Origin of the sequence: Pseudoxanthomonas sp. PXM02, from assembly GCF_014851805.1 — a bacterium.
GTDB lineage: Bacteria > Pseudomonadota > Gammaproteobacteria > Xanthomonadales > Xanthomonadaceae > Pseudoxanthomonas_A.
This window is the reverse complement of sequence record NZ_JACVAK010000001.1, coordinates 680066-903830: the sequence shown is the minus strand read 5'-3', so window position 1 is coordinate 903830 and position 223765 is coordinate 680066. Positions and strand designations below refer to the sequence as shown.

Annotated in this window: 225 protein-coding genes, 4 pseudogenes and 1 riboswitch (1 of these 230 only partly in view); of the genes and pseudogenes, 131 read left to right on the top strand and 98 right to left on the bottom strand. The window is 67.2% G+C overall.

Annotated features, from left to right (window positions below):
* Positions 1-1113: the 3' portion of a DUF1501 domain-containing protein gene (locus IB225_RS04320; protein WP_192310006.1), read on the top strand. 21 nt of this gene lie to the left of the window's left edge; 1113 of the gene's 1134 nt are visible here — the last part of the coding sequence; its start codon lies off the left edge, out of view; it ends in the stop codon at positions 1111-1113.
* 3 nt (positions 1114-1116) lie between these two features.
* Here the strand turns inward: IB225_RS04320 and IB225_RS04315 are convergent, their stop codons facing one another.
* Positions 1117-4320 carry a bifunctional diguanylate cyclase/phosphodiesterase gene (locus tag IB225_RS04315; protein WP_192310005.1) on the bottom strand — a complete coding sequence of 1068 codons (3204 nt, stop codon included), beginning with the start codon at positions 4318-4320 and terminating at the stop codon, positions 1117-1119.
* Between the two features lie 429 nt (positions 4321-4749).
* On the opposite strand from IB225_RS04315, the gene IB225_RS04310 reads away from it, so the two are divergent.
* Together IB225_RS04310 and IB225_RS04305 are read left to right on the top strand one after the other, a co-directional pair.
* Complete coding sequence (locus IB225_RS04310) at positions 4750-5139, top strand: MAPEG family protein (protein ID WP_192310004.1); 390 nt, start codon at positions 4750-4752, stop codon at positions 5137-5139.
* Between the two features lie 140 nt (positions 5140-5279).
* A complete protein-coding gene (locus tag IB225_RS04305) occupies positions 5280-6386 on the top strand; it encodes a hypothetical protein (protein WP_192310003.1) in 1107 nt (368 codons plus the stop codon).
* Positions 6387-6539: 153 nt separating this feature from the next.
* Here IB225_RS04305 and IB225_RS04300 read toward each other — a convergent pair whose 3' ends face one another.
* From IB225_RS04300 to IB225_RS04290, 3 genes are read right to left on the bottom strand one after another with little or no spacing between them, the layout of a single operon-like run.
* Positions 6540-6764: an RNA-binding S4 domain-containing protein gene (locus IB225_RS04300; protein ID WP_192310002.1), complete on the bottom strand. Its 225-nt coding sequence runs from the start codon at positions 6762-6764 to the stop codon at positions 6540-6542.
* 24 nt (positions 6765-6788) lie between these two features.
* The gene (locus IB225_RS04295; RefSeq protein WP_192310001.1) at positions 6789-7460 is read right to left on the bottom strand and encodes a serine/threonine protein kinase; all 672 of its coding nucleotides are present in this window, start codon (positions 7458-7460) and stop codon (positions 6789-6791) included.
* A gap of 31 nt (positions 7461-7491) precedes the next feature.
* Positions 7492-7995 carry a sigma-70 family RNA polymerase sigma factor gene (locus IB225_RS04290; protein WP_192310000.1) on the bottom strand — a complete coding sequence of 168 codons (504 nt, stop codon included), beginning with the start codon at positions 7993-7995 and terminating at the stop codon, positions 7492-7494.
* A 180-nt stretch (positions 7996-8175) separates the two neighbouring features.
* On the opposite strand from IB225_RS04290, the gene IB225_RS04285 reads away from it, so the two are divergent.
* From IB225_RS04285 to IB225_RS04260, 6 genes are all read left to right on the top strand, one after another.
* Positions 8176-10089 carry a DEAD/DEAH box helicase gene (locus IB225_RS04285; protein WP_192309999.1) on the top strand — a complete coding sequence of 638 codons (1914 nt, stop codon included), beginning with the start codon at positions 8176-8178 and terminating at the stop codon, positions 10087-10089.
* 133 nt (positions 10090-10222) lie between these two features.
* A complete protein-coding gene (locus IB225_RS04280; RefSeq protein ID WP_345776568.1) occupies positions 10223-11875 on the top strand; it encodes a diguanylate cyclase in 1653 nt (550 codons plus the stop codon).
* Positions 11876-12009: 134 nt separating this feature from the next.
* On the top strand, positions 12010-14442 hold the full coding sequence (locus IB225_RS04275; protein WP_192309998.1) for an EAL domain-containing protein: 2433 nt from the start codon (positions 12010-12012) through the stop codon (positions 14440-14442).
* Positions 14443-14479: 37 nt separating this feature from the next.
* Positions 14480-15199, top strand: coding sequence for a pseudouridine synthase (locus IB225_RS04270; RefSeq protein WP_192309997.1), 720 nt, complete (start codon positions 14480-14482; stop codon positions 15197-15199).
* 91 nt (positions 15200-15290) lie between these two features.
* The gene (locus IB225_RS04265; RefSeq protein ID WP_192309996.1) at positions 15291-16361 is read left to right on the top strand and encodes a sensor domain-containing diguanylate cyclase; all 1071 of its coding nucleotides are present in this window, start codon (positions 15291-15293) and stop codon (positions 16359-16361) included.
* A gap of 92 nt (positions 16362-16453) precedes the next feature.
* On the top strand, positions 16454-16876 hold the full coding sequence (locus tag IB225_RS04260) for a universal stress protein (protein ID WP_192309995.1): 423 nt from the start codon (positions 16454-16456) through the stop codon (positions 16874-16876).
* 22 nt (positions 16877-16898) lie between these two features.
* Here IB225_RS04260 and IB225_RS04255 read toward each other — a convergent pair whose 3' ends face one another.
* Positions 16899-17846 (bottom strand): DMT family transporter, encoded by a 948-nt coding sequence (locus IB225_RS04255; RefSeq protein WP_192309994.1) that lies wholly within the window; start codon positions 17844-17846, stop codon positions 16899-16901.
* A 266-nt stretch (positions 17847-18112) separates the two neighbouring features.
* Here IB225_RS04255 and IB225_RS04250 point away from each other — a divergent pair, with 266 nt between their 5' ends.
* A complete protein-coding gene (locus IB225_RS04250) occupies positions 18113-19414 on the top strand; it encodes an MFS transporter (protein WP_192309993.1) in 1302 nt (433 codons plus the stop codon).
* Between the two features lie 6 nt (positions 19415-19420).
* On the opposite strand, the gene IB225_RS04245 is transcribed toward IB225_RS04250, so the two are convergent.
* Entirely contained in the window at positions 19421-20245 is an 825-nt protein-coding gene (locus IB225_RS04245) for a DUF72 domain-containing protein (RefSeq protein WP_192309992.1), read from the bottom strand.
* Positions 20246-20314: 69 nt separating this feature from the next.
* On the opposite strand from IB225_RS04245, the gene rraA reads away from it, so the two are divergent.
* The gene (gene rraA, locus IB225_RS04240) at positions 20315-20797 is read left to right on the top strand and encodes a ribonuclease E activity regulator RraA (protein ID WP_192309991.1); all 483 of its coding nucleotides are present in this window, start codon (positions 20315-20317) and stop codon (positions 20795-20797) included.
* 118 nt (positions 20798-20915) lie between these two features.
* Here the strand turns inward: rraA and IB225_RS04235 are convergent, their stop codons facing one another.
* Entirely contained in the window at positions 20916-22727 is a 1812-nt protein-coding gene (locus tag IB225_RS04235) for a DUF885 domain-containing protein (RefSeq protein WP_192309990.1), read from the bottom strand.
* Positions 22728-22840: 113 nt separating this feature from the next.
* Here IB225_RS04235 and IB225_RS04230 point away from each other — a divergent pair, with 113 nt between their 5' ends.
* Entirely contained in the window at positions 22841-23191 is a 351-nt protein-coding gene (locus tag IB225_RS04230; protein ID WP_192309989.1) for a GFA family protein, read from the top strand.
* Here IB225_RS04230 and IB225_RS04225 read toward each other — a convergent pair.
* Positions 23188-24144: a LysR substrate-binding domain-containing protein gene (locus IB225_RS04225; RefSeq protein ID WP_192309988.1), complete on the bottom strand. Its 957-nt coding sequence runs from the start codon at positions 24142-24144 to the stop codon at positions 23188-23190. The genes IB225_RS04230 and IB225_RS04225 overlap by 4 nt on opposite strands.
* A gap of 124 nt (positions 24145-24268) precedes the next feature.
* Between IB225_RS04225 and IB225_RS04220 the strand changes: the two genes are divergently transcribed.
* Positions 24269-25147 (top strand): DMT family transporter, encoded by an 879-nt coding sequence (locus IB225_RS04220; RefSeq protein WP_192309987.1) that lies wholly within the window; start codon positions 24269-24271, stop codon positions 25145-25147.
* 89 nt (positions 25148-25236) lie between these two features.
* Here IB225_RS04220 and IB225_RS04215 read toward each other — a convergent pair whose 3' ends face one another.
* Together IB225_RS04215 and IB225_RS04210 are read right to left on the bottom strand one after the other, a co-directional pair.
* Complete coding sequence (locus IB225_RS04215) at positions 25237-26142, bottom strand: peptidylprolyl isomerase (RefSeq protein ID WP_192309986.1); 906 nt, start codon at positions 26140-26142, stop codon at positions 25237-25239.
* 85 nt (positions 26143-26227) lie between these two features.
* Positions 26228-27538, bottom strand: coding sequence for an MFS transporter (locus IB225_RS04210; protein WP_192309985.1), 1311 nt, complete (start codon positions 27536-27538; stop codon positions 26228-26230).
* A gap of 158 nt (positions 27539-27696) precedes the next feature.
* Here IB225_RS04210 and cyoA point away from each other — a divergent pair, with 158 nt between their 5' ends.
* The 9 genes from cyoA to IB225_RS04165 all read left to right on the top strand — a co-directional run bounded on the left by cyoA (position 27697) and on the right by IB225_RS04165 (position 35925).
* Entirely contained in the window at positions 27697-28758 is a 1062-nt protein-coding gene (cyoA, locus tag IB225_RS04205) for a ubiquinol oxidase subunit II (protein ID WP_192309984.1), read from the top strand.
* Between the two features lie 78 nt (positions 28759-28836).
* Complete coding sequence (cyoB, locus tag IB225_RS04200) at positions 28837-30810, top strand: cytochrome o ubiquinol oxidase subunit I (protein WP_345776593.1); 1974 nt, start codon at positions 28837-28839, stop codon at positions 30808-30810.
* Complete coding sequence (gene cyoC / locus IB225_RS04195) at positions 30803-31435, top strand: cytochrome o ubiquinol oxidase subunit III (protein ID WP_192309982.1); 633 nt, start codon at positions 30803-30805, stop codon at positions 31433-31435. The genes cyoB and cyoC overlap by 8 nt, the downstream gene beginning before the upstream one ends.
* Entirely contained in the window at positions 31435-31839 is a 405-nt protein-coding gene (gene cyoD, locus IB225_RS04190; protein ID WP_192309981.1) for a cytochrome o ubiquinol oxidase subunit IV, read from the top strand. The genes cyoC and cyoD overlap by 1 nt, the downstream gene beginning before the upstream one ends.
* Complete coding sequence (locus IB225_RS04185) at positions 31836-32633, top strand: SURF1 family protein (protein WP_345776567.1); 798 nt, start codon at positions 31836-31838, stop codon at positions 32631-32633. The genes cyoD and IB225_RS04185 overlap by 4 nt, the downstream gene beginning before the upstream one ends.
* Positions 32634-32664: 31 nt before the next feature.
* Positions 32665-33957, top strand: a complete 1293-nt coding sequence (locus IB225_RS20615) for an ATP-binding protein (RefSeq protein ID WP_345776566.1) — start codon at positions 32665-32667, stop codon at positions 33955-33957.
* Positions 33941-34483: a response regulator transcription factor gene (locus IB225_RS04175; RefSeq protein ID WP_192309979.1), complete on the top strand. Its 543-nt coding sequence runs from the start codon at positions 33941-33943 to the stop codon at positions 34481-34483. The genes IB225_RS20615 and IB225_RS04175 overlap by 17 nt, the downstream gene beginning before the upstream one ends.
* 159 nt (positions 34484-34642) lie before the next feature.
* Complete coding sequence (locus IB225_RS04170; protein WP_192309978.1) at positions 34643-35008, top strand: PadR family transcriptional regulator; 366 nt, start codon at positions 34643-34645, stop codon at positions 35006-35008.
* Positions 35005-35925 carry a sensor domain-containing protein gene (locus tag IB225_RS04165; RefSeq protein WP_192309977.1) on the top strand — a complete coding sequence of 307 codons (921 nt, stop codon included), beginning with the start codon at positions 35005-35007 and terminating at the stop codon, positions 35923-35925. Before IB225_RS04170 ends, IB225_RS04165 begins: the two co-directional genes overlap by 4 nt.
* 135 nt (positions 35926-36060) lie before the next feature.
* On the opposite strand, the gene phaZ is transcribed toward IB225_RS04165, so the two are convergent.
* Both phaZ and IB225_RS04155 read right to left on the bottom strand, forming a co-directional pair.
* Positions 36061-37308, bottom strand: coding sequence for a polyhydroxyalkanoate depolymerase (gene phaZ, locus IB225_RS04160; protein ID WP_192309976.1), 1248 nt, complete (start codon positions 37306-37308; stop codon positions 36061-36063).
* A gap of 79 nt (positions 37309-37387) precedes the next feature.
* Positions 37388-37996 (bottom strand): class I SAM-dependent methyltransferase, encoded by a 609-nt coding sequence (locus IB225_RS04155; RefSeq protein ID WP_192309975.1) that lies wholly within the window; start codon positions 37994-37996, stop codon positions 37388-37390.
* A 99-nt stretch (positions 37997-38095) separates the two neighbouring features.
* On the opposite strand from IB225_RS04155, the gene IB225_RS04150 reads away from it, so the two are divergent.
* Positions 38096-38512, top strand: a complete 417-nt coding sequence (locus IB225_RS04150) for a CopD family protein (protein WP_192309974.1) — start codon at positions 38096-38098, stop codon at positions 38510-38512.
* Positions 38513-38650: 138 nt separating this feature from the next.
* Here the strand turns inward: IB225_RS04150 and IB225_RS04145 are convergent, their stop codons facing one another.
* Positions 38651-40321 carry an alkaline phosphatase gene (locus IB225_RS04145; RefSeq protein ID WP_345776592.1) on the bottom strand — a complete coding sequence of 557 codons (1671 nt, stop codon included), beginning with the start codon at positions 40319-40321 and terminating at the stop codon, positions 38651-38653.
* Positions 40322-40496: 175 nt separating this feature from the next.
* Between IB225_RS04145 and IB225_RS04140 the strand changes: the two genes are divergently transcribed.
* Both IB225_RS04140 and IB225_RS04135 read left to right on the top strand, forming a co-directional pair.
* The gene (locus IB225_RS04140) at positions 40497-41774 is read left to right on the top strand and encodes a dicarboxylate/amino acid:cation symporter (RefSeq protein ID WP_192309972.1); all 1278 of its coding nucleotides are present in this window, start codon (positions 40497-40499) and stop codon (positions 41772-41774) included.
* A complete protein-coding gene (locus IB225_RS04135) occupies positions 41771-42202 on the top strand; it encodes a GNAT family N-acetyltransferase (RefSeq protein WP_192309971.1) in 432 nt (143 codons plus the stop codon). Before IB225_RS04140 ends, IB225_RS04135 begins: the two co-directional genes overlap by 4 nt.
* Here IB225_RS04135 and IB225_RS04130 read toward each other — a convergent pair.
* From IB225_RS04130 to IB225_RS04120, 3 genes are all read right to left on the bottom strand, one after another.
* Positions 42199-43068: a bile acid:sodium symporter family protein gene (locus tag IB225_RS04130; protein ID WP_192309970.1), complete on the bottom strand. Its 870-nt coding sequence runs from the start codon at positions 43066-43068 to the stop codon at positions 42199-42201. The two genes, IB225_RS04135 and IB225_RS04130, sit on opposite strands and share 4 nt — an antisense overlap.
* A gap of 168 nt (positions 43069-43236) precedes the next feature.
* The gene (locus IB225_RS04125; protein ID WP_192309969.1) at positions 43237-44016 is read right to left on the bottom strand and encodes a C40 family peptidase; all 780 of its coding nucleotides are present in this window, start codon (positions 44014-44016) and stop codon (positions 43237-43239) included.
* A gap of 119 nt (positions 44017-44135) precedes the next feature.
* On the bottom strand, positions 44136-44693 hold the full coding sequence (locus IB225_RS04120; RefSeq protein ID WP_192309968.1) for a C40 family peptidase: 558 nt from the start codon (positions 44691-44693) through the stop codon (positions 44136-44138).
* 83 nt (positions 44694-44776) lie between these two features.
* Here IB225_RS04120 and IB225_RS04115 point away from each other — a divergent pair, with 83 nt between their 5' ends.
* The 6 genes from IB225_RS04115 to IB225_RS04090 all read left to right on the top strand — a co-directional run bounded on the left by IB225_RS04115 (position 44777) and on the right by IB225_RS04090 (position 51045).
* The gene (locus tag IB225_RS04115; protein ID WP_192309967.1) at positions 44777-45256 is read left to right on the top strand and encodes a peptidylprolyl isomerase; all 480 of its coding nucleotides are present in this window, start codon (positions 44777-44779) and stop codon (positions 45254-45256) included.
* Between the two features lie 113 nt (positions 45257-45369).
* Positions 45370-46617 (top strand): DUF418 domain-containing protein, encoded by a 1248-nt coding sequence (locus tag IB225_RS04110; protein WP_192309966.1) that lies wholly within the window; start codon positions 45370-45372, stop codon positions 46615-46617.
* 19 nt (positions 46618-46636) lie between these two features.
* Positions 46637-47887: an FAD-dependent oxidoreductase gene (locus tag IB225_RS04105; RefSeq protein WP_192309965.1), complete on the top strand. Its 1251-nt coding sequence runs from the start codon at positions 46637-46639 to the stop codon at positions 47885-47887.
* Positions 47884-49239: a glutathione-disulfide reductase gene (gene gorA, locus IB225_RS04100; RefSeq protein ID WP_192309964.1), complete on the top strand. Its 1356-nt coding sequence runs from the start codon at positions 47884-47886 to the stop codon at positions 49237-49239. Before IB225_RS04105 ends, gorA begins: the two co-directional genes overlap by 4 nt.
* A gap of 35 nt (positions 49240-49274) precedes the next feature.
* On the top strand, positions 49275-50051 hold the full coding sequence (gene hutG / locus IB225_RS04095; RefSeq protein WP_192309963.1) for an N-formylglutamate deformylase: 777 nt from the start codon (positions 49275-49277) through the stop codon (positions 50049-50051).
* 73 nt (positions 50052-50124) lie between these two features.
* On the top strand, positions 50125-51045 hold the full coding sequence (locus IB225_RS04090; RefSeq protein WP_345776591.1) for a DMT family transporter: 921 nt from the start codon (positions 50125-50127) through the stop codon (positions 51043-51045).
* A 9-nt stretch (positions 51046-51054) separates the two neighbouring features.
* Here IB225_RS04090 and IB225_RS04085 read toward each other — a convergent pair whose 3' ends face one another.
* The 3 genes from IB225_RS04085 to IB225_RS04075 all read right to left on the bottom strand — a co-directional run bounded on the left by IB225_RS04085 (position 51055) and on the right by IB225_RS04075 (position 54920).
* The gene (locus IB225_RS04085; protein ID WP_192309961.1) at positions 51055-52191 is read right to left on the bottom strand and encodes a carboxylate-amine ligase; all 1137 of its coding nucleotides are present in this window, start codon (positions 52189-52191) and stop codon (positions 51055-51057) included.
* 110 nt (positions 52192-52301) lie between these two features.
* Positions 52302-54191 (bottom strand): DNA topoisomerase IV subunit B, encoded by a 1890-nt coding sequence (gene parE / locus IB225_RS04080; RefSeq protein WP_192309960.1) that lies wholly within the window; start codon positions 54189-54191, stop codon positions 52302-52304.
* A 15-nt stretch (positions 54192-54206) separates the two neighbouring features.
* On the bottom strand, positions 54207-54920 hold the full coding sequence (locus tag IB225_RS04075; protein ID WP_192309959.1) for a hypothetical protein: 714 nt from the start codon (positions 54918-54920) through the stop codon (positions 54207-54209).
* A gap of 164 nt (positions 54921-55084) precedes the next feature.
* Between IB225_RS04075 and IB225_RS04070 the strand changes: the two genes are divergently transcribed.
* The 9 genes from IB225_RS04070 (at position 55085) to IB225_RS04030 (ending at position 62272) form a co-directional block, all read left to right on the top strand.
* Positions 55085-55336, top strand: a complete 252-nt coding sequence (locus tag IB225_RS04070) for a hypothetical protein (protein ID WP_192309958.1) — start codon at positions 55085-55087, stop codon at positions 55334-55336.
* 140 nt (positions 55337-55476) lie between these two features.
* Positions 55477-57138 (top strand): CTP synthase, encoded by a 1662-nt coding sequence (locus IB225_RS04065; protein WP_192309957.1) that lies wholly within the window; start codon positions 55477-55479, stop codon positions 57136-57138.
* Between the two features lie 49 nt (positions 57139-57187).
* Complete coding sequence (gene kdsA, locus IB225_RS04060) at positions 57188-58021, top strand: 3-deoxy-8-phosphooctulonate synthase (RefSeq protein WP_192309956.1); 834 nt, start codon at positions 57188-57190, stop codon at positions 58019-58021.
* 17 nt (positions 58022-58038) lie between these two features.
* Positions 58039-59325, top strand: coding sequence for a phosphopyruvate hydratase (eno, locus tag IB225_RS04055; protein WP_192309955.1), 1287 nt, complete (start codon positions 58039-58041; stop codon positions 59323-59325).
* Between the two features lie 3 nt (positions 59326-59328).
* A complete protein-coding gene (ftsB, locus tag IB225_RS04050; protein WP_192309954.1) occupies positions 59329-59673 on the top strand; it encodes a cell division protein FtsB in 345 nt (114 codons plus the stop codon).
* On the top strand, positions 59670-60368 hold the full coding sequence (ispD, locus tag IB225_RS04045; RefSeq protein WP_225583518.1) for a 2-C-methyl-D-erythritol 4-phosphate cytidylyltransferase: 699 nt from the start codon (positions 59670-59672) through the stop codon (positions 60366-60368). The genes ftsB and ispD overlap by 4 nt, the downstream gene beginning before the upstream one ends.
* Before the next feature lie 18 nt (positions 60369-60386).
* Positions 60387-60878: a 2-C-methyl-D-erythritol 2,4-cyclodiphosphate synthase gene (gene ispF, locus IB225_RS04040; RefSeq protein ID WP_192309952.1), complete on the top strand. Its 492-nt coding sequence runs from the start codon at positions 60387-60389 to the stop codon at positions 60876-60878.
* Positions 60875-61933 (top strand): tRNA pseudouridine(13) synthase TruD, encoded by a 1059-nt coding sequence (gene truD / locus IB225_RS04035; RefSeq protein WP_192309951.1) that lies wholly within the window; start codon positions 60875-60877, stop codon positions 61931-61933. The genes ispF and truD overlap by 4 nt, the downstream gene beginning before the upstream one ends.
* A gap of 114 nt (positions 61934-62047) precedes the next feature.
* Positions 62048-62272 carry a hypothetical protein gene (locus tag IB225_RS04030; RefSeq protein ID WP_192309950.1) on the top strand — a complete coding sequence of 75 codons (225 nt, stop codon included), beginning with the start codon at positions 62048-62050 and terminating at the stop codon, positions 62270-62272.
* Positions 62273-62316: 44 nt separating this feature from the next.
* Here the strand turns inward: IB225_RS04030 and IB225_RS04025 are convergent, their stop codons facing one another.
* Positions 62317-62859: a Smr/MutS family protein gene (locus tag IB225_RS04025; RefSeq protein ID WP_192309949.1), complete on the bottom strand. Its 543-nt coding sequence runs from the start codon at positions 62857-62859 to the stop codon at positions 62317-62319.
* Between the two features lie 89 nt (positions 62860-62948).
* On the opposite strand from IB225_RS04025, the gene surE reads away from it, so the two are divergent.
* The 4 genes from surE to IB225_RS04005 are packed head-to-tail and all read left to right on the top strand — an operon-like array spanning position 62949 to position 65895.
* Complete coding sequence (surE, locus tag IB225_RS04020; RefSeq protein ID WP_192309948.1) at positions 62949-63728, top strand: 5'/3'-nucleotidase SurE; 780 nt, start codon at positions 62949-62951, stop codon at positions 63726-63728.
* A complete protein-coding gene (locus IB225_RS04015) occupies positions 63725-64402 on the top strand; it encodes a protein-L-isoaspartate(D-aspartate) O-methyltransferase (protein WP_192309947.1) in 678 nt (225 codons plus the stop codon). Before surE ends, IB225_RS04015 begins: the two co-directional genes overlap by 4 nt.
* Positions 64403-64407: 5 nt before the next feature.
* Positions 64408-65064 (top strand): exopolysaccharide biosynthesis protein, encoded by a 657-nt coding sequence (locus IB225_RS04010; RefSeq protein ID WP_192309945.1) that lies wholly within the window; start codon positions 64408-64410, stop codon positions 65062-65064.
* A 39-nt stretch (positions 65065-65103) separates the two neighbouring features.
* Positions 65104-65895: a peptidoglycan DD-metalloendopeptidase family protein gene (locus IB225_RS04005; protein ID WP_192309943.1), complete on the top strand. Its 792-nt coding sequence runs from the start codon at positions 65104-65106 to the stop codon at positions 65893-65895.
* Positions 65896-65942: 47 nt separating this feature from the next.
* On the opposite strand, the gene IB225_RS04000 is transcribed toward IB225_RS04005, so the two are convergent.
* The 3 genes from IB225_RS04000 to yhbY are packed head-to-tail and all read right to left on the bottom strand — an operon-like array spanning position 65943 to position 67288.
* Complete coding sequence (locus IB225_RS04000; RefSeq protein WP_192309941.1) at positions 65943-66569, bottom strand: D-Ala-D-Ala carboxypeptidase family metallohydrolase; 627 nt, start codon at positions 66567-66569, stop codon at positions 65943-65945.
* A gap of 13 nt (positions 66570-66582) precedes the next feature.
* Positions 66583-66960, bottom strand: a complete 378-nt coding sequence (locus IB225_RS03995; RefSeq protein ID WP_192309939.1) for an Mth938-like domain-containing protein — start codon at positions 66958-66960, stop codon at positions 66583-66585.
* 22 nt (positions 66961-66982) lie between these two features.
* The gene (gene yhbY / locus IB225_RS03990) at positions 66983-67288 is read right to left on the bottom strand and encodes a ribosome assembly RNA-binding protein YhbY (protein ID WP_192309937.1); all 306 of its coding nucleotides are present in this window, start codon (positions 67286-67288) and stop codon (positions 66983-66985) included.
* A 101-nt stretch (positions 67289-67389) separates the two neighbouring features.
* On the opposite strand from yhbY, the gene rlmE reads away from it, so the two are divergent.
* The 5 genes from rlmE (at position 67390) to IB225_RS03965 (ending at position 72029) form a co-directional block, all read left to right on the top strand.
* Positions 67390-68022, top strand: coding sequence for a 23S rRNA (uridine(2552)-2'-O)-methyltransferase RlmE (gene rlmE, locus IB225_RS03985; protein ID WP_192309930.1), 633 nt, complete (start codon positions 67390-67392; stop codon positions 68020-68022).
* A gap of 49 nt (positions 68023-68071) precedes the next feature.
* Positions 68072-70003, top strand: coding sequence for an ATP-dependent zinc metalloprotease FtsH (gene ftsH / locus IB225_RS03980; RefSeq protein WP_192309928.1), 1932 nt, complete (start codon positions 68072-68074; stop codon positions 70001-70003).
* Between the two features lie 67 nt (positions 70004-70070).
* Positions 70071-70268: a hypothetical protein gene (locus IB225_RS03975; protein ID WP_192309921.1), complete on the top strand. Its 198-nt coding sequence runs from the start codon at positions 70071-70073 to the stop codon at positions 70266-70268.
* A complete protein-coding gene (folP, locus tag IB225_RS03970; RefSeq protein ID WP_192309919.1) occupies positions 70268-71167 on the top strand; it encodes a dihydropteroate synthase in 900 nt (299 codons plus the stop codon). Before IB225_RS03975 ends, folP begins: the two co-directional genes overlap by 1 nt.
* Before the next feature lie 61 nt (positions 71168-71228).
* A complete protein-coding gene (locus tag IB225_RS03965) occupies positions 71229-72029 on the top strand; it encodes a cytochrome c (protein ID WP_192309917.1) in 801 nt (266 codons plus the stop codon).
* 19 nt (positions 72030-72048) lie between these two features.
* On the opposite strand, the gene IB225_RS03960 is transcribed toward IB225_RS03965, so the two are convergent.
* Positions 72049-74457 (bottom strand): hypothetical protein, encoded by a 2409-nt coding sequence (locus IB225_RS03960; protein WP_192309916.1) that lies wholly within the window; start codon positions 74455-74457, stop codon positions 72049-72051.
* Between the two features lie 239 nt (positions 74458-74696).
* Here IB225_RS03960 and miaA point away from each other — a divergent pair, with 239 nt between their 5' ends.
* The 33 genes and pseudogenes from miaA (at position 74697) to IB225_RS03800 (ending at position 106370) form a co-directional block, all read left to right on the top strand.
* Entirely contained in the window at positions 74697-75653 is a 957-nt protein-coding gene (miaA, locus tag IB225_RS03955; protein WP_192309914.1) for a tRNA (adenosine(37)-N6)-dimethylallyltransferase MiaA, read from the top strand.
* A 166-nt stretch (positions 75654-75819) separates the two neighbouring features.
* Complete coding sequence (hfq, locus tag IB225_RS03950) at positions 75820-76098, top strand: RNA chaperone Hfq (RefSeq protein WP_062355623.1); 279 nt, start codon at positions 75820-75822, stop codon at positions 76096-76098.
* 34 nt (positions 76099-76132) lie between these two features.
* On the top strand, positions 76133-77473 hold the full coding sequence (gene hflX, locus IB225_RS03945; RefSeq protein ID WP_192309913.1) for a ribosome rescue GTPase HflX: 1341 nt from the start codon (positions 76133-76135) through the stop codon (positions 77471-77473).
* 229 nt (positions 77474-77702) lie between these two features.
* Positions 77703-78827, top strand: coding sequence for an FtsH protease activity modulator HflK (gene hflK / locus IB225_RS03940; RefSeq protein WP_192309907.1), 1125 nt, complete (start codon positions 77703-77705; stop codon positions 78825-78827).
* Entirely contained in the window at positions 78824-79687 is an 864-nt protein-coding gene (gene hflC / locus IB225_RS03935) for a protease modulator HflC (protein ID WP_192309905.1), read from the top strand. The genes hflK and hflC overlap by 4 nt, the downstream gene beginning before the upstream one ends.
* A 106-nt stretch (positions 79688-79793) precedes the next feature.
* The gene (locus tag IB225_RS03930) at positions 79794-79979 is read left to right on the top strand and encodes a DUF2065 family protein (RefSeq protein ID WP_192309903.1); all 186 of its coding nucleotides are present in this window, start codon (positions 79794-79796) and stop codon (positions 79977-79979) included.
* Between the two features lie 151 nt (positions 79980-80130).
* The gene (locus IB225_RS03925; protein WP_192309901.1) at positions 80131-80580 is read left to right on the top strand and encodes a DUF559 domain-containing protein; all 450 of its coding nucleotides are present in this window, start codon (positions 80131-80133) and stop codon (positions 80578-80580) included.
* A 253-nt stretch (positions 80581-80833) separates the two neighbouring features.
* A complete protein-coding gene (locus IB225_RS03920; protein WP_192309900.1) occupies positions 80834-82126 on the top strand; it encodes an adenylosuccinate synthase in 1293 nt (430 codons plus the stop codon).
* 243 nt (positions 82127-82369) lie between these two features.
* A complete protein-coding gene (locus IB225_RS03915; RefSeq protein WP_192310907.1) occupies positions 82370-82669 on the top strand; it encodes a hypothetical protein in 300 nt (99 codons plus the stop codon).
* Positions 82670-82815: 146 nt separating this feature from the next.
* Positions 82816-83130 carry a hypothetical protein gene (locus tag IB225_RS03910; RefSeq protein WP_225583253.1) on the top strand — a complete coding sequence of 105 codons (315 nt, stop codon included), beginning with the start codon at positions 82816-82818 and terminating at the stop codon, positions 83128-83130.
* A gap of 148 nt (positions 83131-83278) precedes the next feature.
* The gene (locus IB225_RS03905) at positions 83279-83584 is read left to right on the top strand and encodes a hypothetical protein (protein WP_225583252.1); all 306 of its coding nucleotides are present in this window, start codon (positions 83279-83281) and stop codon (positions 83582-83584) included.
* 125 nt (positions 83585-83709) lie between these two features.
* Positions 83710-84873, top strand: a complete 1164-nt coding sequence (locus IB225_RS03900) for an efflux RND transporter periplasmic adaptor subunit (protein WP_192309898.1) — start codon at positions 83710-83712, stop codon at positions 84871-84873.
* Positions 84870-87962 carry an efflux RND transporter permease subunit gene (locus tag IB225_RS03895; protein WP_192309897.1) on the top strand — a complete coding sequence of 1031 codons (3093 nt, stop codon included), beginning with the start codon at positions 84870-84872 and terminating at the stop codon, positions 87960-87962. The genes IB225_RS03900 and IB225_RS03895 overlap by 4 nt, the downstream gene beginning before the upstream one ends.
* A 97-nt stretch (positions 87963-88059) precedes the next feature.
* Positions 88060-89046, top strand: a complete 987-nt coding sequence (locus tag IB225_RS03890; RefSeq protein ID WP_192309895.1) for an aspartyl/asparaginyl beta-hydroxylase domain-containing protein — start codon at positions 88060-88062, stop codon at positions 89044-89046.
* 71 nt (positions 89047-89117) lie between these two features.
* The gene (locus IB225_RS03885; protein ID WP_225583511.1) at positions 89118-89798 is read left to right on the top strand and encodes a response regulator transcription factor; all 681 of its coding nucleotides are present in this window, start codon (positions 89118-89120) and stop codon (positions 89796-89798) included.
* Between the two features lie 10 nt (positions 89799-89808).
* The gene (locus IB225_RS03880; RefSeq protein WP_192309891.1) at positions 89809-91122 is read left to right on the top strand and encodes a HAMP domain-containing sensor histidine kinase; all 1314 of its coding nucleotides are present in this window, start codon (positions 89809-89811) and stop codon (positions 91120-91122) included.
* A 290-nt stretch (positions 91123-91412) separates the two neighbouring features.
* Entirely contained in the window at positions 91413-92210 is a 798-nt protein-coding gene (locus IB225_RS03875; RefSeq protein WP_192309890.1) for a MipA/OmpV family protein, read from the top strand.
* Positions 92211-92470: 260 nt separating this feature from the next.
* On the top strand, positions 92471-93988 hold the full coding sequence (locus IB225_RS03870) for a site-specific DNA-methyltransferase (protein WP_192309889.1): 1518 nt from the start codon (positions 92471-92473) through the stop codon (positions 93986-93988).
* 10 nt (positions 93989-93998) lie between these two features.
* Positions 93999-96647, top strand: coding sequence for a DEAD/DEAH box helicase family protein (locus IB225_RS03865; protein WP_192309887.1), 2649 nt, complete (start codon positions 93999-94001; stop codon positions 96645-96647).
* 58 nt (positions 96648-96705) lie between these two features.
* Positions 96706-97626: a DUF5655 domain-containing protein gene (locus IB225_RS03860; RefSeq protein WP_192309886.1), complete on the top strand. Its 921-nt coding sequence runs from the start codon at positions 96706-96708 to the stop codon at positions 97624-97626.
* Positions 97627-97704: 78 nt separating this feature from the next.
* Positions 97705-98583: a GIY-YIG nuclease family protein gene (locus IB225_RS03855; protein ID WP_192309884.1), complete on the top strand. Its 879-nt coding sequence runs from the start codon at positions 97705-97707 to the stop codon at positions 98581-98583.
* Positions 98584-98982: 399 nt separating this feature from the next.
* The gene (locus IB225_RS03850; RefSeq protein WP_225583250.1) at positions 98983-99453 is read left to right on the top strand and encodes a hypothetical protein; all 471 of its coding nucleotides are present in this window, start codon (positions 98983-98985) and stop codon (positions 99451-99453) included.
* Between the two features lie 267 nt (positions 99454-99720).
* Positions 99721-100155 carry a hypothetical protein gene (locus IB225_RS03845; RefSeq protein ID WP_192309882.1) on the top strand — a complete coding sequence of 145 codons (435 nt, stop codon included), beginning with the start codon at positions 99721-99723 and terminating at the stop codon, positions 100153-100155.
* Positions 100156-100185: 30 nt separating this feature from the next.
* A complete protein-coding gene (locus IB225_RS03840) occupies positions 100186-100569 on the top strand; it encodes a hypothetical protein (RefSeq protein WP_192309881.1) in 384 nt (127 codons plus the stop codon).
* Positions 100570-100650: 81 nt separating this feature from the next.
* Complete coding sequence (locus IB225_RS03835) at positions 100651-100884, top strand: hypothetical protein (RefSeq protein WP_192309879.1); 234 nt, start codon at positions 100651-100653, stop codon at positions 100882-100884.
* 82 nt (positions 100885-100966) lie between these two features.
* On the top strand, positions 100967-101167 hold the full coding sequence (locus tag IB225_RS03830; RefSeq protein ID WP_192309877.1) for a hypothetical protein: 201 nt from the start codon (positions 100967-100969) through the stop codon (positions 101165-101167).
* Between the two features lie 78 nt (positions 101168-101245).
* Positions 101246-101536, top strand: a complete 291-nt coding sequence (locus tag IB225_RS03825; RefSeq protein ID WP_192309875.1) for a hypothetical protein — start codon at positions 101246-101248, stop codon at positions 101534-101536.
* A 71-nt stretch (positions 101537-101607) separates the two neighbouring features.
* Positions 101608-101985, top strand: a complete 378-nt coding sequence (locus IB225_RS03820; protein ID WP_192309873.1) for a hypothetical protein — start codon at positions 101608-101610, stop codon at positions 101983-101985.
* A 303-nt stretch (positions 101986-102288) separates the two neighbouring features.
* On the top strand, positions 102289-104061 hold the full coding sequence (locus tag IB225_RS03815; RefSeq protein ID WP_192309871.1) for a methyl-accepting chemotaxis protein: 1773 nt from the start codon (positions 102289-102291) through the stop codon (positions 104059-104061).
* 93 nt (positions 104062-104154) lie between these two features.
* On the top strand, positions 104155-104502 hold the full coding sequence (locus IB225_RS03810; protein ID WP_192309869.1) for a hypothetical protein: 348 nt from the start codon (positions 104155-104157) through the stop codon (positions 104500-104502).
* Between the two features lie 129 nt (positions 104503-104631).
* A pseudogene (locus IB225_RS20315) lies at positions 104632-105027 on the top strand (PAS domain-containing protein); the annotation flags it as partial.
* Between the two features lie 36 nt (positions 105028-105063).
* Positions 105064-106008 carry an HWE histidine kinase domain-containing protein gene (locus IB225_RS03805; RefSeq protein WP_225583509.1) on the top strand — a complete coding sequence of 315 codons (945 nt, stop codon included), beginning with the start codon at positions 105064-105066 and terminating at the stop codon, positions 106006-106008.
* Entirely contained in the window at positions 106005-106370 is a 366-nt protein-coding gene (locus IB225_RS03800; protein WP_192309866.1) for a response regulator, read from the top strand. Before IB225_RS03805 ends, IB225_RS03800 begins: the two co-directional genes overlap by 4 nt.
* Positions 106371-106382: 12 nt before the next feature.
* Here the strand turns inward: IB225_RS03800 and IB225_RS03795 are convergent, their stop codons facing one another.
* Positions 106383-106610, bottom strand: coding sequence for a hypothetical protein (locus tag IB225_RS03795; protein WP_192309864.1), 228 nt, complete (start codon positions 106608-106610; stop codon positions 106383-106385).
* A 176-nt stretch (positions 106611-106786) separates the two neighbouring features.
* Between IB225_RS03795 and IB225_RS03790 the strand changes: the two genes are divergently transcribed.
* The 6 genes and pseudogenes from IB225_RS03790 (at position 106787) to IB225_RS03765 (ending at position 111936) form a co-directional block, all read left to right on the top strand.
* Positions 106787-106975, top strand: coding sequence for a hypothetical protein (locus IB225_RS03790; protein ID WP_192309862.1), 189 nt, complete (start codon positions 106787-106789; stop codon positions 106973-106975).
* 8 nt (positions 106976-106983) lie between these two features.
* Positions 106984-107178 carry a hypothetical protein gene (locus tag IB225_RS03785; RefSeq protein ID WP_192309860.1) on the top strand — a complete coding sequence of 65 codons (195 nt, stop codon included), beginning with the start codon at positions 106984-106986 and terminating at the stop codon, positions 107176-107178.
* A gap of 30 nt (positions 107179-107208) precedes the next feature.
* On the top strand, positions 107209-107481 hold the full coding sequence (locus tag IB225_RS03780) for a hypothetical protein (protein ID WP_192309859.1): 273 nt from the start codon (positions 107209-107211) through the stop codon (positions 107479-107481).
* A 75-nt stretch (positions 107482-107556) separates the two neighbouring features.
* Positions 107557-108651, top strand: a pseudogene (locus IB225_RS03775) (HAMP domain-containing sensor histidine kinase); the annotation flags it as partial.
* A gap of 267 nt (positions 108652-108918) precedes the next feature.
* Entirely contained in the window at positions 108919-109671 is a 753-nt protein-coding gene (locus IB225_RS03770) for a hypothetical protein (RefSeq protein WP_192310844.1), read from the top strand.
* A 159-nt stretch (positions 109672-109830) separates the two neighbouring features.
* Positions 109831-111936: a bifunctional diguanylate cyclase/phosphodiesterase gene (locus IB225_RS03765; RefSeq protein WP_192309857.1), complete on the top strand. Its 2106-nt coding sequence runs from the start codon at positions 109831-109833 to the stop codon at positions 111934-111936.
* A 4-nt stretch (positions 111937-111940) separates the two neighbouring features.
* Here IB225_RS03765 and IB225_RS03760 read toward each other — a convergent pair whose 3' ends face one another.
* The 3 genes from IB225_RS03760 to IB225_RS03750 all read right to left on the bottom strand — a co-directional run bounded on the left by IB225_RS03760 (position 111941) and on the right by IB225_RS03750 (position 113154).
* On the bottom strand, positions 111941-112369 hold the full coding sequence (locus IB225_RS03760) for a type II toxin-antitoxin system death-on-curing family toxin (RefSeq protein ID WP_192309855.1): 429 nt from the start codon (positions 112367-112369) through the stop codon (positions 111941-111943).
* Between the two features lie 8 nt (positions 112370-112377).
* Positions 112378-112599, bottom strand: a complete 222-nt coding sequence (locus IB225_RS03755) for an AbrB/MazE/SpoVT family DNA-binding domain-containing protein (protein WP_192309854.1) — start codon at positions 112597-112599, stop codon at positions 112378-112380.
* A gap of 195 nt (positions 112600-112794) precedes the next feature.
* Complete coding sequence (locus IB225_RS03750; RefSeq protein ID WP_192309852.1) at positions 112795-113154, bottom strand: glycine zipper 2TM domain-containing protein; 360 nt, start codon at positions 113152-113154, stop codon at positions 112795-112797.
* Between the two features lie 210 nt (positions 113155-113364).
* On the opposite strand from IB225_RS03750, the gene IB225_RS03745 reads away from it, so the two are divergent.
* The 3 genes from IB225_RS03745 to IB225_RS03735 all read left to right on the top strand — a co-directional run bounded on the left by IB225_RS03745 (position 113365) and on the right by IB225_RS03735 (position 114533).
* Positions 113365-113856: a pyridoxamine 5'-phosphate oxidase family protein gene (locus IB225_RS03745; RefSeq protein ID WP_192309850.1), complete on the top strand. Its 492-nt coding sequence runs from the start codon at positions 113365-113367 to the stop codon at positions 113854-113856.
* Positions 113857-114000: 144 nt separating this feature from the next.
* Positions 114001-114306, top strand: coding sequence for a hypothetical protein (locus tag IB225_RS03740; protein WP_192309848.1), 306 nt, complete (start codon positions 114001-114003; stop codon positions 114304-114306).
* On the top strand, positions 114303-114533 hold the full coding sequence (locus IB225_RS03735; protein WP_192309846.1) for a hypothetical protein: 231 nt from the start codon (positions 114303-114305) through the stop codon (positions 114531-114533). The genes IB225_RS03740 and IB225_RS03735 overlap by 4 nt, the downstream gene beginning before the upstream one ends.
* Positions 114534-114816: 283 nt before the next feature.
* On the opposite strand, the gene IB225_RS03730 is transcribed toward IB225_RS03735, so the two are convergent.
* The 12 genes from IB225_RS03730 to IB225_RS03675 all read right to left on the bottom strand — a co-directional run bounded on the left by IB225_RS03730 (position 114817) and on the right by IB225_RS03675 (position 126302).
* Positions 114817-116217, bottom strand: a complete 1401-nt coding sequence (locus tag IB225_RS03730; RefSeq protein WP_225583249.1) for a hypothetical protein — start codon at positions 116215-116217, stop codon at positions 114817-114819.
* Positions 116218-116313: 96 nt separating this feature from the next.
* Positions 116314-119358 (bottom strand): TonB-dependent receptor, encoded by a 3045-nt coding sequence (locus IB225_RS03725; protein WP_192309845.1) that lies wholly within the window; start codon positions 119356-119358, stop codon positions 116314-116316.
* Between the two features lie 121 nt (positions 119359-119479).
* Entirely contained in the window at positions 119480-120508 is a 1029-nt protein-coding gene (locus IB225_RS03720) for a FecR domain-containing protein (protein ID WP_192309843.1), read from the bottom strand.
* 20 nt (positions 120509-120528) lie between these two features.
* Entirely contained in the window at positions 120529-121044 is a 516-nt protein-coding gene (locus tag IB225_RS03715) for a sigma-70 family RNA polymerase sigma factor (RefSeq protein WP_192309842.1), read from the bottom strand.
* A gap of 71 nt (positions 121045-121115) precedes the next feature.
* Positions 121116-121328: a hypothetical protein gene (locus tag IB225_RS03710; protein WP_225583247.1), complete on the bottom strand. Its 213-nt coding sequence runs from the start codon at positions 121326-121328 to the stop codon at positions 121116-121118.
* Positions 121315-121761, bottom strand: coding sequence for a 3-dehydroquinate dehydratase (locus tag IB225_RS03705; RefSeq protein WP_192309838.1), 447 nt, complete (start codon positions 121759-121761; stop codon positions 121315-121317). Before IB225_RS03705 ends, IB225_RS03710 begins: the two co-directional genes overlap by 14 nt.
* A 13-nt stretch (positions 121762-121774) precedes the next feature.
* The gene (locus tag IB225_RS03700) at positions 121775-122227 is read right to left on the bottom strand and encodes a hypothetical protein (protein ID WP_225583246.1); all 453 of its coding nucleotides are present in this window, start codon (positions 122225-122227) and stop codon (positions 121775-121777) included.
* 105 nt (positions 122228-122332) lie between these two features.
* On the bottom strand, positions 122333-122977 hold the full coding sequence (locus IB225_RS03695; RefSeq protein WP_192309836.1) for a hypothetical protein: 645 nt from the start codon (positions 122975-122977) through the stop codon (positions 122333-122335).
* A gap of 18 nt (positions 122978-122995) precedes the next feature.
* Positions 122996-123760 (bottom strand): thioredoxin family protein, encoded by a 765-nt coding sequence (locus IB225_RS03690; protein ID WP_192309835.1) that lies wholly within the window; start codon positions 123758-123760, stop codon positions 122996-122998.
* Between the two features lie 114 nt (positions 123761-123874).
* Entirely contained in the window at positions 123875-124540 is a 666-nt protein-coding gene (locus tag IB225_RS03685) for a PQQ-binding-like beta-propeller repeat protein (RefSeq protein WP_192309833.1), read from the bottom strand.
* Positions 124541-124573: 33 nt separating this feature from the next.
* Positions 124574-125794: a helix-turn-helix domain-containing protein gene (locus IB225_RS03680; protein ID WP_192309831.1), complete on the bottom strand. Its 1221-nt coding sequence runs from the start codon at positions 125792-125794 to the stop codon at positions 124574-124576.
* A 49-nt stretch (positions 125795-125843) separates the two neighbouring features.
* A complete protein-coding gene (locus IB225_RS03675; RefSeq protein WP_192309830.1) occupies positions 125844-126302 on the bottom strand; it encodes a hemerythrin domain-containing protein in 459 nt (152 codons plus the stop codon).
* Between the two features lie 134 nt (positions 126303-126436).
* Between IB225_RS03675 and IB225_RS03670 the strand changes: the two genes are divergently transcribed.
* Complete coding sequence (locus IB225_RS03670) at positions 126437-126865, top strand: VOC family protein (protein WP_192309823.1); 429 nt, start codon at positions 126437-126439, stop codon at positions 126863-126865.
* Positions 126866-127034: 169 nt separating this feature from the next.
* Here IB225_RS03670 and IB225_RS03665 read toward each other — a convergent pair whose 3' ends face one another.
* Entirely contained in the window at positions 127035-127799 is a 765-nt protein-coding gene (locus IB225_RS03665) for an SDR family oxidoreductase (RefSeq protein WP_192309822.1), read from the bottom strand.
* Between the two features lie 127 nt (positions 127800-127926).
* Here IB225_RS03665 and IB225_RS03660 point away from each other — a divergent pair, with 127 nt between their 5' ends.
* Positions 127927-128829: a LysR family transcriptional regulator gene (locus IB225_RS03660; protein WP_345776565.1), complete on the top strand. Its 903-nt coding sequence runs from the start codon at positions 127927-127929 to the stop codon at positions 128827-128829.
* 137 nt (positions 128830-128966) lie between these two features.
* Positions 128967-129734 (top strand): hypothetical protein, encoded by a 768-nt coding sequence (locus IB225_RS03655; RefSeq protein WP_192309820.1) that lies wholly within the window; start codon positions 128967-128969, stop codon positions 129732-129734.
* Positions 129735-129770: 36 nt separating this feature from the next.
* On the opposite strand, the gene IB225_RS03650 is transcribed toward IB225_RS03655, so the two are convergent.
* From IB225_RS03650 to gcvP, 3 genes are all read right to left on the bottom strand, one after another.
* Positions 129771-131015, bottom strand: a complete 1245-nt coding sequence (locus IB225_RS03650) for a cation:proton antiporter (protein WP_192309818.1) — start codon at positions 131013-131015, stop codon at positions 129771-129773.
* Positions 131016-131083: 68 nt separating this feature from the next.
* Positions 131084-132934, bottom strand: coding sequence for a DUF11 domain-containing protein (locus tag IB225_RS03645; RefSeq protein WP_192309816.1), 1851 nt, complete (start codon positions 132932-132934; stop codon positions 131084-131086).
* 165 nt (positions 132935-133099) lie between these two features.
* Positions 133100-136003: an aminomethyl-transferring glycine dehydrogenase gene (gcvP, locus tag IB225_RS03640; protein ID WP_192309815.1), complete on the bottom strand. Its 2904-nt coding sequence runs from the start codon at positions 136001-136003 to the stop codon at positions 133100-133102.
* 42 nt (positions 136004-136045) lie between these two features.
* Positions 136046-136167: riboswitch (glycine riboswitch) on the bottom strand.
* Positions 136168-136368: 201 nt separating this feature from the next.
* Between gcvP and IB225_RS03635 the strand changes: the two genes are divergently transcribed.
* Positions 136369-137622, top strand: coding sequence for a multidrug effflux MFS transporter (locus IB225_RS03635; protein WP_192309813.1), 1254 nt, complete (start codon positions 136369-136371; stop codon positions 137620-137622).
* Positions 137623-137640: 18 nt separating this feature from the next.
* Positions 137641-138051, top strand: a complete 411-nt coding sequence (locus IB225_RS03630) for a hypothetical protein (RefSeq protein ID WP_192309811.1) — start codon at positions 137641-137643, stop codon at positions 138049-138051.
* An 88-nt stretch (positions 138052-138139) separates the two neighbouring features.
* Here IB225_RS03630 and IB225_RS03625 read toward each other — a convergent pair.
* The 8 genes and pseudogenes from IB225_RS03625 to IB225_RS03590 all read right to left on the bottom strand — a co-directional run bounded on the left by IB225_RS03625 (position 138140) and on the right by IB225_RS03590 (position 145618).
* Positions 138140-138679, bottom strand: a pseudogene (locus IB225_RS03625) (metal-dependent hydrolase).
* Positions 138680-138804: 125 nt separating this feature from the next.
* A complete protein-coding gene (locus IB225_RS03620) occupies positions 138805-140355 on the bottom strand; it encodes a hypothetical protein (protein ID WP_192309810.1) in 1551 nt (516 codons plus the stop codon).
* A gap of 72 nt (positions 140356-140427) precedes the next feature.
* Complete coding sequence (locus tag IB225_RS03615) at positions 140428-142401, bottom strand: M2 family metallopeptidase (protein ID WP_192309808.1); 1974 nt, start codon at positions 142399-142401, stop codon at positions 140428-140430.
* A 215-nt stretch (positions 142402-142616) separates the two neighbouring features.
* The gene (locus tag IB225_RS03610; protein ID WP_192309806.1) at positions 142617-143102 is read right to left on the bottom strand and encodes a hypothetical protein; all 486 of its coding nucleotides are present in this window, start codon (positions 143100-143102) and stop codon (positions 142617-142619) included.
* 44 nt (positions 143103-143146) lie between these two features.
* Entirely contained in the window at positions 143147-143401 is a 255-nt protein-coding gene (gene minE / locus IB225_RS03605; protein WP_093486953.1) for a cell division topological specificity factor MinE, read from the bottom strand.
* A 2-nt stretch (positions 143402-143403) separates the two neighbouring features.
* Positions 143404-144213 carry a septum site-determining protein MinD gene (minD, locus tag IB225_RS03600; RefSeq protein ID WP_192309804.1) on the bottom strand — a complete coding sequence of 270 codons (810 nt, stop codon included), beginning with the start codon at positions 144211-144213 and terminating at the stop codon, positions 143404-143406.
* A gap of 44 nt (positions 144214-144257) precedes the next feature.
* Entirely contained in the window at positions 144258-145019 is a 762-nt protein-coding gene (minC, locus tag IB225_RS03595; protein WP_192310840.1) for a septum site-determining protein MinC, read from the bottom strand.
* 2 nt (positions 145020-145021) lie between these two features.
* The gene (locus tag IB225_RS03590; RefSeq protein WP_192309803.1) at positions 145022-145618 is read right to left on the bottom strand and encodes a GNAT family N-acetyltransferase; all 597 of its coding nucleotides are present in this window, start codon (positions 145616-145618) and stop codon (positions 145022-145024) included.
* Positions 145619-145797: 179 nt separating this feature from the next.
* Here IB225_RS03590 and IB225_RS03585 point away from each other — a divergent pair, with 179 nt between their 5' ends.
* From IB225_RS03585 to IB225_RS03565, 5 genes are all read left to right on the top strand, one after another.
* Positions 145798-147039, top strand: a complete 1242-nt coding sequence (locus tag IB225_RS03585; RefSeq protein ID WP_192309801.1) for a sensor histidine kinase — start codon at positions 145798-145800, stop codon at positions 147037-147039.
* Positions 147036-147677, top strand: a complete 642-nt coding sequence (locus IB225_RS03580; RefSeq protein WP_192309800.1) for a response regulator transcription factor — start codon at positions 147036-147038, stop codon at positions 147675-147677. Before IB225_RS03585 ends, IB225_RS03580 begins: the two co-directional genes overlap by 4 nt.
* Positions 147678-147918: 241 nt before the next feature.
* On the top strand, positions 147919-149079 hold the full coding sequence (locus tag IB225_RS03575) for a polyketide cyclase (RefSeq protein ID WP_192309798.1): 1161 nt from the start codon (positions 147919-147921) through the stop codon (positions 149077-149079).
* A gap of 144 nt (positions 149080-149223) precedes the next feature.
* Entirely contained in the window at positions 149224-149592 is a 369-nt protein-coding gene (locus tag IB225_RS03570; RefSeq protein ID WP_192309797.1) for a DUF423 domain-containing protein, read from the top strand.
* 4 nt (positions 149593-149596) lie between these two features.
* Positions 149597-150271: a DNA-3-methyladenine glycosylase gene (locus IB225_RS03565; protein WP_192309795.1), complete on the top strand. Its 675-nt coding sequence runs from the start codon at positions 149597-149599 to the stop codon at positions 150269-150271.
* A 7-nt stretch (positions 150272-150278) separates the two neighbouring features.
* Here IB225_RS03565 and IB225_RS03560 read toward each other — a convergent pair whose 3' ends face one another.
* From IB225_RS03560 to IB225_RS20490, 9 genes are read right to left on the bottom strand one after another with little or no spacing between them, the layout of a single operon-like run.
* Positions 150279-151730, bottom strand: a complete 1452-nt coding sequence (locus IB225_RS03560) for an FAD-binding oxidoreductase (protein ID WP_345776564.1) — start codon at positions 151728-151730, stop codon at positions 150279-150281.
* On the bottom strand, positions 151700-152521 hold the full coding sequence (locus IB225_RS03555; RefSeq protein ID WP_192309793.1) for a M15 family metallopeptidase: 822 nt from the start codon (positions 152519-152521) through the stop codon (positions 151700-151702). Before IB225_RS03555 ends, IB225_RS03560 begins: the two co-directional genes overlap by 31 nt.
* Before the next feature lie 9 nt (positions 152522-152530).
* Entirely contained in the window at positions 152531-153076 is a 546-nt protein-coding gene (locus IB225_RS03550; RefSeq protein WP_192309792.1) for a PH domain-containing protein, read from the bottom strand.
* Between the two features lie 8 nt (positions 153077-153084).
* Positions 153085-153885 carry an alpha/beta hydrolase gene (locus tag IB225_RS03545; protein ID WP_192309790.1) on the bottom strand — a complete coding sequence of 267 codons (801 nt, stop codon included), beginning with the start codon at positions 153883-153885 and terminating at the stop codon, positions 153085-153087.
* Positions 153886-153896: 11 nt separating this feature from the next.
* The gene (locus tag IB225_RS03540; RefSeq protein ID WP_192309788.1) at positions 153897-154076 is read right to left on the bottom strand and encodes a DUF4177 domain-containing protein; all 180 of its coding nucleotides are present in this window, start codon (positions 154074-154076) and stop codon (positions 153897-153899) included.
* Positions 154073-154270 carry an Arc family DNA binding domain-containing protein gene (locus tag IB225_RS03535; protein ID WP_192309786.1) on the bottom strand — a complete coding sequence of 66 codons (198 nt, stop codon included), beginning with the start codon at positions 154268-154270 and terminating at the stop codon, positions 154073-154075. The genes IB225_RS03540 and IB225_RS03535 overlap by 4 nt, the downstream gene beginning before the upstream one ends.
* Entirely contained in the window at positions 154267-154542 is a 276-nt protein-coding gene (locus IB225_RS03530) for a hypothetical protein (RefSeq protein ID WP_192309785.1), read from the bottom strand. The genes IB225_RS03535 and IB225_RS03530 overlap by 4 nt, the downstream gene beginning before the upstream one ends.
* A 15-nt stretch (positions 154543-154557) precedes the next feature.
* Complete coding sequence (locus IB225_RS03525; protein WP_192309783.1) at positions 154558-155421, bottom strand: SPFH domain-containing protein; 864 nt, start codon at positions 155419-155421, stop codon at positions 154558-154560.
* A 21-nt stretch (positions 155422-155442) separates the two neighbouring features.
* Positions 155443-155565 (bottom strand): hypothetical protein, encoded by a 123-nt coding sequence (locus IB225_RS20490; protein WP_255527957.1) that lies wholly within the window; start codon positions 155563-155565, stop codon positions 155443-155445.
* Between the two features lie 128 nt (positions 155566-155693).
* On the opposite strand from IB225_RS20490, the gene purT reads away from it, so the two are divergent.
* Together purT and IB225_RS03515 are read left to right on the top strand one after the other, a co-directional pair.
* On the top strand, positions 155694-156878 hold the full coding sequence (gene purT / locus IB225_RS03520) for a formate-dependent phosphoribosylglycinamide formyltransferase (protein ID WP_192309781.1): 1185 nt from the start codon (positions 155694-155696) through the stop codon (positions 156876-156878).
* Between the two features lie 10 nt (positions 156879-156888).
* Positions 156889-157188, top strand: a complete 300-nt coding sequence (locus tag IB225_RS03515) for a hypothetical protein (RefSeq protein WP_192309779.1) — start codon at positions 156889-156891, stop codon at positions 157186-157188.
* On the opposite strand, the gene IB225_RS03510 is transcribed toward IB225_RS03515, so the two are convergent.
* The 4 genes from IB225_RS03510 to IB225_RS03495 form a co-directional block, all read right to left on the bottom strand.
* On the bottom strand, positions 157178-158350 hold the full coding sequence (locus IB225_RS03510; protein ID WP_345776590.1) for an endonuclease/exonuclease/phosphatase family protein: 1173 nt from the start codon (positions 158348-158350) through the stop codon (positions 157178-157180). The two genes, IB225_RS03515 and IB225_RS03510, sit on opposite strands and share 11 nt — an antisense overlap.
* A gap of 123 nt (positions 158351-158473) precedes the next feature.
* Positions 158474-158875 (bottom strand): hypothetical protein, encoded by a 402-nt coding sequence (locus IB225_RS03505; RefSeq protein ID WP_192309776.1) that lies wholly within the window; start codon positions 158873-158875, stop codon positions 158474-158476.
* A gap of 136 nt (positions 158876-159011) precedes the next feature.
* Positions 159012-159734: an arginyltransferase gene (locus IB225_RS03500; RefSeq protein ID WP_192309774.1), complete on the bottom strand. Its 723-nt coding sequence runs from the start codon at positions 159732-159734 to the stop codon at positions 159012-159014.
* A 1-nt stretch (position 159735) separates the two neighbouring features.
* Positions 159736-160320 carry a phosphoesterase gene (locus IB225_RS03495; protein ID WP_192309772.1) on the bottom strand — a complete coding sequence of 195 codons (585 nt, stop codon included), beginning with the start codon at positions 160318-160320 and terminating at the stop codon, positions 159736-159738.
* A 144-nt stretch (positions 160321-160464) separates the two neighbouring features.
* Here IB225_RS03495 and IB225_RS03490 point away from each other — a divergent pair.
* A pseudogene (locus tag IB225_RS03490) lies at positions 160465-160974 on the top strand (calcium-binding protein); the annotation flags it as partial.
* A gap of 262 nt (positions 160975-161236) precedes the next feature.
* Here IB225_RS03490 and IB225_RS03485 read toward each other — a convergent pair.
* The 5 genes from IB225_RS03485 to IB225_RS03465 form a co-directional block, all read right to left on the bottom strand.
* Positions 161237-162382, bottom strand: coding sequence for a sigma-70 family RNA polymerase sigma factor (locus tag IB225_RS03485; protein WP_192309769.1), 1146 nt, complete (start codon positions 162380-162382; stop codon positions 161237-161239).
* A gap of 77 nt (positions 162383-162459) precedes the next feature.
* On the bottom strand, positions 162460-163671 hold the full coding sequence (locus IB225_RS03480) for a sigma-70 family RNA polymerase sigma factor (protein WP_192309767.1): 1212 nt from the start codon (positions 163669-163671) through the stop codon (positions 162460-162462).
* Positions 163672-163779: 108 nt separating this feature from the next.
* Positions 163780-164280, bottom strand: a complete 501-nt coding sequence (locus IB225_RS03475) for a DUF2007 domain-containing protein (protein WP_192309766.1) — start codon at positions 164278-164280, stop codon at positions 163780-163782.
* Between the two features lie 9 nt (positions 164281-164289).
* A complete protein-coding gene (tesB, locus tag IB225_RS03470; protein WP_345776563.1) occupies positions 164290-165204 on the bottom strand; it encodes an acyl-CoA thioesterase II in 915 nt (304 codons plus the stop codon).
* 59 nt (positions 165205-165263) lie between these two features.
* The gene (locus tag IB225_RS03465) at positions 165264-165836 is read right to left on the bottom strand and encodes an N-acetylmuramoyl-L-alanine amidase (protein ID WP_192309764.1); all 573 of its coding nucleotides are present in this window, start codon (positions 165834-165836) and stop codon (positions 165264-165266) included.
* Between the two features lie 79 nt (positions 165837-165915).
* Here IB225_RS03465 and IB225_RS03460 point away from each other — a divergent pair, with 79 nt between their 5' ends.
* From IB225_RS03460 to rlmKL, 4 genes are all read left to right on the top strand, one after another.
* Positions 165916-166407, top strand: coding sequence for an MOSC domain-containing protein (locus tag IB225_RS03460; protein WP_192309762.1), 492 nt, complete (start codon positions 165916-165918; stop codon positions 166405-166407).
* Positions 166404-166931, top strand: a complete 528-nt coding sequence (locus tag IB225_RS03455; protein ID WP_192309760.1) for an alpha/beta fold hydrolase — start codon at positions 166404-166406, stop codon at positions 166929-166931. The genes IB225_RS03460 and IB225_RS03455 overlap by 4 nt, the downstream gene beginning before the upstream one ends.
* Positions 166932-167115: 184 nt before the next feature.
* Complete coding sequence (locus IB225_RS03450) at positions 167116-168726, top strand: ABC-F family ATP-binding cassette domain-containing protein (RefSeq protein ID WP_192309759.1); 1611 nt, start codon at positions 167116-167118, stop codon at positions 168724-168726.
* A gap of 95 nt (positions 168727-168821) precedes the next feature.
* Entirely contained in the window at positions 168822-170957 is a 2136-nt protein-coding gene (gene rlmKL / locus IB225_RS03445) for a bifunctional 23S rRNA (guanine(2069)-N(7))-methyltransferase RlmK/23S rRNA (guanine(2445)-N(2))-methyltransferase RlmL (protein ID WP_192309757.1), read from the top strand.
* 9 nt (positions 170958-170966) lie between these two features.
* Here rlmKL and IB225_RS03440 read toward each other — a convergent pair whose 3' ends face one another.
* The 6 genes from IB225_RS03440 to IB225_RS03415 all read right to left on the bottom strand — a co-directional run bounded on the left by IB225_RS03440 (position 170967) and on the right by IB225_RS03415 (position 177869).
* On the bottom strand, positions 170967-171812 hold the full coding sequence (locus IB225_RS03440) for a chemotaxis protein CheX (RefSeq protein WP_192309755.1): 846 nt from the start codon (positions 171810-171812) through the stop codon (positions 170967-170969).
* Between the two features lie 42 nt (positions 171813-171854).
* Positions 171855-172223: a response regulator gene (locus tag IB225_RS03435; protein ID WP_192309754.1), complete on the bottom strand. Its 369-nt coding sequence runs from the start codon at positions 172221-172223 to the stop codon at positions 171855-171857.
* 121 nt (positions 172224-172344) lie between these two features.
* Complete coding sequence (locus tag IB225_RS03430) at positions 172345-173565, bottom strand: serine hydrolase domain-containing protein (RefSeq protein ID WP_192309752.1); 1221 nt, start codon at positions 173563-173565, stop codon at positions 172345-172347.
* A gap of 32 nt (positions 173566-173597) precedes the next feature.
* A complete protein-coding gene (locus tag IB225_RS03425) occupies positions 173598-175088 on the bottom strand; it encodes a CoA-acylating methylmalonate-semialdehyde dehydrogenase (RefSeq protein WP_192309750.1) in 1491 nt (496 codons plus the stop codon).
* Positions 175089-175316: 228 nt separating this feature from the next.
* A complete protein-coding gene (gene ald, locus IB225_RS03420; protein WP_192309748.1) occupies positions 175317-176432 on the bottom strand; it encodes an alanine dehydrogenase in 1116 nt (371 codons plus the stop codon).
* A 66-nt stretch (positions 176433-176498) separates the two neighbouring features.
* Complete coding sequence (locus tag IB225_RS03415; protein ID WP_192309747.1) at positions 176499-177869, bottom strand: aspartate aminotransferase family protein; 1371 nt, start codon at positions 177867-177869, stop codon at positions 176499-176501.
* A gap of 207 nt (positions 177870-178076) precedes the next feature.
* Here IB225_RS03415 and IB225_RS03410 point away from each other — a divergent pair, with 207 nt between their 5' ends.
* The 3 genes from IB225_RS03410 to IB225_RS03400 all read left to right on the top strand — a co-directional run bounded on the left by IB225_RS03410 (position 178077) and on the right by IB225_RS03400 (position 181757).
* On the top strand, positions 178077-178625 hold the full coding sequence (locus IB225_RS03410) for a cupin domain-containing protein (protein ID WP_192309745.1): 549 nt from the start codon (positions 178077-178079) through the stop codon (positions 178623-178625).
* A 206-nt stretch (positions 178626-178831) separates the two neighbouring features.
* Positions 178832-180334, top strand: a complete 1503-nt coding sequence (locus IB225_RS03405; RefSeq protein ID WP_192309743.1) for an aldehyde dehydrogenase — start codon at positions 178832-178834, stop codon at positions 180332-180334.
* Between the two features lie 136 nt (positions 180335-180470).
* On the top strand, positions 180471-181757 hold the full coding sequence (locus IB225_RS03400; protein WP_192309742.1) for an MFS transporter: 1287 nt from the start codon (positions 180471-180473) through the stop codon (positions 181755-181757).
* Here IB225_RS03400 and IB225_RS03395 read toward each other — a convergent pair.
* The 4 genes from IB225_RS03395 to IB225_RS03380 form a co-directional block, all read right to left on the bottom strand.
* Positions 181754-182215, bottom strand: a complete 462-nt coding sequence (locus IB225_RS03395) for a bacteriohemerythrin (RefSeq protein WP_192309740.1) — start codon at positions 182213-182215, stop codon at positions 181754-181756. The genes IB225_RS03400 and IB225_RS03395 overlap by 4 nt on opposite strands.
* A 203-nt stretch (positions 182216-182418) precedes the next feature.
* The gene (locus IB225_RS03390; protein ID WP_192309738.1) at positions 182419-183723 is read right to left on the bottom strand and encodes a diguanylate cyclase; all 1305 of its coding nucleotides are present in this window, start codon (positions 183721-183723) and stop codon (positions 182419-182421) included.
* A 97-nt stretch (positions 183724-183820) separates the two neighbouring features.
* Positions 183821-185110, bottom strand: a complete 1290-nt coding sequence (locus tag IB225_RS03385) for an FAD-binding oxidoreductase (protein ID WP_192309732.1) — start codon at positions 185108-185110, stop codon at positions 183821-183823.
* Positions 185111-185240: 130 nt separating this feature from the next.
* Entirely contained in the window at positions 185241-186620 is a 1380-nt protein-coding gene (locus tag IB225_RS03380; RefSeq protein WP_192309731.1) for a glutamine synthetase family protein, read from the bottom strand.
* A gap of 209 nt (positions 186621-186829) precedes the next feature.
* Here IB225_RS03380 and IB225_RS03375 point away from each other — a divergent pair, with 209 nt between their 5' ends.
* From IB225_RS03375 to IB225_RS03325, 11 genes are all read left to right on the top strand, one after another.
* The gene (locus tag IB225_RS03375; protein WP_192309729.1) at positions 186830-187591 is read left to right on the top strand and encodes a gamma-glutamyl-gamma-aminobutyrate hydrolase family protein; all 762 of its coding nucleotides are present in this window, start codon (positions 186830-186832) and stop codon (positions 187589-187591) included.
* Positions 187592-187693: 102 nt separating this feature from the next.
* Positions 187694-189088, top strand: coding sequence for a glutamine synthetase family protein (locus IB225_RS03370; protein ID WP_192309727.1), 1395 nt, complete (start codon positions 187694-187696; stop codon positions 189086-189088).
* Positions 189089-189204: 116 nt separating this feature from the next.
* On the top strand, positions 189205-190569 hold the full coding sequence (locus IB225_RS03365) for an aspartate aminotransferase family protein (protein ID WP_192309725.1): 1365 nt from the start codon (positions 189205-189207) through the stop codon (positions 190567-190569).
* Between the two features lie 90 nt (positions 190570-190659).
* A complete protein-coding gene (locus IB225_RS03360; protein WP_192309723.1) occupies positions 190660-191775 on the top strand; it encodes a polyamine ABC transporter substrate-binding protein in 1116 nt (371 codons plus the stop codon).
* A gap of 202 nt (positions 191776-191977) precedes the next feature.
* Positions 191978-193099, top strand: a complete 1122-nt coding sequence (locus tag IB225_RS03355) for a polyamine ABC transporter substrate-binding protein (RefSeq protein WP_192309721.1) — start codon at positions 191978-191980, stop codon at positions 193097-193099.
* Between the two features lie 99 nt (positions 193100-193198).
* Positions 193199-194335 carry a polyamine ABC transporter ATP-binding protein gene (gene potA, locus IB225_RS03350; RefSeq protein ID WP_192309720.1) on the top strand — a complete coding sequence of 379 codons (1137 nt, stop codon included), beginning with the start codon at positions 193199-193201 and terminating at the stop codon, positions 194333-194335.
* On the top strand, positions 194332-195246 hold the full coding sequence (locus IB225_RS03345; protein WP_192309718.1) for an ABC transporter permease subunit: 915 nt from the start codon (positions 194332-194334) through the stop codon (positions 195244-195246). Before potA ends, IB225_RS03345 begins: the two co-directional genes overlap by 4 nt.
* Positions 195243-196085, top strand: a complete 843-nt coding sequence (locus IB225_RS03340; RefSeq protein ID WP_192309716.1) for an ABC transporter permease subunit — start codon at positions 195243-195245, stop codon at positions 196083-196085. The genes IB225_RS03345 and IB225_RS03340 overlap by 4 nt, the downstream gene beginning before the upstream one ends.
* A gap of 712 nt (positions 196086-196797) precedes the next feature.
* Positions 196798-198159, top strand: coding sequence for an NAD-dependent succinate-semialdehyde dehydrogenase (locus IB225_RS03335; protein ID WP_192309715.1), 1362 nt, complete (start codon positions 196798-196800; stop codon positions 198157-198159).
* A gap of 97 nt (positions 198160-198256) precedes the next feature.
* Positions 198257-198874: a DUF2306 domain-containing protein gene (locus tag IB225_RS03330; protein WP_192309713.1), complete on the top strand. Its 618-nt coding sequence runs from the start codon at positions 198257-198259 to the stop codon at positions 198872-198874.
* 160 nt (positions 198875-199034) lie between these two features.
* The gene (locus IB225_RS03325) at positions 199035-199895 is read left to right on the top strand and encodes a pirin family protein (RefSeq protein WP_192309711.1); all 861 of its coding nucleotides are present in this window, start codon (positions 199035-199037) and stop codon (positions 199893-199895) included.
* Positions 199896-199937: 42 nt separating this feature from the next.
* Here the strand turns inward: IB225_RS03325 and IB225_RS03320 are convergent, their stop codons facing one another.
* The 4 genes from IB225_RS03320 to IB225_RS03305 form a co-directional block, all read right to left on the bottom strand.
* Positions 199938-200399, bottom strand: a complete 462-nt coding sequence (locus IB225_RS03320) for a hypothetical protein (protein WP_192309709.1) — start codon at positions 200397-200399, stop codon at positions 199938-199940.
* A gap of 248 nt (positions 200400-200647) precedes the next feature.
* Positions 200648-201370, bottom strand: coding sequence for an aquaporin Z (gene aqpZ, locus IB225_RS03315; RefSeq protein WP_192309707.1), 723 nt, complete (start codon positions 201368-201370; stop codon positions 200648-200650).
* A gap of 151 nt (positions 201371-201521) precedes the next feature.
* Positions 201522-202385, bottom strand: coding sequence for a pirin family protein (locus IB225_RS03310; RefSeq protein WP_192309705.1), 864 nt, complete (start codon positions 202383-202385; stop codon positions 201522-201524).
* A gap of 115 nt (positions 202386-202500) precedes the next feature.
* Positions 202501-203043 carry a phosphoglycerate mutase family protein gene (locus tag IB225_RS03305; protein WP_192309703.1) on the bottom strand — a complete coding sequence of 181 codons (543 nt, stop codon included), beginning with the start codon at positions 203041-203043 and terminating at the stop codon, positions 202501-202503.
* A gap of 117 nt (positions 203044-203160) precedes the next feature.
* On the opposite strand from IB225_RS03305, the gene IB225_RS03300 reads away from it, so the two are divergent.
* Positions 203161-204711 carry a phospholipase D family protein gene (locus IB225_RS03300; protein ID WP_192309702.1) on the top strand — a complete coding sequence of 517 codons (1551 nt, stop codon included), beginning with the start codon at positions 203161-203163 and terminating at the stop codon, positions 204709-204711.
* A gap of 3 nt (positions 204712-204714) precedes the next feature.
* Here the strand turns inward: IB225_RS03300 and IB225_RS03295 are convergent, their stop codons facing one another.
* The 6 genes from IB225_RS03295 to rlmJ all read right to left on the bottom strand — a co-directional run bounded on the left by IB225_RS03295 (position 204715) and on the right by rlmJ (position 211803).
* Positions 204715-205320, bottom strand: a complete 606-nt coding sequence (locus IB225_RS03295) for an HD domain-containing phosphohydrolase (protein ID WP_192309701.1) — start codon at positions 205318-205320, stop codon at positions 204715-204717.
* 48 nt (positions 205321-205368) lie between these two features.
* On the bottom strand, positions 205369-208842 hold the full coding sequence (mfd, locus tag IB225_RS03290; RefSeq protein ID WP_192309700.1) for a transcription-repair coupling factor: 3474 nt from the start codon (positions 208840-208842) through the stop codon (positions 205369-205371).
* Between the two features lie 105 nt (positions 208843-208947).
* Positions 208948-209220, bottom strand: coding sequence for a DUF4242 domain-containing protein (locus tag IB225_RS03285; RefSeq protein WP_192309699.1), 273 nt, complete (start codon positions 209218-209220; stop codon positions 208948-208950).
* A gap of 91 nt (positions 209221-209311) precedes the next feature.
* Positions 209312-209860, bottom strand: a complete 549-nt coding sequence (locus IB225_RS03280; protein ID WP_192309698.1) for a GNAT family N-acetyltransferase — start codon at positions 209858-209860, stop codon at positions 209312-209314.
* Positions 209861-209915: 55 nt separating this feature from the next.
* A complete protein-coding gene (locus IB225_RS03275) occupies positions 209916-210866 on the bottom strand; it encodes a DUF808 domain-containing protein (protein WP_192309697.1) in 951 nt (316 codons plus the stop codon).
* 79 nt (positions 210867-210945) lie between these two features.
* Positions 210946-211803 (bottom strand): 23S rRNA (adenine(2030)-N(6))-methyltransferase RlmJ, encoded by an 858-nt coding sequence (gene rlmJ / locus IB225_RS03270; protein WP_192309696.1) that lies wholly within the window; start codon positions 211801-211803, stop codon positions 210946-210948.
* On the opposite strand from rlmJ, the gene creB reads away from it, so the two are divergent.
* The 7 genes from creB to IB225_RS03235 all read left to right on the top strand — a co-directional run bounded on the left by creB (position 211802) and on the right by IB225_RS03235 (position 218592).
* Positions 211802-212512: a two-component system response regulator CreB gene (gene creB, locus IB225_RS03265; protein ID WP_192309695.1), complete on the top strand. Its 711-nt coding sequence runs from the start codon at positions 211802-211804 to the stop codon at positions 212510-212512. The two genes, rlmJ and creB, sit on opposite strands and share 2 nt — an antisense overlap.
* Position 212513: 1 nt before the next feature.
* Positions 212514-213953 (top strand): two-component system sensor histidine kinase CreC, encoded by a 1440-nt coding sequence (gene creC / locus IB225_RS03260; RefSeq protein ID WP_192309694.1) that lies wholly within the window; start codon positions 212514-212516, stop codon positions 213951-213953.
* Between the two features lie 143 nt (positions 213954-214096).
* On the top strand, positions 214097-215467 hold the full coding sequence (creD, locus tag IB225_RS03255) for a cell envelope integrity protein CreD (RefSeq protein WP_192310837.1): 1371 nt from the start codon (positions 214097-214099) through the stop codon (positions 215465-215467).
* Positions 215468-215477: 10 nt separating this feature from the next.
* Entirely contained in the window at positions 215478-215888 is a 411-nt protein-coding gene (locus tag IB225_RS03250; RefSeq protein WP_192309693.1) for a hypothetical protein, read from the top strand.
* Positions 215889-216066: 178 nt separating this feature from the next.
* On the top strand, positions 216067-217071 hold the full coding sequence (locus IB225_RS03245; RefSeq protein ID WP_192309692.1) for an MBL fold metallo-hydrolase: 1005 nt from the start codon (positions 216067-216069) through the stop codon (positions 217069-217071).
* 34 nt (positions 217072-217105) lie between these two features.
* Entirely contained in the window at positions 217106-217711 is a 606-nt protein-coding gene (locus tag IB225_RS03240; RefSeq protein ID WP_192309691.1) for a GNAT family N-acetyltransferase, read from the top strand.
* The gene (locus IB225_RS03235; RefSeq protein WP_192309690.1) at positions 217708-218592 is read left to right on the top strand and encodes a carbon-nitrogen hydrolase family protein; all 885 of its coding nucleotides are present in this window, start codon (positions 217708-217710) and stop codon (positions 218590-218592) included. The genes IB225_RS03240 and IB225_RS03235 overlap by 4 nt, the downstream gene beginning before the upstream one ends.
* Positions 218593-218605: 13 nt before the next feature.
* Here the strand turns inward: IB225_RS03235 and IB225_RS03230 are convergent, their stop codons facing one another.
* From IB225_RS03230 to IB225_RS03215, 4 genes are all read right to left on the bottom strand, one after another.
* Entirely contained in the window at positions 218606-218791 is a 186-nt protein-coding gene (locus tag IB225_RS03230; RefSeq protein WP_345776589.1) for a helix-turn-helix transcriptional regulator, read from the bottom strand.
* 19 nt (positions 218792-218810) lie between these two features.
* The gene (locus IB225_RS03225) at positions 218811-219242 is read right to left on the bottom strand and encodes a DUF2178 domain-containing protein (RefSeq protein WP_192309688.1); all 432 of its coding nucleotides are present in this window, start codon (positions 219240-219242) and stop codon (positions 218811-218813) included.
* 127 nt (positions 219243-219369) lie between these two features.
* Complete coding sequence (locus IB225_RS03220; protein ID WP_192310836.1) at positions 219370-219891, bottom strand: phosphatase PAP2 family protein; 522 nt, start codon at positions 219889-219891, stop codon at positions 219370-219372.
* Positions 219892-219898: 7 nt separating this feature from the next.
* The gene (locus tag IB225_RS03215) at positions 219899-221044 is read right to left on the bottom strand and encodes a glycosyltransferase family 1 protein (RefSeq protein ID WP_192309687.1); all 1146 of its coding nucleotides are present in this window, start codon (positions 221042-221044) and stop codon (positions 219899-219901) included.
* A 137-nt stretch (positions 221045-221181) separates the two neighbouring features.
* Here IB225_RS03215 and IB225_RS03210 point away from each other — a divergent pair, with 137 nt between their 5' ends.
* Entirely contained in the window at positions 221182-221763 is a 582-nt protein-coding gene (locus IB225_RS03210) for a DUF922 domain-containing protein (RefSeq protein WP_192309686.1), read from the top strand.
* Between the two features lie 37 nt (positions 221764-221800).
* On the opposite strand, the gene IB225_RS03205 is transcribed toward IB225_RS03210, so the two are convergent.
* From IB225_RS03205 to IB225_RS03190, 4 genes are read right to left on the bottom strand one after another with little or no spacing between them, the layout of a single operon-like run.
* Entirely contained in the window at positions 221801-222013 is a 213-nt protein-coding gene (locus tag IB225_RS03205) for a DUF4287 domain-containing protein (protein WP_192309685.1), read from the bottom strand.
* 47 nt (positions 222014-222060) lie between these two features.
* Entirely contained in the window at positions 222061-222477 is a 417-nt protein-coding gene (locus IB225_RS03200) for a hypothetical protein (RefSeq protein WP_192309683.1), read from the bottom strand.
* A gap of 28 nt (positions 222478-222505) precedes the next feature.
* Positions 222506-222847 (bottom strand): MmcQ/YjbR family DNA-binding protein, encoded by a 342-nt coding sequence (locus IB225_RS03195; RefSeq protein WP_192309681.1) that lies wholly within the window; start codon positions 222845-222847, stop codon positions 222506-222508.
* Between the two features lie 33 nt (positions 222848-222880).
* On the bottom strand, positions 222881-223543 hold the full coding sequence (locus tag IB225_RS03190) for a hypothetical protein (protein WP_192309680.1): 663 nt from the start codon (positions 223541-223543) through the stop codon (positions 222881-222883).
* Positions 223544-223765: the final 222 nt, after the last annotated feature.

The following is a 223765-nucleotide window of genomic DNA, read 5'->3' as shown; positions in this document are numbered from 1 at the left end:
TTCCTTGCCGCCGGCGCGGCCGCCACCACGCTCAGCCTGTGGTCGCGTTTCGCGCAAGCGAACGAAGGCCGCGATACGCGCCTGCTGGTCGTGCTGCTGCGTGGCGGGCTGGATGGCCTGCATGCCGTCATTCCGACCGGCGACCCGCAACATGCCGCGTTGCGCGGTCGCCTGACGGTCGCCGAGGCGCAACGACTGGATGCGGACTTCGCGTTGCATCCGGCGCTCGCCTTCAGTCATGAGCTGTATGCACGGCGCGAATGGCTGCCGGTGCTGGCGGTGGCGCCGCCCTACCGGCAGCGCTCGCACTTCGAGGCGCAGGACAATCTGGAGAGCGGTGCGGCGGCTACCGGCGGCGCGTCGGATGGCTGGCTCAACCGGTGCGTGGCCGCGCTGCCGGCATCCCGCGCATTGTCGGTGAGCACGGTAATGCCGCTGATCCTGCGCGGTCCCGCCGAGGCGACGACGTGGTCGCCGCCGTTGCCGGATGACGTCAACCCGATCCTGCTGCAACGCCTGCAGACGCTGTACGCCGCCGATGCCCGGCTGGCGCATCCGTTCCAGCAGGCGATGGCCGCGCAAGGCATGCAGGCCAACGGCAATGTCGCGCGGCTGCCGCAGGCGATGGCTGCGGCGGCAAGCTTCATGAAGGCAGACGATGGGCCGCGGGTGGGCTTCGTCGAGAACACCGGCTGGGACACGCATGCGCAGCAGGGGCCGGTGCTGGCGCGCAAGCTGGCCGAACTCGACCAGGGCCTCAGGCAGTTCCATGACGGGATCGGCGAAGCCTGGTCACGCACCGTGGTCGTCGTCGTCACCGAGTTCGGTCGCACGGCGGCGGTGAATGGTACCGGTGGCACCGATCACGGCACCGGTACGCTGGCGATGCTGGCAGGTGGCGCGGTCGCCGGCGGCCGCATCGCTGGCGACTGGCCGGGTCTGTCGCCGTCACAGCTCAACGACGGTCGCGACCTGCGTGCGACGACCGACCTGCGCAGCGTGTTCAAGGGCGTGGTCGGCGATCACCTGGGAATCCCGCGCACCACGCTCGAATCGCGCGTGTTTCCCGACAGCGGTGGTGCAGCAGGAATGAGGGATCTGCTACGAGGCTGAGCGTCAGCCCGTAGCGTTGCGCAATTCGCCGCGCGCAAGCGTGGTGGCTTCGTCGACTTCCATCGGGCGACCGAAGAAGTAGCCCTGCATCTCGTCGCAGCCCATCTGCTGCAGCGCGTGCATCTGTTCGGACGTTTCCACACCCTCGGCGATCGTGCGCATGCCCATTTCATGCGCCAGCACGAGGATGGTGCGCGCGATGGCGCGGTCGGTACTCTCGGCGGCGATGCCGTCGACGAAGCTGCGGTCGATCTTGATGATGTCCAGCGGCAACCGCTGCAGGTACGACATGCTGGAATAGCCGGTGCCGAAGTCGTCCAGCGCCAGTCGCACGCCGAGTGCGTGCAGGGTCTGCAGCATTTGCTGCGCGGCGCCCATGTCTTCCACCAGTACGCTTTCGGTGAGTTCCAGCGTCAGCGCGTCGGCCGGCAGCTCGTGCCGTTGCAGGCATTCGGCGATCCAGGGCGCGAGCGTGGGTTGTCCCAACTGGCTGGGCGACAGGTTCACCGCCATACCCAGCGTGCGCAGCCCCATGCCGCGCCAGCGCGCCAGTTGCTGGCAGGCCTGTTCCAGCACGAAGTGGCCGATGTCTTCCATCAGTCCCGCGCTCTCGGCCAGCGGGATGAAGACCGACGGCGGCACCTCGCCCCAGACCGGGTGCCGCCAGCGCGCCAGCGCCTCGAAGCCGGTGAGCTGCGACGTGTCGCCGGCCACCACCGGCTGGTAGGCGAGCCGCAGCTGGCCGCGCACGACCGCCTCGCGCAGCGCGGTGACGCGGCTCAGGCGATCGTTGGCTTCCTGCTGTGTACTCGCCGACGGCAGGCGGACCTGGTTGCGGCCGGCACGCTTGGCCAGGTGGCGCGCGTCGTCGGCGCTGCGCAGCAACGTCTGCAGATCTGCGCCATGTTCGGGCGAATGCGCCAGGCCGATGCTAGCGGTCACGGTGAACGACGGATGCGTGGAATACAGCGCGATCGGCTGGCCCGCCGCGCGGCGGATGTCTTCGGCCAGCCGCGTGAGCTGGTCGATGTCGATGTCGGTGAAGTGGGCGAGGAAGCCCTCGCCGCCGTACCGGTACACGCTGCCCTTGCCGTCGCAGGCGGCGAGGATGCGCTGGCCCATGCGCCGCAGCACTTCGTCACCGCCGTCGTGTCCGAACGAATCGTTGACCATGCCGAAGCCGTCCAGGTCGACGATCGCCAGGCCATGACCGGCGGTCGACGGAGCCGCGATCTTCTCGGTGATCAGGTTGGACTGCGCCGAGAAGCGTGGCAGTCCGGTCGCACTGTCCATCGCGGCGGCATCATTGAGCCGGCGTTGCGCATCCAGGCGGCGCTCGGTTTCCAGCAGCAGCGAGCGCGCGGTTTCCGCGGCTTCCGACGAACGCCGCCGCGAGATGTCGAGCAGGAACAGCACGAAGGCGATCAACAGGCCGCTGCTGAGGCCGCCGACCACCAGTGCCCGTGGCAGCGTGAACGAGGTCAGCGCGGGCGGCGCCCACAGTTCCAGTTGCACGTCATGACCGGGCAGCGCGACGCGTTCGATCGACAGCGGAGCGCCCTGCGGTTCGCCCTGTTCCACCGGCGGCATGCCCTCGGCGGTGGCGCGCACCGGGCGGTCCGACAAGACCGCCTTGCTCAGCGTGCGCACGAAGTCGTCCAGTGCGATGAAGCCTTGCGTGCGCCGTCCGGCCGTGTCGACCGTGAGCCACCAGCCACCCGGCACCGGTTGCAGCAGGCCCGCATCCGCCACCGGTAAGGGCGGCGAAGGCGCGACCGGTGCGTCGAAGCCGGGTGACACCCAGCGGAACTCGTGGCCTTCACCGACGCTGCGTACCACGCGGAATCCCGCGAAGGCGCCGACCATGTCCTCGACGTAGTTGTCGAACAGGTTCTCGGCGGCTTCGGGCGTGGCGGCGGTCAGCGACGCGGACAGCTGGCGCAACGCGGCGCGGCGCAGTTCGATGCCGCGCACGAAGGTCGGCGCCGTGCTGGCGGTCTGCGTCTTCATCACGTTGCGCGCCATCGCATCGCGATCGCCGGACGCGGCTCCCCAGTACAATCCGCCCAGCATCAGCGCCGCCGCCATCGGCAGCACGCCGAACATGCGCTCGCGCAGCGAGTTCTCGCCGGCGACCGCCAGCGACAGGCCCAGTGCCACCAGTTGTGCCGACGCGGTCAGCGAGATTTGGTAGATCGACAGGCCTTCGCGGTGATAGGGCAGCTGGATCAGCAGCCCGAGCGTCGCCATGCCGGCGACCGAGGCCATGGCGATTCCGAGGCCGCGAGTGATGCCCCACCGCACGCTCTCCCACCGCTGCAGCGCCTGCGGCAGCATGGCCACCGCCACCCATGCGGTCAGCACGCCGTAGTCGGTGTAGCCGCCGATCAGCGGCGTCGTGGGGCGTGGCAGCCACCCCCACCGGTGCAGCAGGGCGTTGACCGGGGTGGTCACGCCGCCCAGCGTCTGCAACAGCGTGAACAGCAACGGCACGGTGACCAGGGCCAGGACGATCCAGGCCGCACGCTCCTGCTCGCGCTGGCGCAGCAGCAAGGCCAGCGCGACCAGCGCGACGCTCAGCGTCGAGATCGGCCGCATGGGCGGAAAGTCGACGCCCATCCTGCCGACCAGGCTGCCGGGGACATGCCATCCGACCAGCGCGATCAGCGCGAACGCGAGCACGAAGGCGACCAGTTCGGTGCTCGTATCCAGCATGCGACCATCGCGAAGCGACGGCGTGTATACCAGCAGGAACATCGCCAGCGCCGACAGCGACAGCGACCAGCCGATCTCGGCGCCGGCGCCGCCGGCCTGCAAGGCACCCAGTACCGGTTGCACGGCGAGCAGCAGCGCTGCTGCGGCGAAGACGCGCATGACGAATTCCGGCCAGAACCCGCGCCAGACGCGCGCCCAGGCGATGGCTGTCGCCGCCGCGAGGACCAGGCAGGTGCCCAGCGTATGGAACTGCCACAGATGCAGCAGGAGCAGCGCGCTCAGCAGCCCCGCCACGGCCAGGCGGACCGGGCGCTCGGTACTGCGCCAGGTCGCGATGGCCACCAGCACGCCGACCACCGGCACGCCGTCATCGAGGAAGTGGCCGCTGCCGGCATCCACCAGGGTGAACACGGCGGCCAACAGCCACGCGAACGCCGCTGCAAAGCGCTGCGCCCACTGGACGGGCCGCCAAAGGTCCTGGTGTATTGCCAATGCATTCCCCTGCGGAGCCGACGCTCCGTGGCACTGTGATACCCAAATCACCGACAGGCCGCAAGCGCGGCGAATTCCGTTCAGGGAGCGCGACGATGTGCGCTGGCGATAAACGCGCCGGACAGGACGAAATGCGTGTAGTGCAGGAACTCGTCCCCACCTTCAATGGGCGAAGCATGCGCTACGCGTGCGCGTGATGCGCGTCAATTTTCCGTCGATGCGGCGGGTGTAATGCAGGTAGCCGGGCGCGTGCAACTGAACACGCATGCCATGCAGGATCACGGTAGGTAATGTCCGTGACGTCCACGGGCCGCGTGAAGCGCGCGCGATATCCGCGTGGCAGCGTGGACCCATGGCGCCGGGCGCCAACGCACCGGGCAGGCGCAAGGCTGCGCTAGAGTGGCGGCATCGTTCTGACGAGGGTGCGTCATGCCGATCGAACTGAAGATGCTGGCCTGGTCCGTCGCCCTGGGCCTGGCGCATGTGCTGCTGGGCGCGGCGCTCACCACCCACCAGCGTGGACTGAAGTGGAACGTCGGTGCGCGCGATGCCGTGCTGCCTCCGTTGACAGGTGCCGCGGCGCGCGTCGATCGCGCGCTGCGCAACTTCCTCGAGACCTTCCCATTCTTCGCCGCCGCGGTGCTGGCGGTCGTCGTGCTGGAACGCGGCAACGCCGACACCGCGCTGGGTGCGCAGTGCTATTTCTGGGCGCGACTGGTCTACGTACCGCTGTACGCCGTCGGCGTGCCCTACCTGCGCACGGTGGTGTGGGCGGTTTCGTTGTGGGGGCTGCTGCAGGTCCTGTGGGCGCTGCTGTGAGCCTGCGGGCCGCGGGTTCATCGCAGGGCAGGGCTGGAACGGCCGATTGACACTAGACTAGGGACACCCCCATTCAGGCCCGCGTGCATGCACGCGGGCGTAGTGCGACCGACCGGATGCTGTTGCGTATCTCCCCGCTGATGCCCCTCCTGCTGCTGGCCACGCTGCTGCTGGCGGCGTGCCGCATGGATTCGCAGGACGTGGCCCCCGACGCACTGGCGCAGGCGCCGGCCGAGCCGCCGAAGGACACCCCCGCCCAGCAGGCCGAACGCGGTGACGGTGCGGTCTCCACTGGTCCCGTGGCGACCGAGGCGCGCAAGCCCGCCGAGGCGATGCCCACCGAATGGCCGACGGCGAAAGTGACGTCGGGCGTCGCCCACGTCAGTTGCCAGGCCGAGTACAACACCGACGAGGGCGATGGCGCCCCGCTGGAGTCGCTTGCGTTCTTCAGCGTGGTCGATGCGCTGTCGCCGTGCCAGAAGGGGGGCGTGCTGCGCCTGCGCTACCAGGGCAAGATCGCCGCCGACTTCACCGACCTCGTCTCGCGCGTGGCGGACATCGCCGGCCGCATGGGCATCCACAAGCGCATCCTCGACCTCGACTCCGCCGGCGGCCAGGTCGAGGACGCGATCAAGGCCGGCGACGTCATCGGCGCCGGCGGCTGGACCATCTGGGTGCGTGAGGGTTCGGTGTGCCACAGCGCCTGCGTGTTCGTGCTGGGCGCCGGCGACAACCGCATGATCTCCGGCAAGGTCGGCGTGCACCGCATCATCCGCATGAGTTCCACCGCCACCACGCGCGCCGAGCTCAACGAGGAACTGCGTGGCGTCTACGACCGGGTCAAGGATTACCTGTCGCGCAACGGCGTGGCCGTCGCGGTGGCCGACCTGATGATGACCGTGCCCAACCGCCGCCTGCGCCTGCTCAGCAAGGAAGAACTGCAGGAATACGGCCTGGATGGCACCAACGCCGCGCAGGACGACCTGGACCGCCTGCAGCTGATGCGCCGCTGCGGCGACGACTTCGTGATGCGCCGTGATGCCTTCATGCGCAGCTTCGACAGCACCTGCAAGAAGGCGGGCGCAGGACTGGACGACATGCAGGCCTGTGGCCTGGAGCTGCGCACGCAGTTCGGGTTCCCGGACGACAAGTGCCCGGCCGACAGCCCGCTGTCGGAGTTCGACCGCATGGCCGACAGCGACGATGCGCCGGTCGTGTTGCCCGAAACGGCGGGCACGGCCGATTGAGTCCGCGCGCCGGGAGCGGCGTTGTCCGCCTCCGCAGAGCCGGGGCGTGCCTTCAACGAGACTCGATGTGTGAGGAGAGAGGCTTTCGCTCGCTCTCGTGCGCGCTGGTGTGAATCGAGGGGCGCGGCGGGCGGCGAGAAGAAGCGACGTCTTCTACGCGTCGCTGATCAGGATTTCGACGTCCTCGATCCGCACCGTCTGGCCGGCGCGGATCTTCGCGGTCTTGCGCAGCTCCTGCACCCCGTCCACCGTCACCGCGCCGCTGGCGACGATGGCCTTGCCCTGGCCGCCGCTGTCAGCGATGCCGACCAGTTTCAAGAGCTGGTTGAGTTCCACGTACTCGTGGCCGGGGTCCAGGTCGAAGTCGATGCGTTGCATGCGCGCAGTCTACGCGAGGGTCGTTCAGTCGGCCTCGAACCGCGCGACCTCGTCGATCTGCGCCTGCGCGCGCCGCAGGCTGCCGCCACTCACGCTGTCTTCCATCGCCTTGGCCAGGCGGGGGCGGGCAGGGTCGCGCGACCAGCGATGGAACCACGCCGTCGCCGCCAGCCCGACGGCGCCAACCCCCAGCCCGATCCAGACCACGCTCGGCGCACGGGCGTACAGGTCACCGCCGCCCAGCCCGGCCAGCACCATCAGCAGCGGCACCCACAGGAACCACCACGGCAACCCGGCCAGCATGCCGTTGACGATGTAGGTGCGGCGCAGGGTCGACAGCCGTTTCTGGATCTCGACGATGGGCTGCGCGTAGTCGATCTCGCGGATGCGCAGCAGCGTCTGGCCGGCCATCGCGAGGGTCGCGATGCCGTACAGCTGCACCACGATGCCGGCCACGATGGTCGTCCACGGCAGGCCGTCGGCGGACTGGCCGCCCTGGATCCACAGCAGCGCCGCCAGCAGGATGAAGGGGATGCCGAACAGCGTCTGCACCACCTGGCCCCAGAACAACGGGCGCAGGCTGGACAGCGCCTTCTGCTTGCGCTGCTCCAGCAGCACGTGGGTCTGCAGCGCTTCCTGCCGTTCCAAGCGACGCGACAGCGTCTGCCAGGCGAGTTTCAGGTCATCGGGTTCCATGGCTGTCGTTCCGTAAGGAGAAGTCATCGGGTCAGAGTTCCTGGCGCAGCCGCTGCTTCAGCCGGCTGATCTTGGTGGCGACGTTGGTTTCGCTCAGGCCGAGCACGTCGGCCATCTCGCGGTAGCTGCGGTCTTCCAGGTAGAGCAGCAGCAGCGCGCGGTCCAGCGGCGGCTGCGTCTGGATGAAGCGGTACAGCTGGTCCACCTGCTGGTGGCTTTCGTGGTCGTGCGGATTCGGATCGGCGAGGTCGTGATGGTCCTCGTGCCACGACTCCGGCTGAACGCCGCGGGTGCGGCCGCGCACATAAGAAATCGCTACGTTCAGGGCGATGCGGTACATCCAGGTGGAGAACGGGCGGCCCGTGTCGTAGCCGGGCCACGCGCGCCACAGCTGGGCGGCGATCTCCTGCATCAGGTCGTCGCGGTCGTCCGGGTGCCAGGCATAGGTACCGGCCACCTTGGCCAGGATGCCGCGGTGCTGCTGCAGCAGGGCCGGGAAGTCCTGCAAGGCGTCCGTGTCCGTCAGGGGGTTCATGATCGTGATCGTTTCCATCCCGGCATCCGGTGGATTGTGCGGTCTGGAAGGTGATTCGCCGGGGCGCGGGAAAAATCACGCCTGCCGGCCCCGAATCGTGCTGCAACGCGACAGGAGCGCCCCGAAGGCGCACAATATGCGGCTCGGCGTGCGGCTCCGCGACGCCACCGGAGTGCCCGCATGTCTACCGAATCCCCCTCGCCAGCCCCCCTCCTGTTCGCCGATCTCGGCCTGCCCGCGCCCGTCATGGCGGCGGTCACCGAGGTGGGTTACGAGAGCCCGTCGCCGATCCAGGCCGCCACCATCCCCGCCATGCTGGCCAAGCGCGACGTGCTGGGCACCGCGCAGACCGGCACCGGCAAGACCGCCGCGTTCGCGCTGCCGGTGCTGGCCAACATCAATCTGAATGCCGGCAGCCCGCAGGCGCTGGTGCTGGCGCCCACGCGCGAGCTGGCCATCCAGGTCGCCGAGGCGTTCCAGAAGTACGCCGCCAAGATTCCGGGCTTCCACGTGCTGCCGATCTACGGTGGCCAGAGCTACTACCCGCAGCTGCAGGCGCTGAAGCGCGGCGTGCATGTCGTGGTCGGTACGCCGGGCCGCGTCATCGACCATCTTGAACGCGGTTCGCTGGACCTGTCCGGCCTGACCACGCTGGTGCTGGACGAAGCCGACGAAATGCTGCGCATGGGCTTCATCGACGACGTCGAGACGGTGCTAAAGAAGACCCCGGAAACGCGCCAGGTCGCGCTGTTCTCCGCCACGATGCCGCCGGCCATCCGCCGCATCGCGCAGACGTACCTGAAGGACCCGGTCGAGGTGAACATCGCCTCGAAGACCACCACCTCGGCGAACATCCGCCAGCGCTACTGGTGGGTCAGCGGCATGCACAAGCTGGATGCGCTGACCCGCATCCTGGAAGTCGAACCGTTCGACGGCATGATCATCTTCGCCCGCACCAAGGCGGCGACCGAAGAACTGGCCGACAAGCTGCAGGCGCGTGGCCTGGCCGCGGCGGCGATCAACGGCGACATGCAGCAGGCGGCGCGCGAGAAGACCATCCAGCAGCTCAAGGACGGCAAGCTCGACATCCTGGTCGCCACCGACGTGGCCGCGCGCGGCCTCGACGTGGAGCGCATCAGCCACGTGCTGAACTACGACATCCCGTACGACACCGAGAGCTACGTGCACCGCATCGGCCGTACCGGCCGTGCCGGTCGTGCGGGCGACGCGATCCTGTTCGTCACCCCGCGCGAGAAGGGCATGCTGCGCGCGATCGAGCGCGCCACGCGCCAGCCCATCGAAGAAATGCAGCTGCCCAGCGTGGAAGCGGTGAACGACCGCCGCGTGGAGAGATTCCTCGCCCGCATCACCGACACGCTGGCGTCGGGCAAGGCCGGCGAGTTCCGCGCGCTGATAGAGCGCTACGAGCGCGAGCAGAACGTGCCGGCGGTGGACATCGCCGCCGCGCTGGCGCAACTGGTGCAGGGCGACACGCCGCTGCTGCTCTCGCAGGAACGCACGCCGCGCGAACAGCGTCCGGTGCGCAGCGAGACCTACGGCAACGCGCCGCGCCGTGAGCGCGACGACCGTCCGCGCCGCGACGATGCGCAGGGCGAGCGCCCGGCACGCAGCTTCGACAAGCCCGAGCGTTCGCGCATCGAGCGCCCCGACACCGACCGCCCGCGCGCGGACAAGCCGCCGCGCGGCGACAAGCCGGAGGTCGGCATGGAGACGTTCCGCATCGAAGTGGGTCATGCGCATGGCGTGAAGCCGGCCAACATCGTCGGCGCGATCGCCAACGAGGCGGGGCTGGAGAGCCGTTACATCGGCCGCATCGACATCCAGCACGACCACACCACGCTCGACCTGCCGGAGGGCATGCCGCGCGAGGTGCTGATGCACCTGAAGAAGGTCTGGGTATCCGGCCAGCAACTCCGCATCCACAAGCTGGGCGAGGAGGGCGGGGCAGGCGCCGCGCCGCCGCGCCGCTTCGGCGGGCCGGGGGCGGGCAAGGGCAAGCCGCGTGGCGACCGGCCGTTCGGTGTGGGCAAGCCGGGGGCGAAGCCGCATCGCAAGGGGCCGCCGCGCGAGTGACGACATCCGGCGCGAAAGCGCCGGGAGGCAGGGTGGAACCGGTGCGGAAGCACCGGGGTGGCACGGAAGTTGCATTTCGTAGACGCAAGCCAGCGCACCGGAAGTCGGGAAGCGGCGACGTACCGGAGTGTTTGTGAAGGGGAACAGGGGGCGAATCGGCGGGATCGCGGGGTGGCTGCTGCTGCTCGTCGCCCTGTCGTGCCCGACGCTCGCCGCCCCACAGCCGGGTCGCGACTATCTGGTCACGGGCGCCCCCACGTCCGAACAGGCCCCCCAGCGTCACTGCACGCCCGCGATGCTGGCCGCACTGACCGAACGGGTCGAGATTCCCGCGCCGCCGGGTGGCTGGTCGGGTGCGCCGCAGGCGATCAACGTCTTCAACATCTTCGCTGGCGAGGTGCGCGTGCATCACGGCGACCGCGAGATCTGCGGGCGCATGCACGACGCGCGCACCCGCGATTCGCGCTTCCGTGCCGGTGTGGGCATGGTGGTGGTGCCGCCGGCGGGCAACCACGAGCCGATCCAGGTGGCCTGGGAAAAGCCGCTCAAGCCCGGCTGGATCCCGACGGTGCGCATCGGCGCACCCAGCCCGGTGCAGCAGTTCGACACCGCGCGCCTGCTGGTGCGCACGGCATGCGTGGCGATCGCCATCGCCTTGGCCTTCATGGCGCTGATGGGCTTCCTGAGCACGCGCGACCGCGTGTTCCTCGGTTACACCCTGCTGTGCGCGCTGAGCGTGCTCGGGCAGTCGGTGCTCAGCGGATTGAGCGGCTATCCCGAACCGTGGCTGCCGGTGGACGGCCAGGAAACCCGCTGGCTGGTGGCGTTCTCGTGCCTGGGCTTGCCGATCCTGCTGTACGTGATGTGGCTGCTGGTGGGCGGTGCGCGCTTCTGGCCGACCACCCAGCGCTGGCTGCCTTGGTTCACCGCCTGCCTGTGTGCGCTTGGCGTGGCGACGGTCTGGCTTCCCACCGCCGGCCTGTCCCGCCTGGCGACCGCGATGGATACCGGCTTCGTGATGGGCTGTGTGGTGGTGTTCGCGGTCGGACTGGCCTCGCTGCCTCGCCACCGCGCCGATGCGACCGCCGCGATCGCGGCCGTGCTGCCGTTCCTGGCGATGGCGGGGATGGACCTGGCCGACAACGGCATGCTGATCCAGTACCGGGTGGAAGCCATCCAGCTGTCGATCACCTGGTTCCTCACCGTCAGCGCGTACGTGCTGAACCTGCGCCTGGGCCAGTTGCGCCGCCAACGCGACGAGATGCGCGCGCTGGCCGATACCGACGAGCTGACCGGTCTGCCGAACCGCCGTGCCGGCCTGAAGCGGCTGGAACAGCACATGCGCGATGCGCGCGCCGGCGAAGACACGCTGGCGGTGGGCTTCCTGGACATCGACCTGTTCAAGCGCATCAACGACGTGCACGGGCACGAAGCCGGCGACCGCGTGCTGGTGACGGTCGCTTCGACGCTGACGGCAGCCGTGCGCGACCCGGCCGACGTGATCCGCATGGGCGGCGAGGAATTCCTGGTGCTGCTGCCGGGGATCGGTGGCGCGAGCGCACGTGCTCGCCTGGAGGCCATGCGCAACCAGGTGAGTGCCGCCGGTGCCGGCCTGGGCTTCGACGGCCTGGTGGTCACCGCCAGCATCGGCCTGGCCACGCTGGCGCCGGAAGACACCGACGCCGCCTCGCTGCTGCGCCGGGCGGACGGCGCGATGTACCGTGCCAAGCACGCCGGGCGCGACCGCGTGGTCGATGCCGAAGCCGCCTTCGACGGCAACAACTGACGCGGCACGACCATTGGTCGGCGGATCGCGTCTGCGACCTGAATGAACCCTCAAGCCGGACCGCGCCGGGCCGATGAACGACGGCGGGACGGGCGTGGACGCCTGCCTTCCGTATGGAACGACAGGAGTGGCATGTGGACAACGGGGTGACCAGCGCGTGGGGCGGACCCGGCCGTCAGGACGACGACCGCGGACTGCAACGGCTGCCCGTGCGGGTGGCCGCGCTGATCCTGCTGTCCGCGCTGGGTGCCCTGCTGACGGCTGCCGTCCTGGAAACCCAGGCGGGCGCCACCGCCTACATCATCGGCGAGAGCCACTGGTCGAAGGCGCACCAGCGCGCCGTGCTGTCCCTGTACCGCTACGCCGGCCATGCCCGCCAGGCCGACCTGGACGACGCGCGCCAGGCGTTGCGTGTGCCGCTCGGCGACCGCGCGGGACGCGAGGCGCTGGAGCGCGACCCGGTGGATCTCGAGGCCGCACGCGCGGGCTTCCTGCAAGGCAACAACGCCCCGGGCGATATCCATCGGCTGATCTGGATGTACCGCGCGCTGGGCAAGGCGCCTTACTTCCGCGACTCGGTGCGTCTGTGGCGGGAAGCCGAAGTGGAGATCGAACAACTGGTCGCGGTGGCCGATGCGCTCGAAGCGCATGTTGCGAAGGCGCCACTCGCCGACGCGGACGTGCTGGCGTACCAGCGCAGGCTGCTGGAGATCGATGCGCGCCTGCGGCCGAAGGAACTGGCGTTCTCGCGGTCGCTGGCCGATGGCGCGAATTTCATGCGGCGCGTGCTGCTCGCGCTGAGCGCGCTGGTGTTCGTGGCCCTGTGCGCCTACGCCCTGTATGTCATGCGCGGCACGTTGCGGCGCGTGCGCGAAACGGAGAGTGAGTTCCGCATGGCCTTCCACCAGTCGGTGGTGGGCATGCTGAAACTGGACCGCGAAGGCCGCTTCACCCAGGCCAACGAAGCGCTCGCGCAGATCCTCGACAGACCGCTGCAGGACCTGCGCGCGCTGCGCTTGGCGGACGTGCTGCACCCGGACGACCTGGCGCGCGACGCGGCCGGTGGCATCGACTGGAACCGCCTGCGCGAGCCCGGCGAGCGTCGCTTCGTGCGGCCGGGCGGCGAAGTGCGCTGGGTGCGCTGGACGGCATCCGTGGTGGATGCGCGCGCGGGTCGCGGCGAACGCGTGTTCGTGCTGGCCGAGGACGTTTCCGAAGCACACGAACTGGCCTGCGAGATCGCGCACCAGGCCAGCCATGACGAACTGACCGGGCTGATCAACCGGCGCGAGATCGCGCGCCGCCTGGGCTGCGCGCTGGGCCAGGCGCAGGGCCGGCACACGCTCTGCTACATCGACCTGGACCAGTTCAAGCTGGTCAACGACACCTGCGGGCACGAGGCCGGCGACCGCTTCCTCTGCCAGTTCGCCACCATCGTGTCGTCGCAACTTCGCCGCGGCGACTGGCTGGGCCGGCTGGGCGGCGACGAGTTCGCCATCCTGCTGCACGACACCACGCTGGAAGAAGCCGAGGCCGCGATGGCGCGCATCCACGCCGTGCTTGCCGATACGGGCTTCAGCTGGGCGGGCCGTACGTTCGGGATGAACTGCAGCATCGGCGTGGCCGAGATCAACGACGACGCGGTGGATGTCGACTGGCTGCTGCGTGCGGCGGACGCGGCCTGCTACGTGGCCAAGGAAGAGGGGCGCAACCGCATCCGCTGCTACCGCGATTCCGATCCCAGCCTGTCGAAGCGGCGGCACGAACTGGAGTGGGTGGCGCACACGCAGCTGGCCATCGCCGAGCAGCGCCTGCCGTTGTATGCGCAGCGCATCGTGGCGCTGGATGGCAGCGGCCGCCTGCAGTACGAGGTGCTGGTGCGCTTGCGCGACCGCGAGGGCCGGCTGCACGCACCGGGGGTGTTCCTGCCGGCGATGGAACGCTATGGACAGGGCATGGCGGTGGATACCTACGTGGTGGATGCGCTGTTCCGCCACTTCGTCCAGTACCCGGGCCACCTGGCGGGCCTGGAGCTGTGCCACGTGAACGTGTCCGCGCAGTCGATCGCAGAACCGGCCTTCCTCGACCACGTCACCGCGCTGCTGGATCGTCATCCGGCGGTCGCGCGCAGCCTGTGCTTCGAGATCACCGAAACCGCGGTGATCGCCAACCTGGACGACGCCTGCCGCTTCATCGAAGCCGTGCGCGCACGCGGCTGCCGGATCGCGCTGGACGATTTCGGCAGCGGCCTGTCGTCGTTCGGCTATCTCAAGCGGCTGGCGGTGGACATCCTGAAGATCGACGGCGCCTTCATCCGCGACCTGTCGCAGGGTGACGCCGACCTGGCGCTGGTGCGGTCGATGAGCCAGATGGGCCAGGCACTGGGCAAGGTCACCATCGCCGAATGGGTGGAGTGCGCGTCGGTCATGGCGCAACTGCGTGAGGTAGGCATCGGCTACGTACAGGGCTATGCGGTGCACGTCCCCTGTCCATTGTCCGACCTGACCGAAGCCTGGGCCGGCGGCGAGCCCGTGTACGCCGAACTGGCCCCGGTCGAGCCGGCGTGACGCGCACGCCGGGCGGCCGATCCCGGATAATGGCGGCATGACTATCCGCCTCAACAAACACATCGCCGAGACCGGCTTCTGTTCCCGCCGCGAGGCCGACCGCCTGATCGCCGAGCGCCGCGTGACCGTCAACGGCATCGCCGCCGGCATGGGCGCGGTGGTGGGCGAGGGCGACGAGGTGCGCGTCGACGGCCAGTCGATCAAGCAGCGCGCCGCCAAGGCCGGCAAGCGCAAGCACGTCTATATCGTGCTGAACAAACCGGTCGGCGTGACCTGCACCACCGAGTCGTCGGTGAAGGACAACATCGTCGACTTCATCGGCCACGAGCAGCGCATCTTCCCGATCGGCCGGCTGGACAAGGATTCGGAAGGGCTGATCCTGCTGACCAGCAATGGCGACATCGTCAACCAGATCCTGCGAGCGGAGAACCGCCACGAGAAGGAATACCTGGTCGCGGTGAACAAGCCGGTGACCGACGAGTTCCTGCGCGGCATGGGGCGCGGCGTGCGCGTGCACGGGCAGATGACGCTGCCGTGCAGGACCAGCCGGATCGCCAAGTTTGGCTTCCGCATCACCCTGACGCAGGGCCTCAACCGGCAGATCCGCCTGATGGCGGCGGCATTCGATTACCGCGTCACCCAGCTGCGGCGCGTGCGCATCGACAACGTCAAGCTGGGCGACCTGAAGGTCGGCCGCTGGCGCAACCTCACCGACCAGGAACTGCGCGGACTGCTGCCGCAGCAGGAGAGCTGGTGACGCGATAGCGTGAACTCCATCCCTGTGGCAGGGCTTCCCGTGCGCGCGGGTGCAGGCATACTTTTGCGGTCTCTTCACTCCCCTTGCCGGCATGAGTCGACCGCCCAAGCCCGACAACGAAGAAGCCCGTCTCGCCGCCCTGCGCAGCTTCGATATCCTCGACAGCGAACCCGAGCGCGCCTTCGACGACCTGGTCCGCATCGCCGCCGGCATCTGTGGCGTGCCGATGGCCGCGGTGACGCTGATTGACCGCGACCGCCAGTGGTTCAAGGCGCAGGTCGGCATGGAAAGTCCGGACCCCTCGCTCGAGACGTCGTTCTGCGCGCACACGGTGCTGGACCCCGCCGCTGCGACGGTGGTGTCCGACGCGACCCGTGACCACCGCTTCGCCGACAACCCGCTGGTGGCCACCGCCAACGGCATCCGCTTCTATGCCGGAGCGCCACTGGTGACGCAGGACGGCTTTGCGCTCGGCGCGTTGTGCGTGGTGGACGACCAACCGCATGAACTGGCGCCGTTCCAGTTGCAGGCGCTGGATGCGCTGTCGCGCCAGATCGTGCAGCTGCTCGAACTGCGCCGCGTGAGCAAGCAGTTGCGCCATCAGTTGCACGAACGCGCGTGGTACGAGCAGCAGATGCAGCTCTACCAGGACGAACTGGAGCAGCAGAACGCCGACCTGTCCGAGCAGACGAAGACCGATCCATTGACCGGGCTGCCCAACCGCCGCGCGTTCACTGCCGCGCTCGACGCCGCCATGCAGAAGGCCGCGCAGAGCGGCGATCCGCTCGCCATCGCGGTGCTGGACGTGGACCACTTCAAGACCGTCAACGACATCCACGGGCACGACGAAGGCGACCGCGTGCTGGTGGCGCTGGCCGACATGCTCAAGTCGCAGGCGGCCGGTCGCGGGCTGGCGGCGCGCCACGGCGGCGAGGAATTCGTCATCCTGATGCCGGGCGCCACGCTGGAGGAGGCCCGCCTGCAGTGCGAGTTCATGCGCCAGAGCGTGGGCCTGCTGCCGATGGGCCTGCCGGTGACCGTCAGCATCGGCGTGGCCGCGCGCCAGCGCGAGGACAGCGCGGAGGCGATGTTCAAACGTGCCGACCAGGCGCTGTACGACGCCAAGCGCAGCGGCCGCGACCGGGTGATCGCCGCGCGCTGAGTTGATCGCGATCAATGCGGGCCGCGACCGGCTGACGCATCGTCGTCGTGTCGGCGGCGCACCGTGCGCTGCCACGCAGGCGGAGCACGACGATGAAGATCCTGTTGGCCGTGGATGGAAGTGAAGTGGGTATGGCCGCGGTGCGGCACCTGGTCGAGTTCGGCAAGGCGCTGGCGGAAACGCCTTCCGTGACGCTGGTGTACGTCGATCCGCCGCTGCTGCGGTCGGTGGCGCTGGAACTGGGCAACGACGGCGTGGAGCGCTACCACGCCGAGAACGGCGCCTATGCCATGAAGAAGGCGCGCACGGCGCTCAAGCGCGCACAGCTGCCGTTCGTGGAGAAGGTGGTGGTGGGCGAGCCCGCGGAGAGCATCGTCAAGCAGGCGAAGGCGTCGAAGGCGGAGCTGATCGTCGTCGGCACGCACGGCCGCGGTGCGCTGAAGCAGCTGTTCGTCGGCTCCGTCGCGCTGAAGGTGATCGCACTGAGCCCGGTGCCGGTGCTGGTCGCGCGCTGAGCGGCTCCGGTCGACGACGTTCTCAGTCGACGATGTTCTTCGCCTCGGAGGTGCCCAGCACTTCCGGGTGCTGGATGCGCTTGGGGCGCTGTACCAGCGGATGCATGAACACCGCCGCCAGGATGATGCCCACGCCCAGGTAGAACTGCGGCGTCAGCTCGCGCTGTTCGCCGAGCAGCACGATCGCCAGCACGATGGCGTAGACCGGCTCCAGGTTGGTCACCAGTTGCACGCCGTAGGCACTCAGATGCTTCAGCGCGACCAGTGATAGCGCGAACGGCAGCAGCGTGCAGGCCAGCGACAGGACCACCAGCAGCGCACCATCCTTCCAGCCGGGCAGGACGAACAGGTCACCCGCGAAAGCGGGGAACAGTATCGGCATCAACGGCGCGAGCACGGTCAGCAGCAGGGTGCCCGCGCCCAGTTCCAGGCCGGTGATGGTCAGCGGTTCGCCATGGTCGATCAGGCGCTTGTTGAGCGGGCCGAACACCGCCACCAGCAGCGCGGAGAGGGCGCCGACCAGCACGCCCAGGCGCATGCCGTCCGGAATGCCGCCGACCACCAGCGCCACGCCGGGCAGCACCGCGACGCCGAACAGCAGCTCGCGCCACGAGAACGGCCGTCGCGTCAGCCACGGCTCGATCACCGAGGTGAAGGCCGGTGCCAGCGCGATGCAGGTCACCGCCACCGAGGCGTTGGACAGTTTGATGGCGCCGTAGAACGTCAGCCAGTGCAGCGCGACGATCACGCCGATGCCGCAATAGGCGAGGATCAGCCTGGGCGACATCGCGCGCAGGCCGCGCCAGACCCGCGGCAGGAAGGCGAGGGCGACCACCACGATCAGCATGCGCCACCACACCAGCGGCAGCGCGGACAGGCTGATCAGCTTGCCCAGGATCGGAGTGAAGCCCCACAGCAGCACGCACAGGTGGATCTGCAGCTGGGCCTTGGCGGTCGGTGTCATCGGCATGGCGCGCATTGTCGCCGAAGCGTTGCGGGGCTGGCGATGGGCGCGTGGGACTCGCCTGTAGGAGCGACGTAAGTCGCGACCGCGAACCGACCGTTACCAGGCAGGTATGGCAGTGCATGTGCTGCCGGCGATGGGGCTCCACGGTTCGGCAGGCGAACGGTCGCGACTTACGTCGCTCCTACAGGGAGCGGGGCAGAGGCTGGACGCGTGTGGTCCGCCATGCGATGGTCGCGCGCCATGGCTGTACCGACCTGCAGGATCACCGCATGAGCACCGGCGACGCACCGCTTCCGCCACAACGCCCCTTCGACCGGCGGGATGCGAAGACCCTGGGCCTGTCCGCGCTGGGCGGGGCGCTGGAGTTCTACGACTTCGTCGTGTTCGTGTTCTTCGCCAAGGCGCTGGGCGCGCTGTTCTTCCCGCCCGGCACCGAGCCCTGGCTGGCGCAGTTGCAGGTGTACGGCATCTTCGCCGCTGGCTACGTGGCGCGGCCGCTGGGTGGCATCGTGATGGCGCACTTCGGCGACCGGCTGGGGCGCAAGCGGATGTTTACGCTCAGCGTCTTCATGATGTCGGTGCCGACGCTGCTGATCGGCCTGCTACCCACCTATGCGCAGGTCGGTGTGCTGGCGCCGGTGCTGCTGCTGGTGATGCGGCTGGTGCAGGGCATCGCGGTGGGCGGCGAGGTGCCGGGGGCGTGGGTGTTCGTCGCCGAACACGTGCCGCGCAGCCGCGTCGGCATCGCCTGCGCCACGCTGACCGCGGGGCTGACGGCCGGCATCCTGATCGGTTCGCTGCTGGCGGCCTGGATCAACGCGAATTACACGCCGGCCGAGGTGCAGGAAGGTATCTGGCGGCTGCCGTTCGTGCTGGGCGGCGTGTTCGGGTTCATCGCGGTGTGGCTGCGGCGCTGGCTGGAGGAAACGCCGGTGTTCGTCGAGATGCGCGAACGCAAGCAGCTGGCGCGCCAGCTGCCGGTGAAGCAGGTGCTGGCCGTGCACCGGCCGGCGGTGGTGCTGTCGATGCTGGCCTCGTGGCAACTGACGGCGGCGATCGTGGTGATCGTGCTGCTGACGCCCACGCTGGTGCAGACGGGCTTCGGCATCGATGCCGCGACCGCGTTCCGCGGCAACAGCCTGGCGACGCTGGCGCTGGTGTTCGGCTGTCTCGCCGCGGGCTGGGCCGTGGACCGGATCGGCGTAGGTCGCGCGTTGCTGATCGGCTCGCTCGGCCTGGGCGTGTCGGCGTATGCGTTGTACGGCGCGCTCGTGGCCGGCCACCACGACCAGTTCGTCGCGTGGTACGCGCTGGCCGGCTTCTGCTGCGGCGTGACCGGCGTGACGCCGGCGCTGATGGTGGCGGCGTTTCCGCCGGAGGTGCGCTTCACCGGCCTGTCGTTCTCGTACAACGTGGCGTACGCCGTGTTCGGTGGATTGACCCCGCCGCTGATCGGCTGGCTGTCGCAGCGCGCGGGGGTGCTTGCGCCTGCGCACTACGTCGCGCTCACCTGCGCGGTCGGCGTGGCCGTGGCGGTGTACGTGCTGGTGAAGCGGCCACTGCGTTACTGAGCTGCGCTACGCACCCAGTTGGCGGATCAGGTCCATCGCGGCGGCGGGATTGCGTTCCTTCGCACTGCTGATGAAGTAGACGAACACGTCGCGCCGCGGCAGCGCCGGTGCGGGTCCGCCCACGTGCGGCAGGCCGGCGATGTCCTCGCCCCGCGACCAGGCGCCTGCACGCTCTGCCCATAGCGCCAGTTCGCTCGGCGGATAGCCGGTGTCGATCGGCTGCGAACGCATCAGGCGCGCGTAGACGAAGTCGGCGGTGAGGTCGGCAAAAGACGGATACTCGGTGGAATCGGTGAACACCGTGGCGACCTGGTGCCGGCGTGCGAGATCGATCAGCTCCGCATTCACGGCGGCGGGATCGCGTACTTCCAGCGCATGCCGCAACAGCCGTCCGTCCATCTCGCGCGGCAGCAGCGACAGGAAGGCATCGAGTTCGTCCGCATCGACGCGGCGGCCTGCCTCGAACTGCCAGACCAGCGGGCCGAGCTTCGCACCGAGCTCGGCGATGCCGCCAACGAAGTCGTCCACCTGCGCCTGCGTCGACGCCAGCGAGCGCGACTGCATGATGCGCTTGGGCGCCTTGGCCGAAAACATGAAGCCGTCCGGCGCCTGGTCGCGCCAGCTGGCGTAGGTCGCCGGCTTCTGCGCGCCGTAGTAGGTGCCGTTGATCTCGATGGCGGTCAGCTGGCGGCTGGCGTATTCGAGCTCGCGCCGCTGCACCAGGCCGGCCGGGTAGAAATTGCTGCGCCAGGGCGCGAAGGTCCAGCCGCCGATGCCGACGCGGATGCCGGCGGTCGCGCTGGGGGGAGCCGAAGCGAAGAGATCGTCCATGCCGGCAGCATAGCCCGGCGCTCGTCGCGACCGCGTTACCATCCGAGCACCCCACGCCGGAGATCTCGCATGACCTGGACGACGCCCGACCTCTGCGACCAGTTCCCCGACGTGCAGGTGGCCGAACCGGTCTTCCGCAGCTTCGGCGGACAGCCGCGATTCGCCGGACCGGCGGTGACGGTGAAGTGCCTCAACGACAACTCGCGCGTCCGCGAGTTGGCGATGACGCCGGGCGAAGGGCGCGTGATCGTCGTCGACGGCGGCGGTTCGCTGCGGCGCGCATTGCTGGGCGACCTGATCGCGGGGAACGCGGTGAAGAACGGTTGGTCCGGCTTCGTGATCTTCGGCTGCGTGCGCGACGTCGAGGTGCTCGCGACGCTGCCGCTGGGCGTGCAGGCATTGGCCTCGCATCCGATGAAGACCGACCGGCGCGACCTGGGCGAGGTCGACGTGCCGGTGTCGTTCGCCGGCGTGTCGGTCACGCCGGGCGACTGGATCTATGCCGATGCCAATGGCGTGCTGGTCGCCAACGCCGAGTTGCACGAGGCATGAAAAAGAAGGGCAGGCGATGCGCCTGCCCTCTTCATTGTTGGATAACGGAAAGTCGCTGGACCCCCGCCTGCGCGGGGGTGACGTTCCGGCAAAGGCGCGCTGCGCGCGCGCCGGGACGTCACTTGATCGGTTCGTCCAGCATCAGCTGACGCACGAAGCGCACCGGCGGGGCGCCGTAGGACAGCACCTGGTCGTGGTAGGCCTTCAGGTTGAACTGCGCGCCCTGCTTGGCTTCGGCGGCCTTGCGCAGGTCGAAGTGCTCCTGCACGCCGACGAAGTAGGTGGGTAGTTGCGCCGAGGTCAGTTGCGCGCGCGTCCATTTTTTCGCCGCTTCGCTCTCTTGCTGGAAGGTCTGGCGCATCATCAGGTCCATCGCCTGCTCGCGCGTCCAGCCGTCCACCTGCACGCCCTGGTCGAGGATCGCGTTGGCGATCGAGCGCAGGTAGAACTTCATCTGCACCAGGTGGAACAGAGGATCGTTGTCCAAGTAGCCGGCGTCGGACATCATCTTCTCGGTGTAGACCGCCCAGCCTTCGGCGAACATGCCCGAGCGCAGCACGGCGCGCAGCGTCGACGGGAACTTGGCCGAGTGCCAGCCTTCCAGGTAGTGGCCCGGCGTGCCCTCGTGGATGCTGAGCAGGTGGATCATCCGGCTGTTGTATTCGCGCAGGAACGAGTCGACCTGCTTCTGGTCCCAGTCTTCCGGAATCGGCGAGACGGCGTAGAAGGTCTTCAGGTGCTTGTCGAGCGGGCCCGGCGAGTCGCAGTAGGCCACCGCGACGCCGCGCTGGAATTCCGGCATCTCGATGATTTCCACCGGCGCATCCGGGAGCGTGACCAGATCGTGCTTGCGGACGAACTCGGTGGCCTGCGCCAGCGCGGCTTCCGCGTCCGGCACCACCTTGTCGCGCGTGGGACGCTCGGCGTAGGCCAGCTCGAGCGCGGCTTCGATGGCTTTCTGCTGTTCATCCGACGTCGGCGTTTCCGGCAGCGCAGGCGCACCTGGCTTGTCCTTCAGCACGGTCCGCGCGATGCCGTACATCTCTTCGCGCACGCGCTTGAGTTCGCCTTCCGCGCGCTGCTTGATGTCGGCGCGCGACAGCGACGACAGCAGGGCGAACTGCAGTTTCTGGTCATACAGCGCCTGTCCGATGCGGAAGTCGCCCTTCGCGTTCGGCACCAGCGTCTTGTCCAACCACGCCTGGTGTTCGGCCACCGCGGTCTTCAGGCCGTCGATGGCGGCCTGCGCCTGTGCGCGGTCGGCTTCCGGCAGGTCCTTGAGGTTCGGCGTGATGAAGGTCTCGACGATGCTGAGGATGCCGGCGTTCTGCTTGGCGACGGTCTCGGCATGCACCTTCGGCACGCGCGCCGGGTCCAGGTTCGCGCGCGCCTGTGCGAGCAGCGCGGGGATCTTCTGCATGCGCGCGGTCGCGGACTTCAGGCGCTCGGGCAGCGGGGCGAATTCGCGCGCCATCAGGCCGTAGATCGCGCCACCGGCGACGCTGTTGTAGACCTGCGGATCCCAAGCCCAGCTCTGCAGCGTTTCCGCTGTCCAGATGTCGTACTGCAACTGGTTGCGCAGGATGGCGGCGTCGACCTGGTTCTCGCGCGACAGTGCGGCGACGTCCATCGCGTCCAGTTCGCCGAGGGTCTTCTTGCTGAAGGCGAGGTTCTTCTGGCGACCTTCGGCGCTGAGGTCGTCCAGTTCGCCGTCGTACTTGTGTTCACCGATCTGCGTGGCGCTGACGGGCGACAGCTGCAGCCAGCCTTCGAGTGCGCGCTTGGAAAGGTCGGCAAAGGCGGCATCGGCCTGCGTCGTATCGGCGGCGGTGGCCGCGGCATCGGTGCCGGCGGCGGGTGCGGGGGCTTCGCTCTTCTGGCAGGCCGAAAGCGAGGCCAGCAGGGCGGCGGCGAGCAGGGTCTTGCGCATGGGAATCCTGTTGCGGTGCACGATGGGGCGGAGCCGACAGCATAGGCCGAAGGTCATGCCCGGACCCGTGCCATTCGATATACGCTGGCGCCCCCGGTCCAGGAGTCGCGGTCATGAAGCACGAAGGAAGCTGCCACTGCGGCCGCATCGCGTTCGAAGTCGAAGGCGACGTCAGCGATGTCGTCGACTGCAACTGCTCGTTGTGCCGCCGTCGCGGTGGCTTGCTGTGGTTCGCGCCGCGCGAGGCGCTGGTGCTGAAAACGCCGGAAGGCGACCTGTCCACCTACACGTTCAACAAGCACCACATTCAGCATCACTTCTGCGCCGTCTGCGGCATCGCGCCGTTCGGTGAAGCCGCCCATCCCGCGACCGGTGCGCAGATGGCCGCCGTCAACGTGCGCTGCCTGCCGGACGTCGATCTGGCCACGCTGAAGGTCACGGCCTTCGACGGCGCCAAGCTCTAACCGGCAGCGCTGCGCGCCGGTGGTGTCGCGCGGCCCAGGAAATCATCCGGCATCGGTGGCAGGGGCGTGCGTTCGTCGCGCGCCTCTTCCTTCAGCCAGTCGATGAACACCTGCGCGGCAGCACTCGGAGCCTTGTGCGCGGGGTGCACCGCGTAATAGGCGAAGCGGGCCTTCAGCGCGGGACCGGGCAGGCGGACGAGTTCGTAGCGTTGCAGGTAAGGCTGCGCCACATGACGGCGCGCCAACGCCGCCCCCACGCCGTACACGGCGGCGCGCATCGCATCGGTGCTGTCGTTGAAGCTGTGCATCGGCGGCAGGCGCAAGCCGCGTACACCGGCGGCCCGGAACCAGTCGCGCCAGCCCTGCAGCGCGAGATCGGTGACCAGCGGCAACTGCGCGATCTGGCGTGGCTCCTGCACGGCATCCAGGCCTGGCAGCGCAGGCGAGGCAACCGGGAACAGTTCGTCGTCCATCAGATGATGCGCGGTCAGCCCCGACCAGTGGCCGGGACCATGACGGATGCCAAGCTCCGGGCCGTCGTCGTCGAAGCGCGTCAGCGCGATGCCGGTGTCTACGTGCAGGCGGATGTCCGGATGCCGCGCGCAGAAGCGCGGCAGCCGCGGCAGCAGCCAGCAATAGGCCAGCGAATGCAGCGTGGTGATGCGCAGCGTAGTGGTCTTGCCGGCGAGTTGAAGGTGCGAGGCGACCGCATCGATGTCGCCGAGAGCCGCATTGGCCGCATCCGCCAGTTGCCGGCCTTCGGTGGTGAGCTGCACGCCGCGCGCGTGGCGCTGGAAGAGCACCACGCCCAGCAGGCCCTCCAGCTTGCGCACGTGATGGCTCACGGCGCTGGCGGTCAGGTGCAGTTCGTCGGCCGCGTGGGCGAAGTTCTGGTGGCGCGCGGCGGCGGCGAAAACACCGAGGGCGGGCAGCAGGGCAGGGCGCAGGCTCATGGTCGCTCCAGGCACAAGCCAGATTTGTGGCTTGGCCGCATGGTACGCGCTTGTGGGCGCCACGGGTTCGGCCAGAATGGCGACAGGCACGAACGAGGACGCCGCGATGGCACTGGGAGACAGCATGGCCGTGACCCCTCCGCAGGCGGTGGAACGCGACTGGCGCACGCCGCTCGAGCTGCTGGTGCTGGGTGCGATCTGGGGCAGCTCGTTCCTCTTCATGCGCATCGCCGCCAATCCGTTCGGGCCGTTCGCGCTGGTCGAAGTGCGGCTCGCGCTGGGCGCGCTGATCCTGCTGCCGTTCCTGTGGCGTGAACGTGCGCATTTCCGCGCCGGTATGTGGCCGAAACTGGCGATCATCGGCGCGATCAATTCGGCGATTCCGTTCCTGCTGTTCGCCTGGGCCGCGCAGCGCTCACCGGCCGCGATCGGCGCGATCTGCAACGCGATGACGGTGCTGTTCGCCGCGATGGTGGGCTTCCTGTTCTTCGGCCAGAAGATCGGCCTGCGCCGCTCGCTGGCTTTGCTGGTTGGTTTCATCGGTGTCGTCGTGCTCGCGACCAGCAAGGCGGGCGGACTGAGCGTCGGCGGCGCAGTCATCGCCGGCTCCACTGCGGCGCTGCTTTACGGTGTGGGCGTGAACCTGGTGCGCAAGCACCTCGCGGGCATTCCGCCTGCCGCCGCGGCCGCCGCCACGCTCAGCTGCGCCGCGTTGCTGGTGCTTCCGTTCGCAGCGACGCATTGGCCGACGGCATCCATTGGTGCGGGGCCGTGGGGCGCCGCCATCGCCATTGGCGTGGTCTGCACCGGCTACGCCTTCCTGCTGTACTACCGCCTGATCCACCGCATCGGCCCGGCACGCGCGGCGACGGTGACCTATCTGGTGCCGCTGTTCGGCGCCGGCTTCGCCTGGCTGTTCCTCAACGAACCGGTCACGCCGGCGATGCTGGCCGCAGGCGCGTTGATCCTGGGCAGCGTGGCGGTGAGCCAGCGGGCGTCTTGATGACTGTTGTGGGAGCGACGTCAGTCGCGATCACGTCGTCAGGTCAGCGTCGTCGCAACTGACGTCGCTCCCGCAGCAAGGTCATCGACTCAACGCTTCGCTTCGCGCACCGGCAACGGCACGTTGCACAGGTCGATGTGGCCGGCGGTACGCACGTACCAGTCGTCGCGGCGGTTGCGGCGCGCTTCGGTGGCGGCGGCGAAGGTCTTCGAGTCGGTGCGCAGCACCTGCAGTGGCACGCGCTCGTTCTCCGGTACGTCGCGGGCGAGGCGGATGGCGGTGATCGGCGTGCGTTCTTCGGCCTTCTCGTAGAAGCCCATCGGCTCCGGTCCGCGCGGGATTGCGCTGAGCAGTTCCATGCCCTTCACCACGCGACCGACCAGGGTGATGTTGCGATCGAGCTGGCGCGGTGACTGCCCAGTGACCACATACAGCTCGCTGCCGTTGCTGCTGTCCGGCGGACCGCCGCGGCCGGCGCCCAGCGCGCCATAGCAGTGCGTCAGCCACGCTTCGCCGGCCTTCGGGTCGCGGGCGGCGGGAAAGCCGTCGACGAAGCCCACCTGCGGCGCCCAACCGTCAACGTCCGGCAGGCGGGTGAAGTTCACGCCGGCGCTCTTGCGTGCGAACTCGGCCGGCAGTTTGGTCTTCGCCGTGCCGAGCGACTTGGCCTTGGCCGTGTCTTCCGCATCGGCATCGCCGAACTGCACGACGAAGTTGTCGTGCGAGCGGTAGATGCCCAGTCCGTTCCAGAAACCTTCGTGCGCCAGTGTGCGGATGTTGGCGACGTGTTCGGGTGCGAAGGCCGGTGCCAGTTCGATCACCACGCGGCCGCCGGGCACGTCCATGTACAGCGTGTTGGCCGGATCCAGTGTGCGCCAGTCCGCATCGGGCGAGGCGTCGAGGATCTCCTTGGACGTCAGCGGCTTCGGCGGTTCGGCCGCGTGGGCGACGGGCAGGGCGAGCAGGCAGGCGAGCAGCAGCGGAAGACGGCGCATGGACACTCCGGGGCACGGGATGCCCCGATTGTAGTGCGCCCGGCGTGCGGGAATCAGGCTCCGCGAAACACGGAGGCGCGGCCGATCAGGTCTTGTAGTTCTTGGCGCGGTTGATGCCCAGCGCGATCAGCGTGCCCAGTGCACCGGACAGCAGGTAGGCGCCCAGCCACGACAGGCCGAAGTTGGCGCACAGACCCAGCGCCACCAGCGGCGCGAAGCCGGCGCCGATCAGCCACGCCAGGTCGGACGTCAGCGCGGCGCCGGTATAGCGGTAGCGGCGACCGAAGTTGGCGGTGACCGCGCCCGCGGCCTGGCCGTACGACAGGCCGAGCAGGGCGAAGCCGATCAGGATGAAGGCGCCCTGGCCGACCGGGCCGCCTTCCATCAGCGTCGGTGCGAAGCCGCTGAACATCGCGATGCCGACGGCCAAACCGCCAAGCGTGCGCGCACGGCCGACGCGGTCGGCGATCAGGCCCGAGACCACGATCGCGCCCGCGGCGATGAACGCGCCGAGGATCTGCACCAGCAGGAAGCTGACGACCGACTGCTGCGAATACAGCAGGATCCACGACAACGGGAAGATGGTGACGATGTGGAACAGCGCATAGCTCGCCAGCGCAGCGAACGCGCCGATCACCACGTGGCGACCCTTGGCCTGGAACAGCTCGCGGATCGGCGTGGGTTCCAGTTCCAGTTCGCCCATCTTGTCCTGATACTCGTCCGCCACCACGATGCGCAGGCGCGCGAACAGCGCCACCACGTTGATAGCGAAGGCGACGAAGAACGGATAGCGCCAGCCCCAGGTCAGCAGGTCGGCTTCTTCCAGACTGGCGTAGAGGAAGGCGAACACGCCTGCGGCGACGATGAAGCCGACCGGCGCGCCCAGCTGGCCGAGCATGGCGTACCAGCCGCGGCGCTCCTTCGGCGCGTTCAGCGCGAGCAGCGACGGCAGGCCGTCCCATGAACCGCCCAGCGCCAGGCCCTGCAGGACGCGGAGGATGGCCAACAGCACGATCACTGTGGCACCCAGGGTGTTGTAGCTCGGTAGGAACGCGATGCCCGCGGTGGCGGTGCCCAGCAGGAACAGCGACACGGTCAGCTTGAGGCCACGGCCCCAGCGCGACTGGATCTTCATGAACAGCATGGTGCCGAACGGGCGCGCGACGAACGCCAGCGCGAACAGCGCGAACGACCACAGCGTGCCTTCCAGGCGGTCCACGAACGGGAAGAACACCGACGGGAAGATCAGCGCCGAGGCGATGCCGAAGACGAAGAAGTCGAAGTATTCGGACGCGCGTCCGATCACCACGCCGACGGCGATTTCGCCCGGGGCGACATCGGCATGGGCCTTGGTGCCATGGTCGTGGGTGGAAGTCGTGGGGCTGATGGACGCCATGGGAACGGGGCTGCCGGGTCGGACCAGGGGAAAGGTACGCCCATAGGGTCGCAGACCGCACCCGTCGTCGCGATAGGACAAAACGTCCAATACTCCGCGCGGGGCCGGCCGACTACATTGATCCGGATCAATCCGTAAGCCCCACGCCCATGTCCCTCATGCGTCGAGCCCTGCAGGCCGCCGTGGCGATCCCCGCCGCCGCCGTGCTGTCCGGGTGCAACCTGCAGGTCCTCAATCCCGCCGGCGACATCGCCGCCCGCCAGGGCAACCTGATCCTGGTGGCGACCGCGCTGATGCTGATCGTGATCATCCCGGTGATCGCGCTTACGTTCTGGTTCGCCTGGCGCTACCGCGCATCGAACACGCAGGCCACCTACAAACCCGACTGGGACCACTCCACGCAGCTGGAACTGGTCATCTGGGGCGTGCCGCTGCTGATCATCATCGCGCTGGGCGCGGTGACCTGGATCGGCACGCACCTGCTGGATCCGTACCGCCCACTGGGCCGCATCGCCGAAGGGCGCCCGGTACCGGCCGAGGTCAAGCCGCTGGAGGTGCAGGTGGTGGCGCTGGACTGGAAGTGGCTGTTCGTCTATCCGGAATACGGCGTCGCGTCGGTCAACCAGATGGCCGCGCCGGTGGATCGTCCGATCAGCTTCCGCCTGACCTCGTCGTCGACGATGAACGCGTTCTACGTGCCGGCGCTGGCGGGCATGATCTACACCATGCCGGCGATGGAGACCAAGCTCCACGCGGTGATGAACAAGGAAGGCGACTACGAGGGCTTCTCGTCGCATTACAGCGGCGAAGGTTTCTCGCACATGCGCTTCCGTTTCCACGCCCTGACCGACGAAGGCTTCGATCGCTGGATCGAGGAAGCCCGCGCCGACGGCAAGGCGCTGACCCGCGCCGAGTACCTGCAGCTCGAAGTGCCGAGTTCCCGCGAGCCGTCGCGCCTGTATGCGTCCGTCGATCCGGGCCTGTTCGACGCGGTGGTCAATCGCTGCGTCGATACCGACCGCCTGTGCATGGACCAGATGATGGCGTACGACGCGATGGGCGGGCGCGGGCTCGACAGCACCGATCCGCTGCAGCGGCCGCGTCGCGGCAACCTCGCCAGTGGTCCCTTCGTCCGTTCCGACCTGTGCACGGTCGAGACGGCGCAGGCGGCTGCCGGCATGTCCCCCGTTCCGACCGCTGGCGGTTTGAAGGCGCCCTGACGCGCTCCGCCGCCACACCCCTGGATTCACCGGATTCGCCCGATGGCTTTTTACACCAGCAGCGTCACCCACTCTCCGATCACCGGTCGCCTGGCCTGGGATGCCATTCCCATGCTGCACGACCCGATCATCGCCGCGACCTTCATCGGTACCTGCCTCGGTGGTCTCGCGCTGGTCGCGGTGATCACCAAGTACAAGCTGTGGGGCTGGCTGTGGCGCGAGTGGTTCACCAGCATCGACCACAAGAAGATCGGCATCATGTACATGGTGCTGGGCTTGGTGATGCTGCTGCGCGGTTTCGCCGACGCGATCATGATGCGCCTGCACCAGGCGATGGCCTTCGGCGACAACATGGGCTACCTGCCGCCGCACCACTACGACCAGATATTCACCGCCCACGGCGTGATCATGATCTTCTTCGTGGCCATGCCGCTGGTCACCGGCCTGATGAACTACCTGGTGCCGCTGCAGATCGGCGCGCGCGACGTGGCGTTCCCGTTCCTCAACAACTTCAGCTTCTGGATGACCACCGCCGGTGCGGTGCTGGTCATGCTGTCGCTGTTCCTGGGCGAGTTCTCGACCTCGGGCTGGCTGGCACTGTCCAACCTGGGCAACCAGGATCCCGGGGTAGGACTGGACTACTACATCTGGGCGCTGCAGATAGCCGGCGTCGGCACGTTGTTATCAGGCGTCAACCTGCTGGTGACCATCCTGAAGATGCGTGCGCCCGGCATGGGCATGATGAAGATGCCGGTGTTCACCTGGACCGCGCTGTGCACCAACGTGCTGATCGTGGTGTCGTTCCCGGTGCTGACCGCGGTGCTGGTGCTGATGACGCTGGACCGCTACATCGGGACGAACTTCTTCACGACGGACCTTGGCGGCAACGCCATGCTGTACGTCAACCTGATCTGGATCTGGGGTCACCCGGAGGTCTACATCCTGATCCTGCCGCTGTTCGGCGTGTTCTCCGAGATCGTGTCCACGTATTCGGGCAAGCGCCTGTTCGGCTACTCGTCGATGGTGTACGCCACGGTCTGCATCACCGTGCTGTCGTACCTGGTGTGGCTGCACCACTTCTTCACGATGGGTTCGGGCGCCAGCGTCAACTCGTTCTTCGGCATCACCACGATGATCATCTCGATCCCGACGGGCGCGAAGATCTTCAACTGGCTGTTCACCATGTACCGCGGCCGCATCCGCTTCGAAGTGCCGATGCTGTGGACGATGGGCTTCATGGTCACGTTCGTGGTGGGCGGCATGACCGGCGTGCTGCTGGCGGTGCCGCCGGCGGACTTCGTGCTGCACAACAGCCTGTTCCTGGTCGCGCATTTCCACAACGTCATCATCGGCGGCGTGGTGTTCGGACTGTTCGCGGCGATGACGCACTGGTTCCCGAAGGCCTTCGGCTTCAAGCTCGACGACTTCTGGGGCAAGGTCTCGTTCTGGTTCTGGCTGGCCGGCTACTGGTTCGCGTTCACGCCGCTGTACGTGCTGGGCCTGATGGGCGTGACCCGCCGCATGAGCCACTTCGACGATCCTTCGCTGCAGATCTGGTTCCAGATCGCCGCCTTCGGCGCGGTGCTGGTGGCCATCGGCATCGCCGCGTTCCTGTTCTGCATCTACATCAGCTTCCGTCGCCGCGAACAGCTGCGCGACCACACCGGCGATCCGTGGGGTGGCCGTACGCTGGAATGGTCGACGTCCTCGCCGCCGCCGGACTACAACTTCGCGTTCACCCCGGTCGTGCACGATACCGACGCGTGGACGGACATGAAGCAGCGCGGATTCGAGCGTCCGAAGAGCGGCTTCAAGTCCATCCACATGCCGAGCAACACCGGTGCCGGCGTGATCCTGTCGGTGCTGAGCACGCTGTGCGGCTTCGCGATGATCTGGCATGTCTGGTGGCTGGCGGGTGTCTCGCTGCTGGCGACGATCGTCTATGCGATCTGGCACAGCTTCGACCGCAACCGCGATTACTACATCCCCGCCGACGAGGTCGCCCGGACCGAGCAGGCACGCACCGCGCAGCTGGAGCAGGTCCATGTCTGAGTCCATCGCTCTGAATCGCCCCGACGGCTCGCCGGTGTTCCTGGACATCGAGGGCAAGCATCATCCGGAGAACGGCACGCTGCTGGGTTTCTGGATCTACCTGCTCAGCGACCTGATGATCTTCGGCAGCCTGTTCGCCACGTTCGGCGTGTTCTCGGGCAGCTACGCCGCCGGTCCGTCCGGCCGCGACCTCTTCTTCCCGAACCTGCACCTGATCGCGATCAACACCGCGATCCTGCTGGTGTCGTCGATCACCTACGGCTTCGCCATGCTGGCGATGATGAAGCGCAACAGCCGCGCCACGATCGGCTGGCTGCTGGTCACCGGCCTGCTGGGCCTGGGCTTCCTGTCGATCGAAATCTACGAGTTCCATCACCTGATCCACATCGGCGCCGGCCCGCAGCGCAGTGCGTTCCTGTCGGCATTCTTCACGCTGGTCGGCACGCACGGCCTGCACGTGCTGTTCGGCGTCGTCTGGCTGGTCGTGCTGTGCTTCCAGGTGCATAAGTGGGGCCTCAACCGCACCACCACGCGCCGCATCGCCTGCCTGTCGATGTTCTGGCACTTCCTCGACGTCGTCTGGATCGGCGTCTTCACCTTCGTCTACCTGATGGGCGTGCAGTGATGAGCCATCCTTCCTCCGATTCGCACCACGACGACGACTTTCTCGAGGACGGCATTCCGCACGTCAGCGTGAAGGAGTACGTCACCGGTTTCGTGCTGTCGGTGATCCTCACCGCGATCCCGTTCTGGCTGGTGATGGGCAAGGTGCTGCCCACGCCGACCATCACGACGCTGGTGATCCTGGCCTTCGCCATGGTCCAGGTGGTCGTGCACATGGTCTACTTCCTGCACATGAATCCGAAGTCGGAAGGCGGCTGGAACCTGTTCGCGCTGATCTTCACCGCGGTCCTGCTCGTCATCGTGCTGATCGGTACCCTGTGGGTCATGCACAACATGAACACCAACATGATGCCGGGCTCGCACGACATGCATCAGATGCAGGAAGCGGCGCAGAGCCTGCCGTGACCGGTCCGGCCGCCGCGACCTCGCCAGATGCGCCGCGCAGGCGGTGGCGGGTCGCGTTCGGCGCGTTGTTGGCGGTGTCCTTCTGCGGATTCATCGCCCTGGGGGTCTGGCAACTGCAGCGGATGGCGTGGAAGCACGACCTGATCGCGCGCGTCGATGCCCGCATCCATGCGGCGGCCATTCCCGCACCGAGCCCTGCGCAATGGCCTGCAATCACCGAAGCGACCGACAGCTACCGGCGCGTGTCGATCAGCGGTCGCTTCGTTCCCGACAGCGAGACGCGCACGCAGGCCGTCACCGAACTCGGCGGCGGCTACTGGGTGCTGCAGCCGCTGCAGACCGATGAAGGCGACTATGTGCTGGTGAATCGCGGCTTCGTGCCGATCGGTGGCGCCACCACGCCCGCGCCTGCAGATCCCGTGGTGGTGGAAGGCCTGCTGCGCATCAGCGAGCCGGAAGGTGGCTTCCTGCGGCACAACGTGCCCGACCAAGATCGCTGGTACTCCCGTGACGTTGCCGCCATCGCGCGCAAGCACGACCTGCCGGCAGAACGGGTCGCGCCGTTCTTCATCGATGCCGACCGCGATCAGGTCCCGCAGGATTGGCCGCGTGGCGGCATGACGGTGGTGAAGTTCCGCGATTCGCACCTGTCCTATGCGCTGACGTGGTTCGGCATGGCGTTGCTGACACTGCTGGCCGGCGGCTATCTGGTCGCGTCGGAGCGCCGATTGCGCCATGATCGGCGCCGGAAAGGCACGCACCCCGATCATGCACGCACCCACGAGCCAGGATGAGGTTGCCGAGAGCGCACGCAGGACGTTCGCCGTGAGCAGCTCCCGCGATCGTGCGGGGGTCCGCAACATGCAGCAGCTGATCCAGCTGCGCTGGATCGCCGTGGTGGGGCAGGTGGCGACCATTCTCGTCGTGCACTACGGCCTGCGCATCGCCTTGCCGCTGGGCCTGATGTGCAGCGTGCTGGCCGCGCTGGCGGTGTTCAACCTGATGAGTCACCTGTGGTGGCGGCGAAGCGAACATGTCTCGAGCATCGCGCTGCTGGTCGGCCTGCTGGTCGACGTGGCATCGCTGACGATCCAGTTGTACCTGTCCGGTGGCATCACCAATCCGTTCGTCTTCCTCTACCTGCTGCAGGTCGTGCTGGGTACCGTGCTGCTGCGCGCGCCGCTCAGCTGGGTGATCGCCGCGGCGGCTGCGCTATGCGTGACCGGGCTGACGCTGGTACGCACGCCGCTCGAGCTGACAGTGGAGCCCACGCGCGGACTGGCTGACCACTACGTGCAAGGGCTGTTGATCTGCTTCCTGCTGATCGCCGGCCTGCTGGTCGTCTTCATCACCCGCATCGGCCGCATCCTGCGCGAGCGCGATGCGCGGTTGGCGGAACTGCGCCAGCGTGCGGCAGAGGAAGACCACATCGTCCGCATGGGCCTGCTGGCCTCGGGCGCGGCGCACGAACTGGGCACGCCGCTGTCGACACTGTCGGTGATCCTCGGCGACTGGCAGCACCTGCCGACGATGGCCTCCGACGGCGAGCTGCACAACGACGTGCTGGAAATGCAGGCGCAGGTCGCGCGCTGCAAGTCGATCGTCACCAACATCCTGCTCGCTGCGGGCGGACCGCGTGCGGAGGCGCCGACCGAGACCACGCTGCACGCCATGCTCGACGACTTGGCCGCCGAGTGGCGTGAGGCGCGCAACCCACCGTCGTTCCGCTACAGCAACCGGTGCGACCTGGATCCGGACATCGTCTCCGACGTCGGCCTGCGCCAGATGGTGTTCAACGTGCTGGACAACGCGCTGGAGTCGTCGCCGCAGTGGGTGGCGATGGACGCGCGCTGCGACGGCGACACGCTGGTGATCGAGATCAGCGATGCGGGAACAGGTTTCGTGGCGGACGTCCTGCAGCGCGTGGGCACGCCCTACAACACCAGCAAGGGCCGGCCGGGCGGCGGCCTGGGCCTGTTCCTCTCGGTGAATGTCGCGCGTACGCTGGGTGGCAGCCTGACGGCGAAGAACCGGCCGCAGGGCGGGGCGGTGGTCACGATGACGCTGCCGCTGGCGGCCATTGCCATCGAGGAGGACGACGATGACGAGCAAGAGTGATCGCCGTCTGCTGATCGTCGAGGACGACGCGGCATTCGCGCGTACGCTGGTCCGTTCGTTCGAACGACGCGGTTACCAGGTGCGCCACCTCGCGGGTGAGGAGGGCATGCCGGCGCTGCTGGAGGAGTTCGCGCCAACCCACGCGGTCGTCGACCTCAAGCTCGCCGCGGGCGCGTCCGGCCTGTCCAGCGTGAAGCACCTGCATGCGTTCGATCCGGAGATGGTCATCATCGTGCTGACCGGCTACGCCAGCATCGCGACCGCCGTCGAGGCCATCAAGCTGGGCGCGCGCCATTACCTGGCCAAGCCGTCCAATACCGACGACATCGAAGCCGCCTTCCAGCGCGCCACCGGCGACACCGACGTCGAACTCACCGAGCGCACCACGTCGATCAAGACGCTGGAGTGGGAGCACATCCACGAAGCGCTGGCTGCCAGCGACTTCAACATCTCCGAAGCTGCCCGCCGGCTGGGCCTGCATCGGCGCACGCTGGCGCGCAAGCTCGAGAAGCGTCGGGTCAAGTAGAAACCCTGTTCGTCCGGTCCTCTCCACGGGCCCTTGCGGCCTGCGGGGGCGGGCGTCGTGGCGGGCCCGAACGTCCGCGTGACTACTGGCACATTCGCTATATCAAACTTCGCAATAGCATCGTCTCCAACCTAGCGGGGGTACCGCAAAGGGGGAGCGATGAACGAACCCGACATCCACCTGAAGAAGTTCCAGAAGGAGCTCAGCGCCGGCACCGTGTCGCTGGCGCTGCTGGCGGTCCTGGCCCGTGCCGGTGAGCCGTTGTACGGCTATCTGATCGCCAAGCAGCTGGAGCGCGTCGGCGACGGCGTGCTCAGCGGCAAGCAGAGTGCGCTTTACCCGGTCCTGCGCAACCTGGAGGGCGGCGGGCTGCTGGACAGCTTCGTCGAGCCCTCGGTGGCCGGACCGCCACGCCGCTACTACCGCATCACCGAGGCAGGGCGACAGACCCTGCAGTCCTGGACCGCCGCCTGGCGCGCCACCCGCGATTCCGTCGATTCCGTGCTTGAGGGGATTCCTGCATGAACACCACCACCGTCCCGGGCAGCCGACTGCCCACGTCCATTCCCGAGTACCTGGACCAGCTGCGGGCCGCCCTCGCGGGCGCCGACAAGGCGATGATCCAGGACGCCGTCTACGACGCAGAGGAATACCTGCGCTCCGAGCTGGCGGAGAACCCCGGCAAGTCCGAAGCGGAGGTGATCGCTTCGGTCGCCGGCAGCTATGGCGCGCCGGAAGAAGTCGCCGACATCTACCGCGAAACCGAGGTCACGGTCGCCAAGGCATTGCGCCCGCCGCTGCCGCGGAAGCGCAAGTCGCTGCTGGGCCGGTTCTTCGGCGTGGCGGCGGATCCCAGGACCTATGGCGCGCTGTTCTACATGCTGCTGTCGCTGGCGACGGGTACGTTCTATTTCACCTGGGTCGTGACCGGTGCCAGCCTCTCGGTGGGCCTGTTGATCCTGATCATCGGCATTCCGCTGCTGCTGCTGTTCTTGATGTCGGTGCGGCTGCTGTCGCTGGTCGAGGGTCGCATCGTCGAAGTCCTGCTGGGCGAACGCATGCCGCGTCGGCCGCTGTACACGCAGCGCGACAAGCCGTGGATGACGCGATTGAAGGAGTTGTTCACCGACGGCCGTACGTGGACGGCGATGCTGTACCTGCTGCTGATGCAGGCGCTGGGCACCCTGTACTTCTCGGTCGCCATCACGTTGTTGGCGCTGTCGTTGGGCCTGATCGCGGCACCGGTGGCGCTCCTCGTGCCCCAGGGGTATGTCTTCACCTTCGGGGACTGGAACCTGGTGGCGGAAGCGCCCTGGTTGCTGCCACTGTTCTCCGTCATCGGCTTCGTCCTGCTGTTCGCCACCCTGCATCTGGCACGCGCGGTCGGCCTGTTCCACGGCTGGCTGGCCAAGCACCTGCTGGTGCGCACGCCCGTGGTGTGAAGCTCGCTGCGATAACGAAGCGAGTCGCGAACGAAAAGGCCGCCTGCGAGGGCGGCCTTTTTCATTGCGCCGGTGAGCATGCGGCGCTTCAGGGAAAGCATCGCGACTGACGTCGCTCCCACACGAGGGAACAGGTCAGCCCGCGTACTTCGCGATGAAGTCGCGCACCTGCGGATAGACCTTATCGCGCCAGCGACGGCCACTGAAGATGCCGTAGTGGCCGGCGCCCTCGACGGTCAGGTGGCGATGGTTGGCCTTCGCGATGCCGGTGCACAGGTCGTGCGCCGCGGCCGTCTGGCCCTGGCCGGAGATGTCATCGAGTTCGCCCTCGATGCTCATCAGTGCGGTCTTCCTGATCGCGCCGGGCGTGACCAGCTCACCGTTGACCTTCCACTTGCCGCGCGGCAGCAGGAATTCCTGGAACACGGTGCGGATGGTGTCCAGATAGTACTCGGCCGGCATGTCGAGCACGGCGTTGTACTCGTCGTAGAACTTACGGTGCGATTCGGCGTCCTGCTCGTCGCCCTTTACCAGGTCGGCGTAAAAATCCCAGTGCGACATGAAGTGGCGGCTGGGATTCATCGCAATGAAGCCCGCATGCTGCAGGAAGCCGGGATACACGCGGCGGCCTTCGCCCGGGTAGGGCATCGGCACCGTGTGGATGACGTTGTTCTCGAACCACGACAACGGATTGCGCGTGGCCAGGCTATTCACTTCGGTGGGGCTGCGGCGCGCATCGATCGGGCCACCCATCATCACCAGCGAGCGCGGCGTGGCTTCGCCGCGCGCCGCCATCAGCGACACCGCGGCCAGCACCGGTACGGTCGGCTGGCAGACGCTGATCACGTGCAGCTTCTCGGCACCGATGTGGCGGATGAATTCCTCCACATAGGCCACGTAGTCGTCGAGGCTGAAGCTGCCGTCCGACTCGGGCACCATGCGCGCGTCCACCCAGTCGGTCACGTAGACCTTGTGGTCGCGCAACAGCGTGCGCACGGTATCGCGCAGCAGGGTGGCGTGATGACCGGACAGCGGCGCCACCACCAGCACGGTGGGGTCGTCCTTCAGTGCCGTGATGGTGTCGGCATCGTCGGTGTAGCGCTTGAAGCGGAGCAGGCGGCAGAAGGGCTTCTTCAGGATCTCCTGCTCGACGACGGGCACGGTGTGGCCTTCGACCTCCACCTCATGGATTTCCCACGCCGGTTTTTCGTAATCCTTGCCGATGCGGTAGATCAGTTCGTTGCCGGCAGCGATGCGCTCGGCGCCCGGCACGTTGGACAACCAACTGGTCGGGGCGGAAAAGATGCGTGCGTTCGCTTCGGCCATGTAGGCCAGCGGCGCCATCCATGCGCGTCCGAGTTCGTGCAGTTGGTACAGGGTCATGGCGGTCCGAATCCCACTTTTGGTGCGTGGTGCTGCGCCGCAGCATACCGGAAAGCCGGGGTCGCCGCGCGTGGCCTGTTCAGGTTATCGGCCGATAATCCGCCGCCTCCAGTACCGCGACATCCCCCGCCAAGCGGGGACCCAGCCAGCAGTGGTTGCCGATCGACTGAAAGCCCTCGCCATTGAGGGCCTGCCGGTACCAGGCCGCCTTGCGTGGCTGGAAGCCATCATGGTCGCCCTCGAACTCGTCTTCTTTCGCGAACGTCTCCAGGAACGCCACGCCGCCGCACAGTTCGGCCAGGCCGGGCAGGCCGCGCTTCAGTTCCCGCGTCGGCACGTAATGCAGCACGTCAGAACACACCAGCAGGTCGGCGGGCTCGCAGGGACGCAGGTACTGGAAGTCCTCGAAGCGTGCGTAGTGCAGGTTGCGGGTGCGGCCGAAACGGCGGACGGCGTATTCGCTGGCGTCGAAGCCGAGGTACTGCAGCTTCGGTCGCAGCTTCAGCAGCGGCCCGCGCCATGCGCCTTCGCCGCAGCCGATGTCCAGCACCGTGCGGATGGGGCGCTCCAGGTGGTACTCGGCCACCGCGACCGCCAACGCCACCTTGCGCGCGAGGCGAGGGGCGCCACCGATGTCGCCGTCGCGATACCAGCGTTGGAAGTAGTCGGCGTCGTACTGCTTGGTCATGCGCGTGCCCGGGGTGCGGAAAGGCGGGAAGCTTACGCGATGCGGCGCGCTATCCTATGCACCGCACGCCATCCCGCGCAGCCAGACGGAGCCAGCCGCATGTACCTGTGGGTCAAGACCTTCCATCTCGTCTTCGTCATCGCCTGGATGGCGACGGTCTTCTACCTGCCGCGCATCCTGGTCAACCTGGCCGAGACGACCGGACAGCCCGACGTGCAGGCGCGCCTGCTGTTGATGGGCCGCCGCCTCTACGGCTTCGGCCACAGCATGTTCGGCATCGCGGTGATCCTGGGCGGCGTGCTGTGGTTCTACTTCGGCATCAGCGGCGGCTGGCTGCACGCCAAGCTGACGCTCGTCGCGCTGATCCTGGCGCACTTCATCGTCACCGGCCGGTGGCTGAAAGGCGTGGCGAAAGGCAAGTCGCTGCCTTCGCCGACGGCGTTGAAGTGGTTCAACGAATTGCCACTGTTCGCATTGATCGCCGTGATCTGGTTGGTGCTGGCGAAACCGTTCTGATTCCCTCCCGTTCGTTCGAGGGTATGACGGCGCGTTGCGACGCGCTTTCAATCGCGGCGCTTCTTTCTGGTCGTGGCGCGGTGCTGGCGAAGCCGTTCTGATCCACGTGCTCCGGTGTTGGCCGGAGCGGTGCTCACCTTACTTCTTCTCGAAGTCCACCGGCTTGGGCAACTCGACCGGCACACCATTCGTGTCGCACGTCCCCGCGGCGCACAGGCGTGCACGCAGCGCCGGTGTCGCCTGAACGACGAAGTGGTAGATCGTGTTCTGCTCGACGGTGCCGCGCACCGCGTCGCTGCCGGGGCCGATGGCCCAGATGCCGACGTCTTCGCCGCCGTGCGATTCCGACTTCAGCGGCACCAGCGCTTCCTGCAGGTAGTCGGGATGCTCGGTGTCGACATGGGTCAGATCCGGTCGGCCTTCCGACGGCTCGACGCTGCTCGGCGCGTGCAGGAAATGCTTCGGACCTGCTGGTTGGCGGTTGCTGGCGCCGGTGTAGCCCGGGCCGTTGGCGTAGGTCAGCGTGGTGAAGGTCTGGCCGTTCTGGTCGCGGGCGAGGTCGCCCGGCGTGTCGTCTTCGCCGCCCTGGCCGCGGACCTTGCCAAGGATCGGATTGCCGCGGACCGGGTAGCCGACGAAGTTGAGCGTGTGCGAGTGATCGGCGGTCACGAGGATCAGCGTGTCGTCGCGCGAGGTCGCATCGACCGCGGCTTGTACGGCGTCCGACATCGCGACCGTCTCGTCGAGTGCGCGGTAAGCGTTGCCGTAATGGTTGGCGTGGTCGATGCGCGCGCCTTCCACCAGCAGCACGAAGCCTTCCTTGTTGCGCGACAGGTTGCGGATGGCGACGCGCGTCAGTTCTGCCAGCGACGGCTCGCCCTGGTCGTCCTTGCGACGGTCATGTTCGAACTGCATGTGGTCGTACTCGAACAGGCCCAGCAGTTGCGGTGCGTTGGCGGCCGCTTCGAGTTGCTGCGTGTTCCACACGTAGGCACCTTGCGGATGCGCTTGCTGCCATTCGGCGACCAGGTTGCGGCCGTCGAGGCGCTGACCGACCTTGTCGTCTTCTTCGGGATCGCGCACGTCGATCGGCAGGAATTCGCCGCGACCGCCACCCAGTGCCACGGTGGGGCCGTGTCCGAAGCGTGCGGCTGCCAGCAGTTGCTGCGCGATGTCCTTGCAGCCGGCCTCGATGGCCTCGGGCGGCAGGTCGGTGTCGTTTTCCCAGTCGCGATGCGAGACGTGCGCATACGTCGCGGCGGGCGTCGCATGGGTGATGCGCGCGGTGGTGACGATGCCGGTGGCCAGCCCGGCGCTGTCGGCCAGCGTCAGCCAGCTGAGCAGGTCCTTGCTGCCATCGGGCGTGCACTCGCCCTTGCGGCCGGCCGAGACGCCGATGGCGCCCATATGCGACTTCACGCCGGTCGCGACCGCCGTCATCGTGCCGGCGGAGTCGGGCGTCTGCGAATCGGTGTTGTAGGTCTTGCTGAAGGCGGTATGCGGGAAGCGCTCCCAGCTCAGCAGGTTCTCTTCACCCGGCGTGCCCTTGCGCTGGCCTTCGAAGATGCGCGCGGCGGCCACGGTGGTCAGGCTCATGCCGTCACCGAGGAAGACGATGACGTTCTTCGCGCGGCCCTGCATGGCGCCATTCGCCGCGGCCTTGGCCGCACCATTGCGATACCACCACTGCGGTGTCTCGCCCTGCGGGTGCGTGACCGCGGGGACGTCGATGTGCAGCGCGGACGTGCGTGAAGGCGATGTGGACGTTGACGTGCTGGCGCAGCCGGCCAGTGCAGTGAGCAGAGTCATGCCGGCAAGCGGCGATACGAAGGAGCGCAGGCGCATGGGGAACCGGGGGAGTGCGGACGCGTCATTATGCCGGCCGTGCAGTGTCCTGTTCATGACACCCGGTATTCCGCGTGCAGGGTCGCCGCCCGCCGGGGCTTGGGCTAAGGTGTCGCGTCCACTTTTGTGAGTCGTCTGGATGAAGCTGGTCTCGGCCTGGTTGAAGATCCCGTTCTGGCAGCGCGTCGTCGCCGGCTTCGTGCTGGGCGCACTGGCGGGCTGGCTGATGGGGCCAGCCGCAGGCATCTGGCTCAAGCCGTTGGGCGATCTCTACGTCACCCTGATCAAGATGATCGCGGTGCCGCTGGTGTTCTTCGCGGTGATCAATGCCGTGTCCAGCCTGCACGGACAGAAGTCGGTCGCGGCATTGGGCGGGCGCACTTTCCTCTGGTTCGCCATCACCGCGGCGCTGGCCGTGTGCGTGGGCTTGTCGGTGGGCTGGATCGTGCAGCCGGGCAAGGGTCTCACCGGCTTGATGATGGCGCCGGACTACCAGGTGCGCGAGGTCCCCACACCCGTGCAGGTGCTGCTCGACATCGTGCCGGCGAATCCGTTCAAGGCGCTGACCGAAGGCAAGATCCTACAGGTCATCTTCTTCGCCGGGCTGGTGGGCTTCGCGCTGGTCAAGCTGGGCGAACGCAGTGCGGGCCTGCGCAAGCTGGCGGGCGAGGCCAGCGACACCATGGTGCAGGTCACGCGCTTCGTGCTGGAAGTGACCCCGATCGGCACGTTCGGCCTGATCGGCAGCCTGGTCGGCACGTACGGATTCGAGAAACTGCTGCCGCTGGGCAGTTATATCGGCGCGCTGTACCTAGCGTGCGCACTGCACATCATCGTGGTCTACGGCAGCCTGCTGCTGGCGCATGGCCTGAATCCGTGGAAGTTCTTCCGTGGCGCGGCGCCCGGCATGCAAGTGGCGTTCGTCAGTTCGTCGTCGTTCGCGTCGATGCCGGTGGCGTTGCGCAGCGTCACCCACAACCTGGGCGTGGACAAGGATTACGCCGCGTTCGCGGTGCCGCTGGGCGCCAGCATCAAGATGGACGGCTGCGGCGCGATCTATCCGGCACTGACATCGATCTTCGTTGCCCAGTACTTCGGGCTGGACCTGTCGATGAACCAGTACTTCGTCATCCTGCTGGCCTCGGTGCTGGGCAGCTTTGGCACCGCCGGCGTGCCGGGCACGGCGACAGTGATGGTCACCCTGGTGTTGAGCGCGGCCAACCTGCCGCTGGAAGGCATCGGCCTGCTGGTGGCGATCGACCGCATCCTCGACATGATGCGCACGATGACCAATGTCACCGGCCAGATGCTGGTACCGGTACTGGTGGCGAAGGAAACCGGCCTGCTGGATCGCGAGGTCTACGAACGCGCGTCCAGCAACGTGGGCCTTGGGGATGATGCTGCGTCGACGTCATGAGCGACGGGATCACGCTGGTCGAATCCTTCCCTGACGCGACAACCTATCGTCGCCTCCGCGTCCAGACCGGCCTGTCGCCCAAGTCGCACGAGGCCGCGGTGCGCGGTCTGGCAAACACCCTGTACGGCGTCAGCCTGCTGAAGGCGGGCGAGGTGATCGGCATGGGGCGCGTGGTCGGCGACAACGGTACCGTGTTCGCCGTCGTGGATATCGCCGTGCAACGCGAGTACCAAGGGCAGGGCCTGGGCAAGCGCATCATGGCAGCGCTGGACGCATGGCTGCGCGCGAATGCGCCGGAGTCCGCCTACGTCATGCTGATCGCCGACGGCGAGGCCAGGCATCTCTACGCGCAGTTCGGGTTCGCCGACACGGCGCCCGCATCCATCAGCATGGCCTACGTGGCGCGCGGTCCGGATTCGAACCGCTAGGCGGTGGCGTCGCGCGCACCGCGCGATACCCACCACGCGAACACGGCCGCGGTGACGAACATCAACAGGCTGTAGACCGCGGCAGGCACCGAGACGGTGGGGTTCTGCAGCACGTTGAGCGCGATGAAGATCGCCAGCGTGCCGTTGTGGATGCCGATCTCCATCGCAATGGCGATGGCCTGCTTCTTGGGCAGCCGCAAGGCCAACGGCGCGACGTAGCCGGCGCCCATGCTGATGACGTTGAACAGCAGGCAGGCCAGGCCGACGATGGCGAAGTAGGTGGCCAGCGTTTCCCATTCCTGCACGACCGCGGCCACGACCAGCAGCGCCAGCACCAGGACCGACAGCAGGCGGATGGGTTTCTCGGCGCGCGCGGCGAAGCCCGCCGCCTTGGCGCGGATGAGCATGCCGATCGCGACCGGGAGCAGGATGATCACGGCCACCTCGATCACCTTCTTCGTCGGCGGCGGCACGTACTGGCCGGCACCGAGGAAGTACTCCAGCGACAGGTTGAGGATCACCGGCAGCGTCAGCAGGCACAGCAGGCTGTTGATCGCGGTCAGGGTGATGTTGAGGGCGACGTCGCCGCGTGCGAGGTGGCTGTAGATGTTGGCCGTGGCGCCACCGGGCGAGGCGGCCAGCAGCATCAGGCCCACGGCGAGTTCGGCGGGCAGGCCGAATCCGATCGCCAGGCCGAACGCGACCCACGGCAACACCAGGGTCTGCAGGGCGAGGCCGATCAGCACGGCGCGTGGATAGCGCGCGACGCGACGGAAGTCGTCGAGCGTCAGTCCCAGTCCCAGCCCGAGCATGATGATGCCCAGGGCCAGCGGCAACAGCAGATTGGTCAACAGTGAAGCCTGCATCGCGTACGACTCCCCTTCGGCGCAACGGACAGGTGGTGCGCGATGATCGACGCGCATCCGGAGGATGGCCGCAATCCCTCGCGCCGCGCAAGCTGCGGTGCATCGCAGTCGGAAAACACGAAGGCCGCACGTGGCGGCCTTCTGCATGCGTGCAACGTGCGTGGCGCGTTACATCGCGACGCGGCGGGCGCTCAGGTAGCGATTGGCCCAGTAGCCGGTGATCAGGCTGTCCACGCGCACGTCCTTGCCGCTGCTCGGCGAGTGCAGGAATCGGCCTTCGCCGACATAGATGCCGACGTGGTTGACGCGGCCCTTCAAGCCGAAGAACACCAGGTCGCCCTGGCGCAGTTCTTCGCGCGTGCCGATGCGTTCGGCGTCAGCGTTGGCGGCCATGTCACGGGAAACGCGCGGCAGTTCGATGCCGAGCGCAGTGCGGAAGACGTAGCCGACCAGGCCGCTGCAGTCGAAGCCGCTGTCGGGCGAGGTGCCACCCCAGCGGTAGGGCGTCCCCATCAGGGCGAGCGCACGCTGCAGGACCACCTGGACTTTGCCGCCTTGCTGTTCCTGCGCGACGACGCCTTCCTTGCTCAGGTCATAGGCGGCCAACAGCTTGCTGATGTCGCCGGCGACCATGGCCGAACGGTCAACCAGCGGCAGCGTGTCGCTGGCGGCCAGGCGCGGGAGCAGGGCGGACAGCGTGGCGGTGGCGGCCTCGGCGGCCTTTTCCTTGACGCTGGCGGTGACGGACTTGCTGGCCGGGGCGGCCGGCACAGTCACGACATCGGCGGAGGCCGGGGTTGACGCGGCGTCGACGTCGGCAGGCGCAGTCTGGGCCTGGACAACGGACGCCATGGCGCACAGGCCAAGGCTGATGAGGAGTCGGGAAACCCTCCGCGGCAGGCGGTGGGTGGCGGCTGGCTGGCCTGGCGGCAGGTCGTCGGTCGTCACGCGCGGGAGGGATTTAACAAGTCAGGGGCGATAATGCCGGCTGATCGGCCTGATTTGGTTCATAAATCGTTATTTATTCGTTAAGTGTGAATGTTCGCTGTCACAGAGTTGACCGAATCCTAACGAAGGACGCGTTTCGCGCCGCTGTAGTGGTCCCGCCAGTAGGGGCCGTCGAGGTGGTCCAGCCGGACCGTTCCCCCCGTGCTCGGGGCATGCACGAACCGGCCCTCGCCGACATAGATGCCCACATGGGTCACGGTGCCTTTGCTGCCGAAGAACACGAGGTCGGCCGGCGCCAGGCGGCGCGGCTCGATCTTCGGCCCCTGGACTTGCGCGAGCTCCCGCGAGGTTCGCGGCAGGCGCAGGTCCAGCATGTCGCGATACACGTAGGTCACCAGGCCGCTGCAGTCGAAGCCCGATTCCGGGGTGTTGCCGCCATACCGGTACGGCGTGCCGACCAGACCGATCGCGCGCATCAGCACGGACGTCGCCGCAGCGGGATCCTCGGCCTGCACCACCGGCCAGTCGCGCTGGGCAGGGGGCGGGGACGGCTTGCGGGCCTGCGGCTTGGAGCCGCCGCAGCCGGCCAGCGCCAGCAGGCTCGCGCAGAGCAGGGCGGTGGTCCACGGCCGAAGTGGCGCGGGCGCGGGCAAGCCGGGATAATGTCGGGCCTTCATCGCGGCGCATCTTCGCCGCATTCCCTTGCGGCCGACAAGCCGCTCCTGTCCTGCCGGTCGGCAGGCCCCGTCCAGAGTCCCGCATGAAAATCGCAAAAGACAGCGTCGTCCGTTTCCATTACACCGTGTCCGAAGCCGGCCAGGAGCCGATCGAAAGCTCGAAGGACCGTGAGCCGCTGGCGATCCTGATCGGCCACGGCAACATCATCCCGGGCCTGGAGAGCGCCATGCAGGACCGCGAAGCCGGCGAGAGCTTCGGTGTGGACGTGGCGGCGGCCGATGCTTACGGCGAGCGTCGCGACGGCCTGACCCAGCGCGTACCCAAGAAGCACTTCGGCAACCAGCGCCTGATCCCGGGCCAGCAGGTCGTGCTGCAGACCAACTTCGGTCCGCGCGCCGTGACCATCCAGAAGGTCGGCATGAGCGTGGTGGACGTGGACCTCAACCACCCGATGGCCGGCAAGGACCTGCACTTCGACGTCGAGATCGTGGAAGTGCGCGAAGCCAGCGCTGAAGAGATCGAGCACGGCCACGTGCACGGCGACGGCGGCCATCACCACTGAGTGCCGCGATATCGTGTGATCCGGACGGCCCGCGCAAGCGGGCCGTTTCTTTTGGCACGCAGGTGGCGCCATCGCACATGGTCTAATCGGGTGGACACACACAGGGGAAAGGAATGACGGCGACGCTCACGGAGAATCTGGCACCGATCGCGGTGACCGACCGCATCGAAGCGATGGATGTGCTGCGCGGGTTCGCGCTGCTGGGCATCCTGCTGATGAACCTGGAAGGATTCGTGGGGCCTGTGATGGCCTCGGGCAGCGGCCTGGACCCTGCGCTTACCGGTATGGATCGCACCGTCGACCTGCTGGTCTACGTGCTGGTGCAGGGCAAGTTCTACACCCTGTTCTCGCTGCTGTTCGGCATGGGCTTTGCCGTGATGTCGGAGCGTGCCGAGCAGGCGCGCCGCCCGTTCGCCGGCGTGTACTGGCGCCGTGGCCTGGTACTGCTCGCCATTGGCGTGATCCACGCGCTTTTCATATGGGCAGGCGACATCCTGATGATGTACGCGCTGTGCTCGTTCCTGCTGCTGGCGTTCCGCACGCTGCCCTACCGCTGGTACGTGTGGCTGGGATTGGCCGCGTACGTGATGCCGATCGGTTTCATGTACCTGATGGGCGCGATGGGGTCTCTGCTCGGCGGTACCGAGGGATGGGACAAGATGATCGGTGAGATCGGCGGGCAGATGCAGGCCATGGTCGAGGCCGAGCGGACGGCCTACGGCAGCGGCACCTACGCCGAAGCCACGTGGCAGCGCCTCAAGAGCACCGGCATGGCGCTCAGCAACATCACCATGTTCGGCTTCATCGTGTTCTGCATGTTCCTGTTGGGTGCGTGGTTCGTGCGCAGTGGCGCGATCACGCGTCCGCGCGAGTTCCCGCGCCTCTACGCGGGGCTGCGTTGGGTGGCCTTGCCGGTGGGGTTGCTGGCCATGCTGGGCTCGGTGACGCTGGCGCCGACGATGGACGGCGTCACGTTCAACCTGCGCACCTCCACCGCGTTCGCGCTGCAATTGATGGCGAACCTGTTGATGTGCCTGGGCTACGTGGCCTGGATCGTGCGCGCGCTGGATACCTCGGTGTGGCAACGGCCGCTGTCCCTGCTGGCGCCGGCGGGCAGGATGGCGTTGACAAACTACCTGATGCAGTCGCTGGTGTGCACCTGGATCTTCTACGGGTATGGGCTGGGCTACTTCGAACAGCTGCCGCGTGCCTGGCAGCCGGTGTTCGCGCTGGCGCTGTTCGGCCTGCAGGTGCTGGTGAGCCATCTGTGGCTGTCGCGGTTCCGGTTCGGTCCGATGGAGTGGCTGTGGCGGTCGGCGACTTACCTGAAACCGCAGCCGTTGCGGCTTCGCGCCGGGTGATTGGGACTAAACTGTCGGGGTGACTTCTCCCCACGACGACGTCCTCATCATCGGCGGTGGCGCCATCGGCCTGGCGACCGCGCTGGCGTTGCTGGAGGCAGGTCGTGGCGTGCGTGTGATCGATGCCGGCGCGGTCGGCGGCGGCGCCTCCCACGGCAATTGCGGCACCATCACGCCCAGCCACGCGCCGCCACTGGCGGCACCCGGCGTGGTGGCGCAGGCGCTGCGCTGGATGTTCACGCCGGACGCGCCGCTCTATCTGAAGCCACGCATCGATCCGGCCCTGTGGCACTGGCTGCTGCGCTTCGCGGCACGCTGCAACGCACGCGACTGGCGACAGAGCACGCAGTCCCGGGCAGCGCTGCTCAACGATGCACGCGCGCGGCTGGCCGACTGGGTGACGCGCTACCAACTGGCGTGCGAGTTCGAGGAAGAAGGGCTCGACTACGTTTTCCGTGATCCGCGCAAGTTCCAGCAGTATGTGGACGAAGCGAAGGTACTGGCGGAATTCGGCATCGCGACGCAGGTGTTCGACGGTGCCGCCTACCAGCATGAGGAGCCTGCGATGCTGCCCGGCGTCACGGGTGCGATCCGTTTCCCCGGCGACGCGCGCCTGCGACCCGACCGCTACGTGGCCGAACTGGCGCGCGTGGTGCGCGAACGCGGCGGCCTCATCGAAGTGCAGTGCCGCGTGGACAGGCTGGAGACGACGCCGGTCGGCGTGCGACTGGCGACGACGCACGGCTCTCGCGAAGGTCGCGACGCGGTGATCGCGCTGGGGGCATGGACACCGGATTTCGCGCGCAAGCTCGGCGTGCGCGCGCCGATCCAGCCAGGCAAGGGCTACTCGATCACCTATTCGCGTCCTGGAATCGTGCCCCGGCATCCGATGGTGCTGAAGGACCGCTCGGTCTGCGTGACGGTGTGGGAGAGCGGCTTCCGGCTGGGCAGCACGATGGAGTTCTCCGGTCACGACGACACGCTCAACGAGACACGACTGGCAGCATTGGAGCGGGGTGCGCGCGAGTTCCTGCGCGAACCCGTCGGTGCCGAGGTGCACGAACGCTGGTGCGGTTGGCGCCCGATGACATGGGACGACCTTCCCTTGCTCGGACGCGCGCCGGGCTATGACCACGTCTGGATGGCGGCCGGCCACGGCATGCTGGGCATCAGCATGAGCAGCGCGACCGGTCAGTTGATGGCCGACCTGATGACCGGACACACGCCCGCGTTCGATCCCAACCCCTATCGACCGGAGCGATTCGCATGAAGCCGCAGGCGTTCGACCTCATCGTGATCGGCGGCGGGTCCGGTGGCCTGGCCGGTGCGTTCCGCGCCGCGTCGTATGGCGCGAAGGTGGCGTTGCTGGAGCCGAAGGAACTCGGCGGCACCTGCGTCAACGTCGGTTGCGTACCGAAGAAGGCGATGTGGCTGGCGGCGGAGCTGTCGCAGAAGATCGGGCTGGCGTCGTCGCTGGGTTTCGATGTCACACCGCCGACGCTGGACTGGAAAGAGTTCATCGTCCATCGCCAGCGCTACATTGCCGGCATCCATGCCAGCTACATGAGGCGCCTGGACGAAAGCGGGGTGGTGTTGATGCCCTGTCACGGGCGACTGCTGGATGCCCACACCGTCGTCAATGCCGATGGCGTGCCGCTCAGCGCGAAGCACCTGTTGATCGCGACCGGTGGCCATCCGGTGCGTCCCGATATCCCGGGTGCCGAGCTGGGCAAGGTGTCCGACGACTTCTTCAACCTTTGCGCGGCGCCCGGACGGGTGGCCGTCATCGGTGGTGGTTACGTGGCCGTCGAACTGGCGGGTGTGCTGCAGGCGCTGGGCAGCCAGGTGGAGATATTCGTGCGCGGGCCGCGCGTGCTGGACGGCTTCGACACGCAGATTACCGACGAACTGGTCGCCGACATGCGCCAGCACGGCGTGCGGCTGCACTTCGGCCATTCGGTTGCCGCGCTGGAGCGCGCCCCGGACGACGGCGTGGTGTTGCTGGCGGAGGACGGTACGCGGACGGGGCGTTTCGACACGGTGATCTTCGCGACAGGCCGCCGCGCGTCGACCCAGGGTATGGGGCTGGAAGCTGCCGGCGTGGCGTTGGACCCGAAGGGTTTCGTGCAGGTGGATGCGCTCCAGGACACCGGCGTGGCCGGCATCCATGCCGTAGGCGATGTCACCGGGCAGGCCGCGTTGACGCCGGTCGCCATCGCGGCGGCACGCCGCTTGATGGATCGGCTGTTCGGCGGGCAGGCTGAGGCGCAGCTCGATTACACGCGTATTCCAACCGTCGTGTTCTCGCATCCGCCGGTGGGGCAGGTGGGCTTGACCGAGGCCGAGGCGCGGGCGCAGTACGGCGACGGCGTGACGGTGCTGACAACGCGTTTCCGGCCGATGCTGCATGCACTGGCCGATTCGCCGCAGCGCAGCCTGTTCAAGCTCGTCTGCGTGGGCGAAGACAAGCGTGTCGTGGGCCTGCACCTGCTGGGCGAGGGCGCCGACGAGATGCTGCAGGGCTTCGCGGTGGCGTTGAAGAAGGGCATTACCCTGGCCGACCTGCACGACACCGTCGCCATCCATCCGACCAGCGCCGAGGAAGTCGTGCTGATGCGATGAGCCGGCCCCCGTGGGCACGGCGATACAATGGCGGCATGGACACCTTCACCCTGCATCGCGGCACCGCACCGCTGTTCATCAGCCTGCCGCACAACGGCACGTCGGTGCCTGACGACATCGCCGCGCGGCTGACGCCGGAGGCGCGGCGCGTTCCGGATACCGACTGGCATGTCGCCGAGCTCTACGCCTTCGCGCGCGAACTGGGCGCGTCGATCATCGTCCCGGCGTACTCGCGTTACGTGGTCGACCTGAACCGGCCGGAAGACGACGTCTCGCTGTATCCGGGCCAGAACACCACCGGCCTGTGCCCGATCGTGCGCTTCAGCGGCGATCCGGTGTACCTGTCGGGGCAGGAGCCGACACCCGACGACATCGCGTCGCGCGTGGAGACCTACTGGCGGCCCTATCACCGCGCGCTGCAGGAAGAACTCGCCCGCATCCACCAAACGCATGGTCGTGCCGTGCTGTGGGAAGGGCATTCGATCCGCAGCGTGGTGCCGTTCCTGTTCGACGGCCGCCTGCCGGATTTCAACCTGGGCACCGCGGGCGGCGCCAGCTGCTCGCCGGCGCTCCAGCAGGCACTGGAAACCGAGCTGGCGTCGCAGTCCGATTTCAGTTTCGTGGTGAACGGGCGATTCCGGGGCGGCTACATCACCCGCCACTACGCCGATGTCGCACGCGGTATTCAGACGGTGCAGCTGGAGCTCGCGCAGGTGAACTACATGGACGAGGACACCTTCGCGTACGCCCCCGAGCGTGCCGCCCGTACGCAGGCCCTGATCCGGCGCCTGCTGGAACGCACGCTGGCCTGATGCCGCCGCAATGACGCGTCCCCAGGCGGAAGACGAACTGGCGCAGCCGCTGGATGTGGCACCGGCCGAGGCGGTGGAAGCGCCGGCGTCACGGCCCGCCCTGCAACTGGTCAGCCGCTCCGGCCTGGTGCTTGCCGCCTTGGGCGCCGTCGCGTTTTCGGGCAAGGCGATCATCGTCAAGCTCGGATACCGCTACGGCACCGACGCCGTCACGCTGCTGGCGCTGCGCATGCTGGTGGCGTTCCCGTTCTTCCTGCTGATGGGCGCGTGGGCGGCACGGCGCAGCGCGCCGCTGTCCGTCGCGGATCGCTGGCGTGTCGTACTGCTGGGCTTCCTTGGCTACTACCTGGCGAGCTTTCTGGACTTCGCCGGTCTCGCCTACATCACCGCCACGCTGGAGCGATTGATCCTCTATCTGACTCCGACGTTGGTGGCACTGATTGGCTGGCTGGCGTTCGGCAAACGCATCTCGCGTCGCCAGGCGATCGCGCTGCTCGTGAGTTACGCGGGCGTCGCGCTCGCCTTTGGCCACGACCTGCAGGTGGGCGGGTCGAACATCCTGCTGGGCGGCGCATTGGTGTTCGGTAGCGCTTTGGCCTACGCGCTGTATCTCGTCGGCAGCGGCGAACTGGTCGCACGCGTGGGTGCGGTGCGGTTGACGGCTTACGCCAGCAGTGTGGCCAGTGTGCTGTGCCTGCTGCAGTTCGTGGTACTGCGGCCGATGAAGGCGCTGGTGCTGCCCTGGGAGGTGTATGCGCTGTCGCTGGTCAACGGCACGCTGTGCACGGTGCTGCCCGTGCTGGCGGTGATGATGGCGGTGGCACGCATCGGCTCGGCGCTGGCGGCACAGATCGGCATGGTCGGTCCGGTGTCGACCATCCTGCTGAGCCTGCTGCTGCTCGGCGAACCGATGGGCCCGTGGCAGGTGGCGGGCACGGTGCTGGTGATGGCCGGCGTGTTCGTGGTGTCGCAACAGAAGGCTGTCGCGCGCTGACCCGATGGTCTAGGCGGCCACGCTCGCATCGGCGAGCCATTGCACCACTTGTGATAGCGCGTCGGCATGGCTGTCGCCGGCCTGCCTGCGTTCGCGGTAGCGCTGGAGTTGTCCGTGCGCGCTGGTGCCGTTCTCCAGTATCTGCCACACCCGTTCGACCTGCACCGTGCAGTCGAGCGCACGTATATCGTCGTGCAGCGCATCCAGCGTGTTCTCCAGCATTTCCCGCGCGGACACCAGGTCACGGCTACCCAGATCGATCAACCCGGCATCGAACCCGTAGCGCTGGGCCCGCCACAGGTTCTCCGCGATGATCGCCTGGTCGCCCGCATGCAGGTCGGCATACAGCGTCGGGCGGCGTTCCAGATGCCTCACCAGGCAGCGATAGAGCTGCGCGATGGCCAAGGCATCGCAGAGATCGGTGCAGGCATCGGTAATGCGCAGCTCCAGCGTCGGGAACGCGAGCGACGGCCGCAGCGCCCACCAGAGGAAGCTCGCGTCCTGGATCGCACGACCGTCGACCATGCGTTGCACGTAGTGGTCGTACTCGACCTGATCGCGGAACAACGGTGGCAGTCCCGTGCGCGGGATTTCCTGGTAAGCGGTCTGGCGATAGCCCATCAGACCCGTCGCATGCCCCATCCAGAACGGAGAGGAGGTGCTCAGGGCGAGCAGCAGCGGCAGGAAGGGCTGCATGCGCGCCATCAGCGCGACACGGTGCGCCGGATCAGCGGGCTGCACATGCACATGCAGGCCGCATAGCAGGTTGCGCTGGCCCAGCATCTGCAGTTCGCCCATCACCTGGTCGTAATGGGGCTTGTCGGTGCTGCGTTGCCCGCGCCATTGCGCCGAGGGATGCGTGCCGGCCGACAGGATGCCGAGCCCATGCCGGTGCGCGATGCTGCCGACCGTGCGGCGCAGCGTGCGCAGGTCGGCCTCGGCGGCGCGTGTGTCGTCGTGCACACCGGTCTGCACTTCCACCTGGGTCTGCAGCATCTCGCTGCCGAAACGCTCGCCCAGCGCTTCACGGCATTCGGTGAAGAAGGGCCGGGGCATATGCCGCAGACGACGGCCATTGCGGCGGATGAGGAAGTACTCCTCCTCCAGACCGAAGGTGTAGGGGTGCGTGCCGGGATCCGTTGCCATGCCCCGGTTATCGCACCGGGGCGGTGAACGACGCGTTCGCGCCGTGCGTTGATGCCGATCCTGCGGCAAAAAAAGGCCGCCGCAACGGCCCATCGAAATGAATGGCTGAATCAGACTTCCAGAGAAGCGAGGTCGCCCTTCGTCTCCAGCCACGCTTTGCGGTCGCCGGCCCGCTTCTTCGCCAGCAGCATGTCCATCAGCCCACGCGTCTGCGGTTCGTCATCCACCGTCAGCTGCACCAGACGACGGGTGTCGGGATGGATGGTCGATTCGCGCAGCTGCGACGGATTCATCTCGCCGAGGCCCTTGAAGCGGGTGACATTGACCTGTCCACGGATCTTCTCGCGCTCGATCTTCTCCAGCAGCAAACGCTTTTCTTCCTCGTCCAGCGCGTAGAACACCTGTTTGCCCACGTCGACGCGGAACAGCGGCGGCATCGCCACGAACACATGGCCGGAGGCGACCAGCGCAGGGAAATGGCGCAGGAACAGCGCCGTCAGCAGCGTGGCGATGTGCAGGCCGTCGGAGTCGGCGTCGGCCAGGATCACCACCTTGCCGTAGCGCAGGCCGCTGATGTCGTCCTTGCCGGGATCGCAGCCGATGGCGATGGCCAGGTTGTGCACTTCGTCGGAGGCGAGCACCGAGGTGCTGGCGACTTCCCACGTGTTGAGGATCTTGCCGCGCAGCGGCAGGATCGCCTGGAAATCCTTGTCGCGTGCCTGCTTGGCAGAGCCGCCGGCCGAGTCGCCCTCCACCAGGAACAGCTCGGTGCGCGAGAGATCCTGGCTGATGCAGTCGGCCAGCTTGCCGGGCAGGGCGGGGCCTTGCGTGACCTTCTTGCGGACGACCTGCTTCTCGGTTTTGAGGCGTGCGCTGGCGCGTTCGATGGCGATCTGCGCGATCTTCTCGCCCAGGTCCACGTGCTGGTTCAGCCACAGGCTGAAGGCATCGTGCGCGGCGCCTTCGATGAAGCCGGCGGCCTGGCGAGAGGACAGGCGTTCCTTGGTCTGGCCGCTGAACTGCGGATCGGTCATCTTCAGCGACAGCACGAAGGCGACACGATCCCACACATCTTCCGGTGCCAGCTTCACGCCGCGCGGCAGCAGGTTGCGGAAGTCGCAGAACTCGCGCAATGCGTCGGTCAGGCCGCTGCGCAGGCCGTTCACGTGCGTGCCGTGCTGCGCGGTGGGGATCAGGTTGACGTAGCTTTCCTGCACCAGTTCGCCTTCCGGCACCCAGGCCACGGCCCAGTCGACGACTTCACTGTCCTTCTTCAGCTGGCCGACGAACAGCTCCGGCGGCAGCAGCTCGCGGCCGGCCATCTCGCCGCGCAGGTAGTCGCGCAGGCCGTCCTCGTAGTGCCAGGTGTCGCGCTCGCCCGTGGCTTCGTCGAACAGCGTGACATTGAGGCCCGGGCACAGCACGGCCTTGGCGCGCAGCAGATGCTTGAGCGCGCGCACGTTGAACTTCGGCGTATCGAAGTACTTGGGATCGGCCCAGAAGCGCACGCGGGTACCGGTGTTCTTCTTGCCGACGCTGCCGACCACTTCCAGCGGAGTGGCGCGGTCGCCGTTGCGGAAGGTGATGCGGTGTTCGCTGCCTTCGCGCTTGATATGCACTTCCACCAGCGTGGACAGCGCGTTCACCACGCTGACACCCACGCCGTGCAGGCCGCCGGAGAAGGTGTAGTTCTTGTTGCTGAACTTGCCGCCCGCATGCAGCCGCGTGAGGATCAGCTCCACGCCGGGGATCTTTTCCTCGGGGTGGATATCGACCGGCATGCCGCGGCCGTCGTCGCTGACTTCGCAGCTGCCGTCCTTGTACAGGGTGACCTCGATGCTGCCGGCATGGCCGGCCAGCGCCTCGTCCACCGCGTTGTCGATGACTTCCTGCGCCAGGTGGTTGGGGCGGGCGGTGTCGGTATACATGCCCGGCCGACGCTTGACGGGGTCAAGGCCGGAAAGGACTTCGATGTCGGCGGCGTTGTAACGACTGCTCATGATGCGTGCGTAGTCTCAGCGGGGCTGGGCGGAGTCCTGCAGGGCTCCGCCGGTGTAGGGATTGTAGTGATAGTCGCCTGGGAAGCTCTCGCCGGTCTTCGCGTCGTGGCGCGTCGGCAGCAGGCTGCCCAGCGGCGTGCGGAACGCATAGGTGTTGAGCGACGTCCGGATCTGCACACGCCCGTCCGCCCGCGGATCGATCAAGGGTTTGCCCTTGCCGTCGCGGGCATTGAAGACGGCGAAATGCATGTTGTCGCCCATCGGGCCCAGCATGTTGGCCATCACCGGGCGCAGGATGGACAGCAGGTTCTTCAATCGGGGCGGAATGCGCCCGGGAGGGATCGGTTCGTGGGTGGTGCCTGCCGTATCGACGAGACGCAGTCCTCCGAACATCGTCTCTCCGTCGTAGAACTCGTCAATTCCAGCCATCCCGACCTTGCCGCGCACCATGGCGACCAGCAGGTAGTCATCCAGCTGGGCGATGAACTGCTTGCGATCGGCATCGGACAGGTTCTGCTGTTGCTCGGCGGACACTTCCCAGTACACCGGTGGGATGACCCACACCAGTTCCATGGTGTCCTTGCCCAGGTAGGAGCGCTGCGTATCCCGCGCCAACTCGTTGAGGGGGACGTCCTTCAACGGCAGCGGTGTGCGCTGCGCCCAGGCGGCCGTGGGCAGCAGCGCCAGGATGGCGAGGGGGGCAGCGAGCCAGCGGAGGGGGAAATGCATGCGACGTCCTCTGTCGGGAGCTTGATGGGAGCGGCAGTGTGCCGCCTGCCCCGGATTTTTGCCATGTTCAGTCGCACAGGCTGAAACTGCGCGCGTGGACAGGGATGCCCTTGGAAAACGCCATCCGGCGCCCCATGTTTCCGCCATCCACGAGGAGCATCGCCATGAAGTCCCGCAACCTGTTGCTGCTGTCCGCCGCCGCCCTTGGCGCGCTGTTCGCGGTCCAGGCCTTTGCCCAGTCCCGCACCAGCGACACGGACAAGCCCAAGCAGGACCAGTCCCAGACCAGTGACCCCTCCGACCCGGAGGCCAAGGCGCGCCGCCGTGCGGCCAACGAAGCCGCCGCCAAGCAGCGCAAGGCCGCGGAGGGCCAGCAGAAGAAGGCGGGTGACGAAGAGGAAGAGCGCAAGCCCTGATTCTCGTTGATCCGCTGGAAGCCTTGCGGCATAAGGCTTCCCAGCGTGAAATCCGCTGATGGACGCCCCGCTTCGGCGGGGCGTCGCGCTTTCGGGCGACACGTGTTGCCTGTAGACTATGGCTTTCCGGAGCCCCGCCCATGACTCCCCTGATTTTCGTTACCGGCGGCGTTGTGTCCTCGCTAGGCAAGGGCATCGCCGCCGCTTCGCTTGCGTCCATTCTTGAAGCACGTGGCCTGAAGGTCACGATGATGAAACTGGACCCCTATATCAACGTCGACCCGGGCACTATGAGCCCGTTCCAGCACGGTGAGGTGTACGTCACCGACGACGGCGCCGAGACCGACCTAGACCTGGGCCACTACGAGCGCTTCGTGCGCACGCGCCTGAGCCGCAAGAACTCGGTCACCACCGGCCGGATCTACGAGAACGTGATCCGCAAGGAACGCCGCGGCGACTACCTCGGCGCGACTGTGCAGGTGATCCCGCACATCACTGACGAGATTCGCCGTTGCATCGACGAGGCCACCGAAGGTTTCGACGTGGCACTGGTCGAGATTGGCGGCACGGTGGGCGACATCGAATCGCTGCCGTTCCTGGAAGCCATCCGCCAGATCCGCACCGAGCGTGGTCCGGAGAAGGCGCTGTTCATGCACCTGACGCTGGTGCCGTACGTCGCTGCTGCGGGTGAGCTGAAGACCAAGCCCACCCAGCACTCGGTGAAGGAACTGCGCTCGATCGGTATCCAGCCCGACGTGCTGCTGTGCCGCTCCGAGCAGCCGATCCCGGACTCCGAGCGCCGCAAGATCTCGCTGTTCACCAACGTGCCGGAGCGCGCCGTCATCAGCGTGCCGGACGTGGACGTGCTGTACCGCATCCCGATGGGGCTGCATGGACAGGGCCTGGACGAGATCGTCCTGCGCCAGTTCCGCATCGAGAACGCCAAGTCCGCCGACCTGTCCGAGTGGGAAGCCGCGGTTGACGCCACGCTCAATCCGCTGGACGAAGTGACCATCGCGGTTGTCGGCAAGTACGTCGACCACCAGGACGCCTACAAGTCCGTCGGCGAGGCGCTCAAGCACGGCGGCCTGCGCCAGCGCACGCGCGTCAACCTGAAGTGGATCGAAGCGCAGGATCTGGAAGGCACCGATATGGCCCTGCTGCAGGGCGTCGACGGCATCCTGGTGCCGGGCGGCTTCGGTGACCGTGGTTTCGAAGGCAAGGTGCTGACGTCGCGTTTCGCACGTGAGCAGAAGCTGCCGTACTTCGGCATTTGCTACGGCATGCAGGCGGCGGTCGTCGACTATGCACGGCATGTGGCCGGCCTGGATGACGCCAACAGCACCGAGAACGACAAGCAGTCGCCGCACCCGGTGATCGGTCTGATCACCGAATGGCGCACGGCCAGCGGCGATGTCGAGAAGCGCGACGAACGCTCCGACCTGGGCGGCACCATGCGCCTGGGTCTGCAGGAGCAGCGCCTGAAGCCCGGTACGCTGGCCCGCGATCTGTACGGAAAGGATGTCGTGGCCGAGCGCCACCGCCACCGCTACGAATTCAACAACCGCTACCGCACGCAGTTGGAAGACGCTGGCATGGTGGTCGCTGCCAAGTCGATGGATGACCTGCTGGTGGAAATGGTGGAACTGCCGCGCGCCGTGCATCCGTGGTTCCTGGCCTGCCAGGCCCATCCGGAATTCCTGTCCACGCCGCGCGATGGCCATCCGTTGTTCGTCGGCTTCATCCGCGCCGCGCGCGAGAAGAAGGCCGGCGGCAAGCTGCTGAAGGAAGCGCGCGCTTAACTGTCCTGCATCGGCGCCGTTCGCGGTGCCTGCAACGAAGGAGTGGTGAATGAAACTCTGTGGATTCGACGTCGGGCTGGACCAGCCCCTGTTCCTGATCGCCGGCCCCTGCGTCATCGAGTCGATGCAATTGCAGATTGACGTGGCCGGCCGTCTCAAGGAAATCACCGACAAGCTGGGGATGAACTTCATCTTCAAGTCGAGCTTCGACAAGGCCAACCGCACCTCCGGCACGAGCTTCCGTGGCCCGGGCATGGAAGAAGGCCTGAAGGTGCTGGACGCGGTGAAGAAGCAGGTCGGCGTGCCGGTGTTGACCGACGTGCACGAGTACACCCCGATGGACGAGGTCGCGGCCGTCGTCGACGTGCTGCAGACCCCGGCGTTCCTGGTGCGCCAGACCGACTTCATCAAGAAGGTCTGCTCGGCCGGCAAGCCGGTCAATATCAAGAAGGGCCAGTTCCTGTCGCCGTGGGACATGAAGCCGGTCGTCGAGAAGGCCAAGGCCACCGGCAACCAGGACATCATGGTCTGTGAGCGCGGCGCGTCGTTCGGCTACAACAATCTGGTCAGCGACATGCGCTCGCTGAGCGTGATGCGCGATACCGGTTGCCCGGTCGTGTTTGACGCGACGCATTCGGTGCAGTTGCCGGGCGGGCAGGGCACCAGCTCGGGCGGGCAGCGCGAGTTCGTGCCGGTGCTGGCGCGTGCGGCGGTCGCCGTTGGCGTTGCCGGCCTGTTTGCGGAAACCCATCCGGATCCGGCCAAGGCCCTGTCCGATGGCCCCAATGCGTGGCCGCTGGACAAGATGGAAGCGCTGCTGGAAACGCTGCTGGCGCTGGACGGCATTACCAAGAAGAACGGTTTCCTCGAATCCACTCTCTGAGCTGAGCACACGACACGATGACCCAGATCGCCAAGATCCACGCCCGCGAAATCCTCGATTCCCGCGGCAACCCGACCCTCGAAGCCGAGGTCACGCTGGAAGACGGTTCCTTCGGTCGTGCCATGGTGCCGTCCGGCGCCTCGACCGGCACCAAGGAAGCGGTGGAGCTGCGTGACGGCGACAAGACCCGTTACCTGGGCAAGGGCGTGCGCAAGGCCGTGGAAAACGTCAACACGACGATTGCCTCGGCGCTGAAGGGCTTCGATGCTGCCGACCAGGAAGGCCTGGACCGTCGCCTGATCGATCTCGATGGCACCGAGAACAAGGGCCGCCTGGGCGCCAACGCGCTGCTCGGCGTGTCGATGGCCAACGCGCATGCGGTGGCGGCGTCGAAGAAGGTCCCGCTATGGCAGCATCTGGCCAACGGCAACGACGTCACCCTGCCGGTGCCGATGATGAACATCATCAACGGCGGTGCGCATGCCGACAACAACGTGGACTTCCAGGAGTTCATGGTGCTGCCCGTCGGCTTCGATTCGTTCGCCGAGTCGCTGCGCGCCGGCACCGAGATCTTCCACTCGCTGAAGTCGGTGCTGAAGGGCCACGGCCTGAGCACGGCGGTCGGCGACGAGGGCGGTTTCGCGCCCGATTTCCGCAGCAATGTCGAAGCGCTGGACACCATCCTGGAAGCGATCGGCAAGGCAGGTTACACCGCCGGCGAAGATGTACTGCTGGGCCTGGACGTGGCGTCCAGCGAGTTCTTCGACAACGGCAAGTACCACCTGGTCGGCGAGAACAAGCGCCTGACCAGCGAGCAGTTCGTCGACTTCCTGGCCGACTGGGCCGCGCAGTATCCGATCATCACCATCGAAGACGGCCTGGCCGAAGACGACTGGGCCGGCTGGAAGCTGTTGACCGACCGCATCGGCAGCAAGGTGCAGCTGGTGGGCGACGACCTGTTCGTCACCAACCCGAAGATCTTCAAGGAGGGCATCGAGTCCGGCACCGCCAACGCCATCCTGATCAAGGTCAACCAGATCGGCACGCTCACCGAGACGCTGGAGGCCATCGCGATGGCGCACAGCGCGAACTACGCCGCCGTGGTGTCGCACCGCTCGGGCGAGACCGAGGACACGACGATCGCCGATATCGCCGTGGCCACCACCGCGACCCAGATCAAGACTGGTTCGTTGTGCCGCAGCGACCGCGTGGCCAAGTACAACCAGCTGCTGCGCATCGAAGAAGCGCTCGGCGGCAAGGCGCGCTATGCCGGTCGCAACGCGTTCGTGTCGCTGAAGAAGTAATCCATGCGCAAGGCGCCCTGGCTCCTGCTGGTGCTGGTACTGCTGCTGGGATGGCTGCAGTACAAGTTCTGGTTCGGCGTCGGCAGTTCGGGCCAGGTCGTCGCGCTGGAACAGCAGGTCCTGGTGCAGAAGCGCGAGAACGCGGGCCTGCAGGAGCGCAACGATGCCCTGGCCGCCGAAGTCGAGGACCTCAAGTCCGGCGAATCGGCGGTCGAGGAGCGTGCGCGCAGCGAACTGGGCATGATCAAGCCGGGTGAGAAGTTCTACCGCGTGGTCGAACCTGTCCCGCCGCCACCTGCTACTGGCGGGGACGGCAGCGACGGTGACGCCGCGGAGCCTGCTCCCTGATGGCGCGCATCTGGGCTGTCGTACCCGCCGCCGGGCGTGGCACCCGCTTTGGCAGTGAGCTCCCCAAGCAGTACCTGGTAGTGGACGGCGCGCCGCTGATCGCCCACACACTGACGGCATTGTTCGCCCACGACGCCGTCGAAGGCGCCGTGGTGCCGGTGTCGGAGAACGATCCCGACTGGCCGGGTTGGACGGTGTTCGCGGACAAGCCCGTGCAGGCCTGTATCGGTGGAGCAAGCCGGGCGGCGTCGGTGCTGGCGGGCCTGCGTGCACTCCCCGATCACGTGCGTGCGGATGACTTCGTGCTGGTGCATGACGCCGCGCGCCCGAACCTGTCGCTGGCCGATCTGTCGCAGTTGCTGGAGCGCGGCCGTAACGATCCTGTCGGCGCGATCCTCGCCGCACCGGTGCGCGATACGTTGAAGCGCGCCGGCGACGATGGCGGTATCGACGGCACCGAACCACGCGAGCGTCTGTGGCGTGCCTTCACCCCGCAGCTGTTCCGTCGCCTGCAGCTGACCCGCGCGCTGGAAGCGGCCACCACCGACGGCGTCGAGGTCACCGACGAGGCGATGGCAATGGAACGCCTGGGCCTGCGCCCGCTGCTGGTGGAAGGCTCCGAAAGCAATTTCAAGATCACCACGCCGGCGGACCTCGCGCGGTTCGCCTACGAACGGGCGCAGCGCGACCGCTGACGCCTTACCGGACACGACATGCCTGACTCATTGAACATCCGCATCGGCCAGGGCTTCGATGTGCACGCCTTCGGCGACGGCGACCACGTCATGCTGGGGGGCGTGCGCGTGCCACACGACCGCGGCGTGCTGGCGCACAGCGACGGCGATGTCGTGCTGCATGCGCTGTGCGACGCGATGCTGGGCGCGCTGGCGCTGGGCGACATCGGCAGGCATTTCCCGCCATCTGATGATCGCTGGAAAGGCGCCGACAGTCGGGCCTTTGTTCGTCATTGCAACACGCTGGTCGGCGAGCGCGGCTGGCGGGTCGGCAACGTCGACGTCACCGTGATCTGCGAGCGGCCGAAAGTCGGGCCGCATGCCGACGCGATGCGCGCCTGCGTGGCGGAAGACCTGGGTATCGATATCGACGCCGTCAGCATCAAGGCGACGACGACGGAGAAGCTCGGCTTCACCGGGCGCGGCGAAGGCATCGCGGCGCAGGCCGTGGCGCTGCTGGTGCGCGCGTGAGTGAGGCGTTGCCCCGCGCGTTCGGCGCGCCGGTGCTGTCGGCGCGCATCCGCAGCATGCCGGAGGACTTCGTCGTCGAAGAATTGCCCGGCTTCGATCCCTCGGGCGAAGGCGAGCATTTGCTGCTGACCGTCGAGAAGCGGGGAATGAACACCGCCTTTGCCGCCAAGCGTATCGCTGCATGGGCGGGCATCGCCGAGATGGGCGTCGGCTATGCCGGGCTCAAGGATCGTCATGCGGTCACCCGGCAGCGCTTCAGTGTGCACCTGCCGCGCAAGGTGGCGCCGGATCTGGCGACACTGGGATCCGACGACCTGAAGGTGGTCGAGTCGACCTGGCATTCGCGCAAGCTGCCGCGTGGCGCACTCGCCGGCAATCGGTTCGAACTCGTACTGCGCGACGTGGCAGGCGATCCCGATGCCATCGACGCACGCCTGAACGAAATCGCGGCACAGGGTCTACCGAACTGGTTTGGCGAGCAGCGTTTCGGCCGTGATGGCGGCAACGTGGCGGCAGCGCTGGCGATGTTCGCCGGGCGGCGAGTCCGGCGTGAGCAGCGTTCGCTGTTGATCTCGGCCGCGCGCTCGGAGCTGTTCAACCGCGTGTTGGCTGCTAGGCTGGCCGATGGCAGCTGGAATCGTGGCCTGGAAGGCGAAGTCTGGATGCTCGCCGGCAGCCGCAGCGTCTTTGGACCCGAGCCTTGGGACGACGTGTTGGCGCAACGTCTCCGGGACTTCGATATCCATCCCACCGGCCCCTCGTGGGGTGCCGGCGAGCCGCGCACACAGGCCGCTGCGCGTGAGTGCGAGATGCTCGCGTTGCAGGATGAGGACGCGCAGGCTATGCGGGATGGCCTCGAGCGCGAAGGGCTGCGCCAGGAGCGCCGTGCACTGAGGCTTCGCCCGGACGGGCTGACGTGGTCGTGGTTGGCGGCCGGCACGCTGCGCCTGGTGTTCGCGTTGCCACCGGGCAGCTATGCCACCGCGGTGCTGCACGAACTGGGATCGGTGGTCGACGTGTCGCAAGTTGACGACCGTCCGTCGGAACGCGGCTGAGGGCACTGGAAGCGTTCCGCCGCAGGCGTATAAGCGGAATCAGGCGCGCCGTGCAGCGGTAATGAAGGGCATCGGCGGGGCCGGACCGTCTTCCACTGCATTGGAGGAGTCGCCATGAGCGCCATGATTCGTCTTGCCGTCGTCGTGTCCATCTGTGGTCTGCTGGTGTCCTGTGCCAGCACCGGCGGCACCGCGTCCGCGCCGCCACCGGAACAGCGTCAGCTGACCGCCGAGCAGCAGTACATCGCTTACGTGGAACGCATCGCCAAGCGGCGCGGCATCCATCTGACTTGGATCAATCCGCCCCGCTTCGAAGAAAAGGCCGCCAGTCAGCAGTAAGACGCACGGCAGGAGTCGGGCGCTCGCACGGATGACGCGCCCGGTCAGCGGTGCGCCAGCAGCACCAGCACTGCACCGGTGCCGCCCTGCGTGGGCGGCGCCGAATGGAAGGCCATTACATCGGAGCGCTGACGGAGCAGTCGGTCGACCAAGTTCTTCAGTACGGGCGCGTCGCCATCCGATCGCTGCCCTTTTCCGTGGATGACGCGCACGCAACCATGGTCGTGTGCGTGCGCATCGGCGAGGAAACGCCGCAGCAGTCCTTCCGCCTGCAGGGCGGTCGCACCGTGAAGGTCCAGTTCGTCCTGCACCGAAAACTGGCCGCGCTTCAGCCGCTGGAAGGCACGTGGAGACAGCGCTTCCCGGCGATAGCTCAGGACATCGCCCGCCGCATGCAGGTCCAGTGCGTCCAGGCCACGCTGGAATTCGTTCCGCGCATCGGATTCATCGCGCTCGGCCATGCGTGCCGCGGGCCTGGGCGGCGCCTTGCGCGGTGGGGCCGGCGCCGCCTGCAGCCTGCGCACTTCGCCGATCGCATCGCGGAACAGCGCGGCGTCATCGTCGTCGGGTGGCGTTGCGTTGGACATATGACCAGCGTAGCGGCATCGCGACGTGACGCAAGCGCGGGAAGCCTCGGCGCGGTTCCGGTATCATGGGGCCGTTCTCGAGGAAACCCATGCGCGTACTGGTCAGCAACGACGACGGCGTCGACGCCCCCGGCATCCGAATCCTGGCAGAGGGCCTGCGCAGCGCGGGTCACGAGGTGTACGTGGTCGCTCCCGACCGCGACCGTTCCGGTGCCAGCAACTCGCTGACGCTCGACCTGCCGATCCGGCTGAAGCGCATTGACCACTACACCTGCAGCATCGCGGGCACACCGACGGACTGCGTGCACCTGGCGCTGACCGGCATGCTCGAGTTCGAACCGGACATCGTGGTGTCCGGCATCAACAACACGGCGAACCTGGGCGACGACGTCATCTACTCGGGCACCGTGTCGGCGGCGATGGAGGGTCGTTTCCTGGGTCTGCCGGCCGTGGCGATGTCGCTGGCCAGCAAGAACCACGACGCGAAACATTACGAGACCGCCGCGCGCGCCGCAGTGGAAATCGTCGCCCGCCTGAAGGCCGATCCGCTGCCTGCCGACACCATTCTCAACGTCAACGTGCCGGACCTGGCGTGGGCCGACGTGCGCGGGTTCGAGGTCACGCGGCTCGGCAATCGCCACCGGTCCGAGCCCTGCGTGCCGCAGCCGGATCCGCGCGGCCACACCGTGTACTGGATCGGTCCCGCCGGACGCGAGCAGGATGCAGGCCCAGGCACGGACTTCCATGCGGTGCGCACCGGCCATATCTCGATCACGCCGATCCATGTCGACCTGACCCGTTACCAGGCGCTGGAGAAGGTGGCGGGCTGGGTTGGCGGCCTGTCCGCGGCGCTTGAGGAATCGGCATGACGCCGCGCTTGCGGCTGCAGCCCGAAGCGGTGGGCATGGGCATGACCTCGCAGCGCGTCCGTGACCGTCTGGTCGAACGCCTCCGCGAATCGGGCATCGCCGACGAGCGCGTGCTCAACGCGATCCGCACGCTGCCGCGCCACCTGTTCGTCGATGAAGCACTCGCCACGCGCGCGTATGAAGACACCGCGCTGCCGATCGGCCACAGCCAGACCATCTCACAACCGTGGGTGGTGGCAAGGATGACCGAGGTGCTGCTGGAGACGGAGCCGAAGAAGGTGCTGGAGATCGGCACGGGCTCGGGTTACCAGGCGGCAGTACTGGCCATCCTGGGTCTGGAGGTCTACACGGTCGAACGCATTGGCGACCTGCTGCGGCAGGCGCGCAAGCGGTTGCGCCAGCTCGGCATGAACGTGCGCAGCAAGCACGACGATGGCCGCATCGGCTGGGTCGAGCATGGACCCTATGACGCCATCATCGTGACCGCCGCGGCGCCGGCGCTGGTGCCGGTGCTGGTGGAACAACTCGCCGTGGGCGGGCAACTCGTCGCGCCCGTCGGCGGCAGCGGTTCGCAGTCGCTGGTAAAGCTGGTGAAGCGTGCCGATGGCAGCGTCGAGGAAACCACGCTGGCGCCGGTCGTCTTCGTGCCGCTGCTGTCCGGCACCCTGGATTGAACGACGTGACGGATTCCCCGCAAGCCAACGGACTTCCCAACAGCGCCGCGTCATTGGGCGAACAGGTGGCCGGCATCATCGAGCGGCTGCCGCCCGACAAGCTCAGCCTGGGCGAACTGCTCGACGTCTTCAGCGATGAGGGCCTGCTGCTGCTGACCATCCTGCTGACGCTGGTGTTCCTGATCCCGGTATCGATCCCGGGCGTGAGCACGGTGTTCGGTGCCGCCATTCTGCTGGTGGGCGTCAGTCGCCTCATCAACCGGCCGTTGTGGCTGCCGAAGCGCATCAAAGACAAGGCCCTGCCTGCCGATCGCCTGCGTCCTGGCCTGAAAGCCGGACTGGTGTGGGTGCGCCGCATGGAGAAGATCAGCAGGCCGCACCGGTTGCGCTTCTTCGTCGACGGGCCGGGGCAGGGCGTCATCAACAACCTGGCTTTCATCCTTGCGGCGCTGCTGCTGATGGCGCCGTTCGGATTCGTACCATTCAGCAACACCCTGCCAGCCTTGGCTCTGCTGCTGTACGCCATCGGATTCATCCAGCGCGACGGTGGCGCGATCCTGTTGGGGCACCTGGCCAACATCGGCACGATCATCTATTTCAGCGTGCTGATCGGTGGTGGTGGTGTGGCTGCGCGCGAACTGTTCCAGCGATTGACCGGTTGAGCCGGCCAGCTCCGCCCTGTTGAGGAAACGACCGAACGCATGACCACGACGTCCCGCCCCGGCCATCGCATCACGCGTGCGCTCCTGATCGGCATCGCCATCGCCGTGCTCGGCGCCTGTTCCACCACGGTGGTCCGCGAGCCTTCCGCGTCCTCACCCGCGCGGCAGACATCGTCGCAGGGCAAGCCGGGTGCGACGGTGCGCGTGCAGCGGGGCGACACGCTGTACGGCATCGCGTTCCGCAACGGCGTCGACGTCAACGACCTGGCCCGCTGGAACAGCCTGGCGGCGCCCTACACGATCTATCCCGGCCAGTCGCTCAAGCTGTTCCCCGGCAGCAGCGGCAGCCGTCCGACTACCGCCACGGTGACCAAGCCGGCCACCGGCGCGACCACGCGTCCTGCACCGCCGCCGGCGCCCGTCACTCGCCCGGCGGCGACGCCCGCCCCGGCGAGCAGCGGTTTTTCCTGGCGCTGGCCGGCCGATGGCCATTTGATCGGGCGCTTCGTCGCAGGCGACGCCACCAAGCAGGGCGTGGATATCGCCGGCACCGGCGGACAGGCGGTGCGGGCGGCGGCCGATGGCGTGGTGGTCTATTCCGGCGCCGGCCTGGTCGGCTATGGCGAGCTGATCATCGTCAAGCACAGCGAAGCCTGGCTGTCCGCTTACGGCCACAACCGCAAGCGTCTGGTCAACGAAGGCCAGAGCATCAAGGCCGGCCAGCAGATCGCGGAAATGGGCAGCAGCGGCGCCTCGCGCGAGATGCTGCACTTCGAGATCCGCCACAACGGCAAGCCGGTCGATCCGCTGCAGTATCTGCCGCCGCGCTGAGCCGGCAGGGTCGCGGCCGTGTGCCGAGGTGACGCGCCACAGTCGCGCTATGGCGTCCTGCGATTGGGCGCGGCATCGCTGGATCGGCCAACAGGACTGACGCACAGCGACGTCCCGCGATGGTGGTCTGTTCCCCACGTCCGGTGACCGGCGGTGTCGATGTGGATCATCGTCGGCGTGTAGAAGCCCAGTCCCATTCCCAGCGACGACCCCTGCGTGCGCCAGAAGTCGCACAGCGCCTGCACGCGGGTGTCGTCGACCAGGTCGAAATCCAGCGCGTTGTTGAGGAGGTGGCGGCTGCGACTGCTGCCGCCCGAGCAGTGATTCAGCTCGACGGACCGGTAGCCGGAGCGCGCGTTGCCGCCTTCGACGATGCCCAGGCGCTCCAACTGCGCGATTACGCGCAGCACGGGCACGATGGCAGCGGCCTTCTCACGCGGTGGCAGCAGGAACTCCGGCGCATCGCACGTGCGCCAGCGCCGGCTCGATCGCAGCAGCGCGGACATGGGGACGACCTCGCGGACGCCGGCCTGTGCCAGCAAGCGTTCGTAGTCAGCCAACTCTCCGGCATCGGCGTGCTGTCGCCATGCGTCGTAGCGCTGACCGGCGTCGGGCGGCGAGGGTGAGCAGGCGACTGCGAGAAGGGCGATGAGCAGCAGGAACAGGCGCCGCATCATCGCGGTGCGGTCAGCGTGGGGCCAGCAGGAATCCCGCCACGACCTTGCGCGATTCGCTCGCCAGCACGTTGAAGGTGCGGGCCGCGGCGGCGTTGGTCATGACTTCGAGGCCCACGCCCTGGCGCAGGCAGGCGGCCATGACGGCGGCAGGCGGAAAGACCTGGCGTTCGCCGGTACCGAGCAGGATCACTTCCGGCTGCAGTGCGAGCAGGGGCGCCAGGTCATCCGGCGCCAGCGCGGCGCTGTCCCGGACCGGCCAGTCCTCGACGAGCTGCTGCGGCGACAGGATGAAACTGGCCGACAGGGTGCGGTCGTTCACCCGCGCGGTCTGGCCATCGGCGGACCGCAGAGTGAAGGCGTAGTCGGGCAGTTCGTGGTTCAGCTGCATGGCGGCGGTCCGGCCGTCGGCCTCAGCCGCGCGGCAGCACGATGTGCCGGCGTTCCTTGCTGGGGCGGTACAGCACGGCGGTGTGGCCGATGCGCTGCACCAGGGCGGCGTCGGCCTTGTCGGCCAGCTCGCCGATCATCGTGTCGCGGGCCTCACGGTCCTCGCCGATGACCTTCACCTTGACCAGTTCGTGCTGCTCCAGCACGGCGTCCAGCTCGGCGATGAAGGCTGGGGTGACGCCCTTGTTGCCGATCTGCAGCAGCGCCTTCAGGTCGTGGGCCTGGCCGCGCAGGAAACGGGTCTGGGCAGCGGTCAGGACTACAGGCATGCGGCACGGTACGGGTCGAAAAGGGGGATCAGGGTATCATGGCGGCCCCCACGAACGGCTCCGGCGCCCCCCGTCGCAGCGTGCCCGGAGACCTTGCCGACATGGCTACCCGCAGCAAGAGCAGCCAGCGCTGGCTCAAGGAACACTTCTCCGATCCCTACGTGAAGAAGGCCCAGGCCGAAGGCCTGCGGTCGCGTGCCGCCTACAAGCTGGAAGAGCTGCTGGAGCGCGATCGCCTGCTCAAGCCGGGCATGGTCGTGGTCGATCTGGGTGCCGCCCCGGGCGGCTGGTCGCAGTTCGTCCGCCAGGCGCTGGGCGACAGTGGCCGGGTGGTGGCGATGGATATCCTGGACATGCCGCCGCTGGCCGGGGTGGAGTTCCTTCATGGGGATTTCAGGGAGGACAGCGTCCTATCGCAACTGGAAGCCATGCTGGACGGCGCACCGGTGGACCTTGTGCTGTCCGATATGGCCCCCAATAAGAGTGGTGTGGATGCGGTGGACCAGCCGCGGATGATGCACCTGGCGGAGTTGGCGATGGAATTCGCCGACGGCCATCTGAAGCCGGGCGGGGCGTTCCTGATCAAGCTGTTCCAGGGGGCCGGTTCCGACGACTACATCCGCGAGCTTCGCCGCCGCTATGACAAGGTGGCGATCCGCAAACCGGACGCGTCCCGCAAGCGCTCCCCCGAGGTGTACGCCCTGGGACAGGGCAAGCGGACCCAGATCAAGTAAGGTGGCGTAACGTGCGAATGAGCAAAGAGGAACAGCGGAGCCGATGCGGATGAACGACCTGACCAAGAATCTGCTGCTGTGGGTAGTCGTCGCCGTCGTGCTGATGGTCGTCTTCCAGAGCTTCTCGCCCAAGGGCGGCAGCACCGCGGCGATGGCCGGCGGCACTACGTATTCGACGTTCCTCGACCAGGTCGACAGTGGCAACGTCCAGCGTGTCGAGTTCGGCGGCGATGCCCGCGCTGGCGTGAGCGAGATCACCTACACCGTGCGCGGTGGTGACACCAAGACGATCAACGCGCCGTTCGACCGCGACCTGATCAACGTCCTGCGCAACAAGCAGGTCGAGATCATCCAGAAGGATCCGCCGAGCGGCCTCAGCCTGACGACCATCCTGCTGAACTTCCTGCCGGTCCTGCTGATCATCGGCTTCTGGATCTTCATCATGCGCCAGATGCAGGGCGGCGGTGGCGGCGCGAAGGGCGCGATGTCCTTCGGCAAGTCGCGCGCCAAGCTGCAGGGCGAGGACCAGGTGAAGGTCACCTTCGCCGACGTCGCAGGCTGCGACGAGGCCAAGGAGGAAGTCGGCGAACTGGTCGAGTTCCTGCGCGATCCCGGCAAGTTCCAGAAGCTGGGTGGCAAGATCCCGCGCGGCGTGCTGATGGTCGGCCAGCCTGGTACCGGCAAGACGCTGCTGGCCAAGGCCATCGCCGGCGAAGCCAAGGTGCCGTTCTTCAGCATTTCCGGTTCCGACTTCGTCGAGATGTTCGTCGGCGTCGGCGCCAGCCGCGTGCGCGACATGTTCGAGCAGGCCAAGAAGCATGCACCCTGCATCATCTTCATCGACGAGATCGACGCCGTCGGCCGCCATCGTGGTGCCGGCCTGGGCGGCGGTCACGACGAGCGCGAACAGACCCTCAACCAGTTGCTGGTCGAGATGGACGGTTTCGAAGGTGGCGAAGGCGTCATCGTGATCGCCGCGACCAACCGTCCCGACGTGCTGGATCCCGCACTGCTGCGTCCGGGCCGCTTCGACCGCCAGGTGACCGTGGGCCTGCCCGACGTGAAGGGCCGCGAGCAGATCCTGCGCGTGCATATGCGCAAGCTGCCGCTGGCCGACGACGTCGAACCGATGGTGATCGCCCGGGGTACGCCCGGCTTCAGCGGCGCGGACCTGGCCAACCTCTGCAACGAGGCCGCCCTGTTCGCGGCGCGCGAGAACGCCAAGGAAGTCCGCATGGACCACCTGGACCGTGCCCGCGACAAGATCATCATGGGCACCGAGCGTCGCTCGATGGCGATGAGCGAGGAAGAGAAGCGCAACACGGCGTACCACGAGTCCGGCCACGCCATCGTCGGCCGCCTGGTGCCCGAGCACGACCCCGTCTACAAGGTCACCATCATTCCGCGTGATCGCGCGCTGGGCGTGACGGTGTACCTGCCGGAAGGCGACAAGTACAGCATCAACCGCACCGGCATCGAGAGCCGCCTGTGCACGCTGTATGGCGGTCGCGTCGCCGAGGAACTGATCTTCGGTGCCGACAAGGTCACCACCGGTGCGTCCAACGACATCGAGCGCGCCACCAAGATGGCACGCAACATGGTCACCAAGTGGGGACTGTCCGAAGAACTCGGCCCGATCACCTATGCCGAGGAAGAAGAGGAAGTCTTCCTGGGTCGCTCGGTGTCGCAGCACAAGAACGTGTCCGACGACACTGCGCGCAAGATCGACGAAGTGGTGCGCGGCATCCTGGACAAGGCCTACTCGCGCACGACGCAGATCCTCACGGACAACATCGACAAGCTGCACATCATGGCGGACGCCCTGATGCAGTACGAAACCATCGATGCGCCGCAGATCGACGCGATCATGGAAGGCCGCGAAGTGCCGCCGCCGCTGGGCTGGGGCAAGTCGGACAAGGATGACAACAAGCCGGAGTCGCGGCCGTTGCCGCCGATCGCAGGCCCTGCCGCGCAGACTTGAGGCGCGTTGCCAGCGTGACACCGAAAGGCCAGACTGATGTCTGGCCTTTTTCTTTGAACGGGACCCCATGGCTGGCGACGACAAGCGTCCGAAACACCCCATGTTGCCGATCGGCATCGGCGCGGGCATCGCGATCGGCGTTGCGATCGGCACGGCGATGGACAACATCGGTGCAGGCATCGCCATCGGCCTAGCGCTGGGCGTCGCGTTCGGCGTCGGCTCGGGCGCGGTCTCCCGTGGCAACGATCAGGACGGGAGCAAGTGATGTTCGATACCACTCCGTTGCTGGATTGCGGTGGCCGTGTGCTGAAACTGGATCGCCCGCAGGTGATGGGCATCGTCAACGTCACGCCGGATTCGTTCTCCGACGGCGGCGACCATGACACCGTCGATGCCGCCGTCGCCCACGCCTTGAAACTGGTGGAGGAGGGCGCCGATCTGCTCGACATCGGCGGCGAATCGACGCGACCGGGTGCCGACGAAGTGTCGCTGGAAGAGGAATTGCGCCGCGTGATCCCGGTGATCGAGCGACTGGCGGCACGCGTCGCCGTCCCGATCAGCATCGATACCTACAAGCCCAAGGTGATGCGTGCGGCCGTACAGGCCGGCGCGGGCATGGTCAACGATGTCTACGGCCTGCGGCGCGACGGTGCGCTGGAGACGGTCGCGGCGCTGGGCGTGCCGGTCGTGATCATGCACATGCAGGGCGAGCCCCGCTCGATGCAGGCAGCGCCGGATTACGACGACGTGGTGGGCGACGTGCACCGCTTCCTGACCGAACGCATTTTCGCTGCCGAGATGGCCGGCATCGCCAAGAAGCACATCGTCATCGATCCAGGCTTCGGCTTCGGCAAGGACACCGGGCACAACCTGCACCTGCTCGCGCAGTTCGAGCGCTTTACCCAGCTCGGTGTACCAGTGCTCGCAGGCCTGTCGCGCAAGCGCTCGCTGGGCGACATCACCGGCCGCAGCGTGGCAGCCGAGCGGGTGGCCGCGTCGGTGGCCGCGCATCTGATCGCCGTACAACGCGGTGCGGCCATCGTGCGCGTGCACGACGTGGCCGCGACCGTGGATGCGCTGAAGATCTGGAACGCCGTGGCCGCGGTACCGCAGCCGCGACAGGCGGCCGCCACGCCCACGATCCGCTGGCCCGACGACGACTGACTGGCCGGCGCAAGCCATCCGGCGCGTTGGCTGGGGGTATCGCTCCCCGGGAAGCCGCGTCATGCGCATCGCCACCCTGCTGTTGCTCGTGCTCCTCGCAGCGTGCAACCGCGCGCCGCCCCCTGCGGCAACACCTGCGGTGGCGGTCGAACCCGCCCCGCCGCCGGGTGATCCGGTCGAGGGGTTGCGCGTGGCCACACGGGTAGGTTGCAACGGCTGCCATGGCGCGGAGGGGGCGGGCGAGGTGTTCATGGAGAACCCCGAACTCGGCCGACTCGTCGCGCCCAATCTGACCCAGCGTCGCACGCTCTACGACGATGTCGCGCTGGCTGCACTGCTGCGTGAAGGACGCACGCATGACGGACATGTGCCCTGGGGCATGCCGATCAAGATGTTCCAGCACCTCAGCGACCGCGAAGTGCGCGACATCACCGCCTGGTTGCGCGGCCTGCCAGCCGTCGACAACCCGGCGCTGCCCGCCGGGAAGTGGTCGGACGAACTGGTCAAGACCACGAACGACGGTACCCATCCCTGGCTGCCGGACATGATGCCCGACTCCGGTAACGAACCGCCGACGGTGCCGCCGACCCAGGCACTGGCGTTGGGTCGCCATCTCGCTTTCACGTCGTGCAGCGAATGCCACGGCTGGGACCTCAACGGGTGGGAAGGCGATCCTGCGCCTTCGCTTATCGTCGCCAAGGCCTACACGCCTGCGCAGTTCCAACGGCTGATGCGCACCGGCGAGATCGCCGCAGGCGGAAAATCGAAGACCGGTCTGATGAGTGGCGTGGCGGCCTACCGGTATCCGGTGATGACCGACGAGGAAATCACCGCACTGAAGACGTTCCTCGACGCGCGCTGAGCGATCGGCTCGATCCTGATCAGCGCACCGCACGTCCGGGCTGGGTGGACGCCGCGCCGGCGCGCGGCGGCGACACGTCCCTCAACCAGGTGGCCGTCAGCGGAGCACCGGTACTCGCCGGCATGGGCGCCGCACCGGCCGCCGGCGTCGCGGCGGCCGACCGGTTGGGAACCAGCGGCTGCGAGCCATTGACCCGGATCGGGTCGGTCGAGTTTTCCTGCTTCCAGTGGCGGAGCAGCAATCGCAGCGCTTCCGGCGGCGTCGTGGATGGTGTCGCGCCGGCCTGGTTGCGCGCGTTCTCGCCATGGCAGCCGGTGCAGGTCCGGATCTCGCCGGGCTGCAACGTCACCCACAGACGCTCACGCACCACCGGGACGCCTGCGGCGTCGGTGCTCTGCCAGGTCAGCGCACGACTGGCCGGCACGAATGCCGCTGTCGAACCGTCGGACGCGATGCGCACGCTGCCTGCGGGGCCACCGCTGTTGGATGGATTCGCGGCGACCGACATCGGCTGCGCGATCGGACGGCGGCCGCGCTGGTAGATCGAGCCGTTGTTGTACGCGCGGATCATGTTGGCCTGCAGGATCTGGTAGTGCGAGATCTCGTAGATCTTGCCGCTGCCGCCCAGTGTCTGCACACCGCCGGGCACGCGCAGGTTGTAGGGCTGCTGCTTGTCGTCGCGATCGCGCGCGGTCTGGTTGCGCGTGACGATCAGGGCCAGCTGGTTGGCTTTCAGCCAGGCGCGGAATGCGGCCTCGTTGACCTGTTCGGCGGCGAACACCGCTTCCTCCGGCGAGGCCATCGGCGTGGTGGTCACCGGCGGGCGCGAACGTGCGACCACTTCCACCGGTTCGATTTCCCACAGCACGCCGTTGTAGCTGCGCTGGGTGTCCGGGTCCCACCAGGTCAGGTTCTTGGTGATGCCGGGCGTCAACGCAGGACCCGCCACCAGCAGGCCGCTGGCGTTGGTCTGCAACTGGTGAAGTCGCAGCGGAACGCCGGCCTGGAACGCCGGGCTGCTGGTGTAGCTGGCGACCATGTGGCCGCTGCTCATCGGCAGCGGATTGCGGAAGCGGCCGCCGGCAAGGTTGCCGCTGCCATCCGGCGCCGGCGAGGCATCGACGATCGTCATCTGCTCCGCATTGAGGCTGGGCGCGCCCGTGATGCGGACGATCTGGTTCGTCCCGCCGGTGGCGAACTCGCGCGTGTAGATCGCGTAGTAGGTGCCTGCCGTGGTCGGATCCTCGCGCAGCTGGAACAGGCCGCCATCCATGCGGATGTACTTCTTGTTGGCGATCAGCGCGGTGTTGGAGTAGTCCGACAGCGCGCTGTCGGTGGAGAACGATTTCGGCAGATAACCGAACGACAGTTCCTGGCGGCCGATATGGTTGAGCGTCAGCTCTTCGGTGCCGTCCTGGTTCATCTGCCACGGCGTGAACAGGTTGTAGGTGAAGCCGTTGACGTTCCCGTAGGCGCTGCTCATGCCGGTGCGCGATTCGGGGAAGGTCTCCGGCTGCAGGCCGATGCTGGCCGCGCCAGACGATTCGCTGGCCAGGTCATAGGCGCCGTTGGTGCCGGCGTCGGCCTGCTGGTCGCGCTGCAGGTGGTCCCAGCGGATGAAGACCAGCCGGCCGTAGCTGTCGATGCTGGGCGAGAACGCGCCGCTCGGCGCATGGTTCAGCAGGCGCACCTGGCCGTTGGCCGGATCGAGCTGCCAGATGCCGGTGATGGTGGGTGTGCTTTCGTATTCGTCGAGCTGCGGATACAGGTGGGCCTCGCCGCCGCGCGGACGGTCCGACGTGAACAGGATCCGGTCCTGGCTGTCGTATAGCGGCGACACGTTGTTGTAGTCCGCGGGCTGGTTCGCCACCTTGGTGATCACCGCGGTCTGGCCCTTGCCCAGGCCGGTGATTTCGTACAGCTGCCACTTCGCCGTCGGATGCACGTAACGCTGCGGCGGGCCACCCACCACCATGCTGAAAATGGCCTTGGTTCCGCTCCAGTGCACCGCTGGCTCGCGCACGGCAATGGCGTTGGCGCCCTGCTGGCCTTCCATGCCGTAACCGGCTTCCTTCGTCAGGTTGCGCAGCGTGCCGTCGGGATGACGGATCATCAGGTCGCCGCCACGCGGCAGCGCCAGCATGCTCGGCAGGTGGTTGGCGAAGGTCGACATGCGGCTGGCGAACGGATCGCCCTGCATCGGCACCTGCGTCACGAACAGGATCGGATTGGGCACGGCCGTGGTCGGGACCGCGGCCGCCATCACGCGCGAGGGCTGTGCGGAGACGGAAGGCGAGGGCGTCGCGGTGGCCGACGTGGTATCCGCAGAGGTGGACACGGAGGTTTCGGTACCGCAGGCCGAAAGCAAAGCGGCCAGGGCGAACAGGGGCAGCAGGTGCCGCCGCGGGAACAGCGAAAGAACAGGCATCCGGTCGACTCGCGCAAGGAAACGTCGCGTCCGCTGCGCGGGCGAAAACACGGCACGATGCATCGTGCGTATCGGCTTCGCAGCCTGCATCCCCCTGTGGACGCCCGGGGACTGTACACGACCGTCCCTCGGGCGTACGGCTTGCGCGTCGCCAAGCTTGACCGGCATCGCAGAATCCATTCGCCGCGGTGGCGCCGCGTTAAGCTTGGCGTCCTCGCGCAACGCCCTTCGCTTCCCGCATGCTGCTCGACGCACGCCCGCTCGCCATCGCCATCATGGGCCCGACCGCTTCGGGCAAGACGGCGTTCGCACTGGATGTGGCGGAGCGTTTCGGCGGCGAAATCGTCAGCGTCGATTCGGCGCTGGTCTACCGCGGCCTCGATGTCGGATCGGCCAAGCCCACGGCAGACGAACAGGCGCGCGTGCCGCACCATCTGCTGGACGTGCGCGATCCGTGGCAGGCGTATTCCGCGGCCGAGTTCGCGCAGGACGCCCGGCGTGCGCTGGACGACATCGCCGCACGCGGTCGCCTGCCGGTGCTGGCCGGCGGCACGGGACTCTACTTCCAGGCCCTGCTCGAAGGCCTGGCGGCCATGCCGGCGGCCGATGCCGCGTTGCGCGCCGACATTGCCTCGCAGGCACAGACGCTTGGATGGCCCGCGCTGCATGCCGAGCTGGCGAGCATCGATCCGGTGGCCGCGGCCCGCATCCACGCCACCGATCCGCAACGCATCCAGCGCGCGCTGGAGGTCTACCGGCTGACCGGAAAGCCGATCAGCCACTGGCAGCAGGAAGCCCGCGCTGCGCGCCTGCCGTTCCGGGTGCTGAAGCTGGTGCTGGCCCCGACCGACCGCGCGGTGCTGCACACGCGCATCGCGCGCCGTTTCGACCTGATGCTCGAACACGGCTTCCTCGACGAAATGCATCGCCTGCGCGCGCTGCCCGGCATGCAGGCAGTGCCCGCGCCGCTCGATCTGCCGGCGGTACGCGCGGTGGGCTATCGCCAGGCCTGGGAATACCTGGACGGGCAGGGCGACGCGGGCGATTTCCGCGATCGCGCCATCGCCGCGACGCGGCAGCTCGCCAAGCGCCAGCTGACCTGGCTGCGCGGGGAACTGGATGCGCGCTGGTTCGATCCGGCCACCGACGGCGCCCGCCTGGACCGTGCACTGGGGCTGTTCCTGCCTGCATCGTGAGCCGTTCGGGCCACATTCTCCGGAATTGGGACCAGTTGCCTTACTTGGCAACGCCCCGCCGGGCCGATGTTGTGTAACATCGGGGTTCCGGGACGACAGGGGAGCAGGTCGTCGGCCCGGCACGGCACCACTACATACCTATAAGAACGCAAGGCGGGAGTACGTCATGTCCAAGGGGCAATCCCTGCAGGATCCTTTCCTGAATGCACTGCGGCGCGAGCGCGTCCCGGTGTCGGTCTACCTGGTCAACGGCATCAAGCTGCAGGGCACCATCGAATCCTTCGACCAGTTCGTGGTCCTGCTGCGCAATACCGTCAGCCAGATGGTCTACAAGCACGCGATTTCCACCGTGGTGCCGGCGCGCAACGTACGCGTGGGCCCGGGCGGCGGCTACGTGCAGCAGGGTGACGAAGACGCCGAAGGCGGCGACGACGAAACCGCGTGATAATGCGTGCCTCGATTGAAGAGGCACGACCCCATTGTTTGAAAGATCCCGCAAGGGCGAGCATGCGCTGCTGATCCAGCCGCATGCCGGCGGCCGTCCCGACGACGGCATCACCGAGGAATTCAGCGATCTGGCGCGCTCCGCCGGTGCGACCATCGCCGCGTTGCTGACGGCGCGCATCGACCGTCCGAATCCTTCCACGCTGATTGGCAGCGGCAAGCTGGAAGAAGTGAAGGCGGCTGCCGATGCCACCGGCGCCGATCTCATCCTGGTGAACTTCCCGCTGTCGCCGGGCCAGGAACGCAACCTCGAAAAACTGCTGCAGCGCCGCGTGCTGGACCGCACCGGGCTGATCCTGGACATCTTCGCCCAGCGTGCGCGTAGCCACGAAGGCAAGCTGCAGGTGGAACTGGCGCAGCTGCGTCACATGGCCACGCGCCTGGTGCGCGGCTGGACCCACCTGGAACGCCAGCGCGGCGGCTCCATCGGTCTGCGCGGCCCCGGCGAAACCCAGTTGGAAACCGACCGCCGCCTGCTGCAGAAGCGCGTCGAACAGCTGCAGAAGCGGCTGGAGAAAGTCGAAGTGCAGCGCACCCAGATGCGTCGCGCCCGCGTGCGCAGCGAACTGCCGCGCGTCGCGCTGGTCGGCTACACCAATGCCGGCAAGTCCACGCTGTTCAATGTGCTGACGGGTGCCGAGGCGTACGCGGCAGACCAGCTGTTCGCCACGCTCGATCCCACGGTGCGCCGCATCGACCTGCCCGGCGGCGCGGTGGTGCTGGCCGATACCGTCGGGTTCGTCCGCGACCTGCCACACGAACTGGTCGCCGCCTTCCGCTCCACGCTGAGCGAAGCGCGCGAGGCCGACCTGCTGCTGCATGTCATCGATGCCGCCGATCCGCACCGCGAGGAACGCATCGCGCAGGTCGACGAGGTGCTGCAGGAAATCGGCGCCGGTGACCTGCCGCAGATGCTTGTGTTCAACAAGATCGACCGCATCGACGGCGCTGCCCCGCGCCACGACCAGCCCGATCCCGGCGTCGACGAGGGCGACGCACCCAGTGCCGGCATGGGCCGCGAGCGCGTCTGGCTGTCGGCGCGCGACGGGCAGGGGATCGATCTGCTGAAGGGCGCGTTGGCGCAACGGCTGGGCTTCCAGCGCGTACGCGGCGAACTGCACCTGCCGGCGAACTCCGCGCGACTGCGTTCGCGCCTGCATGCACTCGGCGCGGTGCTGGCCGAGGACTTCGAAGAGAACGGCTGGCGCGTCACCGTCGACCTCGCCCTGGCCGACGCCCAGCGACTCGCGTCGCAGGCCGGCGGCCACCCGCTCGAAGCCCTGCTCCCGCAGGCGGAGCGGGAAGACTGGCAGTAGAAGTGTCGGGGCCCGTGCATATGGGTGTGGGAGCGACGTAAGTCGCGAAGCTCTTCCCCGGCAAACCGACCCTGTAGGTAAGGCAAGTTCGCGACTTACGTCGCTCCCACAGGGCAGACCGTCGCACCCATGACCTCCCGGCCTTGCCTCCCGGCCGGGTCGCCCCTATCTAGTAGAATCGAAACCTGCGCCGGCCCCGGCCGCGCGAATCTTTCAGAATGGAGTGGGCATGGCCTGGAACACCCCCGGCAGTGGCAGCGGCGGATCTGGCAACAACGGCAACCGGAATAACAACTGGAAGCCACGCACCCCGCAGGGAGGCGGTGGTATCGGTGATGTCTTCGAGCGCCTGCGCGGCCTGTTCGGCGGCATCGGGGGCGGCGGCAGTCCGCTGCGCTGGGTGCTGCTCGGCATCGGCCTGCTGGTGCTGTTCTCCAGCTTCCAGCTGATCGGCGAACAGGACCGTGGTGTCGTGCTGCGCTTCGGCCAGTACGCGCGCACCATGCAGCCAGGCCCGAACTTCAAGTTCCCGTGGCCCATCGAAAGCGTCACCAAGGTCAACGCCACGGGCGTGCGTACCTTCAGCAACAGCCTGCCGGTGCTGACCCGCGACGAGAACATCATCACCGTGTCGTTCAACGTGCAGTACCGCGTGGGCGATCCCAAGCTGTTCCTGTTCGGCACCACCGATGCTACCCGCGTGCTGGAGCAGACCGCGCAGAGCGCCGTGCGCGAAGTGATCGGCCGCTCCAACCTGGATGCCGCGCTGAATGCCCGCGGCCCGTTGTCCGCCGCCGCCAGCACCGCCCTGCAGGGCTCGCTGGAGGCCTATCGCACCGGTCTGGTCGTCACCGAACTGAGCCTGCAGGACGCGCGTCCGCCGGAGCAGGTCAAGCCCGCGTTCGACGAGGTCAACAGCGCCCAGCAGGAAAACGAGCGCGTGGTCAGCCAGGCCCGTGCCGAAGCGGCCAAGATCGTGCCCGAAGCGCGCGGCCAGGCGCAGGGCGTGCGCACCGCGGCGGAGGGTTACAAGACCGCCGCCATCGCCAAGGCGACCGGTGACGCGACCCGCTTCACCCTGTTGCTGGACGAGTACCGCAACGCCCCCGAAGTCACCCGCAAGCGCCTGTGGCTGGACACCGTGCAGCAAGTGCTGGGCGGTAACCGCAAGGTCGTCGGCGGCGACAGCCGCCAGCTGATCTATGTGCCGATGGGCAATGCGCCCGCGAGTGCGCAGCCGCCGGCTGGCGTCATTCCGACTGAAGTTCTGCCGCAGGTCGAAAGCACCCCGGTCAGTCCCCGCAATTCGACGCGCAGCCCGCGTCCGACCGGCCGTGAGGAGGCGCAGCCATGAGGAATTCCCTGATCGTCGGTATCGTCGTGGCCGTGCTGCTGGGCCTGATGGGCTCGGTGTACGTGGTGCGCGAAGGGCAGGTGGGCCTGGTGCTCAACCTGGGCCGCGTGGTGCGCAGCGAGATCGGCCCCGGCCTGCATTTCAAGCTGCCGCTGGTGGAAACCGCGCGCGTGTTCGATCGCCGCTTCACCGCCAACGAGTTTCCGCCGGAACGCTCGTTGACCTCCGAGCGCAAGGACGTCAGCGTCGACTTCATCGCCATCGGCTTCATCGTCAATGCCGCGGATTTCTACCGCGCCACGGGCGGCAACCAGGAGACGGCGACCGACCGCCTGGCGCCGATCATCAAGGAATCGCTGCGTAACGAGATCAACTCGCGCACGCTGACCCAGCTGGTGTCCGGCAACCGCAACGAGCTGATCGAGAAGCAGCTGCCGGGCATCAACGCCGGCGCCAAGACCCTGGGCATGCAGATCGTCGACATCCGCTTCAAGCAGATCGACCTGCCCACCGACAGCGAAGTCATCGGACAGGTCTACGACCGCATGAGCGCCGAACGCAAGCAGGTGGCCAGTGCCCTACGTGCACAGGGTGCCGAGCAGGCGCGGATCGTCATGGCGCAGGCCAACCGCGATGTCGCGGTGCTGCTGGCCGAAGCCGAGCGCGACGCGCAGAAGCTGCGCGGTGAAGGCGACGCCGAAGCCGCCCGCATCTACGGCCAGGCCGCCGGCCGCGACGCCTCGTTCTACGCCTTCCAGCGCAGCCTGGAGGCCTATCGTGCCTCGTTCAAGGACGGGCAGGGCGTGATCGTGCTGGACAAGGACGACCCCTTCCTGCAGTACATGCGCAGCGATCGCTGAGTTCCACCGCCGGCCGCCCCAGGGCGGCCGGCTTCGTTCCATCCCCTGCATCTCGCGCGGCGCTGCCCGCCCCCATCGCCCGCATCGCGCGGTGAAGGAAGTTTCCATGTCCGAACTCTGGTCCGCCCTCTGCCTGGTCGCCATCCTGGAAGGCCTGGTGCTGTTCGCCATTCCCGCCGGCTGGAAGCGCGGCGTGATGCAACTGCTGCGGATGTCCGATGGCCAGGTCCGCGCGGTAGGCGGCTTCATCCTGATCTTCGGATTGACGTTCCTGTGGGCGCTGAAGCGCTGACGCGCGTTGGCGTTTCCTTCTCCCCGTGCCAACGGGGAGAAGGTGCCGAAGGCGGATGAGGGGCGCTTTCCTATCCGTCGTTATGCCTTTGTCCGATTCCTCGCGCGATGCGTAAAAGCCAGGCTGTTCTCCATCCGCTGGAGAGCGCCACATGCGAAGTGTCTTGGATCACGAACGCGAGCGTCGCCTGCGTCAGGAACAAACCGAAGCAGAGCGCGTGCTGTGGTGGCAGTTGCGCAACCGGCGCCTGCTGGGATGGAAGTTCCGACGTCAACATCGCGTCGGCCCTTACTTCGCCGATTTTGTCTGTCTGGAAGCTGGCCTGGTGATCGAGCTGGATGGAAGTCAGCATCTGCAACAGGTCAGGCAAGACGCTCTGCGTACCCTCCGCCTGCAGCGCGAAGGCTTCGAGGTCCTGCGATTCTGGAACGACGTCGTGTTGCGCGAGACGGATGCCGTACTGATGGCGATCACCATCGCGCTCGCCCCTCATCCGCCCTTCGGGCACCTTCTCCCCGCTTCGCAGGGAGAAGGGAAGCGGAGTGCCGGGTTGCGTCCTTCTTCGCTGTCTAGGGGTAAAGGGAGCCTCAAGGGCGGATGAGGGGGCGCTTTTGCCCCATTCCTGAACATTCAGACCGCCGGCCCCGGCAGGGTAGCCCCCGTCCCCGGAAACCCGGATAATGCACAAAAGCCGGACGGGCTCCCTGCGTGGGAAGACCGCCGGCTTTTTCCGTGTCTGGGCCCGGCGTGGCGGGCGGCTCCCCGATGGAGTCAGCCGGCGGCAACGGCGTCGAGGACCAGCACGACCCTTCCGGTGGCCCCGATGGCCGCCAACAATCGAGGAGTTACCCGTCATGGGTCAGTCAGTCGTCGTTCTCGGCGCCCAGTGGGGCGATGAAGGCAAGGGCAAGATCGTCGATCTGCTCACCGAGGAAATCGGTGCCGTCGTCCGTTTCCAGGGCGGCCACAATGCCGGCCACACGCTGGTCATCGGTGGCAAGAAGACCGTTCTCCACCTGATTCCGTCCGGCATCCTGCGTCCCGACGCGCTGTGCCTGATCGGCAACGGCGTGGTGCTGTCGCCGGCCGCGCTGATGAAGGAAATCGCCGAGCTGGAAACCGCGGGCGTGGAAGTGCGTTCGCGCCTGAAGATCTCGCCGGCCACCCCGCTGATCATGCCGTACCACATCGCCCTCGATCAGGCCCGCGAAAAGGCGGCCGGCGGCAAGGCCATCGGCACCACCGGCCGCGGCATCGGCCCGGCGTACGAAGACAAGGTGGCGCGCCGCGGCATCCGCGTCGCCGACCTGCATTACCCCAAGCAGCTGGAAGAGCTGCTGCGCACGGCGCTGGATTACCACAACTTCGTGCTGACCAAGTACCTCAACGTCGACGCGGTCGATTTCCAGAAGACCTACGACGAAGCACTCGCCTTCGGCGAATACGTGCAGCCGATGAAGTCCGACGTGGCCGGCATCCTGCACGACCTGCGCAAGCAGGGTAAGCGCGTGCTGTTCGAAGGCGCGCAGGGTGCGCTGCTCGACATCGACCACGGCACCTATCCCTACGTCACCAGCTCCAACACCACCGTCGGCGGCGCGTTCGCCGGCACCGGCGTGGGCGCGGATGCCATCGACTACGTGCTGGGCATCTGCAAGGCCTACGCTACGCGCGTCGGCGGTGGCCCGTTCCCGACCGAACTGGACGACGAAATCGGCCAGGGCATCCGCGACCGCGGCCAGGAATACGGCGCCTCCACCGGCCGGCCGCGTCGCTGCGGCTGGATGGACATCGTCGCGCTGAAGCGTGCCGTCGCCATCAACGGCATCTCCGGCCTGTGCATCACCAAGCTCGACGTGCTGGACGGCATGAAGACGCTGAAGATATGCATCGCGTACGAGTACCGCGGCAAGCGCACCGAGTACGCACCGCTGGACGCGGCGGGCTGGGAAGAGTGCACGCCGGTGTATCTGGAATTCCCGGGTTGGGAAGAGAACACCCACGGCATCACCGAGTGGGACAAGCTGCCGCCGGCCGCCCGTGCCTACCTGCGCGCGCTGGAAGAACTGTCCGGTTGCCCGCTGGCCATCGTCAGCACCGGTCCGGACCGCGACCACACGATGGTTCTGCAGGATCCGTTCGCATAACGTGACGTGCGTCCGGGTGCGGGCTGTCCTGCCGCCCCATGCCAGCGCGACAGTTGAGGTGTGCACGGAAGCACGCCGCACTGCAAGGAAGCCCCGCGATCGCGGGGCTTTTTTTGTGCGGTAACGGCGGGCCCGCTGCAAGGGCGCCGAACGCGAGAAGTTTCCTTTCCCTGGTTGCGCCTGCGTCGGCCGCTGTTCGCCGTCCGTGCGCGTGCGCGTCCGCTTTCCGCAGAGCCGACTTCCATGCATGACCCGACTGATCCCGTGCACGACGAGCTGATCGCCGACGATGCCGTCGTCCCTTACGAGCGTCGCGACCCCACCTCCGCAGACGATCCCGTGGCCCTGCGCTCCGGCCTGTCGCGCGCGCAGCTGGACACCCTCGACACGATGGAAAGCTTCCAGTGGCGGTTGGGCTTCGTGCGCTGGCCGGTGTTCAAGGCGCCCATTCCGGTGCTGTTCAATCGCGACGGCAGCCGCTATGTGGTGATCCGCGAAGACGGCAGCATCGACGAACACCCCGCGTTGCAACTGCGCGACTGAGCGCACGCCACGGACTAACCGCGGGGACCGCTTGCGCGGTCGCGATTCCGGCACACGCCTTGCATGTCTCCTCACGACCCTTAATGAAGACGGCGCCTGGCCGTTATCGATAACAGGTGTCGCTCGTCATCGCTGGAGTTCCCCCCATGTACCGCAATACCGCCCGTGCCGCCGTCATCACCGGACCCTGGCCGTCTCCCGCGCCGGCCAAGGCCGCTGCGCCGGAACGCCGCAAGGCGCCTCCCGCACAGGATCCCGGATCCCTGCGCGTCGGCCTGACGCCGGCGCAGCTGATGACGCTGGAAGCACTGGAAATCTTCCACTGGCGCCTGGCCTTCGTGCGTCGCCCGCTGTTCCAGGCGCCCATCCCGGTGCTGTTCGACCGCGAAGACACGCGCTACGTGGTGATCGAAGAAGACGGCACCCTCAACGAACAACCCACGCTGCAGCTGCGCGTCTGATCCGCTGCGACGGCTCCACATCGCTGAACCGAACCTAGATATCCCAAATCCGTCCTCACGTTTTGTTCCTGTCGGCCGATACAGGGTGTAACCCTGCGCGCGCCGGTGGCGTGCGTGTTCTTCCACGCCATCAGGAGCCCCCACCCGGATGACGGATCCGCAACGCCCCCGTGACCTCCCCGAGCCGGACACCGCCGGCACCGCCCCCCGCACGCCCGAGCGCCGCAAAGGCGCCCCGACGATGGACGACGCCGCGCTGCTGGCCGGCCTCACGCCGGAACAGCAGGCCACCGTGCAGACCATGGAAGCGTTCCACTGGCGCCTGAAGTTCGTGCGCCGCCCATTGTTCAAGACCCCGATCCCCGTGCTGTTCAACCGCGAAGGCGACCGCTTCGTAGTGGTCAACGAAGACGGCACGATCGATGAGAATCCGACGCTGAAGCTTCGCGACTGACGCGCGCACCGCGCGACATTCCGACGACATCCCCCCGCCATCATCGCCGCGCACACGCCATTCCGCGTGCTGCCGCGGCGCGTCGATGCGTGCCGTGGAACCGGAGTCCGAGGAATCCCTTCCCCATGAAGCGCGGTCGCATCGCCCTTGTCCTGGCCGTCGCCGTTGTCGCGGTCGTCCTGCTTGCTGCCGGTATCGGCCGCGACGATGCCGCGGCCGCGCCGGCCGAACCCACGCCGGTGCTGTCGGTCAGCCTGACCCGGCCGCGCGTGGAAACCCTGCCGGTGCGGGTGCCGGCGAGCGGCAGCATCGTCGCGTGGCAGGAAGCCAGCATCGGCGCCGACACCGAAGCACTGCGCCTGACCGAGGTCCGCGTCAACGTCGGCGATGACGTGCGTCGTGGCCAGGTGCTGGCGACGTTCGATCCCGCACTGGTCGAGGCCGATGCGGCCGAAGCCGCCGCGGCCGTCGCCGTCGCGCAGGCCGAATCGCTGGAAGCCGCGGGCAACGCGCGGCGTGCGGAAGCGCTCGACGGATCCGGCGCGATGTCCCGGCAGCAGATCGAGCAATACCTCGCCGCCGCAGCGGTCGCACGGGCGCGACTGGATGCGGCGCGCGCGACCGAACAACGCCAGCGCAAGCGCCTGGCCCAGACACGCGTGCTCGCGCCCAGCGATGGCGTCATCACCGCGCGCAGCGCCACCGTGGGTGCGGTGGTGCCGGCGGGGCAGGAGCTGTTCCGCATGATCAAGGACGGCCGGCTGGAATGGCGCGCTGCCGTCGCCGTCGCCGATCTCGATGCGCTCGCGCCCGGCCAGGACGTGCGGCTGCAGGTGCCCGGACACGGCGAGGTGCGCGGCACGCTGCGCATGGTCGCGCCCGACATCGACACGCAGACGCGCAGCGGCCTGGTCTACGTCGACCTGCCGCGCAGCGATGCGCTTCGCGCCGGCGCCTTCGTCACCGGCCATGTCGACGTGCGCGAAGCCGACACGCTGACGCTGCCCTTGGGCGCCGTGCTGCTGCGCGATGGCTTCCACTACGTGATGCGTGTCGGTCCGGCCTCGGAGGTCGTCGCGAAGAAGGTCGTGGTGGGCCGCCGCACCGGCGACCGCATCGAGATCGCTTCCGGCCTGGCCGCCACGGACGCGGTGATCGCCGCCGGCCTCGGCTTCCTCAACGAGGGCGACACCGTGCGCGTGGTCGAGGCCGCGCGTGAACGCGCCGAGGTGCGCGTCTCCGCTGTCGCGCGCTCGAATGCCGAAGCGCTGGCGCGGAGCGCCCCGTGAACCTCAACGTCTCCACCTGGTCCATCCGCAATCCGGTCGCCACCACGCTGCTCTTCATCCTGCTGACGCTGGCCGGCGTCGGCGGCTTCCTCGCGATGAAGGTGCAGAACTTCCCCGACATCGACTTCCCGGTCATCACCGTGACCGCGGTGTTGCCGGGCGCTTCGCCCGCGCAGCTGGAGAACGACGTCGCGCGCAAGATCGAGGACTCGCTGGCCAACGTGCAGGGCCTCAAGCACATCGTCAGCACGCTCACCGATGGTGTCGCCACGATCACCGCCGAGTTCCAGGTCGGCACGCCGGTGCAGCAGGCGATGGACGACGTGCGCGACGCCGTCTCCGCCACCCGTGCCAACCTGCCCGCGGACCTGGAAGATCCGATCATCAAGAAGCGCGAACTCGCTGCCGCGCCCGTACTGACCTATACCGTGTCCTCGGCCACGCGCGACGACGAGGCGCTGTCGTGGTTCGTCGACAGCCAGGTCAGCAAGAAGCTGCTGGCCGTGCCCGGCGTGGGGGCGGTATCGCGCGTCGGCGGTGTCGACCGCGAGGTGCGCGTCGAACTCGATCCGGTCCGCCTGCTGGCATTCAACACCACGGCAGCCGATCTCTCGCGGCAGCTGCGCGAGCTGCAGCAGGAAGCCTCCGGCGGCCGCGTCGATGTCGGCGGCACCGAGCAGTCGGTGCGCACCATCGCCACCGTCGAAGCCGCGCAGGACATCGCGCGCCTGGACGTGTCGCTCAGCGACGGCCGGCGGCTGCGCATGGACCAGGTGGCGAACGTCACCGACACCGTCGCCGAGCCGCGTTCGATGGCACTGATGGATGGCCGGCCGGTGGTCGCCTTCGACGTGCTGCGCTCGCGCGGTGCCGGTGAACTCGACGTGGCCGAGGCTTCGCGCGCGGTGATCGATGACCTGCGCGCCGCGCATCCGGAGATCGTCTTCGCCGAAGCCGTCGACCACGTGACGCCCATCGCCGAGAACTACCACGGCTCGATGATGCTGCTGTACGAAGGTGCGGCGCTGGCCGTGCTGGTGGTGTTCTGCTTCCTGCGCGACGGCCGCGCCACGCTGATCGCGGCGGTGGCGCTGCCGCTGTCGGCCATCCCGACGTTCGCGGTGATGCACCTGATGGGCTTCAGCCTCAACACGGTGTCGCTGCTGTCGCTGTCGCTGGTGGTCGGCGTGCTGGTGGACGACGCCATCGTCGAGATCGAGAACATCGAGCGCCACCTGCTGATGGGCAAGACGCCGCTGCGTGCGGCGACCGAGGCGGCCGACGAAATCGGGCTGGCGGTGGTGGCCACCACGTTCACGCTGATCGCGGTGTTCCTGCCCACCTCGCTGATGGGCGGGGAAGTGGGCATGTACTTCGTGCAGTTCGGCTGGACCGCGGCGGTGGCGGTGTTCTTCTCGCTGGTGGTCGCGCGCATGCTGACGCCGACGATGGCGGCGTACCTGCTGAAGGCGCCGAAGAAGGTTCACGCGCCGCCGCGCTGGCTGGCGCGCTACCTGCAACTGGCGGACGCCTGCCTGCGGCATCGCACGGCGACGATCGGTGCCGCCGCGTTGCTGGTGGTGTGCGGACTCGGCGTCGCGGCGCTGCTGCCCGGCGAGTTCATTCCAGCCGACGACGGCAACCAGGCGCAGGTGACGCTGACCCTGCCGCCCGGCAGCACGCTGCAGGACACGCGTGCGCTGGCCGAACGCGCCCGCACGCTGATCGCGGCGCAACCCCAGGTGGTGTCCGTCTATACCGCGATCGGCGCGAGCACCGGCGGCGGTGAACCGGGCGAGGATGCGCAGCCCGGCACCGTCACCACCGCCACGATCACCGCCAACCTCGCGCCGCGCAGCGAGCGCGACCTGACGCGGCAGCAGATCGAGAGTCGCCTGCGCGACGAGCTTGCACAGCTGCCCGGCGCCCGCATCCGCGTGGGCGGTGGTGACGACGAAGGCTACGAACTGGTGCTGGCGTCGGAAGACGGCGCGGCCCTCGCGCGCCATGCCGCGGTGGTGGAACGCGAACTGCGCGGCATCCCCGGTGTCGGCGCGGTCACTTCGTCCGCCAGCCTGGTACGTCCGGAACTGGTGGTGCGGCCGGATTTCGCGCGCGCCGCCGACCTGGGCGTCACGTCGTCCGCCATCGCCGAAACCCTGCGCATCGCCACCGCCGGCGACTACCGCCAGGACCTGGCCAAGTTGAACCTCAGCGAGCGGCAGGTGCCGGTGGTGGTGCGATTGGCCGACCGCGGCCGCGACGACCTCGACACGCTGCGCCGCCTGCCGGTGCCCGGCGCGCGCGGACCGGTGCCGCTGGAAAGCGTGGCCGACCTGCAACTGCTGACCGGTCCGTCGGAACTGACGCGCTACGACCGCATGCGCAACGTCGAGTTCGCGGTCGAGCTCGGCGGACAGCCGCTGGGCGATGTCGAAGCCGCCGCCGACAAACTGCCCAGCCTGCGCAACCTGCCGCGCGGCGTGGTCCATGCCGCCACCGGCGAGGCCGAAGTGATGGGCGAACTGGTGGTCGGCTTCGCCGTCGCGATGATGGCCGGCATCTTCTGCGTCTACGCCGTGCTGGTGCTGCTGCTGAAGGACTTCGCGCAGCCGATGACCGTGCTGGTGGCGCTGGTGCTGGCCATTCCGGGCGCGTTCCTGGCGCTGTTCCTCACCGGCGCCTCGCTGTCGATGCCGTCGATGATCGGACTGATCATGCTGATGGGCATCACCACCAAGAACTCCATCCTGCTGGTGGACTACATCGTCATCGCGCGCCGCGACCATGGCATGGACCGCGCGAGCGCCATCATCGATGCCTGCCGCAAGCGCGCCCGCCCCATCGTCATGACCACGCTCGCGATGGGCGCCGGCATGTTGCCGGTCGCGCTGGGCATCGGGGCCGATCCCAGTTTCCGCGCGCCCATGGCGATCGTCGTCATCGGCGGGCTGCTCACTTCCACCGTGCTGTGCCTGCTGGTCGTGCCGGTGGTCTACAGCCTGGTCGACGACGTCATCGGCCGCGTGCGCACGGCCGTCGCCGCGCGCCGCAGTCCGGACGCGGCGGCGGTGGAGGCGGGCGCATGAACACGATGGACAAGGAGCACATCGTTGCAGGTCCTTCTTGCGCGGCGGGGGTCAGGCAAGCGCCCCCGTCCGCGCCTTTTTCTTCCCGGGGTCGCCGATGAACTTCAGCACCCTCGCGCTGGCCGCGGTCGGTCTCTACGCGGCCGCGTCCATCGCCTATGTCTACCGCTGGCGCGGACGGCTGCGCTACGCCGGCTTCGGCGAATACCTGCGCAAGAGCTGGCCGGTCTTTGCGCCGTTCAACTGCCTGCTGTACCTGGCCACGCACCGGTCCGCGCGGCAGCCGGTGATCGACAGCCGCTATCTCGACGGCATCTCCATCCTGCGCGCGCACTGGCCACGCATCCGTGCCGAGGCGCTGGCGCTGTATGCCAGCGGCGCGCTGGACGCGACCGCCCAGCCGGGTTCGGTGGGCTACCACGACCTCGGCTTCCGCACCTTCTACAAGCGCGGATGGCGCAAGTTCTACCTGCGCTGGTACGACACGCCGCATCGCTCGGCGCAACGGCTGTGCCCGGAAACGCTGTGGCTGCTGGCGCAGGTGCCCGGCATCCGCGCGGCGATGTTCTCGGTGCTGCCGCCGGGCGCGGAGCTGACCCTGCATGCGGATCCGCTGGCGTGTTCGTTCCGCTACCACCTGGGTCTGGTCACGCCGAACGACGATGCCTGCTTCATCAACGTCGACGGCCAGGCGCTGTCGTGGCGCGACGGCCAGGATTTCGTCTTCGACGAAACCTATCCGCACTTCGCACGCAACGACACCGACACGCTGCGGCTGATCCTGATGTGCGATGTCGAGCGGCCGATGAACCCGTTCGGTCGCGCGTTCAATCGTCTCTATTCGCAGCTGGCGCGCGCGCTGGCCGTGCCCAATACCGACGAGGACCGGCGCGGTCCGCTGACTGCCGTGTTCGCCACCGTCGCGCCATGGCGCACGCGGGCGCTGACACTGAAGGCGCAGCATCGCGGCGTGTACGTGGTGCTGAAATATTCGTTGAATACGGCGCTGCTTTTGCTCGCCTTCCTGCCCGTTTACGCCGTGCTACAGTGGATCGAGCGCGCGGGCATCGCGGCGATGTACTGAACCATGCGCGACCGGTCGCCGTTCTTTCCGTCCGCATTTTCCGAGGCGCACGTGCCATGAGCAGGGATTCCCTGTCGATCCTGATCATCGAGGACAACGCGCAGCTCGCGGCCAACCTCTACGACTACCTGGAAGGTTGCGGCCACAGTCTCGATGCCGCGCCCGACGGCCTGTCGGGCCTGCACCTGGCCTCGTCGAAGGACTACGACGCCATCGTGCTGGACTGGAACCTGCCGCGCCTGGACGGCCTGACCGTGCTGCGCCGCCTGCGTGGCGAGGCGAAGAAGAAGGTGCCGGTGATCATGCTGACCGCGCGCGACCAGCTCAACGACAAGATCGACGGTTTCGAGTCCGGGCTGGACGACTATCTGGTCAAGCCGGTGGCGCTGCCCGAGATCGAAGTGCGCCTGCGCGCGCTGGTCGCACGCCTGCGCCAGTCGGCCGCGCCGGACGATGTGCTGGCCGTCGGCGACCTGCAGTTCCACATGGGCACCATGGAGATCCAGCGCGGCACGCGCCGCATCGTGCTGACGCGTACCGGGCGCCGCCTGCTGGAGCTGCTGATGCGCGAAAGCCCGCAGGTGGTGTCGCGCGCGAAGCTGGAACGCGCGGCGTGGGGCGACGAAGTGCCCGGCACCGATCTGTTGCGCTCGCACATGTATGTGCTGCGCCGTGCGCTGGAACAGGCGCCGGAAACCACGCTGCTGCATACCGTGCCCGGCATCGGCTACCGGTTGTGCGTGCTTGAATAGGGTGCTCGCCATGATCTTCAAGCCGCGCGGCGTGCACGGTGGCATCACTGTGGCGCTGGTCGTGTTCGGGCTGATCATGATGACCTCGCTGACGTTCCAGAACTTCAGCAGCCAGGGCCTGATCGAGCACCGCTACTGGGCCGATCTGTTGCGAGAGGTGTCGGACGAACACGCTGCGCTGGTGCGCACGGGCGATGCGCTGCCGCAGGATGGGCTGGTGCGCTCGTGGTACATCGCGCCCGGCGCGGCGACCTCGGCGCCGGACTACCTGGCCGACCTGCCGCCGGGCGAGTACTCCACCGAGAACGGCTTCCGCAATTTCACTGAACTCGAAGGCTTCGAGGGTCACGGCAGTTTCCATGCGGTGGTCGTCGACCTGCCACCGGGCCGCCTGGTCACCGCGCTCGACATCGGGCCGATCGAGGACCAGCAGAACCGCACCTCGTGGTGGAGCCTGGTGTGGGCGTTGTCGTTCGCGCTGATGATCTGGGCGGTGATCGCCTGGCTGCACGCCAACCTGGTGCGGCCGGTCCGCGACCTGGCCGACCGCATGCAGGCCATCGATCCGCGCGACAGCACGGCACGGCTGCCGACCACTTACCTGCGTGAGGAAATCCAGGTCATCGCGCAGGCCAGCAACGTGCATTTGGAGCGGGTGGGCCAGTTCATCGAGCGCGAGCGTAGCCTGCTCGACCAGGCCAGCCACGAGTTCCGCACACCCATCGCGGTGATCGCGGGCGCGGTCGACGTGCTCAAGCAGATGCCGCTGCCCGATACGTCGCAGCCGGCGCTGGCGCGCATCGAACACGCGGTCGAAGGTCTGTCCGAAACCATGGTGGCGCTGCTGTACCTGGCGCGCGAACCCGAGGCGGGCAGCGAGCCTGCCGAGGTCACCGCGCTGCACGAATGCCTGCCACGCATCGTCGAAGACCACGAGCACCTGCTGGCCGGGCGCGGCGCGCAGCTGCGCGTGGGCGAGTTGCCGCCCACGTACCTGGCGGCACCGGAAGCGATGGTGCGCATCGCGGTCAGCAACCTGATCCGCAATGCCATCGAAAACACCGAAGCCGGCTATGTGGAAGTGACGCTGTCGCAGGGGGTCATCGCCGTCGTCGATTCCGGCAGCGGCTTCAATCCGGTGGAGGCCGCACGGCGCTACCGCGAGAGCCTGCGCAGGGCCGCGCCCACGCGCGGGCAGGGGCTGGGCCTGTTCCTGATCGGCCGCATCTGCGAGCGCTTCGGCTGGCGCCTCGCCATCGATGCCGGCACCGTCGCCGGCACGCGCGCGCACCTGGACGTGTCGGCCAGCGTCATCCCGCTGTAGGGAAGCGCCGAGCATTTCTCAGTTCGTCATTCCCGCGAAGGCGGGAACCCAGCGCCTTTCTCTTTTGCGCGGCGTGAAGTCGCTGGGTCCCCGCCTGCGCGGGGATGACGGGTTCACGAGGTCTTGCTTGGTGCTGTCTGCCGACAGGATCCGTTCAGCGCGTCGTCGCCACGCACGACATTGCAGCGACATCGCCTCGCCATTCTGGCCTCGACGTTCGCACCCCGCGCTTTCGTGCGCAGGGCCCCCTCGCGAACGCCCCACCCACCCCTGACGAGGTCCTGCATCCCATGAAAAAGCTCCTGTTGTCCGTGCTGCTGTCCGGCATGTCGTCCGTCGCGTTCGCCCAGGCCGGCGATGGCGACGGTCCTCCCGAAGGCGGCCCGCCGCGCTGGAGCGTGGGGCTGGGCGCGATGATCAAGAACGGCCAGTACGCGGGCGAGGGCTCGGACGTGATGCCGATCCCGCTGGTGACGTACAACGGCGAGCGGTTCTTCTTCCAGGGCATCACCGCCGGCTGGAAGTTCATCGACAACGATGCGTTCGAGCTGGCCGCGATCGGCAAGTTCCGGTTCGACGGGTTCGACGTGAAGGACCTGGGCCGCGCCGAGCTGGCGCGCAACGGCATCGACTACCGTCTGCTGGAAGACCGCGACAAGGGCTTCGACGTGGGCATGGCGGCGAAGTGGAAGGGCCGCGGTGGTGAACTGGACGTCGAGCTGCTGGCCGACGCCACGGGCACCAGCGAGGGCCAGGAGCTGTCGCTGCAGTACGGCTATCCGTTCCAGATCGGCAAGGGCCAGCTGACGCCGCAGGTGGGCGTGACCTGGCAGTCGGATGACCTGGCCAACTACTACTACGGCACGCTGAAGGAGGAGGTGGCGCGCGGGGTGGTGAACTACAAGCCGGATTCGGTGACGGTGCCGCACATCGGTTTCAGCTATTTCCGCCCGATCGGCGAGAAGTGGTCGATCATGAGCTTCGCCAAGTACAGCCGCCTGCCGGACGAGCTGTCCGACAGCCCGCTGCTGGAGCGCGACACCGACAGCAACGCCTCGATCTTCATCGGGCTGTCGCGGGGGTTCTGAGGCGCAATGCGCGCCAGCGGCATGCAAGACCTGCGTTTCCCTCTCCCCGCGCAGCGGGGAGAGGGTGCCGAAGGTGGATGAGGGGCGCTGTGATGCAACCCCGCTTCGTGCGCGGAACCAAGGTCAGGCTGGTCATTCGGGGGTGGGTCTCGCCCACCCCGGCGGGTATCATCATGGGCGACCGCGGCGCTACATACTGGCGTCGCTGGAACTTGATGTGGGGCTGAACCGGGGCCCCATCCTTTGATTGGGGATACCGAATGCCGTGGCTGGAGTGGCACAAACGCGATGACGACTTGAAGGCCACGGCGAAGACGCCGTACCGCCTGCTTCAACCGATCCAGTCCCTGTCCTACGGCGATGAAGGCGCGCCGAACATGCTGATCCAGGGCGACAATCTGGAAGCCTTGAAGGCGCTCCTGCCGTACTACGCGGGGCAGGTGAAATGTATTTTCATCGACCCGCCGTACAACACGAAAAGCGCATTCGAGCATTACGACGACAATCTGGAACATGCCCAGTGGCTGTCCATGATGTATCCGCGCATGGTGCTGCTGCGCGAACTGTTGAGCGAGGACGGCTCCATTTGGATCACGTTGGACGATAACGAAGCACATTACTTCAAAGTAATGTGCGATGAAATTTTCGGTCGCGGAAACTTCATCGCTAACGTGTTGTGGCAGAAGGTGTTCTCACCGAAAAACTCGGCTCGCCATTTTTCCGTCGATCATGATCATATTTTTGTTTACGCGAAGAACGCTGAAGTATGGCGTCCAAACCATCTAGAACGTTCGGCGAAGCAAGCCGCTACCTACAAGAATCCCGACGACGATCCGCGTGGGTCATGGACTTCTGGCGATCTATCGGCGCGAAACTTCTACGGCGCTGGCACGTATCCAATAACGACACCATCGGGACGGACCATCAGCGGACCGCCCAACGGAATGTATTGGCGAGTTTCGCGCGAGAAGTTCGACGAGATGGATAGGGATGGCCGGATTTGGTGGGGCGCGAACGGCAGCAACACCCCTCGAATCAAGCGATTCCTCTCCGAAGTCAAGCAAGGCGTTGTGCCGCAGACCATGTGGATGAACGCCGACGTGGGGAACACGCAGGAAGCGAAGAAGGAAGTGGTCGCGCTGTTCGGCAGCGAGAACTTCATGACGCCGAAGCCAGAGCGGCTAATGGCCAGGGTGATTGAGATCGCTTCACAACCCGGCGACCTGGTTCTCGACAGTTTTCTCGGGTCCGGCACCACTGCGGCAGTCGCGCACAAGACGGGCCGGCGATGGATCGGTATCGAAATGGGTGAGCAGGCACGCACCCATTGTCAGCCGCGTCTAGTGAAAGTGATCGACGGCGAACAGGGTGGCGTGTCGAAGTCGCTCGACTGGCAAGGCGGTGGCGGTTTTCGCTTCTACCAACTAGGCCCGAAGGTATTCGACGACCAGGGCTGTATCAATCCCGAAATCAAGTTCGAGCAACTGGCAGCCCATATCTGGTTCGCAGAGACCGGCGCCGCGCGAAGCACGCGCGCCATGAAGTCGCCGCTGCTGGGCGTCCACAACGGCACCGCTTACTACCTGCTCTATAACGGCATTCTGGGCGACAAGACGCTCTCGGGCGGCAACATGCTGTCCATGAAGGTGCTGGCGGGTCTGCCGGAACACGACGGCCCGATGGTGATCTACGGCGAAGGCACGAACATGACCAACGACCGCCTGCGGTCGTTGGGGATCAAGTTCAAGAAGACCCCCAACGACATCCGGGCGAGGTGATTCAGTGGACTTGAAGGACTACCAGGAAAAATCCCTCGTGCGGCTGGCTGACTTCCTGCGCGCTGCGCGCATGGACGGCATTGCCGAGGCGTTCGCCGCTAATGCCCACCCGGATCCCAAGTCCATGCTGGTGCCGGAGTACCGCACCCTACGCGACAAGGACAACGCGGAACTATCGAGCCTGCGTGGCGTGCCGTATGTGGCGATCCGCATTCCCACTGGCGGCGGCAAAACCCTGATGGGCGCGCATTTCATCCGCTGCGCGGCGGACAACTGGCTGGAGCGCGACCGCCCGCTGGTGGTATGGCTGGTGCCCAGCCGCACGATCAAACAGCAGACCCTGGACGCGTTCAAGAATCGTCGTCACCCCTACCGCCTCGAACTCGATGCCGCATTCGGTGACCAGGTGTCGGTGCTGGACAGCGACGACATCGAGCAATTGACGCCGCAGGAACTGGCCACGCGCACCTGTATCGTCGTTGCCACGATGGCGGCTGCGCGCGTCCACGACATTGATATCCGCGATTTCTACGCGCACAAGGAGGCGCTGGAACCGCACTTCATCGCACTGCCGAAAGACGCGCCGCTGTCGGAGCTAGAACAGGCGGAGGACGGCACCGGGCCGCGCTTCTCGTTCGCCAACCTGCTACGCCTCCACCGTCCGCTGGTCATCACCGACGAGGCGCACAACGCGACTAGCGACCTGTCCGGCGTCGTGTACGAACGGCTGGTTCCCAGTGCCATCATCGAACTGACCGCCACGCCGGACATGACCACTAGCAATGTACTGGTGCGCGTCTCTGCCTCGCAGTTGTTCGCCGAGCAAATGATCAAATTGCCGGTGCTGCTGGAAGAACACCTGGACGGCTGGGACGTGGCTCTGCGCCATGCGCTACTGCGCCGGCAAGAACTGGAAGAAATCGCCAAGAAGGAACCCGACTACATTCGCCCGATCCTGCTGATCCAGGCCGAGCACAAGGGTGGAGAGGCCACGGTCGACACCATTTACGAGCACCTAACGGGCGAAGATGGCGAACGGATCGACAAGGACTGGGTGAAGATTGCCACGGGCGACCAGCGCGAGTTAGATGGGGTCGACCTGTTCGCGGAAAGCTGCCCCGTGCGCGTCATCATCACGATGGAAGCGCTAAAAGAGGGTTGGGACTGTTCATTTGCCTATGTTCTGTGCTCGGTGTCTGGCACGAAGTCCGCGACTGACATCGAACAGTTGCTGGGCCGCGTGCTGCGTATGCCCTACGCGCGCACTCGCGACCAAGCGGCACTTAACAAGGCTTATGCACATGTCGTATCGCCATATTTTGGCGCGAAGGCCGTCGAGTTCACCGAACACCTGGAAGGCATGGGTTTCTCGCGGTTGGAAGCCGCTCAAAGCGTCCCTGTCCAGCCACCGTTGATCCCTGGCGGTGGCGAGCACCCGGCGCTCAAAGTCGAAACGCTTCGCCTGACCACCAGCAAAAAGCCGGACCTGGCCAATGTGCCGGCAGGCGACCTGCGCAACATCACGATCAAGCCCGTCGAGGAAGAGGGTAAGTTCGAGGTGGAGATCAAAGGCGCGATCCAGCCGGAGAGCGTCGAGGCCATTGCCAAAGTGTTCACCGGCAAGGCTAAGGAACAGGCGCGGACTGCGCTCGAACAGCACAACACGCGCGCCAAGTTGCGCGAGACGCCCGCGCAGAAGGGTGTGAAGTTCGAAGTGCCGCAGTTGTCGATCAAGTTCGGCGACCGTGTGGTTCCGGTCGAGAACGACCTGCTGGTGGAGGACGGATTCTGGAATCCAGCGGATGCCGCAGGAGCGCTAGACACGCTGACCTTCGACACGCGCACGCAGACCTGGGAAATCGACATCGGCGAGAAGGCGGTGAAGATGAACATGATCCAGGAGCCGCAGGCCGAGTATCTATCCGGCCTGACTGGCGACTGGAGAGAAGCGGACCTGCTGGTATGGCTGGAAGGCAAAGTCGTCCAGAACGATGTACGCCACGAAGCGATGATCGAATGGATCGCGCAGGCCATCGCACCGTTGAAGCACAAGGGGTACAGCCTGGGCCAACTGGTGCGCGGACGATTCATCGTCGCGCGCCGCTTGCTGGGCCTGCTGGACGAGGCCAAGACCAAGCGCGGCAACCAGGCGCACCAGCGCCTGTTCGCGTTGGAAGAAGTCGTGGTCGATCCGTCGGTGGTGTTCAAGTTCTCGAGCCTGGCCTATCCCATGCGGTCGCCATGTCCGGCACCGATGGAGTGGCCGAAGCACTACTACGAGGTGCCAGGCGACCTGCCATTCCAGCGCAAGGATGGCACTCTTGCTGAAGAGTTCCGGTGCGCGACCGCCATCGAAAGGAATGCCGACGTGGAGGTGTGGGTGCGTAATCTGGCACACCCGACGCAGTTCCGATTCCCGACCGCGACTGGCTCCACCTATCCTGACTTCATTGCGAAGTTGAAGGACGGGCGCATTCTCGTGATCGAGTACAAGGGCGACGATCGCTACGATCATCCGAAGAATGCAGCCAAGCGGGCGGTGGGTGAGCTGTGGGCACGCAAGTATCAGAACGGCCTTTACCTCATGCCCCGAGACAAGGACGAGGTGGGTCGCGACATAGACCAGCAGATTGCGGCTGCCATCGCTGCTGGCCGATAGGAGAAGGAAGTCCCGCTAGTCTGGATTCATGCCGCACTGATAACTAGGAAGTTTCCGTATGAGCGATATCCAACTGTTCAGGCTTAAAGAGGGCGGAGTGGCTGAGTTGCCGGGTCGAGCGGCGGCAGTGGAGAAGCAGCTGCAAGCACTGATTGAAATGCAGATGCCAACGTTTCTTGGTGTTCGATTTCTCGCAAGCGAGTATGCGACGGGAAAGACACACAAGGGTCGCATCGACTCGCTCGGACTGGACGAAAACGGCTGCCCGGTCATCGTCGAGTACAAGCGGCACAGCAACGAGAATGTCATCAATCAGGGCCTTTTCTATCTGGACTGGCTACTCGATCACCAAGCGGAGTTCCGCTGGCTGGTGATGGAGCGGCTTGGTAGGGAAGCGGCGGACGCTATCGATTGGTCTGGCACCCGGCTGATCTGCATTGCAGCAGACTTCACCCGCTACGATCAGCATGCTGTCCAGCAGATTCCACGGAACATCGAGCTACTTCGTTACAAGTTGTTCGCCGACGATCTTCTGTTGCTAGAGCTGGTGAACGCCGTCAGCGTCGCTGACGCCACCCAAGTCAAGCCCGAGGTGCAGGCAGCCGCGTCCCAGAGGCAGGGCGGCAAGGACAAGTCATTCGACGAACAGTATGCAGGTGCGTTGCCTGAGACCCGACAGGTCTATGACGCTCTCGCGTCGCACGTCATGGCGCTTGGGGATGACGTCATCGAGCGGAAGCTCAAGCTTTACACCGCCTTCCGTAGGTTGAAAAACTTCGTGAGCGTGGTGATGTATCCGAACAAGATGCTCGTATTCCTGAAAGTCGACCCTGATACGGTGGCGCTTGAGGACGGCTTTAGTCGGGACGTCAGGCAGATCGGCCATTGGGGAACCGGTGATCTCGAGCTGACTTTGCGGACGACAGCTGATATCGAGAAGGCCAAGCCCCTGATTGAGCGGAGTTACGTCGAAGGTTGAATGCATCTCCCATGACGTGCTTAAGCTCGGCTTGGGCATTCTCGGCTGAGCTGACTTACGTTTGCGGATCTGAATGCCATGCCGGACCTTTTCGAGCTCAACGATCTTCTTGCCAAGGCAGGTGTCCGTCCTGACGAAGTGCTCGTCATGCGGCACCGTCCGACCGAGCCGGAGCTACGTAAAGTGCTTCCCTGGCTTGCGGCAGAGCGGCACAGCGTGTTCAACGCCTATCAACAGAACCACGGCCCGATCGTGGAGAAGGCGTTGATGCGTGCGCGCTACCTGGCTTCCTTCATCGGTCATGAAGCGGGGAGGGCGGTGTTCGTCGGCCTCTATGACATGGCCGGCTCAAGAACGGTGTCGACACGCGACTTCTGGAAGCTTCCCGGCAATGCGGAACTGCGCAGTCTCGGTACGCGCGGGCCCAAGAACCGCGACCATTCGCAATGGTTCGATCTGGTGCCGAACGTCGTCATGTCGGACTGGAAAGGAAGGCTGGTAGTCCAGTGGCCGGGTATCGAGCGCTCCTGGTGGCGCTGGTCGGACAGGAACCGGATCCCGGTGCATGCCATCCACGAAGAGAGTCTGTTGGTGCCACCCATGCCCGACTGGCAGTCACTGGTGATCGATTGGGATCAATTGCCCCTGTTGCCTGCCAGTTGGCGGCTCATGCTCTCCCAGTGGCGGGGCGTTTATCTGATCTTCGATCGTTCGTCGGGAAAGCGCTATGTGGGTTCTGCGGCGGGCGGCGAGAACCTGCTGGGTCGCTGGCTCAACTACGCCGATTCAGGGCATGGCGGCAATCGACTGCTTCGGGGCCGGGATCCGTCGGACTTCGCTTTCAGCATCCTGCAACGGGTGTCTCCGGATACGGAGATGCCGGAGGTAGTTGCGGTGGAGAGTTCCTGGAAGGATCGTCTGCATACCCGAGCGCCCGACGGTCTCAACGACAACTGATGTGGCTGTCGCGTTCGGCACAAGATCTCTTCTCACACAAACATCCATCGTTGGATGTTTTTCGGTCAACGTTCCAAGTGTTTCGGTCTCTCTTCTCTCATTAAGGGTCAACGTTGACCCTTTCAGGGCCAACGTTGGAAGTCTTTCAGTGTTTCGTCTCTCACTAAGATCCAACGTTGACCCTTTTTCGGTGTTTCTTCTAACACTTACGGTCAACGTTGACCCTCTTTGCTCCAACGCTGGATGTTTTTTGGTGTCGCGACACCCTTTTTCGGTCAAGCTCGCCGCGTAGTGTGAGAAGTCCTCCATTAGCAAAGTGACAGCGCGAGATCGCGTTGCGCGCAGGTAGGCTGCGGAGGCCGACTGACTTTGGTCGGTACTTTGAATGGACGCAATCACATGTCTCAAGACCGTATCAGCATCACCGTCGACGCCGACCGCATGGACCGTATCGACGCTTCCCTGTCCGCACTGGAAGCCGACCTCGACCTCCTGATCGCCCTGACGCCCGACGAACGCCAGGATCTGGTGAAGATGGGTACCAAGTCGCGCGCGTTCTGCGCGACCGCTCTCGAAGTTGCCGAACAGCATGCCGGCCTCATGCCGCGCGATTTCGACTTCGGCGCCTTCCGCCAGGATCACCTGGCCCTCGATGCACTGCGCCCCCGTGCCGCACGGCTCGGCCACCTGATGCAACGCATGGCCGACACCGAACTCGCCCTGGGCAGCGACGTGATGGCGGCGGCGCTCGAGGTCTACGGCGTGCTGAAAGTGGCCGGCAAGGACAAGGGCGTGGACGAAGCGCGCCGCGAACTGGCCTCGCGCTTCAGCCGCCGCCGCGGCACACCCGATGCCGCACCGTCCACCTGACCCGCGCTCCCGTTCCACACAGGAAGGCCCCGCATCGCGGGGCCTTCTTCTTTCATGCGCCGACGGCCCGTGGCGACGCATCGGACATCGAGGGCGGCTGCGCATCCGCTTGTTGGCCGAAGCCCGTCGCCCTAAGATCGGGCGGCATCAAGGGGAGCCCACCAGGCGGTGTGCTTTGGACAGGGTTGTAGCCGGATCCGCGGGATCGGTTACCACGCGACTGGGCGCACATGACGGGCTGGCGTTATCCATGGATCAGGTGAACTGATGAACATCCCCGTCAGGAACAGAAGGATCACGACGCCTCCAGGCTACGGGGAGCGCGAGTGCTTCCTGGTGTCCTATCAATTGCCCCTGTGCAAGCACTGTTTTGTGCTTTGCCACGAGCCGGGCGATCCGGATCACCCCAGCATCGACTTTGCAGTCATGAGCTTCTTCATGGCGGAGGCTCATGAGCTTTCAGCCCGCGTCACGGGCAATGCCCATTCATTCGTCGTCATCCACAGCGGTGGATTCGTCAGGAAGCGTCACAACCTGCACATGCATGTATTCGTGATCCGGCGGCGCTGGGAGAAAGCCTGGCTCTACGCGCTGCTGGCGGCCGTTCACGCCACGTCTGCGGTCAGGCGTGCGGTTCTCAGGCTGGCCGGTCGTGCGCCTGAGCATTCATTCGAGCCGAAGCCGCTTCGCGGCTCGGCGTGATCCAAACAATAGGTATCTCAAGAAAGCCACATGAATCTGGTCCATCTCCTGTGCACGGCGTTGATCGTGACGTACTCGCTGCTGCTTGTCCTTGCATCGCGCTATCCGAACGCACGATGGGTGTACTGGCTGTTCGGCTACAGCATCGGGCCGCGGTCCGACGTGAAGTACCTGACCAAATCCCAGCTGGGGAGTTCTTCCTGGCGCTTCCTGGCCTGGGGCGGCCTGTGCCTGGTTGCGCTGGTGGCACTGGTCAAGCTTCCCCAGTTCACCGGCTGGGGCCCTGGGGCGCCAGCCTTCACGGTGCTCCTGTTCCTGGTGCTCGTGATTCTCTGCGGCATGGGACTCGTCGGCGGCCTGTATCTGTTTGCCTGGTATCTGTTGCGAAGCCCGAAGTACGTGCCACCCATCTGATGAAGATGCCCGATAGTTCAATCGAGGTGATGCCGCTTTGCGGCGCATGGTCCCGTCGTAACACCGCACAGGAGCGATCCGGTGGCGCAGTTCCAGTTCCAGCCGAAATGGAAAGAGAAGCTTGTGTGCTCGCACCCCGCGGGCAGCTTTTCGCTGGATATGCCGATGGGCGTGGTGTCGGTCATTCTTCCTTCCGAGGCGTCGTGGCCCCAGCATTCGCCGCCTTGGGCGAGGTCGCTCTGGCCGCAGTTGCACGCAGAGCTTTCCGCGTGGTGTGCGTCCAACAACATTCCGCTGCACGTTGAGGTCTGGTAGCCAGTCGATCCGCGCGTGGTCCGAAAGTTCACCCGGTCGTATCCGCTTGGCGGGGCGGCCCAATTCAGGCGTCAGGTCCTGCATGCAACTCTGGAAACTCTTCATCGTCATCGGTCTACTTTCGCTGTGCCTGGCCGGGTTTCTTGTGGGCATGAGCCTTCGTGAGGCGGCGATCATTCGCGCCTACACGGACGCGCCCGTCGGCGAGCCATTGATTGTTCCGCTGATCGGGATCGGCATCATGGCGTTGGGTTACGGCATCGCCTACAGGCGTCGGGGCTAGCGGCCGGGCTGCAGTCCCAGGCGGATCATCCAGGACAAACCGGCTTCGCCGGACCCATCAACCCGAGTGTCAGGCCATATGAATCTTTCCGAAGCATTCCGCCAGTTCACGACGTTTCCCGACGACGGCATCATTTTTGCGGAGCGCGTAGGTGGCGTCTTCAGGCCGGACTCCAGGTGCGTGGTCCTGGTGCTGTCGGACGAGCAGCTGCAATTGCAGACGTCGGTGGTCGCGGCGCAACTCGCGCCGGGCTTTGAGTACTTCCTGGAAGTCGAGACCGCGGCAGGCTTTGCGGTCGGTGCTTCGACGCCTGCCCAGGTGGATGAGGCGCTGGCGCTTCTCATCCGTTATGCGGAAAACGATGCATGACGGGGTGATGCGATCCGACGGTTCGCCCAACGTTCCATCTTGCCGCATCGCCCAACCCGGACCCACACCCCATGCTCGCCAGCGCCGCGCAGATCGTCGATCTTCCCCCGCCCACGCCCGAGCAGTTGGACCTGCTCAGCACAGTCATGATGATCAGCTTCGCGCTTGCCGTGCTGGCCTTCGTCTGCGTGGTGGCGGCAGCCGCATGGGTCGCCGTCAAGACACGCTTGCCCGGGCGCTACACCGTGCTCGCCAGCATCCTGCTGCTGCCGCTCTGGTTCCTGTTCGAACAATCCATGGGCGGCCACCTGGAAATGACCTTCGGCCCGGTCGCGCTGCTGGTCGCTGCGATCGTCTACTGCGGCTTCGCCATCGTGTTCTCCATCGGCTTCGTGCGCATGAGCCGGTCGTTCCTGAAGCATGTCGCTGCGCCTCGTCGCGACGGCTGACACGTTCTCGACACCGCATCGCGGCCTGTTCACCTTGCAAAGGCCCCGCATCGCGGGGCCTTTGCTTTTCGCCCTGCGTAAGCGCTGCTCACCGGGCGTTAGCGTGGCGAAACAGCGGAAATACAGAGGTTTGTCACGGATATGCATTTACGTGCGTGGCGCGCGCATTGCGGCCTCAAGGCGGCACGGGCAGGGCCGTTATGCAGGGTGCGGCGCAAGCGGATGGGAAGCGCCGGTGTCTGCGCCAACCCTGTCGGGGATGGCCCGATACACCACCGCGAACACATACAGGAAGCTACGACCATGACCACCGCCGCCGCCCTCTCGCCCGAAACCTCCCGGCCTGCGTTCGAATGGCGCGCGTGGATTGCGCGTCTGGTGGGCGGCGGCCAGCACGTCTCGGCGAAGGAAACCCAGCGACGCGCACGGCTGGCCGAACTGCAGGCGCAGGTGGATGCGCTGCACAAGGTGCAGGCCGTCATCGAGTTCGACCTCAGCGGCAACATCCTGACCGCCAACACCAACTTCCTGGCCGCACTGGGCTACACGCTGCCGGAGATCGTCGGCCATCACCACCGCATGTTCGTCAACGAGGACTATGCCGGCAGTGCGGCGTATCGCGACTTTTGGGCGCGCCTGGGGCGCGGCGAGTTCGACGAAGGCCAGTACCAGCGCATTGGCAAGGGCGGACGCGAAGTCTGGATCCAGGCCTCCTACAACCCCGTGTTCGACCAGAACGGCAAGCCGTACAAGGTCATCAAGTTCGCCACCGACATCACCCGGCAGACGCTGCAGGCGGCGGACTACGCCGGCCAGCTGGCGGCGATCAACAAGTCGCAGGCCGTGATCGAGTTCGACCTGACCGGCACCATCCTGTCGGCGAACCAGAACTTCCTGGACGCGATGGGCTATCGGCTGGACGAAGTACAGGGCCGGCACCATTCGATGTTCGCCGATGCCGCGTATCGCGACAGCGCCGAGTACCACGCGTTCTGGCAGAAGCTCGGCCGCGGCGAATACGACGCTGGCCAGTACCGCCGTTATGGCAAGGGCGGCCGCGAGATCTGGATCCAGGCCTCGTACAACCCGATCTTCGATGCCTGCGGCAAGCCGGTGAAGGTGGTCAAGTACGCCTCGGACGTCACCGACCAGGTGCGTGCCACGCTGGCCATGCAGGCCGCGCTGGCGCAGAGCCGGCAGGTGGTGGCCTCGGCGCAGGCGGGCGACCTGACCGCACGCGTGCCCACCGCCGACAAGGACGGTGCGGTGGCCGAGCTGTGCCAGGGCATCAATGCGCTGGTGGAAGTCATGGCCGGTCTGGTCGGCGACATCCATGCGGCGGCCGACGTGGTCAACAACGGCGTGCGCGACATCGCTGCGGGCAACGCCGACCTGTCGCAACGCACCGAACAGCAGGCGGCGTCGGTGGAGGAAACCGCGTCGTCGGTGGCCGAGCTGAGCGCGACGGTCAGCCACACGGCCGACAATGCGCGGCTCGCCGCCGAACTGGCCGTGAGTGCGTCCGGGACGGCGGCGCGTGGCGGCGAGCTGGTGCATGGCGTGGTGGATACGATGGCGCAGATCAGCACCTCGTCGCGGCGCATCGCCGACATCATCGGCGTGATCGACGGCATCGCCTTCCAGACCAACATCCTGGCGCTCAACGCCGCCGTCGAGGCGGCGCGTGCGGGCGAGCAGGGCAGGGGATTCGCGGTGGTGGCGAGCGAAGTCCGCTCACTGGCGCAGCGCTGCGGCGGTGCCGCCCGCGAGATCAAGCAGCTGATCGGCGACTCGCTGGAACGCGTGGCGGCGGGCAGCCAGCAGGTGGAGAACGCGGGCGCCAACATGGAGGACATCGTCGCCAGCGTGGAACGCGTGAGCACGTTGATCGGCCAGATCAGCCTGGCCTCGCAGGAACAGAGCCTCGCCCTGCAGCAGGTCAACCAGACTGTCACGCATATCGATCACAACACGCAGCAGAACGCCGCGCTGGTGGAAGAAGCGGCCGCCGCGGCGCATAGCCTGCAGGACCAGGCGGAGCAGCTGTTGGGGGCGGTGGCGCGGTTCCATAGCTGAGGCATCGCGCGCGGCGGGCTTGAGCCCGCCCTACGTGGGGTATGCATCGCGTAGGCTGACGTCTCGTCCTACACGTGGTGCGGCGTCGATTCCATGCTCAAGTTCCTGAGAAACCTGGTCGTCGGGCTCGGCAAGATCGCGCTTGCGTTGGCTGCCATCGTGCTGGCCGTTGACGCCTACGGTACCTATGCCGACCGCGTGGCCGCGCGCAAGGCGGCAACGATGTGCGCGTCGATCCTTCCCGGCTCGGACGCAGCGCCGCTGATCGACCGCGCGCTCGAGGACGGTGCCAGCACGCGCAGCGCCCACTGGTTTACGTCGGGCGGCTTCGACACGCTCGCCATCATGTACGTCGGCGTGACGCCGTTGTCGCGCTTCCTGTGCATGGTCAAGGCGAAGGACGGACGTGTCGTGTCCGTAGAGCAGGCCTATATCGACTAAGGGCGACCGACGTGGCGACGGCTAAACCCCGGGTGACCGTGCGCCGCGGTTTCACGGTCCGCCTACGCGTTCAGGCGATAAGGTGAACGCGTTGCTGGTGGGGTAAGGACACGCGTGGACAGCTCATCGATGGCAGCAGGGCCTGGTTCCCCGGCGGAACAGCGGGTCCGGCTGTACGAAACCATCCTGCAGGTCACGCCCGACCTGGTCTACGTGTGGGACCTGCAACACCGCTTCACCTACGCCAACGCCGCGCTGCTGGCCATGTGGGGTATGACCTGGGACGAAGCCATCGGCAAGAACTGCCTGGAGATCGGCTACGAACCCTGGCACGCGGCCATGCACGACCGCGAGATCGAACAGGTCATCGCCACCCGCCTGCCGGTGCGCGGCGACGTGCCGTTCAACGGCACCAACGGCCGCCGCATCTACGACTACCTGCTGATGCCGGTGATCGGACCCGATGGCAACGTCGAAGCCGTCGCCGGCACCACCCGCGATGTCACCGACCGCAAGCAGCACGAAGACGCGCGTCGCCGCAGCGAAGAGCGCCTGGCCGCGATGGTCGACGCCACCACCGACCTGGTCTACCGCACCAATGACGACTGGAGCGAGGTGGACATCGTCGGCGGCAGCCTGCTGCTGGGCCGGCACGGCTCGCTGACACCGCAATGGCTGGACGTGCTGATCCACCCGGACGACCGCGAACAGGTGGCCCGGGAGATCGCCCGCGCCCATGCCACCGCGTCGACCTTCAAGGCCGAGCACCGCGTGCGCAACGACAGTGGCGCGTGGTCGTGGGTGTCCTCGCGCGCGGTACCGATCCGCCCGATCGGTGGCCCGATCACCGAATGGTTCGGCGCGGCCACCGACATCACCGAGCGCAAGGAACACGAAGAACTCCAGCGCCTGCTGCTCAACGAGCTCAACCACCGGGTGAAGAACACGCTGGCCATCGTGCAGTCGATTGCGCTGCAGACGTTGCGCGGCAGCGACGACCCGGCGCTGGCCTATGACCGCTTCGAATCGCGCCTGCATGCGCTGACGCAGGCGCACGACATGCTGACCCGCAAGCAGTGGGTACGCGCGCCGCTGGAGGAGATCGTGCGCACGGCCATCGCGCCCTGCATGCAGGACGACGACAAGCGCTTCACCCTGCGCGGCTTCCCCATCGAACTGGATCCGCAACGCGCGCTGGCGCTGACGATGGCACTGCACGAGCTGTGCACCAACGCGATGAAGTACGGTGCGCTGTCGGTGGACACGGGCCACGTGCACATCCATTGGGCGCGCGAGACGCACGACGACCGCGACAACCTGGTGCTGCGCTGGGAAGAGCAGGGCGGTCCTCCCGTGGTCGAGCCGGTCCAGCGCGGTTTCGGCTCGCGCCTGATCGAGCGTGGCTTGCGTCATGATCTGGGAGGGCATGTGACCCTTGATTTCCATCCCACCGGGGTACGCTGCGAGATCACCGCCCCGATCGCCAAAGAAGGAGCCACCGCATGACCTCGGATGTCGCCCACCGCGTCTTCATCGTCGAAGACGAGTTCATGCTGGTGATGCTGCTGGAAGAGCTGCTGCCGACGCTGGGCTACGCGGTGGCGGGCTCCGCGGCGTCGGTGGAGCAGGCGCTGGGTGAGCTGGATGCGGTGGAGATCGATCTGGCGGTGGTGGACGTGAACCTGGGCGGCAACGAGTCCTTCCCGGTGGCCGACGCACTGCGCGAGCGCGGCATCCCGTTCCTGTTCACCACCGGCTACGGGCAGCAGGGGCTGCCGGAGCGCTTCGCCGATGCCCCGGTGCTGGCCAAGCCGTATCGCCGGCATGACATCGAAGCGGCGCTGGCGCGCCTGCAGGTCGCGCACTGACGGTAATTGGTGTCAGCGTGGCGGCTCGACGTCGCTGCCATGTTCATAGCCCACGCCAAGATGCCGTGCGAGCGCATGCAGGCGACGCAGTGCGGCCGAACGCAGGTGCATCGGCGCCTGGTCGTAGACCTGGGTCCACAGGCTGCGCAGGAAGGTGTGGGGATCGCCGATATCGGCGCCGGAGCGGACCAGGCTTTCGGCGTCGGACAGGCGCGCGTCGATGCGTTCTTGGCAGAGCATGGGGCGATGCTGGCGGTGCGTTTGTAAACGGGCCGTGCGAGGTGCGTGAGCGTGTTCAGCGGACAGTCGTATAGCGGCCCGCAGCGTGAGCAGAAGCTGAAAACCAGCACATTCTCATCACACACCGTCAACGTTTCGGCCGCCACGCTGATCGCTCGCAAGCTGGAGCACACGCCATGGACCGCAAGACCGGAACATCGGACACCGCACCTGCCCCCAATGCGGTGGAGAAGCAGCGTCGTCCCGACGGCGCGGTGACGCCAGGCGAATCCCATGGCAAGCGCACCAACGAGGAACGCAACGATCCGGACGTGCAGCCCGGCGCTGCGGAAGGCCAGCTCCGCGACCATCCCGCCCAGATATAGGACGCACCATGACCCCTCTCGACAAGGCGCTGCGGCGCGAACTCACCCTCGGCGACAAGGCGTATACGCTGACCATCGATCCCACCGGCCTGAAGCTGGTGGAGAAGGGACGCCGCAACGGCGTGGAAGTGCGCTGGGCGGACCTGGTCGCCGGCGATGCCGGATCGGCCGCAGCGCCGCAGGCGTCGACGGCGAAGGACTGATCGTTTCGTCGGTACGCGCAGGAGATCGCGATGTCGACGTCGACCGCTCACGGCACGCCGCAGCCCAGCGAACCGGGCAAACCGACGCCGCCGGGTGTGCCCACGCCCCCCGGTGCGCCGTCGGAGCCCGGCAAGCCCAGCCAACCCGGTACACCGAGCGATCCGTATCGCCCGGAAGATCCGGACACGCCACCCGGACCTCGTGATCCGGGCGATTCCGACGACGTTCCCGCCGGCGATCAGCCACCGGATCCGCAGACCCATATCGACGATCCGCGCGACCCGCGCAGCCTCGCCGATTGATATCCCCCCACGTCGCGACGGACGGCTTGCAGGAGAGCCGCAGGGGTCGCGACATGCCAGCAGAAAGGAGTGCCCATGCGACTTGCCGATTTCATCCAGGCGAACACCGCGCGGATTCTCGATGACGCCGTGGAGTTCGCGATCACCCAGACCCCACCGGGCGTGCGCTTCGACCTGAAGACGTTGCGCAACGACATCCCCCTGATCCTTGAGGCGATCGTGCTGGATCTGCGCACGGCGCAGAGTCCCGCGCAGCAGCGCGCCAAGTCCGAGGGCCGCGCGCCGGTGGTGACCGGACCGGAGTCGGCGGCGACCAGCCACGGACGCAGCCGCGCGCACGATGGCTTCGGCGTCAACCAGATGGTCGCGGAGTACCGCGCATTGCGTGCGTCGGTGCTGCGGCTGTGGGCGGCCGACCAGACGCTGGCGGCCGGTTCCGTCGAAGACTTGATCCGCTTCAACGAAGCGATCGATCAGGCGGTGGCCGAATCGCTGCTCGAATTCTCGCTGACGGTGGAGTCGTGGCGTCATGTCTTCCTGGGCGCGCTGGGACACGACCTGCGCGGGCCACTGCAGGCGGTCGTCGGCACGGCGGACCTGCTGGTGGACGGCACCCGCGGGACGCCGCACGCGCGACAGGCCGAACGCATCCTCAGCGGCAGCCTGCAGCTGGGCCGCCTGGTCGATGGCCTGCTGGATTACAGCCGCAGCGCGCTGGGTGCCGGCATGGGTCTGCAACGGTCGGCCTGCGATCTGGGCGCAGCGGTCGCCGACGAAGTCGAGCTGCTGCGCGCGTCGTTGCGCGGTGCCTCGCTGAGGGTGCAGGTGGCTGGCGATGTGCGTGGCGAGTTCGATGCGGTGCGCGTCCGCGAGGCAGTCCACAACCTGGTCACGAACGCGGCAAAGTACGGCGACGATGGCGGGGAGATCGGCGTGTCGGTGATGGGCGAGGGCGAGCATGTGCGGCTTTCGGTGACCAACGCCGGCGAACCGCTGTCGGGCGATGCGCTCGCCGCGCTGTTCGATCCGTTGCGACGCGGTTCCACGGCCGCCCACAAGGGCGAACACGCGAGCCTGGGGCTGGGGCTGTTCATCGTGCGCGAGATCGCACGCGCGCACGGTGGCGATGTGACGGCGCAGTCGGGTGACGGCACGACCACGTTCGTCATCGTGCTGCCGCGCTATCCGGCGGTGGATGCCACGAGCGTGGAGCGTGACGCATCGGCCGCTGGCGCGTTACGCGCTGCAGGCGATTCATGCGGTGTTGTCGGAAATCGCGCGGTTCCGTCACGACGCACTCACCAACATGACGCGACTGCACATTGCTGTCACTGCAAATGCGGAACATCGGATGCACTCCCCGCTGCGCCATCGCGGCGCGTGCGCGGAATGGCGCGATGCATGTCGCATGGCGTCCGCATTCGGAGGACTTTCCAGATGACACGCGATACTTCACAACGCGACGCCAACCGCGATCCCCTCAGTGGCGCGCCGGGCGCGCACCCGGTCGGCGTGGGCGTAGGCGGGGCCGCGGGCGGCCTGGCGGCCGGCGCAGTGGCGGGCACGGTGTTCGGCCCGATCGGCACGCTGATCGGCGCGGCGGCCGGGACCTTGCTCGGCGCTGCGGCAGGCAAGGGCGTGGCCGAGCGCATCGACCCGACCGGCGAGGTCGAGTACTGGCGTGAGACCTACCGCACCCGTCCGTACTACTCGGACGAATACGACTTCCAGCGCGACTACGCCGGCGTCTACCACGCAGGCGCCGTGGCGCGCGGCGAATATCCGGAACAGTCGTGGGAAGACACCGAGCGTCGCCTGCAGGCGGGTTGGGAAGCACGTCGCGGCGAATCGCGCCTGGAGTGGGAGCGTGCACGCCCTGCCTTGCAGGATGCATGGGAGCGCGCCGATCGCACCTATGGTGCCTACGCCTGGACCGATGACACCTATGCCAGGCGCTTCAAGACCGCGCCCTACCGCCAGGCGGGCGACGAGTTCGACGAGTATCGCCCTGCGTACCGCTACGGGACCTACGCGCGCGGCCAGTACATCGACCGCGAATGGGACGACAGCCTGGCGGCGGATCTCGAGCGAGGATGGGGCCGCTTCAAGGGCGGATCGCGGCTGAGCTGGGAGCGCGCGAAGCATGCGGTCGCCGACGCCTTCACCCTGGACCGGCAGAAGCCGCACTGACGCCGCAGTGCGCCGCCGCGGACGGGGCGCGGCGGCCGCTCAATCCGTGACCGGGTCGCCACATTGGAGCGCATTCACGCCCGTCGAGCCGGGTAGGGCATCATCCTTGGGCCGCCACGGCCGCTAACGTGGTCGTAAGGGGAGTGCCAGGGACGTTCCATGGAAACAGGACTCATCGCGACCTATGTGCCGGAGCTGGTGGCCACGTCGTTCGTCGTGGCCGTCGTGGCTTCGTACGCGGCGCTGAAGACCACCGGCCGCATCCGCGCCAGCGATCCGGTGGCCCGCCGCTGGTGGCTGACCGGTGGTGCGCTGGCGATGGGCATCGGCGTGTGGTCGATGCACTTCATCGGCATGCTGGCCCTGCGCCTGCCGATCCGGCTGGGCTACGACATCGGCATCACCCTGCTGTCGCTGCTGATGGCGGTCGCCGCCAGTGGTTACGCGCTGTGGCTGGTCACCCGCGACCACGTCACCCGGTTGCGGCTGCTCAGCGGCGCGGTGGTGATGGGGCTGGGCATCGCGGCGATGCACTACATCGGCATGGCCGCGATGCGGATGGATCCGGACATCATCTACCGGCCGCTGTGGTTCCTGGCGTCGGTGGCCATCGCCATCATTGCCGCCGGCGCCGCACTGGCCATCGCCTACCGCCTGCGCGACAACGCGCGCCACGAACGGCGCCACCGCCTGCTCGCCGCGGTCGTGATGGGCGTGGCGATCGTGGGCATGCATTACACCGGCATGGCGGCGGCGCATTTCCCTGCGGGTTCGATCTGCAGCGCCGCGTTGCGCGATGGGCTGTCGCCCGATTCACTGGCCTGGCTGGTGGTGGTGGTGAACACCGCGGTGCTGGGCACAGCGATCGGTGCGAGTGCGCTGGATCGCCTGCTGCACGAGCGCACCGCGCGCCTGTCCGACTCGCTGCAACTGGCCAATCGCCAGCTGACCCACCTGGCGATGCATGACGCGCTGACCGGCCTGCCCAACCGGATGCGGCTGATCGACGAACTGCAGGAACGCATCCTGCGTGCGCAGCTCAAGGGCGAGCGCTTCGCCGTGCTGTTCATCGATCTGGACGGCTTCAAGGGCGTCAACGACGCATTCGGCCACCACTTCGGCGACGCGCTGCTGGTGCGCGTGGCGGATACGCTGCGGCGCATGGCGGCGCCCGATGACACGGTGGCGCGGCTGGGCGGCGACGAGTTCGTCATGGTCACGCGCGTCACTGCGGTCGGCGAGGCGACGGCGCGCGGCGAGCGACTGCTTGCGGCCCTGGTGGAATCGACCCGGCTGCAGGAGAACGACGACGTGACGGTCAGCGCGAGCATCGGCATCGCGCAGTATCCGGGCGATGGCGAGGACGCGCAGGCGATGATCGCGCACGCGGACCTGGCGATGTATTACATCAAGCAGGCCGGCCGCAACGGACTGGCGCTGTACGCGCCGTCGATGGGCGATGAAGTGCAGGGGCAGCTGCAACTGACCTACGAGCTGCGCCGGGCGCTGGATCGTGGGCAGCTGGTGTTGCACTACCAGCCGCAGGTACGCGCGCAGGACAACGGCATGGCTGGCATGGAGGCGCTGGTGCGCTGGCAGCATCCGCGCCTGGGGCTGGTGATGCCGGACCGCTTCATCGCGCTGGCCGAGCGCGTGGGCCTGATCGTCGACCTGGGGCAGTGGGTGCTGGACGAAGCCTGCCGCCAGTGGGCGGTATGGCGTCGCGCCGGCGCACGCGTGCCGACCGTGTCGGTGAACCTGTCGCCGGTGCAGGTGCGCGGCGACTATCTGGTGGCGCAGGTGGCCTCGGCGATGCGTCGGCACGGCCTGCCGCCCGGAGCGCTGACGCTGGAGATCACCGAGTCGATCGCGATGCTGGAACCCGAGCGCACGGTGCAGGTGCTGACGCAGCTGGTGGACGCGGGTGCACGCATTTCAGTGGACGACTTCGGCACGGGCTATTCCAGCCTGTCTTATCTGGCGCACCTGCCGGCACACGAGTTGAAGATCGATCGCCAGTTCGTACGACAGATGACGGCCGGCTCGCGCCATGCGGCAATCGTGCAGTCGGTGGTCCTGCTCGGCCAGCAACTCGGCATGGAAGTCGTGGCCGAAGGCGTGGAAACACTGGAACAGAAGCAGATGCTGGTCGCGATGGGCTGCAACCTGCTGCAGGGCTACTACATCGGCAAGCCGCGTGCGGTCGAGGACATGCCTGTACAGGTACCGCAGACGCTGTCTGCCGCCTGGGGAACGCGCGGCTAGGGCGTCAGCGGCGGTACGACGCCGTCGGTTCCTGCACCTTGCCCGCCGGCGCCACCGCGATGCGTGGACGGAGCCAGTCGGCGAATTCGGTTTCGCTGATCGAGCCGTCGGCGAGGCCGATGTATCGTGGATACAAGTCGATGTCGCTCGCCTGCAATCGACCGCCGTTGAGCACGATGAAGACTTCGCAGGCGACGGCTGCCGTGCGCTTGTTGCCGTCGACGAAGGGATGATTGCGTGCGATTCCGTACGCGACGCTGGCCGCGAGGTGGGCGAGGTCGGGAGGCGGATCGCCATAAGCGAACAACTGTTGAGGTCGCGCAAGGGCAGACTCCAGCAGCCGTTCATCGCGAACACCGCCGCCGCCGCCATGCTCGGCGAGTTGCCGGTCGTGGATGCCCAGCGCCAGCGTCCTGCTGATCCAGGTAATCATGGCGTCCCTTACTGGGCGAGCTTGTTGAGCAGAGTGCGGCGCTCACGCATCACCTGCTCGGCCACCTCCATCTGCTCCGCCAGCGTGGGGTCATAGACGGTAAGGCGGATGCCGTCGGGGGTCTCCAGCGCATGCAGCTCGTCGCCCTTCTCCAGCCGCAGGCGGGCCAGCAGTTCGCGGGGCAGGATGACGCCGGCGGAGTTGCCGATGGTGGTGATCTTGAGCTTCATGGTGGCGCGTTCCGGGTGTTATAACAGTCGTTATACGCTCCCTGGCGACGGGCGACAACCTGTATCCGATGGCGCGGCTTCCCGCCGGCGTAAAGCTTCCGCCACTGCGAGAACCGGAGTGACACAAACAAAAAGAGCGCCTGCGGCCTCGTCACCGCAGGCGCCCGGTGGCACCTGTCCCGGGGGCAGGTGCGCTTAGCGGTACACGCGCTCGCAACGGCGCTCGACGATGCGGTCGCCGTTGTTCTCCTGGCTGTTGCCCTGCACCTTGCGGCCGATCGCGCCACCGGCGACGGCACCGCCGACGGTGGCGACCTTCTTGCCGTTGCCGCTGCCGACCTGGTTGCCCAGCAGGCCGCCGACGACGGCACCTATTGCCGTGCCGGCCACGCGGTTGGGGTCGCGGCTGTTCTTCTGCACTTCCACGTTGCGACATTCGACCTTGCTGCCGTCGCTGAAACGACGCCCTTCGTCCTGCGGGCCGTACGTCTGTGCCGCGGCGGCCGACATCACCGACATCAGGCCAAGCGACAACAGGATGCGTGAGGTTTTCATGGCGGATCTCCTGGGTGGGAATCGCGACGCCAGCCTGCTCGCCGCGTCGCGAACGCGCGGTGAAAACCCTTCGTATCGTTCATGCGCGAGTGCGGTTGCCGTGACGCCGGCACGACAAACATGACGCATGGCTGACGATCGCGGTGCGCGTTGACGGCGGCGCGACGCGCGCCTGCCTAGCGTGGCGTCATCGCCCACGAGGACACCGTCATGCACACGCCCGAAGAACTCGAGAAGAAGCTGTGGAAGGCGATCAAGTCCGATCGCACACTGATGCTGGGCCTGGACGGCGCGGAAGACGGCCATACGCGTCCGATGACCGCGCTGCTGGAGCACGAGGGGCGGGGGCCGTTGTGGATCTTCACCGCCACCGACAACCTGTTGGCGCAGCGCACCGTCGCGCCGCAACGTGCCATCGCCTCGTTCGCATCGATGGGGCACGACCTGTTCGCGAGCCTGCAGGGCGCGCTGGTGCGCGATGATGATCGCGCGGTGATCGAGCGCCTGTGGAACCCGTTCGTGGCTGCGTGGTACGAGGGTGGCAAGGATGATCCCAAGCTCGCGCTGCTGCGCTTCGATGCCGAACACGCCGAGATCTGGCTCAACGAGCACAGCCTGCTGGCCGGCGTGAAGATGCTGCTGGGCGTCGATCCCAAAGAGGACTACGAGGACAAGGTGGCGGAAGTGAACCTGCGCGGATAGGCCACTCGTCACGGTTTCCCCAACGCCACATGACTCGTGCCGCTGCGACGATGGCCGCATCCGCGGCAGCTGCGCGTGATCAAGGGAAACCGTCGCCGGAACAGGGGCCAGGCTGCGGTGCTCACCGACCGGATGTCATGCCCCATGCTGCTGTATTCGCAAGCCCACCTGCACACCCTGCTGGACCGTCTGGAGACCAGCGACGCCCGCACCACCGGGCAACTCGAAGCGCTCACCGTCTGGGTCGCCGCCCTGGTGCAGAGTCATCCCGATGGCGAACGCCTGCGCGCGTCCGCGCAGGCGCTGTCGGCACGCAATCCGTTCCGCGCGATGTGCCAGTACCAGGAAGAAGTCGCTGCCTACGACGCCACGTTCTGCCAGCTGCAGTCATTGGCGGCGCCGAGCGACATCGCTTTGCGCGTGCGCGCGCCGTTGCCGCCCAACGTATGAGACGTCTTTCGCCCGATGCCGGACGCCGGCGCGCACGTCGGCGCGATGACGGGGCTGCGGCCGACGTGGTCCCGTTGTGCGCGACCGGCGTGCTCGCCGTCGCGACGCTGGCGATCACCACGTTCGTTGCACCGGATTCATTGCGCGCGACGGTGGCAGCAACCGCCACGGAAGCCTGCCAACCACACTCGACAGCACTCCACGCGCGCGACGACACGCGCGGCTGACGCCGTGCGCGATGTGCATGTGGTGAGAGAAGAGGGTACCGCGCCAGCGATCCTTCGACGGGGACGCACCTGCAGCCAAGCTGGACGAAGCTAAGGCTTCGCACAACGGTACCCTTGTGGTCGCCGTGGCTGTTCACCTGGATCCGGCTCGCCGCTGCTGCGGCATCGACCACGCCCGCAGTGTCGCTTGCGGTTCGCAAAGATCGCGTCAACGCATTGCGGCTACGCGGCCCGAACTGCGGGCCGGGTCACACGATGGGGTGAACACGCGCTGTCTTGCACCTCATCGCGTCGGCGTTGGGGCGTGCGCGCTCGCGATGTCGACGAAGACCGGGTTGGAATAGAACCACAGGTCCTGCCACGGATCCTCGCCAGGCACATCAGCCAGTGGCGTGGCTTCCTGCGTGCTGCTGCCGCGGGCGCGCACGAACGCGCCGCGCGCAGGCACTGGCAGGTCCCACGTCACGACATGCCAATCGCCTTCGCGATGCCATGCGCCGGCGCGAACATGACGCGTCTGCATCGCTGGGCTGCCGTCATCGCCGGATGTGCCGACGATCAGTTCCATCTGCGCGAGCGCGGGAAGATCGCCGTGCGTGTTGGGTTGCGTGGGCTGGCGGACGCGCAGTTCGATGCGCATCATCGCACCGGCGTCCATCGTCAGCGTGCCGCCGAGCGTGGCGCTGCGCGCGGGCTGCCCCACGGCGTGTACGCGCAGGTCGAGACGATCGATCAGGTCGCCGGTCACCGCGAACATGTGGCCGTTGCGCAAGCCGTTGAGGATGTCGCTGGCATCGTGGCGGGCCCACACATAGGTCTTGCTGTACTCGCCGGGATCGTAGTCGCGGCCACCATCGCGCAGGTTGACGTGCGAGTCGGAGGTGGCGGTGATCCAGAAGCGCTTGCCCTCCGCGAGCAGCGCGTCCCACACGCCACCGACCTGCGTGGTCATCTGGTCGAAGCCGCCGAAGGTCGGCGCCGCGGTGTTGCGGTACAGGCCACGTTCGCTGCGGATGGCTTGGTGGCCGGGCGCGCCTTCCATGCCGACCAGCACGCGCGGCGCGGTGTCGTGCCAGGCGCGCAACTCGGCCGGTTCCACATCGCCCCAGGCGCCGATGCCCGTGGCGGTGCGCGAGGGATGGTTGACGAACATCACCGGTGGTGCGGGCAGGGCGCGCATGTGCGCCAGCGCGTCGAGCATGGTCTGGCCATCATCGCGCTGCACGCCATCGACCGGCTCGCTGCGGCCGAAGCGGCGTTCGATCTCGACCAGTTCATCGCGTTCGCGAGGCGTCGGGGCGATGATCAACGACGCATGCTCGGCAGCCGGCACATCGAACTCTGCGCCGTTGAACTGGATCAGCGCAGGCACATCGCGGCGTGCCTGCTCCAGCGCGGGCCAGGCATGGTCGCGCGTCACCGCCGAATGACCGGGGCCGCCATGGTCGGTGTGCACCATCCACGTGAGGCCGTACTTCTGCGCCTGGCGCGCGTTGTCGCTGCGCGTGTACGGCGAATCGCCTCCGCGGATCGGCGTCGGTGGCGAGGTGGTGCGGTCCCAGTCCACGCTCCACTCGCTGTGCACGTGATGGTCGCCGGGTTGCCAGGCACGGCCGGTATCGCCATCGGCGGCGAATGCGGAAGAAGGGACAGCCAGCACGGCCAGCAGCAGGAAATGGCGCATCGGGAACCTCGCAGGACACGGCGACGTCGCCGCAGGCACGGCGGCATCGCAGGAAGGACAAGCGCGCCGCGGCGAAGGCCGTCGGCGCGCAGGGGATCAGAAGTCGGCGCGCAGGCCCAGGCTGACGCGGCGGCCCGACTTCTCGTACATGGTCGGGAACGACGGATCCATGGTGTAGCCGCTGGTCTCTTCGTCGGTCAGGTTGATGCCCTTCAGGCTCAGCTTCAGGTGGTCGCTGATCCGGTAGCCGATCGACACGTCGAGCTGGCCGTAGGCATCACGCCAGATCGGGTACATGTTGTAGCCGATCGACTCCACGTACTCGTCCTTGTGGTTGTACGACACGCGGGCGTCGAAGCGGGCGTTCTCGTAGTACGCGGTCAGGTTCCAGGTCTTCTCCGCCAGGCCCGGCATCGGCGTGCGGATGCCTAGGTCGGATTCGCCGGCCAGCGAGCTGTCCAGCATCGTGTAGTTGGCATTGAGGCCGAAGCCCTCGAGCACCGGATGGAACGTGGCCAGCGGCAGGTTGGCAATCAGTTCGATGCCGTCTACGTCGTACGAGCCCTTGGCATTCACCGGCTGGTAGACGTCGAAGTCGTAGTAGCCGTTGAGCGTGCCGTTGGCGTTATAGACGGCGACATCCTCGACCACGCCGGTCAGCGCGCTGACCACCACGCCGTCGATCTTCTTGCGGAAGTACGACGCCGCCAGCAGGCCACCGTTCTCCAGGTACTTCTCCAGGCCGATTTCCCACTGTTTGGCGTAGGTGGGCTTCAGGTCGGGGTTGCCGTCGGTGAAGCGGAACGAGCTCCAGCTCGCCGTGCGCTTGTAGGCCACATCACCCAGCGCCGGGCGGATCAGCGTTTCCGAGCCGGCGGCACGCAGCAGCAGGCCATCGGCCAGTTCGGCGGTCAGGTTGAAGCTGGGCAGCACGTCGGTGTAGCCGCCGTCCTTGGATACCGGCGTATCGGTGTAACCGATGGTGCCGTCCGGGTTCTGCACCGGGTGATAGCCGAAAGACGTCACCGAAGTGTCGATGTAGCGCGCGCCCGCGTTCACCGTCACGGGAACGCGGCCCAGGGTGAAGTCGAAGTTGGTCATTGCGTACAGCGCGGCCACCTCTTCATCGACGCGGTAGTACTGCGCATCGTCGAACGGGGTGGAGAAGCCGGGGTAGCGGAAGTAGCCGCGGGCGAAGTCATTGGACACCTGCTGCCAGTCGAGGTCCTTCACGCTGTAGTCGCCGCCGGGGACGATGTCGCCGATCCACTGCAGCGGGCTGTCGGCCAGCGTGCGGACGTTCACCCATGAGGTGTCGCCGGCGGACGGTCCGGTGATTTTCAGTTCACCGTACTGGCGCTCCTTGCTGCGGTCGGTGTAGCGGCCACCGAACTGTACGCTGCGCAGCGCGGGCAGGAACGGCAGCTCGAGCTTGCGCGTCACGTCCAGCTTGGCGGCGTACTTGTCGTCGTTGATCTTCTCCAGCGTGGTCTCGTAGGCCTCGAACAGGTAGCTCGCCGGCGAGTTGTACATGTCGAAGCCGCCGGAACTGGCACTGGGAATGGTCTCACCGCTTCGACCGGTCCAGCGCGTGCGCGAGGGCGCGTAGGCGACGTGCTTGAGGTTCGAATAGTCCAGCGTCTTCTCGGCGCCGGAGTAACCGACCATCGCCTCGACGTCCCACAGGTCGTTGTTCCAGTCCAGCGCCAGGCTGTACTGACCGTAGTCGGTCTTGTTGATCCGCTCCTTGCTCAGGAACTCGTGCTGCGTGGCGGTGTAGGACACGTCGCGCAGCACCAGCATGCCGTAGTCGGACAGGGTGGTGTCGTCGTACTCGTGGATCGTTTCCAGCGTGCTGCGGCTGGATGCCGAGTAGGCCGCAGCGTCGTATTCGTCCTCGGTGGTGTCGTAGCCGCCGACCATCGCATCGAAGGTCAGGCTGAAGGTGCGGCTGGGCCTGTACTGCAGCGACGCCGTCGCGCCCCACTTTTCCTGGTCGTTGAGGTAGACGCGGTCGCCGACCTTGTCCTGGAATACGATCAGGTTGCTCTCGGCCGTATTCGCGCGGTTGTCGATCGTCCAGCCGGTGTCGCGCTCGATCACCGTCTCGGCCTGTGAGCCACGCGTGCCGGAGGCACCGAGGAAGCGCGACATCGGACGGAAGTTGATGCCCGAGGTCGAATCGGTACGGTTGGTGCGCTCGGCGTGCGAGAACGACACCAGCGCACCCCAGTCGCCCCAGGTGTCGCTGGCGAGGAACGCGAACTTCGGGTCGGTCTCCTCGGAGATGGAGTTGTGCGCGCCTTCGGCCGACACCACCAGCTTGCGGCCGCTGTAGTCGAACGGACGCGCGGTGGAGATCTTCACCGAACCGGCGATGCCACCTTCCTCGTCCGCCGCCGTCGGCGACTTCTGCACGGTGACCTGCTGGATGATCTCGGAGGCGAAAAGGTCGAACTCGACGTCGCGCCCGCCGCTGCCGGACGCCGTGGCCAGGTCGTTGATCGACACGTGGGTGTACTCGGACGGCAGGCCGCGCACGTTGACCTTGCTGCCCATACCCTTGTTACGCTCGATGGTCACGCCGGGCATGCGCTGCAGGGCCTCGGCGAGGTTCTGCTCGGGAAAGTCGGCCACGTCGGTGGCGACGATGGAATCGGAGAAGCCGACGTTGTAACGCTTGATGTCGACCGCCTGCTCCAGGCTGCGGCTGTAGCTGCCGACCACTTCGATGCTTTCCAGCTCCTGCGTGTCCACGGCCTGCGCGGTCGGCGAGGTGCCTGCGGGCGCAGGGGACGTCGCTGGCGCCGGTGCGGCCGGGGTGGCGGGCGTTGCCTCGCTGTCGGCCTCGATGGTGACGGTGCTGGCGTTGAGATAGCGGTAGCGCAGTCCGGTGCCATCGAGCAGCTGCGTCAGTGCCTGTTCGGAGGACAGTCCTGCGGGCACGGCGCGGGTACGCGGATTGCCGGCCTGTGCGTTGTAGACGAATTGCAGGCCGGTCTGGCGCGACAGCGTGTTGAGCGCGGTGTCGAGCGACTGCGGCGGAATGGCGTCGGTGGCGACGTTCGCCTGCTGGGCAGCCACATTGGCCGTGGCAGCCTGCAACGCGAGGGCGATGGAAAGAGCGAGAAGTCGGCGCATCGGGAAGTCCAGTGGGGTGGGGTGGTGGCATCGCGTCCAGCGCGTGCTCACCTCCCTACGATTCCCGACGAAGAAGATCGGGCACCGTTTTCTTCGTGAATTTTTTCTTACAGCGCTTGGCTCAGTACGCGCCGGGCAGCAACACGTGGCGCGAGCGCACGCGGATCTCGCCCGCTGTCGCGGTGGTGGCCAGCGTCGGCTGTTCGTCGAGGAACGCGCGCAGCGAAGCAAGGTCGTCCGCCTGCAGGTTGCCGGTCAGCCGCAGTGCGCCGGCGACGTTGTCGTCCACCTGCAGGCGCACGCGGTTCATGCGGTTGAAGCGGTCGGCGATGTCGCGCAGGGGCTCGTCGCGGAACACCACGCGGCGCTCCCACCAGCCGGTGAGGACGTCGGTGTCTTCCTCGCTGAGTTGCACATGGCGGTCGGCCTGCGCGATGCGGGCCGCCTGGCCTGCGCTCAGATCGGCCAGCAGGCGTCCCGCGCCGTTGTCATCGATCACGTGGATGCGGCCTTCGGTGACGCCGAAGCGCGCCTGGTCGCGATGCAGCGAGACGTCGAACGTGGTGCCGATGTCGCGGACTTCCATGCCGGCCGCGCGCACGGTGAAGGGTCGTCGCCCGGGTGCGACCACGAAGCTGGCCTGTCCCTGCGTCAGCGACACGCGGCGATGGAACAGGCCGAGCGAGACGCTCGCCTCGCTCTCGGCATTGAGGTGCAGCACGGTGCCATCGTCCAGCGCGAACACGCGTGGCGCGCCGTGCGGTGCGGTGTAGTGGCGCGCAGGGGGTGACACCGCCTGCCAGCCGGTTGCGATCGCGAGCAGCAGCGTGGCGGCCACCGCCATGCGGGTTGCCCACGCACGCTGTCGGAAAGGAAAAGATCGTGGTGCGACCGTCTGCATGCGGCCCAGCGGAATGACATTGGCCTGGTGGTCGGAGCGGCCCGCGATGACGGCTTCGGTCTCCGCGTCCACGGGCATGCTGCGCACGGCGTCGCCGAGTTCGGCGGTCACGCGTGCCATCGCGAGGTACTCGCGCAGGTGGTCCGGCGAGGCCACCAGCCAGTCCATGAAGCGCTGCTGCTCGTCCGCACCCAGCGCACCTTCGCGCTGCCGCAGATGCCAGTGCGCCGCCTCTTCGGTGGCGGTCATCCTGTCGAATCGGCGTTCGCTCACCGGTCGTCCCCGACGGCGCGCCGGCAGACAGCCAGCCCACGTACGACGTGCTTCTTCACCATGTGCGGCGACACGCCCATGCGGTCGGCGATCTGGCGGTAGGTCAGGCCGTCGCGGTACTGCATGACCAGCACGGCGCGCGTGCGTGCCGGCAGGCCGGCGAGCAGGGAATGCATATGCTGTTGGCGCTGTGCGCGATCGGTCGCGTCCTCGACGCCGTCCGGAGAGGTCATCAGCGCGGCCACCTGTTCGACGTCTTCGATCGGTACCGGTGAACGCTGCCGGCGTGCGGCCTGTTCGCGCGCCAGATTGGTGGCGACGGTGTAGAGATAGGCTTCCGGATTGGCGATGCGTTCGCCTCCGCCCTGGTGCGCGCGCAGCAGGCGCAGGTAGGTTTCCTGCACCAGGTCTTCGGCCTCGTCGTTGGCGCCGCGGCGTGCGAAGAAACCACGGAGCGCGGGCGCCTGGTCGGTGAAGACGCGTGTCAGCGCCCGGATCGCCTGCTCGGCCAACGTCCCACCCAGTCCCCAAAACGCGGCAAGGTACGCGGCCGCGATGACATCCCGGTGACAGGGGGCGGAGGTCAGAGCCGGTGGATGCCGCGCAGCCGGATGGCGCCGGTGTCGACGTCGTGCACGTTGGCAGCGTGTGCACGCAACGCTGCCACCAATGCGGCGGCAGCCATGTCGTCATCGATGCGCATGCTGTGCGTCACCTGGCCCCAGGCGATGGCATGGCCGTCCTGGTAGACCTCGTAGTCGGCGAAGTAGTGGCGGGTTTCGTCACGTGCCGACATGTACATCGCATTCGCACTCGGCACAACCGAGCTGTTCCAGCGCGATCTCCAGGGCGAGCGCATAGCTGCGCGCACCGTAGCCGTCGACCACCGCGAGGCGACGGCCGGTGGAAGCCGGGAAGCTGGCTTCCTGTTCGCCGAGGCCGTCGTGCACCTCCACATAGGGATGCGCCAGCCCCTGCACCGCGCGTTGCAGCAGCGGATGGTCGGTGAGCGAGCCGGGATCGAGCAGGGTGGCGCGTACACCCCATTCGTTGGCCAGGCGCAGGGCGGTGAGCACTTCCGTGGTGGAGCCGCAACTGCGCACGGCCAGCGTCTGGCCCGCGCAGCCGGCACGCTGCACCAGCGCGCCGAGCACGGATGGCGGCAGCGGGAACGGCGCCGAGGTCAGGCTGTCGCGGCACTCGGGGCCACGGATGACGAGGATGGACATGAGGGTCTCCGGCTCAGGCATGGAAGGTGTCCGTCGCGGTTGGGCGATCGAGGCGGCGCAGCGCGATGTCGAGCGCCATGGCGTAGGCGCGTGGCAGGTCGTTGCGCAGGATGACGGTGACCAGCGGGGCGTGTTGCGGTCGTACGCGCGGCTCCAGCGCATGCGCGGCGTCGTCATGCACTTCGATGTACGGCGACGACAGATCGTCGAGGGCGTCACGCAGGGCTTTCGCCTGCGTGCTGTCTTGAAGGACGAGATCGCCCGTGTCGAGCAGCAGCATGTCAGGACGTTCCCGGCGCGCACGCTGCAGACCGGCGAGCAGGTCGCGGACGCTGTTGAAGGCACGGCATTGCAGCGACTGCCCAGCCGTTTTCGCGCGTTCGTGCAACGGACGTTCAAAGGAAGGGCGGGACGAAGAGGGCAACGGGGTGGCGGCATGCACGCCGCGCAGGATCAGGATGGACATGGAAGCGGTCGGTCGCACCAGAGTGCGGTGACGCCACGATAGGCGTGTGCCGCATAACGTCGCCATGCGGTTCCGGTGCGCCCGCGTAAAGAACGCGTAGCGGTGTCAGCGCGTCACGATCAGCGCCGCTCCGGTGAGCGCCAGCAGCAGTGTCCACAGCGAAGCCAGGTATCGCGCCTGCAGATCGAGGCGACGTGCACGCAGGCCCCGGCAGACCCCGATAGCGACCAGGTGCGTGGTGAACAGCATCGCCAGCAGGTGCAGGACTACGGCGCCCAGCATGAGCAGGAACGAACCGCTTGCGGTGATCGCGCCGGCCGGCCCGGACGATACGCACAGGGGTACCAGCGCGGGGACGAGCATCAGCCCGCTGCCCTGTGCGGTACCCATCAGGCAGGACCACATCGCCAGCGCCGTCGCCGGACGACGCGCACCCGGTGCCTCGTGTGAGGCGCGATCCTGCTTGCCGGCGATGAGTCGCCAGGCAGCGAGTGCAAGCAACACCACGCCGCCGACAAGCTGGAGACGCGCGCGGTCCAGTGCCATCCCCTGCATCACCACGGCGACCACCAGCAGCACCGAGGCCGCGTGTCCGCACGCGAGTGGAAACAGCGCACGGCCGACATCCCGTCTGTCGCGACGCTGCGTGGCCCGTGCCGCGACGAACAGCCAGCCGTTTGCCGGACTCAGGCCATGCAGGGCGCCGAGTCCGGCGATCGCCAGCCATGGCAGCGAGGCGTCGGGCAGCATCACGTCTTCGTTCCCGGTTCAGGCCTTCGACGAAGAACAGCAGGCGCCTGCGACGGCCGGTGACGTCTCGTAGCGGTCATGGTGGCGCACCCAGGCCATCGGGTATTCGTCGGCATCCTCATCGCGTCCGTACGGGGCGAGGTCCAGCAGCGCATAGGTGTGCATCATCGTCTCGACGCCGCGTCCGTAGCGCGAGTAGGTATGGAAGACCTGATCGTCATCGTCGCGCACGAACACGCTGATGCCCGGCGCCTCTTCATGCGGAAACGGCTGGCGAACGTAGTTGTAGTCGACCGCGCCACGCGACATCTCCTCCTGGGTGAAGGTGACGCCGAAGTCGTGGTTGAACGAGGTGCCGAACGAAGAGGCCCAGGGGAACGTCCATCCCATGCGTCGCCGGAACGCCTCGATGTCTGCCAGCGGCGCGCGCGAGACGGCGATCAGGGTGAGGTCGCGCTGGGCAAGGTGGTTAAGGGCTCCGGCGTGATGGTCGGCCATGAAGGAGCAGCTCTTGCAGCCCTGCTCCCATCCGGGTGCGAACATGAAGTGCTGGATCATCAACTGGCGACGACCGTCGAACAGCTCCGCCAACGTGCGCGTGCCGTGCGGCGTGTCGAAGGTGTACGGCGTTTCCACCCGCACCCAGGGCAGGGCGCGGCGTTCTCGTGCGATCGCATCGTGCAGACGGGTGAGTTCCTTCTCGCGCGCGAGCAGGGCTAGGCGGGCCGTGCGCCACATGTCGGGGGAAACGATGGCGGGGGTGTCGTGGGAGAGTGTGTTCATCGTGGACTCCGGGTCGTCGGGGAGATCGGGGGTGCAGGCAAGCGCCGTCCGTGCCGATGCCGCGGGGCATCGGGAATGCAGATGAAACGAGGGGCCGCCCGGGGCGGCGGGCGATCAGCCGGTGCGCGCGGGACGGCGCACGGCGCGGACCAGGCCACTGCGGCCGCCGCCGCAATAGAAGAGACCGGCGCCGTCGGATTCGAGACCGCTGACGTGGACGCCTGCCGGCATCTCCACGCGTTCCAGTACGCGACCGTCCTGCGGATCGATATGGCGAAGGTCGCAGTCATCGCCTTCCCAGGTGCCGTGCCATAGCTCACCGTCGACCCAGCTGACACCGGTGACGAAGCGATCGGATTCGATCGTGCGCAACACCGCGCCCGTGGCGGGATCGATCTGCACGATGCGGCGTTCGCGGTACTGGCCAACCCACAGGCTGCCCTCGGCCCAGGCCATGCCCGAATCGCAGCCCTGGCCCGGTGCGGGAATCGAGGCGACCACGTCGCCGGTGGCGGGATCGATCTTGTCGATGCGCGCTTCGGCGAGCTGGTACAGGTGCGTGCCGTCGAACGCGGTGCCGGCGTCGGCCGGACGTGCGAGGCTGCGCGCGATGTCGCCGCTGTCCGGATCGATCGCGATCAGGCGGTCGCCGGTGGCAGCCCACACGTGCGTGCCGTCGTGGGTCACGCCGGCGATGCCGCTGCTGGTCTCGAACGGGCCGTACTCGCGGGCGATCTCGGCGGTGCTGACGGTAGTGTCGTGGCGCGGGGTGTCGTTCATGGCGTGCTCCGGGTGCGCGGGAATGGGATCAATCTACGCAGCCGACGGCGAGGCGGGGAGTAACAAGATCGTCGTGAATCCGACCAGTGGCGACGCCACCCACCGTTGCGCGCGGGCGCGGCCGATGGCGCGAACCTGGCCGGCGGTCTCCATGATCGCGAGCGCGCGTTGCACGGCGCGCTGGCTGTCGCCGGTGGCCAGCGCCAGTGCCGAGGTCGACCACGCCATGCCGTCGGCGAGCAGGCCATGCAGCGCGCCCTGTTCGCCCTCGACCGGCGGCGCCAGCACCACCACGCCGCGTGGACCGTGTGGCACGAGCTGGAAGCCGCGCGCGGTGGCGGGAAGGTCGGCGAAGGGCGCGAGCAGGCGGCGCAGGCGCCCGATTTCCACGCGCAGCCGGGCGCGGTGGGTCTCGTCCGGGTCGCGCGTGCGGAAGACGCGCGCGATCAGCGCCGTGCGGTCGACATCTCCAGGCCAGCCGAGGGCGAGCGCGCGCAGCAACGCGAACAGCACCGGCCGCCGCGCGAGTGTTTCCACGGCGTTGGCATCGCGCACGGTGTGGCGCACGGCATCGACGACCAGCGCACCGGAGGCGAGCAGGGCTTCCACTTCGTCCAGCGTGACCGGTTGTTCGTGGCCGGCATGCAGGATGCGCGCGGCGGGGCGCTGCAGCAGGGATTCGAGCTGCGCGATCTCCGCCGTCAGCGCCGGAATGCGCGCATGCGCCGCGGCGGCCTGCGCGCGTTGCAGGGCCAGACGCGCCTCGCGCGTGCGCAGCGAGCGCATCGCCAGTTCCGCCGCCGCGAGGCCGGCCAAGGCATGGTGCGAGGCCGGCGCGCCTTCCAGATCCAGCCCGGCCAACGCGGCGCGCGCGGCATCCAGTCGCCCGAGCAGCAGCGAGCGGCGCAGGGCGATCAGCTGCGCATGGCGGGCATTGGCGTGGTCGCCGCGGGTCGACAGGACGAGGGCGGCCTCGTCCAGGCGCTGCGGCGTGGTGCCGAAATCGCGCAGGGCGAGGGCGACCTCCGCTTCGGCGACCACACAACGCGCGCGTGCGAGCGGCTCCCGCGGACCGAAACCGCGCACAGCACGGCGCAACAGGTCGCGCGCGCGCGGGTAGTCGCCCAGTTGCGCCATCGCGATGCCCCGCAGCGCCAGCGCCGCGGGATCGTCGCGCCAGCCCACGTGCTTGAGCGCGCCGAGCACATCGCCGGCGGTCAGTGCGCGTCCGGCGGCCGCGATCAGGGAGTCCATGCGCGCAGGCTACCGTGGACGCGCGTGGTCGTGGTGTGCCGGGCCGCGACTACGCGGCTTCCAGCTCCCGCCGCATGCGTGCGTAGTCGCGCCGGTACTGGCGTGCCAGCTGCGCTTTCTTCGTCGCACTGAGGATGCGGCCGGAGACCTGGAAGAATTTCTTCTCTTCCTCGCGCAGGTGGTGGTGCACCTTTTCCGACAGCTCGCGCGCTTTCTTGAGCCAGGCAGCGTAACGGGGATCGAGCGACTGGATGTCTTCCACCAGTTCGTCGATCTCGTGGTGCTCGTGAAGTGCATGGCGTGAGGAATTCAGTCCGCGGTCGTCCATCAGGATGGGCACGTAGAGGAAGCGTTCCTCGGCGGCGGCGTGCGCGGCCAGTTCGATGCGCAGGGCGGTGAACAGGTCCAGCCGTTCGCGCGTGCCGGCTTTCGAGCGCAGCAAACGGCGGCACAGCGAGCGCTGCGCTTCGTGGCTTTCGTGCAGGGCGTCGTAGATGGACTCGGGCATGGTGCGCTCGCGATGGCTGGCGGAGCGCCAGCGTCCGTCACGCCGTGTGGAAGCCGCGTTAACGGCTTATCGCGGACACTGGCTGTCCACAATGCGCGTGGATACTGCCGCGACCATCACCGGAGGGCGTTGCCATGGAAACGAATGAACTGCATCGCGGTCGCCTGATCGACCATATCCAGCTGGTCGTGCGCGACCTGGGCGCCAGCAAGGCGTTCTACAGCGCGGTGTTCGAGACGTTGGGCGTGCCGATGGGCGGCGAGGACGAGGGCTACTTCTGGGCCGACGAACTGTTCGTGTCCACGGCCGATAGCGAGGCCGCGCAGGGCGCACTCACCGGACGGCATCATCTGGCGTTCCAGGCCAACGACCGGGCTGCGGTCGACGCGTTCCATAAAGTGGCGCTGGCGAACGGCGGCACCGACAACGGCGCGCCGGGTGAACGTCCGTACCATCCGGGTTACTACGCGGCCTTCGTGCTGGATCCCGATGGCAACAACATCGAGGCGGTCTACCACGGCGAAGCGAAGCGCAGTGCGCCTTCGGTGAAGATCGAGTTCTGATCGCCCCTGTCCTTCTCCCCGCATCGCGGGGAGAAGGTGCCCGAAGGGCGGATGAGGGGCAGCGCGCCGAACGTGGAAGCATCGCGAACCTCGGTCATCCTGCCTCCGTTCGCCCCTCACCCGCCTTCGGCACCCTCTCCCCGTTGCACGGGGAGAGGGGACGGTTTGCTTACAGGAACATCCCGCCCGACGCTTCGATGCGCTGTGCGTTGACCCAGCCCATCCCTGGCGACAGCAGCGAGGCCACCACGCCGCCGATATCGTCCGGCAGGCCGACGCGGCCGAGCGCCGTCTGCGAGGCGACGAATGCGTTGAGCTGTGCGTTGTCGCGTACGGCGCCGCCGCCGAAGTCGGTTTCGATCGCGCCGGGCGCGACGATGTTCACCGCGATGCCGCGCGCGCCGAGCTCCTTGGCCTGGTAGCGCGTCAACACTTCCATTGCGCCCTTCATCGCCGCGTACGCGGCGTAACCGGGCAGGGCGAACCGCGCCAGGCCGGACGAGATGTTGACGACGCGTCCGCCGTCGGCGATCAGCGGCAGCAGTGTCTGGGTCAGGAAGAACGGGCCCTTGAAGTGCACGTCCACCAGTGCATCGAACTGCTCGCGCGTGGTCTCCGCAAAGCCGGCGTGTACGCCCATGCCGGCGTTGTTGACCAGGTGGTCGATGCAATCGCGGTTCCATGCGGTGAGTTGCGCGCGCACGGCGTCGGCGAAGGCATCGAAGGTGTCGCTTTGGCCGACGTCCAGCGGCAGTGCCGAAGCGCGCTGGCCGAGGGCTTCGATCTCCGCGACGACCGCGTCGGCTTCGGCCTGCTGGCTGCGATAGGTCAGCAGGACGTCATGGCCCTGGCGGGCGACGGCCAGCGCCATGTTGCGGCCCAGGCCGCGGCTGCCGCCGGTGATCAGGGTGAGGGGGGAAGGGTTGGTGCTCATGGCAGGTCTCCAGTCGGGGAAGGCGGTGGATTCACCGTGGAAGCACTGTATTGGGTCGCTGAGTGTGGATAAATCGGCTTAAACTGATTGGACCGTTCGCCATTGGCGAACAATACCGGGAGCTGCCGTGAACCGCCTCGACGCCATGCAGGCCTTCGTCCGGGTCGCGGAGATGGCCAGCTTCACCCGGGCTGCCGACAGCCTGGGCCTGCCCAAGGCCAGTGTGTCCACCGCCGTGCAGCAACTGGAAGCCTGGCTGGGCACGCAGTTGCTGCACCGGACCACGCGGCGCGTGCAGATGACCCAGGACGGTCAGGCGTTCTACGAGCGCTGCCGCGACCTGCTGGCCGACATGGACGAGGTGCAGCACCTGTTCGCGCGCACACCGCAGGCGTTGCGAGGTCGCCTGCGGGTGGATATGCCGGCGCGCTTCGCGCGGCACTTCGTGTTGCCGCATCTGCCGGACTTCCTGCAGGCGCATCCGCAACTGGAGCTGGAGCTGAGTTGCACGGACCGTCGCGTGGATGTGGTGCGCGAGGGCTTCGACTGCGTGCTGCGGGTCGGCACGCTGGCCGACACCAGCCTCATCGCGCGACCATTGGGCCAGTTGCGCGTGGTGACCTGCGCCAGTCCGGCTTATCTGCAACGCCACGGCGTGCCGTCGTCGCTGGACGATCTGGAAGGGCATCGCCTGATCCACTACGCCAGCACCTTTGGCGGCAAGCCGGAAGGATGGGAGTACTGGGACGGCACACAGTTCGCCAGCCTGCCGATGCCGGGCGCGCTGACCGTCAACAGTTCCGACGCCTACGAGGCGGCGTGCATGGCGGGACTGGGTCTGATCCAGGCACCGATGGCCGGCCTGAGCACGCTGATCGAGCAGGGGCAGCTGGTGGAAGTGTTGCCGCAGTACCGCGCAGAACCGATGCCGGTGACGCTGCTGTACGCGCACCGCCGCCACCTGCCGCAGCGCGTGCAGGCATTCATGGCGTGGCTGACGGAGACCTCGCGTCCGTACCTGGATGCCTAGCGCGCGTCCGTCTCCGGCAGGCCTCCGCATTGACGCGCCGTGGAGCGCGTCAGCAGAATCGATGCCAGGGGAGCGGCCGTCGCGCGCGTTGCATCGCCGGGCTGCGTGGTTCTATACAGGGAAAGGGAGTGTCGCGGATGACGATCGTGCGCGGGTGTTTCGCGGCCTGCGTGTTGCTTCTTCCCCTGGCGTCGCTGGCGGCCCCGAAGGACTGGAAGACCTTGTCCGAGCAGGAGCGCAAGTCGATCGTGGGCAAGTCCGCGTCGATCGTCGTGCACGAGCCGAGGGAGACATCGCTGTTCGGCGTGCGTTTCATGGTGACGTCGGACGAAGAGAAGGAGCGCATTGGAGTGCTTCTCGCGGACCCCGAAGGCCGCATCACCGACCGCCACCAACAGGGCAGTGCACTGCTGACATTCGACATGGGAGATGCGGCGATTCCGGTATCGATCCCCGGTCTTGTCGATCCCGCGCCTGCGATGGCAACGGACCTGCTGCAGCACCTGAAGACCTTGGGCGTGATCGCTCACGAACCTGCCGCATCGCCGGTCACGCTGCCGGCGACGCTGCCGCGGGGTATCTTTGTCGCGGACACCGACGTGGATGAACTGATCGCCAGGAGTGCCGACACGGATCTGGTGCTCGACGTCCAGACGCACGCCTGGCAGATATCCCGCAATACACGGCTCACCGGCATCTGGTTCACCTACATCAGCCGGATGACGCTGTTGGACAAGCGGACCGGAACGGTACTGCTGGAACGCGATTGTTCTGCATTCGCGAGGCACAAGGCCTCAGAAGTCAGCGCGCTGGTCGACTACCTGGCCGACGACATGGCGATGCTCAAACGCGATGTGCAGGATGTCGCCGGGCAGTGCAAGGCCAGGTTCATCGAATTGCTGTGAGTGTCCGTGCTGCCGCGTCACTGCGCAGGGTCTTGATCACACGGCGTGGCGGCCATGCGCATCGGCCGTCACCCGGCGCTTCACCAGTGCGCGGAAGAACGGGCCGGTCAGCAGCGTCGACAGCACCGCCAGCGTGACCAGCGCAGCGAAGGCATGTTCGGACAGCAGGCCCTTGTCGCGCAGGATGGTGGCCGCGACGATTTCCATCAGGCCCTTGCATTGCAGCAGCGCGCCGACCGCGAGCGTCTCGCGGCGAGACAGCGTGGAGGCGGGCGGGCACAGCAGCACGGCAGCGAGCTTCGCCAGCACGGCCAGCACCAGCAGGGCCAGCGAGGCCTGCAGCGAGGCCCAGCCCAGCACGCTGCCGTCGATCTTCAGGCCGCTGTGGCCGAAGAACAGCGGCGCGATGCCGATCAGCGCGAACTGGCCCATGCGCTCGACCGGCAGTCGCTTCGTCCACGTTGACGGCACCATCGCGCCGCCGAAGTAGGCGCCCAGCAATGCATGCAGGCCCAGGTGCGAGCTCGCCCACGCACCGGTGGTCAGGAACACCGGTAACGCCAGCCACACGAGCCACGCCGGCGGTTCGGCGCGCAGGCGTTGCGCGAGCGTACCTGCGGCGGCAAGCACCACGAGCACGCCCATCGCGACCCCCGTGAGCGACGACGCGCCGTCCAGCAGCGAGCCGCCTTCCGCCGCGATCAGCAGCAACGCCAGGCCGGTCCACAGCACGGCGTCGTCGATCACTGCGATGCGCAGCGCGAGGTGGGTCAGCGGGCGGTGCAGCGGGCCGAGTTCGCGCACGATGCCGATCAGCACCGGCAGTGCGCTCACGGCCAGGCACAGGCCGATCGCCAGCGCGCCCATCCAGGCGCCGCCCTGCGGTGCGGCCCAGCCCGGCAGGCCGGTGAAGTAGTAGTGCGCCGCCAGCGTGCCCAGTGCGAACGGCAGCAGCAGCGCCATGCCGGCGCTGGCGATGAAACGCATCGCCTGTGTGCGTGGCAGCGGGGCGGCATCGGGCGCGCTGGGCAGGTGCGCGGACTGCCGCGTCTCCAGGCCCGCGGTGAACGCGAGCAACAGCACGCCGAGGAAGCCGACCTGGTCGCCGAGCGTCGACGGCACGCCCCAACTCGCCGGCAGCGCACCGGTGGCCGCCAGCAGCAGGCCGATGACGATGGGAATGACCGCGATCGGAATCGATCGCCCCAATGCACGCCAGACGACCCAGGCAAGGCCGATGAAGATCAGTGCGTCGAGGGCGAAGGCGAGGGGACCGGGCATGGCGGCGATGATAGCGGCAGTCCATGTCTCTGCATCGCCACCGCGCCGTGGCCTGCGTCAGCGCGGCATCAGGGGCTGGTCGGCACGCAGGTCAGTTCCACCACGATGCGTCCACCCGCCGGCAACGTGGGCAGCACGACGCCGGCGCCGGACTGCAGCGCCGACACGGCGATCGGACCGCTTGCCACGCCGCCGGGGCACAGCGCGCCCCCCGTGCCCTCGCAGGTCGCGGTTCCCGGTGCAGGCGCGGTCAGGCACTGCAGGTTGGCCACCGCGGGGTCGCGCAGCACCGTGCCGTTGGCGGCGGCGGGACCGGCGTTGTCGATCGTCAGCGTGAACTCGACGGGTTCGCCCGCATTGACCTGGGCCGCGCTCGCCGTCTTGGTGATCGAGACGTCGGCCTGGTTGGAGACGGTGACCGACACCGTGTTCGAGTTGGCGGTCCTGGCCTCGTTGAGCGACGCCGAGACATAGGCGGTCTGGCCGGTGTTGGGGATGACCGTGTTCTGCGGTGCGGTGGCGTTCACCTGCACGCGGAATCGCAGGCTGCCGGTGACACCCGGTGACAGCGTGCCGCCCACCAGCCCGTTCGCGCCGGTCCCCAATCGGAACACCACGCGGTTGTTGGCGCTGTCGAAGTTGGCCTGGTCGTCGCCGACAGCATCGCTCTTGGCGCCGGCGTTGGGACCGGACACGATCTGCAGCGACCCGGGCACGTAGGTGGTGTTGGGTGGAATGGGGTCTGTGACCACCACCTGCAGCGCACCGTCATTGCCGGTGTTGCCGTAGGCCAGTGTGTACTCGAGGATGTCGCCGGTGCCCACGGTGCCACCGTTGAGGTCGGTCACCGACTTGATGAAGTTCGAATCGATCACCGGTTCGAACACCACTGTCGAGAACAGGATCGCAGCCGGGAAGTAGGTCTCGCCGCCGGTGGTGAAGGTCAGCGTGGCCGAGGTCGCGTTGTTGGGCAGCAGCGTGGTGTCGAACAGGTCGGCGTCGAAGCCGAGCTGGTTGGTGTAGTTGGGGCTCTTCGCGGTGAAGTGGGTGCCGCCGCTGCTGATGGTCGAGTTGAAGGCGTTGTTGGTCGGGTTGAGTCCGTTGCTGAGGTTGGTGCCGTTGACCTGGAAGCTGTCACCGGTGCTGTCGAGGTCGCCCTCGTAGGCGACGAACCCGACCCGCGAGTTCACCGTGCCGGTGGGGGGCGTGCGGAATCCGCTGACGGAGGTGGTGATGGCGGTCGGGGCACTGCTGTTGATCGTGGCGTAGCCGTCGAACACCACCATGTTGCGCGGTGGCAGGGTGGGGTTGGTCACCACCACCACCAGCGACCAGCCGGCGTAACGGTCGGTGCCGCGGCCGGCCTGGATGCCGGACACCTTGTAGATGCCGGAGCCGCCGGCCTGGACGCGCGAGGTGACGTCGGCCATCGCGGAGAAGCGGGTGCCGCTGACGTCGACCGTGGTCGCGGTGGTGTTGGCGTAGCCGGAGGCCGGGGTGGCGAAGCGCACCACGTTGCGGCTGGCCGGCACGGGCGCCGCGCCACCGCCGCCACTGCTGGTGTCGGCGCCCCAGTAGAGCCCGGCGAACACCACCGTGCTGCCGCCGGGGATGTTGAGCGTGGCAGTGGAGGAGTTCTGCGGCGACACGGTGACGTTGTCGGCGTTCACCCACTCCATCGAGAAGCTGTTGTTGTTGAAACTGCCGCCGCCTTGGGCGCTCGTGCAGTTCGCGGCCGAGGCCGGGCACGTCATCAGCGTGTTGCCGATTACCAGCAGGTCGCCGCGCGCCGTGGTGCTGTAGCGGGGCGTATAGCTGCGGACCAGGGTGGAGGCCTCGGCGACGGTGGAGGCCAGCAGGCTCGCGAGGCAGGCGAGAACAATCCAGAAGGGGCGCGTCCACGATGCCGTCGTCTGCATGCAGATAGTGCTGGTTCGCAGGGCCGAGCGCCCCGTCACGTGATATCACAGTGATCTGTGAAGACGTTTTTACATGCTGCACCGTTCAGCAAGCGACTGCATGTTGTTCAGAAAACACGAGGCCCCGACATGCGGGGCCTCGCGGGTACGACGAGGGTGGACGGCTTACGCCTCCACGTCTTCCTTGTAGGCATCCACCGGGATGCAGGCGCACATGACGTTCTTGTCGCCATAGACGTTGTCCACGCGCGAGACCGGCGGCCAGTACTTCTGCAGCTTCAGCGTGGCCAGCGGGAACGCGGCCAGTTCACGCGGATACGCGTGGGTCCACTCGCTGGCCATCACCATCGTGGCGGTGTGCGGCGCGTTCTTCAGCGGGTTGTCCTCGCGATCCAGGCGACCGTCCTCGACGGCGCGGATTTCCTCGCGGATCTCGATCATCGCGTCGATGAAGCGGTCCAGCTCGTGCTGCGATTCGCTTTCGGTCGGCTCGACCATCAGTGTGCCGGCCACCGGGAAGCTCAGCGTCGGCGCGTGGAAGCCGAAGTCGATCAGGCGCTTGGCCACGTCCTCGGCGCTGATGCCGGTGCGGTCCTTGATCGGGCGCAGGTCGAGGATGCACTCGTGCGCCACCAGCCCGTTGCGGCCGGTGTACAGCGTCTCGAAGTGCGGCTCCAGGCGCTTGGCGATGTAGTTGGCATTGAGCAGGGCCACCTGCGTAGCCTTGCGCAGGCCAGCCGCGCCCATCAGCGTGATGTACATCCAGCTGATCGGCAGGATGCTGGCGCTGCCGAAGCTGGCTGCGCTGACCATGCCTACATCGCCTTCGCCGCCGAGCTTCTTCGGCAGGTACGGCGCCAGGTGTGCCTTCACCGCGCACGGGCCGACGCCGGGGCCGCCGCCGCCGTGCGGGATGCAGAAGGTCTTGTGCAGGTTGAGGTGCGAGACGTCCGAGCCCCACTTGCCGGGCTTGGCCACGCCGACCAGTGCGTTCATGTTGGCACCGTCGGTATACACCTGGCCGCCGTGCTGGTGGACGATGTCGCAGATGGCGACCACGTCTTCCTCGAACACGCCATGCGTGGACGGATAGGTGATCATGATCGCGGCCAGGCGGTCGCTGTACTTCTCGGCGGCGCGGCGGATGTCTTCCACGTCGACGTTGCCGTTGGCGTCGCACTTGGTGACCACCACGGTCATGCCGCACATCTGCGCGCTGGCCGGGTTGGTGCCGTGCGCGGATTCCGGGATCAGGCAGATGTCGCGATGGCCTTCGCCGCGTGCGCGGTGATAGGCACGGATGGCCAGCAGGCCGGCGTATTCGCCCTGCGCGCCGGAGTTCGGCTGCAGGCTGACGGCGTCGTAGCCGGTGCACTCCACCAGCATCGCTTCCAGTTCGTCGATCAACTGCGTATAGCCCTGCGACTGCTCGACCGGCGCGAACGGGTGGATGTTGCCGAACTCCGGCCACGTCACCGGGATCATTTCGGCGGTGGCGTTGAGCTTCATGGTGCAGCTGCCCAGCGGGATCATGGTGCGGTCCAGCGCCAGGTCCTTGTCCGACAGCGCACGCATGTAGCGCAGCAGTTCGTGCTCGCTGTGGTGCGTGTTGAACACCGGATGGGTCAGGAAGTCGCTGCTGCGGCGCAGGGCGTCCGGGATCAGCGACGGTGCGCTGGCATCCAGCGCATCGACCGACGGCAGCGCGACGCCTTCACCGGCGAACACGGCCCACAGCGCCTCGATGTCGGCGCGGGTGGTGGTTTCGTCCAACGAGACGCACAGCGAACCGTTGCCGCGCACGCGCAGGTTGAGTCGGGCGGCACGGGCGCGGGCCAGGATGGCATCGCGCGCGTCACCGGGTTCGACGCATAGTGTGTCGAAGGCGCTGGCGTGCACCGCCGGATAACCGAGCGTGCGCAGGCCATCGGCCAGGATGGCGGTCAGGCGGGCCACGCGGCTGGCGATGCGCGCCAGGCCTTCGGGGCCGTGATAGACCGCGTACATGCTGGCCATCACCGCGAGCAGCACCTGCGCGGTGCAGATGTTGGACGTGGCCTTCTCGCGGCGGATGTGCTGCTCGCGCGTCTGCAGGGTCAGGCGGTACGCCGGCTTGCCTTCGGCATCGACCGATACGCCGATCAGGCGGCCCGGCATGCTGCGCTTGTAAGCATCGCGGCAGGCCATGAAGGCGGCGTGCGGGCCACCGAAACCGAACGGCACGCCGAAGCGCTGCGAGTTGCCGACCACGATGTCGGCGCCCATCTCGCCCGGCGGCTTCAGCAGCGTCAGCGCCAGCAGGTCGGTGGCGACGACGAACAGCGCGTTGTGCGCGTGGATGGCGTCGGCGTCCTTTGCCCAGTCGGCGATCCAGCCGCTGGAAGCGGGGTACTGCACCAGCACGCCGAAGTAGTCGCCGGCGGCGAGCTTCTCGTGGAAGGCGTCGGTGGAGCGCACGAGCTCGACGGTGATGCCCAGCGGTTCAGCACGGGTGGCCAGCACTTCCAGCGTCTGCGGATGGGTATCGCCGGCGACCAGGAAGGTGTTCGACTTCGACTTGGCCGAGCGCTTGGCCAGCGTCATCGCCTCGGCGGCGGCGGTGCCTTCGTCCAGCAGCGAGGCGCTGGCGATCTCCATGCCGGTCAGGTCGGTGACCATGGTCTGGAAGTTGATCAGCGCTTCCATGCGGCCCTGCGAGATCTCCGCCTGGTACGGCGTGTAGGCGGTGTACCAGGCCGGGTTCTCGAGGATGTTGCGCAGGATGACCTTCGGCGTGTGCGTGCCGTAGTAGCCCTGGCCGATGAAGCTGCGGAACACCTGGTTGCGGTCGGCGACGGCGCGGATCTTCGCCAGCGCCTCTTCCTCGTTGATCGGGGCAGGCAGGGCCAGCGGCTGCGCGGACTTGATGCTGCCCGGCACGATGGCATCGGTCATCGCATCGAGCGAGGCGTGGCCGACCACGTGCAGCATGTGCGCGATCTCGGCGTCGTTGGGGCCGATGTGGCGTTCGAGGAACGCGCCGTGGTGTTCCAGCTCGCGCAGGGAGGGGGTGTTCGACATGGGAGGCATCCGGGAAGGGCAATGAGGACCGGCGCGCGGAAACCGCGCGTGGGATGCCCCTCTGTCCTTTTGCCTGAGAGTTTGGAAGCGCGACGACGAGGAAGTCGCGTGCTTCGTGCCCCTTCGGCGCCGGCGCTGCCACGAGGACGGCCGGTCTCTCCAGAGTGTTTGCAGCAGGGGTGGTATCGGGCCTGAGCGATTACGGGCGTTTGCGCCTTCGGCAGCACGTCGCGGGCGACGGGCTTCTCCCACCGGGTCTTGCCGGCGGATTATAGCCCGGCGGGACGGGCCACCGGCGGTTTGGGCGTACCATGTGCAGCCCGGCGCGGCCTGTTCATGAAGCCTGCGCCGTGCCTGTCCGGAGTTTCCCCGCAATGAGTGCCCCCCACACGATCTCGAACCGCCGCCTGGCCCTGCTGCTCGGTGGGCTGGCGATGTTCGGCCCGTTCTCGATCGACACCATCTTCCCGGCGTTCCCGGCCATGGGCGCGTACCTGGGCGCGGACAAGGTGGCGATGCAGCAGACGATCAGCGTCTATCTGCTGACGTACGCGCTGATGAGCCTGGTGCACGGTCCGCTGTCGGACACGTTCGGGCGTCGGAAAGTGATCCTGGGCGGCCTGTCCGTGTTCCTGCTGGCGTCGGTGGGCTGCGCACTGGCCACCGACATGGCGACGCTGCTGCTGTTCCGTGCCGTGCAGGGCCTATCGGCCGGCGTGGGCTTCATCGTGGGACGTGCGGTGATCCGCGATGCGCGCGATGGCGACGATGCCCAGCGGCTGATGAGCCAAGTGTCGATGATCTTCGGCATCGCCCCGGCCATCGCGCCAATCGTCGGCGGCTGGATCCTGGGCTGGAGCGCATGGCCGATGATCTTCTGGTTCCTGGCCGGGTTCTCGCTGCTGCTGATGGTGGCGGTGGTCGGCTGGCTGCCGGAGACGCATCCGCCGGAAGCGCGGTTGAAAGTCTCGCCCCGCCACCTGCTGCGCGACTACGTGGGCATTGCACGCAATCCGCGCTTCCTGCGGCTGGCCGCGGCGGGCTCGCTGAGCTTCGGCGGGCTGTTCCTGTACATCGCCTCGGCGCCTGCGTTCGTGATGGACCTGCTGCACCTGGACGAACAGCAGTTCGCCTGGTTGTTCCTGCCCACCATCGGCGGCATGGTGCTGGGCGCGTTCCTGTCGGGGCGTGCGGCCGGACGCATCGAGGGCACGCGTCTGGTGAGGATCGGCTACGCCTGCATGGCCCTGGCGATGGTCGCCAACGTCGGCTACAACGTCTGGGCCGGAGACGACATCCACGTACCGTGGGCGGTGTTGCCGATGATGCTGGCGGCGCTGGGCGTGGCGCTGGTGTTTCCCATCCTGACGCTGGCGATCCTGGACATGTATCCGCGCCAGCGGGGCGCGGCGTCGTCACTGCAGGCCTTCAGCAACCTGATCATCAACGCGGTGATCGCCGGTGTGCTGTCGCCGCTGTTGAGCCATCATGGGCTGCATCTGGCGCTCGGCATGGCCGGCTTCGTGCTGCTGGGCTGGCTGATGTGGCAGTGGGAGTCGCACGCGCATCGCCGTAGGCTGGCATGCCCGAGCAACGCCGCTGCGCTCGAGCCCACCGATCAACTCTGACGTCCTGCGAGAACCCCCATGTCGATCCAGTCCAAGGCCCGCCGCGAGGCGAAGAAGCGCAAGGCGACCAAGGCGCACAACCAGGCGCGCGCGAATGCGCCCGCCATCGAGCCGCATGCCGAGCTGCGCAATCCCGAGGGCGAGCTGCTCGCCGGCGTCGTGCGCCAGGCGGACGTATGGGTGCTCGGCATGGACGGCCGCATCGCCGGCAGTTCCGACAGCGCTGCCGAGGTGCTGGCGATGATCAAGCAGGCTGCCGCGCTGCATGAAGCGCAAGGCAATGCGGTGCGGCTGGTGTACTCGGACGAGCTGCGCGACACCGCGGTGATCGAAGCGGCGGCGCAGGGGCAGACGCTGGAAGAGTTCGAAGCGCAACTGGCCGAGCAGATGAAAGCGCGCAAGCCGGATGCGGCGCCGGACGTCAACTGAGGCGCCGCAGTGAACGTGGGTGTGGGAGCGACGTAAGTCGCGATTGATCGAGGTCGGAATTCCCTCTAACCCGACATGCGTTCGCGACTTACGTCGCTCCCACAGGTGGCCGCCTGTGGCGAAACCATGCCGCCAGTCCCGCCAGCGACAGCACCGGCAGCCATACCCATCGTAGTTCCGACAGCAGGACGTCCACGCCGCGCGCGCTGAAGAAGCGGTTCGCGAACGGCGACACTTCGATCAGCCGCCATGGCGCGAAGTGGCGCGCATCCGACCACGGCCAGAACAGCGCAACCCCCAGGCCGCCGTCGGTCAGCATGTCGAGCAGCGGATGCGAGGCGGCGGACAGGGTGACGAACAGGAAGGCCGTGATTGCTGACGTCCTTAGCCAGCGCGCACCGCAGGCGGCAGATGCGCCGCATGCCAGGGCGAAGAGCAATGAATGACTCGCGCCGCGATGGCCGAATGCATGTGCGTACTCGACGCCCAGCTTGAAGCTCGCCACGTCAGCGTCCGGCTACACCGTGGCGACCATGCCGATAGCCACCAGCTTGGGCGGCAGTCGCTTCGTGCCCAGCGCGATGCCGGCCGCCAGGGGCATCAGGGCATGGGTGAAGAGGGTCGGCATGGTCGCGGTCAGCAGTGTGTTGCCGCGAGACTCGTCGGGTTCTGTGTGTTCACGATGAAGCCGGTGACGCGCGCAAGAAAAAGGCCGGCATGAGCCGGCCTTTTTCTTTATCCGGACGTCCTGGCTCAACGTTCGAGGGTGCCCCCACGCAGCGGCGTTGCCTGGCGTTGGCGTACGGCAGGCGTCGAGGTCCGCGCCGGCGTAGCGATCACGGGCGTTGACGTGCGTGCCCCCTGGCCTTGCGCGACCGCGCTGTTGGACGAACGCACCAGAGGCTGCGAGCCGTTCTCGCGCACCGGATCGGCGGCGATCCACTGCTTGATCTGCGGGAACACCAGATCGAGTCTCGAATAATGGTCGCGATTCATCTCGTCCGTCAGGCTGCCGCTGTTGGAGCACAGCGCATCACCACCGTACAGGCCGCCACGCAGGCGGTAACTATTGTCCGCGTGCAACGTAAATAGGCCGGATCCGCTGCTGCCGCCTTCGGTGGTGCCTTCCAGCCAGCCTACGGTGAACTGCTCTGCGTAGAAATCGGTGAGATGTTGGCCGCGCGAGTATTTCTTCGCGTCCCCTGCAGGATGGTGGATGGCGATCACCTCGGCGTTGGCGGCCAGCGTGCTGGCGTCCCATCCCGCGAAGGTCGCGTTCGCGGGCGCGGGATTCTTCAGGCGCAACAGCAGCGCATCGACATTGGTGTCGACGAACAGAAGGTCGGCACCGCCGGTCAACGGATTCCTCCTTCGACCGTCGACGGTGCTGCAACCGCTGTTCTCGTAGCCCCAGTAGGTGTTGAGCGTATTGGCCACGGTCTGGCTTTCGATGCAATGGGCCGCGCTGTAGAAGTAGGGGACCTGCGTGGTCGCGGTCGTATCGTTGAGCAGCGTGCCGGTGCAGATGTAGCTACTGCCACCTTCCACGTAGACCATGTGGGCGACCGCATTCTTCGCCTGCACGTAGGCCGGTCCCAACTGGCTGACGCGGCAGACCGCGTTGATGTTGCAACTGCCGGACTCGCCGACCTTTTCGATGATCTTGAAATCGTTGCGGCTGTTGGCCAGCAGGTGCGAGGCCTGTGGCGCCTGCAGCTTCGCCTGGGTCGCCTTCACGTGCGCAGGGCGGTAGATCTCGATGATCTGCGTGGCACCGTCGGTAGCGGGCGTCCAGTACATGCCGGCATCGTCGGCCGAGGCCTGTGCTTCTGCTGCCGTCACTTTCGCGACGACGCGTGCAGGCTCATCGGAGCCGGCGAACCGCAATTCGACATGCGGATGCAGGTCTTTCACCTGGACGCCCACGCGAAGCCCCAATGCATCCGGTGATCCCACCTGCAGCCGGGCGACGGCGCCGCCCGTTGTCAGCGGCACCCACCGCAGTACGGGCGTCGTACGCGCGATCCCTTCACTGGCGAGCTTGCGTCCGACCCCGATCTGCGTGGCCTTGATCCGCTGGCTCGCATTCCTGCGCTCCAGCTCCACCAGACGCATGACAGGGAGATCGCCGTACTGCTGCTGTGTAGCGCTACGCGCCGGAAACGACGCCAGTTTCCACACCGGTGCCGCCTGCGCTGGCGTGCGGCTGGCTTCGCCAGCGACCTGGGTGACCCCGGCGATCGCGCCCAGGGGGGCGGTGAGCACCAGCAGGCCAAGGGCGTGGAGCGACTTGCGTTGTTTCATGCGGATAACGTCCTTGCCGAGCGTTGTCTTGAGAAGCGGGCGGGCCGTTGAGTGCCCGACCGCCTCGCGTGCTTACGGTTTAGCGGGTGCTGCGGCCGCGGTGGCGGGCGCCTGCCAGCCGCACGTCTGGCCTTCGTTCTGCTGCTTCAGCCAGTCCTGCAGCGGCGCGAAGTACTCCAGCACGGCGCCGGCGTCCATCTTCTCGGTGCCGGTCAGTTCCTTCAGCGTGCCCTGCCAGGGCTGGCTGGCGCCCTTCTCGAGCATCGCCCAGAACTTCTGGCCCGCCGCCTTGTTGCCGTAGAAGCTGCAGTTGTACAGCGGGCCCTTGTAGCCGGCCGCGTCGCACAGGCCCTTGTAGAACTGGAACTGCAGCACGTGCGAGAGGAAGTAACGCGTGTAAGGTGTGTTGCCCGGCACGTGGTACTTCGCACCCGGATCGAAGAAGTCCTCGCCGCGCGCGGTGGCGGGTGCCACGCCCTGGTACTTCGCCTTCAGTTCCCACCACGCCTTGTTGTAGTCGGCCGGCTTGATGCTGCCGTCGAACACGCCCCAGCGCCAGCGGTCGATCATCAGGCCGAATGGCATGAACGACACTTTCGCCAGCGCCATGCGCATCTGCGCGTTGATCAGCGCTTCGTTGCTCTGCGCGGTGGCGTCCACCATGCCGATCGACTTCAGGTAGTCCGGCGTCATCGCCAGCACCATGGTGTCGCCGATGGCTTCATGGAAACCGTCGTGCGCACCGGTCTGGAACAGCGGCGGCAGCTTGTTGTAGGCCAGGTAGTAATAGACGTGGCCCAGCTCGTGGTAGATGGTGGTGAAATCTTCCTCGTTCGGCTTGATGCACATCTTGGTGCGCACGTCGCCCGTCATGTTCATGTCCCACGCGCTGGCGTGGCAGACCACGTCGCGGTCCATCGGCTTGATGAACTGCGTCTTCGTCCAGTAGCTCTCCGGCAGCTTCGGCATGCCGAGGCTGGTGTAGAAATCCTGCGCGCGTTCGGTCATCTGCCTGGCGACCTGCAGCTGCGCTTCGCGTTCAGCCTGGAACAGCTTGTCGGTACCCGGGCCCGGGCCGGCCTTGGCCAGCGCGGCCTGGTAGTCCGCCTGGTACTGCTTCTCCAGCGCGCCCGTGATGTCCAGGCTGCCGGCGCCCTTGTACGGCTCCAACACATCCCACAGGTTGCCCCAGTCCTGCTGCCACATATTGCCCATCAGGTGTGCGGGCAGCAGGCCGTTGACCTGGCCCTTCTCGACGCCGTAGGTCGCCTGCAGCTTAGTGCGCGTGTAGCAGTGCAACTGTTCGTACAGCGGCTTGACCTGGCCCCACAGGCGGTCGGTCTCGGCGGCGATTTCGGCCGGCGTCATGTCGTAACCGCTGCGCCACATCTCGCCGGCATCGGCGAAGCCCATTTCCTTCGAGCCTTCGTTCACCAGCTCGACGAAGCGCGTGTAGTCGCCGCGCATCGGCTGGGCGATGGTGTGCCAGCCCTGCCATGCGTCCAACTGTTCGTCGTAGTTCCGGCTGCTGCGCAGCACGTCTTCCAGTTCACCCAGCTGCCGGCACTTCTGCGCCGCGCCTTCGCCGGTGCAGTACTTGCCTGCGCCGTAGGTGCCTTCCATCTTGGTGGCGATCTGGGTCAGTTCGGCCAGCTTGGCCGGATCCTTCGGTGCCGGCATCGCGGTGGCCAGCTTCAACAACTGGATGGCACGCGCGGTTTCCGGGGACATCTGCTGGCCTTCGAACTTCTTCGCCTGCTCGATCCAGCTGTTGAGTTGGGTCAGGTAGCGCTCGTTGCCCTTGGCGGCCAGCAGTTGGCTGTCGTCGTTGATGTAGGTACTGGACAGCCACTGCGCGGCCGTCAGCTCCGGATACATCTTCTTGAACTCGTCGTTGACGCGCGCAATGAACTGGTCGGCGGTCTCGCCCTTCGGTGCGGCCGGTGCGGCGGCCGTATCGGCGGCAGGCTCGTCCTTCTTGCAGGCGGCGAGCGTGGCGACGCTCGCGCCGACGGCGAGGGCGAGCAGGAGGTGGCGATGCTTCACGGGACGTCCTTCAAGGTGCGCGGGCGCAGGAATCGGAAGGGTAGTGAGAGCGGGGGAGGGGGTGCAAGTGCGGCGTCCGTTTCCCTTGTAGGAGCGACGTGAGTCGCGACCGTCCACCTTCCGGCGACGTGAAGGCCGGTGGATGCAGTTACGACAGGCCTATGGACGCCGATATCGTGCGGTCGCGACTTACGTCGCTCCTACAAGGTGCGCCCTCAACGGTACGGCAGGCCCCGCTCCCGCAGGAACGCCCGCGCATCGTCCGCATCCTGCTCGAACCACGCCTGTGTGGATCCCAGGCGGTACGTGTAGCCCCACGCATCCATGTCGGCCATCAGGCGTGCGCGCCCGACACCGGGGAGTTCGTCGGCGAGGATGATCTGCAGGCAGCAGGTGGCGTCCTCCTCGATCACCGAATCGGTGGCGTCGGTGTGCACCTGGGCGCGCCGTTCCGGCGGTAGCACGATCAGGTGGCACGCCTCGTGCAGCATCGAGTGCACGGGCGTGTCGCCGCGCACGTAGACGTTGTGGGCAATGACGCCGGCCTCCGGTTCGCCCCAGTAGCTACCGGGGATGGGCGCGCCGTCGTCGACGCGATGCAGTTGCAGGCCATGGCGGGACAGCAGGTCTGCTGCGGCGGCGAAGGGCAGGGCGGAGACCTGCATCACCTCGGGTTCGACGGTGTCCGCGACAGCGTTCATGGCCGTTGTATCGAAGAGGGCGGAGCGGATGTCCGCCCCCGTCGTCAGTTGTTGCCTTCCGGCAGCGCGACCGAGATATCCAGCACGTCGTGGTCGCCGTCCTTGATCAGGTCGACCTTGACCGCGTCGACATCGACGTTGACGTACTTCTTGATCACTTCCAGCAGTTCACGACGCAGCAGCGGCAGGTAGTCGGGCGCGCCGCGTGAGCTGCGCTCCTGCGCGATGATGATCTGCAGACGGTTCTTCGCGGTCTCGGCGGTGTTCTTCTTCGCCTTGAGGAAATCGAACAGGCCCATGCTCAACCTCCGAACAGCTTGCTGAAGAAGCCTTTCTTCTCCAGGGTGATGAAGCGCATCGGGCGGTCTTCGCCCAGCAGACGGCCGACGGTGTCGTCGTAGGCCTGGCCGGCCGGCGATTCCAGGTCCAGGATGACCGGCTCGCCCTTGTTCGACGCGTTGAGCACGTCGCCCGATTCCGGAATCACGCCGAGGGTCTTAAGGCCCAACACGTCTTCCACGTCCTTGATGCTGAGCATCTCGCCGCCTTCCACGCGCGCCGGGTTGTAGCGCGTCAGCAGCAGGTTGGCCTTCAGCGGCTCACCGTTCTCGGCGCGGCGGGTCTTGGAGTCCAGCAGGCCGAGGATGCGGTCGGAATCGCGCACCGACGAGACTTCAGGGTTGACCACCACGATGGCCTGGTCGGCGAAATACATGGCCAGGAAGGCGCCCTTCTCGATGCCGGCCGGGGAGTCGCAGACGATGTAGTCGAAACCGTCGTCGGACAGGTCCTTCAGCACCTTCTCCACGCCTTCCTTGGTCAGCGCGTCCTTGTCGCGCGTCTGCGAAGCGGCCAGGACGTACAGCGTCTCGAAGCGCTTGTCCTTGATCAGCGCCTGCTTCAGCGTGGCCTCGCCCTGGGTGACGTTGACGAAGTCGTACACGACGCGGCGCTCGCAGCCCATGATGAGGTCGAGGTTGCGCAGGCCGACGTCGAAGTCGATGACCGCGACCTTCTTGCCGCGACGCGCCAGGCCGCACGCGATGCTGGCGCTGGTGGTGGTCTTGCCGACGCCGCCCTTGCCGGACGTGACTACGATGATTTCAGCCAACGGTGTTCTCCTTGGTCGTTCTTATGTTCGGGTAGTGCCGCGCGTCAGTCCTGCGCGGCGATCTTGAGTTGGTCCTGGTCCAGCCAGATCTGCACGGCCTTGCCGCGCAGTTCCTTGGGTACTTCCTCCATCACCTTGTAGTGGCCGGCGACGGCGACCAGTTCGGCATGGAATTCACGACAGAAGATGCGGGCGTCGGCATTGCCGCGCGCGCCGGCGAGGGCACGGCCACGCAACGCGCCGTAGATATGGATGGAGCCGTCGGAGATGACCTCGGCGCCCGCGCCCACGGTGCTGAGCACGGTCAGGTCGCGGTTCTCGGCGTAAAGCTGCTGGCCGGAACGCACGGGGGTCTTCTGGACCAGGCCTGGCTTGACGTCCACAGCCTTCGCTGCCGGTGCAGAAGCGGCCGGGGCGGGTTCGGGAGCTGCCCGCGCAGGAGCAGGAGCGGCTTGTGCCACCGGCTCGTACTGCGCCCGGAACTTGGCCAGCAGCGGCAGGCCGAGCTGTTCGGACAGGGTTTCGGTCTCGCGGGTGCCATAGGCCAGCGCCACCGGGATGACGCCCGCGCCGCGCAGGCCATCGATCAGGGCGCGTGCGGTGGCGGTATCCGGCAACCGGGTCAGGCCGCCGAAATCGACGATCACGGCCGCGCGGCCGAACAGCTTGGGCGCCCGTTCGACGCGTTCGCGCATTTCGCGGATCAGCTGGTCGACGTCGAGGGTACGGATGCGGAGGTTGGCGATGCCGACCTGGCCGATCTTCAGTTCGCCGGCCTGTTCGTAGTCCATGGAGGCTCGCGTCACGCTCATGTACCGGTCGGCCGTTGTGCGCTGGCGTCAGCCAGCAGGCGGGTGCGGGTCCACGGCACGTCGGGCAGGGCATCGCCGTAGGTGTCGCGCACCCACGGGTAGCTGCAGAGTTCCTTCATCAGCATGCTGGCGCGGACTTCCGCCTCGGCCATGACGTTCTGGCCCACTTCGCGGAAGCCGAAGCTGCCGTGGAAGAGCAGGGCCGGATCGGCGCCGTGGTCGAGGAAGACTTCGCAGGCCAGCTGCGGGCAGCGCAGTTCGGCGAAGCTCTGTACGTCGGCGTAGAACGCGCGACCAACGCCACCGCCGCGACGGCGGCTGGCCACCACGATGCGGTCGATATAGAAGAACTGGGGATAGCGCTCGCGGAACCAGGCGAAGTTGCTGCTGTCGTGCGCGGCGCCGGAACCGAAACCGACGAGGAAGCCGGCGAGGTTGCCGTCGCGCTCGGCGACGCGGAAGTACTCGGCCGTCTCGTAGAAGCGGCGGACCTTGGCCGAATCCAGCGGCAGGATGGCCAGGCCGGCATTGTTGTTGAGGGCTAGGACGGAATCCAGCTCGTGCTCGCGCACGTCGCGGATGACAATCGACATTACCTGACTCCGAACGGGTCTTGCAGGGCGGCACATGGCCGAGGCCGGATTATCGCATGGGGCTGCGGTGACCGGCGAGGCGCGGGTGAGCCGGGGATGAACCCGGCTGCCCTGTGTTCCAACGGCGGCATGACTTTAGTTGGGACATGGGCGAAGGCGATTCCGCCTAAGATGCCCGGATGTTGGGACGACTCAGCCATACCCGCCTGCTGCGCGCCGCAGGCCTCTACACGTGGGCCCTGGTGGGCATTCCCATCATCCTGAACGTGTGGGTGCTGCCGCCGTCCAGCGGGACGGACGGGCATGGCGTGAACCTGCCGCTGACCGCCGTCTGCTACTTCAGCTTCGGCGCCGTGTACTGGCTGGCCACGCGGGCCCTGGACGGGCGGCGCGATGGCCTGCCGCTGGGCTGGAATGTGCCGCTGGCGATGGTGCTGACGGCAACCGCGATCGGCGTGGGCTTCTACACCCAGACCGGCTTGGGCGCCGTGTTGCTGCTGATCATGGCCGGGGTGCTGCCCTGGCTGCTGGAATTGCGTCTGGCCGTGGCCTGGCTGCTCGCCGCGCACGTGCTGCTGGTGCCGTCGTTCATGGCGCGCGACGACTTCAATTTCTGGGAAGCGCTCTTCCAGTCGATGTTCTACGTGGGATTCTCGGCCTTCGTGCTGATCACCACGTACGTCGCACGCCAGCAGGCGCAGGCACGCGAGGAGCAGCGCCGGCTCAATGCCGAGTTGCGAGCCACCCGCGTGCTGCTGGCCGAAAGCGCCCGCGTCAACGAACGCACGCGGATCTCGCGTGAGCTGCACGACCTGCTGGGCCACCACCTGACCGCGCTCAGCCTGAACCTGGAGGTGGCCGGCCATATGACGGAAGGGCGCGCCCAGGAGCACGTGCGGCAGGCACACACGTTGGCGCGTCTGCTGCTGACGGACGTGCGCGAGGCCGTCAGCCAGCTGCGCGACAGCGGCTCGATCGACCTGGGTGCCGCGTTGATGCCGCTGGCGGAAAAGGTCCCGTCGCTGGCCATCCACATGGACATCGAAGAGCCGCTGACGCTCGAGGACCCGCACCGGGCGCACGTGTTGCTCCGCTGCACGCAGGAAATCATCACCAACGCCGTCCGCCATGCCGGTGCGCGCCACCTGTGGCTGCATTGCCGGCGGGATGGCGCGAGGATCCTGATCGACGCGCGCGACGACGGCGCAGGCAGCCAGCATGTGGTGGCAGGCAACGGCCTGACCGGCATGCGTGAGCGCCTGGCCCAGTACGGCGGTGAACTGCGCATCGAAACGCGGGCAGGGAAGGGCTTCTGCCTGTACATCGCCCTGCCCGTCACCGAGGCGGCCCCGGCGCTCGCCCCTCTTTCCGTTCCCCAACCCGAACCCACACCCGAGCTCAGCTCCGGAGGACCCCCGTGATCCGTGTCTGTCTGGTCGACGATCAAACCCTGGTGCGCCAGGGCATCCGCTCCCTGCTGGCGCTGGACGACGGCATCGAGGTCGTGGCCGAGGCCGCGGACGGCAAGCAGGCCGTGGACCTGGTCCCGCAGATCAAGCCCGATGTGGTGCTGATGGACATGCGCATGCCGGTGATGTCGGGCCTGGAGGCTCTGCAGGCACTCTCTCGCGCCGGTCAGTTGCCGCCCACCATCATCCTGACCACCTTCGACGACGACCAGTTGGTCCTGGCCGGCCTGAAGGCGGGCGCCAAGGGGTACCTGCTGAAGGACGTCTCGCTGGAACAGCTGGTCGGTGCCATCCGCACGGTCGCCGACGGCGGTTCGCTGGTGCAGCCGGCCGTGACCCAGCGCCTGCTGTCCGGGCTGGAGCACATGCGCAACGAGTTCGTCAGCCTGGATCGCCCGGATCCGCTGACCGACCGCGAAACCGAGATCCTCCGCCTGATGGCCAGCGGTTTCTCGAACAAGGAGATCGCCAACTCGCTGGGCGTGGCGGAGGGCACCATCAAGAACCACGTCTCCAACATCCTGTCCAAGCTCGGCGTGCGCGACCGCACCCGCGCGGTGCTGAAGGCCTTCGAGCTGCAGCTCGTCTGAGGCGAGGAGGCCCGGCCCGGTGCAGCGCGCCGAGCCTCCCGGGCGTCTCCGGCCCAACCACCGGAATGCCCGCCGCTGCAGCGCAACAGGGCCGTTGGCGTGCCGGCAGCGTGCGCCCGCGTACGTGCCGGAATCGGGCGGCCAACCGGTGTCAGATGGGCTGCCCGAAGCCCTGCAACCCTGCTAGGATGCGCGGTGCATTTTTTTCACGGCCGAGGCACCGGCCCCCGGAGACTCCTGAATGACCCGTTTGATCGAGTTCGTGATTGCGTTGGCGCTGGTTCTGGCGCTGTTTCTGGTGATCGGCCTGGTCCTGCCGTCCTCGCGCTCGCTGCAGGAAAGCGTCGAGACCAACCGCCGCATGACCATCGTGTTCGACACGCTGAACAACGTGCGTCGACTGAAGGACTGGAACCCGCTGATCCCGAGCGCGGCCAACGAACTGAGCTACTCCGGTGGCGAGAACAACACGGGCGTCGGCGCGAAGGTGGAGTTCAATTCCGCCAATGCGGCCTGGGGCCAGGGTAGCTGGGAAATCACCTCCAGCGAGCGTCCCGCCACGCAGGGCGCCGCCGGCAAGATCGTCTACACGATCCTCGACAAGCGCATGGGCACGGACAAGCAGGCCACCTTCGACCTGCAGCCGACCGGCAAGGACAACCGCAACGTCAAGATCACCCAGAGCTACCAGGTCACGTACGGTTTCAACCTGATCGGCCGTTACGCCGGCATGTACGTCAGCCGCCACGTCGGCGATGCCGTCAAGGCCGGCCTGGGCAAGCTGACCAACATGCTCGCCACGGTCCCGAACTTCGACTACCGCACCGAAGGCAGCCCGCTGACCGGCCTGAAGGTCGTCGACGTGCCGTCTGAGGACCTGCTGGTCGTCACCGCCGGCAACATCGACCGCACCAACGATGCCATCAAGGGTTCGATCAAGCAGAACCAGGAATGGATCAAGCGCGTGATGGACGCCAACGGCCTGGTCGCCGCCGGCCCGCTGCGCATCATCACCACCGACTTCGGTGCCGAGAAGTACGCCTTCGACATCGCCCAGCCGGTCCGCAAGGCCAGCGCCGCGGCGAAAGCTGAAGCGGCTGCCGAAGCCGCTGCCCCGGTCACCCCGCCGGCGACGCCGGTCGCGTCGACGGGCGAGATGAAGGTCACCATCCCGTCCGGCGCCCCGGTCGAGTACGTCCGCACCGAGGCCCACAAGTCGGCCTTCGCCAGCTACACCGGCTACATGGCCGAGCTCGACAACCAGCGCAACGCGCTGCGCGCCTGGGCTGTCACTGCCGGCCACGAAGTCATCGACCGTCCGTACGAGTCGTGGAAGTCCGGTGTCGATGGTTCCTTCGAAGCCACCGGCAAGTTCGACATCTACTGGGCCGTCAAGCAGTAAACCTCCCGGACGCCCTGTCCCGGATGTCCAGCTCCACGCCAACGCGCCGCTTCATGCGGCGCGTTGCGTTTGTGGGGTGCCGATGCCGGGATGTCGCGTCCTCCGCTGGCAGGATGCCCACCCGATTCTCGGATCGCTGAGCCGATGAACTACGACCGACGCCAACGCAAACCCTCGTTCCTCGCCCTGAGCGGCGGCCTGCTTGCCGCGGTGGCCGTCGGCCTGTCCGCGTATGCCTCGCATGGAATCGCGGCCGCACAGGCGCAGTCACACGTACAGACGGCTGCGCTGTTCGCCTTCGGTCATGGATTGGCGCTTGCGGCGTTGGCGCCCAGCACGACGCGGCGCATGGGTAAGGCGGCGCTCTGCCTGTTGCTGCTGGGTACGCTGCTGTTTGCGGGCAGCCTGGTGGGAGGTGCGCTGTGGGGCCTGCCGACCCGGCTCGCGCCCGCCGGCGGGATCACGCTGATGCTGGGCTGGGTGCTGTGGGCGGTCGACGCCGTCCGTCGTTGATTCCATGCCACGTCACGCGCGCGGCTTCGACACCGAACAGGCCTGGGACCACCTGACCCGGCGCGATCTCAAGCTTGGCGCCTGGATGAAGCGGATCGGCTACATCGAACCGCAACCCACCTGGAAGAAGACGTTCGATCCGGTCGACGCCTTGGCCAGGGCGATCCTGTACCAGCAGTTGAGCGGCAAGGCCGCGGCCACCATCGTGGGCCGTGTCGAAACCGCTATCGCCAGCACGCGCCTGCACTTCGACACGTTGGGTCGCATCGACGACGTGGCGCTGCGCGCCTGCGGCGTATCCGGCAACAAGGCGCTGGCGCTGCGCGATCTGGCGGCGCGCGAGCAGCGCGGCGAGATCCCCACGCTGCGGCAGATGTCGACGATGCACGAGGACGAGATCGTCGCGGCCCTGGTGCCTGTGCGCGGCATCGGCCGCTGGACGATCGAGATGATGCTGATGTTCCGGCTGGGTCGCCCGGACGTGTTGCCGATCGACGATCTGGGCGTGCGCAAGGGCGCGCAATTCGTCGACAGGATGGACGCCATGCCGACGCCGAAGGAACTGGCGGCGCGCGGCGAGAAATGGGGGCCTTACCGCACGTATGCGGCGCAGTATCTGTGGCGTATCGCCGATGCGGGTACCGAGGCGAAGACCCCGACGAAGCGGTCGCAGGACTGACACGACGCTAGGCGCGCGGCAGGTACCGGTCCCACAGCAGGTTGCGGAACCGGTTGTCCGGATCGACGTCCCGTTTGATTGCGGCGAACCGTTCCGCCTGCGGATACGCGCGCATGAACTGACGGCGCGTCGCGTGCAGCCGGTAAGGCAGGTAGTAACGGCCGCCATGGTCCAATGCGGCGTCGATCAGCGCCCGCGTCCAGCCGGTGGCACGCGCGTCCTGCCACGTGCGCTGCTTGTGGTAGAGCACGAAGCAGAACATGTCGCGGTCTGCCCAGCGCATGAGCGAGGTCGTATCCGCGTTCGCGTGGCGGATCGATACGTTGAGCACACCGGCATCCGCGGCGCGGAGGATGGCTCGCATCCGGGCGACGAACGGGCGGAAGGCGCCCATCGGGATGAAGTACTCCTGCAGCAGGTAGGTGGACATCCGCCGCGTGCGTGGCTCGATCGACGCCACGTCCAGGCTGGCTTCGCAGTTGCGCATGATCACGCGCGGCTCGGTCAGCAGGCGTCGCGTCATGTAGCGCTCGCGAAGCGCATCGCCTCCCGGCAGTTCGGTGGCCGACCAGATGAGGTTCTGCTCGCGGCCGTAGTCCAGGCCTTCGGGCACCAGGCGGCGCGCATCGGTCAGCGGCAGGTTTGTGCGCGACCAGGTGATCGCCAACGGCGCATCGAAATCCGGAGGCACCAGATCGCCGTTGTGCATGACGACGTCATCCTTGCCCAGCACGTTCGCCTCGAACCAGTCCGGATAGTCGTCGAGCGGCACCGACGTCACCTTCCGTGCGATACGCGTGTTCGGCGCCAGATCCAGCTCCACTTCGGTAACGACCCCCAGTCCACCATAACCACCGAGCACTGCACCGAAGAGTGCCGGCTCTCTGTCACGGGAGAGTTCCCGCGTGCCGCCGTCTGCGGTGACAAGCTGCAGGGCGCGCACAGTGGTGGCGATCGCGCTTTCGCCGATATAGCGACCATGGCAGTTCACCGACACCGAACCGCCCACGCTGAAGTTGCTGTAGCTCTGCATGACCTTGACGGACAGGTCGTGCGGATCCAGCAGCGTTTGCAGTCGGCGCCACCGCATGCCGGCCTGGACGCGCACCGTGCGTGCGACGGGATCGAGCGCAAGCAAGCGATCCATGCCGGCCAGATCGAACTGCAATGCGTCGGGTTCGCGCGTCTGTCCACCCATGCTGAAGCGCGCGCCGGCGATGCAGGCCGCACCGCGCCACGCGCGCAACGCTGCTGCGACGCCCGAGGTGGTGGTGGGCCTGACGACACCGGCGAGCGGGGTGCTGTCGAGGCGGGCGATGTCGTGGGCCGATCGCGCTTCGGTGCCGCCCGGGTCGCTGCATGCCGGCAGGGCGCCGATGGTGCCGGCCACAAGCGCATAACGCAGTGTGTCGCGACGATGCATGCCGGTCAGGCTGCCGACCGATAACACCAGTGCCACGGTTCGTAGACGATGCCGTGCGGATTGTCGCGGGGATAGCTCATGACGAAGCCGAAGTCGCCTGCGCGACGTGTGAGCCAGGCGAAGGCCAGGGTCTGCTCGAACGATTCTTCCGCAGGCGGTTCGCCGGGCGTGCCGATATCGAGCGCGCATCCGCCATGGTGTTCGCTGTAGCCGGGCGCCGCGTTGACGGTGAGGATCTGCTCCACCGTCTGGCCGCGCGCGAGCTTCCGCTCGAAAATGCCGAGCTGGTAGTCGTGGCTGCGGTAGCCGGAAATCGCTTCGAGGGCCACGCTGTCCTGGTAGGCCGCGCGCTGCATCGCGAGCCACGCGCGGGCGGCGGCCGCGGTCAGCCACAGCGGCCTGCGATAACGGTCGCGTCCGGCGAACACCAGGGCCGCGGGCTCGGCGACCAGCGCCAGACCGCTGCGCTCGCCATACGTGTCGTCCAGTCCGAGCCCGTGCAGGCGTTCCTGCAGCGCATGCAGCGGCAACAGGCCCTGTGCGTCTGTGTCGAAGCCGCGCGTTGTGCTTTCCAGCTGGTCCAGCGCATCCCAGGCTTCGTCGAGCCCCGGTTCGCGGGGCAGGCCAGGCACCAGCGGGTGGACCGCGCGTGCCGAGACGGCGGCAAGGTAACGGCCATCCTGCTTGCGGCGCAGCACCGTGTGAGCACCGGCGAGCACGCGCGCATCGGCATTGCTGCGCACGCGCAGCAGGTCGGCGGGCCACAGCTCGATCCACGACGTGTTGAGCAGCAGCGTCTTCAGTGGCTGGGCGGGCAGGCGGCGCATGTCCGCAGCTTAGCGGTGCGGCGTGGGTGTCGCCAGTTCGCGCAATCGCGCCAGCAGGTCCGCGGGCCGTGCGGGACTCAGCAGCACCATGCCGCCCTCACGCAGGGGCAGGGAGAGGACGCGGGTCCGGTCGGTGACCAGACAGAACGCCTTGGTGAGGTTGCGCAGACGGAAGTGTCCGGCCTTGAAGCCCGGCAGGCCGAAACCGTTGGTCTTCAGCATCGGCGCGAGGTCGGTGTGTTCTTCGAGGCTCAGGACGCGCGCGTGCTCCAGGTCGATGGCTTCCACCGGCAGCTTCTTCGTATAGAACGTCGCCTGCACCTGCAGTTCGCGATTGTCGAGCAGGATCTGGCGCCGCCGCATTGCCAGGGTCAGCACCACGCCCACCAGCAGCACGAACGGGACCACCAGCCAGGCGGCCAGCGGAGGAGGCGTCTGCGAGTCCATCGTCATCGCCACGATCGCCGCACCAATGGCGACCAGCATCGGCAGCCACAGCCACAACGCCGCGTGGGAGGAAAGCGGGGCGACATCGAAGGCGTGCTTCTGGTGCATGGCGATTCCTAGGACTGGAGAGCGTGAGGTTGGCAGGCGGGGAGGTCGGCAACAACAGCCAGCAGACGTCGGGTTTCTTCCGCCAGTCGACGCTGCTGGACTTCTCGCGATATCTGCGAGAACCGGTCTCCCGGCTGGAAGCCATATTGTCCGAACTGCGAGTGATTGGCGCCGGGCATATCGACCCAGCGCGTCGCGGTGGGCAGCAGGGGGCGGTTGCGCGCGACGCGCTCGGGCGTGGCGAGTCCGTCGCGGTCGCCGACTATCTTGGTCACCGGTATCGACAGCGCGGACAGGTCCACGTCGCGGGGATGCGAGGTGGCGACCAGCAACAGGGCGGCACGGTGGTCGGGGTAAGCGAGCACGAAGCGTGAAGCCACTTCGCCACCGCGGGAATGGCCGCCGACGACCCAGCAGCGCACGTCAGGCTGGGCCGCCATGGCATCGAGGCCCCGCCTGAGCACCACCGACCCTTCGGCACCGCCCAGCGCGCCGCGCCGTGGCAGATCCACCACGATGGCGGGATAGCCGGCGTCGGCCGCGCTGCGCGCCAAGCCGGCATAGGCGCGCGGGTCGACCAGCGCGCCGGAGAAGAACAGCAGTCCGGTCGAGCGCGATGGCACAGCACGCGGCCGGAACACCCGATGGTCGTCGCCACGTACTACCGCGACGCGCTCGTCGCCCAGCGCAGCGCGCACGCCGTCCGCGTTCGCGCGGTACGCCAGCAGGCACCAGAGGGTGAAGACGACGGTGGCGACCAGCCCGAGCGTGATCCAGATGCGTTTGATCCGCCTGACGAGCCCGGCCACCGTGTTGTCGCTCAGGTGGGCTTCTTGAAGAACAGGCGCACCGAGATTTCATGCTCGATGAAGAGGGTGCTGACCAGTTCCCAGCCTTGCGTGCTCATCTTGTCCAGCTCCTGCTGGATGCGGTCGGTCAGCTTGCCGGCGAACATCCTGTACGGGACTTCGACGACCTTGTGGCTCCAGCGGTGGTTCATGGCGACTCCTTGTTGTCCTTGTCCTGGGCGCCGCCCTTCGGCAGCCGCCCGGCCTTGCGCAGCGCGTCGCGCAGCACGTATTCGATCTGGGCATTGAGCGATCGCAGTTCGTCGTCCGCCCATCGCTGCGCCGCCGTCAGTACCTCGGCGTTGATGCGTAGCGGATAGGCCTTCTTGTCCTGCTTCTCGCTCACGGATGCTTCCTGTTGCGGCGCAGCTGCAGCACCATCGAGACGATCAATGCATTCACCAGCACCACCATTGCGATCACGATGCCCTGTGCAAGCCTGTCGTCATCGCCGGCCCAGTAGATGCCGACGGCGCCGGCCTGGATCGCCAGTCCCACCAGCACCCAGTGCAGGGCCATGCCGCGTGAGCGGTCGTCGGTCGCGCGGCTCATCCACGCGCCGATGAGCAGGGCAGGAAGGCCGGAGGCGGCGAGGATCAGCGGGACGAGGGCATGCATGCCGGATGGCCCGCGTCAGTAGATGGAGCCGGTGTTGACGATGGGCTGGGTTCCGCGCTCACCGCACAGCACGACCAGCAGGTTGCTGACCATCTGCGCCTTGCGCTCTTCGTCCAGCTTCACCACGTCGTTCTTCTGCAGTTCGGCCAGCGCCATTTCCACCATGCCGACCGCACCGGCGACGATGCGCGTGCGCGCCGCGATCACCGCGTTGGCCTGCTGCCGTTGCAGCATGGCCTGCGCGATTTCAGGAGCGTAGGCGAGGTGGCTGATGCGCGCCTCGATCACATCCACGCCGGCCTTGCCCAGGCGCTCGGCGATCTGCTCCTGCAGGTGCTGCGAGATTTCCTGCGGATGGCTGCGCAGCGCGATCTGGCCTTCTTCGTGCTGGTCGTATGGATAGCTGGACGCCATCGCGCGCAGCGCGGCCTCGGACTGGATATGCACGAAGCTCTCGTAGTCGTCGACGTTGAACACGGCCTCGGCCGAGTCGACCACCTGCCACACGATCACCGCGGCGATCTCGATCGGACTGCCGTCCAGCTCGTTGACCTTCAACCTGCTGCTTTCGAAATTGCGGATGCGCAGCGAGACCTTGCGCTTGCTGAAGAAGGGGTTGTTCCAGCGCAGGCCGTTGTCCTTGACCGTGCCGACGTACTTGCCGAACAGGCTGAGGACGGCGGACTGGTTAGGTTCCAGCTTGTAGAGCCCGGCCATCAGGAACATGAGCACGAAGCCGAGCAGGGCAGCCAGCCCCATGTAGCCGGGCTGTTTGTCCGCGGCGCCCGCGATGAAGACGGCGACGACTCCCAGGCCCAGCACCAGCAGGCCGAGCAGGGTCGGGATTCCGGACAGCGACGACTTGGCGTTTTCTTTCATGGTCTTGGTCTCAGGACGGGATCACAGCAGCGACAGGCCGACGCCTGCAGCAAGCAGGGCAGCGGAGAGAAGGAGGAAGCCGGGGGCAACCCGATGCGCCTGGGACGGCCAGCGGCGCTGAACCTGATGGATCACGTGGAGCATGGTGGATCCCCTTCGGTGTTTCCGATGACTAGAAAGATATCAATTTGATATCAGATGTCAACGATGCGGCGGCGCCGTCTGTCGGCCTGCCCGTTAAACTGGCGCACCCTCTTCCGGACCGCCCCCGCATGACCACTCTTGGAACCCCACTGTCGCCCCATGCCACCCGCGTCCTGCTGCTGGGGTCGGGCGAACTGGGCAAGGAAGTGGCAATCGAACTGCAGCGTTTCGGGGTGGAAGTCATCGCCGCCGACCGCTACGCGGATGCGCCGGCCATGCAGGTGGCGCATCGTTCGCATGTTCTGGACATGCTGGATCCGGCCGCCATCCGCGCGCTGATCGCCAGCGAGAAGCCGCACCTGGTGGTGCCGGAGATCGAGGCGATCCATACCGAAACTCTGGTTGCGCTGGAAGCCGAAGGTGCTGCCCGCGTCATTCCCACCGCGCGCGCCGCGAGGCTGACGATGGACCGCGAAGGCATCCGCCGTCTCGCCGCCGAAACGCTCGGTCTGCCGACCTCGCCGTACCGCTTCGTCGACACGCGCGAGGAGTACCACGAAGCGGTGAAGGCGATTGGTCTGCCTTGCGTGGTGAAGCCGGTGATGTCGTCGTCCGGCAAGGGCCAGAGCACGCTGCGTGGCGAGGCCGATATCGATCCGGCCTGGGACTACGCCCAGACCGGTGGCCGTGCCGGCGCGGGCCGCTGCATCGTGGAAGGCTTCATCGACTTCGATTACGAGATCACGCTGCTGACGGTGCGTCATGCCGGCGGCACCGCGTTCTGCGACCCCATCGGCCACTGGCAGAAGGACGGCGACTACCGCGAGAGCTGGCAGCCGCAGCCGATGTCGCCGCGCGCGCTGGAGCGCGCGCAACAGATCGCGAAGGCCGTGACCGACGACCTGGGCGGCTGGGGCCTGTTCGGCGTGGAGCTGTTCGTGAAGGGCGATGACGTGTGGTTCAGCGAGGTTTCGCCGCGCCCGCACGATACCGGCCTGGTCACGCTGGTCTCGCAGGAGCTTTCCGAATTCGCGCTGCACGCACGCGCCATCCTTGGGCTGCCGATTCCGGTGATCCGCCAGAGTGGTCCGTCCGCGTCGTGCGCGATGCTGGCGCACGGCCACGGTGTGCCGGTGTTCGGCAACGTGGAAGGCGCGCTGACGACACCGGATACCGCGCTGCGCCTGTTCGGCAAACCGCGTGTGGAAGGGCATCGCCGGGTAGGCGTGACGCTCGCACGCGCGGCAGACACCGACCTGGCGCGTGCGGTGGCGCGTGACGCAGCCGCCGCCATCACCATCGAACTGAAGTGAGGCCCGGGCCATGAACGGAAACACCGGCTACGCCGTCTTTTTCTTCCCGCAGGCGCTTGAAGCGCTGGGCGAGGCGATCAAGCCTTACCTGACCGACCAGCCCGACGGTCCGCACATCTTCTGCAAGGAGATCGATACCGGTGGCGCCTTCACCGAGATGACCCTGGTCGGCAAGAACGCTGACGGGCATGAGGTGCAGGTGGAACTGATGGTGCCCGGCAGCATGATCCGGATGATCGTTTCCGCGCAGAACGAATCGCTGTTCGGATTCGGGCCGCGGGCAGCCGCTGCGTCGGCGCCTACAGCGTAAGGTCCACCCACACCAGATGATGGTCGCTGCCATCGGCGATGGCGGCGTCCGACTGGTCCTTCTTCGGCCAGAACACGCCACTGCCGCTCAGGCTGAAGCCGGTCGACGGCAGCACATAATCAAGTCGCAGCGCGCCGTTGCGACGCCCGAAGTCGCCGGTAACGTGTGCGGGCGCGCCGCGGCGTTGCAGCCCCTTGGCGGCATAGGCGAGCGCAGTCTCTTCGCCGCCTTCGCTGTGCGGCGTAGCCATGCGCATCACGCGTGGGTGTTCGAGCAGTTCGATGATGGCCTCGTGATGCCCGTCGCCATCGGCAGGATCGTTGTTGAGATCACCGGCGATGACGAAGCGCGCATCCGCCGCCAGTCCGCCGCACTTCCCTTGATCGTCGCAGAGCCACGACGCATCGCCCGCCGTCAGGTAATCGCGCCACAACCGGATCTCGTCGGCATTGCGCATACCGTTGCGGTTCTCCGGCCCGTCGAATACCGGTGGCGTCGGGTGCGAGACCAGGAAGTGCACCACGCCGCCCGGCGTGCGTACCGGCACGTCCCAGTGGGACTTCGACGACAGGCGCAGCTGCTTCCAGATGGCGTCCGGATAGAACGCCAGCTTCGTCGTGGGATCGACGGGATTCATGGCGCCGGGCATCGTGCTCCAGCGCAGCAGCTGGAACGTGCGTACCTGCGCGTCGTCGATCGGGAAGCGCGACAGCACCAGCATGCCGTACTGGCCAGGGTGCAGGCCGTAGCCCCAGGCATCGTTGCCGCGCTCGCGGCCGCTGGTGCCGACCGAGCCGTTGCGATCCAGGTCCAGGCCGCTGGGCACGCCGGTGTTCACCGGCGCGAGGTAACGGTAGGCGTACTGCAGCGGCTCGCCACCACCGGGCTGGGCGACTTCCAGATAGCGTTGCTGGAAAAGATCGGCGGCGCGATGTGCGTCGTCGTAGTCGAACTCGTTGAGCAGTACCAGGTCCGGCCGCACTTTCTGCAGCACCGCGGCAATCTTGCGCGCATGTGTGTCGTCGCCTTCCAACTGTCGGATCACGCCACCCACGTCGTCCGAGAACAGCGACGTGTTGTACGTCGCCACGCGGAGCGCCGTGGGCTGGCCACCGGCGGGCGCCTCCATCGTGGTGGAAGAACTGCAGGCGGCCAGGGTCATCGTGAGCAGAAGGAAGAGGGTACGCATGCGCGGATTCTGTCATGTCAGCATGACAGGCGTAAAAAAGGCGCCCCGGAGAACCGGGGCGCCGCAGGCTAACGACGAGTTGGCCCGGTGGAACGCTTAGAACGCGCAGCCCATCGCCGCATACGCGGTCTTGGCCTGGTCCATCGCGGTCTTGCACTGGGCGGCCAGTGCGGTCTTGTCGGTCATGGCCGACCAGCCGGCCTTCGACTGCTCGATGCCCTGCTTCATCATGTCGCGCTGGGCTTCCGGCACCTTGTCGCTGATGCAGGCGTAGACCTTTTCGAGGTACTGGTCGCACTCGGGAACGCCGGTGCCGGCGTCGACGGTGTCGGTCGGGGCGGCAACCTCGGCAGGCGCCGCGTCGACTTCGACGCCCGCGGAGGCGGCGGGGGCCTCGACGGTCGGCGCGTCGGCAACCGGTGCTGCGTCATCGGCGGGCTTGCAGGCGGCCAGGGCCAGGGTGGTCAGTGCCGCAAGGGCGAGAATGTTGAACTTCATGAGCGCTCCAGACGATTGGATGTGATGTTGCAGCGCCGATGCAGGTGCGCATCGGCGGCACATTCTGTGTGCTCGATCACGAAGTTGCTATTTACATTTGTGTCTCACGCTAAGCGCGTGAGTGTGATGTAACGAATCACAAATCAGCGCGGATCCAACCGCGCCCGTCGAAGCGTTCGAGGGGAGCAAAGCGACGCTTGTAATCCATCTTGCGATGGCCATCGATCCAGTAGCCGAGATAGAGATGCGTGTAGCTGTCGCGACGCGCCCATTCGATCTGGCGCAGGATCGCCAGCGTGCCGAGACTGCGCGACTCCATCGCAGGATCGTAGAACGTGTAAACGGCAGAGAGTGCACCGGGAATGACATCGGTCACTGCGACCGCCAGCAGGCGTCCGTTTTCACGCAACTCCACGAAACGCCCACGCGACCAGCTGCCGACCAGGAACTGGTCGAATTCGGTGGCGCCGTGATCGTCCATGCCACCAAGAGGATGTCGTGCCGCGAGATAGCGACGGTAGAGCGCGAGGTGCTCTTCGTCGCGCAGCGCCGCCACGATTCGCGTATCCACGCCCGCATTGCGCGCCGCACAGCGACGCTGGCTGCGATCGGGCGTGAAATCCGCTACCGGGATGCGCACGGCGACGCACGCGCGGCACTGCCGGCAATGTGGTCGATAGACGATGTCGCCGGAACGTCGGAAGCCCCAGCCCAACGCATCCGGATACAACTGCGGCAGGCGGGGATCGCGTGGGTCCAGCACCAGATCGCGCGCGACGCGGTCGGGCCAGTAACCGCACGGATGCTCGCCGGTGTGGAACAGGCGCAGGTCGTCGATGGCGTGCGTGTTCTCGCCCATGTCATCCTGTCCAGCGCGATGCCAGCGGCCAGAACGCGAGCCCCGCGAGCGCGCCTGTCACGGCGCCGGCGACCAGGTCACGATGGGTATGTCGTTGCAATGCAAGCCGCGACCACGCCACGGCGCCCGCGAACAGCAGGGCGACGAGCATCCACACGGTTCCCAACTCGCGCAGCAGGCAGGCCGCAAAGACGACGAATGCCAGGTGTAGCGACAATTTGCACCAGCGCGCCGTCAGCATCGCGATCAGGATCATCGCCGCGGACAACGCCAGGCCCAGCGCGAACAGGGGTTGCCCGCCGCGCCATGCCATCAGCACGGCACCCGCCGTGAGCGCCACCAGCAGGAAGCGGTTCAACGCGCTGCGCTCGTGCCTGGCACTGGCATCGACATGCGACCAGCGGCCCCGGCGCACCTGCCACCAGGAGTAGCCAATCACCAGCGCGCCGAACGCGCCGAAGCCTGCAGCCGACCAAAGAGCCGTGCGGCCGTCGCCCTGCATCAGCACGATCGCCAGCACGGCCATCGGCAGCACCAGCATCGGGTGGCCGAAGATCGACAGCGCGCGGGCGAGGGGAAGGGGCATGCGGTCAGCATACTGCGGGGCCGCCGTCGCGTGGATCGCGACCATCCGCTGGCTGAACGCGCCCGTCCGCGCGTCAACCGCCGGGGTGCGGGCGCGTTTTCCGTGTCAGTGGCGCAGGTGGCGCCGCACCTTCAGGAGAACACGATGAACCGCAAGACCCTGCTTTTCGTGGCCGTGCTGGCCGCCCTTGGCGCCGGATCCGCGTTCGCCGCCACGCAGGCTGGCGATGCGCAGAAGCCGGCGCGTACCAGCCTCGACAAGAACAGCGACGGTGTGATCGACAAGGCCGAGGCCGCCGCGCATCCGCGCCTGGCCGAGCGTTTCGCCGAACTGGACAAGAACGGCGACGGCAAGCTGACCGCCGACGAACGCCCGGAACGCAAGGGCATGCGCGGCCATGGCCGTCATGGCGGCCCGCGTCACGGCGATGGCTTCAAGAAGCTCGATACCGACGGTGACGGCCGGATCAGCAAGGCGGAAGCCGCCGCTGATCCGCGCTTCGCCGCCCGCTTCGACACGATGGACGCCAACAAGGACGGCGTGATCGATCGCGCCGACCGCGAGCTGCGCGGCAAGCAGCGTCGTGACGAATGGTTCGCCAAGGCCGACGCCGACAAGGACGGCAAGCTGACCCGCGCCGAGATCGACCAGGCCGATGTCGCCCGCCGCGCCGAGTTCCAACAGCGTGCACAGGCACGCATGGACGAGCGCTTCACCGGGCTGGACACGAACAAGGATGGTCGTCTGTCGCGTGACGAAGTGAAGGACAAGGGCCGTTTCGCCGAACGGTTCGATGCGCTGGACACCAACAAGGACGGCTTCCTGTCCAAGGAAGAACTGACGGCCGGCAAGCCCGCCCGTCGTTGAACCATCAGAGAAGGCGTGCACCCGGTGATCCGGGTGCACGCGGAGGCTGTCAGAGCACCAGACGGCCGGACATGACCAGTCCGGCAAGCAGGCCCGCCGTCGCCAGCGTCACCGCCAGCGCGAGTCCCCATCTCCGCCAGAAGCGCTGACGCTCCATGCAGCGGCGCACACCGTCGGGATCGCGTGCCAGGTCACGAGCCTGGCGACGTTCCAGGATGCGCGGCAGCCAGCGACCGGACGTCCAGCAGATGACGGTCATGTAGCCCAGGGTCAGGGCCGTATGCGGGATCCATCCGGGTATCCGTGCCAAGGCACTGATGCCGGCGATGAAGGCGAAGATGGCGAAGGTGTTCACCGCGCCATACCGCAGCAGTTCGTCGCGTTCGCGCGCATCCAGTGGGTCGCGCAGGTATTTGCGGATGCCGAACCAGACGGCGCCAACGCCTACCAGCGTGCCGAAGGCCGTGGCGCCCAGTGCGCCGCCCACCAGTTTCAACAACCCTTTCCCCGCCAGTGCGCCGCCGGTGCCCAGCACGACTGCGCCGGCCGAGGGAGGCGCCGCGATCGCGAGCAGGCCGAGGATGCCGCTGGCGAATGCCGCCGACGGCGCCGACGTGCGTGCGAACTCCCCGAAACGCACCATCAGTTCCTCGCGCACATAGTGGCGCGCGCGCGACAGCCGTTTGCGTACCGCGGCGTCGGTGATGCCCAGCAGGGACGCGACCTGCTGTGAGCGTTGGCCTTCCCGGTAGTACAGCAACAGGACTTCGCGGCTGTCCTCCGGCAGGGCGGCGATCACCTCGCGCGCCAGCGCCTCCTGTTCGGTCTGCAACAGCATCTCGACGGGTGTGGGCGCGGTGTCTGCCGCCAGCGTCACCGCGATCTCGGCGGATGCGCCCGTCATCGGCCGACGGCGCTGCGCACGCAGGTGGTCACGGGCGAGGTTGCGGGTGATTTCGCGCAACCACGGCAGGAAGCTGTCGGGATTCTTCAGCGTCGCCAGTTGCCGCCAGCCTTTCAGGAAGGCTTCCTGTGCGATGTCTTCACTCGCCTGCACGTCGCGGGTGATCGCCAGTGCGATGCCGGTCACCGCGTTCTGGCATAGCGCCACCACGCGGCCATAGGCGGCCTGGTCGCCACGCGCGGCGGCGGGCAGGGCATCTCGCAGGGAAAGTTCGATTGCCAGGGCGTCCATCGGATCTCGCTTCTACCGGGTCATGCGGGCACGACGACCGGCGCAGCGAAGTGTGACCCAACCCGGCAAGGCCAGCCTCAGAACGCCAGGCGACCGGTACGGACCAGCACGAACACGATGGCGCCGATGGCCAGCAGGCTGCTGCCTGCCACGGCCTGCTTGCCGATCAGGTAGTCGTAGCCGCGGCGGCGCTGGTTGGCCGGATGCGCGAGGATCGGGTCCATGATGCGGGGCAGGATGGCCAGGTACTGGTAGTTCACCGCGAACAGGCCGACGACCGTGGTGATCACGATGGGCTGCCAGCCCGTCGCCAGCACCGTCGCCAGCATCATGCAGAACAGCCAGGCCGAGCCGGTGATGGTGTTGAGCGCCATGAAGCGTCGCACCTGCTGTCGTTCCTGTGCCGTCTGGCAGAAGCGGGCCAGGTACCACCACGTGAGCGCGTAGCCGATGAGGCCGCCGACCACGCCGCCGATGGCGCCCCACAGCGCGCCGGGATGCTGGGTGATCTGCTCGAAGATGACCCCGAGCGAGCCGCCCGCGACGCCGCCGGTGACACCGCCGGTGGTCATGCCGCCCGTGCCGATCTTGCCGAGCAGGCCGCTGCCCAGCACGCCGGAACCGATCATCGTCGCCGCGCTCGCGGCCGGCATCGCACCCACCAGTCCCCCCATCACGATCATCGTGAAGGCGGCCGTCGGTGCGGTGGAGCGGGCGAACTCACCGAACCGCTGCATCAGTTCATCACGCACCAGGGCACGGGCACGCGACAGGCGCTTGCGCACGGCGGCATCGCTCAGCCCGAGGAGGTCGGCCACCTGCTGCGAACTCTGGCCTTCGCGATAGAACAGCAGCAGGGTTTCGCGGCTGTCTTCCGGCAGGGAGGAAATGATCTCGTTCGCGGCGAGTTCTTCTTCGGTCTGCAGCAGGCGTTCGGCCGGCGTCGGATCGGGATCGGCGGCCATGCCGATGGCGATCTCGGCCACTTCGCCCGACATCGGCCGCCCATGCTGGGCGCGCAGCCAGTCGCGGGCCAGGTTGCGGGTGATCTGCCGCAGCCAGGGCAGGAAGCTGGCACTGTTCTTCAGCCGGTCGAGCTGCTGCCACGCCTTCAGGAACGCTTCCTGGGCGATGTCCTCGCTGGCCTGCACGTCCCGGGTGATCGCCAGGGCGATCGCGGTCACCGTGTTCTGGCAGGCATGGACGATGCGGCCGTAGGCCTCCTGGCTGCCCTGCGTAGCGGCGGGCAGTTCGGTCTGCAGCATCAGGTCGAGGGCGATCGCGTTCATGGCACCGGCGTCATCAAGGGAACTGATGACCCGGACGGGCCGGGGCGCTGGATGTGACCGGATGGTCGACCGGATGTCGCAACCTTGCGCCGCAGACCATGCACGGGCTCAGCCGCCGCTGACGGGCTGGATGCGGATGCGGTCTTCCTCTTCCTCCGCCGGTGCCGGCTCGGCAGGCGGCGCCTGTTCCAGTTGTGGCTGCGGCACCGCGGCCGGTGGCGGCGCAGGGCGCCGCATCCACATCACGACGGCCGCCAGCGCGATCAGCGCCAGCAGGATCAGGCGGATGCGCCAGGCCCAGGGACGCTGCGGTGCGGCCTCGTCCTGCGGACTGTTGAACGTCAGCGTGGGCGCATAGCCGGGGCGGGTGCTTTCCAGCAGGCCGGCGTCGCGCAGCAGTTCACGCGCACGCGGCTGGTCGTCGGCGTGGCGCACCCAGACGGCGGGCTGCAATTGCGCCTTGACCGGTTCGGTGTAGCTGAACTGACCACCGCGCTTGCTGTGGTACGAGCGGCCGTTGCTGATGTGCACGGGGATGCCCGCGTCGGTCAGCAGCTTGGCCACGCCTTCGACGGTTTCGATCCGCTGGCTGGAAAACACCTGTCGCATGATTTTTCCTCAGTCCTTCGCCGGCACGGCCGAGGCCGCCTCGGCATCGGGGACCACGCGGATCAGGCCCTCCTGCGCGGTGCTGGCGACCAGCCGGCCCTGACGGTCGAAAATCTGCCCGCGTGCCAGACCGCGAGAGCTGCTCGCGCTGGGGCTGTCGATGGAATACAGCAGCCAGTCGTCGGCGCGGAACGGGCGGTGGAACCACAGCGCATGGTCCAGCGACGCCATCTGCACGTTGGGCTGGTAGTAGCTGATGCCGTGCGGGTAGGTCGCTGTGCCCAGCAACTGGAAATCGGACGCGTAGGCGAGCAGGGCGCGATGCAGTTCCGGCGAATCGCCGACCGGTTCGCTCAGGCGGAACCACACCTGCTGGAACGGCGGGCGCTTGGGCGGGTTCAGCTCATCGCGGGGATAGACGTGGCGGAACTCGAACGGGCCGCGACGCGACATCCAGCGCTGCACCTTCGGCGGCAGCGATGCCATCACCTCGGCCGGCACCGGCGGCGCAGGCGCGATGTCTTCCGGCTGCGGCACTTCCGGCATCGACAACTGGTGTTCCGCGCCTTCTTCCTCGGCCTGGAACGAGGCGGCGCAGAAGAAGACCACGCGGCCGTGCTGGATGGCGGTGACCCGGCGTACCGAGAAGCTGCCGCCGTCGCGCGTGCGGTCCACTTCGTAGACGATTGGCGCCTCGATGTTGCCCGCACGCAGAAAATAGGCATGCAGCGAGTGCGCGCGGCGCTCGCCGGCACTGCCGCCCACCGTCGCCTGCGCGGCCGACAGCGCCTGGCCCAGCACCTGGCCGCCGAACACGTACTTGGTGCCGATATCGCGGCTCTGGCCGCGGAACAGGTTGTCTTCCAGCCGCTCCAGCGACAGCAGTTCGATCAGTTCGGAGACGACGGGTTCGGGAGCGGGCACGGCGGAGCCTGGGATACGTGGCGAGCGGCGATTATAGCGGCCGCCCGTGCGCGGCCCGGTCAGGGCAGCAGGCGCTGCAGCGGCGTGGTGCGCATTACCTCATCCCAGGGGAACAGCGGGCCCGGATCCATCTTGCGGTGGACGAGTACGTCAGGATCGTCGCTGGCCGGCTCGCAGGCGGTGTCGAGGTCTTCGTGGCCTGCGATGAAGCGCAGCGACGGCAACTCGTGCTGCAGGTCCGCCAGCAGGGCAGCCAGCGAGGCGATCTGTGCAGCGGTGTAGGGCTCTTCCATCGTCTGGCTGCCCGTGGCCAGCCATTGCGGATAGCGGCCTGTATTGACCAGTTCGATGCCGACCGAGCGCGGGTTGTAGCCGCGCACGTGGTGGGCGATGCGGCCCGGGCGCACATACATATGCACGCTGCCGTCGCGATCGACGTAGTAGTGGCCGCTGTTGCCGGTGCCGGAGGCATGCAGGACGCGCTCGCCGTATTCGCGCGCGGTGGCCAGATCCGGCAGTTCCGTGCAGTGGATGACCACCAGGTCGATCTGGTCCAGCGGTCGCGCGTCCAGCCTGTCCTCGTAGGGCAGGGGATCGACGACGCACTCGAAAACAGGGTGTTCGTTGCTCATGCTTCGATGCTAGCAGGCGAGGGCGGGCACCGGGCCGCTCCGGTAAACTGCCGGCCTCCCACGTCGCGCGGGTCTTCCCATGCCGCTCAATCCCGACTCCCCGCTGGCCAAGCTGATGGCGACGCTGCCGCGTGCCGGCAAGGTGGAATGGATCGGCCTGCGTCCCGCGCGCGACGAGATCATGGTCGCCACGGACACGGTGGAAGCCGTTACCGGCGGTGGCCTCGTCGGCGACCGCTACAAGGGCGGCAGCGGCAAGCGCGGCATCACCCTGATCCAGGCCGAGCACCTGCCCGCAATCGCCGCGTTGGCGCAGCGGCCCGATCTGGTGCCGTCCCTGCTGCGCCGGAACGTGGTGGTGTCGGGCATCCCGCTGATCGCGCTGAAGGAGCGCCGCTTCCGCATCGGCGACGCGGTCTTCGAAGGCACGGAGGAATGCGATCCGTGCTCGCGCATGGAGGACGCATTGGGTCCCGGCGGCTACAACGCCATGCGCGGCCATGGTGGCCTGTGCGCGCGCATCGTCGAAGGCGGCAGGTTCCGCCTGGGCGACGCGGTGGAGGCGCTGTGATGCGGGGGCACTGCATTCTGTCGCACGGTTTCGAGAGCGGCCCGGACGCGACCAAGGTCACCGCGTTGGCGGAGGTCGCCGAACGCCTGGGCTGGAGCCACGAACGTCCCGATTACACCGATCTGGACGCACGTCGTGACGTCAGTTCGCTGGGCGACGTGGTCGCGCGCCTCGATCGCCTCCGCGCGCTGGCGCAGGCCGCCGCGACGCGTGGCCCGGTGGTGCTGGCCGGCTCGAGTCTCGGTGCCTACATTGCGGGTCGCATCTCGCTGGAAGTCCCCGTGCGCGGCCTGTTCCTGATGGCACCACCGATCACGATGGGTCCGCTGCCGGAACTGGATGCCGCGTCGGTGCCGGTATCGATCATCCATGGCTGGGACGACGAACTGATTCCCGCACAGGCCGTGGTGGAGTGGGCGTTCCCGCGCCGCGCGCGCCTGCTGCTGGTCAACGACTCGCATCGCCTGTCCGACCATGTCGGTGCGTCCGCCGACGCGTTCGGCCAGTTGCTCGCCTCGCTCTGATCCGTTTGCCGGACTGGCGTTCAGGTCGCGTCCCGGTGCGGGCGCGCGGTTGCCGCTAGAATCGCGCCCGGTTTCCCTCCCAGGTATTACGCCCATGCGTCATTGATGCCGCCGTCGCTTGACGGCCCAGGTCCCTGCCGGCCCCCGTGCCGGAGGCGTTCCCGTGGCATCACATGGCATCCGCATGACGACTCCGTTCCTGACGCTCGACCGCGCGTCGTTGTCCCTGCCCGACGGCAGGGTGTTGTTCTCCGATCTCGACCTGCATCTCGACGACCGCCCCACGGGCCTGGTCGGACGCAATGGCGTGGGCAAGAGCGTGCTCGCACGCCTGCTGGCGGGTGAGATCGCACCGACCTCCGGCCAGCACACCGCACGCGGTCGCGTGCACTACCTGCCGCAGCAGGTCCGCGTGACCGAGGGCGCCACCGTTGCTTCGCTCGCCGGCGTGGGCGCGTGGATCGACGCCCTCGCACGCATTGAAGCCGGCAGCAGCGATGTGCGCGACTTCGACACGCTGGGCGACCGCTGGGACATCCGCCAGCGGTTCGCTCAGGCGCTGGTGGCACAAGACCTGCCCGATCTCGACCCCGGGCGGGCCGCGGTCACGCTCAGTGGCGGCGAAGCCATGCGCGTCGCGCTGGCGGGCGCGTTCCTGTCCGGGGCGGATGTCCTGATCCTCGACGAGCCCAGCAATCATCTCGACGCGGCGCAGCGTCGTCACCTGCATGCACAGCTCGCGCACTGGGAGAAAGGGTTGCTGGTGATCAGCCATGACCGTCGCCTGCTCGACGCAATGGCGCGCATCGGGGAACTGTCGCCACAGGGACTGCGCACGTATGGCGGCGGTTACGCGTTCTACGCCCGATGCAAGGCGGAGGAGCGTGCGCAGGCGGAGCGCGAACTCGCGCACGCCAAGGCCGCTGTGCAGCGCGAGGAGCGGCTGTTGCGCGACCAGCATGACCGCCAGCAGCGACGGCAGGCGCGTGGACACCGCGACGCGCGCGACGCCAACCTGCCGCCGATCCTGCTCGGCCTGCGCAAGTCGCGCAGCGAACAGAGTGCGGGTCGGTTCGTCGTTCGGCAGCAGGTCGCACGCGAGCACCTCGCGCTGCAGCTGCGGGAGGCTGCACGCAAGCAGGCGTCGGCGGTGGAACTGGCGATGTTCGCACCGTCGGTCGCAGCGAAGGATCGTGTCGTCGTACGCATGGAGCGCGCCGCGCTGCCCTTCGTGCCGGCCTCGGCGAACGGCATGGATCTGCTCGTCACCGGCCACCAGCGGATCGGCGTGTCCGGTCCCAATGGCAGTGGCAAGTCCACGCTGTTGCGGATGATGGCGGGGCAGATCGCGCCGTCGAGCGGGCGTTGTACCGTCCATGTGCCCGTGGCCTGGCTGGACCAGCGGCTGGCCGGGCTGGATCCCGACGCCAGTGTGTTGGCGCAACTGCGCGAGGCCAATCCCGATGCGGGCGACGCCGTCCTGCGAACACGATTGGCCCTGCTTGGGCTGGAGGCCCACCACATCGAGGGTCCCAGCGGACGCCTGAGCGGCGGCGAGCGCCTGAAGTCAGCGCTGGCCTGCGTCCTGTACGCCGCCGAGCCTGCGGGCCTGCTATTGCTGGACGAACCCGGCAACCACCTGGACCTGGACGGTCTGGAAGCGCTCGAGAGCATGCTGCGGCAGTACCGCGGTGCGCTGATCATCGTCTCCCACGACGAGGCCCTGCTGGAACGCCTGGACCTGACCCATCGGCTGCAGTTGTCGCGTGAAGGGGCCCTGCTGACGTCGTGCTGAGGCCGTACTGACGCGGTTTTCCGTGTGTTCCACGCCCCGATCCTGCAAAATTGCGGCCGTCCGCGCGCTGTCGTCCCGAATTCCGGAGTGTTCCCTTGAAGTTCTTTGTTTCCTGCGCGAAAGGCCTGGAATACCTGCTCGCCGACGAGTTGACCGCGCTGGGCGTGCCCAAGGCCACCGCGACCGTCGCCGGCGTCAATGCCGATGGCGAGTTGGCGGATGCACAGCGCGCCGTGCTGTGGTCGCGGCTGGCCAGCCGCGTGTTGTGGCCGATCGCCGAGTTCGAATGCCTCAACGAGCAGGCGCTGTACGACGGTGTGATGGCGATTGCCTGGGAAACGCATACGCGTCCCGAGCTGACGCTGTCGGTGGACGCGCACGTGTCGGGGGGTGCGATCACCCATGCGCGCTATGCCGCGCAACGCGTGAAGGACGCGGTGGTGGACCGCCTGCGCCAGCAGGGACTCGAGCGCCCGTCGGTGGACGTCGAACAGCCGGACGTTCGTATCAACCTGTCGCTGCGCAAGGGACGCGCGACCATTTCGATCGACCTCGGTGGTGGCCCAATGCACCGCCGTGGCTGGCGCCAGGCGCAGAACGACGCGCCGCTGAAGGAAAACCTCGCAGCCGCCGTGCTGATGCGCGGCGGTTGGCCGGCGCTGTACCACGACGGCGGTGCGCTGCTTGACCCGATGTGCGGCAGCGGCACGCTGCTGATCGAGGGCGCGCTGATGGCAGCCGATGTCGCGCCCGGTCTGCAGCGGCACGGCAGCGCGCTGCCGTCGCGCTGGTCGGGATTTGATGTCGAGGCCTGGCGCGCGCTGTTTGCCGAGGCGGTGCAGCGGGAGGCAGAAGGGCGCAAGGCATTGCGACCGGTGTTCTTCGGCAGCGACATCGACCTGGGTTCGATCCGCGCGGCGCGGGACAACGCAGTACTCGCCGGGCTGGCGGGCCAGCTGCAGTTCGAAGCCCATGACGTGGAGCAACTGCCGGTGCGCGAGGAGCCGCGTGGCCTGGTGGTCTGCAATCCGCCGTACGACGAGCGTCTCGCCGCCGACGCCGATCTGTACCGAGCGCTGGGCGACGCGTTGCAGCGGGCCGTGCCGCAGTGGCGTGCCAGTCTTCTGTGCGGCAACGCCGATCTCGGCTACGCCACCGGCCTGCGCGCGGCAAAGAAGTACCAGCTGTTCAACGGCGCGATCGAATGCGCGCTGATCGTCTGCGATCCGATCGCCACGCCGGCGCGCGAGCCGCGCGAGGCCAAGCCGCTGTCGGATGGCGCGCAGATGGTCGCCAACCGCCTGCGCAAGAACCTGAAGAAGTTCAAGAGCTGGCGCACGCGCGAAGGCGTCACCTGTTATCGCGCCTACGACGCGGACCTCCCCGAGTACGCGGCGGCGATCGATGTGTACGTGGAGGAGGGCGGACAGGCCCGCACCTTCCTGCACGTGCAGGAATACGCGGCACCGGCCAGCATTCCCGAACACGATGTGCGTCGCCGCTTCAGCGAGCTGCTGGCGGCCACGCGCGAGGTGTTCGGCGTGCCGCAGGAGCAGATCGCGGTGAAGTCGCGCGAGCGCGGCAAGGGCGGTGCCAAGTACGGCCGCATGCAGCAGCGCGACGAGTTCGTCGTCGTGCAGGAGTCCAACGCATTGCTGCGGGTGAACCTGTTCGACTACCTCGACACGGGTCTGTTCCTCGATCATCGCCCCTTGCGTCGTCGCATGGCGCAGGAGGCACGCGGCAAGCGGTTCCTCAACCTGTTCTGCTACACCGGCGTGGCCAGTGTGCAGGCGGCGGTGGCCGGCGCGGCGACCACGACCAGCGTGGATCTGTCGGCGACCTACCTGCAGTGGTGCGCGGACAACCTGGCCGAGAACGGCCTGGGCGGCGCGAAGCACCGGCTGGTGCAGGCCGACGCCGTGCGCTGGCTGGAGGCCGAGCAGGCCGAATACGACCTGGTGTTCTGCGATCCGCCGACGTTCTCCAACTCCGCACGCGCCGACGACTTCGATGTGCAGAAGGAGCACGTGCGCCTGCTGCGCGCCGCCGTGGCGCGGCTGGCACCGGGCGGCGTGCTGTACTTCAGCAACAACTTCCGCCGTTTCCGCCTGGACGAGAACGCGGTCGCCGAGTTCGCGCGCTGCGAGGACATCAGCGCGGGTACGATTCCGCCGGATTTCGAGCGCAATGCCCGCATCCACCGCGCCTGGCGGTTGACGCGGGCGTAGCGCCGCGGATCAGCCGACGATCAGGACGAAATCGCCGCGCTGCGAGGCCATCGACAGCGCGAGCGTGCTGCGCCGTGATGCCAGGTCCGCCGCCGACAGGGACGTGCTGGGCGGATGCGCGCGATAGCTGGCATCGTCCGCCAGCGTGTCGCGGACCACGTAGCCCATCAGCACGTTGACCAGTTCGCCCAGCGCGTCGACGGCGAGTTCGTCGTCGCACTGCGCGGGCGTGATCGACAGCAGCGCGCAGGCCATCGCGTGCATGGTGGCGCGGGAGCAGCCCACGCCGACCAGCAGCGATTCCGTGCCAGCCTCGATGCGCACATGCGCGGTCACGTCGCAGGCGTCGAGCGCGGCGTCGTCGGCGATGCCCGAGGCCTGGCACTGGCTGCCCATCAGGCGCGGGAACAGACGGTTGCTGACGCGGATCGCGCTGGTGGCGGCGTCGGCCAGCGCATGCCCGGCGATGCCGAGCGCGAGCGCATGGTTGGCTTCGTCCAGGTCGCGACGGTGCGCGACCAGTTCGGCGTCCAGTTGTTCGGCGCTCAGCGTGCCCTGTTCGACCAGGATCTGGCCGAACAGCTTGCGGCCCTTCTTCTGCGCGGCCAGCAGCACGTCGAGCTGCCCGGCATCCAGCAGGCCCATTTCCAGCGCGATGTCGCCGAACCGGCGGTCTTCCGCGCGCTGGCGGTCGTTGATGCGTCGCGCCTGCGCGGCATCCAGCATCTGGTGATGCACGGCGAGCTCGCCGAGCAGGGGATTGGAGGCGCGCTGCGCGTCAAGCGCGGCCAGCAGTTGCGCCGAGGTGATGGTGCCGCGTTCCAGCAGGAACTGGCCCAGGAATTTCGCTGCCATGGTGTGGTCTCGTACTGAAGAGGAAGGAGAACGTGCGCGCGGTCAGGCGACCGCTTCGTGCAGCACGCGATCCATCACTTCCGGATCGATGGGCTTCTGCAGGTACGACTTCGCGCCCAGCTTAAGGCATTCCTCGATGTCGCCCTGTCCACCGAGCGAGCTCAGGATCACCACGCGGGCACCCGGATCGAGCGACAGGATCTGGCCGAGCGCCTGCTTGCCGTCGCATTCCGGCATCACCAGGTCCATCAGCACCACGTCGGGCTTGAGGGCCTGGTACTGGTTGACGGCTTCGTTGCCGTTGCCGGCTTCGCCGACGACCTCGAAACCGCAGTCTTCCAACTGGCGCGCGGCCAGCATGCGCAAGGCGCGCGAATCGTCGCAAAGCAGGACGGTAGGACGTGACGTCATGGTGATGGATCCCCCTGTTGGATCGTTTGACGCCCGCATCGTCGATCGACGCGGGCCGACATGTAGGCACTATCGGCAGGCGCAGGAAGATCTTGAGCGGACGCCCCTTGGCGTCACGGCGTCACGGCGACGCGGAGTCGGAGGCCAGGGTTTCCTCGAGGCGGGTGAAGGCGGAATGCGCGCCGGCGGGCGAACCGCCGGTGTCGGTGGCGAAGTAGGCCACGCCCGTGCCGGCCTCCAGATCCACCCACAGTCCCGAGCGCAGGCCGTACGCGTCGCCGGAATGACCGACGCGCGCGATGCGGTCGCCGAACGGATCATCGCCGCAGCCCTTCGTCGGCGTGGCCAGCGTCTGCACGGCCAGCCCGTAGCGGCAGAAGAACGCCTTGCCTTGGCCATCGCCGGTGTCTTCCTCGTGCGTCACCCCGTTGCGCCCGTCGAAGGACCACTGCGGCGTCACCAGGGTGGAGATGCTCGCGGGCTGGAGCAGGCGCACGCCGTCCACCTCGCCCCGGTTCACCAGCAGGCGGCCGATCTTCGCCAGTCCATTGGCGGAAATGCGCAGGCCGCCTTGTGGCGAGAACAGCGCGCCGTTGTCTCCGGGCTTCCAGCGGGCGAGGTCGCAGTCCGCCCCTTCTTCGACGACCACGGCGCAATCGGGCTTGCCAGTGCGATTCTCGTCGCGCACGGGCTGGGCGTCGCGATAGAGCACGACGGCGCGCGTCGCGGTGGCAGCATCGCAGCTTTCCCAGTTGAAGCAGGCATCAAGCTTCAGCGGTTCCAGCACCAACCGGCGCATCAGCAGGTCGAAGCGTTCACCGGTAGCGCGCTCCATCGCCATCGCCACCAGCGGGAAGTTGAGGTTGGTGTAGCGGAAATGCGTGCCCGGCGCGTGGGAGTCGTCCCAAGCCTTGGCGTCGTCGAGGATGCCTTTCAACGGCTGTCCCAGCGGTGTGGCGTAGTAGCCGGCCGCATCGGTCAGGCTGGACCGGTGCGAGAGCAGCAGGCGCAAGGTGATCGGCGTGTCGGGGAAGCGCGGATGGCGCAGCGTCCAGCCGAGGTAGGTCGAGACATCGGCATCGAGGTCGAGCGTGCCGGCTTCCACCAGCCGCATCAAGCCGATGGCGGTCACCAGCTTGGAGATCGAGGCGACACGCACGGAATCATCGGCGGTGACCTTGCGTCCGGTCGTCAGGTCGGCCACGCCCTCGGCGCGCGTGGCGACGACACCGTCGCGATCGAAGGCGACGCGCACCTGGGCGACGGGTTCGCCTGCGGTGGCCGCGGTCGATGCGACCAGGCACGCCAGTGAGGCAAGAACGCGGATACGACGCAAGGACATGGGCCAGTACCGGTGAGGAACCGGCCCCGACTTTACTTCATCGTCGGCATCACGAACTCGGCCACGTGCGTCTCCGGCCAGCGGGCGGTGACGGTCTTCAGGCGCGTGTAGAAACGCACGCCGTCGGGACCGTGCACGTGCAGCGGGCCGAAGGTGGAGCGCTTCCAGCCGCCGAAGCTGTGGAACGCCATCGGTACCGGGATCGGCACGTTGATGCCGACCATGCCGGCCTGCACGCGATGGGCGAACTCGCGCGCGGCGCCGCCATCGCGCGTGAACACGGCGGTGCCGTTGCCGTACTCGTGTTCGTTGACCAGCTGCAGTGCGGCATCGAGGTCCGGTACGCGCATCACGCACAGTACGGGACCGAAGATCTCTTCGCGGTAGATCGTCATCGCCGGCGTCACCCGGTCGAACAGGCAGCCGCCGAGGAAGAAGCCGTCGGCGTGGCCATCGACCACATGGCCGCGTCCGTCGACGACGAGATCGGCGCCTTCGGCCACGCCGGCATCGACATAGCCACGCACCTTGTCGCGGTGCGCGCCGGTGACCAGCGGACCCATTTCGGGATCGAGGCAGCCGGGACCGATCTTCAGCGCGGCGACTTTCGGCGCCAGTGCCGCGACCAACGCGTCGGCGGTGGCATCGCCCACGCAGACGGCGACCGAAATCGCCATGCAGCGTTCACCGGCCGAGCCATAGCCGGCGCCGAGCAATGCGGAGACGGCACCGTCGAGGTCGGCGTCAGGCAGCACCACCATGTGGTTCTTCGCACCGCCCAGCGCCTGCACGCGCTTGCCGTTGGCGCTGCCACGCGCATAGATGTATTCGGCGATCGGCGTGGAGCCGACGAAACTCAGCGCCTGCACGCGCGGTTCGTCGAGCAGCGCGTCCACCGCGACCTTGTCGCCGTGGACGACATTGAACACGCCGTCCGGCAGGCCGGCCTGCTTCAGCAGATCAGCCATGAACAGCGCCGCCGACGGATCGCGTTCCGACGGCTTTAATACGAACGTGTTGCCGCAGGCCAGCGCCACCGGAAACATCCACAGCGGAACCATCGCGGGAAAATTGAACGGCGTGATGCCGGCGACGACACCCAGCGGCGCGTATTCGGTCCACGAATCGACATCGCGGCCGACGTTCATCGAGTGCTCGCCCTTGAGCAGGTGCGGGATGCCGCAGGCGAACTCGACCACTTCCAGTCCGCGCGTCACTTCGCCGCGCGCATCGGACAGCACCTTGCCGTGTTCGGACGTGATGATCTTTGCCAGATCACCCGCGTGCTTTTCCAACAGTTCCTTGAAGCGGAACATCACGCGCGCGCGATTCAGCGGCGTGGTCGCCGCCCAGGCGGGAAAAGCGTTGGAAGCAGCATCCACGGCCTGCTTCACGTCATCGACCGAGGCCAGCGGCACGCGTGCGGTGACGGTGCCGGTGGCGGGGTCGAATACATCGCCGAAGCGGCCACTGCCGCCTTCCGTCCGCTGTCCGTTGAAGAAATGGTGCAGCGCTTCTGTCATGGCGGACTACCTTGCTGTATCCCTCGCCCCGCGAGCGGGGAGAGGGTGCCCGGAGGGCGGGTGAGGGGTGACGGAGCCTTTTTCTTCAGTCGTGGCGCGGTGTTTCGGGTGTTGCGTTTTCCAATCGCTCGATGGATTCGACATTGCCGGGGCGGCAGTGGCTCCGGGGCGCCCCTCATCCGCCTTCGGCACGTTCTCCCCGCAGGCGGGGAGAAGGGACGTGCAGGCTTACGCCAGCGCCTCGCGCGCCGGCACGTAGGCGTAGCCGAGGTCGTCGGCGACCGCCTTGTAGGTGACCTTGCCGGCGTGCACGTTCAGGCCGTTGAGCAGGTGCTCGTCGTCCAGCAGCGCCCGCTTCGCGCCCTTGTTCGCCAGCTGCACGGCGAAGGGCAGGGTGGCGTTGGTCAGCGCGAAGGTGGACGTGCGGGCGACGCCGCCCGGCATGTTCGCCACGCAGTAGTGGATGATGCCGTCCACTTCGTAGGTCGGGTTCTGGTGCGTGGTGGCTTTGGAGGTCTCGAAGCAGCCGCCCTGGTCGATCGCCACGTCCACCAGCACCGAGCCGGGGCGCATCAGCTTCAGCTGCTCGCGCGACACCAGCTTGGGGGCGGCGGCACCGGGGATCAGCACCGCGCCGATCACCAAGTCGGTGTCCGGCAGGCGCTCTTCGATGGCGTCGCGCGTCGAATAGATCGTGGTTAGCTGGTGGCCGTACAGCTCGTCGAGGTACTTCAGGCGGTCGAGCGAGCGATCGAGGATGGTGACGTGCGCGTTCATGCCCATCGCCATGCGCGCGGCATTGATGCCGACCACGCCACCGCCGATCACCAGCACTTCCGCCGGCTTCACGCCGGGCACGCCGCCGAGCAGCACGCCGGAACCACCCTGCGCCTTCTCCAGCGCATGTGCGCCGGCCTGGATCGACATGCGACCAGCGACTTCCGACATCGGCGCCAGCAGCGGCAGGCCGCCCTTGCGGTCGGTGACGGTTTCGTAGGCGATGCAGGTGGCGCCGGAGGCGACCAGCGCCTTGGTCTGCTCGGGGTCGGGCGCGAGGTGCAGGTAGGTGTAGAGCACCTGGCCGGGGCGCAGCATGGCGCACTCGTTCGGCTGCGGCTCCTTCACCTTGATGATCATGTCGGCGCGGGCAAAGATTTCCGCGGCGGTGTCGACGATCTGCGCGCCGGCCTTGATGTACTGCTCATCGGTCAGGCCGATGGCCTTGCCGCCATCGCGCTGGACGATGACCTGGTGGCCATTCGACACCAGCTCGCGGGCACCGGACGGGGTAAGTCCGATGCGGTATTCGTGGTTTTTGATTTCCTTGGGGACGCCGATCAGCATGTTGCTCTCCAGTAGCGGGAAGGGGCTTCGCGCGCGGGGGAGCGCTGGTGCCGTTGGTCCGTAATTTTACGCGGTTGCCCGTATGGTGTCCGCCAGGACATTCACGATCCGGTCGATGTGCTCCTTCTCCACGATCAGCGGGGGCGACAGGGCGATGACGTCGCCGGTCACCCGGGTCAGCAGGTGGCCCTCGTGGAACGCGTTGGCGAAGACGTCGTAGGCGCGGGTGCCCGGCGCGCCCGGACGCGGGGCCAGTTCGATGGCGCCGACCAGGCCGAAATTGCGGATGTCGATGACGTTCGGCAGGTCCTTCAGCGAGTGCAGCGCCTCCTGCCAGTACTCGCCCAGGCTGAGGGCCTTGTCGAACAGGTTTTCCTCTTCGTAGGTGTCCAGCGTGGCGAGCGCGGCGGCGCAGGCCAGTGGATGGCCGGAGTAGGTGTAGCCATGGAACATGTCGATGGCGTTGTCCGGCCCGCTCATGAAGGTCTCAAACAGGCGCTCGGAGACGAAGGTGGCGCCCATCGGCACGCAGCCGTTAGTGATGCCCTTCGCCGCCGTGATCATGTCCGGCGTGACGCCGAAGCGCTGCGCACCGAAGGCGTGGCCGACGCGGCCGAAGCCGGTGATCACTTCATCGAAGATCAGCAGGATGCCGTGCTTGTCGCAGATCTCGCGCAGGCGCTGCAGGTAGCCCTGCGGCGGGATGACCACGCCGGCCGAACCGGAGATCGGCTCGACGATGACGGCGGCGATGGTGGAGGCGTCGTACAGCGCGATCTGGCGCTCGAGGTCTTCCGCCAGTTCGAGGCCGTGCGGCGGCAGGCCCTTCGAGAAGGCGTTGCGCGAGACGTCCAGCGTGTGGCGGATATGCGATACCGCCGGCAGGCCGGGACCGAACCACTTGCGGTTGTTCGGCAGGCCGCCGACCGACATGCCGCCGAAGCCGACGCCGTGGTACCCCTTCTCGCGGCCGATGAAGCGCGTGCGCTGGCCTTCGCCGCGCACGCGGTGGTAGGCCAGGGCGATCTTCAGTGCGCTGTCCACGGCTTCCGAACCGGAGTTGCTGAAGAACACCTTGTTGAGGTCGCCCGGGGTCAGGGCGGCGAGGCGCTCGGCCAGCTTGAACGGCAGCGGCGAGCTCATCGAGAAATTGGGGGCGAAGTCGAGCGTACCGACCTGCTGCTTCACCGCTTCGACGATGCGCGGCCGTGCGTGGCCGGCGTTGCAGCACCACAGGCCGGCGGTGGCGTCCAGCACCTCGTTGCCATCGACGTCCTTGTAGTACATGCCCGACGCGCTGGCGAGCAGGCGCGGCTTGGCCTTGAACTGCTTGTTGGCGGTGAACGGCATCCAGAAGTTGTCCAGCGAACCGGGCGCTTCCAGGTTCTGGCGCGCGTAGTGGTCGGCCAGGGCGGAGGAAGTGTCGTCAGCGCTCATCGCGGCTCCAGGGCGGGGGTGGATGGGCGCAGCTTAGCGCGTTGAAAAAACTTTACAACCGTGACGGAAGGCGGTTTCCCGGGGCGATCGCCGGGCAGGCAGCGAGTTGCAGGAGGATCAGGCATTCCGGGGCGCAATCGCGGATTGACCGATGGGTGCCGGGGTGTAAAGTATCCCGTGACATCTGGGTTCGACCGAAGGGTGGTGATGGATATCGGCGCACGCCTGCAGCTGGTCCGCAAATCCAAAGGCCTCAGCCAGCGCGAGCTGGCCAAGCGCGTGGGCGTCACCAACAGCACCATCTCGCTGATCGAGCAGAACAAGGTCAGCCCCTCGGTCAGTTCGCTGAAGAAGGTGCTGGACGGCATCCCGATCTCGCTGGCCGATTTCTTCACCCTCGACCTCGAGAAGGGGCTGCCCGACAGCCCGTTCTACGGCACCGGCGACCTGCCCGACGTCGGCAGCAACGGCATCCACTACTTCCTGCTGGGCCAGCACCGGCCGCAGCGGCAGATGTGCATCCTGCGCGAGGTCATGCCGCCGGGAAGCGATACCGGCGACAGCATGCTGGCGCACGACGGCGAGGAAGGCGGCGTGGTGATCGCCGGCGAAGTCGAAGTCACCGTCGGCGACCAGGTCCGCGTGCTGACCGCGGGCGAGGGCTATTACTTCGAGAGCCGTACACCGCATCGCTTCCGCAATATCGGCGATGTCGATGCCGTCATTGTCAGCGCCAATACACCGGCGACGTTCTAGATGGAGAAGGCTCCTTCCCCCGCCTGCGGGGGAAGGTTGGGATGGGGGCGACGGCGCCGCATTCCCGTTGAAAGTCTCGATGCTTCGAGTGTGGGTTCGTGTAACTACACTCGGAACATCACTAAAGGCGAGCGATCTTTGCGCCGGCTTGCCCCCACCCCAACCCTCCCCCGTGAACAGGGGAGGGGGCAGAACCTGGAGTCCCCATGAGCAATCCCCGCACGCAACAGGACTGGCAGGCGATGGCCGCCGGGCTGTCGATCCGCACGCAGGCCTTCATCGATGGCAAGTACGTGGATGCCGCCAGCGGCAAGACCTTCGACTGCGTCAGCCCGATCGACGGGCGCGTGCTGGGCCAGGTCGCCGACGGGCAGGAAGAGGACATCAACCGGGCCGTCGTCGCGGCGCGTCGCAGTTTCGATGCCGGCGCCTGGTCGAACGCGCGGCCGGTGCATCGCAAGAAGGTGCTGCTGAAGTTCACTCAGTTGATCGAACAGCATGCCGACGAACTGGCGCTGCTGGAATCGCTGGACATGGGCAAGCCGGTCAGCGATGCGCGCAACGTGGACATCGCCGCGACGATCCGCTGCATGGGCTGGACCGCCGAAGCGCTGGACAAGGTCTACGGCGAAGTCGCCGCGACCGGACAGGACGAGCTCGGCCTGGTCACGCGTGAGCCGCTGGGCGTGATCGGCGCGATCGTGCCGTGGAATTTCCCGCTGCTGATGGCGACGTGGAAGCTGGCGCCGGCGTTGGCGATGGGCAACTCCATCGTGCTGAAGCCGTCGGAGAAATCGCCGCTGACCGCGATCCGGCTGGCCGAGCTCGCCATCGAGGCCGGTATTCCGGCCGGCGTGCTCAACGTGGTGCCGGGCTTCGGCAAGACCGCCGGCGAGCCGCTGGCGCTGCACATGGACGTGGACGGTCTTGTGTTCACCGGCTCCACCGCGGTCGGCAAGCGCCTGCTGCAGTGCGCGGGCCTGTCGAACATGAAGCGGGCGTACATGGAATGCGGCGGCAAGAGCCCGAACATCGTGTTCGCCGACGCGCACGACTTGGAGGTCGCGGCGAAGGCGGCGGCCGGCGGCATCTTCTATAACCAGGGCGAGGTCTGCACCGCGGCGTCGCGCCTGCTGGTGGAGCGCTCGATCAAGGACGAGTTCGTCGCCCGCGTGGTCGAGGCCGGCAAGGCGATGCGACCGCGCCATCCGCTCGATCCCGGCGCGCCGATGGGCGCGATGGTCGACGAAGGCCAGACCCGGCGCGTGCTGGACTACATCGAGAAGGGCAAGGCCGAAGGCGCGCGCCTCGCACTGGGCGGGCAGCGCGCCGACGTGGAGTCCGGTGGCTGCTACCTCGAGCCGACCGTGTTCGACGACGTGGCGCACGAGCACACCATCAGTCGCGAGGAGATCTTCGGGCCGGTGCTGTCGGTGATCGCCTTCGACAGCGAAGAAGAGGCGCTGCGCATGGCCAACGACAGCGAGTACGGTCTTGCCGCCGGCGTGTGGACGCGCGACATCAGCCGCGCGCATCGCGTCGCGCGCAAGCTGCGTGCCGGCAGCGTGTGGGTGAACTACTGGGACGGTGGCGACATGACCGCCCCGTTCGGTGGCTACAAGCAGTCCGGCAACGGCCGCGACAAGTCGCTGCACGCCTTCGACAAGTACACCGAGATCAAGGCGACCTGGATCAACCTCGGGAGCTGAAAATGCTTCCTGTGGGAGCGACGTCAGTCGCGATGCCGGCGTCCGTCAAGCCGGACGGAGGTCGCGACTCACATCGCTCCCACAGCATCCCTGCCTGTTCTGCCAGAATCGCCCCGACCCATCGACCGGCCCGTCCATGACCGCCACCGCCGTTGCTCCCGCGCCCGCGAACTCGCCCGGTCGCGTGCTGTTCGCCAGCCTGATCGGTACCACCATCGAGTTCTTCGATTTCTACATCTACGCCACGGCGGCGGTGCTGGTGTTCCCGCACCTGTTTTTCCCGCAGGGCGATCCGGCCACCGCAACGCTGCAGTCGTTCGCCACGTTCGCGCTGGCCTTCATCGCGCGACCGGTGGGGTCGGCGCTGTTCGGGCACTTCGGCGACCGCATCGGGCGCAAGGCGACGCTGGTGGCGGCACTGCTGACGATGGGTATCTCGACGGTGGTGATCGGACTGCTGCCGACCTACGAACAGGTCGGCCTGCTCGCACCGCTGCTGCTGGCGCTGTGCCGTCTGGGGCAGGGCATCGGCCTGGGCGGCGAGTGGGGCGGCGCGGTACTGCTGGCGACCGAGAACGCGCCGCCGGGCAAACGTGCGTGGTACGGCATGTTCCCGCAGCTGGGCGCGCCGATCGGTTTCCTGTGCTCGACCGGCATCTTCCTGCTGCTGACTGAGCTGATGACCGACGCGCAGTTCCTCGCCTGGGGCTGGCGCATCCCGTTCGTCGCCAGCGCGGTGCTGGTGTTCGTCGGCCTGTGGGTGCGGCTAAAGATCACCGAGACGCCGGATTTCCAGAAGGCGCTCGACAAGGACGAACGGGTGAAGGTGCCGATGCTGACGGCGGTGCGCGAGCATCCGTTCGCGCTGGTCGCCGGCACGTTCGCGCTGGTGGCCACGTTCGTGCTGTTCTACCTGATGACCGTGTTCGCGCTGAGCTGGGGCACGTCGAAGCTGGGCTACACGCGCGAGCACTTCCTGATGCTGCAGATGGTCGGCGTGCTGTTCTTTGCGTTGACCATTCCGGTGTCGGCGCTGTATGCCGACCGCTACGGGCGGCGCAACGCGATGATCGTCGCCACGCTGCTGATCATCGGCTTCGGTTTCGTGTTCGCGCCGCTGCTGCAGTCGGGAAGCGACTTGGGCGTGCTCGCGTTTCTCGCGTTGGGGCTGGGCGCGATGGGGCTGACCTACGGCCCCTGCGGCACGATCCTGGCGGAGATGTTCCCGACCGCCGTGCGCTACACGGGCGCGTCGCTGGCGTTCAACATGGCCGGCATCCTGGGCGCATCGCCCGCGCCCTACATCGCCACGCGGCTGGGTGAGCGCTACGGTCTCGCATCGGTCGGCTGGTACCTGGCCGCGATGGCCGGGCTCACGCTGCTGGCGCTGCTGGTCATGCCCCGCCGCGTCGCCTCGCGTTAACCGAACAGCCGCCTCACGGTGCGGCTCAACCAGCCGCCCTGCTGGTGTTCACGCACGAACTGGTTGAGGTGCCGTTTCACCGAATCCGCATACGCCTTGTCGTCGTTGCGGATGTGGTTGAACAGCCAGCGCGACAACATGCTGCGCAGGTCATCGACGATGTCCTCGCCTGCTTCGAAGCGCAGCCGGTACTCGGACACGCGCTTGGTGAACACCTCGTGCACGCGCTTGTGGGCGGCACTGAACGGATAGCCGGCTTCCTCCATCAGCTCTTCCTCGAAGGCGAAGTGCGACAGCGTGTAGTCGACCAGTTCGTCGATCACTTCACCGACGGCGAAGCGCTCCATCGATTTCTGGGTGACGTGCAGATGGTTGATCATCTCCACGATGCGGCGGTGCTGGCCATCGATGATGTCGATGCCCGTGTCCATGTCGTCCTGCCAGATCAGCAGTGTCATGTCGGTGTCCCCTGCCGGCGGATGCCGGAATGCAGGGGAAATCTAGGTGCGCGCCCGCGTCGCGGCATTGATCGGGATCAATGCTGCGACATGGGGTCGCAGGGAGCGGAATCGATGTTTGGTGTGGGAGCGACGCAAGTCTCGAGCTCTTGCCTCAACGACGGCAAAGTGCGCGACTTGCGTCGCTCCCACAGGAACGAGGATCAGCCGCTGGAGACCACCCGGTTCCGCCCACCCGCCTTGGCCAGGTACAGCCGCCGGTCGGCCTCGCTGATCAGGTGGTTGAGCGTCTGGCCGGGGAAGCGGGTGCGGAACACGCCGATGCTGACCGTCATGCGCAGCTTATGGCTGCCGACATCGACTTCCAGCGCCTCGATCGCGGCACGCAGTGATTCGAAGTACTCGACCGACTCGTGTTCGCCCAGGTAAGGCACCAGTGCGCAGAACTCTTCGCCGCCGAAGCGGGCGACCAGGTCCTGCGCGCCGGCGTGGCGCGCGATGGCCTGGGCGACCGCCTTCAGCGCGACGTCGCCGGCTTCATGGCCGTAGCTGTCGTTGATGTGCTTGAAGTGGTCGATGTCGATGATGGCCGCGGTGACCGCCTGCTGGCGCCCCAGCGTGTTGGGCAGCAGCGCATGGCATTCGGCCAGGAAGTGGCGCCGGTTCGGCAGGCCGGTCAGGAAGTCGCGCGTGGCGAGGTCCTGCAGCGTGCCTATCAGTTCCAGCTGGTCGATGTTCTGCGAGACGCGGCAGAAGAATTCTTCGCGCGAGAAGGGCTTGTGCAGGAAGTCGTTGGCGCCGCTCTTCAGGAAGCGCGGCACCAGGCTGCTGTCGCTGGTGCCGGAGATGCCGATGATCGCCAGGTGGTCGCGCGCGTGGCGGGCACGCAGGCGACGGGTGAATTCATGGCCCTTCATGCCGGGCATTTCCTGGTCGACGATCGCCAGGCGGATGTCGGGGTTGGCGTCCAGCATCGCCAGTCCGGCCTCGCCGTCGGCCGCTTCCACTACGCGGAAGCCGTACATCGACAGCAGGGCGGCGGCGTGCTGGCGCGCCGAACGCGAGTCGTCGACGATCAGCGCGGCGATGCGACGGTTGCGTTCCAGGCGCTGCACCAGCCAGACCAGGTAGTCGATGCTGCCCGGGGTGTTCTTCAGCACATAGTCCACGACCTGCCGGCGCAGCACTTGCTCGCGCAGCGCGTCATCGTAGACGCCGCTGACCACGACCGTCGGCAGCTGGCGCGACAGGAAGAACTCCACCACCTCGTCGTGGCTGCCGTCCGCCAGCACCAGGCTGGTGACCACCATGAACCAGTCCGGGTGCTTCTCCAGCGTGGCGCGCGCTTCGTTCAATGTGGACGCATAGACCACCGGCAGGCTGAGCTTCTGCTCGATGGCCTCGCCGATCAGCCGCGCGTGCGTGCGCGAGTTCTCCACCACCAGGATGCGCTGGGGCAGGGGCGGTGCGTTGGCGATGGGAGGTGCGGCGCGTTGCGGACTGGACATGCTCGGGGCGGCCGAGAGGGGTTCCTGTCGGTTCTATCGGCCGCTGTGGGACGGACTTGAGAGCTCCGTCACGAAATGTGACGGAGCGGTGAAAGCCTTACCAGAGCGCGTCGCGCAGCTTGTACCAGGCCATGGCGGCCACCAGGATCGGGGTCCGCAGGGCGCGGCCGCCGGGGAACGGGTGGTGGTGGATCTTCCCGAACAGGTCCAGCCGCTCGGACTGGCCACGGACCGCTTCGGCGATCAGGGTGCCTGCCAGCCCCGAGGCGATCAGGCCGTGGCCGGAGAAGCCCTGTGCGAAATACAGGTTCGGCGCGAGTCGGCCCCAGTGCGGGGCGCGGTTGAGCGAGATGTCGATCATCCCGCCCCACAGGTATTCGATGCCGACATCGCGCAGCTGCGGGAACACGCGGTGCATGCGCCGCGTCATCACGCCACGCAGGTTGGGCGGCGTCATCGTCGAGTAGCTGGCGCGTCCGCCGAACAGCAGCCGGTGATCGCGGCCGAGGCGGAAGTAGTCGAGCGCCCAGTTGGTGTCGGCCACCGCCATGTCGTTGCGGATCAGGTCGCGTGCGCGCTGCTCGCCCAGCGGTGGCGTGGCGGCGATGTAGGTGCCCACCGGCATCATCCGCGACTCCAGTTCCGGGGCGATGCCGCGCAGCAGCGCATTGCCGGCCAGGATCGCGGTGTCGCAGACGACTTCGCCGTGGGCGGTCTTCAGGACGGGCCGGTGGCCGCGCACCAGCTGCGTGACGCGGGAGCCTTCGAAGATGCGAACGCCTGCATCCAGCGCCGCACGCCCGAGGCCCAGCACGTAGGCCAGCGGATGCAGATGGCCGCTGACCGGGTCGTACATCGCGCCGAGGTAGCGGTCGCTGGCCAGCTGGCTGCGCAGCCGTTTGCGATCCCACCATTGCACCGGGTGGCCGTAGCGCGTGTTGAATTCCTCGACGGCGGCTTCGACCTCACGCTGCTGGCGCGGCTTGATCGGCACCGTGGCATGGCCGTCGCGCCAGTCGCAGTCGATGCCGTGCCGGTCGATCCGGCCGCGCAGCCAGCGCAGCCCTTCCACGGACAGGTCGAACATCTTCTTCGCATCGTCGAACCCGACCAGCGCTTCCAGCTTGGCCTCGCCACAACCGAAGCCGGCGATGGCCTGGCCGCCGTTGCGGCCCGAAGCGCCCCAGCCGATGCGCTCGGCTTCCAGTACGACGACCTTGTAGCCGGCTTCGGCCAGTTCCAGCGCCGCCGACAGCCCGGTGTAGCCGGCGCCGAGGATGCAGACATCCGCGTGGATGCGGCCTTCCAGCGTGGGCTGGGCGGGCAGGGGCATCGCGCTGGCGGCGTACCAGCTGTCGGGGTAAGGCGCATGCGCGGAAGGAGTCATGCCGTCTCCTGGCCGTCGTTCCGGCGTACGCCGGAATCCATCTTGATCCTGCTTCTTCCGGAGCGCGCTAAAGCAACATGGACTCCGGCGTACGCCGGAATGACGATGGAAGGCGTGCGCGCGATCCCCATCACACCGACCGCAGGTACCACGCGTACTCCAGATCCGTCACCTCGGTGTAGAAGCTGTGCATCTCCTTGAGCTTCTGCTGGCCGTAGATGTGCCGGAACGATTCGCCGAACTGCTCGCGGATGAAGTCGCTGCCCATGAACGAGGCGATGGCTTCGCGCCAGTAGGGCGTGCGGATCTCGGTCTGGTCGTAGGCATTGCCGGTGATCGGCGGGCCGGGGTCGAAGCCCTGCTCGATGCCGTGCAGCATGCCGGCCAGCACCGCAGCGGTGACCAGATAGATGTTGGCGTCGGCACCGGCAATGCGGTGCTCGATGCGCGTGTTGGCCTCGTCGCTGTGCGGGATGCGCATGGCGACGGTGCGGTTGTTGTAGCCCCACACATCATTGAGCGGCACGAACGCATTCAGCACGAAGCGCCGGTAACTGTTGGCGTGCGGCGCGAACAGCAGCAGCGCGTCCTGGTCGCTGCGCTGCAGGCCGCCGATGGCGTGCTTCAGCGCATCCGCCGGCGCCGCCTGGGAGGAGGCGAAGATGTTGCGGCCCTCGGCATCCAGCACGCTGGCATGGATATGCATACCGCTGCCTGCCTGTTCGGCGAACGGCTTGGCCATGAAACTGGCCATCAGTCCCTGCTGCTGTGCGACGGCCTTGATGGCGCGCTTCAGGTAGATGGCGTCGTCGCAGGCGAGCAGGGCGTCGTCGCGATGCTTGAGGTTGATCTCGAACTGGCCGGGTGCGTACTCCGCCACGGCGGTGTCGGCGGGGATGCGCTGCGCGCGGCACGCGGCGGCGACCGCGTCGGTGAAGCCGCGGTAGTCGTTGAGGTCTTCCATGTAGTAGACCTGCGTACTGGTGTTGCGCTGTCCGGTGACCGGATTGATCGAGGTGCGCGGGCGGCCGGCGTCGTCCATGCGCTGGTCGAACAGGTAGAACTCAAGTTCCACCGCGACCACTGGCTTCAGGCCACGTGCGGCGTAGCGCGCCAGCACGCGCTTGAGCACTTCGCGTGGGTTGGCCTCGAACATGCCGCCCTGTGCGTCCTCCATGCTCAGCAGCAACTGCGCAGCCGGGCGGGGCGACCACGGCACCGGCCGCAGCGAGCCCGGCACAGGACGGCAGATGCGGTCCTCGTCGCCGATGTCGTAGCCCAGGCCGGTTTCTTCCACGGTGTTGCCTGTGATGTCGGTGGCGATCAGCGACATCGGCAGGCACACGCCGTCGCGGTACACCTTCTCCAATGCGTCGCGGGTGATGCGCTTGCCGCGCAGCAGGCCGTTCATGTCCGGCAGCAGCAGGTCGACCTGTTCGCAATCGGGGATTGCGGCCAGCGTCGCGGCGTCGTCGGCGGGCAGGGAAGGCGCAGCGGAATCGGGGCGCATGGTGGTCATCCTGGAGGCTGCGGCGCAGCTTAGCAGAGCGGTCGATGCGTCAAGAATACTCAACGGAAGAATTTCCGTAACCCACAGAAATGCCCGAAATTGGTGCCGCGGCGCACCATATGGACGCCGAAAATGTCATCTGGCGCCGTCGTGTTGTAAAAATAAAACGGCCGGGTTAACTTGCCTGCAAGCCATTCCGGGCTTCCTGCATGACCCCGCTGCCGCGGGTCGGTCTGCCGACCGACCACAAGCAAATCGGTGCGCATCCCTTCCTTGCCGTTGGCGAGAAGTACGTGCGCGCGGTGGTCGACGGGGCCGGCTGTCTGCCGTTGCTGATCCCCACGCTGGATCCGGTACTGCCGCTCCGCCAGGTGCTCGACGGTCTCGATGGCCTGCTGCTGACCGGCGCGGTCAGCAATATCGAACCGCATCACTACAGCAACGAGTCCAGCTACGAGGGCAACCTGCTGGATCCACGCCGCGACGCCACCAACCTGCCGCTGATTCCACTCGCGATCGAGATGGGTGTGCCGGTGCTGGCGATCTGTCGCGGCTTCCAGGAGGTCAATGTCGCGTTCGGCGGCACGCTGTACCAGAAGGTGCACGAGCAGCCGGGATTCCTGGACCACCGCGAGAACAAGGACGATCCGCTCGACGTGCAGTACGGGCCTGCGCACGGTGTCGCCTTGGTGCCCGGCGGCCTGCTGGCCACGCTGGTCGGCGACACGCAGGCCATGGTCAATTCACTGCACGGGCAGGGTGTACGCCAGTTGGGCGAAGGCCTCGTCGTCGAAGCGCAGGCACCGGACGGCCTGATCGAAGCGTTCCGCCACGATGGACCGGCCTTCATGCTGGCCGTGCAATGGCATCCGGAATGGAAGGTCATCGAGAACCCGTTCTACCTGGCGATCTTCCAGGCGTTCGGCAACGCGTGTCGTGCCCGTGCGGCGCGGCGGGGAGGTGGGGCGTGAAGCGGCGGCACCCCCCGCCATGGGAGGGCGGGCGCTGACGCGCCCGTGCTGCACGCGATCGGTGCAGTGCGCCGGCCTTTTCCTCCCAGGACCGTCTTTCCCATGAGCCAGAAACAATCCCAGCGAAAAACCAAGGCCAACACCGCCGAGCAATCCGAAAGCTCGCTGCGCCGCTGGCTAAAGGAACGCAGCATCACCGAGGTCGAGTGCCTGGTGCCGGACATCACCGGCAATGCGCGCGGCAAGATCATCCCGGCCGACAAGTTCAGCCACGACTACGGTACACGCCTGCCGGAAGGCATCTTCGCTACCACCGTCACCGGCGACTACCCGGACGATTACTACGAGCTGACCTCGCCGTCGGATTCGGACATGTTCCTGCGCCCCGATCCCGACACCGTGCGGATGGTGCCGTGGGCAGCAGATCCCACCGCGCAGGTGATCCACGACTGCTACACGAAGGAAGGCAAACCGCACGAACTGGCGCCGCGCAACGTGCTGCGCCGTGTGCTCGCCGCGTACGAGAAGGAAGGCCTGCGCCCGGTCGTCGCACCGGAGCTGGAGTTTTTCCTGGTACAGAAGAACACCGACCCGGACTTCCCGTTGCTGCCGCCCGCCGGTCGTTCCGGGCGCCCGGAGACAGCGCGGCAGTCGTATTCGATCGATGCGGTCAACGAGTTCGACCCGATCCTCGACCTGATGTACGACTACTGCGAGGCGATGGAGCTGGACGTGGATACGCTGATCCACGAGTCCGGCGCGGCGCAGCTGGAGGTCAACTTCACCCACCAGGATGCGCTGTCGCGCGCTGATCAGGTATTCCTGTTCAAGCGCACGATGCGCGAAGCGGCGTTGCGCCACGGCGTGTACGCGACCTTCCTGGCCAAGCCGATGGAGAACGAGCCCGGCAGCGCGATGCATATCCACCAGAGCCTGGTGGACATCAAGTCGGGCCGCAACGTGTTCGCCGGCAAGACGGAAGGCAAGGGCAGCAAGCTGTTCGGGCACTATCTGGCGGGCCTGCAGAAGTACGTGCCGATGGCGATGGCGTTCTTCGGGCCCAACGTCAATTCCTACCGCCGCCTGGCGCTGGGCCAGGTGGCCCCGATCAACGTGCAGTGGGGCTACGACAACCGCACCTGCGGCCTGCGCGTGCCGATGGACACGCCGGAGAACATGCGCGTGGAAAGCCGCTTCGCCGGTTCCGACGCCAACCCGTATCTCGCGATGGCCGGCACGCTGGCCTGCGGCCTGCTCGGCATCCGCGAACAGCTCAAGCCGACCGAACCGCTGGCAAGCAGTGCGCAGGACATCGGCTTCGAACTGCCGCGCTCGCTGGGCGAGGCGCTGGACGAACTGGAGGGCTGCAAGCCGCTGCAGGAACTGATGGGCGCCCGCTTCGTGCGTGCGTACGTCTCGGTCAAGCGCAAGGAGTACGAGACCTTCTTCCGCGTGATCAGTTCGTGGGAGCGGGAATTCCTGTTGTTGAATGTCTGATCCGTAACCTTTCCCAGATTCTTCCTGTGGGAGCGACGTCAGTCGCGATGAGGCTTTACCGGTAACCCATCGCGACTGACGTCGCTCCCACAACCGATCCTGATGTGGAGCTTCACATGACCCAACTCGACACCCGCACCCTGCAGAAGCTCGATGCCGAGCATCACCTGCACCCGTTCAACGACAACGCCGCGCTGGCGAAGAGGGGCACGCGCATCCTGACCAAAGGCGAGGGCTGCTACGTCTGGGATGCCGACGGCAACCAGCTGCTCGACGCGTTCGCCGGCCTGTGGTGCGTCAACATCGGCTACGGCCGCAAGGAACTGGGTGAGGTCGCGTCGAAGCAGATGACGCAGCTCGCCTACTACAACAGCTTCTTCCAGTGCACGACCGAGCCGACCATCGAACTCGCGGCCAAGCTGGCCGAGCTCGCGCCGGGGGATCTCAACCATTCCTTCTTCGTCAATTCCGGTTCGGAAGCCAACGACACCATCCTGCGCATGGTCCGCCACTTCTGGGCGGTGCAGGACAAACCGCAGAAGAACATCTTCATCGGCCGGCACGACGGCTACCACGGCACCACGATGGCCGGCGCCAGCCTGGGCGGCATGAAGGGCATGCACAAGCAGGGTGGCCTGCCTATTCCCGATATCCACCACATCGATGCGCCGTTCTGGTTCGCCGACGGCGGCGACCTGTCCGAGGACGAGTACGGCCTGGTCGCGGCTCGGCGGCTTGAACAGAAGATCCTCGAACTGGGCCCTGACCGCGTGGCCGCCTTCATCGGCGAGCCGATCATGGGCGCCATCGGCGTCTACATTCCGCCGATGACCTACTGGCCGGAGATCGAGCGCATCTGCCGCAAGTACGACGTGCTGCTGGTGGCCGACGAGGTCATCTGCGGCTTCGGCCGTACCGGCGAGTGGTTCGGCTCGCAGTACTTCGGCTTCCAGCCGGACATCATGCCGGTGGCCAAGGGCATCACCTCGGGCTACATCCCGCTGGGCGCGGCGATGTTCAACGACCGCGTGGCGAAGGTACTGAAGGAGCAGGGCGGTGAGCTGGCGCACGGCGCGACGTACTCCGGCCACCCGGTATGTGCGGCGGTGGCGCTCGAGAACATCCGCATCCTGCAGGACGAGAAGATCGTCGAGACCGCGAAGAACGACGTCGCCCCCTACCTGGCGCAACGCTGGGCCGAGCTCGGCGAACACCGCCTGGTCGGGCAGGCGCGCATCGCCGGCATGGTCGGTGCGCTGGAGCTGGTGCCCGACAAGGGCAAGCGTGCGTTCTTCCCGGAGCGCGGCACCGTCGGTCCGCGCTGTCGCGACCACGCACTGAAGCACGGGCTGATCCTGCGGGCGACCTGGGACGCGATGCTGCTGTCGCCGCCGCTGGTGATCACCCGCGCGCAGGTGGACGAGCTGTTCGACAAGACCTGGAAGGCGCTCAACGACACCGCGGCGGACCTCGGGATGTGACGTCGCCGCGCGGGACGTGCGCTGCGTCACAGCGTCGCGGCCCGGGCGTATGATGGTCCCATCCCCCTGTTCCTGTTCATGGAGAACCCGATGAAGCTCAAGACCCTCTCCGTCATGCTCGCCGCCGTCGTGCTGGCAGCCTGTGGCGGCAAGGACGACAAGGCGGCCGATGGCGCATCGTCGAAGGCGCTCAACGTCTACAACTGGTCCGACTACATCGCCGAGGACACCATCCCGAACTTCGAAGCGGCCACCGGCACCAAGGTGACCTACGACGTGTTCGACAGCGACGAGATGGTCGAGACCAAATTGCTGGCCGGCAGCAGCGGCTACGACGTGGTGGTGCCGTCGCTGAGCTTCCTCGGCCGGCAGATCCAGGCCGGCGTGTTCCTGCCGTTGGACAAGTCCAAGATTCCCAACCTGAAGAACGTCGACCCGAAGATGCTGGAGCGCATCGCGCTGCAGGATCCCGGCAACCAGTACGCCGTGCCCTATCTGTGGGGCACCAGCGGCATCGGCTACAACGTAGACAAGATCAAGGCGATCTTCGGCGACACCGCCGTGACGGGCAGCTGGGATGTGGTGTTCAAGCCGGAGAACGCGGCCAAGCTGAAGGACTGCGGCATCACCGTGCTGGACACGCCGTCGGAACTGATCCCGATCGCGCTGAATTACCTGGGCGAGGATCCGCACAGCTTCGATCCGGCGGTGATCGACAAGGCGGCGGCATTGCTGAAGTCGATCCGCCCGTACATCCGCAATTTCCACTCGTCCTCGTACATCAACGATCTCGCCAACGGCGACATCTGCCTCGTGGTCGGCTGGTCGGGCGACATCATCCAGGCACGCGACCGTGCTGCCGAGTCGGGCAATGGCGTGAACATCGCCTATTCGATCCCGAAGGAAGGCGCGCCGCAGTGGTTCGACATGCTGGCGATCCCGAAAGACGCCAAGAACGTCGACAGCGCCTACGCCTTCATCAACTACCTGCTGGACCCGAAGGTCGCCGCGGCCAATACCAACTTCGTGACCTATCCGAACCCGGTGCCGTCGTCGAAGCCGATGGTCGACAAGGTCATCGCGGACGATCCGACGATCTATCCGCCGGCGGACGTGGACGCGAAACTGTTCACCTTCGCGGTGTTGCCACCGGAAGTGGATCGCCAGTACACGCGCATCTGGACGGAACTCAAGACCGGGCGCTGAAACACAGGGGCGCGTGCCGTGACGGACGCGCCCTTCGTCATCGTGGCGTCCGCCCGTGCAAGCGGCAGGCGCCACCGGGGAGGGGAGAAGGGGAGCACGACGGCACGGAACCGGCCACAGCAATGACAGCATGCCCGCGGCGGCCACTGGCCGGTCCGGGACCACATCAAGCCGCCCTCGCGGGCCGAATGGAGAGAGATTGATGAAACTGCGCGTACTGGCAACCACCCTGGCCCTGTGTACCCTCGCCGCATGCGGCGGAAAATCCGGCAGTGAAGGCGGCGCCGATACGGGCGGTGCCAAGCAGGTCAACGTCTACAACTGGTCGGACTACATCGCCGAAGACACCATCCCGAACTTCGAGAAGGCCACCGGCATCAAGGTGACCTACGACGTGTTCGACAGCAACGAAGTGCTGGAGACCAAGCTGCTGGCCGGCAGCAGCGGCTACGACGTGGTCGTGCCGACGATGAACTTCCTCGGCCGCCAGATCCAGGCCGGCGTGTTCCTGCCGCTGGACAAGTCCAAGATCCCCAACTACGCCAACCTCGACCCGGCCATCATGAAGCGGCTGGAGAACCAGGACCCGGGCAACCAGTACGCCATCCCCTACATGTGGGGCACCACCGGCATCGGCTACAACGTCGACAAGGTCAAGGCTGCGTTCGGCAACACCGACATCGCCAACAGCCTGGACATCGTGTTCAAGCCGGAGAACATCAGCAAACTGAAGGACTGCGGCGTGACCTTCCTCGACACGCCGTCCGAAATCATTCCGATCGCGCTGAACTACCTGGGCGAAGATCCGAACAGCCAGGATCCGGCGGTGATCGACAAGGCGGCCGCGCTGCTGAAGACGATCCGTCCTTACATCACCAACTTCCACTCCTCGCAGTACATCGACGCGATGGCCAACGGCGACACCTGCCTGGTCGTCGGCTGGTCGGGCGACATCATCCAGGCGCGCGACCGTGCGGTCGACGCCAAGAACGGCGTCAACATCGCCTACGCGATCCCGAAGGAAGGCGCGCCGCAGTGGTTCGACATGCTGGCCATCCCGAAGGACGCCAAGCACCTCGACGAGGCCTATGCCTTCATCAACAACCTGCTCGATCCGCAGGTGATGGCCAACAACTCCAACTTCATCAGCTACCCGAACGCCATTCCGAAGGCGAAGGAACTGATGGACAAGGCGATCACCGAGGATCCGACGATCTATCCGACGCCCGAGGTGGAAGCCAAGCTGTTCACCTTCGCCATCATCCCGCCGGAAGTCGACCGCCAGTACACCCGCATCTGGACGGAACTGAAGACCGGCAAGTAAGCGCCGCAGCCGGGACGGACGCCGTCCGTCCCGGTGGCCGGAGATCGCAGACGCATATCCATGCCGGTGCCCGTGCGGCCCGGCGAGCAGGGGACCCCCATGGCGGCAGAACAGGGCAACGGCGCGGCACAGAACGGCAAGGCGAACGCACAGGAGTATCTGCGCATCGTCGACGTCCGCAAGGAATTCGACGGCTTCGTGGCGGTGGACGACACCAACCTGACCATCCGCAAGGGCGAGATCTTCGCGCTCCTCGGTGGCTCGGGCAGCGGCAAGTCCACGCTGCTGCGCTGTCTGGCGGGGTTCGAGAAGCCGTCCTCGGGCAAGATCTACCTGGACGGGCAGCTGCTCAACGATCTGCCGCCCTACGAGCGTCCGCTCAACATGATGTTCCAGTCGTATGCGCTGTTTCCGCACATGACGGTGGAACAGAACATCGCCTTCGGCCTCAAGCAGGATGGCCTGTCCAAGGACGCCATCAAGAAGCGCGTCGAAGAGATGCTGGCGCTGGTGCAACTGGGCAAGCTGGCCAAGCGCAAGCCGCACCAGTTGTCCGGCGGCCAGCAGCAGCGCGTTGCGCTCGCGCGATCGCTGGCCAAGGGGCCGAAGCTGCTGCTGCTCGACGAGCCGATGGGTGCGCTGGACAAGAAATTGCGCTCGCAGATGCAACTCGAACTGGTCAGCATCATCGAGAAGTCGGGCGTGACCTGCGTGATGGTCACCCACGACCAGGAAGAGGCCATGACCATGGCTACCCGCATCGCGCTGATGGACCAGGGTTGGATCCGCCAGGTCGGCACGCCGGACGAGATCTACGAGCAGCCGACCAGCCGCTTCGCCGCCGAGTTCATCGGCTCGGTGAACCTGATCGAGGGCGCGGTGGAAGAGGACGAGGCGAATTACGTCACCATCCGCTCGCCGCAGCTGCCGGATCCGATCTACATCGGCCACGGCATCTCGGGATTCGAAGGGCAGGAAGTCGGGTTCGCTGTGCGGCCGGAGAAGCTGGGCATCGGCAAGCAGGAGCCCGAGCAGCCACACAACAAGGCCAAGGGTGTGATCGAGGACATCGCCTATTTCGGCAGTCATTCGGTCTACCACGTACGCCTGCCGAGCGGCTACAAGTTCATGGCCAACTTCGCCAACGTGCAACGCTGGGCGAGCGAAGGGCTCACCTGGAACGATGAAGTCTGGGTGTGGTGGGGCGACAACGACGGCGTGGTGCTGACCTCATGAACATCCTCCGTTCCCTGGGCAAGCGCCTGCCGGGGCCACGCTGGGGCGTGATCTCGGTGCCCTATGTCTGGCTGCTGCTGTTCTTTGCCATTCCGTTCCTGATCGTCCTGAAGATCTCGTTCTCCAAGCTCGCGATCGCGATGCCGCCGTACACGCCCATCCTCGAGTACATCGACGAGGCGTTGACGCTCAAGCTCAACCTGGGCAACTACGCGGCGCTGTTCACCGATTCGCAGTACGTGGCGGCTTACCTCAGTTCGATCAAGATCGCGGCCATCTCCACCTTCCTCGCGCTGCTGGTGGCTTACCCGATCGCCTACGTGATCGCGCGGATGCCGCCCTCGTCGCGCAACATCGCGATGATGCTGGTCGTGCTGCCGTCGTGGACGTCGTTCCTGATCCGCGTCTACGCCTGGATCGGCATCCTCAAGAACAACGGCCTGCTCAACAACCTGCTGATGAAGATCGGCATCATCGATGAGCCGTTGCAGATCCTGTACACGCCGCTGGCCGCGTACATCGGCATCGTCTACTGCTACCTGCCATTCATGGTGCTGCCGCTGTACACCAACCTGGTGAAGCACGACCACCGTTTGCTGGAAGCGGCCTACGACCTGGGCGCGAAGCCGTGGAAGGCGTTCTTCACCATCACGCTGCCATTGTCGAAGGCGGGCATCATCGCCGGCTGCATGCTGGTGATGATCCCGGCGGTGGGCGAGTTCGTCATTCCCGAACTGCTCGGCGGCCCGGACACGCTGATGATCGGCCGTGTGCTGTGGGGCGAGTTCTTCAACAACCGCGACTGGCCGGCGGCGTCGGCGGTAGCCATCGTCATGCTGATCCTGCTGCTGATCCCGATCGTGATCTTCAACCGGGTACAGCAGCGCGAGATGGAAGGGAGGCTGACATGAGCCGCGCCGGACAACGCGCCGTCAACTGGACGGTGCTCGGGCTGGGATTCGCCTTCCTCTACATCCCGGTCTTCATCCTGATGGTGTACTCCTTCAACGAGTCGCGCCTGGCCACGGTGTGGTCGGGCTTTTCGTTCAAGTGGTACGGCGAGCTGTTCCGCGACAAGCAGATGCTCGACGCAGCGTGGGTCAGCATCAAGGTGGCGTTCTGGACTGCGACCGCCGCGGTGGTGCTGGGCACGATGGCGGCGCTGGTGATGACGCGCATGCGGCGCTTCCCCGGCAAGACGCTGTTCGGTGCACTGATCACGGCGCCGCTGGTGATGCCCGAGGTGATCATCGGCCTGTCGATCCTGCTGATGTTCGTCTCGCTCGGGCAGGTCGTCGGGCTGCAGCCCCGCGGCATCCTGTCGATCTGGATCGCGCATGTGACGTTCACCCTGGCGTTTGTCACCGTGGTGGTCTCCTCCCGCCTGTCCGAACTGGACAAGTCGCTGGAAGAGGCCGCCATGGACCTAGGGGCGAACCGGATCAAGGTGTTCTTCCTGATCACGCTGCCGATCATCGCGCCGGCACTGGTCTCGGGCTGGCTGCTGGCCTTCACGCTGTCGCTGGACGACGTGGTGATCGCCAGCTTCGTCGCCGGTCCCAGTTCGACCACGCTGCCAATGAAGGTGTTCTCGTCGGTGCGCCTGGGCCTGAGTCCGAAGATCAACGCGCTCGCGACGCTGATGATCCTCGTGGTCAGCGCGGCCGCGTTCATCGGCTGGTGGTTCATGGCCCGCGAGGAGAAGCGGCGGCAGCGCGACATGCAACTGGCGTTGCAGGACAACGGTTAGCGCGACAGCTTCCGAACAGCCCGGAGTGAGGCCGTCGTCGCGTTTGCCGTCGTCCCGACGAAAGCCGGGATCCATCTTGATCTTGCCCTCGCTTTATCCGGCAGATTAGCGAGCAGCGGAATGGAAGCCGGCGTTGGAGGACAATGGTGAAGTCGGTGGCGCTCGCAGCATTCTTCTTCGCTTTGGCCGGTTGCGACGGGGATCTACGGCCGCTTCCCAAACTGAAGCAGTCGTGGACTGTGGAGGTTGCTGTTGTCGACGCGCAAAGTCGCGCTCCAGTTAAGAACCAAGCCGTCTCTGTGCATCGCTTCCAGCGGGATCGCTTTCCATGCATCGACTGCGACATTGAAACCATAGATTTCACACTCCTTACCGACGAGGAAGGAAAGCTCATGTTCTCGAGCGATCTCTCGGGGCAATGGGGAGTCGCGGTGCATGAGCCACCTCATGGTCTGTGCCCTGAATCGGCTAGCCTTGGCTTGGTGTCGTCCGGAGTCAGGGAAGTCGTGCTGGAGCTTGGACGGGGGCCGTGCAGGGTTGTCCTCTAGAAAATGATTCAAGCTGACGCCTCTTCCTGGCGCGGTCCAGTCCAGGCATCCCGCGGGATGACGAGTTTGTCCTGCGATGCGCCTGATCCTGGCCGCCACGGCGCCATAACGTTGCCGTCTCCAGAATTCCTTCAACATTCCGACGCACCTAGACCCGAACACCCATGACCGTCGAAACGATCAATCCCGCGACCGGCAAGGTCGATTACCGCCACGAACTGATGACCTCCGCGCAGGTGGACGCCTTGCTGGCGGCATCGCAGCAGGCATTCCCGGCGTGGTCCGCCCTGTCGCTGGCCGAGCGAGGCAAGGTCCTGCGTGCGGTCGGGGCGGAACTGCGCCGCCGACGCGACGACATCCAGCGCATCATGACCGCCGAGATGGGCAAGCTGCGCAAGGAGGCCTTGGCTGAAGTCGACAAGTGCGCCGGTGCCTGCGACTACTACGCCGACCACGCGGCCGACTATCTGCAGGACCAGCCGGTATCCACCGACGGTCAGCGCAGCTACGTGCGCTACGAGCCGATCGGCTGCGTACTGGCGGTAATGCCGTGGAATTTCCCGATCTGGCAGGTGTTCCGTTTCCTCGCGCCCGCCTTCATGGCCGGCAACGTGGCGGTGCTCAAGCACGCGAGCAACGTGCCGCGGTGCGCGGACGTGATCGCCGATGTGCTGACGGCAGCGGGATTGCCCGATGGCGTGTTCGGCGTGCTGCATATCGACAACGAACAGGCCGCCGAGGTCATCCGTGATCCGCGTGTCGTCGCGGTGACGCTGACCGGCAGCGAGCGCGCGGGCCGCTCCGTGGCGGCCAATGCTGGCAGCCAGTTGAAGAAAAGCGTGATGGAACTGGGCGGCAGCGATGCCTTCATCGTGCTGGACGATGCCGATCTGGAGAAGACGGTGGCCGGTGCGGTGGCCTCGCGCTTCGGCAACGCAGGACAGACCTGCATCGCGGCCAAGCGCTTCATCGTGCAGGACGGCATCGCGGACGAATTCGTGAAGCGCTTCGTCGAGGCCGCGGCGAAGTTGCAACTCGGCGACCCGCAGGATGATGCGACCACGCTGGCGCCGATGGCGCGCCAGGATCTGCGCGACGAACTGCACAAGCAGGTCCGGGCCAGTGTGTCGAAGGGCGCGAAGGTGCTGCTTGGCGGCGAGCCTGATGCGTCCCATGCCGGGTATCCGGCCTCGATCCTCGATGCGGTGGTGTCCGGCATGCCGGCCTACGAGGAAGAACTGTTCGGCCCGGTCGCCAGCATCCTGCGGGTGAAAGACGATGCCGAGGCCGTGCGTGTCGCCAACGACACCACGTTCGGACTGGGCGGCAGCGTGTGGACGAAGGATGTGGAGCGCGGCAACCGCATCGCACGCCAGCTGCAGGTCGGCGCAGCGTTCGTCAATGCGATCGTGCGCAGCGACGTGCGCCTGCCGTTCGGCGGCACCAAGCGCTCCGGCTTCGGTCGCGAGCTCGCCGAGCACGGCATCCACGAGTTCATGAACATCAAGTCGGTCTATATCGCTTGACCCAGTGACCAACGGCGGTCGTTTCCCCGCGATGCCTCCGACATAGTGTCTGCCTGCCGCGCCCAGCGCGGTCACGCCACCTGCGGGGAGTGCCACGATGCTGTTGCGCCGTTTCGCCTGGTGCCTGATGGCCCTGCTGGCTTTCGCTGTTGCCGGCTACGCGATCGCCATCTCGCTGGTCGACGACCTCCGCATGCCGCTGGTGCGTCAGTTGTTCGAGCTGCGACCCTGGTCGGCGTGGGGGCATTTCCTGGGTGGTGCGGTTGCCATCGCCGTCGGGGCCCTGCAGACGCATACCGGATTGCGCAACCGCTGGCCGGGCCTGCATCGATGGATGGGGCGCGTCTATGTCGTCGCGGTCGCTGCGGGCGGACTCGCCGCGCTGGCGATGGCGCCGCATGCGTCCACCGGCGCAGTCGCCGCGTTCGGCTTCGGCGCGCTGGCGGTCTGCTGGCTCGGCAGCACGGCGCTGGCGGTGATCGCGATCCGCCAAGGCCGCGTCGCCGACCATCGCGACTGGATGCTGCGCAGCTATGCGCTGACGCTGGCCGCGGTGACGCTTCGTCTGTACCTGCCGGCCAGCCAGATCGCGGGCATTTCCTTTCTCATCGCGTATCCGGCGATCGCCTGGCTGTGCTGGGTGCCGAACCTGCTTGTCGCCGAATGGATGACGCGGACGCGTCACGCAAGGACGATGCTGCCCGGTACCGCCTGACCGGTAACGGCGTGCGCATTTGCCGGCGCTGTTTACCCGCGGCCGACACGGCGCGGCAGAATCCCCGCTGCACCCATGCATGGAACGGATGGTTACGGTGGTTGCCGTTCCGAAGTGGCCATGCCGGTGCCATCTTGTCGGCAGTTGAATAGGAGGCGCCATGAGCACCCTGACCGAAACCACGCCCGCCCGCGTGATCCGCACGATCCGCGGCCGACCCACGTCCGATGGCGCCGGCGTCAAGCTGACGCGCGTGATCGGCGGCCCCGACCTGCCGGACCTGGATCCGTTCCTGCTGCTGGACGAGTTCGGCACCGACAAGGCCGAGGATTACCTCGCAGGCTTTCCCGAGCATCCGCACCGCGGCTTCGAGACGGTCACCTACATGCTCGATGGCCGCATGCGCCATCGCGACAACCATGGCAACGAAGGCCTGCTTACGCCGGGTGCGGTGCAGTGGATGACGGCCGGCCGTGGGCTGGTTCACTCGGAGATGCCCGAGCAGGAATCCGGCCGCATGCGCGGGTTCCAGCTGTGGGTGAACCTGCCCGCGCGCGACAAGATGACCGCGCCGAAGTACCAAGAGTTCGCGCCGGAGAAGATCCCGGTGGCGCATCCGGCCAAGGGCGTCGAGGTGAAAATCATCGCCGGCACGGTCGGCGACACGCAGGGTCCGATCTCGCAGCCGGCCACCGATCCGGTGTATCTCGATATCGCGCTGCAGCCGGGACATGCGTGGAACTACACGTTGCCCGTCGGCCACAACGCGTTCGCCTACGTCTTCGAAGGCGCGCTGACGGTGGGCGAGGGCGATGAGGCGCGCGCACTCGATACGCACGAGATGGGCGTGCTGGGCGGTGGCGACACGTTGCAGGTGCGGGCGGGCAGCAAGGCTGCGCGTCTGATCCTGGTCGCGGGGCGTCCGTTGCGCGAGCCGGTGATGCGCCACGGTCCGTTCGTCATGAATACGCGGCAGGAACTGATGCAGGCCTTCGTCGATTTCCAGGAAGGCCGCTTCTGAGATGGATGTGGCGGGACTTGGTCCCGCCCATTCCGGCGGTGATCAGTTGCCGGCGGAGAGCTGCGCGCCGGCGGTGCGCACGTCGAGCTGTTGCGCGAGCGAGATCAGCGAGCCCAGTTCTTCGGGCGAGGCGGCGTTGATCCACACCTGTGCGTAGCGGTCGTCGTCGTACTCGATCACGGTGATGCGTCGCGACGCCATCGCGGGCGCGGTTTCCTGACCGCCCAGATCGGGCCGGTACCAGTACATTTCTTCGCCGGAGAACGTGCTCTCCTCCTCACGCAGGCGTCGTTCCATGCGGATCTTGGGGTCGCGCGCAGTGAGCATGACGTTGAGCACCTGTCGGCCGTCGGCGGTGACTGCCTTGCAGGTGATGAACGTGGTATCGACGCGCTGTTCCCAGGTCAGGCCGGCGCTGGCCGGCAGGGTGGGGCACGCAGGCGCAGTCTGCGCCCATGTGGCAGCGGAAAAGAGGCTGAGGCCAACAGCAATCACGGTCTTCATGTCATCCCCTGGATCGAACGCCCGGACATGGGCGGTGCCGCGTCGTCCGCGCACCGCGGTGGACCCGGCGGGTCCGGCATCATCCCCTTGCATTCCACGGCGTCGGCTGCCTTTTCCCCGGCAGTTGTCCCGACCTTAGCCCATGCTGCGTCGCAAAACAACGCGCCACGCACGCGAACGGCGACCCCAGTCACACCGCCTGTCACAGCAGAACGGTACCCGGCGTGGCCGGGCACCGGTAGCGCCTGTCAATCGCGATCCCGACCCAGCCAGCCGTACAGCATGCCGCCGATGAGGCCACCGAGGATCGGTGCCAGCCAGAACAGCCAGAGCTGCCCGACTGCAGCGGGACCGGCGAACATGGCCACGGCGGTGGAGCGCGCCGGGTTTACCGACGTGTTGGTCACGGGGATGCTGATCAGGTGGATCAGGGTCAGCGCCAGGCCGATGGCGATCGGCGCGAAGCCCGCCGGTGCGCGGCCGTGGGTCGACCCCATGATGACGATCAGGAAGAACGCGGTGAGCACCACTTCGGTCAGGAACGCGGCTGCGACGCTGAATCCGCCGGGCGACATCGCCCCGTAACCATTGCTGGCGAACGCGCCGGCCGCATTGGGGTCGACCGCGAAACCCGGCTGGCCGCTGGCGATCTGCCAGAGGATGAAGCCGGCGGCGAGGCCGCCGACGACCTGCGCCACCACGTAGGGCACCAGTTCCTTCGCCTGGAAACGGCCGCCAGCCCATAGGCCGATGCTGACCGCCGGGTTGAAGTGACCGCCCGAGATATGGCCGAACGCGTACGCACCGGTCAGCACCGTCAGGCCGAAGGCCAGCGACACGCCCAGCAGGCCGATGCCCAACGGGTTGCCGTCGCCACCGAACTTCGCCGCCAGCACCGCGCTGCCGCAGCCGCCCAGCACCAGCCAGAATGTCCCCAGGAACTCTGCCGCGAGTTTCTTCGCCATGCTCATGCCCGCCCCTTCGATATGTGCGCGCCGTCACGTGACGGCGCGCGCACGATAGCGGAAGGCCTTCGTGGCAGGTGTTTGCTTTGCGTTACGCAGCGCGCTTCAGGGCGCCAATGTAGTAAATCTCACATTTACGCGCCGATGGACGGTGGATTTACCGCTCCGGCAGCGGAATGAATTCGGTTTCGCCGGGGACGTGGCCGAAACGGCCTTCCAGCCAGTCCTGCTTGGCCTGCTCGATCCGCTCCTTGGAACTGGACACGAAGTTCCACCACAGGTGGCGGGGCGCATCCAGCGGCTCGCCGCCGAGCAGCATGCCCTTCACCGGCGTCTTCGCGCGCAGCACGGGACGGCTGCCGCGATCGAACACCACCAGGTGCTTCTCCGGGATGTCGGCGCCATCGACCTGCGCTTCACCCTCCAGGATGTAGAGCGCACGCTCCGCGTGGCCGCCATCGATCTCGAGTTCGGCATCCGGCTGCAGGTCGACGGCCACGTTGAACGTGCCGCTGAACACCTTCACCGGCGATTCCTCGCCGTACGCGCGACCGGCGATCACGCGCAGCCGCGTACCGGCGCGCTCGATCAGCGGCAGCGTTGCCGCAGTGTGGTGGTGGAACTCCGGCGCGACCTCTTCCGCGGAGGTCGGAAGCGCGACCCACGTCTGCATGCCGTGCACATTGTGCTGGCCGGCGCGCACGTCGCCGGGGGTGCGTTCGGAGTGTGCGATGCCGCGGCCGGCGGTCATCCAGTTGACGTCGCCCGGCGTGATCACCTGTTCCGATCCCAGTGTGTCCTTGTGGTGGATCGCGCCCGACCAGAGATAGGTCACCGTGGCCAGGCCGATGTGCGGGTGCGGACGCACATCGATGCCGGTGCCGGGTTCGAACACGGCCGGGCCCATGTGGTCGACGAACACGAACGGTCCCACGCTGCGTGCCTGCAGGCTGGGGACGGCGCGGCGCACGTTGAAGCCGCCGCCGAGGTCGTGCACGCGGGGCGCGATGATCGTGGTCATGGGCAGGTCCTCCGGAAGGTGGGCGAAGCATCGCACGGGACATCGGCGATGCCGGCGACGGGAAGGAAACGGATTGTTGCGTGCCGACGCCTGCCGCGTCAGTGGACGATCGTGCTCAAGGTGTCGGCGCTGCGCCGTAGCGCTGTACCTCCAGCGTGGCCTTGCCATCGGCACCGATGCGGACGACGGAGAAGCGGTCGTACTCGGTGTCGTCCATCGGTGCGGCCACGCATGCGCACAGCGCCGACACCAGATCGGGCACGGTATTGCTGTGGCCAACGACGAGCACCGTGCCGGCACGATGAGCCTGTTTCCATTGCGCCGCGATCTCGCTGGCCGGACCGCGTGCGTAGTACGCCGTGACCGGCAGTGCATGGGCATCGGCGGCCGGTTGCGCGGTCTGCTGGGTGCGGCGGAACTCGGTGGCGTACGCGGCCACCAGGGGTGCATCGCGCAGGCGTTCGGCCAGGGCGGCGGCGCGAGCCTGGCCGCGGGCGGAGAGACGGGGGTTCTCGGGATCGTCGGTGGCCTTCTCGGCGTGCCGCACCACCACGAAGGTCAACGGTGTTGCGGTGTCGCGCGGTGTCGTGGTGGTGCAGGCGGCCAGCGATCCCAGGAGCAGCACCACGAACACACGGAGAAGGGCGGGCAAGCGCATGGCGGTCACGGCGTCTGGACGGGACCGGGAGCGTGCTACGCCAATGGCCCCCGCGCAAGCGCCGTCCTCACGGGATCACGGCTACGATGTATTCACGGTTTGCGGAGTGGGGGCAACATGCGCAAGTGGCTGCGAAGGCTGGGCATCGCCCTGGTGATCCTGGTGGTGGCGTCCGGCGTGGCGCTGTACAGCTACGGCCGCTTTGCCGAAGGTGCGCGCGGACCGGCCTCGTCGGCACTGCCGACGGCCGCCGATGCCACGGCGCTCGACCGCGCCATTGCCCCGTTGCTGCGTGCGCATGCCGGACAGAGCGGCATGGCGCTGCTATCGGACAACTTGGATGCCTTCACCGTGCGTGCCGCCACCGCTCGTGCCGCCGGACGCAGCCTGGACCTGCAGTACTACATCTGGAACCGCGACTTCACCGGCAACCTGCTGAGTTATGAAGTGTTGCGCGCGGCTGATCGCGGCGTGCGCGTGCGCCTACTGCTGGACGACATGACCGCACACGGCAAGGACTCGCATCTGGCAGCGCTGGATGCGCACCCGAACATCGAGGTGCGGCTGTTCAATCCCTCGCGCAGCCGTGCCGGTGTGCTGGGCCGTGCGACGGAGATGCTGCTGCGGCCGATGGCGATGAACCGCCGCATGCACAACAAGGCCTGGATCGTGGATGGCCGCGTGGCGGTGGTCGGCGGTCGCAACGTGGGCGACGAGTATTTCGACGCCGCCTCGCAGACGAACTTTTTCGATCTCGACGCCGTACTGCTCGGGCCGGCCGTCGCGCAGACCTCGGCGATCTTCGACGATTTCTGGAACAGCGCCTCGGTGATCCCGCTGTCGGCACTGACGACCGCCGAGGACGGTGCGCTGGAGAAGCTGCGCGAGAACGGCGACGCCGGCTACCGGTCCACGCAGGCGGCGGAGTACGTCGCGCGGTTGCGCAGCTCGCCCGGCGTACGCGCGCTGGTGGGTGGCAATGCGCTGCATTGGCTGGACGAGGTGGGTGTGTACTCGGATCCGGCCGCCAAGGGCCAGGGCGAGGGGCAGGCGCAGTGGCTGGTGCATCGGCTGGGCAAGGCGATGGGCGAAGCGAAGCGCGAATTGCGGATCATCTCGCCTTACTTCGTGCCCGGCGACGAAGGCACGCGCTGGCTGGTCGGCAAGCGGGCGGAGGGCGTGGACGTCAGCGTGCTGACCAATTCGCTGGCCGCGAACGACGTGATGGCCGTGCATGGCGGCTATGCGCCTTATCGGCTCCCATTGCTGCAAGGGGGCGTGGAGTTGTTCGAACTGATGCCGCACGGCAGGCAGGACAGCAGCCTGTTCGGCTCCAGCGGTGCGAGCCTGCACACCAAGGCGTTCGCCGTTGACGGCGAGGGCGGCTTCATCGGTTCTTTCAACCTCGATCCGCGCTCGGTGAACCTCAACACCGAGATGGGCATCCTGTTCCGCGACCGCAATGCGGCGACGGCCCTGCTGCGCAGTTACGAAGCGAAGATCGCCGCCGACCGGAGTTACCGCGTGCGCCTGCAGGACGGCGCGCTGCGCTGGGAGGACGCGTCGCAACAACCGCCGCGCGTCTGGGATCGCGAACCGGAGGCCAGCGTCTGGCGGCGGTGGACCGCGCACGCGGTCGGCTGGCTGCCGGTGGAGTCGCAGTTGTAGCGGTCAGGCCTCGCGCAGCGAGGCGTCACGCATCAGCCGCTCGAACACGCGGAACACGTCCGCATCGATCTTGTCGTCCTGCTCCGCATGCAGGATGCGCATGGCGGTGTCGTGCGCGCGTCCTTCGGCATAGGGGCGGCGGGTGGTCATCGCGTCGTAGCTGTCGGCCACGCGCAGGATGCGTGCACCCAACGGAATCGCCGCCCCCGCCAGTCCATCGGGATAGCCCGAGCCATCGACCGCTTCATGGTGGTGGCGGATCAGCGCGGACACCGTGCCGGCGTGGCGGTGTCCGCTGGCCAGGAAGATCCGCTCGCCCAGCGCGCTATGTGCCTGGATCGACGGCCAGTCCTCGTCGGCGATCGGGCCGGTGTGCAGCAGCACGCGGTCGGGCACGCCGATCTTGCCGACGTCGTGGAAGTACGCCGCCAGTTCCAGCTGCTCCAACTGGTCCGCATCCAAGTCGAAGCATTGGCCCAGCGCCCGTGCGATGCGGCCCGTGCGGTCGCAGTGACCGCGCGTGTAGGCATCGCGAACCTCGATCGCCAGCGCCAGCGATTCGAGGGAGCAGGCGATGTCGCTGAAGTCCGGCGCGGGATCGAAGGTCACGGGCGTTCTCGGGCGAGGTGGCGTGGAGGGGAACTCGGGTGCGCTGGCTCAGCCCGGCGCCAGCGTCATCAGCAATGCCTTGGCCGCATTGAAGCGGTCCGGCGCGTCGGGCAGCGGCACCTTGATGCGCAGTTTGTCCGGGCCGTCCATGGTGTAGAGCTTCGGCTGCTTCTGGATCAACTGGATCACCGCCATCGGGTCGATCTTCGGCTTGGCCTCGAACACGATGCGCCCCCCGTGCTCGCCCAGCTCCAGCTTGCGGACGCCCATCTCGTTCGCGGCCAGCTTCAGTTCCGCCGTGGCGAACAGGTACTTGGCCGGATCCGGCAGCAGGCCGAAGCGGTCGATCATCTCGACCTGCAGATCACGCAGTTCCTCCTTGTCGCGCGCGCTGCTGATGCGCTTGTACAGCGTCAGTCGCGTGTGCACGTCGGGCAGATAGTCGTCGGGGATCAGCGACGGCACGTTCAGTTCGACCTCGGCGCCGCGACGCTCCTGGCCCAGGTCGACATCGGGCAGGTGGCCGGCCTTGATGGAGCGCACGGCGCGTTCCAGCAGCTCGGTGTACAGACTGAAGCCGACCTCGGCCATCTGGCCACTCTGGTCCTCGCCCAGCAGTTCACCCGCGCCGCGGATCTCCAGATCGTGCGTGGCGAGGGTGAAGCCCGCGCCGAGTTCGTCCATCGAGGCGATCGCTTCCAGCCGGCGCTGCGCATCGGCGGTGATGCTGCGCTTGTCCGGCACGACGAGGTAGGCGTAACTGCGGTGATGCGAACGACCCACGCGGCCGCGCAGCTGGTGCAGCTGCGCCAAACCGAACTTGTCGGCGCGGTTCATGATGATGGTATTGGCATTGGGGATATCGATGCCCGACTCGATGATGGTCGTGCACAGCAGCACGTTAAAACGCTGCTTCTGGAAATCCAGCATCACCTGTTCCAGCTCGCGCTCGGGCATCTGCCCGTGCGCCACGCCGATGCGCGCTTCCGGCACCAGCTCCTGCAACTCGCGCTGCATGCGCCCGATGCTCTCCACGTCGTTGTGCAGGAAGTACACCTGACCGCCGCGCGACAGTTCGCGCTGGAAGGCTTCCTTCAGCAGCGCCGCGTCCCACGGCGTGACGAAGGTCTGCACTGCCATGCGGTTGGCCGGCGGCGTGGCGATGATGGACAGATCGCGCAGGCCGGCCATCGCCATGTTGAGCGTGCGCGGAATCGGCGTGGCCGTCAGCGTCAGCAGGTGCACGTTGGCGCGCAGCGCCTTCAATGCTTCCTTCTGGCGCACGCCGAAGCGCTGCTCCTCGTCCACGATCACCAGGCCGAGATCCTTGAACTTCACGTCCGGCTGCAACAGGCGGTGCGTGCCGACGATGACGTCCAGCTTGCCCTCGGCCAGTTTCTCCAGTTCGGCCTTGATCTCCTTGGCGGTCTTGAAGCGCGACAGCACTTCGACCTTCAACGGCCAGTCGGCAAAGCGGTCACGGAAGTTGCGGTAGTGCTGCTCGGCCAGCAGCGTGGTCGGCACCAGCACGGCCACCTGCTTGCCCGCGCTGGCGGCGGCGAAGGCCGCGCGCACGGCGACTTCGGTCTTGCCGAAACCGACGTCGCCGCAGACCACGCGATCCATCGGCTGGCTGCTGGCCAGGTCGCGGATCACCGACTCGATCGCATGGTGCTGGTCGGGCGTTTCCTCGAACGGGAAGCCGGCCGCGAACGGTTCGTACATCGCGCGGTCCAGATGCAGCGCCAGACCCGCACGGGCCTGCCGGCGTGCCTGGATTTCCAGCAGTTCGGCGGCGACGTCGCGGACCTTCTCGGCCGCCTTCTTCTTCGCTTTCGCCCAGGCTTCGCCACCGAGAGAATGCAGCGGTGCGGTTTCCACCGACGCGCCCGAGTAGCGGCTGATCAGGTGCAGCTGCGCGACCGGCACGTACAGGCGGTCGCCCTTGGCGTATTCGATCTCGAGGAACTCGCCGGGCATGCCGCCCACGTCCATCGCAATCAGACCGCGGTAGCGGCCCACGCCGTGATCCTCGTGGACGATCGGCGCACCTTCGGTCAGCTCGCCCAAGTCGCGGATGATCGCTTCCGGCTCGCGGCCGGTGCGCTTGCGCCGGTGCGCCTGCGTGGCGCGTTCCGGGAACAGCTGGCGCTCCGTCAGCACCGCGATGCGCGGATCGTCCAGCGCGAAACCATCGGCCAGGGGCGCAACGGCGATGGCGAAGCGTTCGCTGCCGGCGCGGAACGCGATGAAGTCGGTGGCCACGACCGGCTTCAATTCCGCCGCCTGCAACACTTCCAGCAGTGCTTCGCGACGACCGGGCGAATCCGCCGCGATCAGTACGCGCCCCGGGTAATGGCCAAGGAACGACTTCAGCGCGTCGCCGGCGGGCGCGTCCTTCGCCGCGACGGGCAACGGCGGTAGCGGCTGATCGCCCAGCGGCAGCGCATCGGCGTGGCGGCTGTGCTGTGTGCTGCAGACCTCGATGCGGTCACGCTGGTTGAGCTGTTCGCGCAGCGCGTCGGGCGGCAGGTACAGCTCGTCCGGCGGCAGCAGGGGGCGCTCGATGTCATGGCGACGCTGCTCGTAGCGGTTGCGCGTTTGCGCCCAGAACGCTTCGGCGGCTTCGCCGAAACCATCGGTCAGCAACGGCAACGCGTTCTTCCGCAGGTAGTCGAACAGGGTCGAGGTCTGGTCGAAGAACAGCGGCAGGTAGTACTCCACGCCGGCCGGCGCCAGCCCGGACTTCAAGTCCTGGTACAGCGCGCTGCGCCGCGTGTCCACATCGAAGCGGTCGCGCAGCAGGGTCATCGCACGCTCGACCGCGCGCTCATCCAGCGGCACTTCGCGGCCGGGCAGCAGCTGCACGGCGTCGGTCCGGTCGAGCGAACGCTGGCTCTCCGGGTCGAAATGGCGGATCGAGTCGATGGTGTCGTCCAGCAGCTCGATGCGCAGCGGCGCGTCGGCGCCCATCGGGTAGACGTCCAGCAGGCCGCCGCGCACGGCGAAGTCGCCCGGGTCCAGCACCTGCGGCACGTGCCGGTAGCTGGCCGCTTCCAGCCGGCGCTTCTCGGCGTCGAAATCCAGTCGCTGGCCGACCCGGTAATCGAAGCTGCCGCCGACGATATGGCGCAGTGGCGACAGCCGCTGCATCAGCGTCTGCACCGGCACGATCACGATGCCGCGCGCCAGCGTGGGCAGGCGGTGCAGCGCGGCCAGGCGCTGCGAGACGATGTCGGGGTGGGGGCTGAACTGGTCGTAGGGCAGGGTTTCCCAGTCGGGGAACGGCACGACCGGCAGATCGGGCGCATTGCCCAGCAACGTATGCAGGTCGGCCTCGATCTGGTGCGCCTCATGGTTGTCGCGCGCGACCACCAGCAGGGGGCCGTCATGCGCACGCGCGGCGGCGGCGATCGACCACGCCAGTGCAGTTGGCGATGCGGGCGCGCGCCACCAGGCACGGGACTGGCCGCCACGCGGCAGGGGAGGGATGGGCAGGTCGGAGTTCTTGGCGTCGGTCATGGGCACACAAAACAACGGCAGCGCCGGACACCGTGGGGTGCCCAGCGCGAGGGACGCGCAGTTTACCAAGCCGGCCCCGGCCGGCCCGTCACGACAGGGAACGGATCATTCCGCGGTCAGCGGATCGATCACTTCGGCGACCAGGGAAATGCGGTCGACGGGAAAGCCGCCGCGGCGCGAATGCTCGAGGACAAGGTCCTCGTTCGGCGCGCGGTAAACGCAATAGATCCTGTCATCGGTGACGTAGCTGTGTTCCCACTGCACCTGCGGACCCAGCTCCGCCAGCACGCGGCACGAGGCCAGCGAAACGGCCTTCAGCTCGGCGGGCGTCATCAGGCCTGCGCCTTCGATGTCGCGTTCGATGACATAGCGGGGCATGACCGCCTCCCGGTGGCGCGGCGAAAACCACGGCTTCACTTGGGGAGACGGGTAAAGCGGACGGGGCGGGCCGACCGCCGGTCGGCGGTCCTCAGGGACCGTCGTTCAGATCCAGCACCACGCGGACCAGACCGGAGCCGTCGTTCTCGCGCACGCGCTTGAAGCCCAGCGACTCCGCGAGCGCCAGCATCGGCTGGTTGGTGTCGAGCACGTCGCCGTACAGGCGGTCGAGCTTCTTGGAGCGCGCCCACTTGGCCAGCTTGCGCATCAGGTGGCGCCCCAGGCCTTGGCCGGCGATGAAGTGGCTGACCAGGATCGCGAACTCGGCATCGCGCGTCCGCGCGACCAGGGCCGCGCGCGCCACTGCGCCCACCAGCGCTTCGCCCGGCGGCAGCGCTTCGGCGGCGACCAGTGCGAACTCGGTGTTGGGGTCGGGATGGGTCAGGCGCTGCGCCATCTCCGGCGTCAGTTCCTTCAGCGCATACATGAAGCGATGACGGATCTCTTCCGGACCCAGCAGGCCGAAGGCCCCCTGGATCGGGCCCGCGTCTTCGGGCCGGATCGGGCGGATCAGCAACTCGCGTCCGCTGGGCAGGCGGAAGTGTTCATGCCAGGGCGGAAGGCGTTTCGGCGCAGTCATGAGGGGATGCTCGCATGAAATCCGGAAGGGGGGCGAGGGTCGCGACGCCGCCGGTTCAGGCCCCGTGGCGTTTGCCGCGCAGGCGCGAGACCAGCGTGACCACGGCGACGATCACCGCGCCCGCCAGCACGCCGACGCCGGCATTGAACAGGCTGCCCCACAGCCAGCCGAGCTCGCCTTCCGCGTATGGCTGGATGAAGTGGTGCAGGGTCGGGATGCTGTGGACGAGGATGCCGCCGCCGACCAGGAACATCGCCGCGGTGCCGGCGATGGACAGGAACTTCATCAGGTAAGGCGCGCTGTACAGGATGCCGCGGCCGAAGGCGCGCTTGAAGCGGGCCCAGCCGCTCTCGCGCTTGTCGGCCGCCAGCGCCAGGCCGGCGTCGTCCAGCTTCACGATGCCGCCGACCAGGCCGTACACGCCCACCGTCATGATCGCGGAGATCGCCAGCAGCGTGAGGACCTGCTCGATGAAGGTGCGGCCGGCCAGCGTGCCCAGCGAGATGACGATGATCTCCGCCGACAGGATGAAGTCGGTGCGGATCGCGCCGCGCACCTTGTCCTTCTCGAACGCGACCATGTCGACGTTCTCGTCCTGGATCGCGGCCACGCGTTCGGCGTGGCGCTGGTCGTCCTCGCCCTTGTGCAGGAACTTGTGCGCCAGCTTCTCCACGCCCTCGAAGCAGAGGAACGCGCCGCCCAGCATCATCAGCGGGGTCACCAGCGGGATGTTGTAGCCACGCCCGTGCAGCCAAGTTTCCAGCGCGCTGATCGCCAGCGCCGCGGGCACCAGGATGGCCTTGTTGACCACCGAGCCCTTCGCCACCGCCCACACCACGGGCAGCTCGCGGTCGGCCTTCACGCCGGTGACCTGCTGCGCGTTCAACGCCAGGTCGTCGCCCAGCACGCCGGCCGTCTTCTTCGCGGCCACCTTCGTCATCACGGACACATCGTCCAGCAGGGTGGCGATGTCGTCGATCAGGGCGAACAGGCTGGATCCGGCCATGGAAGGGGTGTCGTCGAGAGGAAGGAGCGGCGATTCTCGCACAGCCCCCTGACGGCGCCGCGTGCGCCGGGTGTCGGGGTCAGGCCGGTTCCCGCAACCATTCGAACCGGTGGCTGGCGCCGGTCTCGCCCAGCGTGGAGGCCAGCACCGGCAGCACCGGCGACACCGCCTGGTCGAGTTGCCAGGGCGGGTTGATCACCAGCATGCCGCTGCCGTTGAGTCGCAAAGGGGAATCGTCGGGACGGACCAGCAGTTCGGCGACGAACGCGCCCTTCGAAGGCAGTGTCGCCGCCTTGCGGAAGAACGGCAGCAGGCTGCGCCGCTGCTTGATGGGGTACCAGACCACGTAGGTCGCCGCTGGCCAGCGTTCCAGCGCATCGCGGAGCGAGGCGATGATCTGCGGGTATTCGGCATCCTGGACTTCGTAAGGCGGATCGATCAGCACCAGGCCACGCGCGATGCGCTGTTCGCCCACACGCGGGGGCAGCAGGGCCTTCATGGCCGCGTAGCCATCGCGTGCATGCACGGCGACGCGGTCGTCGTCGTCGAACACCTCGCGCAGCGCCTGCGCTTCCTCGGGCTGCAGTTCGCAGGCCGCCAGCCGGTCGTGCGGCCGCAACGCCTGCGCGACCAGCAGCGGCGAGCCGGGGTAGGTGATCAGGGCGCCGACCGGATTGTTGGCCACCACCGCACGCAGGTATCGCTCGGCGGCATCGGGCAGGCGCGCGGCCCCCATCAGCTTGAAGACGCCGCCAGCCGCTTCGGAGGTCTTGCGGCTTTCCTGTCCACCCAGCATGTAGCGGCCGCGCCCGGCGTGCGTGTCCAATACGAAGAAGGGCGCGTCCTTGCGCTTCAGCGCATCGACCAGGGCCAACATCACGATGTGCTTGAGGACGTCGGCATGGTTGCCGGCGTGGTAGGCGTGGCGATAATTCATGGCGCGCAGCATATATGCTTGCGCCATGCCACGCGTACTGATTGCCGAAGACGAAACCGCCATCGCCGATGCCGTGCTGTATGCGCTGCGCAGCGAAGGCATCGAGGCCGAACACTGCCTGCTCGCCCGCGAGGTAGTCCCTCGCGTGCGCGCCGGCGGGGTCGACGTGGTGGTGCTGGACGTGGGCCTGCCCGATGCCAGCGGCTTCGATGTCTGCCGCGAACTGCGCGGTTTCAGCGAGGTGCCGGTGATCTTCCTCACTGCGCGCAACGACGAGATCGACCGCGTGCTGGGGCTGGAACTGGGGGCGGACGACTACGTCACCAAGCCGTTCTCGCCGCGCGAACTGGTCGCCCGCGTGCGCGCGCGGCTGCGGCGCGCCCATGCTGCGCCCAAGGCGGAGACGGGCGCATGGCTGGAGCGCGGCGCCTTCGCCGTCGACCGCGACGGCCACCGCATCCGCTTCCGCGACCAGCTGCTCGACCTGACCCGTTACGAGTACGCGCTGCTGGACGCGCTGCTGCAGCGTCCCGGCGCCATCCTCAGCCGTACGCAGCTGATGGACCGCGGCTGGGACAGCGATGCCGACAGCGCCGATCGCACCGTCGACACCCACGTGAAGACCCTGCGCGCCAAGCTGCGTGCCGCAGGTGCCGACCCCGACCCGATCCGCACGCATCGCGGACTGGGCTACGCCATCGAGGCCTGACATGCGGCTTGGGCTGAAGCTCGTCCTCGGCTTCTTCCTGATCGTCGGCATCGCCGCGTTCTTCGTGATGCGTGTGTTCGTCAACGAGGTGAAGCCGGGCGTACGCCAGGCGATGGAATCCACGCTGGTGGATGCCGCCAACATGCTGGCGGAAATGGCGGCCGACGATCTGAAGGCCGGCCACCTCGCCAACGGCGCGTTCGCCGGCAACGTGGCCGAGGCACAACAACGCGATCCCAAGGCCTGGGTCTGGCGTTTCCAGAAGCGATCGGTGGACTACCGCGTCACCGTCACCGATGCGCGCGGCACCGTGGTGTTCGATTCGCAGGGGCGCGATGTCGGTCGCGACAATTCGCGCTGGAACGACGTCTACCGCACGCTGCGCGGCGAATACGGCGCGCGCTCCAGCGCCGAGGTGCCCGGCGACAAGGCCAACACCGTCATGCATGTGGCGGCGCCGATCTACGATCCCGCCGACCGAAGCCGGCTGATCGGCGTGCTGACGCTGTCGCAGCCGAACCGCAGCATCGAGCCCTTCATCGTCGCCAGCCAGCGCAGCATCCTGTTGCGTGGGGCGTGGCTGATCGGCATTTCCGCGTTGATCGGCGTGCTGATGACGTGGTGGCTGGTGCGCGGCATCGGCGGACTGAACCGATATGCGCAAGCGGTCAGCGCGGGCGAACCCGTGCCACCGCCGCGGCCGCGTGCCGACGAGATCGGCGACCTTGGCCGCGCGCTGGAGACGATGCGCCGCAAGCTGGAGGGCAAGGCCTACGTCGAGCAGTACGTGCAGTCGCTGACCCACGAGATGAAGAGCCCACTGGCCGCCATCCGCGGCGCGGCGGAGCTGCTGCAGGAGCCATTGCCGGAAGCCGAGCGCCAGCGTTTCGCCCGCAACATCCAGACCCAGGAACTGCGGCTGACCGAAACCATCGACAAGCTGCTGGCGCTGGCCGAAGTGGAGCAGCACGGCTGGCTGCAGCGCCGCGAGCGCATCGATGTCGCGGCTCTCGCCGATGAGGTGGTGCAGGGCCTGGACGCGAAGCTGACGCCGCATGGCGTCGAGGTGGTTCGCTTGCCGCAGGCGGGGACGTGGGCGGTGGAGGGCGATGCCTTCCTGCTGCGCCGCGCGCTGACCAACCTGCTCGACAACGCCATCGCGTTTTCGCCGGCGGGTAGCACGGTGGAACTGGCGGTCGATGAGTCGGACGGGCAGGTGCGCTTTGTCGTGCGCGACCGCGGTCCGGGCGTGCCCGACTATGCGCAGGAACGCGTGTTCGAGCGCTTCTACTCGCTGCCACGCCCCGATGGCGGGCCACGCAGCTCGGGCCTGGGCCTGCCATTCGTACGCGAGGTCATGCGCCTGCATGGCGGTGAAGCGGCACTCACCAATCGTGCCGATGGCGGCGCGGAAGCGGTGCTTTCGCTGCCAAGGGTGTAGTGATAGTGGATGCCTTCTGCCCGCAAGCGGGGAGAAGGGAAACGAATACACGCTGATCCACTTCACACAGTCTTCAAACAGGCTTCCTGCCCGTTGCACGGAGCCATCCGACGATGCGTCCCGTATCCAACCGGGGCATCGACATGAAGTCATTGAAGTTGCTGTTGCGTTTCCTCACCGTCGGCGGGCTGGTCCTGCTGCTGCTCATTCCGCTGATGATGATCCGCGGCACCATCCAGGAGCGCGAGTCCTACCGACTGCAGGCAGTCGAGCGGGTCGTCGAAGGCACTGCCGGCAAGCAGCGCCTGACCGGGCCGATCCGCGTGGTCCCGTGGACCGAAACCCGCCGTTCCGAGTGGGTGGACGACAAGGGCGTGAAGCGCCAGCGCGAAGAGAAAACCAGCGGCCATCTGCTGCAGATGCCGAAGACGCTGGCCGTGTCGGGCCGGATGAATCCCGACGAGCGCAAGGTCGGGCTATACAAGGTGCGCGTCTACGAGTGGCAGGCCGATCTGCAGGCGACCTTCGATCCGGCCCTGCCGGGCGCGTCGGCGAAGGATGCGGAACGCCAGTACGGCGTGCCTTACCTGGTCTTCGGCGTATCCGACGTACGCGGCGTGGTGGGCGCGCCGGACCTGAAGGTCGACGGCGCGACGATCCCGCTGCAGTCCGGCACCGGTTACCTCGGCGCGCGGATGGACGGCATCCATGCCGATCTGCCGGCGATCAGCGACGGGCGCGTCGCGGGCGACCGCATCGCGATGAAGCTGACGCTGAAAGGCACGGAGTCGTTGTCGGTGGTTCCGCTGGCGGACAACAACCAGATCAGGATCGATTCGGCCTGGCCGCACCCCAAGTTCGAAGGCTATTCGCCTGCCAGCGACGTCACGTCGACCGGGTTCACCGCCAACTGGAAGATCTCCTCGCTCGCCAGCAACGCGCAGAAGCAGTTGCGCGGCGAGGATGGTGGATCGTCGCAGGCGGACCGCATCGTGGAAGGCCGCGTCCTGGCCGCACCGCTGAACGGCAGCGTCGATGCGCTGCACGTCAGCCTGGTGGATCCCATCGATGTGTATACGCAGGCCGACCGTGCCAGCAAGTACGGCATCCTGTTCGTCGTACTGACCTTCGTCGGCTTCGCGCTGTTCGAACTGATCAAGCGCCTGCCGATCCACCCGCTGCAGTATCTGCTGGTCGGCCTGGCGCTGGCGATCTTCTTCCTGCTGCTGCTCAGCCTGTCCGAGCACATCGCCTTCTGGCAGGCCTACCTGGTGTCCGCAGTCGCCTGTATCGGGCTGCAGTTCGTCTACCTGTCCGGTGTACTGAAGAGTTGGGCGCGGGCGGCCGGCTTCGCCACGATGCTGACGATGCTCTACGGCGTGCTCTATGGCCTGCTGGTGTCGGAAGACAACGCGCTGCTGATGGGTTCGCTGCTGCTGTTCGGCATCCTGGCCGCGATCATGTGGGTCACCCGCAAGGTCGACTGGTATGGGCTGGGCACGGAACTGCGCTGAGGCCACGACCATGCTGGATCTCGCCACGCTGCACCGGCGCGCACGCCGCGTGCTGCCCGCACAGATCGATACCCGCCGCGTCGTGCTCGACGCGGCGGGGGAGGCGGGACTGGCGGCGCTACTGCTACCCCTGCGTCACCGTCACCGCGGCAGCATCGTGTTCGAACTGTCCCGCGGCACGCTGTCCGCGCTGCGCGAGGGTTCGTTGAGGTTCCTGCAGGAGGCACGCACGGCCAGGGAAGGCCTCGGGCGACGGAGCGCGCCCCTCGTGTACGACGCCTGGCAACCGGTCGCCGCACGCCCGGCCACCGGTTTCATCACGACCAGTCGCGACCGGCACGCCTGCCTGCGGCTCGACACACGCGGAGGTCTCGCCATCTACGCGTGGGACGACGCGGCGTCCCTTACCCCGATCCACTGAGTTCGCCCCGGCCGGCGGTCTGTCCACGTCTCCATGGAGGGAGCAGGGCAGGCCGCCGGCCACTTCGTGGGTGCGGCATAAGCACATGAGTGCTGGTTATCAGTCAAAAGGTATAAGCGCCACGGAACGGTGAGGTGCGACGCGTAAGCTCGCGGCAACGCTTTCCCGGAGCCTGTGCATGCGCCTTCTTTCCCGTCTCGCGATCCTTGGCCTGTCGTTGCTGGCCTTGCCCGCGTTCGCCGCCGATGTGGCCGCGCCCCGCATCACCGTGATCTACGACGCCTTCGGCGACGATCCTGCGCTGGAGAAGGACTGGGGCTTCGCGGCCCTGGTCGAAGCCGGTGGCAAGCGCATCCTGTTCGATACGGGCAACGATGCGGCGATCTTCGCGCGCAACGTCAAGGCCAAGGGCATCGACCTGTCGCGGCTGGATGCGGTGGTGATGTCGCACCGCCACGCCGACCACATGGCCGGACTGGTCGAAGTGCTGAAGGTCAATCCGCAGGTGCCGGTCTACGCACCGCAGGAAGGTTTCGGCATTTACGGTTCGTCGCTGCCATCCAGCTTCTACCGCAAGGACGCCACGCTGCCGTCCCGCATGCGCTACTACGACGGCGAACCCGCCGAGCGCCTGCAGTTCGGCCGCGCCTGGCCGACCGGCAACTTCAAGCCGCTGGCCGAGACCACCGAGATCGCACCGGGCGTGTGGACGATCGCGGCGGTGTCAGATACGCCGGGCACGCGTGAGCTGCGCGAACTCTCGCTCGCCATCCGCACCGACAAGGGGCTGGTGCTGGTAGTGGGTTGCTCGCATCCCGGCATCGCGAGCATCGTCGATGCCGCCGCGAAGATCGACCCGCAGATCCATCTGGTGATCGGCGGCTTCCACTTCGTCAACGCCGACGACACCGCCATCGCCGGCCTGGCCGATGCCTTGAAGGCGCATGACATCCAGTACATCGCGCCCGGCCATTGCACCGGCGAACCCACGTTCGCCGCCCTGCTGAAGGCGTTCGGCGATCGCTATCTCTACGCGGGCGTCGGTGCGGTGCTGGACTTCGGCAAGGACGGCGTGGCTTCGCGGCCGCACGGTGTCGGCCTGGGCGATGCGGATACCGTGCACTACCGCCTGCTGGCGCAGGACGGCGAGCACGACCACCGGCACGTCGCGCACGCGCACTGAAGCTGGCCCACCGTCATGCCGCTACACTGGCGGCATGACGCCTGCCTACTCCATCGGCCTGTATCGCGGGCCCGAGATCACGCCCTGGCTGGATGACGTGGCGCGCCTGCGCGTGGCGGTGTTCCGCGACTGGCCCTATCTGTACGAAGGCGATCTCGACTTCGAGCGCGACTATCTCGACGCTTACGCACGCTCGGCAGAAAGCCTGTTCGTGCTGGCGATGGATGCGGGGCAGGTGGTCGGTGCCTCCACGGGATTGCCGCTGGTCGACGATACCGAGGCCTTCCGCCAGCCGTTCCTCGACACGGGCATGGATCCGGACGAGGTCTTCTACTTCGGCGAATCCGTGCTGCTGCCGGCCTACCGTGGCAATGGCATCGGCCATGCGTTCTTCGACCATCGCGAAGCGCATGCACGCGCGCTGGGCCGCTTCGCGTGGACCGCGTTCTGCGCAGTGGACCGCGAACGCGACGATCCGCGGCAGCCGGCGGGCCATCGCGGCAACGAGGCGTTCTGGGACAAGCGCGGCTACATGCGCCAGCCCGGTATGACGATGCGCCTGGCATGGAACGAGATCGACCGTGGCGAGATCGACCATGCGTTGACCTTCTGGCTGCGCGGCCTGGAGCCGATGCGATGAAGGTCGCCGTCGCCAAGTACGCCATCCAGTCGCCGGCTGATTTCATCGCCTTCGCTGCGCGGCAGGCGGACGTGCTGGCCGATGCGGCGGTGCAAGGCGCCCGCATCGCGGTGCTGCCGGAGTACCTGTCGCTGGAGTTGGCCGCCACCTTCGATGCGGCTACGCAAGCCGATCTGCACGCCTCGCTGGCGGCGATCCAGCGCTACCGCGACGACTGGCTCGCGCTGTATGCGCGACTGGCGAAGGAACTCGACCTGCACATCGTCGCCGGCAGTTTCCTGCTCGCGCAGGGCGGGGGCCGGTATCGCAACCGCAGCGATGTGTTCACGCCGCAGGGCGCGCACGCGTGGCAGGACAAGCTGCAGCTCACCGGTTTCGAGAAGGGGCTCGGTGTCATTGACGGCGGCGATGCATTGAAGGTGTTCGACCTGGACGGCGTGCGCAGCGGTGTATCCGTCTGCTACGACAGCGAGTTCCCGCTGCCCGTGCGCGCACAGGCCGAAGCCGGCGCGCGCCTGCTGCTGGTGCCCAGCTGCACCGATACCGACGCGGGCGCCACCCGCGTGCGCATCGGCTGCCTGGCGCGCGCGCTGGAGAACCGGATGTTCGTGGCGCAGTCGGTGACCGCCGGCGAAGCGCCGTGGAGCCCCGCGCTGGACCTCAATACCGGTGAAGCCGCGATCTTCGCGCCGATGGACCGTGGCCTGCCTGCCGATGGCGTGGTGGTGCAGACCACCGGCGACCAGGTGTGGGCCATCGCCGACCTGGATCTCGACGCGCTCGACCGCAGCCGGGCCGATGCGCAGGTGGCGAACGATCGCGACTGGGCGGACCAGTTGCAGCCCGCCCTGGTGCGCGCACGCGTCGAACGGCTGGACTGAGCGGCGACGCCGCTCAGCGTTCCCAGCCGAAGACCTCGGCCAGCGGTTTGTCGAACACTTCCGCGATGCGGAAGGCGCACTCCAGCGTGGGCGAATACTTGCCGGCCTCAATCGCCGCGATGGTTTGCCGCGTCACGCCGACGCGCTTGCCCAGGTCGGCCTGTGTCATTTCGCCCGCCAGGAAGCGCAGCGTGCGGATCTGGTTGGTGACGTGGCCCTCAGACACGCAGGCCTCGACGATAGCCGTGGATGATCAGGCCGGAGTGGACGAATTCCGATGCGGCGATCGCCAGCAGCGTGGTGTGCACGATGGTCCAGCCGCCGGTGGTGAAGGGCATCACGCAGCCCACCAGGATGATGCCGGCCATCAGCACGTAGTAGGCGTACATCGATGCACGCGCCTCGATGCGGCGGTCGCGCTCGTCGGCAGGGACCAGGCGGCCCTCTTCGTCGCGCTCGCGGGTCACCAGGTAAGCCACGGCCGCGATGATGCCCAGCGCCCCCAGCGCCATGGCCAGCAGGCCGATGCGCTGCCCCATGTGCAGGGTTGCGACGGCATCGGCATTGACCGAGACGTAGGCGAAGTACAGCGCGAACACGACGGCCAGCGCCGTCAGCCAGACCCAGGCGAAACGTTCCCTCGACAGCATGGTGCTCTCCCCGTTGGTGGTTGGACGGGGAGAAATGTAAGGACTGGCTTACTCAATGTCAATAATGTCTAACATTGAGTTATTGAAACGTAACTCCAAGTTCGCAATGTTTGTCCCGACCTCGGGCTCAGCCCAGCAGACTCACGCCCGGCACCAGCCAGATCGACAGACCGGCCAGGCTGGTCCCGATGGCCGTGGCGGCCAGCACGTCGCTGGGATAGTGCAGGCCCAGCACCACGCGCGACGCGGCGACGCAGGCGGCGAACGGGATCAGCAACGGCGCCAGCACCGGGTAGTGGGCCAGTGCCACCACGGTGAAAGCCACCGCATGCAGCGTGTGGCCGGACGGGAAACTGAATTCGTCCAGCGGCGCGATCCAGGCGCGGATGCGCACGTCGGAGGCGAACGGGCGTGGCCGCCTGGTCCAGCGCTTCAGCGCCTTGTAGAGCGTCAGTGCGATCACGCCGGTGCCGGCCAGATGCGCCGAGGCCGCCAAGCCATCCAGACCGTCCGCCACGATCAGCGCCGCCATCAGCACGTACCAGAACACGCCGTCGCCCAACCGGCTGACGATCGCGAAGAACCGGCGCACGCCGCTCCATTCGCCCCAGCGGTTGGCCCGCAGGCACCAGCCGGTGTCCCGGCCCATCAAGGCATTACGCGGCAGCAACGGACGCATGGTGGCTTCTCCGTGTCAGGGCGAGGTCGGTGAGCAGGGCATCGAAGTCGGCCGCCACCTGGTCCGGATGCAGGCCGCGCATCGCCAGGCTGGCGGCGTGGCCTTGCGTGCGGCGTAGCGCGGCATCCGCCGCCAGGCGCAGGGCGGCGGCCAGGAAGTCGTCGTCGTTCTCCACGGCCGCGCCATGCTGGCCGTCGATCAAATGTTCGCGGGCGGCGCCGTAGTTGAACGCCACGGTCGGTACGCCGCTGGCCATCGCTTCCAGGGTGACGTTGCCGAAGGTTTCGCTGTGGCTGGAGAACAGGAACAGGTCGCCGCTCGCGAAGTGCTTTGCCAGCGCTTCGCCGCGCTGCACGCCGCAGAACAGGAAATCGGGATGCTCCTGCGCCAGGCGCTCGCGCACCGGACCGTCGCCCACCCACACGAATTTCGCCGTCGGCTGCGTCTGCTGGATCGCACGGAACGCGCGGATCGACAGGTCCAGGTTCTTCTCGGCGGCGATGCGGCCCACGTAGATCACCGCCAGATCCTCCGGTCCGATGCCCCATTCGGCGCGCAAGGCGTCATCGCGTTGCGCGGGGCTGAAATGGCGCGCATCGACCGCACGCGCCAGCCGCACCACATGATGGAAGCCCTGCGATTGCAGGAAGTCGGCCAGTTCGTGCGTCGGCACCAGCGTGGCATCGGCGCCGTTGTGGAAGCGGCGCATCCAGCGCAGTGCGGTGTGCTGCAGGAAGCGCACGCCGTAGTCGCGCATGTATTCGTCGAAGCGGGTGTGGAAGCCGGTCGCCGTCGGAATGCCCAGCCGTCGCGCCGCTCGCAGCGCCGACCAGCCAAGAGGGCCTTCCGTGGCCACGTAGATCGCGTCCGGCGGTGAGGCTTTCCATTGCGCCAGCAGGCGGCGCGTGGCGGGCAGGCCGAACTTCAGTCCCGGATACCGCGGCAGGCTGGCACCGCGGACCAGCAGGGTGTCGTCGATGTCCATGCCGTCGCCGGGCTGGCGCGGCCGGATCACGGATACGTCATGGTCACGCTGCCGCAGACCGGTCTCCAACCCTTGCACGGTCAGGGCCACGCCGTTCACTTCCGGCGGATAGGTCTCGGTGACGATGGCAAAGCGCATGCGCGGCTCCACGTTTTGCGCATGCTGGACGCAGGAGGTGTCGCCGGTGTTTCTATTTGGTGACCGGAGGATGACGGCGTACCCCATCGCGGCCCGGTGCATGGAAGAATGTCCGCGGGCTCCGTCGGAGTACGTGGATGAGGCAGGGGTGGAGACAGGCGATCACGCTGGTGCTGGTGCTGGCGCTGACCGCGTCGCAGGCCGGTCCGGACCCGCTGTTTCCACACGCCACCGTGCAGCACTACGAAGTCAAGGGTGGCAGCCTCCGCCAGTTGCAGCGCTCGCTCGAGTCCGACGGCCCCCGCGACGAGGAGGGGCGCGTCGTGCAAGGGCTGACGCGGTGGCGGATCGAGTGGGCGTTCGGTCTGTCAGGTCCCGAGGGACAATGCAGGGCCACCGACGTCCGCGTGCAATGGCAGACCACCGTGACGCTGCCGCACTGGACGCCGCACAGGGGCACGCCGGTGGCGGTGGTCGAGGCGTGGAGCAGATACCTGGAGGCCTTGCGGTCGCACGAGGTCGTCCACTACCGGCACGGGACCCGGGCTGCCGAAGAGATCCGGCGACTGGCGGATACGTTGCCGCCCGGCGACTGCGCTGCGGTGGAGCGCGCATTCAACATCAAGGCCATGCGCGTGATGGACAAGTACCGGACGTTGAGTCGCGCCTACGACGACCGCACGCGGCACGGGGCAACCCAGGGCGTCGTGCTGGACTGAGTGGCCTGCGCGCCACGATTCCGGTGCGCGACGGGCGTCATCCGTTCTTCGCCTTCAGATAAGCGACCAGCGCATTCGCGTGGCCGTGGCCCAGCTTGTGCTCGGTCTTCAAGAAGGCCACCTGCTCCATGTGCTTCAGATCCTTCACGGTCTCCAGCACGGCGAACCAGTGCGTCACGGGCTGGCCGTAGGTCTTCTCGATGGAGGGGAAGTAGGACGCAGGGCCTTTCACTTTGGTGTCGGTGCTCATGGCGGTGTCTGTCCGGCAAGTTGGATGATGGATGGAAGATGTGTGCATCACTTCGCATGCAGCACGAAGGCCGTGCCGCTGCCGCGCAGGCCCGCACTGCAGACGATAACGGTCTCGGCGCTGCCTGCGTCCGCGATACCGCGATGCACGGCCGCCAGCACGGTGTCGAATTCGGCGCGCCTCGCCGGCATGGAGAGGCGCCAGAACACGGCCCAGCGCTGTCCGTTGGGCGACAGCTCCAGCCGCGAAGCAAGACCGGGGACGGAGACCCTGTCGATACAACGACGGGCTTCCTGTTCGTCCGCAAACGACGCGTGGAACTCGAACTCGTAGTGCTCGTCGGGAGGCAGTGCGTAGCGATAGCCCAGCGTCCAGATCCGATGTCGGCGCAGGTACTGGCGATGGATCCGCCAACCCAGGACGGCAAGGGCGGCAACGCCGCTGACGAGAAGGAGGAGATTCATCCGTGTGGATCCTGGACGGTCGCGTGTTTCAACGTGGCCTGCGTACGCGCGGCGGCCCCGCATCCTTGCGCACGCGCGTCGCGTAGGCCGTGTCGACCAGTGCCTTGACCACCGCGGGCGTGGCATTGGCCAGGTCCACGCGCAGGCCCAGCACCTTGCTGCCCCAGAACAGTTTCTCGGTGAAGTCCGGGTACATCGCCAATGCCTGTTCGCGGTCTTCCTCGCCCACGAACACGTGCAGGTGGGTTTCTTCCGGGGGAACGGTCACGAAGATCTTGCCGCGCACATGGAACGACGAATACGTGTGGTGCGGTTCCTCGGTCACCGCGTCGAGCGACAATGCATGGGTGCGGACGGTGGCGAGCTTCATCGGGGACCTCGATCGAAGAATGGGGACATCAAGTCACGGCGCGACGTCCACGGCGACGCCGTGTTCCCGCGCCATCAGCACCAGCGCCGACCGCTGCGCGGCATCCAGGCGTTTCAGCGACAGGCAGTGCGCGGCCCCCGGGGCGAAGAAGAACATCAGGAAGCCGCCCAGCGTCTTCACCCGCGAGATCGCCGCCCACCGGTGCGTATAGGCCTGGGTCACGGCGTCAACGTGGATGCCTTCGGTGTTGAACGTATAGGTGAACGGTTCGCGCGCCCGCTTGTTGAAGTGGACCGTGAGTGCGTTGAGCACGGCCATGATCGGGGTAAAGCAGAACGCGAAGAGGGCAATGGCGACCGTCATCGGGCGCAGCGGCTTGCCGCTGGCGAGGTACAGGACGATCACCGTGACGCCCATGGCGATGAACACCAGCGTCCCGATCACGCTCGGCCAGTGCCGCAGCATGAGCAGGAGATTCGCGCGGATGCGCTCGCCGAGCGTCAGGTTCAAGGCGAGACGTATTTCGTTCGGCGGTGCGTCCATGGCGTCCCGGGCATCCTGTCTGGTCGCGTCACTATAGCCGGCAAGGGTAGTCGTTCCGTCGGGCGGCGCGTCGCAATGGGCGCTGGTCCCTGCGCCATGCAGGGCAGTCCCCTCGACAGTCGGCGGAAACCCGTCGTTGATACCACTTTCCATGACTCGCCATACGGCGCGATATGACGCGTCATAGGGCGGTGTATGGACGGACATGAGCGCGCCTATCAGGCGTGATACCGGTTGGTATCAACGGTCATGTCGACTGGTATCTCGCGGGATATCCACTGACATGCCGCGACCATCCGATGGTCATGCGCCGTGATGCGTTGGCGTATGTCCCGTGATACTCCAACAGGTCATCCGGCCTACCAACCGGTATCT

Coding starts and splice junctions, on each gene's coding strand:
- IB225_RS04165 (WP_192309977.1), top strand. CDS start 35,005: ATGAACACCACCACCGTCCCGGGCAGCCGACTGCCCACGTCCATTCCC.
- IB225_RS03385 (WP_192309732.1), bottom strand. CDS start 185,110: ATGACTCCTTCCGCGCATGCGCCTTACCCCGACAGCTGGTACGCCGCC.
- IB225_RS03250 (WP_192309693.1), top strand. CDS start 215,478: ATGCTGGATCTCGCCACGCTGCACCGGCGCGCACGCCGCGTGCTGCCC.
- IB225_RS03830 (WP_192309877.1), top strand. CDS start 100,967: ATGCAACTCTGGAAACTCTTCATCGTCATCGGTCTACTTTCGCTGTGC.
- IB225_RS03820 (WP_192309873.1), top strand. CDS start 101,608: ATGCTCGCCAGCGCCGCGCAGATCGTCGATCTTCCCCCGCCCACGCCC.
- IB225_RS03630 (WP_192309811.1), top strand. CDS start 137,641: ATGTCGATCCAGTCCAAGGCCCGCCGCGAGGCGAAGAAGCGCAAGGCG.
- IB225_RS03360 (WP_192309723.1), top strand. CDS start 190,660: ATGAAGCTCAAGACCCTCTCCGTCATGCTCGCCGCCGTCGTGCTGGCA.
- rlmJ (WP_192309696.1), bottom strand. CDS start 211,803: ATGAATTATCGCCACGCCTACCACGCCGGCAACCATGCCGACGTCCTC.
- IB225_RS03325 (WP_192309711.1), top strand. CDS start 199,035: ATGAGCACCCTGACCGAAACCACGCCCGCCCGCGTGATCCGCACGATC.
- IB225_RS04210 (WP_192309985.1), bottom strand. CDS start 27,538: ATGGCGTCCATCAGCCCCACGACTTCCACCCACGACCATGGCACCAAG.
- creB (WP_192309695.1), top strand. CDS start 211,802: ATGGCGCGCAGCATATATGCTTGCGCCATGCCACGCGTACTGATTGCC.
- IB225_RS03860 (WP_192309886.1), top strand. CDS start 96,706: ATGAGCGATATCCAACTGTTCAGGCTTAAAGAGGGCGGAGTGGCTGAG.
- IB225_RS04285 (WP_192309999.1), top strand. CDS start 8,176: ATGTCTACCGAATCCCCCTCGCCAGCCCCCCTCCTGTTCGCCGATCTC.
- IB225_RS03855 (WP_192309884.1), top strand. CDS start 97,705: ATGCCGGACCTTTTCGAGCTCAACGATCTTCTTGCCAAGGCAGGTGTC.
- IB225_RS03190 (WP_192309680.1), bottom strand. CDS start 223,543: ATGGAAAGTGGTATCAACGACGGGTTTCCGCCGACTGTCGAGGGGACT.
- IB225_RS03960 (WP_192309916.1), bottom strand. CDS start 74,457: ATGCCTGTTCTTTCGCTGTTCCCGCGGCGGCACCTGCTGCCCCTGTTC.
- IB225_RS03965 (WP_192309917.1), top strand. CDS start 71,229: ATGCGCATCGCCACCCTGCTGTTGCTCGTGCTCCTCGCAGCGTGCAAC.
- IB225_RS04255 (WP_192309994.1), bottom strand. CDS start 17,846: ATGCCGATGACACCGACCGCCAAGGCCCAGCTGCAGATCCACCTGTGC.
- IB225_RS03530 (WP_192309785.1), bottom strand. CDS start 154,542: ATGCATGCCCTCGTCCCGCTGATCCTCGCCGCCTCCGGCCTTCCTGCC.
- IB225_RS03225 (WP_192309688.1), bottom strand. CDS start 219,242: ATGCTGTCGAGGGAACGTTTCGCCTGGGTCTGGCTGACGGCGCTGGCC.
- IB225_RS03925 (WP_192309901.1), top strand. CDS start 80,131: ATGCGAAGTGTCTTGGATCACGAACGCGAGCGTCGCCTGCGTCAGGAA.
- hfq (WP_062355623.1), top strand. CDS start 75,820: ATGTCCAAGGGGCAATCCCTGCAGGATCCTTTCCTGAATGCACTGCGG.
- hflC (WP_192309905.1), top strand. CDS start 78,824: ATGAGGAATTCCCTGATCGTCGGTATCGTCGTGGCCGTGCTGCTGGGC.
- IB225_RS03320 (WP_192309709.1), bottom strand. CDS start 200,399: ATGAAGACCGTGATTGCTGTTGGCCTCAGCCTCTTTTCCGCTGCCACA.
- IB225_RS04140 (WP_192309972.1), top strand. CDS start 40,497: ATGAAGCTGGTCTCGGCCTGGTTGAAGATCCCGTTCTGGCAGCGCGTC.
- IB225_RS03740 (WP_192309848.1), top strand. CDS start 114,001: ATGCTGCTGTATTCGCAAGCCCACCTGCACACCCTGCTGGACCGTCTG.
- IB225_RS03975 (WP_192309921.1), top strand. CDS start 70,071: ATGGCTGGCGACGACAAGCGTCCGAAACACCCCATGTTGCCGATCGGC.
- IB225_RS03810 (WP_192309869.1), top strand. CDS start 104,155: ATGCTCAAGTTCCTGAGAAACCTGGTCGTCGGGCTCGGCAAGATCGCG.
- IB225_RS04150 (WP_192309974.1), top strand. CDS start 38,096: ATGTACCTGTGGGTCAAGACCTTCCATCTCGTCTTCGTCATCGCCTGG.
- surE (WP_192309948.1), top strand. CDS start 62,949: ATGCGCGTACTGGTCAGCAACGACGACGGCGTCGACGCCCCCGGCATC.
- creC (WP_192309694.1), top strand. CDS start 212,514: ATGCGGCTTGGGCTGAAGCTCGTCCTCGGCTTCTTCCTGATCGTCGGC.
- IB225_RS04000 (WP_192309941.1), bottom strand. CDS start 66,569: ATGCGGCGCCTGTTCCTGCTGCTCATCGCCCTTCTCGCAGTCGCCTGC.
- IB225_RS03745 (WP_192309850.1), top strand. CDS start 113,365: ATGCACACGCCCGAAGAACTCGAGAAGAAGCTGTGGAAGGCGATCAAG.
- yhbY (WP_192309937.1), bottom strand. CDS start 67,288: ATGCCTGTAGTCCTGACCGCTGCCCAGACCCGTTTCCTGCGCGGCCAG.
- IB225_RS04290 (WP_192310000.1), bottom strand. CDS start 7,995: ATGAACCCCCTGACGGACACGGACGCCTTGCAGGACTTCCCGGCCCTG.
- IB225_RS04260 (WP_192309995.1), top strand. CDS start 16,454: ATGAAGATCCTGTTGGCCGTGGATGGAAGTGAAGTGGGTATGGCCGCG.
- IB225_RS03305 (WP_192309703.1), bottom strand. CDS start 203,043: ATGCGCTTGCCCGCCCTTCTCCGTGTGTTCGTGGTGCTGCTCCTGGGA.
- IB225_RS03685 (WP_192309833.1), bottom strand. CDS start 124,540: ATGAACGACACCCCGCGCCACGACACTACCGTCAGCACCGCCGAGATC.
- IB225_RS03425 (WP_192309750.1), bottom strand. CDS start 175,088: ATGACAGAAGCGCTGCACCATTTCTTCAACGGACAGCGGACGGAAGGC.
- IB225_RS04170 (WP_192309978.1), top strand. CDS start 34,643: ATGAACGAACCCGACATCCACCTGAAGAAGTTCCAGAAGGAGCTCAGC.
- IB225_RS03465 (WP_192309764.1), bottom strand. CDS start 165,836: ATGAGCAACGAACACCCTGTTTTCGAGTGCGTCGTCGATCCCCTGCCC.
- IB225_RS03845 (WP_192309882.1), top strand. CDS start 99,721: ATGAACATCCCCGTCAGGAACAGAAGGATCACGACGCCTCCAGGCTAC.
- IB225_RS03705 (WP_192309838.1), bottom strand. CDS start 121,761: ATGTCCATCCTCGTCATCCGTGGCCCCGAGTGCCGCGACAGCCTGACC.
- IB225_RS03575 (WP_192309798.1), top strand. CDS start 147,919: ATGACCCGTTTGATCGAGTTCGTGATTGCGTTGGCGCTGGTTCTGGCG.
- IB225_RS03430 (WP_192309752.1), bottom strand. CDS start 173,565: ATGTCCTTGCGTCGTATCCGCGTTCTTGCCTCACTGGCGTGCCTGGTC.
- IB225_RS03755 (WP_192309854.1), bottom strand. CDS start 112,599: ATGAAGCTCAAGATCACCACCATCGGCAACTCCGCCGGCGTCATCCTG.
- IB225_RS03995 (WP_192309939.1), bottom strand. CDS start 66,960: ATGCAGCTGAACCACGAACTGCCCGACTACGCCTTCACTCTGCGGTCC.
- IB225_RS03240 (WP_192309691.1), top strand. CDS start 217,106: ATGACGCCTGCCTACTCCATCGGCCTGTATCGCGGGCCCGAGATCACG.
- IB225_RS03565 (WP_192309795.1), top strand. CDS start 149,597: ATGCCACGTCACGCGCGCGGCTTCGACACCGAACAGGCCTGGGACCAC.
- IB225_RS03735 (WP_192309846.1), top strand. CDS start 114,303: ATGAGACGTCTTTCGCCCGATGCCGGACGCCGGCGCGCACGTCGGCGC.
- IB225_RS03800 (WP_192309866.1), top strand. CDS start 106,005: ATGACCTCGGATGTCGCCCACCGCGTCTTCATCGTCGAAGACGAGTTC.
- ispF (WP_192309952.1), top strand. CDS start 60,387: ATGCCTGACTCATTGAACATCCGCATCGGCCAGGGCTTCGATGTGCAC.
- ftsB (WP_192309954.1), top strand. CDS start 59,329: ATGCGCAAGGCGCCCTGGCTCCTGCTGGTGCTGGTACTGCTGCTGGGA.
- IB225_RS04070 (WP_192309958.1), top strand. CDS start 55,085: ATGAAGTCCCGCAACCTGTTGCTGCTGTCCGCCGCCGCCCTTGGCGCG.
- IB225_RS04310 (WP_192310004.1), top strand. CDS start 4,750: ATGCCGATCGAACTGAAGATGCTGGCCTGGTCCGTCGCCCTGGGCCTG.
- IB225_RS04215 (WP_192309986.1), bottom strand. CDS start 26,142: ATGCGCCGTCTTCCGCTGCTGCTCGCCTGCCTGCTCGCCCTGCCCGTC.
- IB225_RS03570 (WP_192309797.1), top strand. CDS start 149,224: ATGAACTACGACCGACGCCAACGCAAACCCTCGTTCCTCGCCCTGAGC.
- mfd (WP_192309700.1), bottom strand. CDS start 208,842: ATGACCGACGCCAAGAACTCCGACCTGCCCATCCCTCCCCTGCCGCGT.
- IB225_RS03210 (WP_192309686.1), top strand. CDS start 221,182: ATGAGGCAGGGGTGGAGACAGGCGATCACGCTGGTGCTGGTGCTGGCG.
- IB225_RS03500 (WP_192309774.1), bottom strand. CDS start 159,734: ATGGGCGAGAACACGCACGCCATCGACGACCTGCGCCTGTTCCACACC.
- IB225_RS03215 (WP_192309687.1), bottom strand. CDS start 221,044: ATGCGCTTTGCCATCGTCACCGAGACCTATCCGCCGGAAGTGAACGGC.
- IB225_RS03880 (WP_192309891.1), top strand. CDS start 89,809: ATGATCTTCAAGCCGCGCGGCGTGCACGGTGGCATCACTGTGGCGCTG.
- IB225_RS03790 (WP_192309862.1), top strand. CDS start 106,787: ATGGACCGCAAGACCGGAACATCGGACACCGCACCTGCCCCCAATGCG.
- hflK (WP_192309907.1), top strand. CDS start 77,703: ATGGCCTGGAACACCCCCGGCAGTGGCAGCGGCGGATCTGGCAACAAC.
- IB225_RS03440 (WP_192309755.1), bottom strand. CDS start 171,812: ATGGCAGCGAAATTCCTGGGCCAGTTCCTGCTGGAACGCGGCACCATC.
- IB225_RS03815 (WP_192309871.1), top strand. CDS start 102,289: ATGACCACCGCCGCCGCCCTCTCGCCCGAAACCTCCCGGCCTGCGTTC.
- IB225_RS03390 (WP_192309738.1), bottom strand. CDS start 183,723: ATGTCCAGTCCGCAACGCGCCGCACCTCCCATCGCCAACGCACCGCCC.
- IB225_RS03875 (WP_192309890.1), top strand. CDS start 91,413: ATGAAAAAGCTCCTGTTGTCCGTGCTGCTGTCCGGCATGTCGTCCGTC.
- IB225_RS04085 (WP_192309961.1), bottom strand. CDS start 52,191: ATGGCAACGGATCCCGGCACGCACCCCTACACCTTCGGTCTGGAGGAG.
- IB225_RS03405 (WP_192309743.1), top strand. CDS start 178,832: ATGAGCAATCCCCGCACGCAACAGGACTGGCAGGCGATGGCCGCCGGG.
- gcvP (WP_192309815.1), bottom strand. CDS start 136,003: ATGCCTCCCATGTCGAACACCCCCTCCCTGCGCGAGCTGGAACACCAC.
- IB225_RS03450 (WP_192309759.1), top strand. CDS start 167,116: ATGACGACTCCGTTCCTGACGCTCGACCGCGCGTCGTTGTCCCTGCCC.
- IB225_RS03195 (WP_192309681.1), bottom strand. CDS start 222,847: ATGAAGCTCGCCACCGTCCGCACCCATGCATTGTCGCTCGACGCGGTG.
- IB225_RS04135 (WP_192309971.1), top strand. CDS start 41,771: ATGAGCGACGGGATCACGCTGGTCGAATCCTTCCCTGACGCGACAACC.
- IB225_RS03510 (WP_345776590.1), bottom strand. CDS start 158,350: ATGACCCTGGCCGCCTGCAGTTCTTCCACCACGATGGAGGCGCCCGCC.
- IB225_RS03460 (WP_192309762.1), top strand. CDS start 165,916: ATGCCGCTCAATCCCGACTCCCCGCTGGCCAAGCTGATGGCGACGCTG.
- cyoA (WP_192309984.1), top strand. CDS start 27,697: ATGCGTCGAGCCCTGCAGGCCGCCGTGGCGATCCCCGCCGCCGCCGTG.
- IB225_RS03330 (WP_192309713.1), top strand. CDS start 198,257: ATGCTGTTGCGCCGTTTCGCCTGGTGCCTGATGGCCCTGCTGGCTTTC.
- minE (WP_093486953.1), bottom strand. CDS start 143,401: ATGGGCCTGTTCGATTTCCTCAAGGCGAAGAAGAACACCGCCGAGACC.
- IB225_RS03795 (WP_192309864.1), bottom strand. CDS start 106,610: ATGCTCTGCCAAGAACGCATCGACGCGCGCCTGTCCGACGCCGAAAGC.
- IB225_RS04145 (WP_345776592.1), bottom strand. CDS start 40,321: ATGACTCTGCTCACTGCACTGGCCGGCTGCGCCAGCACGTCAACGTCC.
- IB225_RS03610 (WP_192309806.1), bottom strand. CDS start 143,102: ATGAACGCTGTCGCGGACACCGTCGAACCCGAGGTGATGCAGGTCTCC.
- IB225_RS03275 (WP_192309697.1), bottom strand. CDS start 210,866: ATGGCCGGATCCAGCCTGTTCGCCCTGATCGACGACATCGCCACCCTG.
- IB225_RS03725 (WP_192309845.1), bottom strand. CDS start 119,358: ATGCGCCGACTTCTCGCTCTTTCCATCGCCCTCGCGTTGCAGGCTGCC.
- IB225_RS03475 (WP_192309766.1), bottom strand. CDS start 164,280: ATGCGACAGGTGTTTTCCAGCCAGCGGATCGAAACCGTCGAAGGCGTG.
- IB225_RS04120 (WP_192309968.1), bottom strand. CDS start 44,693: ATGAAGGCCCGACATTATCCCGGCTTGCCCGCGCCCGCGCCACTTCGG.
- IB225_RS04115 (WP_192309967.1), top strand. CDS start 44,777: ATGAAAATCGCAAAAGACAGCGTCGTCCGTTTCCATTACACCGTGTCC.
- IB225_RS03515 (WP_192309779.1), top strand. CDS start 156,889: ATGAACGGAAACACCGGCTACGCCGTCTTTTTCTTCCCGCAGGCGCTT.
- parE (WP_192309960.1), bottom strand. CDS start 54,191: ATGAGCAGTCGTTACAACGCCGCCGACATCGAAGTCCTTTCCGGCCTT.
- IB225_RS03300 (WP_192309702.1), top strand. CDS start 203,161: ATGCGCAAGTGGCTGCGAAGGCTGGGCATCGCCCTGGTGATCCTGGTG.
- IB225_RS03930 (WP_192309903.1), top strand. CDS start 79,794: ATGTCCGAACTCTGGTCCGCCCTCTGCCTGGTCGCCATCCTGGAAGGC.
- IB225_RS03760 (WP_192309855.1), bottom strand. CDS start 112,369: ATGATTACCTGGATCAGCAGGACGCTGGCGCTGGGCATCCACGACCGG.
- IB225_RS03805 (WP_225583509.1), top strand. CDS start 105,064: ATGGTCGACGCCACCACCGACCTGGTCTACCGCACCAATGACGACTGG.
- IB225_RS04225 (WP_192309988.1), bottom strand. CDS start 24,144: ATGAGCCTGCGCCCTGCCCTGCTGCCCGCCCTCGGTGTTTTCGCCGCC.
- IB225_RS03355 (WP_192309721.1), top strand. CDS start 191,978: ATGAAACTGCGCGTACTGGCAACCACCCTGGCCCTGTGTACCCTCGCC.
- purT (WP_192309781.1), top strand. CDS start 155,694: ATGACCACTCTTGGAACCCCACTGTCGCCCCATGCCACCCGCGTCCTG.
- IB225_RS03590 (WP_192309803.1), bottom strand. CDS start 145,618: ATGTCGATTGTCATCCGCGACGTGCGCGAGCACGAGCTGGATTCCGTC.
- IB225_RS04305 (WP_192310003.1), top strand. CDS start 5,280: ATGCCCCTCCTGCTGCTGGCCACGCTGCTGCTGGCGGCGTGCCGCATG.
- IB225_RS03395 (WP_192309740.1), bottom strand. CDS start 182,215: ATGACACTGCTGATCTGGCAGGACGACATGGACACGGGCATCGACATC.
- IB225_RS04015 (WP_192309947.1), top strand. CDS start 63,725: ATGACGCCGCGCTTGCGGCTGCAGCCCGAAGCGGTGGGCATGGGCATG.
- cyoC (WP_192309982.1), top strand. CDS start 30,803: ATGTCTGAGTCCATCGCTCTGAATCGCCCCGACGGCTCGCCGGTGTTC.
- IB225_RS04220 (WP_192309987.1), top strand. CDS start 24,269: ATGGCCGTGACCCCTCCGCAGGCGGTGGAACGCGACTGGCGCACGCCG.
- gorA (WP_192309964.1), top strand. CDS start 47,884: ATGAAGCCGCAGGCGTTCGACCTCATCGTGATCGGCGGCGGGTCCGGT.
- IB225_RS03480 (WP_192309767.1), bottom strand. CDS start 163,671: ATGAACGCGATCGCCCTCGACCTGATGCTGCAGACCGAACTGCCCGCC.
- IB225_RS03485 (WP_192309769.1), bottom strand. CDS start 162,382: ATGGACGCCCTGGCAATCGAACTTTCCCTGCGAGATGCCCTGCCCGCC.
- IB225_RS03700 (WP_225583246.1), bottom strand. CDS start 122,227: ATGTCCATCCTGATCCTGCGCGGCGTGCATGCCGCCACCCCGTTGCCC.
- IB225_RS03655 (WP_192309820.1), top strand. CDS start 128,967: ATGACGATCGTGCGCGGGTGTTTCGCGGCCTGCGTGTTGCTTCTTCCC.
- IB225_RS04250 (WP_192309993.1), top strand. CDS start 18,113: ATGAGCACCGGCGACGCACCGCTTCCGCCACAACGCCCCTTCGACCGG.
- IB225_RS04270 (WP_192309997.1), top strand. CDS start 14,480: ATGACTATCCGCCTCAACAAACACATCGCCGAGACCGGCTTCTGTTCC.
- IB225_RS03200 (WP_192309683.1), bottom strand. CDS start 222,477: ATGAATCTCCTCCTTCTCGTCAGCGGCGTTGCCGCCCTTGCCGTCCTG.
- kdsA (WP_192309956.1), top strand. CDS start 57,188: ATGAAACTCTGTGGATTCGACGTCGGGCTGGACCAGCCCCTGTTCCTG.
- IB225_RS03220 (WP_192310836.1), bottom strand. CDS start 219,891: ATGGGCCGGGACACCGGCTGGTGCCTGCGGGCCAACCGCTGGGGCGAA.
- IB225_RS03365 (WP_192309725.1), top strand. CDS start 189,205: ATGACCCAACTCGACACCCGCACCCTGCAGAAGCTCGATGCCGAGCAT.
- IB225_RS03915 (WP_192310907.1), top strand. CDS start 82,370: ATGCATGACCCGACTGATCCCGTGCACGACGAGCTGATCGCCGACGAT.
- IB225_RS03680 (WP_192309831.1), bottom strand. CDS start 125,794: ATGGACTCCCTGATCGCGGCCGCCGGACGCGCACTGACCGCCGGCGAT.
- IB225_RS04175 (WP_192309979.1), top strand. CDS start 33,941: ATGACGAGCAAGAGTGATCGCCGTCTGCTGATCGTCGAGGACGACGCG.
- potA (WP_192309720.1), top strand. CDS start 193,199: ATGGCGGCAGAACAGGGCAACGGCGCGGCACAGAACGGCAAGGCGAAC.
- rraA (WP_192309991.1), top strand. CDS start 20,315: ATGACCTGGACGACGCCCGACCTCTGCGACCAGTTCCCCGACGTGCAG.
- ftsH (WP_192309928.1), top strand. CDS start 68,072: ATGAACGACCTGACCAAGAATCTGCTGCTGTGGGTAGTCGTCGCCGTC.
- IB225_RS03620 (WP_192309810.1), bottom strand. CDS start 140,355: ATGAAACAACGCAAGTCGCTCCACGCCCTTGGCCTGCTGGTGCTCACC.
- IB225_RS03410 (WP_192309745.1), top strand. CDS start 178,077: ATGGATATCGGCGCACGCCTGCAGCTGGTCCGCAAATCCAAAGGCCTC.
- IB225_RS03340 (WP_192309716.1), top strand. CDS start 195,243: ATGAGCCGCGCCGGACAACGCGCCGTCAACTGGACGGTGCTCGGGCTG.
- IB225_RS03280 (WP_192309698.1), bottom strand. CDS start 209,860: ATGACTGCGCCGAAACGCCTTCCGCCCTGGCATGAACACTTCCGCCTG.
- IB225_RS03675 (WP_192309830.1), bottom strand. CDS start 126,302: ATGCCCGAGTCCATCTACGACGCCCTGCACGAAAGCCACGAAGCGCAG.
- cyoD (WP_192309981.1), top strand. CDS start 31,435: ATGAGCCATCCTTCCTCCGATTCGCACCACGACGACGACTTTCTCGAG.
- IB225_RS03670 (WP_192309823.1), top strand. CDS start 126,437: ATGGAAACGAATGAACTGCATCGCGGTCGCCTGATCGACCATATCCAG.
- creD (WP_192310837.1), top strand. CDS start 214,097: ATGAAGTCATTGAAGTTGCTGTTGCGTTTCCTCACCGTCGGCGGGCTG.
- IB225_RS04295 (WP_192310001.1), bottom strand. CDS start 7,460: ATGGAACCCGATGACCTGAAACTCGCCTGGCAGACGCTGTCGCGTCGC.
- IB225_RS03540 (WP_192309788.1), bottom strand. CDS start 154,076: ATGAACCACCGCTGGAGCCACAAGGTCGTCGAAGTCCCGTACAGGATG.
- IB225_RS03550 (WP_192309792.1), bottom strand. CDS start 153,076: ATGCACCAGAAGCACGCCTTCGATGTCGCCCCGCTTTCCTCCCACGCG.
- IB225_RS03245 (WP_192309692.1), top strand. CDS start 216,067: ATGCGCCTTCTTTCCCGTCTCGCGATCCTTGGCCTGTCGTTGCTGGCC.
- IB225_RS04230 (WP_192309989.1), top strand. CDS start 22,841: ATGAAGCACGAAGGAAGCTGCCACTGCGGCCGCATCGCGTTCGAAGTC.
- IB225_RS03720 (WP_192309843.1), bottom strand. CDS start 120,508: ATGACCGCCACCGAAGAGGCGGCGCACTGGCATCTGCGGCAGCGCGAA.
- IB225_RS03890 (WP_192309895.1), top strand. CDS start 88,060: ATGAACTTCAGCACCCTCGCGCTGGCCGCGGTCGGTCTCTACGCGGCC.
- IB225_RS20490 (WP_255527957.1), bottom strand. CDS start 155,565: ATGCTCCACGTGATCCATCAGGTTCAGCGCCGCTGGCCGTCCCAGGCG.
- IB225_RS03370 (WP_192309727.1), top strand. CDS start 187,694: ATGAGCCAGAAACAATCCCAGCGAAAAACCAAGGCCAACACCGCCGAG.
- IB225_RS03785 (WP_192309860.1), top strand. CDS start 106,984: ATGACCCCTCTCGACAAGGCGCTGCGGCGCGAACTCACCCTCGGCGAC.
- rlmE (WP_192309930.1), top strand. CDS start 67,390: ATGGCTACCCGCAGCAAGAGCAGCCAGCGCTGGCTCAAGGAACACTTC.
- IB225_RS03690 (WP_192309835.1), bottom strand. CDS start 123,760: ATGAACACACTCTCCCACGACACCCCCGCCATCGTTTCCCCCGACATG.
- IB225_RS03850 (WP_225583250.1), top strand. CDS start 98,983: ATGTCTCAAGACCGTATCAGCATCACCGTCGACGCCGACCGCATGGAC.
- IB225_RS03400 (WP_192309742.1), top strand. CDS start 180,471: ATGACCGCCACCGCCGTTGCTCCCGCGCCCGCGAACTCGCCCGGTCGC.
- folP (WP_192309919.1), top strand. CDS start 70,268: ATGTTCGATACCACTCCGTTGCTGGATTGCGGTGGCCGTGTGCTGAAA.
- IB225_RS04300 (WP_192310002.1), bottom strand. CDS start 6,764: ATGCAACGCATCGACTTCGACCTGGACCCCGGCCACGAGTACGTGGAA.
- IB225_RS03910 (WP_225583253.1), top strand. CDS start 82,816: ATGTACCGCAATACCGCCCGTGCCGCCGTCATCACCGGACCCTGGCCG.
- IB225_RS04065 (WP_192309957.1), top strand. CDS start 55,477: ATGACTCCCCTGATTTTCGTTACCGGCGGCGTTGTGTCCTCGCTAGGC.
- IB225_RS03920 (WP_192309900.1), top strand. CDS start 80,834: ATGGGTCAGTCAGTCGTCGTTCTCGGCGCCCAGTGGGGCGATGAAGGC.
- IB225_RS03645 (WP_192309816.1), bottom strand. CDS start 132,934: ATGCAGACGACGGCATCGTGGACGCGCCCCTTCTGGATTGTTCTCGCC.
- IB225_RS03635 (WP_192309813.1), top strand. CDS start 136,369: ATGAGTGCCCCCCACACGATCTCGAACCGCCGCCTGGCCCTGCTGCTC.
- IB225_RS03870 (WP_192309889.1), top strand. CDS start 92,471: ATGCCGTGGCTGGAGTGGCACAAACGCGATGACGACTTGAAGGCCACG.
- eno (WP_192309955.1), top strand. CDS start 58,039: ATGACCCAGATCGCCAAGATCCACGCCCGCGAAATCCTCGATTCCCGC.
- IB225_RS03750 (WP_192309852.1), bottom strand. CDS start 113,154: ATGAAAACCTCACGCATCCTGTTGTCGCTTGGCCTGATGTCGGTGATG.
- IB225_RS04155 (WP_192309975.1), bottom strand. CDS start 37,996: ATGACCAAGCAGTACGACGCCGACTACTTCCAACGCTGGTATCGCGAC.
- aqpZ (WP_192309707.1), bottom strand. CDS start 201,370: ATGAGCATGGCGAAGAAACTCGCGGCAGAGTTCCTGGGGACATTCTGG.
- IB225_RS04110 (WP_192309966.1), top strand. CDS start 45,370: ATGACGGCGACGCTCACGGAGAATCTGGCACCGATCGCGGTGACCGAC.
- IB225_RS04130 (WP_192309970.1), bottom strand. CDS start 43,068: ATGCAGGCTTCACTGTTGACCAATCTGCTGTTGCCGCTGGCCCTGGGC.
- IB225_RS04235 (WP_192309990.1), bottom strand. CDS start 22,727: ATGCGCAAGACCCTGCTCGCCGCCGCCCTGCTGGCCTCGCTTTCGGCC.
- IB225_RS03780 (WP_192309859.1), top strand. CDS start 107,209: ATGTCGACGTCGACCGCTCACGGCACGCCGCAGCCCAGCGAACCGGGC.
- IB225_RS04005 (WP_192309943.1), top strand. CDS start 65,104: ATGACCACGACGTCCCGCCCCGGCCATCGCATCACGCGTGCGCTCCTG.
- phaZ (WP_192309976.1), bottom strand. CDS start 37,308: ATGACCCTGTACCAACTGCACGAACTCGGACGCGCATGGATGGCGCCG.
- IB225_RS03375 (WP_192309729.1), top strand. CDS start 186,830: ATGACCCCGCTGCCGCGGGTCGGTCTGCCGACCGACCACAAGCAAATC.
- IB225_RS03650 (WP_192309818.1), bottom strand. CDS start 131,015: ATGCCCGGTCCCCTCGCCTTCGCCCTCGACGCACTGATCTTCATCGGC.
- IB225_RS04265 (WP_192309996.1), top strand. CDS start 15,291: ATGAGTCGACCGCCCAAGCCCGACAACGAAGAAGCCCGTCTCGCCGCC.
- IB225_RS03665 (WP_192309822.1), bottom strand. CDS start 127,799: ATGAGCACCAACCCTTCCCCCCTCACCCTGATCACCGGCGGCAGCCGC.
- IB225_RS03840 (WP_192309881.1), top strand. CDS start 100,186: ATGAATCTGGTCCATCTCCTGTGCACGGCGTTGATCGTGACGTACTCG.
- IB225_RS03205 (WP_192309685.1), bottom strand. CDS start 222,013: ATGAGCACCGACACCAAAGTGAAAGGCCCTGCGTCCTACTTCCCCTCC.
- IB225_RS03435 (WP_192309754.1), bottom strand. CDS start 172,223: ATGACGTCACGTCCTACCGTCCTGCTTTGCGACGATTCGCGCGCCTTG.
- IB225_RS03585 (WP_192309801.1), top strand. CDS start 145,798: ATGTTGGGACGACTCAGCCATACCCGCCTGCTGCGCGCCGCAGGCCTC.
- IB225_RS03235 (WP_192309690.1), top strand. CDS start 217,708: ATGAAGGTCGCCGTCGCCAAGTACGCCATCCAGTCGCCGGCTGATTTC.
- IB225_RS03310 (WP_192309705.1), bottom strand. CDS start 202,385: ATGACCACGATCATCGCGCCCCGCGTGCACGACCTCGGCGGCGGCTTC.
- IB225_RS03525 (WP_192309783.1), bottom strand. CDS start 155,421: ATGAAAGAAAACGCCAAGTCGTCGCTGTCCGGAATCCCGACCCTGCTC.
- IB225_RS04025 (WP_192309949.1), bottom strand. CDS start 62,859: ATGTCCAACGCAACGCCACCCGACGACGATGACGCCGCGCTGTTCCGC.
- IB225_RS03905 (WP_225583252.1), top strand. CDS start 83,279: ATGACGGATCCGCAACGCCCCCGTGACCTCCCCGAGCCGGACACCGCC.
- IB225_RS03710 (WP_225583247.1), bottom strand. CDS start 121,328: ATGTCGGCACGTGACGAAACCCGCCACTACTTCGCCGACTACGAGGTC.
- IB225_RS03730 (WP_225583249.1), bottom strand. CDS start 116,217: ATGCGCCATTTCCTGCTGCTGGCCGTGCTGGCTGTCCCTTCTTCCGCA.
- IB225_RS03825 (WP_192309875.1), top strand. CDS start 101,246: ATGAATCTTTCCGAAGCATTCCGCCAGTTCACGACGTTTCCCGACGAC.
- IB225_RS03555 (WP_192309793.1), bottom strand. CDS start 152,521: ATGCGCCGCCTGCCCGCCCAGCCACTGAAGACGCTGCTGCTCAACACG.
- IB225_RS03770 (WP_192310844.1), top strand. CDS start 108,919: ATGACACGCGATACTTCACAACGCGACGCCAACCGCGATCCCCTCAGT.
- IB225_RS03345 (WP_192309718.1), top strand. CDS start 194,332: ATGAACATCCTCCGTTCCCTGGGCAAGCGCCTGCCGGGGCCACGCTGG.
- IB225_RS03335 (WP_192309715.1), top strand. CDS start 196,798: ATGACCGTCGAAACGATCAATCCCGCGACCGGCAAGGTCGATTACCGC.
- IB225_RS03695 (WP_192309836.1), bottom strand. CDS start 122,977: ATGCTGCCCGACGCCTCGCTGCCATGGCTGGCGATCGCCGGACTCGGC.
- IB225_RS03505 (WP_192309776.1), bottom strand. CDS start 158,875: ATGAAGTTCAACATTCTCGCCCTTGCGGCACTGACCACCCTGGCCCTG.
- IB225_RS03285 (WP_192309699.1), bottom strand. CDS start 209,220: ATGCCCCGCTATGTCATCGAACGCGACATCGAAGGCGCAGGCCTGATG.
- IB225_RS03415 (WP_192309747.1), bottom strand. CDS start 177,869: ATGAGCGCTGACGACACTTCCTCCGCCCTGGCCGACCACTACGCGCGC.
- IB225_RS03900 (WP_192309898.1), top strand. CDS start 83,710: ATGAAGCGCGGTCGCATCGCCCTTGTCCTGGCCGTCGCCGTTGTCGCG.
- miaA (WP_192309914.1), top strand. CDS start 74,697: ATGCTGCTCGACGCACGCCCGCTCGCCATCGCCATCATGGGCCCGACC.
- IB225_RS03380 (WP_192309731.1), bottom strand. CDS start 186,620: ATGCGCCCCGATTCCGCTGCGCCTTCCCTGCCCGCCGACGACGCCGCG.
- IB225_RS04075 (WP_192309959.1), bottom strand. CDS start 54,920: ATGCATTTCCCCCTCCGCTGGCTCGCTGCCCCCCTCGCCATCCTGGCG.
- IB225_RS03495 (WP_192309772.1), bottom strand. CDS start 160,320: ATGCCCCTTCCCCTCGCCCGCGCGCTGTCGATCTTCGGCCACCCGATG.
- IB225_RS04245 (WP_192309992.1), bottom strand. CDS start 20,245: ATGGACGATCTCTTCGCTTCGGCTCCCCCCAGCGCGACCGCCGGCATC.
- ald (WP_192309748.1), bottom strand. CDS start 176,432: ATGCTGATCGGCGTCCCCAAGGAAATCAAAAACCACGAATACCGCATC.
- IB225_RS03765 (WP_192309857.1), top strand. CDS start 109,831: ATGGAAACAGGACTCATCGCGACCTATGTGCCGGAGCTGGTGGCCACG.
- IB225_RS04030 (WP_192309950.1), top strand. CDS start 62,048: ATGAGCGCCATGATTCGTCTTGCCGTCGTCGTGTCCATCTGTGGTCTG.
- hutG (WP_192309963.1), top strand. CDS start 49,275: ATGGACACCTTCACCCTGCATCGCGGCACCGCACCGCTGTTCATCAGC.